Below are 214,591 nucleotides of genomic sequence, written 5' to 3'. Positions count from 1 at the left end.
CCGCTCTTGGCCGAATCGTGCCGGCGAGAAAAAAGGCGGATTGCCGGCTCCCGGTGGCTCAATTGGTCTGAGTTACATAGCCAGAGGTCCAGTTGTCCTCATCGAGCCGGTATTCGCTGATGTGGAAACCTTCGCCTGCGCCAACACCGATGTAGGTTGAGTCGACGGCGTTGGGATGATCTCGAAATCCCGGAGCACTCGCCATCCGCTTAATGGCTGCATGGGCGCTTTGGAGCGACCGATAGGCTCCGATCAGTTTTACGTCCTCATCTTCCTGCGGCAAAAGCAGGTGGACGTGCTGAACGATAAAGACGGTATTCATTGGGCTCAGGGCGTGTATGTCTGGCTCTGGCCGACTGTAGTCGGTCGAGATACTGTCGCGAAAGGCCCGATGCCGTCCTTCGGCATCAAGAGAACCTGAACTTCGTCAAGGTTACTGAGCGGCCTACAGCGGACATCCTGTTTGAGCGTTCTCTCGAACTTCCTCTGTTCGTGTGGTGGCTACGCTGTGTCGATCAGTGCACCGATGTCTGAGAGCTGACGGTCTCGTTCCTCTTTCGAGGCGTACCGGTATGAGAAGTGAAACGGCGCGAAGATTGTCTTGTGACTGGAATCACTAAGCACTGGTAGTGAGCCGAGGTGCTTGATAGGTTTGGACGGAAGCCAGCGAAATCGCTTTGAACGCTGCAGCATCGACAGCACAGTCTTGGGGATGAATATGTACCTCGCAGATCCATCTTCAACCCATTCCTCAAGCAAAGAGAGATGGGCCGACTTCAGCTGTGCTGCCGCAGGACATCCTGCGCCGAATGTCGGCAAGTGCAGAAGCTCGACAAACGACACTTGGTCCGCGTGCTCGTAGCCGAACCCGATACGGGCAAATCGTTCATGGTAGGGACGACCGCTTCCACGGTAGTAGGGAAGCAGAAATGGGTGATGGTGCTGCCTGTTCGCCTTCCAGAACCTCACGCCGTCCTTCAGATATGCGCAGATATCAGGAAAAGCTTCCGAGCTTTCGACCTCGTGATCGAAGTTCGCATCAATGCCGAAGAAGAGGAAGCGTGCCGAAGCCGGCGCCGCGCCTTGATACGGCTTCGCCTCGAAGTATTCCCGCAGGACCGCTGAAGGGTGGATGCCGTAAGTCATGGTACTGACCTCAGAAATCGGTGAGTTCTCGCGAACGCTGCCAGCGCGGATCGATCTCTAGATCGTACCGGCTGTTTTGCGCTGAAGATGCCTAAGGTAGAAAACCGAACGCTGAATATTCATAGTGAATGTCCGGTCGTGGCCGACTGGAGCCAGCAGCATGCTACCTTCCGGACCGATACGGCTCGTTGGAATCACAGATGGACGTACATCAGCTTCGCCGCCCGCACCGACCCGGTTGGTTGCCCGTTGTCGACGCCGCGCGTTGCACGGGCTGCGGCTGGTGTGTCGCTGCGTGCGACCTTCACCTTCTCAGTCTCGAAGTCGAGCAATGGAAGAAGTTGTCGACGCTTCAAGACGCGGATCGGTGCACGGGCTGCAGCGATTGCGCAGTGACTTGCCCTTTTCATGCGATCACCATGCGAAAGGGCTGAAACGCCCCCGGCGTCCGGCTCGCCGCCCGGGCAATCCGTAGACCCGGGCGCGTGAGCCGGATGGTCGCGGGTGTCACGCCCCGTTCGACCATCCCGAAGAAGTCTCTTCCCGAGGCCTCTCACCTCGGCTCAGCTTTGGGGCTTTGCGAATTCCTCTGCGCTCATCATCTCCAGGCCAACGAACGGCGCGTTGCCTTCGACCCATGCGTCGTGACCCGGCGGAATGGTGTACGACATGCCTTCCTCGATGACGGTCTGCGAGCCGTCATTCATTTGCACGGTGACCCGGCCGGAGACCGCGTACCCGACGTGAGCCACCTGGCAACTGTCCGTGCCCACGACCGGCTTGATGCACTTCGACCAGCGCCACCCGGGCTCGAACTTGAAGCGTCCGAGCGTGTAGCCCTCGAGGCGGACCACTTCGACCCGGGTCTTCTCGGGCTCCCGAACCTCATCCGGTTCGTCATGGGATTTCGTCTGAAGCTTGTTGACGTTCATCGGACTTGCCATCGCGACTCTCCTTGCGACACGAGTGAGCAAACAGTCCGCGGCAGTCTCGTGCCGAACCGCACGTGAACGATGGAATGGTAGTCCTGGGCCACGCGTGCAGTGATCTATTTCTTGCACGAAAGCGCCGCTCTTTCGAAGAGCGTCATGTGGCAGTTTGCGTAAGCCGGGTTACAGAAAATCTTCGTCCACCACCAGCGACAACACGGACCAGCGCAGTCGTTGGGCCCAGTTCGATTCGGGCTCCCGGTGAAGCACCCAGCGACGTCCGTCGCGCAGGAAGCTCCATTGCAGGCCACCTCTCAGAGGTACCTCGCTCACGGTGAAGCTCGCGGGCATGCGCACGCGCTGGATCAGGTCGGCCAGCTCGCTGGCCAGCGCGGGGCTGTCGACGATCAGGCCCAGTTCGGTGTTGCAGTGCGCCGAGCGCCGGTCCATGTTCATCGACCCCACGTAGAACCAGCGCCGGTCGACCACTGCCAGCTTGGCGTGCAGGCGACCGAGCGAGCCGCGGCTGCTTTCGGTGTCGCTCCAGGCGGGATGCGCTTCGCTGGCCGGCATCAGCTCATACAGCATGGCGCCCATCTGCAAGAGGGCGCTGCGGTAGCGCGCGTAGCCATAGTGCACCAGCGGCTCATCGGTGGTGGCGAGCGAATTGGTCATCACCGACACGCGCGCGCCCTCGCGGCTCGCATGGCGCAGCGCCTCGATCATGCGGGGCATGGGCACGAAGTAGGGCGAGACGACGAGCACCTCCGAGCGCGCGGTCCGGAAGAGGTCGAGGTTCGCGGCCATGACCGCGCCCTCGCGGCCTTGCGGCGCTGCGGCTTCTTCGACGTTGCCGCCGGCATCATCAGCGAAGCGGCCTGGCACCGCCGCGTCCGCAACCACGCGCACCTGCGCAGGCACCAGCGCGACGCGCCCCTGTGCCAGCTGCGTGCCGACCGGGCCGCGTCCCAGTGCATCGGGTTCGTCGGCAGGCGGCATGAAGCGGTCGAGGTCGCGCACCAGCGCGGCGAAGCGTTCGCGCGCAGGGGCTGGTGCCGGGGCGCTGTCGGCCGCGATGGCCTCGAAGGGGTACGACAGCGGTCCGTTCCAGAAAGCATCGAAGCTCGCCGACAGCGCGCGCACCGCCGGCCCGGCCACCAGCGCGTCCATGTCGATGAAGTTCGCCGGCTTGCCGCGCCCGAAGTACTCCTCGGCGATGTTGCGTCCGCCGGTGATGGCGAAGCTGTTGTCGGCAATGAAGAGCTTGTTGTGCATGCGCCGGTTCACGCGGCCGATCTCGTGCAGCGACAGCAGCACGCGCGTGCGCAGGCCACCGCTGCGCACCGGCAGCGGGTTGAAGACGCGCACTTCCACGTTGGCGTGCGCGGCCAGCCCGGCCAGCATCTCGTCGTCTCCGCCCGTGTACAGGTCGTCGACCAGCAGGCGCACGCGCACGCCGCGCTGCGCCGCGTCGCGCAGCTCGCGCAGGAACTGCCGCCCCGCGCTGTCAGGGGCCACCACGTAGTACTGCACGTCGACGGTGTGCCGTGCGGCCTGCGCGAGTGCGATGCGTGCGTCGAAGGCCTGGTCGCCGCCCGGCAGCAGGCGCACGCCGGATGCATCGGACATCGCGCTGTCCGCAGCCGGCAGCGACGCGGCGGCGATGCGCGCCAGGGGGCTGTCCCCGAGGTCGGTGCGCGCGTGCGACGCGACACGGGGTACCTCGCCGGGCAATGCGGCGCAGCCCGCGAGCAGCGAGACGGCGAGCATGGCCGCGGCGCACAGCCAGCGGGCGAGCGCCGCATGCTGCAGCGCCAGGATGCACAAGCGGCACGCAAGGGGCTCCCATGCGGCACGCAGCGCGGCAAGAGATTGAGGGGTGTTCATGGCGGACCTCGGTGCATCGGATGGGAAGTGGCGATCGATGCAGCCAGTTTTCCGCGGGGCGCGCGCCGCAACCATTGCGCGCAGCGCCTAGTCCCCGGCGTGGCCATCCGACTAGGCCTTTGGTGTAGGTGCGCACGCTCGCTTCTTGGGGGGCTTTGCGCTAATCTGCATTCAGGACGGGGAGGGTCACCGTAGACGAGAGGCCTGTATGAAGGTTCTGCTGGTCGATGACCACGAGATCGTCTGGAACGGCACGCGCCTCCTGCTGGAGCGCATGGCCGCCGAGATCGAACCCGGCCGTCCCTTCCATTTCGACGCCGTGCGCGACGCCGAGCAGGCCTGCCAGCGCGACCCCGTCGGCATCGACCTGCTGCTGCTCGACTACCACCTGCCCCAGCTGTCCGGGCTGGCGGCGCTCAAGGCCGTGAAGGCGCATTTCGAGGCCACGCCCGTGTGCATGCAGTCGGCGGAAAGCTCGCCGCAGCGCGTGCGCGAGGTCATCGAGGCCGGCGCGGCCGGCTTCATTCCCAAGTCGTACCGGCTCGAGGACATGGAGGCGGCCCTGCGCGTGGTGCTGCGCCACAAGATCTACCTGCCGGCCGAGTTCGTGCTGGCCGACGACGTGACCCGCGCGCGCGACCCCGACGAGCTGCCGCGCGAGGACCTCGCCGGCTTCCTGCGCGTCGAGCTGTCGCCGCGCCAGCGCGAGGTGCTGGCGCTGGCGATGCGGGGCATGCCGGTCAAGCTGATCGCGCGCCAGCTGCTGATTGCCGAGGGCACGGTGAAGGTGCACCTGTCGATGGTCTACCGGGCGCTGGGCGCGCGCAACCGCACCGATGCCATGTGCCGCGTCTTCGACGCGCAGGCGGCATGGGCGCTCGAGGCTGCGTGAGCATGCCGGCCGCGCTGGACGAACTGGACGAGCGGCGCCTGCAGGTGGTCGCCGAGCAGGCCGTGGGGTTGCGCTGGCAGATCCTGCTCACCGCCGTCGTCGTCGCGGCCATCGTCTGGCGCGACGTGCCGACGCCCTGGGTGCTCGGCTGGTTTGCGGCGGTGATCGCCAGCCGCGAGTGGCGCGCCGCCGCACTCGCGCGCATGGCCGCCGACCGCGCCCGTCCGATCGCCGCGCGGCTGCGCGCCACCGTGCACTGGAACGTGCTGATCGGTGCCTGCAACGGCTCCGCGGCGCTGTTCATGGCCCGGCTCGACCCGACGCTGGACGCGGTCCTCACGATGATCCTGGTGTCCTGGGGCGCGGGCGCCGTGTCCACCAGCGCGACCGTGATGCCCGCCTTCCTGGCCTACGCAGGGCTGCTCTTCGTGCCCACGGCCGCCATGTGGCTGGTGGCCGGCGGCTGGCTCGGCGGGGGCGTGGCCGCGCTGGTGCTGATGTTCTTCGGCGTGCAGACGCGCTTTGCCCGGCGCAACCTGCAGACCTTCGAGGAGTCGTTCGGCATCCGCGCCGAGAACCAGGCGCTGGCCACCTCGCTGGAGTTCGAGCGCGCGCAGCTGGCCATCGCGCGCGACCAGGCGGTGCGCGCCAACAACGACAAGAGCCGCTTCCTGGCCGGCGCCAGCCACGACCTGCGCCAACCCTTGCAGGCGATGGCGCTCAACGTAGGGGCGCTGCGCCACGTGGCGATGGCGCCCGATGCGCGCGCGATCGTCGAGGTGGTCGACAGCAGCCTGGAGCAGCTGCGCGCCATGCTCGACGCGCTGCTCGACGTCTCGAAACTCGACGCCGGCGTGGTGGTGGCCCAGCCGCAGCGCGTGCAGATCGACCGGCTGCTGACCGCCGTGATGGCCAGCTTCGGCGCCGCGGCGGCGGCGCGCCGGGTCGGTCTGCACACCGACTGTCCGCCCGGCCTGGCGGTGCGCACCGACCCCGACCTGCTGCGCCGCATGCTGGCCAACCTCGTGGACAACGCGATCAAGTTCTCGCCCGCGGGCGGGCAGGTCGAGGTGCGGGTCCGCACGCAGGACGCATCGGACGCATCGGATGCCGGGGTCGAGCTGACCGTGCAGGACAGCGGCCCCGGCATCGCACCCGAGAACCACCGGCTCGTGTTCGAGGACCTGGTGCAACTCCAGGCGTCGAGCTCCGGCACCGCGCCTGCCGCGGGACATGGCCTGGGCCTGGGCATCGTGCGGCGGATGGCCGAGCTGCTGGGCGTGCCGGTCGAGCTCGAGTCCCGCCTCGGCGCGGGTGCGTGCTTTCGCCTGCGGCTGCCGCGCGCCGCGCCCGTCGGCGCCGACGGCTGCGAGGGCGACGGCACCGGTGCACCGTGGAGCCTGGCAGGGCGCTGCGTGCTGGTGCTGGAGGACGACCCGATGGTGCGCGGCGCCTACCTCAACGCGCTGGGCGCGATGGGCTGCCGCGTGCTGTCCGCCGCCACGCTCGACGAGGCGCTGGCGCAGGTCGACGAGCCCGATGCGGTGGTGCTCGACTGCCGGCTCGGCGGCGGCGTCTCGGGCTTCGATGCCGCCGAGCGCCTGCGGGCGCGGCGCAGTGCACAGCCGGCACGCCCCGCGCTACCCATCGTCATGGTCACGGCCGACACCGACCCCGCGGTGGTCGAGGCGGCGCGGCGGCAGGCGCTGCCGCTGCTGCGCAAACCTGTCGACGACCAGACGCTCGGCCGCGCGCTGGCCGCAGCCATCGAGCATTCCTGAATCCGCGATCCATTCCGCGAGGAGCCGAACATGAACGACGGTGGCCGCGACGACGAGGATGACCCCGGCGACCGCCTGCTCTCGCAGGGCGCCGAGGTGCTGGTGCGCGAGATCGCCGCGGCGCCGCCCGACGCGCTGCACTGCGATGTGCTGGTCATCGGCAGCGGCTACGGCGGCGCGGTGGCGGCGGCACGCTTGGCGGGCGCGCTGTCGCTGGACGCGACGCCCGGCATCGCACCGGGCGCCGTGCCGATCAAGGTCTACGTGCTGGAGCGCGGCAGCGAATACCTGCCGGGCGAGTTTCCGGCCACCTTCGCCGAACTGCCGGGGCACGTGCGCTTCAGCATGCAGGACGGCCGGCCCGCGCGCGGCAACGCCTCGGGGCTGTTCGACCTGCGCCTGGGCGGCGAGGTGAACGCGCTGCTCGGCAACGGGCTGGGCGGCGGGTCGCTCATCAATGCGGCGGTGATGGAGCGCGCCACGTCCGATGCCTTCGAGGGCGGTGCCTGGCCCGGGGGCCTCGATCTTGCCGCGCTGGCGCAAGGCTACGGCAAGGCCGAGGCCATGCTGGGCCTGGAGCAGATTCCCGAGAGCGTGTCGAAGCTCGACTCCCTGCTGAAGGCCGGCGCGCGGCTGCATGCGGCGGGCGGCAAGGCCCATGTCGCCATCGCCTTCGACGACGGCACGCGCACGCCGGCCCAGGTGGCGATGCACCGCTGCCTGCGCTGCGGCGACTGCGTGAGCGGCTGCAACCACCGCGCCAAGAAATCGCTGGACACCAACTACCTGGCGCTGGCCCACGCACGGGGCGCGCGCCTGTTCACCGGCGGCACCGCGCACCGCATCGCGGCCCTGCCGGGAGGGGGCGGCTATGCCGTCGAGTTCTTCTTCACGGACCGGCGCAAGGCACGCACCGACAACGCCCGGCCCTACGTGGTGCGCGCGCGGCGGGTGGTGGTGGCTGCCGGCACGCTGGGCTCCACCGAGCTGCTGCTGCGCTCCAGGGGCCCGGGCCTGCCCATATCGCAGGCCGTGGGCCGCGGCTTCTCGGCCAACGGCGACATGATCGCGGTGGCGGCGGCGCAGAACGACGAAGCGCTGTCCAGCGCGCCCGAAGGCGAGGCGCCGGCGCAGCGCGGCATCGGGCCGACCATCACCGGGTTGCTGCGCACCTGCGCGACTCAGGGCGAGCGCCCGCTGGTGATCGAGGAGTTCGCCATTCCCGCGCCGCTGCGCCGCCTGCTGGCCGAGGTGGTGACCACGACCGACGCGCTGCAGGCGCTCGCGCACATGGACCTCGACCTGCACGCGCCAGACGAAGGGCGCGATCCCCTGGCCGTGGACGACGACATGCTGCGCCGCACGCCGGTCTACGGAATGATGGGCGACGACGGGGCGGCCGGCCAGATCCGCTTCGTCGGTCATGGCGGCGAGGGCGCCGTGCTGGCCGACGCGCAGGTGCGCGTGACGTGGCCGAAGGTGGCCGCGCTGCCCGTGTTCGAGGCGCAGATGCGCGCCCTGCATGCGGCCCACGATGGCGTGGGCGGACTCGGCGGGCGCGTGCTGGCCAACCCGCTGTGGAAACCGATACCGCCGTTCGGCAGCCTCGCCGACCTGGTCGGCCAGCTGGAGGGCGTGGGCTCGGTGCTGACCGTGCACCCGCTGGGCGGTTGCCGCATGGCCGACGGGTGCGAGCGCGGCGTGGTCGACAGCTGGGGCCGCGTCTACGACGGCGCTGCGGGTGCTTCTGCTGTGCCGTCGCTGCTGCCGGGCCTGGCGGTGCTTGATGGCTCGATCGTGCCGGTGTCGCTCGGCATCAACCCCTCGCTCACCATCGCCGCGCTGGCCGAGCGCGCGGTGCCCGTGCTGGCCGAGGACTGGGGCTTGGCGCTGGCCGGTTCGCCGCAGCCGCCGCCGTCGCAGCGCCCGTTGCGCCGCGACCTGACCCGTCCCCATGCGCCCGCGCCCACGCGCGTCTCGCTGCGCGAGCGCATGACGGGCCGCGTGCACATCGACGGCCAGGCCTTCGCGCTGAGCGCCGAAGTCGAATTCGAGCCGTTCGACGTGCCGTCCCTGCGCGCGGCGCCGCGCGTGCTGTCCCAGCCGGTGGTGGTCCTGCGCTTCGGCAAGGGCGACGACGCGCCCGTCGCGCATTGCACCGGCACCGCATCGATGCTGGTGCGCGAGAAGAGCGACAGCATCGAACGCATCCTGCGCAGCCACGGACTGGCCCGCAAGAAATTGCTGGCGCTGGTGCAAAGCCTGTTGGACGCGCGCGCCGCATCGGCCGGCGGCGCGATCGATGAGGACGATGCCGTCTTCGAAGGCCCCGCGATGGCCGACCTGCTGGCGCTGTGCTCGCACCTGGGGCAGGTGCGCCTCATCGAGTACGACTGGACGGTGGCGCGGGTCGCGCACGGCGCGCCGCTGAAGGAGGGCGACCGGCTGCGGCTCACCAAGCGCATCGCGTTCGTCGAAGGCGGCAACCCGTGGCGGCAGCTGAGCGAGGGCGAGCTGCAGCAGCTCGGCCCCGATGCGCCGAAGTCGCTGGGCCGGCTGGTGCTGGACCCTTCCTACTTCGTCGAGACGCTGCAACCCCTGCTGCGCGTCGAGCACCAGCAGGACATGCCCAACCAGCTGGCGGACCTGGCCGAACTGGCGCTGTGGGTGCTGCGCATCGTGCTGCAGGTTCACCTGTTGCACTTCGTGCCGCCGCCCGACTCGCCGCAGCACGACTGGGAGCGCCTGCCGGGCGAGGTGTACGGCGTGCGGCCCGAGCCGGTCGAGCTCGTCACCGCGGCGGGCCCGGGCAGCGCGCCGCCGCGGCTGTTGTCGCGTTACCACCCGCCGGTGCGCCGCGCGGGCACGCGGCCCGTGATGTTGATCCACGGCTACGGCGCGAGCGGTTCCACCTTCGCGCACAAGAGCATTCCCGGCAACCTGGTGTACAGCCTGCTCGCGGCCGGGCGCGAGGTCTGGGTGCTCGACCTGCGCACCAGCATCGGCTTTCCGAACCGGCCTTGGCGCTATTGGTCGTTCGACGAGGTGGCCGAGACCGACATTCCGGACGCCCTGCGCACCGTGCAGGCGGCGCATGCAACGCCCGACGAAGCGGCGCCCATCCAGGTCGACGTGGTGGCGCATTGCATCGGTGCCGCCATGTTCAGCGTGGCGGTGCTGCGCCTGCCGGGGCTGCATGCCTCCATCGGCGCGGTGGTGCTGTCGCAGGTGGGACCGCTGCTGCGCGCCACGGCCTTCAACCGCTTCCGGGGCTATGTGGCGGGCTACCTGCAGCAGTTCATCGGCATCGACGAGTTCGACACGCGACCCACGCTCACGCGCATGAAGCGCCTGCTCGTCGACGGCCTGCTGGCGACCTTTCCCTACCCCGATGACGACGGGGAGGCGCAGCGCTTGCGCGAGGCGCCGGGCTTCGCGGCCGTGCGGCACCGGGCCGACGCCATCTTCGGCCAGACCATGCGGCTGCACAACATCGGCAAGGACACGCTCGATGCGCTCGATTCGATCTACGGCTTCGTGAAGGTGCGCGGCCTCGCCCAGGTCGGCAACTACGCCCGCGAAGAAGTGCTGACCGATGCCGGCGGGCAGGGCCATGCAGTGGGCTTCGAGCAGGTCGGCCAGCGCTTCGGCTTTCCGGTGTTCATGCTGCACGGGCAGCGCAACGCGGTGTTCGACTGGCGCGGCTCGTACGACAGCTTCTGGCTGCTCAAGCGCGTGTTCGGCAAGGACGAAGGCCTGCCGCGGGAGCCTCCGCAGCTGCCGGAACCGTCGGACGCTTCGAAGCCTTCCGGGGGCGAACTGTTCCTCGGCGAAGGTACCCCGCACCAGCTGCTGGTGCTCGGTGACTACGGCCACCAGGACACGCTGATCGGCGAGAAGGCCTGCATCGACGTGTTCCCGCACATCGTGCGCTTCCTCGAAGCCTTCGACCACAAGCCCGGCCGCGGCCATCCGGTGCCGCCCGACTGGCGGGCCAGCCTGCCGTGGACCGGCCCGTGGCTCGGCCTTGCGAGCCGGTCGGCGGACAACGCGGGCCGGCTGCATTGCCGGCTGGCGCTGCGCCCGCCGCCCGCGCATGTGTCGGCGCGCGCCGTGGTCTTCGTGCCCGCGTGGCGCCGCGACGGGCGCTGGTGCTTCGACTTCGCATGGATGGTGGGCCTGGAGACCACGCGCGAAAAGCTCCTGCAGGAGGCGGTGGAGATCGACCTGTTCGACGACCGGCTCGCCGACTACCAGGGCTTCGCGGTGCTGACAGCGCACGACGACCTGCCCATGGCGCGCGGCCCCCTCGAGGTGCTGGGCCGGAGGCTGTCGGCCGGGCTGTTCGCGCAGCCGCAGGACGAACCCATCGAGCCCATCCGCGACCAGGTGATGAAGACACTGGACGCAGCCACCGACGCGCAGCGCGAGCGCGCCGTGGTGCGCCTCGACCCCGCATGGATGGGCGCCGTGCAGCGCGAGGGCGAGCCCGCACAGGCCTCGCTGTGCTTCGTGCTCGCCAGTTGCCAGTACGTGCCGGGCCTGGTCGACCGGGTGCCCGCGCAGGCGTCGTACCGGCGGCTCGCGCAGCGGCTCGAGGTGCTCGCGCCGCCGCACAAGCCGCAGCTGCTGGTGCTGGCCGGTGACCAGGTGTATGTCGACCAGACCGCCGGGCTCTTCGTTCCGGCCGGCGGCGACGACGTCGGCCAGGCCTATGCGCTCACCTTCAGGCTGGAGGCGCTGCGCCAGGTGATGGCCTCGCTGCCGACCTGTCCGCTGCTCGACGACCACGAGGTGATGGACGACTGGGAGCCGGGCCCCGACCCCTATGGAACGCCGGCCGTGCGCGCCGCGCTCGACGGCTACGTCGCGCAGCAGCACAAGCTGGTGCGGGGCATCGGCCCGCACCGCGACCCGCGTCCCTTCGACTACCGCATGGCGCCGGCTGGCTTTCCGTTCTACATGCTCGACACGCGCAGCACGCGGCAGCGGCGGGCGCTGCGCACGGACGCGCAAGCCGCGCCGCTGGACCAGGCGGCGATCCGCGCCGAGGCCGGCATGGGCGACCTGAAGAAGTGGCTCGAGGCCGCGCCCGCCGGGCTGCCCAAGTTCATCGTGTCGCCGGTGGCGCTGTTCCCGATGCCGCGCGCGGCGGTCTTCGGCGACCCGGCGCAACGCCTGGGGATGGACGACTGGAGCGGCTACCCGGCCTCGCAGCGCGCGCTGCTCGAACTGCTGCGCGACACCACCGCGCGCCACGTGGTGGTGCTGTCGGGCGACCGCCACATGTCGAGCGTGTCGAGCCTCTGGTTGCAGGCGGCGGGCGGACCGGTGGAGGTGATCTCGGTCGTGTCCTCGGGCCTGTATGCACCCTGGACCTTCGTCAATGCGCGGCCCGACGCGTTCTGGCTCGACGGCCAGGTCGAGCTCGGCGCCGTGCGGGGTGCCTTCGGCGCCACCATGGTCACGGCGGCCGTGGGCACCGGCAACGGCTTCGCCGTGCTGCAGGTGGAGCGCGGTGCCACCGGGCATTGGCGGATCGGCGTCACCCTCGACCTGGACGACGGGCTCACGCAGTGCCTTCGCGAGCTCGATCCGGCCGGCGGTGGCTGGACGGTGCAGGGGCCGGCGCGCTTCGCACGCAAGCAGCGCCTGTGATCCGCGGCAGCAGGCAGAAGAAACGGGCCCGCGAAATCGACAGGCCGTTTACAGGCACCGTACGCACGACACAGTGCCATACAAGCCATTGCACAGCTGCCTTCACAGTGCTCTTCCGCCGTCGCCGGCGCCGTTGCCACGGAGTTTGCGTAGGCCACCCACAACGCCCTTCGGCCACCTTGCCGAGGGGCCATCGGAGCACAAGCCGTGTCGTCGCAGAAAAAGAACGCCGCCTTCCTCGTCTCGACCTCGGGCCACCGCCTCCCGGCGTGGCCGTGGCGTGCAGGAAGAAGCAGGCCTCGTTCGCGTACGCCGGCTGGATCTGGCGCGCAGAAAAGTAGCGCTTTTTAGTTAATGCCATGTAACGCCATCGGGCGTTACCGACAGGCCAACCAGGCGCTTGGACGCACGCGCTCGGCTGAACGCATGCCGATTGCGCGACGTCAGAGGGGCATGTCATGTTCACCCGTTACGCCATCCGCGCGCTGCTGTGCATCGCCGTCGTGCCGGCCATCTCCGAGGAGCCCGCACCCATTCATGGCCGCGTGTTCCTGAGCAAAGCCGAGGTCGAGAGCACCTTGATCGGCAAACCCATCGTCTCGAGCAATCTGTCGACCGGCATGGTCTCGCGCTGGCAGTTCTATACGGATGGCCGCGTCGACTTTGTCAACCAGAGCGGACCGGGCAAGGCGTCGGGCAAATGGGTTCTCAACGCCGACGGCTCGATGTGCGTGACGATGATTTCTCGAACCGGGTGCCGCTACTGGTTCAGGAACGAAAAAGACGGTGCCATTGCGAATGCCAGGACCAGGGAGCCGAATGCGCCGACCGTGGCCGAGATACGGTTCGAGTGATGGTGGGGGACAGCGCCCTCAACGCCCTCAACGCCCTCAACGCGCCGGTGATGAAAGCGCACGCATCCAGCGTTCGCGCTCTTCGTCTTCCAGCGCCAGCAGGCTCTCGGGCGAACCGCCGCCGCCGACCACGCGAAGGTCTTGCAAATGCTTCTGCACTTCGGGCTTGGCAAGCACCTGGGCCACGGCTTCCTGCACTATGCGATTGGACGCGGCCTCCGAATTCGCGGGCGCCCAGAGGCTGAAGTGGTCGTAGGTCGTGTAGCCGGCCAAGGGCGCGCTCGAGCCCAGCGTCGGCCACGGCACACCTTCGAAGCTTTGCGGGTGCGCCGGGTCGGCGGTGGTGCCCAGCACACGCAACTGGCCGCGCCGCACGGCGACCGCCACGCCGTTCACGGGCGCGAACAGCAGGTCCACCGCGTGCTCCTTGGTAATGACGTCCGAGTCGGGATACATGCCCTTGAAGACCACGCGCTGCACGTCGACGCCGCTCGCTGTGCGGAACTGGCCGAAGGCGAGGTGGCCCGTCCAGCCGTCGTCGCCCGTGCCGATGCGCAGGCTGCCCGGGTGGGCCCGTGCGTAGGCCAGCAGGTCGTCCGTGCTGCGGATGCCCAGCGCGTCGGCCTTCGTGCTGTCGATGGCCAGCACCAGAGGCTCCGATGCCAGCAGCGTGACGGGGCGAAGGGAATGCATCAGCGCATCGATCGGCGCGGCCTGGTGCACGCCCTCAATGCCTCCGCGCGGCAGCCGCAACGCCGCGAGCAGGACCTTCTCGTTGCCGCCCTCCGTCATCAGCCGGCGATAGTCGGCCTCGGTGGCTGTCGGCACGTGATCGACCTGCACGCTGCGTCCCAGCAGGGTGGGCAAGTGGCTGGCCAGCATCTCGGCATAGTGGCCGCTGCGGCCACCGGGCGGAACCAGCACGGTGAGGTGCAGCGCGGGCTGCGGCACGGCGGCAAGCCATTGCCCTGCATCGTTCATCAGGCCATAGCGTAATTCCCACGCGCCGCCCGTGGACGCGTTGCGCACCAGGGCTTCGGCCACCCAATGGCGGCCCACGCGGTGGAACTGCCGGATGATCGGCCGTTCGTCCTGCCACCCGGGCGGCCGCCAGTCCTGCGGGAACGCACCCGAGACGACGGCGTAGCCATGACGGAACCGGCGCGCCGATTCGAACTGCGGCGCGATCGCCCATTGGCCCCGCGCGTTCCGGTAGCCCCATCGGCCGGTGGCCGCGTCCTTGACCGGCCGCAGCGCGGCGCCGGCATTGCTGCTGCCATGCAGTCGTTGCCAGTGACACACCTGCGGCGTGCCGGCGTTGCGCTGCAGATCCAGCCCGGTGGCGGTGCACAGCTGGATGCGCCGCTGGGCTGTGGCGTCGGGCCGCTCGCCGAAGATGAACGGGATCACCATGCGTCCGCGCGCGTCGATCAGGCCCGAGCCGGTGGAGCCGGGCGTCACCATCTGCCGCTTGTAGTCCATCCACCGTGCAGTGGTGATGTCTCGCGGCGGGGCGGGGGGGCGCCACTGTCCCCGTGCATCGCGCAAGCCGGGCTGTGCGAACACCGTGTCCACCTGCAGCTCGGAAGGCACGGGCCTGGATCCGTCGGGCATCAGGTAAGAGAGGGCGGCGGGGGAGTCGAGGGAGATCGTGTCCTTGCCATCGCAACTCACGGGCGGAACGGCCCACTGGCCTTGCGCATCGATGCGCCCGTTGGCCGTGGTGGTGCGCAGCCCGCCGCCGGGCTTTCGCTCCACCAGCCACACCCGGTGCAGCGGCTGCAGTGCGGGATTGACGGAGATGTATTCCTGCCGCACGACCTGCCAGCGTCCGTCGCAGAAGCTGCGCGCCGTCGGTGAAAGGAAAAGCACGCGCCCGTCGAGGGCGTCGAACAACGCGGGGGCGCGCTCGCTGTGCTTGCCCGGATTCAGGCTCAGCCAACGCGCCCGTTCGATCAGGTTGGGGGCGATGCCGATGGTGAAGGTGAAGATGTCTTCCCACGGTGGCGCCTGTGCATCCACTGGCTGCAGTTGCCAGGTCGGCTGCATCGGCAACGCGCGTTCCGGGTTGGCGTACAGCGCCTGGTAGGTCGGTGGCGCTGCGCGGGCCGGACCGAGGGCGATGCCGAGCCACAGCAGGGCGGCAAAGGGACGCAGCCGCTTCATCGGGCGAGCGAGAAACAAGGGTTCAGCCTCGGGTCGTGGCCGCAGATGGATGCCATTCCATCGCAGGCATCGCGGTTCGCCGAGGCGCTCGCGGTTGAACGCGCGGCGGCTGTTTGCCTGCTTGAACGATTTGTGGGCCCACGCTCAAACTTCGTATGCATAGATGCAAGTGAGCTCAGCCCCTTTCAGCGCGGATTGAAAGGGCTCAGGCGCATTCTTGAGGATGGCGCCAAAGCTGGCGTTGAGTTTGCCGGCACCCATGCTGCCTTTGTACTTGATGCTCTTGGGCTTGGCTTGAAGCTGGAGTTTGTTCGAACCGGACAGCGCAGCTTCCAACCTGAAGACGCCATGGCGGAAATCGGTGGACTCGGAGGTTTCCGCCTGGGGTGAAACCAGGCGCATGGTTTGCCCGCCGTAGGAGAGCTTCAGATCGACCTCCACGATGGAGGCGGGAACATCACCCACCAAGGTGAGTGCCTGCCCCGCGTGACTGCCCGTGCAATTCAGTCGCGCCGTATTGGCACCTGCGAGGGCCTGACCCGAGAGGGCGGACAGCAACACGAGGGTGCAGAGAGGAAAGATTTTTCTCATAGGTTTTCCAAGGCACTGACGCGATGTGTCCCGCACGATCTGCGAGACAGGCTGGGCAGCGCGAACATGCCGGTCACGGGCTCCTCCACAAAAACGTTTCTGATCATAGGCGGAGCCATTCGCCGCGGATGCTCCGCGGTGGTACGCCATGGCGCGAGTCACCTTCTCATCGCTTTCCTTGCCCCCACTGGTCCGCCCAGGCTGACAACGGCTTCAGCGCCTTCGAAAGCCGCCGCCCTTCGTCCGTCAGTCGATAGCCACCCTCGGCATGTTCGACCAGGTCGACTTCCCTCAGTTCGGTGAGCCGCGTGTTGAGCAACCGGGTGTTCGTCTCGCACGCGTCCTGCAGGGCCCTGAAGGTCAGCGAGCCCTCCCGAAGTTCCCAGAGCACGCGCAGCGCCGTGCGCCGGCCCAGCAGGTCCAGCGCGACCATGAGGGGGCGGCCGGTGGTGGAACCGCGAACTGGGTGGCCGATGCGAGGTGTCGTCATGCTTTACTTTATACAGCAACGGACCTACGATGGCGTGGCCCTTGAATCAGGAGTCTGCATGCCCGCACGCATCGAGCCAGCAACGCCACCATTTGGTGAAGACATTTCCAGGTCACTCGACAGGGTGATGAAGGGACGGCCCCCCTTGCGGCTGTTCACGACCTTGGCACGCGACCCGCGTCTGTTCCAGAAGTTCTTTGCCGGCGGGTTGCTGGACAAAGGCCACCTGAGCATCCGACAGCGCGAGATCGTGATTCACCGCACGACGGCATTGTGCAAATCCGAATACGAATGGGGCGTCCACGTCGCGGTCTTCTCGAAGCTCGCCGGCCTGACGCCAGAGCAGGTTCAAGCGACCGTCACGGCTTCGGCGAACGACGCCTGCTGGTCGGCCGAGGACCAGGTGCTTCTGCGCCTGTGCGACGCCTTGCACGCGCACGCCGACATCGACGATGGCCTGTGGGACGCGTTGCGAACGTACTTCAGCGAAGAAGCCATCATCGAACTGCTGATGCTGGCGGGCTTCTATCGCACCGTCAGCTACCTCACGAACGGGCTGCGCCTGCCCCTGGAAGCGTCGGGCGCGCGATTCCCCGCTTGAGGCGATCAACCAGCGTGCAACCCCAGGAGAAATCTCGATGATCAAGGTCAGTGTCATGTACCCCTACGCCGCAGGCGCGCGCTTCGATCACGCGTACTACCGTGAGAGGCACATGCCCATGATGAAACGACTGCTCGGCGCTGCGTGCCTGTACTACATGGTGGACAAGGGCATCTCGGGGCGTGGTGTGGGCACCGACCCTGCGTACATCGCCAAGTGCGATTTCGTCTGCACTTCCGTCGACGCTTACCGCGCAGCCTCTGCCCAGCACCAGGAGGAGATCCGGGGCGACATCGCCAACTACACGGACATTCAACCCGTGGTGCAGATCAGCGAGGTGGTCGTGGAGCGTTCGGAGGCCTGAGTTCCCTCCGAGCACGGGGCGTCGGCATGGAGGACAAGCCAATGAGTACGGACAGCCGCATCATCGTTTCGCTCGACTTCCCAGCCGCCGCATTGGCGGCGGACCTCGTGAAGCAGCTGGGCGCAGCGACCACGCACTACAAGGTCGGCCTGCAGCTGCTGACGGCGGCAGGACCTTCGGTCGTCCGCGAGCTCGTAGATGCAGGGAAGCGTGTCTTTCTCGACCTCAAGCTGCTGGAAATTCCCAGCTCGGTGGCGGGCGCAGTCACCGCAGCCGGACACCTGGGGGCGTCGATGGTGACGGTGCACGCCTCAGGCGGTTCCGCCGTGCTTCGCTCGGCCGTCCAGGCCGCGAGCCCGTTCCCTCAACTGAAGGTGCTTGCGCTCACGGTCATCACCAGCATGCGTGACCAGGACTTGGAAGAGGTGGGCGTCGCCTCGACGGTTCCAGAGCAGGTCGCACGGCTGGGCCGCCTGGCCGCTGCGGCCGGTTGCCATGGCGTTGTTTCGTCGCCGTTGGAGGTGAGGCTGCTTCGCGAGATCCTGCCGCCCGATGCCCTGATCGTGACGCCAGGCACGCAGCTCCCAGGCGATGAAAAGAATGACCACGCGCGGGCTGCGACCCCCTCGCAGGCCATCGGGGCTGGCGCGACGCACGTGGTCATCGGCCGCCCGATATCGCGTGCCCCAGATCCTGCGGCCGTGTTCGCGGCCGTGCGCGCAGAACTGGCTACCGCCATCCAATAACACTGAAGCGGTCGGTCGGGTCGGGACTGGCACTTCGCCGCAGCGCCTGAACGGCCAGCACCACAGCCACGCTCATCGTGCGCAGGACACCGGGTGCTTCCCGCAGCGAAATCAAGGAGGAGGCCGAAGGCCGGGGGACATTCGCGGAGGGAAGTACCCGGTGGCCTGCGCACGCGCCCTGAAGAATGTCAGCGCAGCGCTTCGACCAGATCGAGCACCATGCGATCCGGCCCGAAGGTTTCGACACCGTGCGCCAGCAAGGCATCGACAGCCTGCGCAATGCCATGGCTCGAAGACGACTGCTCCGCCATGTCGTTGTAGTACCCCAGGTCCTTCTTCGCATTCGCCATCGAGAACTTCAGCGAATCGGTGCTGCCCGTCAGCAGCTTGGGCTTGAGGCGCTCCAGCGCCACGCCGTTGCCGCCGCCCTTGGCGAGCACGTCCACGAACACCTCGGGCTTCACGCCGGCGCGTTGCGCGCAGGCCGCGGCCTCGCACAGCAGCGCCACGGTGCCCAGCGACACGAAGTTGTGCAGCAGCTTCATCGCATGGCCCGCGCCCACATCGCCGACGTGCGTGACGTTCTCGGCAAAGCAGCGCAGCAGCGGCAGGCACGAGGCCAGCACTTCGGCGTCGCCGCCCACCAACAGGTTCAGGCGGCCTTCGGCGGCCTCCTTGGCGGTGCGGGTCATCGGCGTGTCGAGGAAGCGGCCGCCCTTGGCGAGCACGGCCTGCGCGACCTTGGCGGTGGAGGCGGGCACGGCGGTGGAGCAGTCGATCACCACGGTGCCGGGGCGCAGCGTGCTCAGCGCACCGTTGTCGCCGAGCATCACGGCCTCGACCTGCGGCGTGCCGGTCACGCACAGGATCAGTACATCGACCTGCGCGGCCAGCGTGGCCACGTCTTTGACCGACGTGGCGCCGGCCTTCAGCAGGTCGTCGATCGGCTGGTTGCCCGCATGCTCCAGCACGGTGAGCTGGTGGCCGTGCTTGACGATGTTGCTGGCGATGCCGTGGCCCATGAGGCCGACGCCGACGAGGCCGACTTTGCGCGAGGTTTGTGGTTGCTGTTCAGTGGTGGTCATGAATTCATCCGTGCTTGATGGCGATGGTCTTGAGTGTCGTGAAGCCGAGCAGGGCCTCGAAGCCCTTCTCGCGGCCGAAGCCACTCGACTTCACGCCGCCGAAGGGCAGTTCTACACCACCCGCCGCCCCGTAATTGTTCACGAACACCTGGCCGCAATGCAGCTTGTGCGCCATGCGCAGCTGGCGCGCGCCGTCGCGCGTCCACACGCCGGCCACCAGGCCGAAGTCCGTGCCGTTGGCCAGGCGCACCGCCTCGGCCTCGTCGGCAAAGGGCATCACGGCCAGCACCGGGCCGAAGACTTCGCGCTGGGCCAGGTCGCTGTCGTGCGGCACGTCGCGGAACAGCACGGCCTCCTGGTAGTAGCCGGTGGACGGTGCCTGCGGCGACACCGTGCCGCGCGCCGCCACCTTCATGCCGCTCGCCTCGGCGGTCGCGACCATGTCGCGCACCTGGCGGAACTGCTTCTCGTTGATGAGCGGGCCCATGTCCAGGTCTTCGGCGGGCGTGCCCGCGCGCACGGCCGTGAAGCGCTTGGCGAGGCGCTGCACGACTTCTTCATAGATCGACTGCTCCACCAGCACGCGGCTGCCCGCCGAGCAGGTCTGGCCGGCGTTCTGGATGATGGCGTTGAGCAGCACGGGCTCGGCCGCGTCGAGGTCGGCGTCGGCGAACACGATCTGCGGCGATTTGCCGCCCAGCTCCAGCGTCACGGGGCAGTGGCGCTCGGCCGCGGCCAGGCCCACGCTGCGGCCGGTCATGGTCGAGCCGGTGAACGAGATGTGGTCGATGCCCCGGTGCGCGCACAGCGCGGCGCCGGCTTCCTTGCCGTAGCCCGTGACCACGTTGAGCGCACCGGCCGGAAAGCCGACCTCGGTCGCGATCTCGGCCAGGCGCAGCAGCGACAGGCTCGCGTCTTCCGCCGGCTTCACCACGCAGGCGTTGCCAGCAGCGAGCGAGGCGCCCACGCTGCGGCCCGCGATCTGCATCGGGTAGTTCCAGGGAATGATGTGGCCCGTCACGCCGTGCGGAATGCGCACCGTGAGCACGGTGTAGCCGCGCTCGTAGGGCAGGGTGTCGCCGTGCAGCTTGTCGCAGGCGCCGGCGTAGTACTCGAAGTAGCGCGCCAGCGCGGTCGCGTCGTTGCGCGCCACGCGCAGCGCCTTGCCGGTGTCGCGCGCCTCGAGCTGAGCCAGCTCTTCGTGGTGCTGCATCACGGCGGCGCCGAGCTTGGCGAGCAACCGGCCGCGCTCCAGCGCAGTGGTGGCGCCCCAGGGGCCGTCGAAATGCTCGCCCATGGCCTGGCGCGCGGCGCGCACGGCGACGTCGATGTCGGCGGCGGTGCCGCGTGCGATGGCGCCGAATTTCTGGCCGTCGCTCGGGTCGATCACGTCGATGGTGGCGTTGCCTTCGGACGCCACGCGGCGGCCGTCGATGTAGTGGGTGGCGTTCATGGGAAGGTGTGTCTCCGTGTGGCGGGTCAGACGGCCTCAGGCCAGGGCTTCTGGGCGTCGCGAATCTGCTCGAAGGCGCGGCTGAACTGCAGCACGCCCAGGTCGTCGAAGCGGCGGCCGGCCACCTGCAGGCCGATGGGCAGGCCTTCGGCCGAGTAGCCGCAGTTGACCGACGCAGCCGGCTGCTCCGACATGTTGTAGGGCACCGTGAAGCCGATGTGCTCCAGCGGCCGCATCGGGTCGTTGGTGGGCGAGGCATGGTCCGCGGGCGCGGGCATGTTCGGCGACACCGGCGAGATCACGAAGTCGTAGGCCTTGGTGGCGGCGACCGTGGCCGCGCGCGTGGCGACGAACTGGCTGTAGCCGTCGAAGACGTGCGCACCCGAGAAGCCGGCGGCGCTCTCGGCCCATTCGCGGATGTACGGCAGGATCTTCGCGCGCTGCTCGGCGCTCATGGCCTGCATGTCCAGGCACGAGCGCATGCGCCAGAAGTGGTCCATGCCCTGCAGCATCTGCGGCGTCATGAAGGCGGGGATTTCCTCGACGTGAGCGCCAGCGGCCTCGATGCGCTTGGCGGCATCGCGGATGGCCTGTGCGATCTGCGGATCGAGCGGCAGGCCGCAGCCGGCGTCCATGTGCAGCGCCACGCGCTTGCCCTTGAGGAACGACGGATCGACCTCGAAGGCGTTCCAGTCGATCACGGGCGGCGGCAGTTCCGAATAGTCGCGGTCGTCGGGCTGCGCGACCGAAGCCATCATCAGCGCCGCGTCGGCCACGGTGCGCGTCATCGGGCCGGCGCAGCGGCCCATGTAGGGCGAGCTCAGCGGAATGCGGCCGAAGCTGGGCTTGAGCGTGAAGATGCCGCACCAGCTGGCCGGCAGGCGCAGCGAGCCGCCGATGTCGGTGCCCACGTGCAGCGGGCCGTAGCCAGCCGCAGCAGCCGCACCGGCGCCCGCGCTGGAACCGCCCGGCGTGCGCGAGGTGTCCCACGGATTGCGCGAGAGGTCGTGAAAGCTCGACAGGCCCGACGACAGCATGCCCAGGTCGGGCATCGTGGTCTTGGCCACCATCACCGTGCCGTCGGCCTTCAGGCGCGCGGCGGGGGGCGAGTCGTAGGTCACCGGCACGAGCTCGTAGGCGGCGGTGCCCAGCGGCATCGGGTCGCCCTCGGTCGCGAGGTTTTCCTTGACGGTCACGGGCACGCCGTCGAGCGCGCCGCGCGGCGTGCCGGCGAGCCAGCGTTGCTCGGAGGCGCGCGCCTGTTCGAGCGCGGCTTCGGGGCGGAACAGCCAGGTGGCGCGCAGCTGCGGCTCGCAGGCCGCGATGCGTTCGTTGACCGCGCGGGTCACCTCGACCGGCGAGAGTTCCTTGGCGGCATAGGCGGCGTGCAGTTCCTGCACACCCAGGGCGTAAAGAGGCTTCGTCATCGCCGCATCAACCCCACGAAATGGCAGCCAGGTCGTTCGCGACGATCGGCATGTTCGGCCACAGGCCCTTCACTTCCTTGCGCGCGACCGTGGGGAACACGGCCTGGAACAGGAAGCCGTTGACGGCGTCGTTGGCGAGCATCTTCTGCGCCTCGCCGAGCAGCGCGTTGCGCTTCTTCTCGTCGGGCTCGCTCTGCACCGAGGCGTACAGGTCGCGGAACTTCTTCGAGTCGTAGCCCCAGTAGTAGTCGGGCTCGGTGTACTTCACGAGGTCGAAGGGCTCCACGTGCGCGACGATGCTCAGGTCGAAGTCATGCCCGCCGCCGAAGGTGCCGCTGAGCCACTGGGCCCATTCGACGTTCTGGATCTTCACGTTGATGCCGATGGCCGCGAGCTGGGCCGCGATCACCTCGCCGCCCTGGCGCGCGTACGAAGGCGGCGGCAGCGTCATGCGCAGCTCCAGCGGCGTCTTCACGCCCGCGTCGGCCAGCAGCTTCTTCGCCTTGGCGATGTCGAAGGGGTTGATGCCGGTGGTGTCGACATAGCCCGGCGCGCCGATCGGGTAGTGGCTGCCGATGGCCTTGCCGAAACCGTCGGCCGCGCCCTGGATCACCACGTTGCGGTCCACCGCGGCCAGGATGGCGCGGCGCACGCGCACGTCGTCCAGCGGCTTGCGCTTGTTGTTGATGGCCAGGATCACCTTGCTGCGCGTGCCCACTTCCAGCACGCGGAAGCGCGGGTTGGCGCGGAACTGGCCCACGCTGCGCGTGCCGGCGCGCGGGAAGATGTCGATGTCGCCGGCCATCAGCGCCGCGGTCTGCGCGGCCGAGTCGGACATGAACTTGAAGACGAACTTGTTGACCTTGGCCAGCGCCGGGTTGCGGTACGTCGGCGACTTCACCAGCGAACAGGCCGAGCCGCGCTGCCAGCTGTCGAGCTTGTAGGGGCCGGTGCCCACGGGCTTGGTGGCGTTGGTGTCGGCGCTCTTGGGCTCGACGATGCAGGCGGTGGCCTGGCCGAGCATGAACAGCAGGTCGGGGTTGGGCTGTGCGGTGGTGATGACCACCGTGTCGGCGTCGGGCGTCTTCAGGCTGATCTCGCTGAAGAAGCGCTTGTCCTTGTTGGTGCTCTTCTCGCCGGCCGCGCGCTCGAAGCTGAACTTGACGGCAGCGGCGTCGAAGGCCTCGCCGTTCTCGAACTTCACGCCCTTGCGCAGCTTGAAGGTGTGGGTCTTGAGGTCGGGCGACACGGTCCAGCTCTCGGCCAGCAGCGGCGTCACGCTGCCGTCGGCGTTGATCTTGGTCAGCGTCTCGAAGATGTTGTAGTGCGCGATTTCGGCAATGGCCGAGGCGGCGGCGGTGGTCGGGTCCAGGCCCGGCGGTTCCAGCGGCATGCCGATGGTCAGCATGTTCTTGCCGGTCTGGGCCTGCGCGAACAGCGGGAAGGCGCCGGGGATCGCGGCGGCGATGGCGGTGCCCATGAGGGTGCGTCGCTTCAACATTCGGGGGTTCTCCTGGAAGAAAAAAGGGGCTGCCGGTTCGACCCGTTCGGGCCTACCGCGATGGCGTGTGCAGCACGGCCGATAGCAAGGTGCGTGTGTATGGGTGTTGCGCGTGGGCAAAAAGTTCGGCGGGCTGGCCGCGTTCCACGATCTGGCCCTTGAACACCACGCACACCTCGTCGCACAGGTGGTTCACCACGGCGAGGTCGTGGCTGATGAGTAGGTAGCTGATGCCGAACTGCTGCTGCAGGTCCTGCATGAGGTTGAGCACCTGGGCCTGCACGGACACGTCGAGTGCGCTCACGGGCTCGTCGGCCACGATGAGCTTGGGGCGCGTGATGAGCGCGCGTGCGATGGCGATGCGCTGGCGCTGTCCGCCTGAGAACTCGTGCGGGTACTTGTCGAGGTCGGTGGTGCGCAGGCCGACGGCGGCGAGCGCTTCGGCGGCGCGCTCGCGCTGCTCGGCGCGGCGCGTTTCGGCCAGCGCTTCGAGCGGCTCGGCGACGATGCGCGCGACGGTCTGGCGCGGGTCGAGCGAGCCGTACGGGTCCTGAAAGACCATCTGGAAGTCGCGCCGCGCGGTGCGCAGCTCGGCCTTCGAGAGCGCGTGCAGGTTGCGGCCTTCGAGCGCGACGCTGCCCGAGGTGGGTGTGTCCAGCGCCATCACGAGGCGCGCGATGGTGGACTTGCCCGAGCCCGATTCGCCGACGATGCCCACGCTCTTGCCTGCCTGCACCTCGAAGCTCACGCCGTTGAGCGCCTTCACGGTGGGCGGCGGGCCGAAGAGTTTTTCGCGCGGCAATGCGTAGTGCCGCACGAGGTCGGTCACCTGCAGCAGCGGGGTTGAAGAAGCGGGCGTCGAAGTCATCGAGGGGCTCATGCGGCGGCCAGCGTGGCGTGCGCGGCGACGGCGTCGAGGTGCAGGCAGCTCACCGCGTGGCCGTTGGGTTGGCGCGCCACCGGCGGTTTCGTGGTGTGGCAGGCGTCGGTCGTGAAGTCGCAGCGGCCCGCGAAGCCGCAGCCACGCGGAATGTCGACCAGCTCGGGCACGCTGCCGCGGATGGTGGGCAGCCGGCCCGCGCGCACGGTGCCGAGCGCGGGGCGCGCCGCGAACAGGCCGCGCGTGTAGGGGTGGGCACGGTCGGCAAAGACCGTCTCGGTCGGGCCGCTTTCCACGGCGCTGCCACCGTACATCACGAGCATGCGCTGCACGCTGCTGGCGATCACGCCGAGATCGTGCGAGATGAGGATCAGCGCCATGCCCATTTCGGCGACCAGGCCCTGGATCAGGTCGAGCACCTGCTTCTGGATCGTCACGTCGAGCGCGGTGGTGGGCTCGTCGGCAATCAGCAGGTCGGGCCCGCAGGCCAGCGCCATCGCGATGCCGATGCGCTGGCGCTGTCCGCCCGAGAACTGGTGCGGGTAGGCATCGAGGCGCGAAGCGGCATCGGGAATGCCAACGCGGTCGAGCAGGTCGAGGGCTTCCCTGCGCGCCTGCGCCTTGGTGAGGCCGCGGTGCAGCATCAGCGGTTCGCCGACCTGGCGCGCGATGGTGTGCACGGGGTTCAGGGCCGTCATCGGCTCCTGGAAGATCATGCCGATGCGGTTGCCGCGCAGCTGGCACATCTGCTTTTCGGGCAGGCCGACGAGTTCCTGGCCGTCGAGCTTGATGCTGCCCGTGACCTTGGCGGTGGAGGGCAGCAGGCCCATGAGCGACATGACGGTGATCGACTTGCCGCAGCCCGATTCGCCGACGATGCCCAGCGTTTCGCCGCGCTCCAGCGAGAAGGAAATGCCGCGCACGGCTTCGGCCGGCCCGCGCTGGGTCTGCAGGCCGATGTGGAGGTCGTTGACTTCGAGGAGGGGCATGGCGGTCTACCTTGCGCGGGCCAGGCGCGGATCGAGCAGGTCGCGCAGACCGTCGCCCAGCAGGTTCAGGCCGAGCACCGCGAAGGCGATGGCCATGCCGGGGAAGACGGCCAGCAGCGGCTGCTGGAACATGAGGGTCTGGGCTTCGCTGAGCATGCGGCCCCACGACGGTTGAGGCGGCTGCGTGCCGAGGCCGAGGTACGACAGCGCTGCTTCGGCCAGGATCGCGATGGCGAAGCGGATGGTGATCTGCACGATCAGCACGGCCGAGATGTTCGGCAGCACGTGCTGCATGGTGATCGCGAACGATCCCTTGCCGCAGGCGCGTGCCGCGGCGACGTACTCGCGCGACCAGATCGCGTTGGCCGAGGCGCGCGTGATGCGCGCGAAGGTCGGGATGTTGTAGATGCCGATCGCGATGATCGCGTTGACGATGCCGGCGCCGAACACGGCCGTCATCATGATGGCCGACAGGATCGCGGGGAAGGCGAGCGTGAAGTCCGACAGGCGCATCACCGCCTCTTCGACCCAGCCGCGTCTTGCGGCAGCCAGCAGGCCCAGCGCTGTGCCGACCACGAGGCCGATGCCCACGGCGATCACGCCCACGAGGATGGAGGCGCGCGCGCCCACCAGCAGCAGCGAGGCCACGTCGCGCCCGAAGGCATCGGTGCCGAGCCAGTGCGTGGCCGAAGGACCCTGCATCTTGTTCGCCATGTCCATCGCGTAGGGCGACCAGGGCGTCCAGACGAAGGAGATCAGTGCCGCCAGCAACAGCAGCAGCGCGAACACGCCGCCGATGACGAAGCTGCGGTGCTTGACCGCGCGGCGCCAGAAGCCGGGCGCGAGGGGCGCGGCGGATGCGGGCACGGAAGGGGAGAGGATGGCGCTCATATGTCGCTCGCCTTGATGCGCGGGTCGATGACGGCATAGAGCACGTCGACCACGAAGTTCACGATGACGACCATCGCCGCGAGCAGCATCACGCAGTTGCGCACCACGATCAGGTCGCGGTTGCTGATGGCTTGGAAGATCAGCCGGCCCAGCCCGGGCAGGTAGAACACGTTCTCCACCACGATGGTGCCGGCCAGCAGCTCGGAGAACTGCATGCCCATGACGGTGATGACGGGGATCATCGCGTTGCGCAGCACGTGGGTCCACAGCACCATGCGCTGGGACACGCCCTTGGCGCGTGCGGTGCGAACGAAATCTTCGCGCATCACCTCGAGCACGGCCGAGCGCGTGATGCGCGCGAGGATCGCGGCCTGCACCACTGCGAGCGACAGCGCGGGCAGAAGCAGGGACTTGAGCCCCGCGAAGATGCCTTCACCCCAACCCTCGAAGCCGCCGGCGGAGAACCACTGCAGCTGCACCGAGAACACGAGGATCAGCAGGATCGCGAACCAGAAGTTGGGAATGGCGATGCCGACCTGGGCCATGCCCATGAGGCCGACGTCGCCGAGCTTGTTGTGGCGCGCGGCGGCGGTCACGCCTACGAGCAATGCGATGACGACGGTCAGGGCCATGGCCATCACGGCCAGTGGCACGGTGAGGGCCAGGCGCTCGAGGATCAGGTCGATGACGGGCGAGCTGTAGGCATAGCTGTCACCGAGGTTGCCGGTGAGCAGGCCGCCGATCCAGTGCCAGTAGCGGGTCCACGCGGGCTGGTCGAGGCCGAGCTTGGTGGCCAGGGCGGCGACGGCGTCGGGCGAGGCGTCGGGGCCCATGAGCATCTGCGCGGCGTTGCCGGGGAGAATTTCGAGCACCAGGAACACGATGACGGACGCGCCGATCAGCGTGCCGATGAGCGTCAAGGTGCGCTTGAGCAGGAACAGGCCCATGGTTCAGTGGCTCCGTTTTTTGTCGCTGTTCGGGGCGTGTGCCCAGGCCACCGGGTACTTCCCTCCGCGAATGTCCCCCGGCCTGCGGCCTCCTCCTTGATTTCGCTGCGGGAAGCACCCAGTGCCCTGAGCACGAGGGCACGCTGCGGGTGTGCGCAGCGCGTTTCGCTTCCTGCGAAAAAGAGGGTCGGGAGGTGTCATGCCGAAGCGATGCACTCGGCAATCGCGCGGCCCACGTCCACCGTGTTGGCGGTGCCGCCCATGTCGCGCGTGCGCGGGCCTTCGCTGAGCACGGTCTCGATCGCCGAGAGCACGGCCGCCGAGGCCTGTGCGTACACGGGGTCGTTGTCGCCCAGGTGGTCGAGCATGAGCGCGGCCGACCAGATCTGGCCGATGGGGTTGGCGATGCCCTTGCCCGCGATGTCGGGCGCCGAGCCGTGCACGGGCTCGAAGAGCGACGGGAACTTGCGTTCGGGGTTCAGGTTGGCCGAGGGCGCGATGCCGATGGTGCCGGTGCAGGCCGGGCCCAGGTCGGAGAGGATGTCGCCGAACAGGTTGGAGGCCACGACCACGTCGAACCAGTCGGGGTGCTGCACGAAGTGCGCGCACAGGATGTCGATGTGGTACTTGCTCGTGGCCACGTCGGGGTAGCGCGTGGCGATCTCGGCCAGGCGCTCGTCCCAGTAGGGCATGGTGATCGAGATGCCGTTCGACTTGGTGGCGGCCACCAGGTTCTTGCGCTTGCGGCGGTTGGCTAGCTGGAACGCGTAGTCGATGATGCGGTCGACACCCACGCGGGTGAACACGGCTTCCTGGATCGCCATCTCGCGCGGCGTGCCTTCGAACAGGCGCCCGCCCACCGAGGTGTATTCGCCTTCGGTGTTCTCGCGCACCACGAGGAAGTCGATGTCGCCGGGCTTGCGGTGCGCCAGCGGGCCGGGCACGCCGGGCATCAGGCGCACGGGGCGCAGGTTGACGTACTGGTCGAAGTCGCGGCGGATCTTGATGAGCAGGCCCCACACGGCGATGTGGTCGGGCACCTTGGCGGGATCGCCCACGGCGCCGAAGTAGATGGCGTCGTGACCCTGGATCTTGTCGGCCCAGTCGGCCGGCATCATCAGGCCGGTGCGCACGTAGTGGTCGGAACCCCAGTCGAAATGGTCGTACGCGAAATCGATGCCGAAGCGCCGACTGACCGCGTCGAGCACGCGAAGGCCCTCGGGCATGACTTCGACGCCGATGCCGTCTCCGGGAATGACGGCAATCCTGTGCTTTTGCTTCTGCTGCATTGACTCAACCTGTTCCTGAACCGTTTCGATAAGAGCGCCGACGCTTGTGACACCGGGCCGTCAAAAAATTCTAGGAGCGGGTGGGGCGCGCGCGATGGGGGTTGGCACCCACCGGGCATTGACAAAAAGCGAAGGCCAAAACGCCAGAACACGGCGGAAGATAAGCAATTGATGGTCATCGAACTGACTTGAGCTTCGAAAAATTAGAAGGCACCGGGGGCGGAAAACCCGCACCCGGGCACCCGCCGAAAGGGCCTGCGTACCATCGTGCCCATGCGAACACTTCCACTCCCCACCGGCGGCGAGATGCCGGTTCTCGGTCTCGGCACCTGGCGCATGGGCGAAGACGCCACCCGCCGCGCGGCCGAGGTGGCCGCGGTGCGCGAGGCCATCGGCCTGGGCTACCGCCTGATCGACACGGCCGAGATGTACGGCGAGGGCGGTGCCGAGACCGTGGTCGGCCAGGCCGTGGCCGAGGCGCTGCGCGCGGGCGATGTGCGGCGCGAAGACCTCTTCATCGTCAGCAAGGTCTACCCGCACAACGCGAGCCGCCGTGGCACGGGCCAGGCTTGCGAGCGCAGCCTGGCGCGGCTGGGGCTGGAGCGCATCGACCTGTACCTGCTGCACTGGCGCGGCAACCACCCGCTGGCGCACACGGTCGAGGCGATGCACGAACTGGTCGCGGCCGGTCGCATCGCCCACTGGGGCGTCAGCAACTTCGACACCGACGACATGCAGGAGCTGGCGCAGGTCATCGGCAACGGTCCGGCCTGCGCGGCCAACCAGGTGTACCTGTCGCTCGGCGAGCGCGGCCCCGAGTTCGACCTGCTGCCCTGGCAGCGCGAACGCGGCATGCCGCTGATGGCCTACAGCCCGATCGACCAGGGCGCGCTGGCGGGCGACGAGGCATTGGGCCGGCTGGCGGCCGAGCTCGGCGTGAGCGCCGCGCAACTGGCGCTGGCCGCGGTCATCGCGCGCCCGGGTGTGGCGGCGATTCCGAAGGCGGTGCGCAGCGCGCACCTGAAAGAAAACAGGGCCGCCGCCGAGCTGCAGCTCGATGCGACGACCCTGGCGGCGCTGGACCGGATCTATCCGGTGCCCCAGCGCAAGACGCCGTTGGCGATGATCTAGTTCATCAGTGCGCGTCGGCGTGCTTGGCCGCCGCGATCACCGCCTCTTCGTCGTGCTTCGCACCGTTGAGGAACAGGTTCAGCAGCACGGCCGTGATCGACGCCAGCAGGATGCCCGACTCGATCAGCGAGTGGATCGAGTGCGGCATCCACTGCTTGAAGTTGGGGGCGATGAGCGGAATCATGCCGACGCCGATCGACACGGCGACGATCATGGCGTTGTGGCGGTTGGTCTTGAAGTCCACGCCCGACAGGATGCGGATGCCGGTGGCGGCCACCATGCCGAACATCACGAGGCCCGCGCCGCCGAGCACCACGGTGGGCAGCGACTCGACCAGCGCGGCCATCTTCGGCAGCAGGCCCAGCACGATCAGGATCACGCCGCCGGCCACGCACACATAACGGCTCTTGATGCCGGTGACGGCCACCAGGCCCACGTTCTGCGAGAAGCTGGTGTACGGGAAGGTGTTGAAGATGCCGCCGATGAGCGTGCCCAGGCCGTCGGTGCGCAGGCCCTTGGCCAGGTCTTGCTGGCTGATCTTGCGGTCGGTCATTTCGCCCAGCGCGAGGAACATGCCGGTCGATTCGATCATCACGACGATCATGATGAGCGTCATCGTGAGGATCAGGATCGGGTCGAACAGCGGCATGCCGAAGTGGAAGGGCAGCACGACGTCGACCCAGGCGGCCTTGCCAACTTTCTCGTAGGTCATGAGGCCGGTGAGCGAGGCCACCACCGCGCCGATCACGATGCCCAGCAGCACCGAGATGTTGGCGATGAAGCCCTTGGCGTACTTCACGATCAGGAGGATCGACACCAGCACCAGTGCGGCCACGCCGAAGCCCGACAGGTCGGCGTACTTGGGGTTGGGCACGGTGGGCATGATCGCGAAGCCCTTGGGCACCGCGGGGATCGAGCTGCCCGGCGAGGTGACCTCGGCCAGCCACTTGGCGTACACCGGGTCGACCAGCGCGGGCGCCGTCGGGCCCACGGGGTTGCCGAAGATCCAGTTGATGCCCACGCGCATCAGGCTGATGCCGATGACCGCGATGATCGTGCCCGTCACCACCGGCGGGAAGAACCGCAGCATGCGGCTCACCAGCGGCGCGATCAGTATCGATATCACCCCCGCGCCGATGATGGCGCCGAACAGCAGCTGCGCCCCGTTCTGCCCGGGGTTGGCGTTGGCGATGGCGACCATGGGCGCCACCGAGGCGAAGGTCACGCCCATCATCACGGGCAGCTTGATGCCGAACCACTGCGTGGCACCCAGCGCCTGGATCAGCGTGGCGATGCCGCAGCAGAACAGGTCGGCCGAGATCAGCAGCGCGACCTCGTCGGGCGAGAGCTTGAGCGCACGGCCCACGATGAGCGGCACCGCGACGGCGCCCGCATACATCACGAGCACGTGCTGCAGGCCGAGGGCCGCGAGCTTGCCCGAAGGCAGGCGCTGGTCCACGGGATGGACATTGCTGGAAAGGGAATCTGCCGTCATCGTTGTCTCCTGGCGCGGCGAGGGGAACGGAGCAGTGATGCGCGTCGCAGAGCCGTCGCGCACACCAGTTGTGTACGCGAAACTGTATACAATTTATGCGGCAATCCGGATTCAGGTAAACCCGAATCCGGCGAAGAAGCGCTGTGGGAGGCGCGCGCCGACGCCTCCGGCGTTTCGGCCGGCTCTCAGGTATCGGGAGTGGGGTGCGTCAGCGACGCGTGGGCTCAGCGGTTCAGGCCAGCAGTGCCTTGACCAGGTCGAGCTGGCGGTCGGGCTTCTCGGTGCCCAGCTCAAGACTCGCCTCGATGCGTTCGAGGTGCTCGATCATGCAGGTCACGGCCGCTTCCACGTCGCCCTTGCGGCACAGGCGCAGGAAGTCGGAATGCTCGTCGGACGAGCAGTGCGGGTCGTTCGACGAGTGGTAGAGCATCGCGATCAGCGAGCTGCGCGCCACCAGCTCGCGCACCATCTCGGCCAGCGTGTGGTTGCCGGTGGCTTCGGCCAGCGCCACGTGAAAGTCGCCCAGCAGTTTCTCGCGCACCGTGCCCATGGTGGTGCTCTGGCGCAGCGCGGTGCGTTCGAACTTGATGTGCTGCTCGAGCGTCTGGTAGTCGCGTGGCCGGGCGTTGGCGATGAACAGGCGCACCACCTCGCGCTCCAGAATGCGGCGCACCGCGAACACCTCGCGCGCCTCGTCGACCGTGGGTTGGCAGACGAAGGCGCCCTTGTCGGGAATCATCTCGATGAGCTTGTCCTTCGACAGCATCAAGAGCGCCGCACGCACCTTGGTGCGGCTCACCGAGTAGACGCGGCCCAACGCCTCTTCGCGCAGCCAGGTGCCGGGCGGCAGGCGCTTCTCGACGATCGCGGTGGCGATGTCGTTGGCGATGCTCTCGATGGAACTGTTCTTGTCGGCCGGCGCCGCGCCGTTCTCGGCCGGTGCGGCAACGGGGGCGGCGGAAGGGACGGAGGTTTTGGAACTGGCGCGGGGCATCCGTCGATTGTGGCTCAGCGCGTGAGGGTGAAGGCCTCGAGCGCGCCGATCATGGGCTTGGGCAGGGGCCTTGCCAGCTCGCCGCGCTTGCTGGTGCGCAGCTTCAGCGCCACCAGCGATTCGATGAGCTTGGTGCCCGCGGCCACGCCGTCGATCACCGGCACGCCGAGCACCTGCTCGATGTGCGCGCACAGGTCGGTCATGCCGGCGCAGCCGAGCACGATGCAGTCGGCGCCGTCTTCTTCGAGCGCGCGCCGGCATTCGTCGACGATGCGCTCGCGGGCGTTGGAGCCCGGCTCTTCCAGTTCGAGCACCGGCAGCTCGCAGGCGCGCACGTTGGCGCAGAAGCGCTCCATGCCGTAGATCTCGGCCAGGTGCCAGGCCTGGCCCATGGTGCGCCCCAGCGTGGTCACCACGCTGAAGCGGCTGCCGATCATGCTGGCCAGGTGCATCGCCGCTTCGGCGATGCCGACCACCGGGCCGCGCGCCAGCTCGCGCGCCGCCTTCAGGCCCGGGTCGCCGAAGCAGGCGATCACGTAGCCGTCGATGCCGTCGCGCTCGCCCGCGGCGATCTCCTGCAGCAACCCCGGCACGGCCAGCGCTTCGTCGTAGTGGCTCTCGATGGAGACCGGCCCCATGGCCGGGCTCACGGCCACGATCTCGGTGCCGGCGTGCGCCACCGAGCGGGCGCAGGCACCGATCTTCTCGGTCATGCTCCAGGTGGTGTTGGGGTTGATGATCTTGATGCGCACGGCGCGGTCCCTTCTTCGGTCAGTTTTTCAAGTCTTGTTGTTGCGGTTCAAGAGCACGTAGAGCACGAAGCCCAGGCCCATGCCGATGAACCACGCATAGTTGGCGGCGCCGCGCAGCGTCGGCACCATCACGCACAGGATGGGCACGAGGGCCGAGGGCACCAGCGCCTGGATCGCCTTCGGGTTGTAGCCGCCGCTGTACCAGTACTTGCCCTGTTTGCTCATGGTGTAGAGCGCGTCGACGTCGATCTGCTGCTTGCGCACGATGTAGTAATCGGCAATCAGGATGCCGAACAGCGGGCCGATGAACGAGCCCAGCACGTCCAGCGTGTAGTGGATGACCTCGGGGCTGTTGTAAAGGTTCCAGGGCGTGAGAAACACCGAGCCCACCGCGGCGATCATGCCGCCCGTGCGCCAGCTGATGTGCTGCGGCGCCACGTTCGAGAAGTCGAAGGCTGGCGACACGAAGTTGGCCACGATGTTGATGCCGATGGTGGCGATCATGAAGGTCAGCGCGCCCAGCACCACGGCCGTGGTGCTGTCGATCTTGCCCACGGTGTGCACCGGGTCGGTGATCAGTTCACCAAAAACGGGCAACGTGGCCGCCGTGGTGATCACGGTGAGCAGCGAGAAGAAAACGAAGTTGATGGGCAGACCCCAGAAGTTGCCCTTCTTCACCGCGTCGAAGCTCTTGCCGTAGCGCGAGAAGTCGCCGAAGTTGAGCATCGGGCCGCTGAAGTAGCTCACCACCAGCGCGATGGCCGAGAGCATCACCGGCAGCGCGTCCCAGCCCTGGAACTTGATGCCGCCCAGGTTCAGGTCGATGTTGCTCCAGCCGGCCTTCCACACCAGCCAGCCGCACAGCACGGCCATCACCACGTACACCGCCGGGCCGGCCCAGTCGATGAACTTGCGGATGGCTTCCATGCCGTGCCAGAACACGAAGGCCTGCAGCACCCACATGACCATGAACGCCACCCAGCCCAGGGCCGAGAGGCCGACGAAGCCGTACTGCGCCACGTCGGCATACGGCGCCAGGCCCGGCGCCATGTGCAGCGCCAGCACCATGAAGGCCGCCGAGGCCAGGTAGGTCTGCACGCCGTACCAGGCCACCGCGATCAGCCCGCGGATGATGGCCGGGATGTTGGCGCCCAGCACGCCGAACGAGGCGCGGCACACCACGGGGTAGGGCACGCCCGTCACCTGGCTGGGCTTGGCCACCAGGTTGCAGAAGACCTGCACGATCACGATGCCCACCAGCAGCGCCACCAGCACCTGCCAGCTCGACAGGCCCAGCGCGAACAGGCTGCCGGCCGTGATGTAGCCGCCCACGCTGTGCACGTCGGACATCCAGAACGCAAAGATGTTGTATTGCCCCCAGGTCTGCTTCTTGAGCGGGGCGAGGTCCTCGTTGGTCAGGCGCGGGTCGTAGCCCGGCTTGATGAGGGCATTCGATTCCGCGTGCGGCGCGATGCCGGCTTCGCTGGCCCCGGCGGGGGCATGGCTGGCGACTGTGCTCATGGTCTTTCCTCGTACTTGGTTGGGATGAGGGACTTTTTGACGCAAATTTCGCGCCGTCTTTATGGGTGCGTTATTTGTATACAAAAATTGAACCCAATCAAGACCATGCGGGGAATCATATATCCGTAGATTCCCTGATGCGAGGCGGGCCGGGGCAAAGAAAAAGCGCCATGCCCAGCGAGGGACATGGCGCCTTGGAGGCCGGGGGGATGGGGGCGCGGCCTACTGCGCCGCCACCTTCACGAACACCGGATTCGAGTAGAACCACAGGTCGTTGTAGTTGCGCGCATTGATCGCATTGAAGCGCGTGACCGGGTCGTCGCCGGCCGGCGTGGGCGTGCGTGCATCGAACAGCGGCTCGCCGCCCGCGGTTTCGTTCGGCACGTCGGTGCCCAGGTTGGTGCCGCGCAGGCGGAAGTACTGGTTGTTGCCGGCCTTCACGGTGTAGCTCACCGCGAAGTAGCCTTCGGTGTCGAGCGTCCAGTCGGCGCGGGTGAAGCGCTTGACCACGCGGGTCGTCGGGTTGGTGTCGCGTGCGTAGCCGGGCGTGCCCGGGAGTTCGCGGCCGGTCACGTCGCCTGCGATGAGGTCGATGTGGTCGACCACCGGCTTCACGTTGGCGTACACGCCGCTGCCGAGCTGGTACTCGAAGTTGTTGCGCTCGGGGCTCTTGAAGCGAATGGTGATCTTCAGGTCTTCGCCGGGTTTGGCGCTCACTTCAGTGCCCATCTCGCCCGCGCCCTTGGCGCTTTGCACCTTGAAGTCGAGCGCGTCGATCAGGCCGCCGTTGACCGCGAAGAGCTTGCCCGAGCGCATCGCGGTGAGCAGCGACTTCGGATCCTTGATGTCGCCCCAGAGGTGGTTCCTGGCGTACTCGCCGGGCGCGTAGCCGCTGCTGTACAGGCCCTTGGAGGTGGTGAAGTGATAGTCGGAATCGGCCACGTTCCAGATGCGGCGGCCCTCGGACAGCAGGGCGTCCCAGGTGCCGCCGAGCTTGGCGACAAGGTAGTCGACGCCGCCGTAGGTGCGCGAGGGCAGGTTGGCCGGCGTGTAGTCGCTGGCGTAGCCGCCGCGGTCGGGCTCCATCTGGTTGCCGACCATGCCCTCGAGCAGGAACGCGATGTCGGGCGCGGTGTCGTTCATCTCGCGCAGCTGGGCGGCCGTGTACTTGCCGGTGTTGCGCGAGGGGTGGTTGATCTGCAGGTAGCTGGAATCGGGGTAGTTCTTCTTGAGCCAGGCGATGGCCTTGATCACGTCGTCGTGCGTGGTGAAGGCGCGGGCGTCCTTGGCGTTCCAGGCGGCCACGTCGGCGGCGGGGAACAGCGCGGGGTCGCGGTTGGTGAACAGGTATTCGAACTGGCTCACGGCCTTGAGCGCCGCGTCGGACATGGGGCTGTCGGTCAGGATGCCGACGTTGCCGTGGTCGTGCGTGGCCATGTCCCACTCGAAGGACGCGAAGATCGTCTTGTCGGTGTACTTGCCGCCGGCCTGCAGCGCCTTGATGCGCGGCACCTGGTAGAGGGCCATGCCTCGCGAGAACGGAATCGCTGGGTCCAGCTTGCGGCCGTCGTTGTCATAGGAAGACATGCGCAGGTGGTCCGAGAGCGCGACCCAGTCGAGGCCGAAGGTGTCGAAGGCCTTGGCGAGCACCTGGTCGAGCGTGGAAATCTGCTGCGTGTCCTCCGACTGGATGGTGTGGACATGCAGGTCGCCCACGGTCCAGCGGCCGGTCGGCGCGGCCGGTGGTGGTGTGGCGGGCGAGGGCGCCGGTGCGGGGGCCGGCGGCGCGATGGGCAGGCCGGCGAACGGCGCACCGCCGCCGGAGCCGCCGCCGCAGGCGGTCAGCAGGGCCGCGCCGAGCGCGAGGGACGAGAAAAGCGTGGTGCGAAAGCGGGGTGCGGGAGACAGGGTTTTCATGGCGACACAAGCGGCGACGGCCAGCGCATGGCTGGCCGTCGCATCGGGATTTCAACGAGGCGGACGGCGTGAAAGCGCATCCGCCGGAGAACCCCGGAGTCTGAAATCCTGTCGTGACGCTTCGATGAAACTGCGATGAAAGTTCATGCCCGAAGGCATGCGCTTTCAGCCGCAGTTCAGGGCGCTCAGGCCAGCAGGTCGCTCAGCGTGCGCGCCACCACCTTGGTCGCGCGGCGCAGGTCTTCGAGCACCACGCGCTCGTCGCTGCGCTTGGCGTGCGACTCGAGCACGGTGCGCGGGCCGGCGCCGTAGATCACGCCGGGAATGCCGGCCTCGACGTACAGGCGCACGTCGGTGTACAGCGGCGTGCCCATGGCCTTGATGGGTTCGCCGAACAGCTCGCCGCCGTGCTTCTGGATCGCGTCGACCAGCGGCTTGTTGCCGGCCAGCGGCTTCATCGAGTTGGCGAGCAGCATGCGCTTGATCTCGACCGTGATGCCCGCGCTCTCGGCGGCGGCATCGGCGATCACCTGGCGGATGTTGGCCTCGACCTCGACGGGGTTCTCTTCGGGGATCATGCGGCGGTCGAGCTTGAACACGACCTTGCCGGGCACGACGTTGGTGTTGGTGCCGCCCTCGATGCGGCCCACGTTCAGGTAGGGGTGCGTGATGCCCTCGACCTTCGACGTGACCTTCTGGTAGAGCGTGTTCTGCGCGTACAGCGCGTTCAGGATCTTGGTGGCGCCCTGCAGCGCGTCGATGCCGGTGGTGGGCACGGCGGCGTGCGCCATCTTGCCGTGCACGGTCACTTCCATCTGCAGGCAGCCGTTGTGCGCGGTGACCACTTCGTAGCTGAAGCCGGCCGCGATCATGAGGTCGGGCTTGGTCAGGCCCTTCTCGAGCAGCCAGCCCGGGCCGAGGATGCCGCCGAACTCTTCGTCGTAGGTGAAGTGCAGCTCGATGCTGCCCTGGGTGGGCTTGGCCACGGCTTCGAGCGCGCGCAGCGCGAAGGTGAAGCTGGCAAAGTCGCTCTTGCTGACGGCGGCGGCGCGGCCGTACAGGCTGCCATCGACGATCTCGCCGCCGTAGGGGTCGTGCGTCCAGCCTTCGCCGGGCGGGACCACGTCGCCGTGGGCGTTGAGCGCCACGGTGCGTCCGCCGTTGCCGTACTTGCGGCGCACGATCAGGTTGGTGATCGACTCGAGGCCGTAGTCTTTCACCTCTTGCGCGGGCACGGCGTGCTTCTCGGCGTCGAGGCCGAAGTCCTTCAGCAGCTCGGCGGTGCGCTCGGCGTGCGGCGCGTTGTTGCCGGGCGGCGTGTCGGTGGGCACCTGCACCAGTTGCTGCAGGAATTGCACTTCCTCGTCGAAGTGGGCGTCGATCCAGGCGTCGAGTTTGGCGTAGTCGGTCATGGTGGTTGTTCTTGTGGGGTCGGTCAGTGGGCTTGTTCGGTGGCGAGGTTGTCCAGCAGGAGCTGGAAGGCCTGCACGGCGAGCTGGATGTCGTCGTTGGTGCTCGACTCGAGCGGGTTGTGGCTGATGCCCGAGTTGATGCCACGCACGAAGAGCATGGCCTGCGGCATCACCTCGTGCAGCTTCATCGCGTCGTGGCCGGCGCCACTGGGCATGCGGAAAAGCGGAATGCCCAGCGCGTCGACGGCCTGTTCCCAGCGCTGCTGCCAGGCGGGTTCGCTCGGCGCGGCGGCGGCGCGCATGGTTTCCTCGAGTTCGTAGCGCACGCCGCGGCGTTCGCAGATGTCCTTCAGTGCGGCGACCACGTCGTTGGCCAGCGCGTCGCGCTGTGCGTTGTTGGGCGCGCGCAGGTCGAGGCTGAACTTGCAGCGGCCGGGCACGACGTTGATCGAACCGCTGGGCACTTCGAGCATGCCCACGGTGCCGACCGAGTCGCCGTCTTTCGCGGCGCGCTGCTCGGTGTAGAGAATGAGCTCGCCCACGGCGGCGGCGGCGTCGCGGCGGCGGTCCATGGGCGTGGTGCCGGCGTGGCTGGCCATGCCGATGACTTCGCCCACATAGCGCACGCTGCCGTTGATGGAGGTGACGATGCCCAGCGGCAGGTCGAGCTCGGTGAGCACGGGGCCCTGTTCGATGTGCACCTCGACAAAGCCGAGGTAGCGCGCCGGGTCGCGCTGGATCTTCGGAATGTCTTCTTCCTTCAGGCCCGCGTGCTGCATGGCCTCGCGCATGGTGATGCCGTCGGCATCCTTCTGGTCGAGCCAGCGCGGGTCGAAGTGGCCGATGAGCGCGCCCGAGCCGAGGAAGGTGGCCTTGTAGCGCTGGCCCTCTTCTTCGGCGAAGCCGACGACTTCGAAGGCGAAGGGCAGGCGGCGGTTCTGGCGCTTGAGTTCGCGCACGCAGGCCATGGGCACGAAGATGCCCAGGCGGCCGTCGTACTTGCCGCCGTTGCGCACGGTGTCGTAGTGCGAGCCGGTGAGCAGGGTCTTGGCGTCGGGCGTGGCGCCTTCGTAGCGGCCGACCACGTTGCCCACGGCATCGATGTGCACGGAGTCGAAGCCGCAGTCGCGCATCCAGCCCGAGATGTTCGCGGCGCAGGCGCGGTGCGCGTCGGTCAGGTAGGTGACGGTGAGCTGGCCCTTCTCGGCATAGCCGGGGTCGGTGTGCACCGACAGCTGCTCCTGCCAGTCCCACACGTCGTTGCCGAGCGTGATGTCGGCGCCGAACTTGTCGTTCAGGCGGATCTCGGCGATGCGGTGGATGTTGCGCAGCGCCTCGCCGAGCTCGAAGCTCGGGTGGTTGTGCAGCCGGCGCGCGAAGGTTTCGATGATCTCGCGCTTGGCCAGGCCCGTGCCGCGCGGGCCGCGCACGGCCAGGATGAACGGGAAGCCGAACTTCGCGTTGTAGTCGGCGTTGAGCTTCTGGATCTGCGCGAACTCTTCGGGCGTGCAGTCGGTCAGGCCGGCCTTGTTCTGCTCGTTGGTCGACTCGGCGGTGAGCGTCTTGCTGACCATGGCCTTGCCGGCGAGCTCGGGGTGGGCGCGGATCAGGCCGATCTGCTCGTCGGCCGACGACGCGGCCAACGCCTGCACCAGCGCGTGCTTCAGATGCGCGAGCGAGCGGAAGGGGCGCTGCACCAGCGCGCGCTGCGCGATCCAGGGCGAGTGTTCGTACACGCCGTCGAGCATGGCAACGGCAGCGGCTGGCCCTGCGGCGTTGAGTTGGGCAAGGGTGAGGAGAGGGGTGCTCATGATGCGGCTCCGGCTTCGAAAGGATGTGCCTGCTTCCAGTGGCGTGCGATGTCGACGCGGCGGCAGACCCAGACCTTGTCGTGCGTGGCGATGTGGTCGAGAAAGCGCTGCAGCGCCGTGATGCGGCCGGGGCGGCCGAGCAGGCGACAGTGCATGCCTATGCTCATCATCTTGGGGCTGTCGTCGCCGTTCGGGTCGCCTTCGGCGTACAGCGCGTCGAAGGTGTCCTTCATGTACTGGAAGAACGGGTCGGCGTGCGAGTAGCCCTGCGGCAGCGCAAAGCGCATGTCGTTGCAGTCGAGCGTGTAGGGCACGATGAGCTGGGGCACGACCGAGCCGTCGGTCTTTTGCACCTTCATCCAGAAGGGCAGGTCGTCGCCGTAGTAGTCGCTGTCGTACTCGAAGCCGCCGTAGTCGGCCACGAGGCGGCGCGTGCGCGGGCTGTCGCGGCCGGTGTACCAGCCGAGCGCGCGCTCGCCGGTGAGCTTTTCGATGGCTTCCATGCCCAGGCGCATGTGCTCGCGCTCGGTGGCTTCATCGAGGTTCTGGTAATGGATCCAGCGCCAGCCGTGGCAGGCGATCTCGTGGCCGAGTTCCTTGAAGGCGGCCGTGAGCTCGGGGTAGCGCTGCAGTGCCATGCCCACGCCGAAGACGGTGAGCGGCAGGCCGCGCTTTTCGAACTCGCGCAGGATGCGCCACACGCCGGCGCGCGAGCCGTACTCGTAGATGCCTTCCATGCTGATGTGCCGGTCGGGGAAGCTCGCCGGGTTGAACATCTCGGAAAGGAACTGCTCGGAGCCCGCGTCGCCGTGCAGCGTGGCGTTCTCGCCGCCTTCTTCGTAGTTGAGGACGAACTGCACCGCCACGCGCGCGCCGCCGGGCCAGCGGGCGTGGGGCGGGTTGCGGCCGTAGCCGATCAGGTCGCGCGGGTAGGGCAGGGTGGTGTCGTAGACGGTCATGGGCGTTCGTTCAGGACAGTGCAAGCGAGATGTCGTTGGTGGGAACCTTGCGGTCGAAGGTGAGGTTGGCCTCGACGTGTTCCAGGTGCTCGGTCATGAGGCGCACGGCGAGTTCCTCGTCGCGCGCGGCCAGCGCCTTCACGATGTCGGCGTGCTCGTCGTTGGAATGCTCGGCCGCGCTGGTGCTCTGGTACATGAGCGTGATGAGGGCGCAGCGCGAGATCAGCTCGCCCAGAATTTGCGCCAGCACCTGGTTGCCCATGAGCTCGGCCATGCGCACGTGGAAGTCGCCCAGCAGTTCGGTGCGGCCCGACACGTCTTCGCCGCCGACGGCCGATTTCTCGAGCGCCACATGCTCCTTGAGCGCCTTGATCTTGGCGGGCGTGACGCTGCGCACGAAGGCGCGGGTCATCTCGGCCTCGAGCATGCGGCGCACGGCGAACACCTGCTTGGCCTCGTCGACGGCGGGCGCGGCCACGAAGGCGCCGCGCGCCGGCTCGAGCCGGATCAGCTTGTTCTGCGAGAGCTGGAACAGCGCCTGGCGCACCAAGGTGCGCGACACGCCGAAGTGATCGGCCAGCTTCTGCTCGGCGAGCTTGGTGCCGGGCTGAAGGCGGTGCTCGACGATGGCCTTCGTGAGGGCATCGACGATCGAACGGGTGGTGGAGGACTCCATGTTTTTCATGATAGACCCAAAGCCGGTAACTGTATACACTTTTGTCCACCGGAATTTCCCGCACCCCGATCTCACCGATCCGACACCCTTTGAAGGAGCGCCCCATGGGCTTGAGCACTCACGTACTGGACACGATGCACGGCGGCCCCGCGGCCGGCATGGAGGTGGCGCTGTACACCACCGACGGCGACGCCGCGACGCTGGTGAAGCGCTTCACGCTGAATTCGGACGGCCGCAGCGACGGTCCGCTCTACGACAACAACTCGATCAAGGTCGGCACCTACCGGCTGGTGTTCGACGTGGCGGGTTATTTCAAGGCCCGCGGCGTGACGCTGCCGGAGCCGAACTTCCTGAACAAGGTGGCGCTGGACTTCGGCGTGGCGCACACCGACCAGCACTACCACGTGCCCTTGCTCGTGAGCCCGTGGAGCTACTCCACCTATCGGGGCTCCTGAGGTCAGTCCCCTTGTTGCTGTCCCTCTGTCAGGGTGTCGAGCTGGAAACGCCCGCTCTTGTCCCACAGCCAGGTGTCGGTCCACGTGACTGCGCCCAGGCGCTGGGCGGGCGGGAAGGGCGCGGCCTGCAGCACGGCGCGCTCGATCTCGGCGATCACCTCGGGCGCGTGCTTGGGCGCGCGCAGCCAGTGCATCGAGACCACCTTGCCGCCGGCGTCCAGGTTCACCTGCAGCGTGCCGACCGCGTACAGCAGCGGCGGCATCTGGCCCTTGTAGATGCGCGAGGGGTTGGCGTTGTAGATGTGGCGTGCGGCGTCGCGGCGGTACTCGCGCGCGGTGGCCGCACTGGAGGCGCGCGGCGCGGGGCCGCTGCCCTGTGCGCTGCCGGCGCCGCTCAGCTGGCCGGGCACCGAGCCCGTCGAGCCGCAGCCGGCGAGCCACAAGGCGGAAAGAACAGTGGCGGCCCAGGCGAGGCGGCGCGGCGTAAGCTGGCGGTTCGTCATCATCGCCGGGGTTATACCGTGAGTTGTTGCTGCCTCGGCAACCGAAGGTTTCGGTCATGAACGGTGCGGTCGATCAATTGCTGGCGCGTCTTCGCCATGAAGACGCCGTGCTGGTGCGCGTCGAATCGACGCAGGGCTCGGCCCCGCGCGAGGCCGGCACGTGGATGGCCGTGTGGGCCGACGGGCTCACGGCCACCATCGGCGGCGGCCAGCTCGAGTTCCAGGCCACGCAGGAAGCGCGCGAGATCCTGGCCGGCACGCGCAGCCTCGAGGGCGTGCAGCGCTACCCGCTGGGCCCGAGCCTGGGCCAGTGCTGCGGCGGCGTGATGTTCCTGACCTACCGGCGCATCGGTGCGGCCGACGCGCCCGCGCTGCAAAAAGAACTGGTCGCGCAACTCGAACCCGTCGCGCTGTTCGGCGGCGGCCACGTGGGCGCCGCATTGGCGCGCCTGCTGGCCGTGCTGCCGTTCTCGGTGCGCTGGATCGACAGCCGCGACGGCGTGTTCCCCGACGCACTGCCCGCGCAGATCGACACCGAGCACTCGGAGCCTGTGCAGGACGCGGTGGCCGCGCTCGCGCCCGGCAGCCGCGTGCTGATCATGAGCTTCAGCCACGCCGAAGACCTGGACATCGTCATCGCCTGCCTGAAGCGCCTGCGCACGCGCAACGACCTGCCCTACATCGGCCTCATCGGCAGCAAGACCAAATGGGCCACCTTCCGCCACCGGCTGGAGGCGCGCGGCTTCACGGCCGACGAGCTGGCGCGCGTCACCTGTCCGATCGGCGTGCCCGGCATCACGGGCAAGGAACCCGAGGTGATCGCGGTGGCCGTGGCGGCACAGTTGTTGCAATCGCTGGGCTGAACAGGGTTTTCCCTTGGCGGCGACGCCGCAAATAGCATCCCGCCTCGTGCGAAAACTGTATACACTTTCGGTCCACAACAAGCCGCAGCGGAGCGAGGTCCATTTCAACGGACCTGCGTTCGCGGCACTTTCTCTGCTTACAGCGCCCGCGGTGGTGAGCAGGCTGAAACCCCTCCTTGGCGCCCCCACGCGCCAACAGGGTTGAGAGAGCGCTATATGGAAAGCTACTACCTCGACTGGGCCAACCTGCTGCTGCGCTGGGTCCACGTCATCACCGCCATCGCCTGGATCGGCGCCTCCTTCTACTTCGTGATGCTGGACAACAGCCTCGAGAAGCCGCAGGACCAGGAGTCGCTCGACAAGGGCGTGGGCGGCGAGCAATGGGCCGTGCACGGCGGCGGCTTCTACAACAGCCAGAAGTACGCGCTGGCGCCCAAGAAGCTGCCCGATCACCTGCACTGGTCGTACTGGGAGAGCTATTCGACCTGGCTCACGGGCTTTGCGCTCTTCACGATGTCGTACCTGTGGAACGCGAGCACGTACCTCATCGACAAGAGCAAGATGGACTGGCAGCCCGGCGCCGCCATTGCCGTGGCGCTGGCCTTCTTCGTCGTGTTCTGGATGGTCTACGACGGCATCTGCCAGATCTTCGGGCGCCGCAAGAACGGCGACACCATCGTCGGCGTGCTGATCGCGATCTTCATCGTCTTCGCGACCTGGCTGGCCTGCCAGTGGTTCGCGGGCCGTGCGGCCTTCCTGCTGGTGGGCGCCATGATGGCCACCACCATGAGCGGCAACGTGTTCTTCTGGATCATCCCGGGTCAGCGCAAGAACGTGAAGGCGCTGCGCGAAGGCCGGCCGGTCGACCCGGTGCACGGCCAGCGCGGCAAGCAGCGCAGCGTGCACAACACCTACTTCACGCTGCCGGTGCTGTTCGCGATGCTGAGCAACCACTACAGCTTCACCTACACGCACAAGTACAACTGGATCGTGCTGCTGCTGATCATGCTCGGCGGCGCGGCCATCCGGCAGTTCTTCGTGGTGCGCCACCGCTTCAAGCTGGGCAACGCGGGCAACCCGCTGCCCTACGCCATGGTCGGCATCGCGGTGCTGGGCCTCACGATCGTGTGGATGAAGCCCGAGCCGGCCGCGCCCGTCGCCGCCGCCGCCCAGGCCGCGCCCGCCGTGGCCTACCAGGACGTGCAGAAGGTGCTGGAGCAGCGCTGCTTCATGTGCCACGGCGCGGCCGTGCAGATGAAGAACGTGCGCGTCGACACGCCCGACCAGGTGACGGCGCATGCGCAGGCGATCTACCAGCAGGTCGTGGTGACCAAGATCATGCCGATGAACAACGCGACGAACATCACCGACGAAGAGCGGGCGTTGATCAGCCGCTGGTTCCAGGCCGGCGCCAAGACGAACTAGCAGACCGTGGCCTGCGAGGGCGGGCCGCCGGTCGTCGCACAATCGCCGAATGGAGACAACACGCAAGCCATGACCGCATCGACCTCGCCCTCAGCAACAGCTCCCGACCCGCGCGAAGCCCCGCGCGCTTTTCTCGAACACCTGTACCGCGTGGCGGTGGACCGCGCACTGCCGCTGTCCACGCTGGGCGCCCATCTGCCGAAACCGCCCAAGGGCCGCACCGTGGTGCTGGGCGCCGGCAAGGCCGGCGGTTCGATGGTGCAGGCGCTCGAGGCGCTGTGGCCGGCCGACGCCCCGCTGTCGGGCCTGGTCGTCACGCGCTATGACCACATTCCGCCGCGCCCCGCAGGCGTGCCGCAGCGCATCGAGATCGTCGAGGCCGCGCACCCCGTGCCCGACGCGGCCGGCCAGCAGGCGGCCGAGCGCATCCTGGCGCTCACGCAGGGCCTCACGGCCGACGATCTCGTGCTGTGCCTCATCTCCGGCGGCGGCTCGTCGCTGCTGGTGCTGCCGGCCGAGGGCCTCACGCTGGCCGACAAGCAGCGCATCAACAAGCAGCTGCTCGACAGCGGCGCCCACATCGGCGAGATGAACTGCGTGCGCAAGCACCTGTCGCGCATCAAAGGCGGCCGGCTCGCGGCGGCCTGTGCGCCGGCGCGCGTGGTCACGCTCACCATCAGCGACGTGCCGGGCGACGACCCGGCCGTGATCGCCAGCGGCCCCACCGTGCCCGACGCCACCACCTGCGCCGACGCGCTGGCCATCCTCGACCGCTACGGCATCGAGGTGCCGGCGCCCGTGCGCGCGCAACTCGAAAGCGGCGCGCTCGAAACCCCCAAGCCCGACGACGCCGTGTTCGCCGGCCACAGCACCCACCTCATCGCCACGCCGCAGCAGTCGCTCGAAGCCGCCGCCGCGGCCGCACGCGCCGCCGGCATCGGCGTGCATGTGCTGAGCGACGAAATGGAAGGCGAATCGCGCGAAGTGGGCAAGGTGCATGCGGCGCTCGCCCGCGCCGTGGCCCTGCGCGGCGAGCCCTTCGCCCGGCCCTGCGTCATCCTGTCGGGCGGCGAAACCACCGTCACCATCCGTCCGCGCCAACCCGGCCAGGCCAAGGGCCGCGGCGGGCGGGCCGGCGAGTTCTGCCTGGGCCTGGCCGGCGCGCTCATGGGCCAGCCGCAGGTCTGGGCGCTGGCGGCCGACACCGACGGCATCGACGGCGTGGAAGACAACGCCGGCGCCTTCGTCACGCCCGACACCCTGGCGCGCGCCACGGCGCAGGGCAGGAAGCTGTCCGACCACCTCGACCGCAACGACGCCTACGGCTATTTCGACGCCATCGGCGACCTGTTCGTGACCGGTCCGACGAACACCAACGTCAACGACTTCCGCGCGATCCTCGTGCTGTAGGCGCGCCCCGGCCCCTGGCGGGGGCCGCCGGCAAGCTTTGTGAACTCAGGTTAATCTACGGCCCCGGCGGCGCTTGGCCGCCGTTGTCGCATGCGCACCCCCACGGGGTGCCGCGCCGCGCGCCCGATTTCCCGTTTCGTTTTCACCATCCAGTCCTCGAAGGAAAGAGTTCGCCATGACCGCCACCTACACCGACACCCGCCTGCTGATCGACGGCCAATGGGTCGACGCCGCCGACGGCAAGACGCTCGACGTGCTGAACCCCGCCACCGGCAAGGCCATCGGCAAGGTGGCGCACGCCAGCATCGTCGACCTCGACCGCGCCCTGGCCGCCGCCCAGCGCGGCTTCGAAGCCTGGCGCGACACGCCCGCCAACGAGCGCGCCGCCGTGATGCGCCGCGCCGCCGGCCTGATCCGCGAACGCGCCCTGGACATCGCCAAGCTGCTGACGCAGGAACAAGGCAAGCCGCTGGGCGAGGCCAAGGTCGAAATGATGGCCGCCGCCGACATCATCGAGTGGTTCGCCGACGAAGGCCGCCGCGTGTACGGCCGCATCGTGCCCTCGCGCAACCTGGCCGCGCAGCAGCTGGTCATCAAGGAGCCGGTCGGCCCGGTCGCGGCCTTCACGCCGTGGAACTTCCCCGTCAACCAGATCGTGCGCAAGCTCGGCGCCGCGCTGGCCACCGGCTGCTCCTTCCTGGTGAAGGCGCCCGAAGAAACCCCGGCCTCGCCGGCCGCGCTGCTGAAGGCTTTTGTCGACGCCGGCATTCCGGGCGGCGTGGTGGGCCTGGTGTTCGGCAACCCGGGCGAGATCTCGAGCTACCTCATCGCGCATCCGATCATCCGCAAGGTCACCTTCACCGGCTCGACCCCGGTCGGCAAGCAACTGGCCGCGCTGGCCGGTTCGCACATGAAGCGCGTCACGATGGAACTGGGCGGCCACGCCCCGGTGATCGTGGCCGAAGACGCCGACGTGGCGCTGGCCGTCAAGGCCGCCGGTGCCGCCAAGTTCCGCAACGCCGGCCAGGTCTGCATCTCGCCGACTCGCTTCCTGGTGCACAACAGCCTGCGTCATGAGTTCGCGAGCCTGCTGGTCAAGCACGCCGAAGGCCTGAAGATGGGCGACGGCCTGGCCGAAGGCACCAACCTCGGCCCGCTGGCCAACGCCCGCCGCCTCACGGCCATGGCCCATGTGCTGGAAGACGCGCGCAAGAAGGGCGCCACGGTCGCGACCGGCGGCGAACGCGTCGGCGACACCGGCAACTTCTTCGCACCCACCGTCATCACCGACGTGCCGCTGGACGCCGACGTGTTCAACAACGAACCCTTCGGCCCCATCGCCGCGATCCGCGGTTTCGACACGCTCGAAGAGGCCATCACCGAAGCCAACCGCCTGCCGTTCGGCCTGGCCGGCTACGCCTTCACCAAGTCGATCAAGAGCGCGCACCTGCTGAGCCAGAAGCTCGAGCTGGGCATGCTGTGGATCAACCAGCCCGCCACGCCCTCGCCGGAAATGCCGTTCGGCGGCGTGAAGGATTCGGGCTACGGTTCGGAAGGTGGCCCGGAGGCAATCGAGGCCTACCTGAACACCAAGGCCGTTTCGATCCTCGGCGTCTAACTAGTCTTCGGCGGAGGCGTTCCAGAACGCCTGCTGAACGCCTTCCAGCGTCTCCAGCTCCGCGATCACCTGGTCGAGCTCTTCGGGCTCGACCGCGGTGGCGTACAGCGTTGCGGCGATCTCCGTGTCGGCCTGCCCGAAGGCGTGCTGGTCGATGTCGCGCACCGGGTAGTTCGCGGCTTCCAGCTGCACCAGCAGCTGGTCCATCACCTCGGGCCGCGCCGCGCGCGAACAGATCACGCGCACCGTGTAGGTCGCCTCGCTCGATTCCTCGTGCACCGGGCGGCGGTTGATGCGGTTCACCACCGGCCGCAGCAGCGTGTTGCTCGCCAGCACGAAGAGCGCGGCGATCAACGCCTCGCCCAGCAGGTCGGCGCCCGCACAGGCGCCCACCGCGGCCGACCCCCACAGCGTGGCCGCCGTGTTCAGGCCCGTGATGTTGGCGCCTTCCTTCATGATCGCGCCGGCACCGAGAAAGCCGATGCCCGAGACCACGTAGGCGACCACGCGCACCGCGCCGTCGGGGCCGCCCAGGCGGGCCGCCATGTCGACGAAAACGGCCGCGCCCACGGCCACCAGCGTGTTGGTGCGCAGCCCCGCGGTGCGCTGGCGCACCTGGCGTTCGAAGCCGATCAGCGAGCCGAGCAGGAAGGCCGCGCCCACGCTGACCAGGGTGTCCAGCAGCGAGGGCAGGTTGATGTGGCGAATGGCTTCCATGAGTGATCCTCCTGATCCTCTGTGTGCGAAGCAGGGTAGCGGCCTTGTGTGACAGCCGCGACCCTGCGTTCGCCGGGTGGTTCTTGTCTTACTGCCAGCCGTACTTGCGCGCGTACCAGCCCTTCACGGCCTGCGTCAGCGTCGCGTAGCCGACGAGCATCAGCACCAGCCACGGGAAGTACGCGAGCGGCAGCGCCTGCAGCTTGAAGTAGTGCGCCAGCGGCCCCATCGGCAGCCAGATGCCCACGGCCGCAATCGCCGCGCCCATGGCCAGCAGCGGCCAGGCCGCGCGGCTTTGCAGGAACGGAATCTTGCGCGTGCGGATCAGGTGCACGATGAGCGTCTGCGACAGCAGGCCTTCAATGAACCAGCCCGACTGGAACAGCGTCTGGTGCTCCACCGAATTGGCCGCGAACACGAACCACATCACGGTGTAGGTCAGGATGTCGAACACCGAGCTCAGCGGCCCGAAGAACACCATGAAGCGGCCCAGGTCGGCCGGGTTCCAGCGCTGCGGTGTCTTCAGGAATTCCTCGTCCACGTTGTCGAACGGGATCGCGATCTGCGACACGTCGTACAGCAGGTTCTGCACCAGCAGGTGCAGCGGCAGCATCGGCAAGAAGGGCAGGAAGGCGCTGGCCACCAGCACCGAGAACACGTTGCCGAAGTTCGAGCTGGCCGTGATCTTGATGTACTTGAGCATGTTGGCGAAGGTGCGGCGGCCTTCGACCACGCCTTGCTCCAGCACCATCAGGCTCTTCTCGAGCAGGATGATGTCGGCCGATTCCTTGGCCACGTCCACTGCGCCGTCCACCGAGATGCCGATGTCGGCGGCGCGCAGCGCGGGCGCGTCGTTGATGCCGTCGCCCATGAAGCCGACCACGTGGCCGTTGGCATGCAGCGCCTGCACGATGCGTTCCTTGTGCGCGGGCGTGAGCTTGGCGAACACCTGGCGCATCTCCACCACCTGCCGCAGCTCGGCCTCGTTCATGCGCTCGACCTCATGGCCCAGCACCATGCGCCCGGCGTCGATGCCGACGTCACCGCAGACCTTGCGCGTGACCAATTCGTTGTCGCCGGTCAGCACCTTCACTGCCACGCCGTGCGCGGCCAGCGCCTGCAGCGCGGGCGCGGTCGATTCCTTCGGCGGATCGAGGAAGGCCACGTAGCCCAGCAGCGTGAGCCCCGCCTCGTCGGCCACGCCGTAGGCCGGCTTGCGTGCACCGGCGTGCAGCGTGCGGCTGGCCACGGCCACCACGCGCAGCCCCTGGGCATTGAGCTCCGAGGCCACGCGGTGGATGCGCGCCATCACGTCGGCGTCGAGCGCGAGCACCTCGGCGCCGCGTTCGACCGAGGTGCACACCGACAGGATCTCTTCGAGCGCGCCCTTGCAGATCAGCAGGTGCTCGTCCTCGCCGTGCGCCACCACCACCGACATGCGGCGGCGCGAGAAGTCGAAGGGCACTTCGTCGACCTTGCGCCAGCCGGTCTGCAGCTGCGTGTCGAGCTGCACTTCGGCGTGGCTGAGCACGGCCTTGTCGAGCAGGTTCTTCAGCCCGGTCTGGTGAAAGCTGTTGAGGTAGGCCTGCTGCAGCACGTGGTCGGAGTCTTCGCCCCAGGCGTTGGTGTGGCGTTCGAGCACGATGCGGTCCTGCGTCAGCGTGCCGGTCTTGTCGGTGCACAGCACGTCCATCGCGCCGAAGTTGTGGATGGCTTCGAGGCGCTTCACGATCACCTTGCGGCGCGACATCACGACGGCGCCCTTGGCCAGCGTGGCGGTCACGATCATCGGCAGCATCTCGGGCGTGAGCCCGACCGCGATCGACAGCGCGAACAGCGCCGCCTCCCACCAGTCGCCCTTGGTCACGCCGTTGATCACCAGCACCAGCGGCGCCATCACCAGCATGAAGCGGATCAGCAGCCAGCTCACGCGGTTGATGCCGGCCTGGAAGGCGGTGGTGCCGCGGTCGGTCGCGCTCACGCGCTGGGCCAGCGCGCCGAAGAAGGTGCGCTCGCCCGTGTGCACGATCACCGCGGTGGCGGTGCCGCTGATCACGTTGGTGCCCATGAACAGCAGGTTGTCGCGCTCCAGCACGCCGGCCTGGTGGTCGGCGGCTGTGGCGGCGAACTTCTCCACCGGCATCGATTCGCCGGTGAGCGCCGACTGGCTGATGAACAGGTCTTTCGCCGAGAGCAGGCGCGCGTCGGCCGGGATCATGTCGCCGGCCGACAGCGCGATCACGTCGCCCGGAACGAGGTCGCGCATCGGCACTTCGATGCGTTGCGTGCCGGCGTGCGCGAGGTCGAAACCGTCGTCACCCGCGCGGCCGGCCTTCTCGCCGGGCGCGGGGCGCAGCACCGTCGAGGTGTTGCTCACCATCGCCTTGAGCCGGTCGGCCGCCTTGTTGGAGCGCGACTCCTGCAGGAAGCGCAGCACGGTCGACAGCAGCACCATGCTGCCGATCACCACCGTGGCCTTCGTGTCCTCGGTGACGTACGAGACCAGCGCGAGCACCGTCAGCAGCAGGTTGAAGGGGTTGCGGTAGCACTGCCACAGGTGGTTCCACCACGGCAGCGGCTGCTCGTGGCGCACCTCGTTGCTGCCCAGCCGCTTGCGCAGCGCGAGCGCGTGCGCCTCGGTCAGGCCTTGCGACGAGCTGTTCAGGCGCACCAGCACCTCGCCCGCGTCGGTGTGCGAGGCGGCGGCCAGCGCCTTGGCGATCTCGGGTGGCATCGCGGCCGAGCCGAGGCTGCTGGGCTTGGCGCTCAGCAGCGTCTGCCAGCGCTCGAAGTGGTGCCGCATGTGGCGGCTGCGCAGGAAGCTTTCGAAAAAGGACTTCAGGACGTTCTTCATTGTTCTTCTCCTGTGTGGGGGCGCTCAGCGAGCGAACGCCCAGGTGAGGCCCAGCGTCCAGCCGCGCGGGCCGTCGTGGCGCAGGTCGCGGGCGTGGCTGAGATCGACGTTGACGGCCGGCGTGGCCGTCCAGCGCAGGCCGGCGCGCCAGGCGTTGCGCCCGCCTTCGCGGAAGCGCTCGGCCACGAGCGACAGCGCGGGCAGGGCGGCCCATTCGAGCGCGGCGCCCGAGTGGCTGGTGCTCGGCCGCGCACGATGGAAGTCGCGCCCCAGGTTCAGGTGGGCGCGCCATTGGTCGTCGAACTGCCAGGTGACGGGGATCACCACGCTGCTGTCGGCAAGGCGCAACGAGGCGCGGTCGCCTGTGCTGCGTTGCCACGTGGCCGAGGCGAGCACGCCGGTGCTCAGCGTGTCGGTGAGCGCGAAGGCCCACTTGATCTGCGGGCCGGCGCGCAGGGTGCGGCCGTCGGCGCTGCGCTCGCGTTCGAGGTTCAGGCCCAGCTCGATGGGGCCGACACGGCAGGCCGGACCGAGGTGCACGAGGCGCTGGCCAGCCCAGGTCTCGATCTGGCACTGGCCCGGATCGAGGATGGCGGCGTCGTCCACCGAGTGGTGGCCGCCCGCGGCGTGGGTCTGCGTGGCGGCCAGGCCGCAGAGGGTGGCCAGCCAGGCGCGGCTTGGCGCGGGGCGGCGGGAGGCAAAGGGGCGGGCGCTGGAACGGGCGGCCGTGGCCGTCCGCACGACACGCCGCAGGCGTTCGCGGGTCATGGGTGTTTCTCCTTCGGGTGCGGCGCGCCGCGAAGGAAGGAAACGCCCGTGACGACTTGCTTAATTACTCAGCAGCAGTCAGCCGGCGGGGCTCCTCCGCAGCGCGGCAGGCTGCGAGGTGAATGGGGGATCGATCGGGCAAGGAAGGCGGCGCACAGCGGCGCAAGCAAGGGTCCGGGTCCATGAGGGCCTCCTGTTCTGTGGGGTGGCAGGGGCGGGCTTCAGCGGCGCGTGGTGCCGTGGCCGGGTGGGTCGAGCAGCAGGAAGAAGCTGCGGATGCGGCGCGTGGTCCACAGCGCGGCGGCGCGGTCCAGGGCCTGCTCGTCGTCGACGTGCGGGGCCGGGCTCACGCGCGTTGGCGCACCGGCGTGCGCCGACGGACGACCGTGCGACGGTCGCACCTGCGGATGCAACGGACGAATCTGAAACTGGCGCATGACAAGGCTCCTTCACGCTGAAGGGCCTCGCGCACGGACGCACGCAAGCTGACTGACAAAGTCAGCGACGAAGAACAACGGGAATCGGTAGGGAGAGCCGCTTGCCCGTGGGGCAAGGGGTTCGCGCTGCGGACACGGCGGCCGCCAGCGCGGGAGCTGCCTGCGCTAGAGGGCCGGGGGTGTCACGCCTGCCGAGGCACGCGTCTTGTCACTGATCCAACTGGCACTGTCCACGCACGGGGCTCCGAAATGATGATCTCCGGATTGTTGCACCGCATCATTGGCAGCGTCAACCCTTGGCATGAAGCAACAGGCTGCGTCGGGGCTGCGTGGCGTGGAGCCGGGCCTCGTTCGCGCTGCGTTCGATAGGGGCCGGAAACCAGCGGAAGATGTTCGAGTCGCTGCGCCAGCCGTTGCTGAAGCGCACGAACAGGAAGCCCGACATGGCATTGCCCAGGTCGTCCACCGGAATGCCCGCGGCGCGCAGGGCCTCGACCTCTTGCGCGGCACTCATGTCGAAGGGAAGTTTCAGCGTGATGCTCGCGCTGTGAAGACTGGGTCGGGGCATCGTGACCTCCTTTGCACTGACCATGGGACGTAGTGAAGCGCAAGGAGTTGTGTCAGGCGATACCGAAGATATGGGAGCTGTCCATTGGACAGAGGGGGTGCGATTCGCCCTCGCTCCCTCGTGGCATCCCCCGACCGGGGGATGCCAGGGGTAGGGTGGCCTATGCCGAATGCCTGCCCTCTGTGCCTATAGTCGACGCGCATGAACCCAAGCACCCCCGCCATCCTGTTCATCTGCACAGGCAACATCTGCCGTTCGCCGACCGCGCACGCACTGCTGCTCCACAAGGCGCAGCGCGCGGGCTTCGCGGTGGAGGTCGACAGCGCCGCCATCTCCGACGAGGAGCGCGGCAATCCGCCCGATCCACGCTCGGTGGCCGAGGCGCTGCGGCGTGGCATCGCGATGCCCACACACCGCGCACGCCAGGTGCATGCGGCCGACTTCGAACGCTTCGACTGGCTCATCGGCATGACGCAGCAACACTGCGCCGCATTGCGCCGGCGCGCGCCCGCCGAGGCGGCGCGCAAGGTGCGCCTGCTCTCGGAGTTCGCCGATGCCATCGGCGGCGACGTGCCCGACCCGTGGTACGGCGGCCACCAGGCCTTCATCGAGGCCTTCGACCTGATCGACCTCGGCGTGGAAGGCCTGCTCGCGCAGCTGCGTCGCGACGCGGCCTGAACGGGCAGGCCTTGTTCAGCCCGTGCAGAGCGCCCGGATCGTCGGCGGAATCGGCACCGCGCGGATGCCGCCGCCTTCGCGCTTGGCGGCAAAGATCCGCACCTCTTCGCATTCGAGGATCAGGTCGTCGCCGCGCGTCACGCGGTAGGTCTGCACGAAGCTCTTGTCGCGCCATTCGGTGATGCGCACCGCGATCTGCAGCGTGTCGCCGTAGCTGGCCGCCTTGACGAAGCGCGTGTGCGTGTCGACCAGCGGCGTGCCGATCACGCCGAGGGTGCGGGCGGTGTCTTCCCAGCGCGGCACGCCGCACTCGGCGAAGAAGTGGCGCGAGGCCGCGTCGATCCAGCGGAAGAAGTTGGGAAACCAGACGATGCCGGCGGGGTCGCAGTCGCCGAACTCGACGCGTGCGGTGTAGACGACTTCCTTGCCGGAAGCGTCGGTGGGAGAGGGAGTGCTGCTCATCCGTCGATTGTCCCGGCTGCTCAGTCCGCCTTGATGCCGCGCTCGCGGATCAGCGCGCCGAAGCGTTGCGAGTCTGCCGCCGCGCGGCGCTGGAAGTCGGCCGGCGTGCCCGGCGCCGGCTCGCCGCCGATGGCCGCGATGCGCTCCTTCACCGCCGGCAGCGCGAGTGCGCGGTTGACCTGCGTGTTGAGCTGAGCCACCACCTCGGGCGGCGTGCCGGCCGGTGCGTAGAAGCCGAAGACCGTGTCGGCGTCGAAGCCGCGCAGGCCGGCCTCGTCGAGCGTGGGCACGTCGGGGAACTGCGACGAGCGGTGCGGGCTGCCCACGGCCAGCAGCTTGAGCTTGCCGGCGCGCACCTGGTTCAGGGCAATGCCGGGGTCGAAGGCGTAGTCGATCTGGCCGGCCAGCAGGTCCTGCAAGGCGGGCGCCGCGCCGCGGTACGGCACGTGCAGCGCGAACAGGCCGGCCTGGCTCTTGAACATCTCGCCGGCCAGGTGCGGCGAGCTGCCGTTGCCCGGCGAGCCGTACGAGAGCTTGCCGGGGTTGGCCTTGAGGTAGGCCATGAACGACTTCACGTCGGTCGGCGGCAGCGAAGGCCGTGTGACCAAAAACACCAGCACGCGCGCGGCCGCGGCCACGGGCACCAGGTCCTTCGCGGGGTCGAAGCTCATGCGCGCATACAGGTGCGGGTTCACCGACACCATGCCGCCCGAGCTCATGAGCAGCGTGTAGCCGTCGGCCGCCGCACGCGCCACGGCCTCGCCGCCGACGTTGCCGTTGGCACCGCCGCGGTTCTCGATCACCACGGGCTGCTTCAGCGCCTCCTGCAGCGGCTGCGAGACGGCGCGCGCGAGCTGGTCGGCTGCGCCGCCGGCCGGGAAGTTGACGATCACCTTGATGGGCTTGGAGGGCCACGTGTCGGCGTGCACGGCAGGCGCGCACAAGGCGGTGCTGGCCAGGGCGAGCGCCAGCAGCAGGCGGCGCGAGGAAGCGGGGGTGGATGGGTTCATGGTTCTTTGTCTCCTCAGGTCGTGGTCGTTGTCTTGGGCCGCTTCATCCAGCGGATGGGTTGCGCCTGCACCGGGCGCGGCGCGGCGCCGTGGCGCGTGAGCGCGGCGTCCAGCGCCTTGCCGCCTTCGTCGGCGAGCGCGGCCTCGCGGGCCGCGGCGATGGCCTCGGCGCGCGCCGCGGGCTGCAGCGTGGCGCGGCCCGCGAGCTCGTCGATCACGTGCAGCAGGTTGTGCTTGCCGCGTTCGTTGGTGCTGCCGTAGCCCTTGATGAGCCGGCCGCACAGCGCCAGCTCGCGGCCCAGCGCCCAGTGCGCGCGCGTGCCGGTCTCGACGGCGGCCAGCCAGCGCTCGATCAGCGCCTGCTCTTCGGCAAAGCGGCTGCCGCGCCGGCGCAGCCAGGTGAGCGAGGCCAGCAGCCGCAGCGAGGCCATGCCGAGCACCGAATGGCTGCCCACCTGCAGCGGCAGCGCCCACGGCGCGAGTCCGCGCGACTGGCGGGCGCGGTCCCAGGCGGTCACGCGGCGCGCGAGCGACGGCGGCAGCAGCGCCGCGAACTCGGGCGCGCCGGGCTTGAAGTGGTCGAAGACCTTCACGAGGTCGTCGTCGCCCGCGCGCACTTCCTGGCGCACGCGCTGCGCGCGGCTGGCGCGGCCCTTCAGCGCGGCCACGCGCACGATGTCGTCGAAGGCCATCCACAGCGCCAGCCAGCGCGCCGTTTCGCGCGTGACCGCGAAGCCCTGCGCGCCCGACGGATCGGCGGCGCGCTCGGCCTCGAGCACCCGCGCGAGGCGATCGGCGTACAGCGCGGCGTAGGCGTTGTCCTGGTAGTCGCGCACCCGCGCATGGCCCAGCGTCAGCATGTCGTGCACGGCCGGCGGAAAGCGGCGCGCCACGTCGTCGGGCAGGGCCTGCGGCGGCGGGGGCGCGTCGCGCGTGTCGTCGCCGGCCAGCACGCCCTGCACGAAGGCGGCCTGGGCGCGCGGCGCGCGCACGGCCTCGAAGGCGGCGGCAAAGCCGCGCAGGCTGGCGGCGGCCATCTTGCCGAGCTTGTCGGGCGCGGCCTCGTCGCCGCCGCGCACCGCACGTTCGTAGGCCTCGCGCGGGAATGGGAACAGGCCGCTGCCCGCGATCGCGCCCAGCATCACGGCGCTGACCACCGTGCCGGCCTCGCGCGCCATGGCGCCCATGTCGAGCACGTGGTGCTCGCGGCTGAAGGCCTTGACCACGTCCAGCAGGCGCTGCGCGTCGGCGCGGCCGTCGCCGGGCACCATGCGCTCGGCCGTGGTGAGCACGCGCGCCGACGAACTGATGACCAGCGTGCGCAGCGGCGCGCTCATGCCGTTGCCGATCTGGCGCGTGGTCTCCAGCAGCTCCGACGAGACGATCGCGTCGAGCGCGCCCGGCACCGGGCCCAGGCTGAACACCGGGCGCCGGCCGCCCAGCTGCGCCATCGGCACCGGGAACACTTCGAGGTAGTAGGTGGTGGCGCCGGTGCGCTGCGCCACGCCGGGGATCGACGTGCTCTGCGCCGCGTAGCCCGCGTGCCGTGCGGCATCGACCAGCCATTCGGTGAGCACGCCGCCGCCTTCGCCGCCGAGGGCGCAGACGAGGAGGGTGGTGGGACGGTTCTGTTCCATGTCTCGGTTCTCTTTCATGCCGGCCGCAGGGCGCCGACGATCGCGCTGCGCAGGCCGTGCAGCAGGCGTTCGTGCCACTTCGGGTTCTGCACCACCTCGGCGCGGTAGAAGCTCGGGCACAGCGTGGCCGCGTGCGCGTTGGCGCCGCACAGGCCGCAGCCCACGCAGCCGTCGATGACGACGGCCACCGGGTCGACCTTCAGCGGATCGGGGTTGTCCTTGAGCGTGAGGGTGGGGCAGCCCGACAGGCGGATGCAGGCGTGGTCGCCGTTGCACACGTCCTCGTCGACGCCGTACTTCACGCGCACCACACGTTTGCCCTTTTTGAGCAGGCCGGCGATCCACGGCTTGATGCGGCGCTGCCGCTCGAGCTGGCACTCGCCCTCGGCGATCACCACCTTCAGGCCGTTGAAGTCGCTCGTGAGCGCCTCGGTGAGCGTCTTGCGCATGCGCTCCACGTCGTAGGTGGTGACGGTGCGCATCCACTGCACGCCCAGGCCCGTGAGCGTGGCCTCGATGGTCTGGTTCTTGTCGACCAAGCTCTGCTGCTTGTCGACGGCGCGTTCCTTGATCTCGTCGTCGGGCGTGGAGATGATGTCCTGCGTGCCGGTGGCCGAGGTGTAGCCGTTCTTGAAGATCAGCAGCACCGCGTCGTCGTCGTTGAACAGCGCGCTCTGCACGCCCGTGAGCAGGCCGTTGTGCCAGAAACCGCCGTCGCCCATGATCGACAGCGTGCGCCGGTTCATCATCGGCGCCACGCCCGCGCGGCTGGCCAGGCTCATGCCGTAGCCGAGGATCGAGTGGCCCATCGAGAACGGCTCGAAGGTGCCGAAGGCATGGCAGCCGATGTCGGCCGCGATGTGCACCGGCCCGGTTTCCTGCTGCGCGAGCTTGAGGGCCGAGAACACCGGCCGCTCGGGGCAGCCCACGCAAAAACTCGGCGGGCGGTTGGGCAGCGGCGCGTCGAGCCGGCGCGCCACCGCCTCGCGGCGTTCGCGGTTGCCGGCCAGCCAGGCCTGCGCCGAGGCGGCGGCCTCGCTCGCGCCGAGGTAGCGCTCGGCAAAGGCCGCGAGGCCGCCCGACAGCACCTCCACGCCGTACTCGCCGGCCTGCGGCAGCAGGTCCTTGCCGTGCAGCGGCGTCTGGATGTCGCGTCGGCGCAGCAGCGTGGCGATGTCCTGCTCGATGTACTCGGGCTGGCCTTCTTCCACCACCAGCACCGCGCGCTTGCCGATGCAGAAGTCGGCCACCTGCTCGGGCACCAGCGGGTAGGTCACGTTGAGCACCAGGATCGGGATGTCGGTGTCGCCGAAGGCATCGGCCAGGCCCTGCTGCTGCAGGCTGCGGATCAGCGCGTTGTACAGCCCGCCCTGCACCACGATGCCCAGGTCGGGGTGGCGCCGGCCGGGCATCAGCTCGTTGAGGCCGTTCGCCACGATGTGGCGGCGCGCGGCCGGCATGCGCTCGTCGCCCTTGAGCTTCTCGTGGCGGAAGGTGACGGGCGGGTGCGCCAGGCGCATGTAGTCGAAGCCCGCGGGCTCGTCCATCAGCGCGCGCGTGGACACGGCGGGCGCGATGTTGTCCTTGCAGTCGAAGCTGCCGCGCACGTGGCAGGTGCGGATGCGCAGCTCCATCAGGCAGGGCATGTTCGACGCCTCCGACAGCTGGAAGCCCTGCTCGACCATGCGCACCATCACGCCCAGGTCGGGCCGCGGATCGAGCAGGCACATGCTCGACTTGAGCGCGTAGGCGTGCGTGCGCTCCTGGATCACGCTGGCGCCTTCGCCGTAGTCCTCGCCCACCACGATCAGCACGCCGCCGGTCACGCCGGGCGACGACAGGTTGGACAGCGCATCGGCCGCCACGTTGGTGCCGACGATCGACTTCCAGGTCACGGCGCCGCGCAGCGGGTAGTGGATGGACGCGCCGAGCATCGCCGCGGCCGAGGCCTCGTTGGAGCAGGCCTCGACGTGCACGCCCAGCTCGTCCATGTAGGCCTTGCCCTGCACCATCACGTCCAGCAGGTGCGACACCGGCGCGCCCTGGTAGCCGCCGACGTAGGCCACGCCCGACTGCAGCAGGCCCTTGGTGATCGCGAGGATGCCCTCGCCGTGGAAGGTGTCGCCCGCGCCCAGGCGCAGCATTTCCACTTCCTTGCTGAATGAAACTTCCATCGTGTCTCGTGCTTCTTGTCGTGGGGAGAACGCGGGAGTGTGGGCGGGCCTGCGTCATACTTCAATGCAATGAGCCAGCTATCGAATATGAATGGGGTGCATATTGATTCGGTCGACCTCAACCTGCTCCGGTTGTTCGACGCCGTCTACCGCACCCGCAACGTGAGCCGCGCCGCCGAGGCCCTGGGCCTCACGCAGCCGGCGGCCAGCCACGGCCTCACGCGGCTGCGCCTGCTGCTGGGCGACGCGCTGTTCACGCGCAGCCTCGGCGGCGTGGCGCCCACGCCGCGCGCCGAGCGGCTGGCGGTGCCCGTGCAGTCGGCACTGGCCATGCTGCAGCAGGCGCTGAGCGAGCCCGAGCGCTTCGACCCGGCCGCGTCGCGCAAGCTCTTTCGCATCCACATGAGCGACATCGGCGAGGGCCGCTTTCTGCCCGCTCTGATGGCGCGGCTGCGCGAGCTGGCACCGGGCGTGCGCGTGGAGACCATGCCGCTCGCCCCGGGCGAGATCGCCACCGCGCTGGACAGCGGCAGGGTCGACTTCGCCTTCGGCTTCCTGCCGCACGTGGAGGACACCCAGCGCACGCAGCTGCTGAAAGACCGCTACATCGTGCTGCTGCGCCACGACCACCCCTTCGTGAAGCGCCGGCGCAGCGGCCAGGCGCTGCTGGCCGCGCTGCACGAGCTCGACTACGTGGCCGTGCGCACCCACGCCGACACGCTGCGCATCCTGCAGCTGCTGAACCTCGAAGACCGCCTGCGCCTGACGACCGAGCACTTCATGGTGCTGCCGGCCATCGTGCGCGCCACCGACCTCGCGGTCGTGATGCCGCGCAACATCGCGCGCGGCTTCGCGGCCGAGGGCGGCTACGCCATCGTCGAGCCGCCGTTTCCGCTGCGCGACTTCACCGTGTCGCTGCACTGGAGCAAGCGCTTCGAGGCCGACCCGGGCAACCGCTGGTTGCGGCAGGTGATCGTGGCCCTGTTCTCGGAGCGCGGCTGACCGCGACCGCCGAACACCCGCAGCGTGCCCCGTGACCAGGGCACTGGGTGCTTCCCGCAGCGAAATCAAGGAGGAGGGCGAAGCCCGGGGGACATTCGCGGAGGGAAGTACCCGGTGGCCTGGGCACGCACCCCGGACACACGCGTTATTCTCAAACGTTCCCGCCTCGCGCCTAAGTCCCCCGATCCCCGTCCGAATGTCCGTCCCGCATCCCCTTTCCCCCGTCTCCCTTCACCGTCCCGCAAGCTTCGGCGTGCGCTGACGAAACCCCCGGTGCAAGCGATTCTTTCCGGGGCCGTCCCGGTCCTGATCTTCATGGCCTGCGTGGGCCTGGCCACCTACGCGCAGAACCTCACGGGCTTTGCGTTCAGCCTCATCCTGCTGGGCCTCGTGTCGGTGTTCGACATCGCCAGCGTGAACGACGCGGCCAATGCCGCGACCGTGCTGAGCCTGCTCAACGCCTGGACCTACTTCCGCGCGCGCCCCGGCCCCGTGCCCTGGCAGCTGATGAAGCCCGCGCTCAACGGCAGCACCGTCGGCGTGATCGTCGGGCTCATGCTGCTCGTGTGGCTCAGCGGCAGTGCCGTGTCGTGGCTGCGGGGCCTGCTGGGCGTGTCGATCCTGGTCTGCGCCGTGCTGCTGTTGCTGCAGGGCAAGCCGCTGCCGGCCGTGTCGGGCCGCACCAGCTTCGCCCTCATCGGCGGGCTCTCGGGCGTGCTGGGCGGGCTGTTTTCCGCCTCCGGCCCGCCCATCGTCTTCCACATGTACCGCCAGCCGCTGGACCGCGAACTCGTGCGCCGCGCGCTGCTGCTGATGTTCGCCTTCAACTCGCTCGTGCGGCTCGTCATCGTGGTGCCCACCGGCCACTTCTCGTGGCACTCGGCGCTGCTCGCCGGTTGCGCCATGCCCGTGGTCTACGCCGCGACGCGGCTGCACCATCGCCTGCCGAACAAGCTGCAGCCGCGCACCTTGCAATGGCTGGTCGCCGGGCTGCTTTTCGTGGCCGGCGTGACGCTGCTGGCCACCGCCTGGACCGCCATCGCACACGGCTGAAAAACGGCTGAAAACCCTCGGTTTCCGGCGTGGCCCGGGAATTGCAACGTCAATCCAAGGGTTTCCCCGGACGTGGCATACCGACCCTCACATACGCGTTATGGGCGTGCCCGTATGCAAGACCCCACGCAAGCCGCTAACGTCCATGACTGGCCCATGACGGGCCGCCCACGAGCCAGAAAAAGCATGAGCACCGAGAGCAGCAGTACACCGATTCAACCGATCCGCTTCTTCCATCGCGGAAAGATCGTCGACGTCAGCGGGGTCCATCCGACCCGCTCGGTGCTCGACTGGCTGCGCGAAGACGCGCGCTGCACCGGCACCAAGGAAGGCTGCAACGAAGGCGACTGCGGCGCCTGCACCGTCGTCATCGGCGAGCTGGCCACCGACGCCCACGCGCCCGGCGCGGTCGACGGCCTGCAGCTGCAGACCGTCAACGCCTGCATCCAGTTTTTGCCCACGCTGCACGGCAAGGCGCTGTTCACGGTCGAAGACCTCAAGGGCCAGTGCGCGTCGCAGTGCAAGCCCAAGACGGAAGCCCCGGCCAAGCACGCCGTCCACCCGCTGCACCCCGTGCAGCAGGCCATGGTCGACTGCCACGGCTCGCAGTGCGGTTTCTGCACGCCGGGCTTCGTGATGTCGCTGTGGGCCACCTACGAACACCACCAGGCCGAGGGCACGCAGCCCACGCGCCAGCAGCTGGCCGACGACCTGTCGGGCAACCTCTGCCGCTGCACCGGCTACCGCCCCATCCTCGACGCCGGCCAGCGCATGTTCGACCTGCCGGCCGTGCGCCTGGACACCGCCCCCGTGGTGGCCGCGCTCACCGCGCTGAAGAACGACGGGCTGGACTACGCGGCCCCGCTCGGCGCCCGCATCGACCACTTCCACGCCCCCAAGACCCTGGCCCAGCTCGCCGCGCTGCGCGTGCAGAAGCCGCGCGCCCAGCTGCTGGCCGGCTCGACCGACGTCGGCCTGTGGGTCAACAAGCAGTTCCGCGACCTCGGCGACATCATCTATGTCGGCGACGTGGCCGAGATGAAGACCGTGGAAGAGCGCGCCGACGAGCTCTACATCGGCGCCGGCGCCTCGCTCGAAGCCGCCTTCGGCGCGCTGGTCGAGCGCGTGCCCAGCCTGGCCGACGTGTGGCTGCGCTTTGCCTCGCCGCCGATCCGCCACGCCGGCACCATGGGCGGCAACGTCGCCAACGGCTCGCCCATCGGCGATTCGCCGCCGGTGCTGATGTCGCTGGACGCCGAGATCGAGCTGCGCCGCGGCGACGTCGTGCGCCGCATGCCGCTGCCCGACTTCTACCTCGACTACATGAAGAACGAGCTGCAGCCCGGCGAGTTCGTGCAGGGCCTGGCCGTGCCGCTGGCTGCCATGCGCCGCCAGGTGCGCGCCTACAAGATCAGCAAGCGCTTCGACTGCGACATCTCCGCGCTGTGCGCGGGCTTCGCCATCGAACTGGAAGCCGGCAGCGACACGGTGAAGGCCGTGCGCCTGGCCTTCGGCGGCATGGCCGCCACCGTCAAGCGCGCCGCCAACGCCGAAGCCGCGCTCGTGGGCAAGCCCTGGACGCAGGCCAGCGTGGCCACCGCCAAGCTGGCGCTGGCACAGGACTTCAAGCCGCTTTCCGACATGCGGGCCTCGGCCGACTACCGCCTGCAGGTGGCGCAGAACCTGATCCAGCGCCTGTGGCTCGAAACCCGCACGCAGGACGCGCTGTCCATCGAAGAAACCAGCGTCTGGAGCGTGATGCCCCATGTCGTTGCCAAGGTTGCGGCGGAAGGACTCTGACCATGAACAAACCCATCGACGCCCGCCTGCTGCAGCCCGCGGAGGCCTTTGCCGACTACCTGAAGAACACCGCCGCCCGCATCGACGTGGGCGCCGAAGCGTTGGCGCACGGCCGCGGCATGCGCGTGGGCATCAGCCGCCCGCACGAGTCGGCGCACCTGCACGTGGCCGGCGAGGCCACCTACATCGACGACATTCCCGAACTCGCCGGCACGCTGCACTGCGCGCTGGGCCTGTCGCCGGTCGCCAACGGCCGCGTGACGGCGCTGTCGCTCGACGCCATCCGCGCCATGCCCGGCGTGGTCACGGTGCTCACCGCCGACGACATTCCCGGCACCAACGACTGCGGCTCGATCATTCACGACGACCCGATCCTGCTGCCCGTGAACGACGGCGGCGAGATCCGCTACCTCGGCCAGCCCGTGTTCGCCGTGATCGCCGAAACCCGCGATGCCGCGCGCCGCGCCGCCGCCAAGGCCAAGGACGCGCTGACCATCGAGGCGCAGCCGCCCGTCATCACACCGCAGGACGCGCATGCGCGCGGCCAGTACGTGGTGCCGCCGATGCACATCGTGCGCAGCGGCGGGGCCGCCAACGGCGGCGACGAGGCCGCCGTGCGCGCCGCCATCGCGAAGGCGCCGCACCGCCACACCGCCACGCTCGACGTGGGCGGGCAGGAACAGTTCTACCTCGAAGGCCAGATCAGCTACGCCATCCCGAAGGAGGGCGGCACGCTGCACATCCACTGCTCGACGCAGCACCCGAGCGAGATGCAGCACCTGGTGGCGCACGCGCTGCACCTGTCCTCGAACGAGGTGCATGTGGAATGCCGGCGCATGGGCGGCGGCTTCGGCGGCAAGGAATCGCAGTCGGCGCTGTTCGCCTGCGTGGCGGCCATCGCGGCGCGCCAGCTGCAGCGCCCCGTGAAGCTGCGCCTGGACCGCGACGACGACTTCATGGTCACCGGTCGTCGCCACTGCTTCTGGTACGAGTACGAGGTGGGTTACGACGACGAGGGCCGTATCCTCGGCGCCGAGATCACGATGGTCTCGCGCGCCGGCCATTCGGCCGACCTGTCGGGCCCGGTGATGACGCGCGCGCTGTGCCACTTCGACAACGCCTACTGGCTGCCCAACGTGAGCATGCACGGCTTCTCGGGCAAGACCAACACGCAGAGCAACACGGCGTTCCGCGGCTTCGGCGGCCCGCAGGGCGCCATCGCCATCGAGAACATCATGGACTCGGTGGCGCGCGAACTGAAGCGCGACCCACTCGATGTGCGGCGCGTCAACTTCTACGGCAAGGGCGAGAACAACGTCACGCCGTACCGCCAGACCGTGACCGACAACATCGTCCACGAACTCGTGGCCGAGCTCGAAGAAACCAGCGACTACCGCCTGCGCCGCGAAGAGATCGCCGCCTTCAACGCCAAGAGCCCGGTGCTCAAGCGCGGCCTGGCGCTGGCGCCACTGAAGTTCGGCATCTCGTTCAACGTGAAGCACTTCAACCAGGCCGGCGCGCTCGTGCACGTGTACACCGACGGCTCGATCCTCGTGAACCACGGCGGCACCGAAATGGGCCAGGGCCTGAACACCAAGGTGGCGCAGGTGGTGGCGCACGAGCTGGGCGTGAGCTTCGAGCGCGTGCGCGTCACCGCGACTGACACGACGAAAGTGGCCAACACCTCGGCCACGGCGGCCTCGACCGGCGCCGACCTGAACGGCAAGGCCGCGCAGGACGCCGCCCGCCAGATCCGCGAACGCCTGGCCGCCTGCGCCGCCGAGCGCCACGGCGGCAACGCCGCCGACGTGCGCTTTGCCAACGACCAGGTCGAGGTGAACGGCCGCACGCTGGCCTTCAGCACCGTGGTGGGCGAGGCGTACCTCGACCGCAAGCAGCTGTGGTCCGACGGCTTCTACGCCACGCCCGGCCTGAGCTGGGACAAGGACAAGATGCAGGGCCGCCCGTTCTACTACTACGCCTACGGCGCGGCGGTGAGCGAAGTGGTGGTCGACACGCTCACCGGCGAATGGAAGCTGCTGCGTGCCGACATCCTGCACGACGCGGGCAAGTCGCTGAACCCGGCCGTGGACATCGGCCAGGTCGAGGGCGCCTTCATCCAGGGCATGGGCTGGCTCACGACCGAAGAACTGGTGTGGCACCCGGCGAGCGGCAAGCTCACCACGCACGCGCCGAGCACCTACAAGATCCCGACGGCCAACGACTGCCCGCCGGTGTTCAACGTGCGCCTGTTCGAGGGCCAGAACTTCGAAGACTCCATTCACCGCAGCAAGGCCGTGGGCGAACCGCCGCTGCTGCTGCCGTTCTCGGTGTTCTTCGCGATCCGCGATGCCGTGTCGGCCGCGGGCGGGCACCGGGTCGATCCGCCGCTGAAGGCGCCGGCCACGAGCGAATCCATCCTCCGCGCCCTGACCGCGGTGCAGGCAGCCTCTGGCGAATGAGCACCGGCCGTGCTCGCACGGTCCGAGCGTCCTTCCGTTCTCCAAATGCTGCGCTGTATAACTGTTCGCACAGACAAGAAAGGTGTGAACAGCCATGAGAGACCAGGCGCTTTTCGACAAGATCGACCTTCATCTGATTCGGGTGCTTCATACCGTGCTGACCGACCGCAGCGTCTCGCGCGCCGCCATCCGCCTGGGCATGTACCAGCCGGCCGTCTCGGCCGCGCTGAAGCGCCTGCGCGAGCTGTCGGGCGACCCGCTGCTGGTGCGCTCGGGCTCGGGCATGGTGCCCACCGACGCGGGGCTGCGCATGATCGAGCCCGCGGCCAGCATCCTGCGGGCGGCCGAGATGCTGTTCTCGGATGCGCGGGGTTTCGAGCCGCAGTCGGCGGCCACGACCTTCCGCATCGCGGCCAGCGACTACATGGACCCGCTGTTCCTGCCGATGCTGGTGGCGCAGGTCAAGCGCGAGGCGCCGCTGTGCCAGATCGAGATCCATGCGCTCTCGCCCGACTCGGACTACCACGGGCACCTGGCGCTCGGGCAGGTCGACCTGGTGATCGGCAACTGGCTCAAGCCGCCGGAAGACCTGCACATGGCGCGCCTGTTCGGCGACGAGGTGGTGTCGCTGGTCAACCAGGACCATCCGGCGGTGCGGCGCGGGTGGGACCTGGAAACCTGGCTGGCGGCCGAGCACATCGCGCCCACGCCCATGCACCCGGGCGGGCGCGGCATCATCGACCAGATGCTCGACGAGCTGGGCCGGCAGCGCAACATCACGGCGCGCTGCGCGCACTTCAGCCTTATCCCGGACATGGTGGCCTCGAGCCTGCTGGTGCTGACCACCGGGCGCCAGTACTGCGAGCGCTTCGCCGCACGGCTGCCCGTGAAGATCCTCGAGTGCCCGGCTGCCTTGCCGCGCCTCATGTACTACCAGCTCTGGCACGAACGCACGCATTCGTCGAGCTCCGCGCGCTGGCTGCGCGAATGCATCAAGGGCGTGGCGGCGTCGCTGCGGCCCGGCTTCGACGCCGCGCCCGCCGCCACTGCCCGAGCCCTGCCGGCTGAGCCGCTTTCCGATCCTCCCTGAGCCCTCCGTCGCGCCGGCGTCGCGACCGAGGCAACGATGAACGAACCGCCACATACAACAGCTGGAGACAAGCGAAATGAACAGGTATGAAGAGGTGCCCAAGGCCACCACTCCCCGGGCCGCCGGGGCCACCGAGGCGGCGCCGTTGCGTGCGGCCACCGCACCGGCCAACGCCGGTCTGCTGGAACGCTTTTTCAAGCTGACCGAGCACAACACCACCGTGCGCACCGAAGTCATCGCAGGGCTGACGACCTTCCTGACGATGGCCTACATCATCTTCGTGAACCCGTCGATCCTCGGGGACGCGGGCATGCCCAAGGGCGCGGTCTTCGTCGCCACCTGCCTGATCGCGGCCATCGGCACGCTGATCATGGGCCTGTACGCCAACTACCCGATCGCCATGGCGCCGGGCATGGGCCTGAACGCCTACTTCGCCTACGTGGTCGTGCTCGGCATGGGCTACACGTGGCAGACCGCGCTGGGCGCGGTGTTCATCTCGGGCTGTCTGTTCCTGATCGTGACGGTCACCGGGTTGCGGGAGCTGTTCATCGCGGGCATACCGCAGTCCTTGCGAACGGCGATCACCGTGGGCATCGGCATGTTCCTGGCGCTCATCGCGCTCAAGAGCGCGGGCGTGGTCGCGGCTTCGCCGGCCACCTTCGTCACGCTGGGCGACCTGCACTCGGCTCCCGTGATCCTGGCGACCATCGGCTTCCTCATGATCGTGGCGCTCGACCGGCTCAAGGTGCGCGGCGCCATCCTGATCGGCATCCTCACGGTGACGGTGCTGTCGTTCTTCTTCGGCGGCAACAAGTTCCACGGCGTGTTCGACGCACCGCCGTCCATCGCGCCCACCTTCATGCAGCTGGACATCCTGAGCGCGCTCAAGGGCGGCATCCTGAACGTGGTGCTGGTGTTCTTCCTGGTCGAGATGTTCGATGCCACCGGCACGCTGATGGGCGTGGCCAAGCGCGCCGGCCTGCTGGTGCCGGGCAAGATGGAGCGCATGAACAAGGCGCTGCTCGCCGACAGCGGCGCGATCTTCGCGGGCTCGCTGCTGGGCACGTCGAGCACCACGGCGTATGTGGAAAGCGCGGCCGGCGTGCAAGCCGGTGGCCGCACCGGCCTCACGGCCGTGGTGGTGGCGGTGCTGTTCCTGGCCTGCCTGATGATCTCGCCGCTGGCGGGCTCGGTGCCGGCCTACGCCACCGCACCGGCGCTGCTCTTCGTGGGCTGCCTGATGCTGCGCGACCTGGTCGAGCTCGACTGGGAAGACACCACCGAGGTGATCCCCGCCGCCGTCACGGCGCTGGCCATGCCCTTCACCTACTCGATCGCCAACGGCCTGGCCTTCGGCTTCATCACCTACGCCGTGCTCAAGCTGTGCACCGGCCGGGCACGGGAAGTGCATGCGATGGTGTGGGTGATCGCGGCGATCTTCCTGTTCAAGTTCGCCTACATCGGCGGACACTGAAGGACGCGCCGTCGGGCGCCGATGGTCGCGGGGACGCTATTAAACTTATAGCTGTCCCCGCTTGTTGATGTTGAACGAGACAAACCCACGAAACCCGGCATGACAACCCCCAGACTCCAGCTGGCGCACATCACCAAGCGGTATCCCGCGGTGGTGGCCAACAGCGACATCTCCCTGGCCGTGCAGCCCGGCGAAATCCATGCCGTGCTCGGAGAGAACGGCGCGGGCAAATCGACCCTGATGAAGATCATCTACGGCTCGGTCAAGCCCGACGAAGGCACCGTCACCTTCGACGGCCAGGCGGTGTACCTGCGCAACCCGCAGCAGGCGCGCGCGCTGGGCATCAGCATGGTGTTCCAGCACTTCAGCCTGTTCGACACGCTCACCGTGGCCGAGAACGTCTGGCTGGGCCTGGACAAGTCGCTCGCGCTGGCCGAGGTGGCCCGCAGCATCACGGCCAAGGCGAGCGAGTACGGGCTGGACATCGACCCCTCGCGCCCCGTGCACACGCTGTCGGTGGGCGAGATGCAGCGGGTGGAGATCATCCGCGCGCTGCTCACCAACCCCAAGCTGCTGATCCTGGACGAGCCGACCTCGGTGCTCACGCCGCAGGCCGTGATCCGCCTGTTCGGCGTGCTGAACAAGCTGGCCTCGGAAGGCTGCAGCATCCTGTACATCAGCCACAAGCTGCACGAGATCCAGGAGCTGTGCACGGCCTGCACCGTGCTGCGCGGCGGCAAGGTCACGGGTGTGTGCAACCCGCGCAACGAGAGCACCGAATCGCTCTCGCGCCTCATGATCGGCAGCGAGCCGCCGCCGCTGCAGCACCGTCCGCTGCATGCCGGCGCGGTGGCGCTGCGCGTGCAGGGCCTGAAGCTGGCGCGCGAAGACCAGTTCGGCGTCGACCTGGACGGCATCTCCTTCGACGTGCGCGCCGGCGAGGTCGTCGGCATCGCCGGCGTCTCGGGCAACGGCCAGAAGGAACTGCTGTACACGCTCTCGGGCGAGGACGTGCGCGCCGAGCCCGCCATGGTGCGCGTGTTCGACCAGCCGGCCGGCCGGTTGCGCCCGCGCGCGCGGCGTGCGCTGGGCCTGCATTTCGTGCCCGAGGAGCGGCTGGGGCGCGGTGCCGTGCCTACGCTGGGCCTGGCGCACAACCTGCTGCTCACGCGCAGCAATGCGGTGGGCAAGGGCGGCTGGATCCGCACCGCCGAACTCGACAAGCAGGCGCGTTCCATCATCGATCGCTTCAAGGTGAAGGCCGGCGGCCCGGGCGCGGCGGCGCGTTCGCTGTCGGGCGGCAACCTGCAGAAATTCATCGTCGGTCGCGAGATCGACGCCAACCCGAAGCTCTTCATCGTCTCGCAGCCGACCTGGGGCGTGGACGTGGGTGCGGCGGCGCTCATCCATGCCGAGATCCTGGCGCTGCGCGATGTCGGCTGCGCCGTGCTCGTGATCAGCGAGGAGCTGGACGAGCTGTTCAACATCTGCGACCGGCTGCACGTGATCGCCAAGGGGCGGCTGTCGCCCTCGATCGACCGCGCGGCGGCCACGCTGCCGCAGATCGGCGAGTGGATGAGCGGCCTGTGGCCGCAGGCACAGCCCCACCAGAACAACAAGAAGGAGGGCGCGCATGCTCAAGCTTGAACCCCGCCCGGAGCTGTCGCGCTTCTGGAGCTACGGCTCGCCGATCCTGGCGCTGCTGATCACCGTGCTCATCGGCGTGGCGCTGTTCGCCGCGCTCGGCAAGGACCCGGTCAAGGGCCTGCAGGTGTTCTTCTACGAGCCGATCAAGAGCGGCTACGCCATCGGCGAGCTGATGGTCAAGGCCACGCCGCTGCTTATCATTGCGCTCGGCCTGGCGGTGTGCTTTCGCTCCAACGTCTGGAACATCGGCGCCGAAGGGCAGTTCGTGTGCGGCGCCATCGCGGCGGGCGGCGTGGCGCTCCTGGCCGACAAGAGCACCGGCAGCTGGATCGTCGTGGCCATTCTGCTGGCGGGCATTCTGGGCGGCATGGTGTGGGCGGGCATCGTCGCGTTCCTGCGCGACAAGTTCAACGCCAACGAAATCCTCGTGAGCCTGATGCTGGTCTACGTGGCTACGCTGATGCTGAGCTACCTGGTCTTCGGCCCCTGGAAAGATCCGCAGGGCTACAACTTTCCGCAGACCAAGACCTTCGAGGCGGTGACGCAGATCCCGCGGCTCATGAAGGGCTCGCGCGTGTCGATCGGGCTGATCATTGCGCTGGTCGGCGCGGGCGCGCTGTGGGTGTTCCTGTTCCGCACGCGCGCGGGCTTCGCGCAGCAGGTCGGCGGGCTGGCGCCCGCGGCGGCGCGCTATGCCGGGTTCTCGGCACGCCGCGCCGTGTGGATCGCGCTGCTCACCTCGGGCGGCGCGGCCGGCCTGGCGGGCGCGCTCGAAGTGGCGGGTCCCATCGGCCAGCTCACGCCGTACGTGCCCGCGGGCTACGGCTTCGCGGCCATCATCGTGGCCTTCGTCGGGCGGCTGCACCCGGTGGGCATGATTTTCTCGGCGATCCTGATGAGCATGTTCTACATCGGCGGCGAACTCGCGCAGTCGCGCCTGGGCCTGCCCAAGTCGCTCACCGGCGTGTTCCAGGGCCTGCTGCTGTTCACGCTGCTGGCCTGCGACACGCTCATCGCCTACCGCATCCGCCGCAAGGCCGGCGCCAAGGCCGCGACGCTGACCACGAGTTCGCTGCAGGTCAGCACGCCGATCACCGCGCCGACCGCGCCCGTTGCGCCGACCGCGCGTGCCACCGAAGGAGGGCTCTGAACCATGGAAAGCTACGCACTCCTGCTGGGCTCGACCCTGAGCGCGGGCACCGTGCTCGCCATCGCGGCGCTGGGCCTGTTGATCAACGAGAAGGCCGGCGTCGTCAACCTCGGTGCCGAGGGCATGATGCTGTGCGCCGCCATCGCGGGCTTCGCGACGGTGGTCATCACGCACAACCCCTGGCTCGGCTTCCTGGCCGGCATGGCGGCCGGTGCCTTGCTCGCGGCCTTCTTCGGCGTGCTCGTGATCTGGCTCAACACCAACCAGTACGCGACGGGGCTCGCGCTGAGCCTGTTCGGCGTCGGCTTCTCGGCCTTCGCGGGCATCAGCTTCGTGCAGGCCAAGCTGCCCGAGAGCACGCCCTTCGCCATTCCCGTGCTGGCCGACATCCCGCTGGCCGGCCCGGCGCTGTTCCGGCACCACCCGATGGTGTACGTGGCCGTGCTGCTGACCATCGGGCTCATCTGGTTCCTGTACCGCACCCGCGCCGGCCTCGTGCTGCGCTCGGTGGGCGAGTCGCCCGAGTCGGCGCATGCGCTGGGCTACCCGGTGCGGCGCATCCGCTTCCTGGCGGTGATCGCGGGCGGCGCGCTGTGCGGGCTGGCGGGGGCGTACCTGTCGACCGTGTACACGCCGCTGTGGGTCGAGGGCATGGTCGCCGGCCGCGGCTGGATCGCGCTGGCGCTGACCACCTTCGCCACCTGGCGCCCGATCCGCGTGCTGCTCGGCGCCTACCTGTTCGGCGGCGTCTCGATGCTGGGTTTCCACCTGCAAAGCAGCGGCGTCGACGTGCCCTCGCAGTTCCTCAGCATGGCCCAGTACATCGCGCCGATCGTGGTGCTGGCGCTGATCTCGCGCAACCCCGCCTTCATCCGCATCAACATGCCGGCATCGATGGGGAAACCGTTCTACCCCGGCTCATAATCGCGTTCTCGTTTTTTTGCCAACCCGTCCTTTTCTTCCGAGGATTTCGACAATGAATGATCTGAACAAGCGTTCCCTTCTCAAGCTCGCCGCCCTCACCGCGGTGGCTTCGGCGGCCCTCATCGGCTGCGGCAAGAAGGAAGAGGCGGCCGCCCCCGCAGCATCGCCGGCGCCGGCCCCCGCGGCCGCCCCGGCCCCCGCACCGGCGGCCCCGCTGAACATCGCATTCGCCTATGTCGGTCCCGTGGGCGACGGCGGCTGGTCCTTCGCGCACGACAACGCCCGCAAGGCGCTCGAGAAGGAATTCGGCGACAAGATCAAGACCACCTTCGTCGAAAGCGTGCCCGAGTCGGCCGACGCCGAACGCGTGTTCCGCGACTTCGTGGGCCAGGGCAACAAGCTGATCTTCGGCACCACCTTCGGCTACATGGAACCCATGCTCAAGGTCGCCAACGACAGCAAGGACGTGAAGTTCGAGCATGCCACCGGCTACAAGACCGCCGAGAACATGCGCACCTACGACAGCCGCACCTACGAAGGCGCGTACATGGCCGGCGTGATCGCCGGTTCGATGACCAAGAGCAACACGCTGGGCGTGGTCGGCTCGGTGCCGATTCCTGAAGTGCTGCGCAACATCAACAGCTTCACGCTGGGTGCGCAGTCGGTCAACCCGAAGATCACGACCAAGGTCGTGTGGGTGAACGAGTGGTTCAGCCCGCCCAAGGAAACCGAAGCCGCCACCGCCCTCATCAACGGCGGCGCCGACGTGCTGTTCCAGAACACCGACTCGCCGGCCGTGCTGAAGACAGCACAAGAGAAGGGCAAGCGCGCCTTCGGCTGGGACTCCGACATGACCGCCTACGGCCCGAAGGCCCACCTGGGCTCGGCCATCATCAACTGGGCGCCGTACTACATCAAGACCACGCAGGACGCGCTGGACGGCAAGTGGGCCACCGGCCAGACCTGGTGGGGCGTGAAGGAAGGCGCGATCGACATCGTCTCGATCGCCGAAGACGTGCCCGCCGAAGCCAAGGCCAAGGTCGAGGAAATCAAGAAGGGCCTGAAGGACGGCAGCTTCTCGATCTGGAAGGGCCCGATCGTCGGTCAGGACGGCAAGGAGCTGATCGCCAAGGACGCGGTCGCCGACGACAAGTTCCTGTCGGGCGTGAACTTCTACGTCAAGGGCGTGGAAGGCAAGGTGCCGGGCGGCGACAAGAAGTAATCGATCGATCGATCGCTTCGGCGATTGCCACGAGAAGGGTCGTCTGCGGACGGCCCTTTTTTCATTCAGGAAAGGGATTCACACCATGAAGCTGCAGAGGGTCATGGCGGCAGGCGCGGCACTGCTGGCCGTGTCGATGTCGTTCGCCGCACCGCCGACGTTCTCGACAGAGGAGCAGCGCCTGCGCAAGGCTGTGGACGATGCCGAAATGTGCTTTTACTTCGCCGGCGAATTCAACGGCGACGGTTCGGCGCACGACAAGGAAGTGGCGCGCCAACAGCGCCAGCATTGCGGCAAGGAAGGCCAGCAGCTGGTGCTGCGGGCCTACCGCAAGAACCCGCAGGACACACGCCTCTACCCGGCGGTGCTGCGGCTGGACGGGTTGATGCCGGGGCTCACATTGCCCGCGGCCGAGAAGGCACGGCTGTGTGCCGTGGCCAAGACGGAACTGGCCTGCCCCTGAGTCGGCTTACTGCGCAGCCGCCTGCAGCTGCGCCGCCATCTTCTGGTGGATCAGGTTCACCGCCTTCAATGGCCGCAGCATCACCTTGAACTCGGTGATCCGGCCTTCGGCGTTCCACTTCATCATGTCCACGCCGTTGATGGCGATGCCGTCCAGTTCGAGTTCGAACTCGAGCACGGCATCGGTCGGGCCCTGGAGTTCGCGCACGTAGCGAAAGCTCTCGTTGAAGAAGACCTGGAAGGCCGCGGCGAGGTACTGCTTGGTGATGGCCTTGCCGACCTGCGGTCGGTGCACCACGGGCGAGAGGAAGACGGCGTCGTCGGCCAGCAGGGCGTCGAGCCCCGCCACGTCGCGTGTCTTGACGAGCCGGTGCCAGGTGGAAAGGGTGTCGATCGCCATGGGTCTCCTCGCGCGGTGGATGGATGGAAGAACGGAAAACCCAGTCTAGCGAAGCGCCTGCGGGCCCGTCGTCGCGGGCGCGACGGGGCCGGCAGGCGGCCGGGCTACGCGCCTTGCCAGCGCTTGAGCACCAGCGTGGCGTTGGTGCCGCCGAAGCCGAAGCTGTTGCTCATCACGGTGTCGACGGTGGCGTTCTCGCGCGTGGCGGTGAGGATGGGCATGTCGGCCACTTCGGGGTCGAGCGCCTCGATGTTGGCCGAGCCGGCCATGAAGCTGCCTTCCATCATCAGCAGGCAGTAGATCGCCTCGTGCACGCCGGCGGCGCCCAGCGAGTGGCCCGACAGGCTTTTGGTGGAGCTGATGGCCGGCGCCTTGTCGCCGAAGACTTCGCGCACGCCCTTCATTTCCATGACGTCGCCGACGGGCGTCGAGGTGCCGTGGGTGTTCAGGTAGTCGATGGGCGTGTCGACGGTCGACAGCGCCATCTGCATGCAGCGCACCGCGCCTTCGCCGCTGGGCGCGACCATGTCGTAGCCGTCGGAGGTGGCGCCGTAGCCGACGATCTCGGCGTAGATTTTTGCGCCGCGCGCCAGTGCGTGGTCGAGCGACTCGACCACGACCATGCCGCCGCCGCCGGCGATGACGAAGCCGTCGCGCTCGGCGTCATAGGCACGCGAGGCCTTCTCGGGCGTGTCGTTGTACTTGGTGGACAGCGCGCCCATGGCGTCGAACAGGAACGACTGGGTCCAGTGCTCTTCCTCGCCGCCGCCGGCGAACACGATGTCCTGCTTGCCCATCTGGATCTGCTCCATGGCGTTGCCGATGCAGTGCGCGCTGGTGGCGCAGGCCGAGGCGATGGAGTAGTTCAGGCCCTTGATCTTGAAGGGCGTGGCCAGGCAGGCCGACACGGTGCTGCTCATGGTGCGCGTCACGCGGTAGGGACCGACGCGCTTGACGCCCTTTTCACGCAGCAGGTCGAGCGCTTCCATCTGGTTCAGCGTGGAGGCGCCGCCCGAGCCGGCGATGAGGCCGGTGCGCGGGTTGGACACCTGCTCCTCGGTCAGGCCGGCATCGGCAATGGCGTCCTTCATGGCCAGGTAGGCGTAGGCCGCCGCGTGGCCGACGAAGCGGTAGAGCTTGCGGTCGATGAGGTCTTCGAGGGGAAGGTCGATGGAGCCGGCCACCTGGCTGCGCAGGCCCATTTCGGCGTAGGCCGGCTGGAACCGGATGCCGGGGCGGCTGGCGCGCAGGTTGGCGGAGACGGTCTCCTTGTCGTTGCCCAGGCACGAAACAATGCCCAGACCGGTGATGACGACGCGTCGCATGGCGAAACCCTCAGAAGTTGTCGGTGGAAGTGAACACGCCGACCCGCAGGCCCTCGGCGGTGTAGATCTGGCGGCCGTCGACGCTCACCGAGCCGTCGGCGATGGCCAGGTTCAGCTTGCCCTTGAGCACGCGCTTGATCTGGATGTTGTAGGTGACGAGCTTGGCGGTCGGCAGGACCTGGCCCGTGAACTTCACTTCGCCCGAGCCCAGGGCCCGGCCGCGGCCCGGCAGGCCCTGCCAGCCGAGGAAAAAGCCCACCAGCTGCCACATGGCGTCCAGGCCCAGGCAGCCCGGCATGACCGGGTCGCCTTCGAAGTGGCAGGCGAAAAACCACAGGTCCGGCGTGATGTCGAGTTCGGCCGTGAGTTCGCCCTTGCCGTAGGTACCGCCCTCGGCGCTGATGTGGGTGATGCGGTCCACCATCAGCATGTTCGGGGCGGGCAGCTGTGCGTTGCCGGGGCCGAACAGTTCGCCGCGGCTGCAGCGCAGCAGGTCTTCGCGGGTGAAGGCGTTTTGTAGGGTCATGCGAGTCGATCAAGGACGGCGCCAGGGGCACGAATGCACGCTGCGCGCGGATTGGAGGGAACACGCCCGATGCCGGGCCTGCCGGGGTCCAAGCCTAGCGCATCCGCCATGGCCCGATTTGACCCAGATCAGTTTGGGGGAAATGGGGCTGGCAGCGTATACGTTTTCGGGGATGCCGCGCAGGGTGTCTGCCCTTATGCTGTGCGCGATCACAACGTCGATTTCCCACGCCCCATGACCGATTCCAGCCGCCCCCTCTTCGACCCCAGCTTCGCGCAGCGCATCCCCGCCGAACGCCTGCCCGAGCTGCTGCGTGCCATGCCCAAGGCCGAACTGCACATGCACATCGAAGGCTCGCTCGAGCCCGAGCTGATCTTCGCGCTCGCGCAGCGAAACGGTGTCTCGATTCCGTATGCCAGCGTGGAAGAGCTGCGCAAGGCCTACGCCTTCACCAACCTGCAGACCTTTCTCGACATCTACTACGCCGGCGCCAGCGTGCTGCTGAAAGAGCAGGACTTCTACGACATGGCCTGGGCCTACCTGGAGCGCGCCGCCGCCGACCACGTGGTGCACACCGAGATGTTCTTCGACCCGCAGACGCACACGGCGCGCGGCGTGGCCATGGAGACGGTGGTCAACGGCCTGCACCGCGCCTGCGTCGATGCGCTGCCCAAGCTGGGCGTGAGCGCCTCGCTCATCCTGTGCTTCCTGCGCCACCTGAGCGAGGAAGAGGCCTTCGAGACGCTGGAGCAGGCGCTGCCGTACCGCGACAAGTTCATCGGCGTGGGGCTCGACTCGAGCGAGGTCGGCCACCCGCCCGAGAAGTTCGCGCGCGTGTTCGCGCGCTGCCGCGAACTGGGCTTCCACCTCGTCGCGCACGCGGGCGAAGAGGGCCCGCCGGCCTACGTGTGGAGCGCGCTCGACGTGCTGAAGGTCGAGCGCGTCGACCACGGCGTGCAAAGCGCGAAAGACCCGGCGCTGATGAAGCGGCTGGCGCAAGACCGCATTCCGCTCACCGTGTGCCCGCTGTCGAACCTCAAGCTGTGCGTGTTCCCCGACCTGTCGCAGCACAACCTGGGCGCGCTGCTCGACGCGGGGCTGGTCGCCACCGTCAATTCGGACGACCCGGCCTACTTCGGCGGCTACATGAACCAGAACTTCACGCAGACCTTCGCCGCCACTGGCCTGGGCGTGCAGCAGGCCTGGCAGCTCGCGGCCAACAGCTTCGAGGGCAGCTTCATCGATGCGGCGGCCAAGCGCGCCTACGTCGACCGGCTCAACGCCGTCTTCGCGACCTTCTGAGCCAGCTCGGCCGCGCAGGCGCCGGGACCGGCGTCGCGGCGCGGCACGAGCAGCGGCATCGCCACCAGCGCACAGGCACTGGCCGCCAGCCACACGACCGGCCAGCCCTGCAGCGCCAGCAGGTGCGGAATCGAGAACGGCGTGACGAAGCACACGAGGAACACGCTGGTGTTCGCCATGCCCAGCGCGGTGCCGGCGCGCGCCGCGCCGGCCAGCGTGGCCAGCTCGGTGTACGCCACGCCGTGCCAGGCCGACACGCACACGCCGCTCACGGCCAGCAGCGCGATCAGCGCCAAGCGTAAAGACATGGACGGCGGCTCGGTGCCTGCCGCCATCACCAGCGCGGCCAGGCCCGCGAACAGCAGCACGCTGAGCGCGCTGCAGGCGCGCAGGTAGGCCGGGCGGTTGCGGCGGCGGTCGGTCCAGCGGCCGCTCCACACGCGCATCGCCATCGCGCCGACCTGCACGAAGACCATGGCGGCGGTGATCGTACCCAGGCCCACGTGGCCGAAGTCGTGCAGGAACACCGTGCCGAAGGACAGCACCGCGAACTGCGGCGCGCACAGGATGCCGATGCCGGCCACGATGCGCCACACGCGCACGTCGCGCAGCGGGCCGGTCTTCGGTGCGGCGGCCTCGGTGGTCTTCGGGTGCGGCACGATGGGCGGCTCGTGCACCCAGGCCCAGCTCATCGCCGCGCTCAGCGCGCACAGCAGCGCCAGCAGGCCGTACAGCGCGGCAAAGCCGAAGTGCAGCGCCACGAAGGGCAGCACCAGCGCGCCGATGCCGCCGCCCATCGGCACGGCGGTCTGGCGGATGCTCATGGCCAGGCCGCGCTCGCCGGCGTCGAACCAGGTCATCACCGCGCGCCCGCTGGCACCGTTCACGCTGCCGCCGAGCAGGCCGACCAGCAGCAGCCCCGCGCCCAGCACGCCGAGGCCCGGCACATGGCCGGCGCCCGGCGCGGCCCACAGCGCCATCGCCACCAGCGCGATCGCCGTGCTGCCCAGCCCGGCCAGCAGCACGGGGCGGTCGCCCCAGCGGTCGGTCAGCAGGCCCCAGGGCAGCTCGCTCACGGCGATGCCCAGGCCCATGAGGCCGAGCACCAGGCCGAGCGCGGCGTTGTCGAGCTGGTAGCCGGTGCGCATGAGCACGGCGGTCATGGGAATGCCGCTGAAGGCGACCGAGAAGGCCGCGTTGGCGGCCACGCCGGCGGCGAGCACCTTCCAGCGGTGGCGGGGCGACAGCGGGGTGGAGGAGGGCGAATGGGTCATGTTGCAGCGCAGTGTCCGCCGCTGCAAAGGTTTTGAAAATCAGAAAATAATGAGCAGATCGTCCTGAAATTCAGGATGATCGAAAAGCCTCATGCAAGGACCCGCGATGACCCAGGTGATGTTCGATCTCGACGTGCTGCGCACCTTTTCCACCGGCATGGCCCTCGGCAGCTACGCGCGCGCGGCCGACAAGCTGGGCCGCTCGACCTCGGCCGTGAGCGCGCAGCTCAAGAAGCTGGAGTCGCAGGCCGGCACCGTGCTGTTCCGCAAGGAGGGCCGCGGCCTGGCGCTCACCGATGCGGGCGAGACGCTGCTGGCCTACGCGCACCGCATGCTCGAGCTCAACGACGAGGCCAGCGCCGCCCTGCGCGGCGCGGACCTGCAGGGCTGGGTGCGGCTGGGCCTACAGGAAGACTTCGGCGAAACGCTACTGCCGGCCGTGCTCGGCCGCTTCGCGCGCGCCCATCCCAAGGTGCGCATCGAGGCCTGCGTGGCGCGCAGCGGCGAGCTGCGCGAGCGGCTCGAGCTGGGCCAGCTCGACCTGGCGCTGGCCTGGGATGCGGGCGACCAGCCGCTGTCGCCGCATGCCGAGCGCGTGGCGCGGATGCCGCTGCTGTGGATCGGCCCCACGGCGCCCGAGCGCGTCGATGCGCCCTGGTGGACCGAGCGCGAGCACCGCGCGGGCGTTCGCGCCGTGAAGAGCAAGGAGCCGCTGCCGCTCATCATGCTGGACGCTCCGTGCCCGCTGCGCGAGATCGTCATCACCGCGCTCGACCGCGCCGGCCTGCCGTGGCGCCGCGCCTTCGGCAGCGCCAGCCTGGCGGCGCTGTGGGCCGCGACCTCGGCCGGGCTGGGCCTGACCGTGCGCACGCCGTTCGGCTTGCCTGCGCATGTGCGCGCGCTCGACCGCGCGGTGCTCTCGCTGCCGGCGCTGCCGCAGATCTCGCTCGTGCTGTACCGCGCGCAGGCCCGCGCCGAGGCCCCGGCGAGCCGGCTGGCCACGCTGCTGCTGGAGGCCGTGCGCCAGCATCTGCAGCTCGAGACCGTGCAACCCCGCTGAGCGCAGGCCCTTGCGCGGGCCGCCGCCGCGATGCGTGAGAATCCGCCGCTGGAGACAAGTACAAGAGACAAGACCCAAGCGAGACGGCATGACCACCACGCGGCACAACTCCCTGCACCTGTGGGACGACAGGTTCCTCTACATCACACCGGCGATCCAGTCGGGGCTCACGGCGCGTTCGTCGGCCACGCTGCTGGCGTCGGTGAGCGGCCATCCCTTCACGCTGGAGGCAGTCGACGGCACGCGCGTGCGCTGCACCGCCGCGCTGGTGGGGCCGCACGTGTCGCGCCGGCTCGACGTCGACGGCTGCGGGCTGCTGTCGCTCAACCTCGACCCGGCCTCCAGCGCCTACCGAATGCTCGCGCGGCACATGGGCGGCCACGGCATCCAGCCGATCGACGCGCGCCGCTTCGGCCGCGCGCGCGACGACTTCGAACCGGCACAGCACGGCGCGCTGTCCGACCGGCGCCTGCAGGTGCTGAGCTCCAGGCTGGTCACCGCGATCACCGAGTGCCCCGAGATCGAGGCCGCCATCGACCCGCGCATCGAGCGCGTGCTGCAGGCCATCCGCACGCATGCGGGGCAGATCCCGCTGCGCGAGCTGTCGGCGCTGGCCTTTCTCTCGCCCGACCGGCTCACGCACCTGTTCGCGCAGCAGGTGGGCGTGTCGATCAAGCGCTATGCGCTGTGGACCAAGGTGCGCCGCACGGTGCAGCAGTTCACCGCGCGCCGCCCGCTGACCGACGTGGCGCTGGCCAGCGGCTTCACCGACGCGGCGCACATGAGCCGCACCTTCCAGCGCTACTTCGGCCTGTCGCCGTCCTTCCTGTCGAACCAGGTGCGCGTGACGGCCGACGAGCAGGCCTCGCACGCGTGGGGGCGTGGCCTCGCGCACTGAGGCGCCTTCGAAGGTCTCCAGGCGCGGCGCAGGACAGCGGCTGCGTTCAAGCCGCAGCCGGCCTGCCTGCCTAAGCTGGCGGTGCTCCATCAAGAGAGCATCAACCGGAGACATCCATGAGACAGACATCCTCGCGCGGCGCCATGCCGCTGTCCCTGCTCGCGTTGGTCACAGCGACCACGCTCACCGCCTGCGGTGGCGGTGGTGGAGGCGGCAACGGGTTCCCGTTCTTTCCCATCGGCGGCAACCCGCCCACCAACCCGCCGGCCGAAGGCAGCTACAAGGCCGAGATCCGCCGCACCGCCCTGGGCGTGCCGCACATCAAGGCCGACAACTGGCCCGGCGTGGGCTACGGCTACGGTTTTGCGCAGGCGGAAGACGACCTGTGCACGATGGCCGACTCCTTCCTCACCTACCGCGGCGAGCGTTCGCAGTACCTCGGCGGCGATGCGCAGCTCGTGGCCAGCAGCACCATCGCGCGGCCGAAGAACATCGACTCCGACTTCTTCCACAAGCAGGTGATCTCGGCCGACGTGCTCGCGAAGATGATCGCGGCCCAGCCCGACAACCTGAAGCAGCTGGTCGAGGGCTTCGCCGCTGGCTACAACCGCTACGTGCGCGACGTGAAGGCCGGCGGCACGGCGCACCAGGCCTGCCGCAACGAAGCCTGGGTGAAGCCCATCACGGCCGAGGACATCTACCGCCGCATGTACGCGGCCAACCTCGCGGGCGGCTACAGCAACTTCCTGGCGAACATCGCCAATGCGATCGCACCCGCACCGGCGGCGCCCACCAAGATGGCTGCGCGCGGCGGCGCGAAGAAGGCCTCGCTGCAGGTGGCGGCGCTCGTCAACGTGCCCGAGCTGCAGGTCGGCGGCAAGGAGGGCGTGGGCAGCAACATGATCGGCTTCGGCACCGCCGCCACCGGTGACAGCAGCCCGCTGCTCTTCGGCAACCCGCACTGGTACTGGCGCGGGCCGGACCGCTTCTACCAGGCGCAACTCACGATTCCGGGCCAGCTCAACATCAGCGGCACCTCGTTCCTCGGCATTCCGGTGATCCTCATCGGCTTCAACGACAACATCGCGTGGAGCCACACGGTGTCGACCGCGCGCCGCTTCGGCTTCTACGAACTGAAGCTCGCGGCGGGCGACCCGACCAGCTACATGCGCGACGGCAAGCCCGTGAAGATGCAGGCGCTCAACATCACCGTCAACGTGAAGCAGACCGACGGCAGCGTGGCGCCGGTGACGCGCACGCTCTACAAGTCGGAGTACGGGCCGATGGTCAACCTCACGACCTTCGGTGCGCCGTTCGCCTGGAGCCAGACCACGGCCTTCGCGATCCGCGACATCAACGGCGAGAACTACCGCACCTTCAAGAACTGGCTGCGCTGGAACCAGGCCAAGTCGCTCGATGAGTTCATTGCCATCCAGCGCGAGGAAGCGGCCATTCCGTGGGTCAACACCGTGGCCGTGGGCCGCGGCGCGGCCAAGGCCTGGTATGCGGACATCGGCGCGATTCCCAACGTGTCGCCCGCCCAGGTGGCCAGCTGCACGACGCCGCTGGGCGCGGCGGCCGGCGCCTCGCTGCCGCGCGTGCCCTTCTTCGACGGCTCGAAGAGCGAATGCGACTGGCAGACCGATGCCGACTCGGCGCAGAAGGGCGCCATCGGCGCGGCTCGCTTGCCGAGCCTGCTGCGCGACGACTACGTCGAGAACTCGAACGACAGCTACTGGCTCGCGAACCCGAAGGCGCCGATGACCGGCTACCCGGCCATCATGGGGCCCGCGGGCACGGAGGCCGTGAGCTTCCGCACGCGCCTGGGCAACCTGATGGCGCAGGCGCGCATCGACGGCACCGACAGCTACGCCGGCAAGGCGGCCACGCCCGAGACCGTCAAGCAGATGGTGCTCAACAGCCGCGTGCTGACGGCTGAACTGTTCAAGGACCAGGCGCTGGCCATGGTGTGCGCGACGCCGACGATCAACGTGGCGACCGATCCGCAAGGCGGCGCCGCCATCGGGCGCGACGTGGACACCGGCCCGGCCTGCGCGGTGCTCAAGGCCTGGAACAACACGGGCACGATCGGCGCGCGCGGCGCGCACATCTGGGACGAGTTCTGGAACCGCGCGTCGCTGCAATCCGCGGCCACGCTCTACAACGTGCCGTTCAGCGCGAGCGATCCGATCCACACGCCGCGTGACCTGAAGGCAGGCGCCGCGAGTGCCCTGCAGCAGGCCTTCGGCGCGGCCGTCGCGCGCGTGGAGGCCAGCGGCTTCGCACTCGATGCACAGCGCGGCGACTACCTGTTCGCCACGCGCGGCGGCCAGAAGATCCCGCTGTACGGCGGCTGCCACGGCCCGGGCTACTTCACCATCGCGTGCTCCGAGAACCGTCTGGACAAGGGCGGCTACACCATGGACGGCAACCCGAACGGCAACAGCTACATGCAGATCGTGCGTTTCCCCGAGGGCGGCGTTGAGGCGCACACCTTCCTGACGTTCTCGCTGTCGGATGACCCGGCCTCGGCGCACAACGCCGACTACACCCGGGCCTACAGCGCGGGGCAGTGGCTGAAGGTGCCGTTCTCCGAAGCGGAGATCAAGGGCGACGCGGCCTACCGCAGCGCCGTCGTCAGCGAGTAGATCAGCGAGTAGCGGGCGCCGTGGTGGACGCGGCCGCGCGCTGCGCGAGCCAGTTCCACCCGGCGCCTGCGGCCATGAGCACGCAGGTGCCGAGGAACACCGCGCGCATGCCGATGTGCCCGCCCACGAAGCCGCCCAGCAGCGGGCCCGCCACCTGGCCCGCGTACTGCGCCGAGGTCGAGTAGCCCAGCATGTTGCCGGCCACGCGCTCGGGCACGTTGTGGCGGATCACGCTCGCGATGCAGGGCAGCAGCCCGCCGAGCGACAGCCCCATCAGGAAGCGCAGCGCCACCAGCTGCCAGCCTGCCGTGACGAAGGCCTGCGGCACCAGCAGCAGCGCCGACACCGCGAGGCACCCGACGATCACGTTCCAGTGCCCCACGCGGTCGGCCAGCTTGCCCAGCCGCGAGGCCGAGAGGATGCTGCCGAGCGCGGCGGCCGACATCACGAGGCCGGCCATCATCGTCACGCGCTGCGGGTCGTCGAGCAGCGTGGCGACGTAGACCGTGATGATCGGCTCGATCGACATGTTGGCCAGCATCAGCAGCATGCCGGTGAAGAGCATCGCGACCAGCGGGCGCTTGTCGGGCACGGCGGCCCAGCCGGTGTCGTCGGAGGCGCCGCGTTGCTTCGATGCGGAAGGCGCCTTCTTCTCTTCACGGATGAGAAAGGCCGTCGCGAGAAAGGCGATGAAGATCATCGCGCCCGCCGCGAAGAAGGTGTTGCGGATGCCGACCAGCGGCGGCAGCACCCCACCCACCAGCGGCCCCACGAGGTTGCCCGCCATGATGGCCGACGACATCGTGCCCAGCGCCCAGCCGGTGCGGTCCTTGGGCGTCTGCGTGGCGACCAGCACCATCGAGCCCGAGGCGTACCCGCCGAGCAGCCCCGCCAGCAGCCGCAGGCCCACGAGCTGCCACACGTTGGCCGCCAGACCGATCAGTGCCATCGCCACGGCCATGCCGAGGCTCGCGCGGATCAGCATCGGCTTGCGCCCGTAGCGGTCGGCCAGCCGGCCCCACAGCGGCGCGACCAGCGCGGCGCTCAGGAAAGTGGCGCCATAGGCCGCGCCGGACCACTGCACGATGGCCGCGTGGTCCTTCACACCAAGCTGCTCGACGTACAGCGGCAGGAAGGGCAGCAGCAGCGTCATCGCGATGATGGTCGTGAAGGAGCCGAACATGCAGACGGCGAGGTTGCGCTGCCAGTGTGCGTGGGCGCCCGGTTCGGCTGCAGGGGCGCCTGTTGTCGTTGTCGTCGGGTTGGTCATGGTGGGGAACGCCCATTGTGGGACGACCCGCGCGGGCTGGCGCTTGCCGATTGGTGGGGGCACCCATCGCGGCGCGGGAAGGGCGCAGGCCGTATCCCTTCCGCTGGCACGGTGGGACGGGTTGGTCTAGCCTTGCGTCTGCTACCTTGAACAACCCTCTTTTCAGGACATGGCCATGAAACGCATCGGCATGCTCGTCTTCCCCGGTTTCCAGATCCTCGACCTCGCTGCCATTGCCGCGTTCGAGCTCGCGAACCTCCATGCCGGCAAGCAGGTCTACCAGGTCGAGCTGCTGTCGGAAGAGGGCGGTCCCGTGACCAGCTCGTCGGGCGTGGTCACCGACAGCAAGCGCTTCGGCACGGGGAAGTTCGACACGCTGGTGATGAGCGGCGCGCTCTTCATCGCGCCCACGTCCGAGAAGATGTGCCGCTTCCTGCGCGCGGGGCTGCGCAACGCGCGCCGCGTGACCAGCATCTGCACCGGCGCCTTCGGGCTGGCGGATGCGGGCCTGCTCGACGGACGCCGGGCGACCACGCACTGGTCCTTTGCGGGCGAACTGCAGAAGCGCCATCCCGCCGTCAAGGTGCAGCCCGACCGCATCTTCATCAACGACGTGCCGGTGTGGACCTCGGCCGGCATGACGGCGGGCATCGACCTCGTGCTGGCCCTGGTGGAGGAAGACCTCGGCGTGGAGGCGGCACGGTTCGCGGCGAGGAAGCTGGTCGTGTACCACCGCCGCGCGGGCGGGCAGTCGCAGCATTCCGCGCTGCTCGAACTGGCGCCCAAGTCCGACCGCATCCAGAAGGCGCTGGTGCATGCGCGCGCCAACCTGCGCGAGACGCTGTCGGTGGACGAACTGGCCGAGGTCGCGCACCTCAGCCCGCGCCAGTTCAGCCGCGCCTTCAAGGCCGAGACCGGGCAGTCGCCGGCGCATGCGGTCGAGAACCTGCGCGTGGAGGCGGCACGCGCGCTGATCGACGAAGGCAGCCTCGCGCTCGGCGTGGTCGCGCGTGAAACAGGCTTCGGCGACCCCGAGCGCATGCGCCGCGCCTTCCTGCGCACGCTGGGGCATCCGCCCCAGAGCGTGCGCCGCGTGGCCCGGCGGGAGGCCGCGGCGGCTTGAGCAGTGCATGTCCTGAAAGGTGGTTTATATGACATTTACGCCATCGCCTTGCAGGAAGAAACTTCTCCCCACGGCCACGCATCCGTGGCGACGAAGGAAACTCCATGACTGCAACCCAAGCAAATCCGAACAAGGGCACGGCCCTCATCACCGGCGCGTCGTCGGGCATCGGCGCCGTGTATGCGGACCGTCTCGCGCGGCGCGGCTTCGACCTGATCCTGGTGGCGCGCAACCGCGAACGCCTCGCCGCGCTGGCCGCGAAGCTCTCGGACGAGACCGGGCGCAAGGTCGAGGTTCTCCCGGCCGACCTGTCCGACCGGAAGGACATGGCGTCCGTGGAAGCCGTGCTGCGCACCCGCGGCGACATCACCCTGCTGGTGAACAACGCCGGCTTCGGCGCCGCCGCGCCGCTGCTCGGCTCGGACATCGACAAGATGGAGGACATGATCGAGCTCAACGTGAGCGCGCTCACGCGGCTCACCTATGCGGCCGTGCCCGGTTTCGTCGAACGCGGCGGCGGCACGCTGGTGAACATCGCCTCCATCGTGGCGATCTCGCCCGAGACGCTCAACGGCGTGTACGGCGGCACCAAGGCCTTCGTGCTGGCGCTGAGCCAGTCGCTGCAGCACGAACTGAAGGACAAGGGCGTGCGCGTGCAGGCGGTGCTGCCCGGTGCGACAGCCACCGAGTTCTGGGGCGTTGCGGGCGTGCCGATGGCGCACCTGCCCAAGGAGATCGTGATGACGGCGCAGGACATGGTCGACGCGGCCCTTGCGGGGCTCGACCAGGGCGAGCAGGTCACGATTCCGGCGTTGCCCGACCTCGCAGAGTGGGATGCGTTCGATGCGGCGCGGCGTGCGATGTCGGGCCGGTTGTCGAGCACGGTTCCCGCCGCGCGCTACCTGGCGAACGGGGCGGCGCGGGCATGACACCTGTGCCTGCGTGGCTGTGGGCGGCGAGCAGGGCTCGCTGAGCCCCGACGCTTAAAATCTCCACCCCGCAGCAGGGCGTCCCGGCCTGCTGCGGGGGTTTTGCTTTTCCGGGGCCATGTAGAGGACCACCATGTACAAAAACCTCGCGGGCCGCGCCGTTCTGGCGCTGGCAGCCGCTTGCTTTTTATCTCCCGCCCTGTCCCAGACCGCGCCGCCGAAGCCGCCCCCCGCCAAGGACGCGCTGAAGGTCGGCTTTGTCTATGTCACGCCGGTCACCGATGCCGGCTGGGTGCGCCAGCATGAAGAAGGCCGCAAGGCCGTCGAGGCCGCGCTGGGCCCCCGCGTGAACACCGTCTTCGTCGAGAACGTGCCCGAGGGCGCCGACGCCGAGCGCGTGATCCGCGACCTTGCGCAGCAGGGCAGCCAGCTGATCTTCACGCCCAGCTTCGGCTACATGGAGCCGACGCTGAAGGTCGCGAAGGACTTCCCCGGCGTGAAGTTCGAGTCGATCACCGGCTACAAGACCGCGCCCAACGTCGCCACCGCCAACGCCCGCTACTACGAAGGCCGCTACCTCGCGGGCATCGCGGCCGGGCGCATGACGAAGACGAACGTGGCCGGCTACGTCGCGGGCTTTCCGATTCCCGAGGTGCTGCAGGGCATCAACGCCTTCACGCTCGGCATGCGCTCGGTGAACCCGAAGGCCAAGGTGATCGTGGTGTGGCTCAACGAGTGGTTCGATCCGCCGAAGGAGCGCGACGCGGCGATGGCGCTGTTCAACCAGAACGCCGACGTGCTCGCCTTCCACACCGGCTCCACCGCCGTGATGGCCGCCGCGCAGGAGCGCGGCAAGATGGCCGTGGCCTACCACTCCGACATGCGCAAGATCGCGCCCGACGCGCAGATCGTCGCGGTCACGCACCAGTGGGGCGGTTACTACACGCAACGCGCGAAGGCCGTGCTCGACGGCACCTGGAAGAGCGGCAACCTCTGGGGCGGCGTGAAGGAAGGAATGATCCGCGTCGGCGACTTCGGCACGAAGGTGCCCAAGGCCGTGCAGCAGGAGGTGCTGGCGCGGCAGAAGGACATCGCAGCGGGCAAGCTGCAGCCGTTCCGCGCGGTGGCGGCCGATGTGCGCGACAACGAAGGCCGCGTCGCGATCGCCAAGGGCGCGCAGCTGAGCGTCGAACAGATCCTGCAGATGAACTGGCTGGCCGAGGGCGTGCAGGGGCGGGTGACGCGCTGAGCGTGGCCTTTTGCCCCGCCTGAAGAGAGCGTTGCGCATATAGCACTCATACGCGCAGGGCAATTCCCGCCGTCCGGGGCTGGATTACCCTCCGCATCCACGATGAAAAAAGCCTACCGCGCCTCCCTCCTGCGATTCGACGCCGCCGGCCTGCCTGTCTTCGACGAGGACGGCCTGCTGGTCGTCGCCCCCGACAGCACCGGCCGCCAGCGCGTGCTCGACGCCGGCAGCCATGCCGACGTGTCGCAGCGCCATGCCGGCGCCCACACCACCCACCTGCCGGGCCGCATCCTGGCGCCGGGCTTCGTGGACATGCACGTGCATTACCCGCAGACCGACATCATCGGCGCGCCCGCCGCCGGCCTGCTGCCCTGGCTCGAGAACTACACCTTCCCGGCCGAAAGCAAGTTCGCCGACCCCGCGCACTCGCGCGTGGTGGCCGACGTGTTCTTCGACGAGCTGCTGCGCAACGGCGTGACCACGTCGCTGACCTTCGCGACCTCGCACGTCGCCTCGGTCGACGCCTTCTTCGAGAGCGCGCAGCGCCGCCAGCTGCGCATGATCACCGGCAAGGTGCTGCAGGACCGCAACTCGCCCGACGGCGTGCGCGACGACACCGAGCAGAGCCTGGTCGACACCGAGGCGCTGATCCGCAAGTGGCACAACGTCGATCGCCTGGGCTACGCCATCACGCCGCGCTTCGCGCCCACCAGCACCGACGCGCAGATGCGCGGCGCCGGCGAGCTGGCCGCGAAGTACGGCGACACCTGGATCCAGTCGCACGTGGCCGAGAACCGCGACGAGGTGAAGTGGGCGCGCGAGCTGTACCCCAAGTCGCGCTCCTACCTGGACGTGTACGCCGACTTCGGCCTGCTGCGCGAGCGCGCCGTGTACGCCCACTGCATCTACCTGGATGACACCGACCGTGCGCTCATGCACGAGACGAAGACGGCCGCCGCCGTGAGCCCCACGAGCAACCTGTTCCTGGGCAGCGGCTTCTTCGACTTCGGCGCGGCCGACCGCCTCGAACAACCCTACGGCCTGGCCAGCGACGTGGGCGGCGGCACCAGCTTCAGCCCCTTCCACACCATGCTGGCCGCGTACTACGTGGGCCGCGAGGGCCAGACCAAGACCGGCCTGAGCATCGCGCCCTCGCGGCTGTGGTGGCACCACACCGGCGGCGCCGCGCGTTCGCTGGGGCTCGACGGCGTGGTCGGCAACCTGCAGCCGGGCTGCGAAGCCGACTTCCTGGTGCTCAACCCGTCAGCCACGCCGCTGCTGGCGCGCAAGACCTCGCTGGCCAACAACCTCGAAGAGCTGCTGTTCGCGATGATCGTGCTGGGCGACGACCGGCTGGTCGAGCGCACGGTGATTTCGCAGGCGGGCTGAGCGGCGCCTGCGGGGGAGGGTGCGCAGGCGCCCATGCCACAATTCGGCCCCGATTTCCCCCGCAGCAGCATCAGCGAGCGCATATGAGCATCAAGAGCGACAAATGGATCCGGCGCATGGCCGAGAACGAAGGAATGATCGATCCCTTCGAACCGGGCCAGGTGCGCGAGAACGACGGCCACAAGATCATCAGCTACGGCACCTCGAGCTACGGCTACGACATCCGGTGCGCGCCCGAGTTCAAGGTCTTCACCAACATCCACAGCACGGTGGTCGACCCGAAGAACTTCGACGAGAAGAGCTTCGTCGACATGCACGGCGACTACTGCATCATCCCGCCCAACAGCTTCGCGCTGGCGCGCACCGTGGAGTACTTCCGCATCCCGCGCAACGTGCTGACCATCTGCCTGGGCAAGAGCACCTACGCGCGCTGCGGCATCATCGTCAACGTGACCCCGTTCGAGCCCGAGTGGGAAGGCTACGTGACGCTGGAGTTCAGCAACACCACGCCGCTGCCCGCCAAGATCTACGCGGGCGAAGGCTGCGCGCAGGTGCTGTTCTTCGAGAGCGACGAGGTCTGCGAGACCAGCTACAAGGACCGCGGCGGCAAGTACCAGGGCCAGCGCGGCGTCACGCTGCCCAAGACCTGACAGCCTGATACAGGCATCCTGACCGCCGGTTACGTTCCGGGCGGCCGGGCCAAGTACCATCCTGCGACGTTCCGGCAAATACGCCGTTCAGCAAGCCGGCAAGGAGACTGCGATGAGATGGGAAGGCAACGAACAATCCGACAACGTCGAAGACCGCCGTGATGGTGGGGGCGGCGGCGGTGGTGGTGGCGGCCTGTTTGGCGGGCGCAGCATCGGCATCGGCACCATCGCGGTCGCGCTCATCGCGGGCTGGGTCTTCGGCATCAATCCGCTCACCGTGCTGAGCCTGCTCAGCGGCGGCGGCGACCCGGTCCAGGTGCAGCAACAGCAGCAAGGCCCCGCGCCCAAGCCACCCACCGGCGACCGCGAGGCGGCCTTCGTCTCCACCGTGCTGAAGAACACCGAGGTGGTCTGGACCGATCTCTTCCGCAAGAGCGGCGGCAGCTACCAGGCGCCCCGGCTCGTGCTGTTCCGCGGTGCCACGCCCACGGCCTGCGGCACCGGGCAATCGGCCATGGGGCCGTTCTACTGCCCGGGCGACAAGAAGGTCTACATCGACCTGGCGTTCTACGACACCCTCAAGAACCAGCTCGGCGCGCCCGGCGAGTTCGCGCAGGCGTACGTCATCGCGCACGAGGTCGGCCACCACGTGCAGGACGAACTCGGCATCACCGCCAAGGTCGACGGCATGCGCGGGCGCCTGAGCCAGTCGCAGAACAACGCCATCAGCGTGCGCGTCGAGCTGCAGGCCGACTGCTTCGCGGGCGTGTGGGCGCACCACTCGCAGGAGTCGAAGAAGTGGCTCGACCCGGGCGACATCGAGGCCGCCATGAACGCCGCGCAGAAGATCGGCGACGACGCCCTGCAGCGTTCCGCGGGCCGCGCCGTGGTGCCCGACAGCTTCACCCACGGCTCCAGTGCACAGCGCCAACGCTGGTTCGGCACGGGCTACCAGACGGGTGAAATGAAGTCCTGCGACACCTTCAACGCGCGCAATCTGTAAAGATTGTCTCCCGAGATCCCCGGATTCATTGGGGTCTTTGCTATTGAATAAATAGCAATTCGGCCTGCGCGGATGTTGTCGTTTCGTTGTCACTGCCGTTTTTTGCGGCAGTGCGACAATAGAAGGCTCAATGACAATGTCCTTCTCCAATCTTTCGCTGGCAGAACCGCTGGCCCGCGCCGTGGCCGAAATGGGCTACGAGACCATGACGCCCATCCAGGCACAGGCCATTCCGGTCGTGCTTTCAGGCCAGGACGTGATGGGCGCCGCGCAGACCGGCACCGGCAAGACGGCGGCGTTCTCGCTGCCCTTGCTGCAGCGCATGCTCAAGCACGAAAACGCCTCCACCTCGCCCGCGCGGCATCCGGTGCGTGCGCTGGTGCTGCTGCCCACGCGCGAGCTGGCCGACCAGGTCGCGCAACAGGTCAAGCTGTACGCCAAGTACACCAACCTGCGCAGCACGGTCGTGTTCGGCGGCATCGACATGAAGCCCCAGACGCTGGAGCTGAAGAAGGGCGTCGAAGTGCTCGTGGCCACGCCGGGCCGGCTGCTCGATCACATCGAGGCCAAGAACGCGGTGCTCAACCAGGTCGAATACGTCGTGCTCGACGAGGCCGACCGCATGCTCGACATCGGCTTCCTGCCCGACCTGCAGCGCATCCTGAGCTACCTGCCCAAGCAGCGCACCACGCTGCTGTTCTCGGCCACCTTCTCGCCCGAAATCAAGCGGCTGGCCAGCAGCTACCTGCAGAACCCGGTCACCATCGAAGTGGCGCGGCCGAACGAAACGGCCTCCACCGTCGAACAGCATTTCTACAGCGTCTCCGACGACGACAAGCGCCGTGCGCTCAAGCAGATCGTCAAGCAGCGCGGCATTACGCAGGCCTTCGTGTTCGTCAACAGCAAGCTCGGCTGCGCGCGCCTCGCACGCTCGCTGGAGCGCGACGGTCTGCGTACCACCGCACTGCACGGCGACAAGAGCCAGGACGAACGCCTGAAGGCGCTCGCCTCGTTCAAGGCCGGCGAAGTCGACCTCTTGGTGTGCACCGACGTCGCGGCCCGCGGCCTGGACATCAAGGACGTGCCCGCCGTCTTCAACTTCGACATCCCGTTCAACGCCGAAGACTACGTGCACCGCATCGGCCGCACGGGCCGTGCCGGCGCCTCGGGCCTGGCCGTGAGCTTCGCCAGCGGCGGCAACGATGCGCGCCTGGTGGCCGACATCGAGAAGCTGATCAAGAAGAAGATCGAGCTTGAACCCGTCGAGTTCGAAGAAGACCGCCCGCGTGGCCGCATCAACGACGGACGCCGCCACTGGCGTGAAGAAGGCGAAGCCGGCGACGCACGCGACGTGCTCGACCAGCCGCGCGAACGCCGCGAAGCCGACACCCGCCGCAGCATGAGCGGTGGTGGCCGCCCGCACCGTGCGCCGTCCGCGCCGCGCGATCCGTTCTTCGACAAGCCCTACGAATCCGGCGAACGCGAAGCCGCCCCGGCCTGGGAAGCGTCGGCCAAGGCCGCACCCGCACGCGGCATCTCGAGCAACATCAAGAGCAAGCGCAAGGTCGCGGCACTGTTCAAGGCGGCCGAGCCGGGTTGAACCGGGGCTGCGCGACAGCGAAAGTAAAAAAGTCGGGCATGCCCGGCTTTTTTACGTCTGCGCTGCGCGCGATCAGGCCACGCGAAAGTGATGCGTGCCGTCGCGCCCCAGTTGCTCCACCAGTCCGAACTCCCAGTCCAGGTAGCCCTGCATGGCCTCGGCGGGCGCGTCGGTGCCTTCGTAGGGCCGGCGGTAGCGGTCGGTGCGGGCGGTGGCCAGCCGGGTCTCGCCGGTCTCGGCCGGCAGCCCGGCGGCGAACCAGGCGGTGTTGCCGCCCGTGAGCACCTGCACCTTCACGTCGCGCTGGCCGCGCGCGTCGAGCAGGGTGCGCAGGTCCGCTGCGGCGTAGCGCGCGAGCAGGCTGCTGCCGCAGGTCAATACGTAGCGCGGCGCGGACGGGATCGCGTTGTTGTCGATCGCCTGCGCCAGCTGCGCGCGGATCGCGTACCAGGCGCCGGGAATGTGGCGCTTCACGTAGTTGGCGCTCGTGGTCACGTCGATCACGGCGGTGGCGGGCTGCTGCTTCAGCAACTCGGCCAAGGCTTGGGGCGCGATCTCGGCGACCGTGGCCGCGACGGGCGGGTAGGCCGACGTCGGCGTGCCGGTCTCGCTGAGCGCGCTGGCTGGTGGCACCGCGTCGGGCACGTACACCTCCCAGCCCATCTGCGCGAGCCATGAGGCGCTCATCGATGCGCGCACGCCGTCGTCGTCGGCCAGCACGATACGTGCGCCGCGCACCGGCACCTGGTGGTCGGTTTCCTGCACGAGCTGCCCGCCGGGCGCGCTCGCGAAGCCGGGCAGGTGGCCGGCGGTGTATTCCTCGGGCGTGCGCACGTCGAAGCGGTACACGGTGCGGCCCGGGGCCTCGAGCGTGCCGAGTGCGTCGAGGGCGATGCGGTGCACGCCCGCGGCGTCGGCCACGCGGCGCGCATCGGTTTGCGCCTGCGCGCGGTTCGCCTCAGACACTGCAGCCGGCGCCTGCCGGCCCGCGCCGTGGTCGAGCACCTGGCCCGCGAGCTTCCAGCCGATGGTGCCGTTGCGCAGCGCCGCCACCGGGTTCGGGATGCCTGCGTTCACGAGCGACTGCGTGCCGATGATGCTGCGCGTGCGGCCCGCGCAGTTCACGATCACGCGCGTGGCCGGGTCGGGTGCGAGCTCGCGCACGCGCAGCACCAGCTCCGCGCCGGGCACGCTGGTGGCCGAGGGGATGCTCATGGTCTGGTATTCGTCGAAGCGGCGCGCGTCGAGCACGACGACGTCGGCGCGGCTGTCGATGAGCGCCTTCACCTCAGGCGCCGACAGCGAGGGCGTGTGCCGCTCGTGCTCGACCAGCTCGCCGAAGGACTTGCTCGGCACGTTCACGTCGCGGAACAGCTCGCCGCCCGCCGCGCGCCAGCCTTCGAGCCCGCCGTCGAGCAGGTGCACGTTGGTGTAGCCCAGCGCGGCGAAGGTGCGTGCGGCCAGCGGCGCGAGATCGACACCGTCGTGCGCGCCGTACAGCACGATGAAGGTGTCGCGCCGCGGAATGCGTCGCCACGCTTCGATCTCGATGCGCGACAGCGGCAGGTTGGCGGCCCACAGCGGGTGCTCCTGCGCGAACGGGTCTTCCTCGCGCAGGTCGAGCAGCGCGGTCTCCTCGCGCGCGATCAGCCGTTCGCGCAGCGCGGCGAAGGGCAGCAGGGGAAAGGAGGCGGTCGTGGTCGTCGTCATGCGGCAGTGTTTCGGAGTTCGGCGGAGCGGTCCCACAGGTTGGGCAGCAGCGTGTTGGAGTAGCCGGAGACGAAGGGCTTGCGCCCGCCTTCGGCCGGATAGGTGTGGCGGCGCACGGCGCCGATGTTGGCGCCGTACACGTGGATGCTGATCGACACGCGGTCGGCGTGCGCGTTGTGCACGCGGTGCAGGTCGCCCACGGTGGGCGACACGGCCTCGACATGGCCCGCGTCGAGCCGCACCGGCTCGCCCTGGGGCCGCGCGGTGCCGTCGGCGTCGAGCGCGTAGGGCTGGCTGTACTCGGCGCCGCGCAGCATGCCGATGAGGCCCCACACCGTGTGGTCGTGGATCGGCGTGGCCTGGCCTGGTCCCCAGACGAAGCTCACGACCGAGAAGCGCTCGGTGCTGTCGGCGTGCAGCAAAAACTGCTGGTAGTAGGTCGGGTCGGCCACGGCGAAGGCGTCGGGCAGCCAGTCGTCGCGCCCCACCAGCGTGCGCAGCAGCGCGCCGCCTTCGGACAGGATGCGCGGCTCGTCGGGCCGGCTGTCGAGCAGCCGGCCGAAGGCGCCGACGAAATCGCGCAGCGGAGCAATCATGCGGGGCGTTTCCAGAGTTGGGTGTCGGTGATCGCGCGCACATCCACGCGTGTGGGAAGGATACCGTCACGCGCCGAGCGGTCGGCCACAGTTTGTAGCGCGGCGATGTCGGCCTCGCTCACGGGCCGCCCCGCCACCGAGGCGCGCGCCGTGATGAGGCGCGCCGAGGCAATCGGCAGCCGCGTGAGCTGGCTGTAGGCCTGCGCATAGGCCTCGGGGTTGGCCAGCGCCCAGTCGCCCGCGCGGGCGAGCCGCTCGAGGAACTGCACGATGGCCGCGCGCTTGGCCGCATCGGCCAGCGAATGCTCGCTCGCGGTGATGAAGCCCAGCGCCGTGTTGATGCCGCGCCCGTCGCGCAGGATGCGCCCGCCCTGCTGCAGCGCGATGGCGTAGTAAGGGTCGAAGATGGCCCAGGCGTCGATCTGCTTCGACGCGAACGCGGCGGCCGCGTCGGTGGGCAGCACGAACTTCACCGTGACCTCGTCGCGCCGCACGCCGGCCTCTTCGAGCGCGCCGTAGAGCTGGTACTGCGAGATGCTGCCGCGCGCCGACGAGACGACCACTGTCTGGCCGCGCAGGTCGGCCACGCGGCGCAGCGGCGAGTCGGGCTGCACCACGATGCCCAGCGACTCGGCCTTGCCCACGCGCGTGGCGACGATCTTCAGCGGCGTCTTGCCGACGGCCGCCGCGAGCACCGGCAGGTCGCCGGCCATCGCGGTGTCGACGGCGGCGCTGCGCTGCGCCTCGAACAGCGGCGCGGCGCCCTGGAAGTTGGCCCAGCGGTAGGCAAAGGGCGCGTCGTCGAGGGCCTTGGAGGCCTCGAACAGCGAGCGCAGGCCGCCGGCCTGGTCGCCGAGCACCAGCGTGGCCTGGGGTTGCGCCATCGCGCGCAGCGGGCCGGCCGTGGCCAGCGACAGCGCGGCGCTTTGCGCGAGCCAGGCGCGGCGAGAAATTGGCAGCGCGCTCATGCTGCAGCTCCCGATGCCTGCAGCGCCCGCTGGCCCGCCGCGACCAGGATCGCGTCGTTCTGCGGCGTGTGGATGCGGCTGCACAGCACGTCGCGGTAATGGCGTTCGAGCGGGTTCTGGCGCGTGAGGCCGTGATTGCCGCTCAGCTGCAGCGCCAGCTCGATCACGCGGATGGCGTGCGTGGTCACGGTGTGCTTGAGCAGGCCGCTGTCGGTCGCGTGCGGGGTGTGGCCGCTGTCGACCGCGGAAGCCGCGTCGTCGAGCAGCACGCGGTTGGTGCGCAGCAGCGCCTCGATCTCGCCCACCTGCTCCTGCACGCGCGGCAGGCTGGCCAGCGGCGCACCCAGGCTGCCGGGCGCGCGCCGGTTCAGGAAGTCGACCAGCCAGTCGCGCGCGGCGTGCGCCACGGCGTCGTAGAGGCTGCCCAGCAGCACGACCATCCAGGCCTGCTGCGCCGCATGGGCGTCGATGTCGGTCTGGCTGCCGGCGCCGGGCGCCCAGTCGGCGGGCGCGCGCAGGTCGACGGCGTGGTCGGCGGCAATGGCGACGTCCTCGAACACCACCTCGTGGCTGCCCGAGGCGCGCAGGCCCAGGTGGTCCCAGCTCGCGATCACGCGGATGCCGGGTGCGTCGCGCGGCACCAGGAACACGCCGGTGCGCGGCGCGGGCTCGTCGGTGCGCGCCCAGACCGCGAGCCACGACAGGCCCTCGATGCCGGTCGTGTAGAGCTTGTGGCCGTCGATGCGCCAGCCCTCGGGCGTGCGCCGCGCCACGGTGCCGGGCAGGCCGCCGCGCGCCGGCGAGCCCAGCGCGGGCTCCACGCGCAGCGCGTTGATGAGCGCGCCGTGCGCCACCGCGTCGCGTGCCACGCGCTCGCGCACGTGCGCGGGCCAGCGGCTCTCGCGGCGCGCGAGCGCCTGGTGCTGCAGGTAGGTCATGGTGAGGATCAGTGCGGTGGCGGGCTCGCCACGCGCCACCGCCGCGATCACGCGGCGCGCCGTGGCCAGCGTGGCACCGCCGCCGCCGTATGCGGCGGGCGCGACGAGGCCGATCAGGCTGTGCGCCTGCAGCGCCTCGAAGTTCTGGCGCGGAAAGGCGCCGCTGCGGTCGTGGTCTTCCGCCGTGGACGCGAACTGGTCCGACAGGCGGGCCAGCACGGCGGGATCGACGGAGGGCGGGGTGTCTGTGTCGGGAACGGCCGGCGCGCGGCGCAAGGGGAGTGCACTCATGGTGTCCGCACGGTAAAGGCCCGCTGCCAGCGCGCGAAGGATGCATCGCGCATATCCAAATTCGTTTTTCTGCGTTCGTTTTCGGGGCCCACCTCGGTACGGTCTCGCTTCTCCTCGTGAGTGAGTGAAGAAGAAAGAACACAAGGCATGACACCCGATTTCCCGCTGGACCGACGCCGCCTGCTGCAGGCCGCCGCCGCATGGGGTGTGGCGGCTTCGGGCGTGGCGCAGGCCGCCGCACCGTCGCGCGACCTGTCGGGCGTGACGCTGCGCGTGGGCACCTACAAGGGCCTGTGGCGCCCGCTGCTCACGGCCTCGGGCCAGGCCGACACGCCCTACAAGATCGACTGGCGCGAACTCAACAACGGCGTGCTGCACATCGAGGCCATCAACGGCGACGCGCTCGACCTGGGCTCGGGCAGCGAGATTCCGCCGGTGTTCGCGGCGCGGCAGAAGTCGAGCGTGCGGCTCGTGGCCGTGACGCACGAAGACCTCAACAACCAGGCCACGCTGGCGCGCAAGGACTCGGCCATCCGCAGCATCGCCGACCTCAAGGGCAAGCGCGTGGGCTACGTGCGTGCCACCACCTCGCACTACTACCTGGCCAAGCAGCTGGCCGAAGCGGGCCTGTCGTTCGCCGACATCCAGCCCGTGAGCCTCACGCCGGCCGACGGCCTCTCGGCCTTTGCGCGCGGCGACCTCGATGCCTGGGCCATCTACGGCTACAACGGCCAGCTCGCGCGCACCCAGTACGGCGCGCGCACGCTCAAGACCGGCGTGGGCTACCTGTCGGGCAACTTCCCCATCTACGCCAACCCGCGCGCGCTCGACGACACGCTGCGCCGCGCGGCGCTGGGCGACCTGCTGCAGCGCCTGCAGCGCGCGTTCGCCTGGATCAACGGCAACTTCCTGGCCTACGCCCGCGCGCAGTCGGCCGAGACGCGCGTGCCCGTGGGCGACCTGGTCGAGCTGTTCAACGGCCGCAGCGGCGACTACAGCCTGGGCCCGGTCACCGACGCCGTGGTGCGCAGCCACCAGGACGTGGCCGACACCTTCCAGAAGATCGGCGTGCTCGACGGCCCCGCCGACGTGAAGCCGCTGTGGGACCGCCGCTTCGAAAACCTGCTGCGGCTTCCTGCCGCCTGACCTCTTCATTCCATCCGCATCCACGAGGACACCATGAGCCAGAACGACGTTGAATTCATCGGCATGATCCAGGGCCAGAAGGTCTCGGAGATCCACGCCGCCAAGGGCCCGGCCATCGACCGCGACTACGTGCGCGCCTTCGCGCAGGCGCACGAGAACGCCGGCTTCGACCGCGTGCTGGTGCCGCACCATTCCACCAGCCCCGATGCCACGCTCACCGTGGCCTACGCGGCCTCGGTGACCGAGCGCATCCACTTCATGCTCGCGCACCGCCCGGGCTTCGTGGCGCCCACGCTCGCGGCGCGCCAGTTCGCTTCGCTCGACCAGTTCAGCGGCGGCCGGCTCGGCGTGCACTACATCTCGGGCGGCTCCGACGAAGAGCAGAAGCGCGACGGCGACTGGCTCGACCACGACCAGCGCTACGCCCGCACCGACGAGTACCTCGAGGTGCTGCACAAGGTGTGGACGGCCGAGAAGCCCTTCGACCACGAAGGCGCGCACTACCGCTTCCAGAACGCGTTCTCCGAAGTGAAGCCGGTGCAGACGCGCCACGGCAAGCCGCACGTGCCCGTGTACTTCGGCGGCGCGTCGGAGGCGGCGATCCCGGTCGCGGGCAAGTACGCCGACGTGTACGCGCTGTGGGGCGAGTCGCTCGACCAGGCGCGCGAACTCACGTCGCGCGTGCGCGCCGAAGCCGCGAAGCACGGGCGCAGCGTGCGCTTCTCGGTGTCGTTCCGCCCGATCCTGGCGGAGACTGAAGACGCGGCATGGGCGCGCGCCGAGAACATCCTGGCGGAGACGAAGCGCCTGCGCGTGGTGCAGGGCTACAACCGCGGCGGCCCGCAGCAAAGCGAAGGCGCCAAGCGCCTGCTGGCCGCGGCCGAGAAGGGCTCGCGCCTGGACAAGCGCCTGTGGACCGCGGTCGCGCAGGAGATCGGCGGGCGCTCCAACAGCACCGCGCTGGTCGGCACGCCCGAGCAGGTCGCCGATGCGCTGCTCGACTACTACGACCTCGGCGTGACCACCTTCCTGATCCGCGGCTTCGATCCGCTCGAAGACGCGACGGACTACGGCCGCGCACTGATTCCGCGCACGCGCGAACTCGTCGCGCAGCGCCTGCAGTCGCAGCGCAAGGCGGCCTGAGCCATGAGCGCCGTTCTTTCGATCGACCGCCACGCGGCCCAGCCGCTGAAGCTGCACGCGAACCCGCAGCAGAAGCACTGGTTCGACCCCATCCCGCCGCGCCCCACCGTGCAGGCCGAGCGCCGCCACCGGCAGGAGCGCCTGGCGGGCGCCTTCCGCCTGTTCGCGCGCTTCGGCTTCGCGCAGGGCCTGGCCGGCCACATCACGGCGCGCGACCCCGAGCTGACCGACCACTTCTGGGTCAACCCGCTGGGCGTGCACTTCTCGCGCATCAAGGTGTCCGACCTGCTGCTCGTCAACGCGAAGGGTGAAACCGTCGTCGGCGACCGGCCGCTCAACAAGGCCGCCTTCGCGATCCACGCCGCGATCCACGAGCACAACCCGAACATCGTGGCCGCCGCCCACACGCACTCGACCTACGGCAAGGCCTGGTCCACGCTGGGCCGCAAGCTCGACACGCTCACGCAGGACGCCTGCGTGTTCCACGACGACGTGGCGCTGTTCGACGACTTCACCGGCATGGTGGTCGACACCAGCGAGGGCGATCGCATCGCCCGCGCGCTGGGCGACAGGAAGGGCGCCATCCTCAAGAACCACGGCATCCTGACGGCCGGCCCCACCGTGGAGGCCGCCGCGTGGTGGTACATCGCGCTGGACAACGCCTGCCACACGCAGCTGCTGGCCGAGGCGGCGGGCACGCCGCAGCCGATCGACGAGGCCACCGCGCGCCACACGCACGGCCAGATCGGCGGGCCCGAAGGCGCGATCCATTCCTTCGACAGCCTGTACGAAGGCCTGGTCGAGGCCGAACCCGAACTCCTGCTTTGACGATGAACCCCCGGAGCCTTTCCCCGATGAACGCATCCCTTTCCCGCCGCAGCGTGCTGCGCACCGGCGCCGCCGCCGCCGTGGTCGCCTCGGGCGGCCTCATTGCCTCGCAGGCCTTCTCGCAGCAGGCGCGCAAGCTCACCTTTGCCTGGAACGCCGCCGCGTTCTGCCTCTCGCCCGTGGTGGTGGCGCAGGAGCGCGGCTACTTCGAGCGCAACGGCCTGCAGGTGGACCTCGTCAACTACACGGGCTCGACCGACCAGCTGCTCGAATCGCTCGCCACGGCCAAGGCCGACGCGGCCGTGGGCATGATCCACCGCTGGCTCAAGCCGCTCGAATCGGGCTTCGACGTGAAGATCGTCGGCAGCTCGCACGGCGGCTGCGTGCGCCTGGTGGGCGCCAAGGACGCGGGCGCCACCAGCCTGGCCAGCCTCAAGGGCAAGATCATCGGCGTGTCGGACATCGCGAGCCCGGGCAAGAACTTCTTCTCGATCCTGCTGGCCAAGAACGGCATCGACGCCGACCGCGACGTGACCTGGCGCCAGTACCCGGCCGACCTGCTCGACATCGCGGTGAAGAAGGGCGAGATCCACGCCATCGCCGACGGCGACCCGAACGTGTACCTCATCGAGAAGCGCAACCAGGGCACCTTCGTCGAGCTCGCGAGCAACCTCTCGGGCGAGTACAAGGACAAGGTCTGCTGCATCGTCGGCGCGCGCGGCGAGCTGGTGCGCAAGGACAAGGCGACCGTTGCCTCGCTGGTGCGCGCCATTGCGCAAGCCTCCGACTACGTGGCCGAGAACCCGAACGAGTCGGCCAAGCTCTTCGCCAAGTACTCGCCCAAGGTGCCGGTCGAAGACCTGCGCGCGCTGCTGGGCACGCTCACGCACAACCACCACCCGCTGGGCCGCAAGCTGCGCGACGAGGTGGAGTTCTACGCGCGCGACTTCCGCGGCGTCGGCGTGCTCAAGAAGACCACCGACCCGGTGCGCTTCGCGGAGCACGTGTCTTTCGATCCGCTGGCATGAGCGCCGTCATCGACCGGGTGCTCGAGGCACCGCCACCGGCACCGGGCAGTTGGCGCCGCCCTGGCATCGAGAAGGCCGCGCCGGCCGCCGTGTTCGCGCGCCCCGCCGAAGGCTTCTGGCGCACCGGCGCGCTCGCGAGCGCGGGCTGGATCGCGCTGGGCCTGCTCACCGTCTATTGGCCCAACAAGGCCGTGGGCTTCAGCGACTGGGCCTACACCGACGAGTTCGGCATTGCGGCCATCGCCATCGGCGCGGTGCTGCTGCTCGTGGCGCTGCTCGGCGCGCGCGCGGGCCGCGTGGCACGCACGTTGCGCCCGGCCGGGCCGTGGCTGGTCGCGCTGCCGGTGCTGTTCGCCCTCTGGGAGATCGCCACCGCCAAGCTCGCGCTGCTGCCCACGCCGTTCTTCGCGCCGCCGCAGAGCCTCATCGAGACCTACATCGACGACTGGCGCCGCCTCGGCGAAAGCCTGGCGCATTCGGCGCGGCTGCTCGCCCACGGTTTCGTGCTGGGCGCGCTGGCCGGCTTTCTCACGGGCGTGACCATCGGCTGGTCGCGCATCGCGGGCTACTGGGTGCATCCGGTGCTGCGCTTCGTGGGGCCGGTGCCTGCTTCGGCGCTGCTGCCGCTGGCGTTCTTCTTCTTTCCGTCGAGCTACGCGGCGGCCGTGTTCCTCATCGCGCTGGCCACGGGCTTTCCGGTGGCGGTGCTCACGTGGTCGGGCGTGGCGGGCGTCAACCGCAACTACTACGACGTGGCGCGCACCATGGGCGCGAGCGAACGCTTCCTGGTGCTGCGCGTGGCGATTCCCGCCGCGCTGCCGCAGGTGTTCGTGGGCCTGTTCATGGGGCTGGGCGCCGCCTTCTCGGTGCTGGTGACGGCCGAGATGATGGGCGTGAAGGCCGGGCTGGGCTTCTACCTGTCGTGGGCGCAGGGCTGGGCCTCGTACTCGAACATGTACGCGGCATTGATCGTCATGGCGCTGCTGTGCTCGGGCCTGATCACGCTGCTGTTCAAGGTGCGCGACCGCGTGCTGTCGTGGCAGAAGGGGACCGTGAAATGGTAGCCACCGCTGAAGCCAAGGTGCGCCAGGCTGGCGCGCAGATCGACATCCACGGCGTGAGCCACTGGTTCGACGTGCCGGCGGGTCCGCTGCAGGTGCTCGACGACATCGACCTCACGGTGAAGCCCGGCGAGTTCGTCGCGCTGCTCGGGCCGAGCGGCTGCGGCAAGTCGACGCTGCTGCGCCTCGTGGCCGGGCTGGAGCCCGCCACGGCCGGGCGCATCACGCAGGACGGCGCACCCATCACGAGGCCCGACCCGTCGCGCATCGTCGTCTTCCAGGACCCGACGCTCTACCCCTGGCGCAGCGTGTGGGACAACGTGGCGCTCGGCCTGCAGGCGCGCGGCGTGCTCAAGGCGCAGCGCGGGCGCGTCGACGAGGCGCTGAAGCTCGTCGGCCTCACCGACTTCGCCAAGGCCTTTCCGCACCAGCTCTCGGGCGGCATGGCGCAGCGCGTGGCGCTGGCGCGTGCGCTCGTCAACGACCCGCAGCTGCTGGTGCTCGACGAGCCGCTGGGCAAGCTCGACTCGCTCACGCGCATCGCGATGCAGAGCGAGCTGGTCAACCTGTGGCAGCGCGCGGGCTTCTCGGCGCTGCTGGTGACGCACGACGTGGAAGAAGCGCTGTTCCTCGCCAACCGCGTGATCGTGTTGAGCGACCGGCCGGCGCGCATCGCGGCGGAGCTCGTGGTCGACCTGCCGTACCCGCGCCATCGCGGGCACGCGCGTCTGGCTGAACTGCGCCACGAAGCGCTGCGCCACTTGGGGCTCGACGCCACCTGGTAGATGTAGCTCGCCCCCAGGCTGCGCGCACTTCGTGTCGCTTCGCCAACCCCCTACCGGGGGCGGGCCGGCCGCTTCGGGCGGCCGTGCGCGGCGGCCCCCTTGAACAGATATGAACGCTCTGCCGGAAGCCGACTGGCTCAATTTTCTGATCGACCTGCTCCAGGGCGCCCAGGTGCAACTGCTGCGCGTGCTCGATGCGCTTGGCCTCGTGCGCCATGTGCACGGCCAGCCGGCGTGGCCGTGGGCGCACCGGTTGTCGGGCGAGAACCTGCTGATCGACCTGGGGCAGGCGCGCAGCCTCGCGTGGACGCTGGCGTGCGTCGGCGTTGCCTTGCTGCTGCTGTTGATCGCGTTGCTCTGGCGGCGCCCGCGCTGGTACCTGCTCGCGCTGGTGCCGATGCTGCTGATCGCCGTGCCCTGGCCCCATGCGAACGTGGTGCTGGTGCCTGCGACGCCGGCGAGCTTCCACGCGTCACCGACCGGCTTCACGGCCACGTCGATCGCGCAAGGCCGCGTGCTCTACGCGCAGCACTGCGTGAGCTGCCACGGTGCGGACGGCAAGGGCGAAGGGCCGCTGGCCGCCTCGCTGGCCGTGTGGCCGCCGAACCTCACGGGCCCGCTGCTGTGGCGCCGCGCCGATGGCGACCTGCTCTGGCGTGTGCTTCATGGCACCGCCGCCATGCCCGGCTTCGGCGGCACGCTCGACGCGGCCGATGCCTGGGCGCTCATCGACTACATGAAGGCGCAGGGCGCGGGTCAGAGCCTGCGTGCGCTGGGCCACTGGCCGCAGCCCGTCGGCCTGCCCGACATGGCGGTGCGCTGCGGCGCGCAAGCGCCCCGGTCGCTCGCGCAGTGGCGCGGGCAGCGCGTGCGCGTCGTGGCGGGCGCCGTCGCGCCGAGCGAAGACCCGCGCCTGGTGACGGTGCAGCTGCTGCCCTCTGCGTCGAACGCAGGGAATGTCACCGCCGATTGCGTGGCCGATTCACCGGCCGCGTGGGAGGCGCTGGCGCTCATCGCGGGCACCGACCGGCTCGCAGGCATGCAGCTCATCGCCGACCGCGACGGCTGGCTGCGCGTGCGCGGCCTGCCGGGGCAGGCCGGCTGGTCCGACGACGACCTGCTGTGCCGCAGCGACAGCCCGCCAGCGGCCTCGGCGAAAGGCGCCGTGCTGCCACCCGATGGCCTGAGCGCGCTCATCGCCCGCATGGACGCCGAGCCGGTGCGCTTCGTCAAGGGCGGCTTCATCCACTGATTTCTTTTTTCACTGCTTCCACGGAGAACGAACCCATGACCTCGCACCTCGACCGATCGCGCCGCCAGCTGCTTGCCGGCGGCCTTGCCGCTGCCACGACCGCCACCTTGCCCGCCTTCGTGCGAGCACAAGGTCGTCCGGTACTCAAGGCCGGCGACCAGAAGGGCGGGCTGCGCGCGCTGCTCGAAGCGGCGGGCGGGCTCGAAGGCCTGGGCTACGACATCCAGTGGTCGGAGTTCCCGGCCGCCGCGCCGCTGGCCGAGGCGCTCAACGCGGGCGCGGTCGATTCGGGCCCGATCGGCGATGCGCCGCTGATCTTCGCGCTCGCGGCCGGCACGCGCGTCAAGGCCATCGGCGCGAACCGCTCGGACGCGTACGGCACGGCGGTGCTGGTGCGGCCCGATTCGCCGCTGAAGACTGCTGCCGAGCTCAAGGGCAAGAGCGTCGCCACCAACCGCGGCTCCATCGGCCACTACGTCACGCTCAAGGCGATCACGGCGGCGGGCCTCAAGCCCGAGGACGTGAACCTGCGCTTCCTCGCGCCAGCCGATGCCAAGCTCGCACTCACGCAAGGTTCGGTCGATGCCTGGGCCACCTGGGAGCCCTACACCGCGCTGGCCGAAATCAGCCGCCATGCGCGCGTGCTGGTCAGCGGGCGCGGCCTGCTGCCGGGGCTGAGCTACCTCGCCGCGACCGATGCCGCCATTGCCGCCAAGCGGCCGGTGCTGCAGGACTTTCTGCAGCGCGTGGTGAAGGCGCAGCGCTGGTCGTACCGCAACGTCGATGCGTTCTCGGCCACGCTCGCACGCATCATCGGCATTCCGCCCGAGGCGGCGAAGCTGCAGTTCGAGCGCCGCCAGCAGCAGTGGGTCGCCATCGACGCGCAGGTCATCGCCGACCAGCAGGGCACGGCCGATTTCTACCGCCAGGTGGGGCTCATCAAGCAGCCGCTCGACGTGAAGGGCACGTTCGACACGGGCTTCGGCACGGCGGCCTAGAACCGCCGTTCGAGCGCCTGCACGCGGAAGTCCTGCGGCGCGATGCCGTAGGCGCGGCGAAAGGCGCGGCTGAAGTCCGAGGCGCTGCGAAAGCCCGCGCCGTAGGCGATGTCGGTCACCATCACATGCGGGTAGCGCGCCAGGTCGCTCGCCGCCTGGCGCAGCCGCAGGCTGCGGATGTAGCTGCCCAGCCCGCCTTCGTGCTGGAACATGCGGTACAGCGTGGGGCGCGGCAGCTGCAGCGCGGCCAGCACGCTCTCGGGCGTGAGGTCGGCGCGGTGCAGGTGCGTCTGCACGTGGCGGCGCACCCGGTCGAACATGGCGGCGCGTGCCGCCGCGCGCGCGTTGCCGTCGAAGCCGGCCTGCTTGCCGAAGGCCGACACCACCAGCTGCGCGCCCGTGCGCACCGCGCTCTGGGCCGCCGCCGGCGTCATGCCGCCGATGTGGCGCGCCAGCGAGATCGCGTGCCCGGCCGCCAGCCGCGCCAGCGGCGTGGTGCAGGCCAGCGTGCGCCCGTGCAGGGCCTCGGGGTCGGGGAAGCTCTCCTGCACCAGCGCGCCGGGCACGAAGAAGGTGTGGACGCGGCAGTCGTGGCGCCGCATGCGCACCGGCTGGTTCATGTCCAGCGCGAGGATGGTGGGCGTGCCGGTGGGGGCGGGCGGCGGTTCGCCCTTGCGGCGTGCACCCGGTGTGGCGCGCACCCGCAGGTCGTCGACGCCGCCTTCCTCGAACACATGGAACACGAAGTCGCGCACGCTGTCGGTCGACACCCGGGCCAGCGAGCGCTCCAGCACCAGCGTGTCGGAGCGGCATTCGGTGAAGACCAGGCCGCCCACGTCGTAGCGGTCGATCGCGGCGTGGAAGGGGCGCTCGAGCGCGTCGCGCGAGGGCAGGGCGTCCATCACATGGCCGACGCGTGCGCGCCAGGCCAGGAACTGCCGGTCGGGCGGCTCTGCGTGCACGTCGAAATGGCTGTGCGCCACGCCCGGGGGAGAGAGGGGGCGTTCGGAGGCCGCGGCGGCGCTGGATGTCATGGGCGAGGTCGGAACAGCGCCAGGGCGTGTGGCGGGCTTTTCCGCCAAATAGTACTAACTAAGCGTTAAAAAATCACAGATTTCGCGGAATTCTCCCAAGAACTGAGACGGATGGTCAAGGCTGTTTACAAAGCGCCCTCAGGCTCGCAGCAGGCGTCCTGCATGGCAATTTCATTGCACAGGGACACCGGGTTTACTTTTCTCCCAGCGTTGATCGACCGAGCGAGCATTGACATGTCCAAAGGAAGCGCCGAGCTGCGTGCCATTTCGGAACTGGACGACGCACCGCCCTTGAGCCCCGCCGTGGCCGCGAATGCCGCAGCGCGGCTCTTTGCCCAGGCCAACCAGCTGGAGCTGGCCAACCTGATGGCGGCGGTCGAGCGCGGCGACGTGTGGGCGGCTGCGCGCACGGCGCGGCAGATCCTGTGCGACATCGAGGAAGCCGCGCTGGAGGCGCACGGGCTCGACAGGGCGCACGAAGAAACCGGCGACGAGGGCCTGCTCTCGCCGCGCGAACTGAAGGTGCTGGAACTCGTGGCCCAGGGCTGGAGCAACCGGCGCGTGGCCGAGGCGCTGCACCGCTCCGACAGCACGGTCGCCAGCCAGATCAAGAGCATCTACCGCAAGCTGTCGGTCCATTCGCGCACGCAGGCCGTGCACGAGGCCACGCGGCGCGGGCTGCTGCGCTCCTCGGGCGCGACGCAGCGCCGGGTGATCAGCTTCCCGGGGCCCGGGCCCGCGCGCGGCTGAGCTCAGGCGGCCTTGCGCGTGCGTGCCCTGGGCGTGCCACCGGCCGGCGGCAACTGCTCGCGCAGGTAGGCCAGGAAGGTGCGCACCACCTCCGGCAGCGTGCGGTCGGCCAGCGTCTGCAGCTCGACCGAGCGCCCGCGCATGCCGGGCTTGCGGATCTCGGCCGCCACCAGCTCGCCGCGCTGCACGCGGTCGCGCACCGTGATCTCGCCCGTGATGGCCAGTCCGCCGCCCTGCAGCACGAAGTTGGCGAGCGCCTCGAAACGGTTGCTCACCAGCACGGGCTCGAACACGAGGCCGCGGTTGCTGCAGCCCACGTCGAACAGCTGGCGCACCGTGTTCTCGGGGCTGCCCAGCGCGATGGGGAAGGGATGCATCTGCGCCAGCGTCACGCTGCGCGACTTCGCCAGCGCATGGTCGGGCCGCATGATCGCGAACACCGACGCCGGCTGGCGGTGCTCGACCCGGATGCCGCGCACCGCCGCGCGGCTGTAGGTCAGGCCGATGTCCGCTTCGCCGAGCAGCACGGCGTCGCTCACCTGCGTCGGGCCGGTGGCATCGAGCCGGAAGCGCACGCCCGGGTACTGTTCGCGGAACGCCGCGATGGTGCGCGGCAGGAACTCGTTGGCAAAGCCCGAGGAACAGGCGATGCGCACGCGTCCGCTCAGCGGCCCCTGCAGCGCCTGGATGTCCGACAGCACGCGCTCGGCCTCCAGCGCGCCGCGCAGGGCGTGTGCCGCCAGCAGTTCGCCCGCGGCGCTGGGCACCATGCCGCGCGGGCGGCGCTCGAACAGCGGCGCGCCCACCAGGGTTTCGAGCGTGGCCACCTGGCGGCTGATGGCCGAGATGCTGACGTTCAGCCGCGCGGCCGCCTCGGTGAGCGAGCCGGTGCGGGCCACTTCGAGGAAGTAGCGCAGCGAGGTTTCCTGCAGGCGGCGGCTGGGCATGGGGGAGTGTGAGGTTTGCAAGGAATGCAAAGGTAGCTCAAGAAAATAGCAATTGTTGAAAAGGTGCCCGCTTTTTATGCTGCGCAGACACCCCGTTCCCCGTCCTGCTCCCTTCTGCGCTGCCATCCATGCCCACTCGTTCCCCCTGCTTTTCCCGCCGCCTGATCGCGCTGGTGCCCACGGCCTTCCTGCTGCTCGGCCACGGCCTCGCGCAGTCCGCCGAACTCTCGCCGGCCCAGGCCGAGCGCCATGCGCAGGGCACCTACCGCGAGTACTTCGAGTTGCTGGCCCTGCCCAACGACGCCACCGTGCCGGAAGACATCCGCAAGAACGTCGACTGGCTGGAGCAGGCCTTCCGCAAGCGCGGCTTCACGACGAAGCAGCTGCCCAACAGCGGCAAGCCGATGCTCTTCGCCGAGTTCCCGGGCAGCGACCCCGCGCGCAAGACGGTGCTCTTCTACATGCACCTCGACGGCCAGCCGGTGATCCCCGCGCAGTGGGCGCAAAAGAGCCCGTGGACGCCCGTGCTCAAGCGCAAGACAGAGAAGGGCGAGTGGGAAGAGATCGATGCGGCCCCGCTCTTCAGCGGCCCGCTGGACCCCGAGTGGCGCGTGTTCGGCCGGGCGTCGGCCGACGACAAGGGTCCGATCATGATGCTGCTGGCGGCCATCGACGCGCTGAAGGCCGGCGGCGGCCAGCCGGCGGTCAACGTGAAGGTGATTCTCGACAGCGAGGAAGAAAAAGGCTCGCCGTCCATCAGCCAGGTCATGCAGGCGCACCGCGAGCTGCTGCGCAGCGACGCCATCGTGATCCACGACGGCCCCATGCACGCGACCAACCGGCCCACGCTGGTGTTCGGCAACCGCGGCGCGGCCGATGCGCGGCTCACCGTGTACGGCGCCAAGGTGCCGCTGCACAGCGGGCACTACGGCAACTACGCGCCCAACCCGGCGCAGCGCCTGGCCAGCCTGCTGGCCACGATGAAGGACGACACGGGTCGCGTGACCGTGCCCGGCTACTACGACCGCGTGAAGATCGGCGAGGCCGAGCGCAAGATCATGGCCGCCGTGCCCGACGACGAGGCCGCGCTCAAGCGCCGCCTGGGCATCGCCCGCACCGACCGGGTCGGCGCCAACTACCAGGAGGCGATGCAGTACCCCTCGCTGAACGTGCGCGGCATGGCCTCGGCGGCCGTGGGCGACAAGGTGGCGAACATCGTGCCTGACAAGGCCGAGGCCGAGATGGACCTGCGCACCACGCCCGACTCCGACGCGCCCTACCTGGGCAAGCTGATCGAGGCGCACATCGTCAAGCAGGGCTACCACCTCGTGAAGGGCGCGCCGACCGACGAGGAGCGCGCCCGCTACGACAAGCTCGCCAGCTTCAGCTACCGCAGCGAGGGCGCCGACGCGGCGGGCTCGCCGATCAACTCACCGATCGGCCAGTGGGCCTACAAGGCGCTGACCGACACCTTCGGCACCACGCCCGAGCCGGTGCGCATCCGCATGATGGGCGGCACCGTGCCGACGGCGGAAATCGTGCGCGTGCTGCAGGTGCCGTTTGCGATCATTCCGCTGGTGAACGCCGACAACAACCAGCACGCGGCGAACGAGAACCTGCGCATGGGCAACTACGTGACCGGCGTGCAGACGGTCTACGCGCTGATGACGCACGGGTTCTGAGCCCGGGCGCCCATCAGGCCCCCTTGCCGGGCTTCTGCGCCTGCTCGCATTCCACCTGGACCAGTTCGCGCTGGTCCAGCGTGGCGCCGAAGCGCACTGCGCTGAGGCAGCCGCCCCACACGCAGCCGGTGTCGGTCGAGAGCAGGTCGGGCCGCGAGAGCCAGCCCAGCGTCGACCAGTGGCCGAAGGCGACGGTGGCCGCGGCCGTCTTGCGGCCCAGCACGTCGAACCACGGCAGGTAGCCCTCGGGGCCGGGAATGGCGCCGTCCTTGCTCTCGAACTCCATCACGCCCTCTGGCGTGCAGTAGCGCAGGCGCGTGAGCGCATTGACGATCACGCGCAGCCGCGCGTGGCCCGTGAGCGCGTCGTCCCAGTGGTCGGGTGTGTTGCCGTACATCTCGTGCAGGAAGTCGCCCAGCGCGGGTCCGCGCAGCACCGACTCGACCTCCGACGCCAGCGCCAGCGTGTCGCCCACCGTCCACTGCGGCAGCACACCGGCATGCACCATCAGCAGGTCGCCGCCGCCGATCTGCATGTGCAGCGCCATGTGCTGCTGGCGCAGCCAGTCGAGCATCGCCTCGCTGTCGGGTGCGGCCAGCAGACCGGCCACCGTGTCCTTGCGGCCGCCCTTGCGCACGCCGTGCGCCACGCCCAGCAGGTGCAGGTCGTGGTTGCCCAGAAGGCTGCGTGCCGAGGCGCCGTAGCCCTGCAGGCGGCGCAGCACCGCGGCCGAATCGGGGCCCCGGTTGACCAGGTCGCCGAGCACCACGAGCGTGTCGCGGCTGGGAGAGAAATCGATCTTGTCGAGCAGCCGGCCCAGGGGGACATCGCAGCCCTGGACGTCGCCGATACAGTAAAGTGACATTCCCTCATTCTCTCCCCCCGTTCATGGATGTCTTCCTGCTGGCCTTGCTGACCACCCTCAATGCGGTGTTCGCAATGTCCGAAATGGCCCTTTCCACCAGCCGCCGCGCACGCCTCGCGGCCTTGGCCGAAACGGGGGACACCGGGGCGGAGGCTGCGCTGAAGCTGATGGAATCGCCCACGCAATTCCTCTCGACCGTGCAGATCGGCATCACCTCCATCGGCATGCTCAGCGGCATCGTGGGCGAGGCCGCCTTCGCGGCGCCGCTCGCGGTGTGGATGGAAGGCCTGGGCATGGGCGCCGGCACCTCCAGCATCGTGTCGACCGCGGTGGTGGTGACCTGCATCACCTTCTTCACCATCATCTTCGGCGAGCTGGTGCCCAAGCGCATCGGCCAGCTGTACCCCGAGCCGGTGGCACGCTTCGTGTCGCGCCCCATGCGCGGGCTGGCCAAGGGCGCCAAGCCCTTCGTGTGGCTGCTGGCCGGCGCCACCGCCACCACGCTGAAGCTGCTGCGCATCGACGCCAACGCCGCGCGCTCGGTGACGGAAGAAGAAATCTCGGCCAGCCTCGAAGAAGGCGTGGACGCCGGCGTGATCGAGCAGCACGAGCACCAAATGGTGCGCAACGTGTTCCACCTGGACGACCGCCGCCTGTCGTCGCTCATGATCCCGCGCGCCGACATCGAATGGCTCGACGCCTCCAACACCGTGGCGCAGGCGCTGCAGAAGGTGGCGGACGCCGCGGCGCTCAACCTCGTGCACTCGTGGTACCCCGTGTGCCGCAACTCGCTGGACGACGTGGTCGGCGTGATCAGCGTGGCGCACCTGCTGCGCCTGGGTTCCGGCCACAAGGGCGTGCTCGGCCAGGAAGCCACGCCCGCCGTGTTCGTGCCCGAGACGCTCACCGGCATGGAGCTGCTCGAGCAGTTCCGCACGCGCGCCGGCCGGCTCGTGTTCGTGGTCGACGAGTACGGTGTGGTGCAGGGCCTCATGACCCCGCGCGACCTGCTCGAGGCCATCACCGGCGAGCTGCAGCCCGGCATGCAGGCCGACGCGTGGGCCCACCAGCGCGCCGACGGCATGTGGGAGCTCGACGGCCTCATGCCCGTGTCGGAGCTGCGCGCGCGCCTGGGCATCCGCGAGCTGCCCGATGAAGAGCGCGGCCGCTACAACACCGTGGCCGGCCTGCTCATGTCCGTGTCGGGCCACCTGCCCGCCGTGGGCGAGCACATCGATTGCGCCGGATGGTGCTTCGAGGTCGTGGCGCTCGAAGGGCGCCGCATCGACCGCGTGCTGGCGTCGCCGGACCCGGCCGCGCCGCAAGAAGACTGAAGAGGAGGGCGCGGCCATGCTGTCGCTGCTTGCACTGAGTTGCCCCCAATGCTCGGCCCCGCTGCCGCGCGCGGCGCGCTGGCGCACCGTCAACTGCGGCTACTGCGGCGCGACCATCACGCGCGGCACCGAGACCGTCGAGCGCGAGAGCTTTCGCGCCGCCTGGCGCCGCGCCAACGCGGCACAGCTGTCGGACACCGGCCGGCTGCTGCAATGGCGCGGCGCGCACTACCGCGTGCTTGCGCCACTGGGCCACGGCGAGCACAGCGAGGTGCTGCTGGCCGAACGGCTCGGCGCCGTGCCCGAGCGTGTGACGATCAAGCTCGCGCGCGACGCGGCCGGCAACGCCGTGCTGGCGCGCGAGGCCGCCGTGCTGCAGGCGCTGCAAGCCCTGTCGGTGCCCGGCGCGGCCTACTTCACGCGGCGGCTGCCGCAGCCGCTGGGCCTGGGCGTGGCGCAAGGCCTGGGCGACGGCGAACGGCAGGCGCTGGTGCTGCGCCACCCGACCGGTTTCTGGGGCAGCCTGCAGGAGGTGCAGCAGGCCAATCCGCAAGGCATCGATGCGCGCCATGCTGTCTGGCTCTGGCGGCGCATGCTCGAGGTGCTGGCCTTCGTGCACGGCGTCGGCTGGACGCACCGCGCGCTCGCGCCCGCGCATGCGCTCGTGCATCCGCGCGACCACGGCGTGCTGCTCATCGGCTGGTCGCAGGCCAGGCAGGACGTGTCGGGCGGCGCCATCGGGCGCGACCTGATGGCGTCGGCGCGCAGCGTGCGCGCGCTGCTGTCCGACAGCGCCACCTCCGCGCCGCTGGCCGCCTTGCTGCGCGAGTGCAGCGACGACGCCGTGGCCTGCGAGCGCCTGGGCGCGCAGGGCATCGAGCAGGCGCTCTCGGTGGCCTCGCGCGAGGCCTTCGGGCCGCCGCGCTTCGTTCACTTCGACCCCGCGCCAGCCGGCTAGCCGCCAGCCTTTCACTTTTTCCCCACGAAGGAGCACGTCCATGGGTTACGGAAACTATTCGCACGCCGCCCACGCGGCCATCGTGGCCGACCGCGCCGCCAAGTCCGGCAGCGAGGTTTTCACGCAGACCGCCACGCACGCGCTCATGAACCCGCAGGGGCTCAAGGTGCGCGAGTCGCGCGACAACGCCGACCACCCGAACTCGCTGGGCATCGCCTTCGCGCTCGACGTCACCGGCTCGATGGGCGACATCCCGCAGACCCTGGCGCGGCGCGAGCTGCCGACCTTCATGAAGCTCCTGACGGACTGCGGCGTGGCCGACCCCCAGCTGCTGTTCATGGCCATCGGCGACGCCACCTCCGACCAGGCGCCGCTGCAGGTGGGCCAGTTCGAATCGACCGCCAACCTCATGGACCAGTGGCTCACCTGGAGCTACCTCGAAGGCGGCGGCGGGGGCAGCGGCGAAGAAAGCTACGAGCTGGCCTTCTACGTCATGGCGCAGCACACCGACATGGACTGCTGGGTCAAGCGCAAGAAGCGCGGCTACCTGTTCGTCACGGGCGACGAGCTGCCGTACCCGGCCGTGTCGCGCCACCAGGTCGAAGGGCTCATCGGCGAGAAGCTCGACGAGGACATTCCCATCGAGGAAGTCATCGCCGCCGCGGCCGAGACCACGCACCTGTTCTTTTTGATCCCCGACGCGCAACGCCGCCGCCGCTGCGAGCCGCGCTGGCGCGAGCTGCTGGGCGACCACGTGATCTGCATGGACTCGCCCGACGACGCCTGCGCCGTGGCCGCCGGCATCGTCGCGCTCACCGAGAAGGCCGTGCCCAGCCTCGACGCGTTGGCCGGCGTGATGGCCGCCACCGGCATGGCCAAGGAGCGCGTGGGCGGCGTGCTGCATGCGCTGGACGGCTACGCCGCGCTGCTCGATCCGACCGCACCGCGCCGTGCCACGCCCGCCGCAGGCAATGGGGCGCGCAGCTCGTGGTGGAAGCGACTCTTCGGCTGACGGCCTGCCGTTGACTTCGACGCGCTACGTCTCGCTGCTCGGCCTCGGTTTCGGCGACTGCGGCAAGGGCCGCTTCACCGACTTCCTGTGCGGCGCCTGGGGCGCGCACACCGTGGTGCGCTTCAACGGCGGCGCGCAGGCCGGCCACAACGTGGTGCTGGCCGACGGCCGCCACCACACCTTCTCGCAGTTCGGCGCCGGCAGCTTCCACGCCGGCGTGGCGACCGTGCTCGCCAGCCCGGTGGTGGTGCACCCGACGGCGTTGCGTGTCGAGGCCGAGGTGTTGCAGCGCGCGGGCGTGTCTGACGCTTTTGCGCGCCTGTTCATCGATGCGCGCTGCCGCGTGACCACGCCGTTCCACCAGGCTGCTGGCCGCCTGCGCGAATGGGCACGCGGCACCGCTGCGCACGGCAGCTGCGGCGTCGGCATGGGCGAGACCGTGCGGCAGGCGCTGGCCGCGCCTGAAATGACGCTGCACTACGGCGACCTGGTTCACCCCGCGCGCACGCTCGACAAACTCGAAGCCCTGCGCCTCGCGCTGCACCGCGAGTTCGCGAACGAGCAGCCTTCGTCGGCCGGTGCCGAGCAAGAGCTGGCCGTGCTCGCCGATGCCTCGCTCGCACAACGCTGGCTCGACGCCGTGCAGCCCAGCCTGCGCCAGTCGCCGCCCGCGAGCGCCGACACCATCGGCGAACGGCTCGCGCTTCAAGGCACCGTGCTGTTCGAAGGCGCGCAGGGCGTGCTGCTCGACGAAGGGCGCGGCTTTCATCCGCACACGACCTGGAGCACCGTCTCCACCGCCGCCGTCGAGGCGGTGCTGCGCGACGCGGGCATTGCCGCACCCGTGCAGCACCTGGGCGTGCTGCGCAGCCATCTCACGCGGCACGGCGCCGGCCCGCTGCCCACGCACGACCGCGCGCTCGATGCGCGGCTGGCCGAGCCGCACAACGCCGACGACGGCTGGCAGGGCGCGTTCCGTCGCGGCCACCCCGACGCGGTGCTGCTGCGCTACGCGCTCGCCGCCGCCGGGCCACTCGACGGGCTGCTCGCCAGCCACCTCGATGCGCTCACGCACGCGAACCTGCGTTGGTGCACCAGCTACCGCGATGCCGACGGGCACACGCTGTCATCGCTGCCGCTCGGCGATGCGACCGACCTGGACCACCAACACGCACTCACCCGCCTGCTGGAGGGCGCCCAACCTTTGTATGACCCGCAACCCGTCGCCCACGCACCCGAGTGGGTGCGGCGCGTGGAAGCCCTCAGCGGCCTGCCCGTGCGCTTCGGCGCGTTCGGTCCAGTGCGCGAGGCCGTCCGCGCGCGCGACCTGCTGCGCTGACCTGATGAGAAAGCCCGCGTGACCCCCAACCTCTTCCTGATCGCCGGTGCCGTGCTGAGCGCCATTGCCGCGCTCTTGCACATCTGCGTCATCTTCGGCGGCCCGTCCTGGTACCGCTTCTTCGGCGCAGGCGAGCGCATGGCCGCGAGCGCCGAGGCCGGCCACCTGTACCCCGTGGCCGTCACGCTGGTCATCGCCGGCATGCTGGGCGTGTGGGCCGCCTACGCGCTGGCGGGCGCCGGCGTGTTGCAGCCGCTGCCCTTGCAGGCGCTGGTGCTGCCCGCCATCACCGCCGTGTACCTGCTGCGCGGCCTTGTCGCCGTCGCGATGTGGCTGTTCGACCGGCGCCGCCTCAGTGCTTTCTGGGTGTGGAGCTCGCTCGTGTGCTTCGTGTACGGCGTGGTGCACCTCGTCGGGCTCGTGCGGGTCTGGGACACGCTCTGACGACCTGGCCGCCGCGGCACTCAAGCAGAATCAGAACCGAAAAGCTTCTCTCCGTTTTCCTTCCCCCACGACACACACCATGACCACTCCCGAAGACATCTACACCGAACCCCCCGCCGATCCCGACACGCTCGCCAACCTGGGCCCGCTGCGGCCGCTGGCCGGCATCTGGGAGGGCATGAAGGGCGTCGACGTCAAGCCGAAGAAAGACGGCCCGAAGACGCAGGTGTACGTCGAACACTACGAGCTGGAGCCCATCGACGCGCAGACCAACGGTCCGCAGCTGCTGTACGGCCTGCGCTACCACACCTACATCCACAAGCCCGGCCTCACCAAGATGTACCACGACCAGGTCGGCTACTGGCTGTGGGAGCCGGCCACCAGCACTGTGTTTCTCACGCTGGCCATTCCGCGCGGACAGGTGGCCATGGCCAGCGGCCACGTGAAGCCCGGCGACACCGAGTTCACGCTCAGCGCCGAGCACGGCAGCCTGGTGAACGGCATCGTGTCGAACCCGTTCCTCGAACGCGCCTTCACCACGCTGGCGTGGAACATCACGGTGAAGATCAACGCCGACGGCACCTGGTCGTACGACCAGGACACCGTGATGCAGATCCTGGGCCAGGCCGAGCCCTTCCACCACACCGACCGCAACACGCTCACGCGCGTCGGCGAGCCCGGGCTCAATCCGCTGGCGAAGATGGCCTGAGGCCCTTCAAGCGGCGGGCGGCTTCGGCGTGCGCAGGCGCCGCAGCCGCACGGTGAGCTCCTTCACCAGCTGAAGCTCCCCGCGCCGCTGCGCCACCTCCAGCGCCTGCGCGAACGAGGCTTCGGCCTTCGCGGCGTCGCCGAGCGCCAGCGCGAGCAGGCCCTGCAGCCGCCATGCGGCGGTGAACTCGGGGTCGAAGGCCAGCGCCTTTTCGACATGCATCAGCGCCGTGGGCGCGTCGTCGCGCCGGTGGTGCGCCAGCGCTAGGCTCATGCGCAGCAGGGCGCCGTCGCGGCCGGCGGCCAGCAGGCGTTCGAGCGCCTCGGGGGAGGGGCCGGGTGGGGTGGTGGCGGTGTTCATGGCATTCGTTCGACCTTCCTTGAGGGACTTTGAGCGCCGGCCGGCGGTGGTGTCAATATCAAAGAATAATCTTTGATATTTAAAAACGCAGGCGCCCCGATGAATCTCCCTACCTCCGTCTGGCTGTTCCAGTCTCTCCACGCGCTGGGCATGGCGCTGTGGCTGTCGATTGCCGTGCGCAACAACTGGCGCGGCTTCGCGGGCTCGGTGTTTGCGGTCGGGGGCACGATGTCGATGGCGCCGTTGCGCGTCGATCCGGCCATCGACACGCCCTTGCTGACGCGCGCCATCCGCTCGGTGGCGCTGCACCGCGCGGCGTTGTGCGTGGTGCTGGCATTGCAGTTGGCGGCGGCGCTGGCGTTCTGGGCCGGCAGCGCGATGCTGGTGCTCGGCGGCGACCTGGCGGCCGCCCGGCCGTGGCTCAACCTGGGGCTGGCCGGCTTTGCCGCCTTCCTGTTCGCCATGCACCTGGGAGGCCTGTGGTTCGGCTACTGGATACGGCAGGAGGGCCTGCAGCTCACGCACCTCGTGCTGCTCCTGTGGGTGCTGGCGGCGTTCTTCCTGTTCAACCTGTCATGGCACTGATGCCGCCTTCGTCCTACGCGCGCGGTGAGGCCGCGCCCACAGCCCGCGCGACGCGCTGCATCCACCATCGGTCCCCATGAACAGAGTGATTCTTGCGTTCCTGGGTGGGGTTGCCTGCGTTGCCGCCGTGGTGGCCATCGCGGAGCCCGTCAAAGTGCCCGTCGACAGCGACGACAAGGGCACGGCCTACATCGCGCCCAATGTGAACTCCACCGAAACCTCCGCCCGAACGAACGGCGCCACGGTCGGCGTGCAGCGCCCCGACGGCAGCGCTTTGGAAGCCGGCACCGACACGTCTGGCAAGCGGCCCACCTATTCGGTGGGTGCCAAGACCGGCGGCGACGTCTCCTTCTCGGGCGGCGCGCATTCGGACGGCAAGGCCAACACCGGCGTGAAGGCCGGCATCACCATCAAGTACTGATCGGTCAGACCATCGTCGCGTAGACGATGAAGCCCTCGTGCTTCGCGACCTTGTCGTAGAGCATCCGCCCCGCCGCATTGGTCGTGTGCGTCTGCCAGTACACGCGGTGTGCACCCGCGCGTCGCACCTGTTCGTACACGCCCTCGATCAACTGCCGGCCCACGCCCTGGCCGCGTTCGGACGATTGCGTGAACAGATCCTGCAGGTAGCAGTTGGGCTCGATGCGCGTCGTGCTGCGGTGGAACAGGTAGTGCACCAGCCCCACCAGCAGCCCCTCGCGCTCGGCCACCAGCGCATGCACCGGTTCGTACGGATCGAAGAAGCGCTGCCACGTGACCTGCGTGATCGCCTCGGGCAGGGCCGTGGGGCCCTCGCGGCCGTAGAAGGCGTTGTAGCCGTCCCAGAGCGGCTTCCAGGCGGCGAAGTCGTCGGGCGTGGGCGGGCGGATCAGGAGCGCGGGCGTGGTCATGAGGTCAGGGGGCCTTTCCATTGGGCACGGATGTGTTGCGCGCCGCGATGGCAGCGGCGGTGGTCGCGGCGTTGACAGGGCAGGCCGGCAACGCCACCGGCACTGCCGCGGGCATCGGTTCGGGCACCGGTCCCATCGATTTTTCGAGAAAGTCGAGCATCGCGCGCATCGCCGCGCTGTTGTGGCGGCGCTGCGAGTACGCGGCATACAGCCAGTGCTCGTGCGGCATGTGGTCGCGCAGCACCGGCACCAGCGCGCCGCGCTCCAGGTGCGACTGCGCCAGCGGCTCGGGCACGTAGGCCACGCCCACGCCGCGCAGCGCCAGCTCGATCAGCGCCACCGCGTCGTTGGCCTCCATGCGGCTGTGCACCGCCACGTCGTGCGGCTGGCCGTCGGTTTCAAAGGGCAGGTGCGTGGTGGGCATCGGCGAATAGCTCAGCACGTCGTGCCGGGCCATATCCTCGGGCACCTGCGGAATGCCGCGCTGCGCCCAGTAGGCGGGCGACGCGCACACCACCATGTCGAAGCGCACCAGCCGGCGCACGATCAGGTTCATGTCGTCGATGCGCCCGCCCGTCAGGTGGATGTCGATGCCTTCCTCGATCAGGTCGATGTCGTGGTTGGTGAAATTCAGGCTCACGTACACGTCGGGGTAGAGCTTGATGAACTCCGCGATCACGTCCGAAAGCCAGCCCGCGATGAGCCCGTGCGGCGCGCTCATGCGCAGGCGCCCGCGCGGGTGCGAGCCGTGCGCCTGCAGGTCGTTGAGCGTGTTCTCGGCCATCGTCACCAGCTCGGTGCTGCGTTCCAGCAGCACCTCGCCCGCGTCGGTGAGGCTCAGGGAGCGGGTCGAGCGGTTGAGCAGGCGCACGCCGCTGCGCGCTTCGAGCTCGGCCACATAGCGGCTGACCGTCGCCTTGGACATGCCCAGCGACAGGGCCGCGCGGGAGAAGCTGCGCCGGAACGCGACTTCGCGGAACGTTTTGATGAGATCGAGACCATCCATAGATCGGCGCATTGTTCCAGCATCGGGGGAGGGGGCACGGGTCGTAGGGGCATCCCGGTTTTGCGCTGCGAAGGGGGTGGGGGTGCGTGGCTATACTGCGGCCCGTTGCGCCTGAGGAGGCGCGGCCGGGCTTGGTCTCCCGAAACACCTCTGCGCCCACCTCTCGGAGGCCATGCATGGCGCTCGCTCCCTCGTTACCCGAATCCTCGGCGACTCTCTGCGCCGAATCGCTCGCCCTTCAGGCCTGCGACGACCTCGACAGCTTTCACACGGTGCGCCGCGCGTATGCGTGCATCGAGAAGCTCATCGTGCCGCAACACGTGAACGACACCGATGACGTGTACCCGACGCGCACCGAACTCGGCGCGCTCGTGCGGCTGGTCAATGAAGAGCTGCAGCGGCGCATCGAAACCGCCGAGGCCACGCTGCAGTCGCTGCGTGCTGCCGTCGGTGATGCCCAGCGGAGCTGACGGCTCAGGCGGGGCGCTCGCCGTTCTCCGCCGGTGGTTGCTGTTGTCGCTGTTGCAGCGTCGTCGAGATGCCGTAGAGCGCCAGCATGCCGAGCACGTGCCCGATGGCAACGCCCGGCTCCCCCGATTCGATCCGCGCGATCGTCTGGACGTGAACGCCCAGGCGCGCGGCAGCAGCGGCCTGGCCCTCGCCAGCGGTGGTGCGCGCCAGCTTGGCGGCAGCCCCGAACGCCTTGATCGCTTCGATCGCGTCGTCCCCAATGTCGGAAGAGATTCGTTTTCCTTTGGCCATGGGGTGATTGTGTCCGCTCCTGGCGAAGGTCGGTAGAGAGGCTTCCGCGCAGAGGGCGCACTGCGCGGCGCGCTTCGGCACAAAGGCTGTTGGCGACGTTCTCTCGATGAGCTGCGCGATTGTTCCTACTCTGTGTTTTACAGTCAGACATGCGACATCTTCTTGTGCCACTTGTTTTTGCGCTTTGTGCTGCGTGCTCCGTCCCAAAACAACCGTCGACGGCTTCCGCGTCTGCGAACGTTGCGGCCGACTTGCGAGAGGGAGCAGCTGCGTTCGCCTCGAAGCAATTGCTCTTGGGCAAATGGCGTCACATTGATCTGGTGAAGATCGTGAACGGGACGCGGCTTGTACCGCAGCCCAGCAACGGAGAAAGTTTTGCGGAGTTCGGACCAACTACATGGTCTTCAACCGGCCCAAACTTTCGATCTGCCGGGACCTACAGGTGGATTGACGATCAAACCATCGAAACGACCATCATTGAGTCGAATCTGGCAATTCAGCTTGGAATGGTTTCCAGGAAGCGCGTGGAATTTGATCAAGGGAAATTGCAGTTGATTGTTGAGCAGACAGCCGCTGAGCTAGCGAAGATCATGCCGCCGTCGGCTGGTACCAGTCAGCAGACCGACATCATTGTGATTACACGTTTCGCGCGAGCCGGTTCATAGCGACGGAACTTGGCTGGTCGAGGTGCAGTGCAGCTCGAACAGGTAGTACGTTCAGGGCCGCAATGTGGAGCCGCTTATGGCCCGATCGTTGTGAGCGCGTCCGACAGAAAGTCGACCAGAACCGGACGTGCAATCGCAGCCTCCAATCTCAAGTCTCTGCCGTATCCCCAGCCATGCACCTAGTCAGCCTGTCAGTACTTGCCCCCGAGGATGTTCACGCGATCTGGCGCCTGGCCGCATCGCCCGCTGTGGATGTTCAAGGCACCGCCGCCTGGTCGTTCGAAGGAAATGGCATTCGCACGCGCACGACGTTCCTCAAGGCGTTCCGCGAACTGAACCTGTCCGTCATCGAACTGCCGAATCTCCTGAAAACCGGCGAACGCGTGTGCGATCTCGCAGGCTATCTCGACCCGTTCTATGACATCTACGTCATCCGGGAATCGAACCATGAGCGCCTCGCGGAGTTCGCTGCTTCGTCCCGCAGGCCGGTCGTCAACGCGATGTCGAATGCCGGCCATCCGTGCGAAGTTCTTACGGACGCCTACTTCATCGAAACGACCATAGGTCCGATCCAGAAGGTGCGCATCTGCCTTTGGGGTCCGCCGACAAACGTGTTTCGTTCATGGCACGAGTTGGCCGGTGTGATGGGCCTTTCGCTGATGCATGTATGCCACGAGAGCTTCCACGAGATGGCCCCCAACGTAGCCTTTTCATCGGCTTCCCCAGAAGCAACAGACGTGGTCATCACCGATGGCTGGCCTCGAGGCACGGAGCAGTTGAGCCGTCCGCTGTCCGTTGAAGATCTGGCTCGGATGGGCAACCCCGTGCTGTTGCCGACGCCACCGTCCACTGTCGGTGGTGAACTTTCGGTGGACCCTCGTCGCTATCCGCACTTCGCCGGCTACGAGCAGAAGAAGCTCCTCTTGCCGGTGCAAAGAGCGGTGCTTCAATATCTGCTTGCAACCTGAATTGACCGGGGCCAGTCAGTCGAGTGCTGGACGGAATAGAGTCGAGAAAAGCTTGAACAGCCTATGAGCGAGGATTTCATCTCCATCAGCCGATCACTGGTCGAGGACGCATGGAAAAAACCCGAAAAATGGGAAGCGAACCTTGCCTCTGCGCAAGCGATGCTCTCGAAGGTTCTTGTTGAATCTCCCGACAATGTCCTTGCCCTGACGTGCCTGGGCGCCGTGCTTTCCGATCAAGGCAAGCACGAGGAGGCCGCATCCGCTCTGAAGCGCGCGGTCGAACTCGGCTCCACCGATCGGAACACTTTCTTCAACCTCGGCGTCGCAACGATGAACTTCGGCACGCGCGCGAAAGCGATGTCTGCATTCCGTGGGGCCGAAGAGCTCCAGGCTTCGCCACTGTCGTGGACGGCGTACTTTGATGCGCAGGCCCATTGAGCAGTGCATTGGAGCGGCCCGAAGTGGACGGTCGTGAACGCCACGGTACTGTCATGCCATGAATTCGACCGAAAACAACCGCGCGTTGACCGACTCTGAGCGCGTGCTCGCCCGGTGGATGCTGGAGAACGGCCTTCCCGAGGCTCGGGCATTTCTGGCGCAGCTGGAGGAGGCGGAAGTGACCCCGTGGCGGTGTCCCTGTGGCTGCGCAAGCATCAATCTGCAGATCAAGGGCCATCCCCCTGCGCCCCCGGGCGTGCACATCCTCGGAGACTTTCTCTGCGGTCCTGCGGACGCACCGGCAGGCGCCTTCATTTTCGAGAGCGGAGGTCTGCTCGGTGGGATCGAGGTCTATTCGTTGGCCACCGATGCGCCTTCGGAGCTGCCTCACCCTCCGCTGCGCCCGTTTGGCTAGGGAGATGAGGCCATTACCATTCGCAACGTACTTGCGCACACCGCGACTGCTCCGCTCAAAGCAACAGAACCGCACCCTCCAACCCCAAGCAAGGAGACCCGCATGAGAACGCTGAAAATCATGGAGCACATCTCGCTGGACGGCGTGATCCAGACCTCAGGCGAAGATGGTTTCCCCTATGTGGACTGGACCGCGCCTTACCGCAGCCCCGCCGGCCGGGATGAGGTGCTCGCCGCGCATGGCGGGCGTTTCGACCTGCTGCTCGGGCGTCGCACCTACGACATGTGGTCGGACTATTGGCCCAAGGCACCGAGCGGTGCGATGGCAGACGGCCTGAATGCAGCGACCAAGCATGTCGTGACCCACCGCCCCGAAAGCCTTTCGTGGGGCCCGTTCGAAAGCGTAGGGCCGGACATCGTCGAGGGCGTTCGCCGCATCAAGTCGCAGGCGGGCCCGAACCTGATCCTCTGGGGCAGTTCCACGCTGACATCGACGCTGCTCGCGCATGGCCTGGTGGATGACGTCGTGCTGCTCGTCTATCCGGTGCTGTTGGGCGCAGGAAAGCGCTTCTTCGCACAGGGCACTCCACCACGCGCCTTCGAGCTCGTCACCACGAAAGCAATGCCATCGGGCATCCTCCTCAGCGCCTACAGGGTCGTCGGCCCTTTGAAGGTCGGGTAGTCGAACCGCGAGCATCGCGAGCGAAATCACAAGGAACATCTTGATCCACCGCATCCGCACGGCCCTCGTGGCCTGCACCTTGGGCGCCGCGGCATTGGCCGTTTCCGCGCAGGTCAACATCGGCTTCATCGGCACGCTCTCTGGACCCGGACCCGGGGCCGCGCTCGGGCAGGAACAGTACGACGGCTTCATGCTGGCGGTCGAGCAACGCCAAGGCATGCTCGGCGGTGTTCCCGTGGCGGTCCTCAAGGAAGACGACCAGCAAAACCCCGAGCGCGGGGCGCAGCTGGTGCAGAGCCTGATCGAGAAGGACAAGGTGAGCTTCATCACCGGCGTGACCTTCTCCGACGTGATGATGGCCATGGCCAAGCCGATGGCCCGAGCGGGAATGTTGTTCGTCGGCTCGAATGCCGGCCCCGCACCGATCGCCGGCAAGCAGTGCAACACCAGGTTCGTCTTCGCCTCGTACCAGGACGAGTACCAGGCCGGGATCGTGGGACGCTACGCCGTCGACAAGGGCTACTGGAAGACGCTGTTCATCGCGCCCGACAACGCAGCGGGCAAAGACCAGCTGCGCGGCTTCAAGCGCTACTACTCGGGCGAGGTGGTGAGCGAAATCAACGTCAAGCCCGACCAGACCGACTACGCGGCAGCGCTGGCGCAGATCCAGCGCGTGGCGCCCGATGCGGTGGTGGCGTTCCTGCCGGGCGACATGGGCGTGAACTTCATCCAGCAGATGAACCGCTCGGGCCTGCTGAACAAGGTGCCCTTGCTGACGGTGGGCACGGTCGACGGCACGACGCTGCCGCTGCTCAAGGATGCAGCGCTTGGTGTGGTGGCCGGCGCGGTCTGGGGCCCCGACCTGCCGAGCCCGACGAGCAGGGCTTTCGTTGCTGCCTTCGAAAAGAGGCACGGGCGCATCCCCTCGCAGTACGCGGCGCAAGGTTTCGATGCGGCGCTCCTGATCGACAGTGCGCTGAAGGAGACGAAGGGCTCCGTCGCCGATCGCGGTGCCTTGCGCAACGCGCTCAACGAGGCCGACTTCTCGTCGGTGCGCAGTGGCTTCAAGTTTCTGCGCAACGGTTTCCCGGTGCAGGACGGGCACGTCTTCGTGGTCGCGAAGGACGCGCAGGGCCGCGTGTCGCTCAAGCGGGTCGCCACGCCGCTGGAGGCGAACCCGGATGGGTACTGGAACGAGTGTCGGTAGGCAGGGGCCGGCGGCATCTGGCCAAGACCCCGACGTTCGCAGCGCCTATGCTCGGCGTTCAAGAACAAACCCCGTCCCTCCCGGCCACTGCCGCGAGACCACAGCCTGACCATGCACCCGACCGGAACCCTGCGCGGCATCGCCGCGATGCTGTTGGCCTGCGCCTTCTTCGCCTGCATGGACGCGCTGCTCAAGACCTTGGCCGGCCACTACCCGCCGGTGCAGGTGATGGCGCTGCGCGGTCTCACGGCGCTGCCGCTGGTGTGCCTGTACATCGCCTGGCGGCGCGAGGCGGCCGGGGTTTTCAACCGCCGGCTGCGCTGGCGCCTGCACCTGCTGCGCACGGCGCTGAACATGACGATGCTGGTGCTCTTCGTCCACGGCCTGAAGACCCTGGGCCTGGCCGAGGCCTACACGCTCACGTTCATCGCGCCGTTGCTGATGGTGCTCATCGCCGTGCCGATGCTGGGCGAATCGGTGCAGCCGCGGCACTGGATCGCCATCGGGCTGGGCTTCGTCGGCGTGGTGGTCGCGCTGCGGCCCGAGCAGGGGGCCTTCCTCTCGACGGGTGCGCTGGCGATCCTGGTGGCCGCCGTCTGCTATGCGCTGTCGAACATGCTGGGCCGGCTCATCAGCCGCACCGAGCCGAGCGCCGCGCTGGTCTTCTGGACCACGGCGGGCATGGCCGTCGGCGGCAGCCTGTTCGCGGCGCCGCAATGGGTGCCGCTGCAGGCCGGGCACGCGTGGGCGCTGGCAGGCCTGGCCCTCAGCGGCTTCCTGGGCCAGCTGGCCATCGCCGAGGCCTTCCGCCACGGCCAGGCCGCGGCCATCGCGCCCTTCGAATACAGCGCGCTCGCGTGGGCGCTCGTGATGGACTGGGTGTTCTGGCAGGCCGCGCCCGATGCGTGGACGCTGGGCGGCGGGGCGCTGATCGTTGCGAGCGGACTGTGGCTGGCGCGCAGCGAGGCGCCGAGGTCGGTACAGAAAAAGCGGAAGGCTGCCTGAGCCGCTAGAGTCGGCCAGAAGCAGCCACGCGCACAAGACTTTCAATGCCTCGAACCACTTCCGAAATCGCTCACGACATCGCCAACTTCGAACCTCCGGAGGACGGCAGCTGGCGCCACCTGGACTCGCTTCTGGATGAACTCTGGCGGGCAGGCAGTCCGGAGCAAGCCATGCCCGAAATGCTGAGCGTCTTCGAGCGCTACCCCGAGGAAGACGGCTACGGGGTCATGTGGACCATCGTTCACGGATTGGAGAGCTTGCCCAACTACCAGCCAGAGCTTCTTCGCTCCCTCGCGCGGCAGCCCAGCGAACTCGGCATCACGATGATCGGGCGCATCCTGAACGCCGGCACGACGGAGATCGGCGGCGTTTCATTGCTGCAGACGCTGCACGATCTGGCGAACACGGCGGCTTCTTCCTACATCAGGGAAGAGGCGCTCCGTGTGGCGTCTCGACCGCGCTGAACGTCCGCCGCGAGGATTTCTTCCGAAGCGCTCATTCGCATCGTGCGCCGCGATGCTCCCAGGCTGCGCGGCTTAGCGATCCAAGCCCATGACCACAGACTCTCTTCCAATCACCCGGCCCGCCATCCTCTGCGTCGCATGCGCCGCCGCGGCGGGGTTCTTCTGGTGGGCGTTCCATGAGCGGTACTACAGGCACAGGGACTGCATCGAAGCATCCGCATCCAGCTGCATCACGCCCGACGGCGCCAATCTGATCGGCGGGAGCGCCGTCTGGTCCGTGGTCGCTGGCCTCTTCACGTGCCTCTCCATCTACTACTTGGGTGTCGTGCTTCGCCGTCGTCGGGCGAATGGCCGCTGATGGCCGGCTGAAGCGAGAGTTCAGGCCCCGCCGTCTTGTCGAGCCAATACGGGCGCCTCATGCCGCGAGGCCGGCTCCGGCTGGCCATCGAGCGTGGCCCGCGCCCTGGCAAAGCAATCCACGTCGGCCGGCAAGGCCACGCCGCTTTGGGCGGAGCGGGTCCAGATGTGGCTCGTGAGTTCGACCGCATTGGGGTCGTCATAGCAACCGCGCGAGATGGCGCGCACATCGGGCCAGCGCTCGAAGGTCAGGCCCATCGTCGTGCCGCACGAGGGGCAGAAATGAACGAAGACCTGCTTGTGGCTGCCGTCCGATCGGTGCGCGTACTGCCGCAGTTCGCCGTCGTTGAACTGCACGGCGTCCATCGGAAAAAGCGACTCGGCATAGAAAGACGTGCCGGTCATGCGCTGGCAGAACGTGCAATGGCACGCGAACGTGCGCAGCGGCGGCTGGGTCGTGCTGAATCGGACCTTGCCGCAGAGGCAACCCCCTTCAAGTACAGCTGGCATACGGCACCCGGAAAAAAGAGGGGATTCTGCCCCTCGATCGACGGCGTTCGATGCAGCTGCGCGAACCGCGCGCTCAGGCCAGCCCCAGCTCCTTGGCCTCGGCTTCGTAGCGGGGGTACGACGCCTTCATCGTCGCGCCGTTGAGGATCATCTCGGCCACGAGGGTGCGCGAGGGCATCTCGTAGACCTGGGTGCGCACCCACACGGACTCGGTGCGCGCGCTCTCGCTCAGCGCGACGATCTCGCGCTCCAGTTCGTAGTCCTGGTCGACGAAGAGCGGGCCCTTGATGAGGCGAATCTCCTGCCCGGCGAACAGGCCCACGGCCGGCTTGCGGCCATTCAGTTGCGCCTCGGCGCTGGTGGCGCCGAGCAGCACGCTGATCATCTCGGTCGGGATGATGGCCCGGCCCCACGGCGAGCGCTTGCCGCCTTCGGCCGTGTACCAGTCGCAGGGCTCGGTGATGACCTTGAGCTTGTCGGCGAGCGTGAAGGGGTAGTGGTCGCCCATGTGCTGGTCGAAGCCCATGCGGATCTTCTCGACGACCGCGCCGCGCTGGCCCACGCGCAGGTCGCGGTTGATGACCAGGCCCTGGGGCGGGCGCAGCTTCGCGATGCGCTGGGGCAGCTCGTGCGGGTGTTGGCCGGCATCGCCCACCGACGCAGTGCCGGTCAGCACCGGCGTGCCGTCGGCCTTCTCGGCGCGCAGGCGCACGAAGGTGGCGCCAGGCGCGGGTAGGTCGACAAAGGCGCGCACCGACTCGCCCTCGACCACCATGTTCTGATAGTGGGCACTGATGCAGCCGGTCTCGAACCAGGCCTGTCCGAACACATGGAACAGCAAGGGGTCGAACTGGCTGAAGTGCGTCGGCCCTTCGATCGGCCCGGCGCGCAGGCCCAGCGTTTCCGCCGTCGCGTCGTCGTGGATCGACTTGTGGTCGTCGTAGGTCTGGTCGGCCAGCATCTGGCGCGGCTGGCGCAGCGGGCCGCACAGGCCCAGGGCGGTGGTGGTGAAAGGCGAGGTCATGGGGGAGGGCTCCGTGTAGCCGGCGGCGGGCGCCAGTCGAGTTCGCGATGATGGCAAAGTCTCCGCGCCGCGCCTGTCGCCTAGGGAACGCCTGATGCAGCCGGCCACACGGTCACTGGCGGTCGGCGCACGGCAGATGCATCGGTCGTCCTTGCATGACGGTCCGGGTGGTCGCCTGCCTCATTGCGCCTCGACGCCCAGGTCGCGCATCCGCCGGGTGATGACGTTGAACTCCTCCTTGTACGACGCCGCGAACTGCTCGGGCGTGCTGTTCATCACCTCGAAGCCACGGCCCACGAACAGCTGGCTGACGTCGGGCGAGCCGACGATGGCGCGCACTTCGCGGGCCAGCTTGTCGACGATGGGCTGCGGCGTCTTCGCCGGTGCCAGCAGCCCGATCCAGACGTTGGTGTCGTAGAGCGGATCCTTGAAGCCCAGCTCGTTCATGGTCGGGACCTGCGGGAGCGTGGTGGAGCGCTGGCGCCCCAGCACGGCCAGTGGCACGACCTTGCCTGTTGGCACATGCTGCATCGCGCTGGGCACCGACGACAGGCCGAGGTCGATGGTGCCCGACAGCAGGTCGGTCACCACGGGCCCTTCGCCGCGTTGCGGCACATGCACCATGCCTGCATTCAGGCCGCGGTTGAGGCTCTCGCCGGCCAGATGGCCCAGCCCGCCCACGCCCCAGGACCCGTAGCTCAGCTTCGCGCCGCCCTTGGCCACCTTGGCCTTCAGGTCTTCGATGCTCTTGATGCCGGTGCCGGGGTGCGTGGAAATCAGCGCCGGGCTGCGCACCACCTGCGTGACGCCGACGAAGTCCTTCTGCGGGTCGTAGGCCAGGGTCTTGAACAGCGCCGTGTTGTTGATCTGCGAATCGGTGATGGTCATCAGCAGCGTGTAGCCGTCGGGCTTGGAGCGGCCGACTTCGCCGGCGCCGATGGCACCCGCCGCACCCGCCTTGTTGTCGACCACCACCGGCTGCCCCATCGATTTCGACAGGCGATCGCCCAGGGTGCGTGCCACGAAGTCGGTCGCGCCGCCGGCGGCGTAGGGCACGACGAGGCGGATCGGCCGCGAGGGGTAGCTCTCCTGCGCGGCGATGGGCAGCGCCAGCGTGATCGCTGCGCATGCGGCAGTCATTTGCTTGAACATGGTTGTCTCCAGTGGTGGGGTTGGGTTGTCTGCTTGTTGTTGGGGGCGTCAGAGATCGAGGACGAGCACGGCGCTGCGCGCGCGAGACACGCAGGGCAGGATGCAGGCGTGGCTGTCGCGCTCTTCGTCGCTGAGCACGAAGTCGCGGTGATCCGCCTCGCCCTCGAGCAGCGGCACCTCGCAGCTGCGGCACATGCCTTCGCGGCACGAGAAGGGAATGCTGACGTGGGCGCCTTCCAGTGCGTCGAGCAGGCTCTGCCGCGGTGCGACCTCGATCCTCTGGCCACTGCGATGCAGCACCACGGTGAAGGTGCCGGCCGGCGCTGCGGGCGTGGCGGGTTCCGGCGGTGCGAAGCGTTCGAAATGGGTGGCCGCCTTGTCGATGCCGACAACGCCTGCGGCCGCACCGACCGCGTTCATCAACCCTTCGGGGCCGCAGCAGTAGACGTGGGCGCCCGGGGCCGCACCGGCCAGCCAGCCCGCCAGGTCGGGTGGCGCGCCCGCCGCTTCCTGGTCCACGTGCAGCTGCACGCGGTCATGGTGGCGCGCCAGCGTCCACGCATAGGCGGCACGGGCCCGCGTGCGCACGCAGTACAACAGCTTCCAGGGCCTGGCGTTGGCCTCGCACCAGAGGATCATGCTCAGGATGGGCGTGATGCCGATGCCCCCGGCCACGAACAGATGCTCGGTGGCGGCCGGGTCGATGCCGAACAGGGCGCGCGGCGCGCCCACCTCGAGCACATCGCCCACGGCAAGGCGCTGGTGAACGAAGGCCGAGCCGCCGCGCGAAGCTGGCGCCAGGCCCACACCGAGCACGTAGCGGTGGCGCTCCAGCGGCGAGTTGGCCAGCGAGTACTGGCGGCGGATGTCGCCGGGCAGCAGCAGGTCCACATGGGCGCCCGAGGTGAAGGGCGGCAGCGCGGTGCCGTCCTGCGCACGCAATTCCAAGCCGAGCACATCCTGCGCCTCTTGCGTGAGGCGGGTGACGAGGAGCTTCATGGCTCAGGCCTTGACGGGTTCGGGCGCTGCTGTGGCGGCAGGGCGGGCCGCGGCTTCCTCGAGCGCTTCTTCTTCCAGCCGGCGCGAGACCATCCAGCGGAACTGGTTCAGCGCGGCGTCGATGCCGAAGGCCATCATCTTGAAGTCGGGCGCCAGCGCCAGGCTCCTTTGCTGCGCGGTGATGATGTCGCGGTCTTCGTCGAAGGCATCCACCACGGCCTGGTGGATCGAGTGCGTGACTTCGGGTTGGTCGATGGCGAAGTTGTGGGGATGCGCGAAGAAGTAGTGGGTGGAGTTTTCCGTCTCGGGCGTGATGGCCTGGCAACCGCGAAACTCGATCGCAGCTTCGCGGTTGCCTTCGGCGGCGCCCTGGCCGGTGGGCGCCATGCCGGAGTCCATCAGCAGGATGGCCGGGATGGTGAAGTTGTAGATGTTCCATCGATCGACCCTGCTGCCCCAGTCCTTGACCGCCTGGGCGAAAGGCGGCGGCTCGGTGTCGAGGGCCCACCGGGTGATGCGCACGCCGTTGTCGAGGCGTTCGACCTTGGGCTGGGCGGCGGCGTAGTCCGCACTGCCTCCCAGCGTGGTCGGGTGCACGAAGGGCAGGTGGGAGAAGTCCAGCAGGTTGTCGCAGATCAGCAGGTAGTTGACGTCGTAGTGGATGTAGCCGTCCAGGCTGCGCCAGTGCGGGTCGTCCAGCCAGGGCGTGTCGGGGATCAGCGTCGGGTCGGCCTTGTCGGGGGCGCCCATCCAGATCCAGATCCAGCGGTGGCGTTGCACCACCGGGAAGGTGCGCACCCTGGCCTGGATGGGAATGCGCTTCTGGGCCGGCGCCTCGATGCACTGGCCCGAGGCGTCGAACTTCAGGCCGTGGTACATGCAGCGCACGCAGTCGCCTTCTCGCCGTCCCACCGACAGGGGCGCGCCCCGGTGGCAGCAGCGGTCTTCCATGGCGACGATCTCGCCGTCGTCCTTGCGGTACATGAGAACGGGCACGCCGATGATGGTGCGGGCGAACAGGCCCTGCGGCGTGAGCTCGTTGTCCCAGGCAGCCACGTACCAGGTGTTTTTGATGAACATGGGGCGTCTCCTTTGTTGTTCGCCGCGTCCGAGTCACGGCATGGGGAGAGCGTAGGACGAGGGTTCTCATGTATCAATGTCATTTCAGTCATTCCTAGAATGTGCGGCATGCATGCGGAAAACCTCGACCTGAATTTGCTGGCGGTCTTCGACGCGATGTTTCGCGAGGCCAGTGTCACGAAGGCCGCGCAGGGCCTCGGGCTGACGCAGAGCGCGATGAGCCATGCGCTCAACCGGCTGCGTGCTTTCTTCGACGACCCCTTGTTCGTCAAGGTCGGCAGCCGCATGGAGCCGACGCGCAAGGCCGAGGGCATGCGTGCTGCGGTGGTGGAGGTGATGACCACCGTGCGCCAGCAGATCCTGGCGGGCGCCCGGTTCGAGCCCACGCTGGCGCGACGCACCTTCACCCTGTGCATGACCGACATGGGCGAACTGGTGTTCCTGCCGCCGCTGCTCGAGCGCTTCAAGAAGGAGGCGCCCGGATGCTCGCTGCGCACGCTGCAGGTGCCGCTCGAGCAGGTCGAAGGGCTGCTTGCGTCAGGCGAGGCCGACCTGGCGGTGGGGTCCATCCGTGCGGCGCCCGAGGGGCTGTTTCATCAGCGCCTGTTCCTGCACTCCTTCGTGACCATCGCCAGCGCGCGGAACAAGGACATCGGTGCCACCCTCACGCGCGAGCGCTTCGAGGCGATGCGGCACATCGTGGTCTCGCTCACCGGCCACTCGGCGGAGAGCTATGACAAGGTGCTGGAAGACCAGGGCATCCGCCGCACCGTGGCCGTGATGACGCCCCACTTCCTGATGGTTCCGCTCCTGATGGACCGGCACGCCGATCTGCTCGCGACGGTGCCGCGCGAACTGGCGGAGGTCTTCGCCCGCATGGGCACGGTGCGCATGTTCGAGCCGCCGGTGCCCGTGCCCCAGTTTCAACTCAACCAGCACTGGCATCCGCGCTTTCACCACGACCCGGCCGTGGTCTGGCTGCGCGACGTGATGAAACATACCTTCGAGCACTACCCGCGCATCACCACGCAGGCTAGTCCTCCGGCTAGGAAAAGTGCGCGAGCCAAGTCGCGTTGACGCGCCGGCCGGCATCGACTTTTCCTCTGCTGCGAACCTCAGCCCCCACCCGTTTCTTCGTGCACGCTTGTTCGAGCGGCCGCGCACTGTTACAAAGGGCGTCTCCATGCGCTCGCCCACCATTCTTTTCGTTTCGCTGCTCTGGCTTGTCGTGGCCGCTCCGGCCGCGCAGGCGGAGGTGGTGCGCTGCACCGACGCCGACGGCCGCATCGTCTACACCGACGGCGCCTGCCCGCCGGGCACGCGGCAGTCGCGGCAGCTGCGCATCGACGAGCCGCCGCCTGCGCCGCCGCGTGCCTCCAGCGAGGAAGCCGAGCCGCGCCGGCCGGACTACGCGGCACCGTCCGCCCCACCGCCGCAGCCCGCGCCCTCGGGGCCGGCCATCATTCCGCGCTACCCGGTGGGCGAGGCGCCCGCGGCCGACCCGGGGCCGACCTACATCTGGGGCGGCGATCCGTACTACGGCCCACCGCGACCGGGGTATCACCCCCGGCCGCCGCGTCCGCCGCGCGATCCGGGGCCGCCGCCCGGCCAGCGGCCGTGCAATCTCGCGGGCATCAAGCGCAGCAACTGCTGAGCGCGTTCGTCCTCTTTCCTCTGCTTCCTGCTTCTTCATGACCGTTGCCGCGCCCGAGCGCCTTCCCCCGTGGGTCGTCCATTGCGACGGCAGCGCCATGCCGAACCCCGGGCGCATGGGCGTCGGCGTCGTCATCACGCAGCCCGACGGCACCCGCCACACCTTCTCGCAGGCCACGCACACCACGGGCTGCAACAACGAGGCCGAGCTGCGGGCGCTCACGCTCGCGCTGCGCGAACTGCAGGCGCGCGGCGCCACGAGCGTGCAGGCCTTCAGCGACAACAGCACGCTGGTCGAACAGCTGAGCGACGCTGCCGACGTGCGGCCGATCGTGCGGATGGCGCCGCTGTTCGACGAGGCGCGCGCGCTGTTGCAGGGCTTCGACGAGGCGCGCGTGCAATGGATTCCGCGCCACCGCAACGGCGAGGCCGACGCGCTCGCGCGGGCCGCGCTGGGCTTCGGGCCGAAGCCGCCGCCCAAGGCCTGGAAGAAGCGGCGCTAGCAGCGCCCGCGAAGGGGCATGCGGCAGGTTCTATCATTCGGGTCGATTCAGACACCCGTTTCCCCATGACCGAAGAAGCCACCTCCAAGCCCACGCTGCCCGACCATCTCTCGACCGATCCGCGCAGCCCGCACCACATTCCCGCCGTGTTCGAGCACCCGATCGGCATCCGCTTCAACGGCAAGGACCGCCTGGACGTCGAGGAATACTGCATCAGCGAAGGCTGGATCAAGGTGCCCGCCGGCCGCACGCTGGACCGCAAGGGCTATCCGCTGCTGATCAAGCTCAAGGGCGCTGTCGAGGTGTACTACCGCGACTGACGGCCCGGGGGGGCACACGCCCCCACCGTTCCTGTTTTTTCTTTCAGCGCCACTGCAGCAGCAGCGACCACGGCTGCCGGCTCATGTGGCGATCGATGCAGGCGCTGCCGCTCGCCGCGCAGCCTTCAGGCAGGTAGCTCGGGTCCAGCAGCCGCGTGCCGGGCGCAAAGGCCAGGCGCCGCAAGGTGACCGACTGCAGCACGTTGCCACCCACGGCATCGAAGCCCGCACCGTCCACGCCCACCACCACATCGCAGTGCATCGGAAGCGGTGCGCCGCCCGTCGGGCGCCCAGTGAGCCACTCGCCGATCTTGCCGAAGCCGTCGAGAGCGGCACCGCGCGCGCCGCGTGCATGGCAGACCAGGTCGCCCGGGCGTGGCGGCGTGCGCATCAGGTCGCAGGCGCGCAAGGCTTGCGGGGTCGCGCGGCCCGCCGCTTCATCGATGCCGGCCTGCCACGCGGCGCCGGCGTAGTCGACGTGGGCCTCGGAAAGGACGAACTCGTCGGCGCCGAGCCCGGCCTCGCGCGCGACCCAGCTGATGAACGCGGCGGACCACGGCGTGTCGATCACCGCGACGCGCTGCAGGGCCACTTCGAGGGCGCGCTGGTCTGACGCGTCCAGCCCCTGGCCGGGGCCGACACCCAGGCCTTGCAGGCGCGCCGCGCTCGCCTGGTTCAGCGCGTCGGTCAACCGCGTGCGGTCGGCCGCGTGCGGGGCGCCGAAGCGCACGAGAGACGGCAGCCGGTCACTCGACGAATCGACCGCGCGCCAGTAGCGCAGCACGCGTTGCCATGGGGGCAGCGCGTCGATCGGATGGCGCGTGTCTTCTGCTTCCGAATAGCCAGACTCGGTGAGTCGGCCTTCGGCGTCCATCGTCTGGCTGCCGAAGGCAACGTGCTCTTGTCGGGCCAGCGTGGCCATCGCGAGGGCACGGGGTGGCGGCGGAATGTAGGAGGCCGTGGCAAGGCAGCCGGACGCTGCCGACGCGAAGGTGGGCGCCGCCGCGAACACCAGGGCCGCGCACAGCGTGCGCGCGGCGTGGCGCAGCGGTTGTGTGAGCGCGGAGGAGGGCGCGATGACGGGCGGTGGCGACATGTGAGGCGAGCATAGCGGGGCACTGCCCGTGGCAAGCAGAATGCGGGGTGCTCCCTGAAGCGCCGGACCGTCCGGTGCAGGCGCCCCACCGTGAAGCTCAAGACCATCCTGCTGCGAATCCTCGGCGTCATCGCCGGCCTCGTCGTCGTGGGCTATGCCGCGTTCCAGTGGAGCCCGTGGCCTTCGGTGCTGATGATTCGTTACGCCTTCGGCAAGGGCTCGGACGCTGCATCGCAGTCGCTGCAGAAGCACGTGCCGCCCGGTATCGCGGCGGTGCTCGACCAGCACTACGACGAGGCCGATCCGGATGCCTACCTCGACGTGTTCCGCCCGGCCTCGGCGGGCGCCCAGCCCTTGCCCACCATCGTGTGGGTGCACGGCGGCGCCTGGGTCTCGGGCCACCGGCGCGACGTGGCGAACTACGCGCGCGTGCTGGCGGGGCAGGGCTTCACTGTCGTGGCCGTCGGTTATTCGATCGCGCCCGACCAAGGCTATCCGGTGCCGGTGCGGCAGGTGAACACGGCGCTGGGTTATCTCGTGCGCGAGGCGGTGCGGCTGGGCGTGGACCCCGCGCGGCTCGTGCTGGCCGGCGACTCGGCGGGCGCGCACATCGCCGCGCAGGTTGCGAACGCGGTGGCCGTGCCCAGCTATGCGAAGGCCGTCGGCCTCACGCCCGTCATCGCGCGTGAGCAACTGCGCGGCATGCTGTTGCACTGCGGCGCCTACGACGCGGCGCAGGCCAAGCTCGACGGTGCCTTCGGCGGCTTCCTGCGGACTGTGTTCTGGTCGTACAGCGGCAGCAAGGATTTCCAGAGCGCACCGGCCTTCGAGACTGCATCGGTGCGCCGCTATGTGACCGAGGCTTTTCCTCCGTCGTTCATCACCGCGGGCAACGGCGATCCGCTCGAAGGGCAGTCGCGGTCGATGGCCGAAACATTGGCGGCCAAGGGCGTGCAGGTCGACAGCCTGTTCTTCCCCGCCGATCAAACGCCGGCGTTGCCGCACGAGTACCAGTTCAACCTCGACGATGCGCCGGGGCGGCTGGCGCTGGAGCGCTCGCTGCAGTTCTTGCGGCGCGTCACGGCGCCGTAGCTAGGTCAGCCCTGGGGCTTGCTCGGCAGGTCGCCTTCGCGCAGCTTGCGGCCGACCCACATCAGGCCGGTTTCATAGTCGGCGCTGCCGACCTGGACACCGCCGACGGTGCGCAATGCACCAGTGCCGTCATCGGTGGCCGGGCCTTCGCCCGTGAGGTCGCCGGGGACAAGCAGGCGGCCGTCTTTCAGGAAGTCGGCGATGCGCAACTGGCGCATGCCGCGGCCCCAATGCCAGTGCTGCTTGAGGTCGAAGGATTTCGGCGATGGCGCGGGTTTGGATTTCTTCACGGGATGTCGGGGAGGGGCTTGCGAAGGGTCGCGTCGGCGCGATCAAACGTACAAGTGAACGCACCATGAAAAAAGCCTGCTACCTTGTGGGTAGCAGGCTTTCCAGCGTTGCCGCGATGTTGGTTGGTGGGCCCTGAGTGACTCGAACACTCGACCTACGGATTAAGAGGCCGACACGTCAATCAGGCTCCAGGGCCCGTCGTTGCTTGCTACAGCGCCGCCATTGTCTCAAATTCGGTGTTGTCCCGCCGCGGCAGCCCCCTCGGAGCATTTCGGGAAAAGTACTGGATATGAGAGCCTGTTCTATACCATCGCCACGCGGTTGGGAGAGGCCGTTTCCGACCATCTGGCCTTGATGTATTTCTCGGTGGTGGACTTGTCCGCGTGGCCGCAGAGGAGCTGGATCTGTTCGATGGGCACGCCGTCGCGCCACATGTCGGTTGCTCCCTTGCCCTTCAGGTCGCGGAACCCGAAGTTCTCGATGGGAGGCAAGCCCTTCTTCTCGCGCTTCAGGTTCACCCGCGCGAGCTGGTTGAACAGCATCGAGTGGATGCCCTGGTAGGTGTAGGCCTTGCCCTTCTGGGTGTGGACGATGGGCTGGTGCAGGATCGGAACCTCGCCGATGGCTTGGTCCACCAACCTGGCCAGGTCCGGCGTCATCTCGATCTTCAGCAGCACGCCGGTCTTGTGCTGGCGGTGCTTGATCACTCGCTTGCCGTTCTCGTCGCGCGTCACGTTCGCGGGCGTCCATTTCAGGATGTCGCTCTCGGGGCGCTGGAGCGTCCGGTAGGTCAGGTCCATCAGCAGCTTCACCGCGCGCCCTGAGAGCGAATGCACGATCCGGTATTCCTCGTGCGTGACGTAGCGCTCCCGCTTGCGTTCGGGGTTGCTCTGGGTGCCCGAGGCCTGCATGCAGGGGTTCACCTGCAGGCCGGTCTGGTGGGTTCGCAGCAGCCAGCTGAGCATGCTGGAGAGGCAGGCCTTCTCGCGGTTGGCGCGCACCGGCCGCCCGGCGCGCGCGTGCAGCTCAAGGTAGGCCTGAACGCTGTTGGGCGTGATGGCCTCGGGCAGCATCAGCCCGAAGTAGATCTTCAGGTGGACCGCGTTCTGTCGGTAGTCCGACAGCGTGCGCGCCGACAGCGTGCCGGCCTTCACCCGGGCTTCGCAGTCCACGAGGAATAGGTCCAGCCAGTAGCCGGTCGTGCCGAACACGCCCTCAGGGTCGTTGTAGAGCGCGGCGCGCGTCTTCGCGGCCTTCACGTCGGTGCCCACGCGCTCCCAGCGGCCATCCTTATGGCGGTAGTAGAAGGCGCCGTTCTTGAAGCTCAGCCGGGTGCCAGCCAAGCCCATCGGGTCACCGTCCTTGCGTTTTCGTCCCATTTTTCTTTCTTTGTTCCAGGTGGGCCATCATCCCGAGGACGTTGGGCGAGTTCTGCGCCGTCAACGGCGCCGCGCCGAAGCGCTCGGCTCCCAGCACGCGCTCGAACTCGCTGCGGGCCACCAGGGGGCGGCCGTTGGGCTTTTCGTGCACCTGCAGCTTCAGCACCTTGGAAAGGTACTTGCGCTGGGCGCCGGGCTGCTTCAGGGGCTCGCAGATGGCGTCGATCTCGACCTGCGAGAGGAAGGGCATGCTGCTCATCTGTTCGTTCCCTTCACCGTGTAGCCCATGAGCGTCTGCATCGGATTGGGCTGCTGCCCTTGCGGGCAGATGGCGAGATTGGCTTCCAGGCCGTCGAGGCTGACCGTGGCGCCGTCGAAGTTCAGCCCGGGCTGGAGCCCGAGGAACTGGAAGGGGCGGCCGCACCCAGTGCAGACGACGCTCAGCTCCAGCATGAAGCGCCCGCTGTCTTCCAGGCGAGCCACGCGGCACGTGGCGTTGAAATCGTGGTGCGCGCAGGCCGCGCTGTCGGTGCTCATAGGGTCTCCAGGGTGGATGTGAGGTGCTCGGCGTTGCGCAGGTGAGCGCGGCACACCGACATGGAGGAGAAGTAGGGCCACTTCTCGTCGGGCCGCACGGCAGGCTTGTCGCAGTGGGCGCAGATCTCGATCAGGCGGTCCTCGCGGCGTGCGTCGGCCAGCAGCATCGGCTGCAGCTCGGTCATGTCGGCATCGGCGGCCAAGCACTCATCGTCGAGCAGCGCGCGGAAGGCCGAGCGCACGCGCGGCGCGCCGTAATACGCGCCGGCCGCCAGGCTGTCGATGCCGCGCTGCAGGGCGGCTAGCGCGTGCTTGTCGTTGGGCCGCTCGTAGGAACCGACGAATGCGGCGACGCGCGGCGCGCGGTCCTCGGTCCAGTGCTCGCAGAAGTCCCACAGGCGCACGACGTCGCCGCGGTTCAGCTTGACGCTGTGCAGCTTGCGGGAACGAGGCAAGGCCGAGGCCCAGGCTTGCACGGTGCTGAAGCCGTCGTTGAGCGCAACCAGGTAGACCCAGCCGGTGCAGTCGCGGTGGCTGTCGACGTTGGGTGCCCAGCCGTACAGCTCGCAGGACCGCGTGTTCTCGGTGCCCACCACCTGGGTGCTCGGGTCTTCCTTCTTCGTGAGCAGCATCGCGTTGGCCAGGGCCTCGCGCACGAAGCGGTGCTCGAGCACGGTCGCGGGGATGTCGATGTGGCCGACGATGGCCAGGGATGCCGGCGTCATTTCGGACCGATCTCCCGCAGGGCTTCATCCCGGGCTTGGTTGAGCTCGGCCATCTCGGCAGAGCTGCCGCCCTTGTCCGGGTGCGCTGAACTGGCGCGCGCGCGATAGCGCTCCTTCACCAGCTCGGCGTGGATCACATAGTCGCCCGGGAAGCCCAGCACCTCGCGCCAATGGCGTTTGCTGCTGGGCGCCGGCAGCGCCACGAAGCCCTGAAAGGTCGCGCGCACCAGCGCCAGCGTGCCGTGGCGCAGCTCGACGCGGCGCGCCTCGAGGATGTGGTGGATGGCCTGCAGGTTCGACTCGACGGAGAGGTAGCGGTCGACGGGAATGCAGACCTGCAGGCCGTCCCAGGTGAACCACACGGCCACGCCCGCGTCGGCAGGCTTCTGCACACCCAGCGTCACGTTGCTGCTGATGACGAGGCCGTCGATCTTCTTGCCGCTGTCGGCGGCGAAGAGGCGCAGGCTGTCCTGCACGTTCTTGAGGGCGGCCGGCAGCGCGGTCTTGAAGGCGCCGCGCTCCGGGTACTGCTTGCGCGGGAACTGGCTCGGCCAGGTCAATGGGTATGCTGTTGCTGTCATTCAATGCTCAGAAGGAACGTCAGATGGAAGAGGAAGACAACCCGCTCGCCAAAGCGCAATTTGCGTGGGCGCAATACCAAACGGCGCTCGACGCGCTCGTCGCGTATTTGTGCAGTCGTACTGGGTGCAGTGAAGGGCAGGCGCGCGAAGCGATTGATGCGCATGGAATCGATGGGGGCGTGGAGAAGCTGATCGCGCACATTGAGAGCGAGAAAGAGCCGAGCGATCGCCCCAGCTGACTGAGCATGTTGGTCCTTCGATCCGCATGTTCAGTCGCTCCATTTCAGGCAGCCAGCGCTCGAGCAGCGGCCAGTCGTGCGGCCGTCGATCGCGCTGGCGGAGTAGGTGAGGTTCCCGCCGCAGCGCGTGCAGCGGATCGTTCCGCGCTTCGTCTCGGCAGGACGATAAGTAGGAGGCTGGCAGTGCTGGCGTCGCACCTCGGCCATTGCGCGCGCCACCGCGCTGGAGAAGGCGCCGAAGCCCGGCGTGGTCATACTGGAGACCTTTTCTCAAGGAGTCCGAAATGCCGAAGACGCTGGTAGACGAGGCGACCTACATCGCCGAGTGCAACAAGGCGCTGCGGCGCCAAGAAGATTTCAAGGAAGGCATGCAGGTCATCAGCGTGCCTGTTGGCGCAATTGGCATTGACATTTCCGGTCTTGATTTCGTGGCTGATGAGCTCAACACCGATGTGTTTGTCAGGGCATGCAAAGAGGTCGAAGAGAACTTCGAGCTTCGTTTGGCGGCCCATAGATTTAGGCGTTAGGGTCATGGCCGGTTCCTCCGGAACTCGACCACCCATACCCATGGGTTGGCCGCCCAGCTGCCGGCGCCGTTGATCTGCTCCCACAGCCGCTGAAACGATGCGCGGTAGGACCATTCGTAGTCGTCGCTTGGAGGCGGCTCATCGACGCCTTCTTCGTACCCCGGCGCGCCCTCTGTCCGCGCGTCGGCCTCGCTGATGTCCTGCAGGCGCTCGACACGCACGCCGGTGATCTCGAGGTCGATGCGGCTGGCAGCGCGCGGCATGTGGATGGCCGGCGTCCATTTCTTCTTCATGCCGAGCTTGTCTCCCAGGCGGTCGCCGTGCGTGTAGGTGGCACGGTAGTCCGTCTCGATCCAGCCGCCCGACTGGCCGATGATCTTGGCATGCGTCTCTCGCACATAGAGCCGGTCGCCTGGCTGACCATAGGGGCAGGCGATGGGGTGCGAGTGCTCGGTGACTTCCCACACGCCAGTCCCGCAGCTGGGCTCGCTGTCGTAGCAGACCGCGAAGCTGCTGGCAGCAGTGGCCTCGATCCACATCTTGTCGGTCAGACCCTTCACTACGCGCCGTGTCTGTGTCTTGCTGCCGTCGAGCAGCGCGCGCACCATGGGCGCCGAGAACAGGATCGGCCGCTCCTTGAAAACCGGCACCAACGGGCACGGCTTCATGCTGACCACTTCAGGCGGCGCCATTGCGGGCCTCCCGAACGTCGAAGACCATGTCGTAGGAGCCCATCGTCGGCGGCATGCGCGACTCGAGGTCGATGGTGACCACCAGGCCGCGCGCCCGGGCCGCGTCGACGAGTTGCTGGGCGGCCATCTGCAAGGCCTGGATCTCTTTGGCGCGCACGCGCTCTGGGGAGGTGTCGAGGAGATGCATCATTCGTCTCCCGAGTGCTGCAGCGCCTTCTGCACGTCGGCAGAAAGGGTTTCGTCCTTGACGCTGGCGAACAAGCGGCCGTAGTTCCAGTTCGTGTCGCGGAACACGCGGCCGTCTTCGAAGTCGTCGAGGCATGACAGCACGTCGTTCGCAATGTCTTTGTCCTCGGTGGTCTCGATCTGGAAGCGGTCGAGCGCGTTCTTCACGCGGTACGGGCCCTCGCTCCAGTCTCCGCGCGTGCGCTGCATGGCCACGGCCAGGTCGAGGCGCTGGTCCTTCTCGCATAGCGCGTCCAGCACGTCCGACCAGCTGGATTCCAGCGGCAGCTCGTAGCGCAGCAGCACAGCTGCCAGCTCCATGTCGGCCTTGCGCTTCTCGACCAGCGCCGCGGCTTCGCGCTCGCGCTTGGCGTCGGCCTGCTTGGCCTCTTCTTCGGCCCGCGCGGCGTAGGCGTCGTAGTCCTTCTTCAGGCGTTCGTAGGTGCTGGTGGCCGACTCGAAACCGTCGGTTGTCGGGCAGTGCCGGCGCAGGTCGCCCAGGTAGCCGGCATCGTGCCGGATGGTCTTCGGGTACCGGGCCCGCGACTTCGTGTCGCGCTCGCTGTACGAGGTGGGCATGCCGACCTCGGCCATGAGTACTTCGATGCGTGCGCGCACCGCCTTGTTCGTCTCGATCGCGGGCAGGTTCTTCTCGTGCGTGGCGACGTCACGGGCGCGGGCAGCATTCAGTTCGCGCATGGCATGCCCGGCAACCGCGCGCGGGTTGTCCCGCGCGTAGCTGTTCACGTAGCTTGCATAGCTCGATGGGCTGGCCATGCACTTGCCGATGGCGCCGCAGACTTCAACCGGCTGGATGGTGATGGGGTTCAAAATGCGACTCCCAAACTGTGGAGGTGGAAATGCGAGACCAGAAGGCAGATCGCGCTAAGTGGAAAGAACTTGACGACACGTACACGCGCTTGCGTGCACTCCTGCGAGAGCGGCAGCACGAGGCCACGGCCGCGTTCATGGCTGCCGCAAAGGGGCGAGGACCGGGCCCGACCGACGATGACTTGATCGGCATCGCCATGCTTGAGCGTGATCTCGACAACGCCAAGGCGGCTGGTGACGCGTTTTTGAAGGAAGTTTTTGGCTGACATCACGCGTCCTCCGCGCTGAACAGCAGGCCTTGCTCTGGGCTGGACACGGGCACAGATGGCTGCGGAGACGGGCAATCGAAGGTCTCGGCGGCACGTCGCTCCGCGCTCCTGAGTTCGAGGACGCGCGCCACGCCCGGTAGCGTCACTAGGCCGCGGCCGCGATGCCAGTGGTAGACCTCCCACAACCACTTCGGCCCGGGCAGTGAAGGATCGGCCGCTGGGCTGCTGCGCAGCAACTGGTCGTAGATGGGGTTGCTGACTACCCAGCCGGCACGGGATTCGATGAGAAACGCACGCAGGCCGAGGCGCAGCCACAGCGGATCAAAGTCGCCCGGCTTGGCCCTGTAGCGCTCACCGCGAAACACGGCGCCGCACCAGTCGCGCTGGGCCGCGCGCTCCCGCCGATCCAACGCAGGGCGAACGTAGACGGGGCGCAGTTCCTGCTGTGCATTGCGGCGGCGGGTCATCGTGCGGCCTCCAAGTCGAGCATGTGCTGCACTGGGCGGCTCTCGATGGCATCGGTCCACCGTACGGCCTCGCGCCAGTCGTTGGCATTGCGGCCCTGCTTGCGAGCTGCGAAGCTCCAGGCCATCGAATCGGCGGAATGCAGCATCGAGCGCACGAACGGGTGCGCCAGCGCTGTGGTCTTCAGACCGAATCCGTGTAGCAGCAGATCCGGCCGTGCGCCCTTGATCGCCATGAGCACCGCGGCCACCTGGTCGGGCGAGCCGTTGCGCTTGCATACCGAGCCGACACCGACCCAGGCTCCGTGCGCCAGCCGGGCGCCGTAGGCCTCGACGTGGCGAACATAGTCGGCCGGGTCGAAGCCCTGCAGCACCGGCAGGATGTACACCCCGCCGGTGTCCTCGGCGCGCAGCGCGTCGTAGCGCTCGATCGTGAGCCGCTGGTGCTCAGCCACCGACAGGCCGGTGATCTTCACGATGAACGGCTCGCACATGAAGTCCTGCGCTGCGGCAGCCAGCAGCCGGCCCGAGCCGTTCGCGGCCCAGCGCCGAATCTCGGCGGCATAGCTCGAGACGTCATGCCGGTAGCCGCCGTGGCGCGAAATCTCGGTGAACGCCCCGCTGTCCATGATCCAGTCACCGACATGCATCGCCGACTTGCGCGTGCGCAGACGATTCACACTGACGAAGGCGCCGTCAAAGTGGCGCGCGTCGCTGGGCTGGTGCAGGCCTGTGAAGAACCGCATCAGTTTGTCCCCCGAATCGTGTAGCCAATCAGCTGCTGCATTGGGTTCGGGCGCTGACCCTCAGGGCAGATCGGAAGATTCGCTTCCAGTCCGTCGAGGCTCACGGTGGGCCCGTCGAAATTGAAGCCCGGCTGCAGGCCGAGAAACTGGAAAGGGCGCCCGCAGTCGGTGCACTTCACGACCACCTCGAGTACGAAGCGGCCCGTGTCTTCCAGCCGCGCCACGCGGCAAGTGGCATCGAAGTTGTGGTGAGCGCAGGAAGTCGTGCTCATCCTGCGACCCGTCCTTTCGCATCACGCGGGCGCCGGCGGTTCTCGCACCGGCGGCACCGGACGCCGAAGGTCTTGCCGCCGCACTCGGTGCACGCGTTGCCCACGTCCTTGAAACCCTGGCCCGTCGGGGCTTTGGGCCTGGCCGCGGTGAAGATGGCAACGCGCGTTTCCCATCCTCGATCGAGGCGCGCTCCGATGGTTTCCGCACGCACGCCGCTGCGTTCTGCCCAAGCGACGAGCGTCAGCGTCTCGCCGTCGCACTCGATCTCGCGATTCGATCGTCGATTCCGGCAGTTGTCCTTCCGAAGCGCCCAGCGGCAGTTCCCTGGCTCGTAGTCGCCGTCGTTGTTCGGGTAGCGGTCGAGTTCGTGCGCCGGGCTGGGCTTGGGGCCCATGTCGGCCAGGAATGCCTCGGGGGAGTCCAGCCAGCGCGCGCACACCTTGATGCCGCGGCCGCCGTAATCCTTGAAGGCCGGGTTGGTCGGCTCGGTGCAGCGCAGCCGCATGGTCTGCCAGGCGCGGTACTCGGGCGTATATGACAAGCCGTGCGCCCGCGTCGCTCGCTTCCGCGGCTTCAATGCCGGGCTGAGCGCGCACTGCTGGGTGTTCATGCAGCGGCTTCCGAAGTGGATTCGACGACCTCGCGCACCGCCTCGACGGTGATGCCGAGGGCCTGGGCCGCCGCGCGTGCGGCAGCCTCGCGGTCAGCGTTGAGGGCGAGGGCACGCGCGAACGCGGCCGTCACCTTCTCGATGGGGATGACGGTGAAGTCCATGCGTCAGGCGTCCTGGCTGGCGGCCACGCTGCCGGGTTCTTCTTCGTCGGCGTCCGCATCGGCGTCCGTGTCAGCGGTGGTGCCGTCGCCGTGCGCTTCGGCGAAGAGGTCGCCAGCGTTCTTGCCGTCGCCTTCCTGGACTACGGGGGTGTCGGGCTTGCCCGCGCGGTAGCCCTTCTTCGCCGGCATCAGATCGGCGGGAGCCAGCAGCATCACAGAGATCTCGCCATCGGATGCCAGGCCCGACAGCTCGCCGTAGAGGTCGTTGTCCTGCAGCTCGTCGCCGTTGTACTGGATGGTCCCCATGATGGTGACGCTGCCGCCTTCGCTGAGCTCGTAGTGCAGGTTGGCCAGCACCACGTCGGTGAAGTCGACGTGGGCCTCTTCGGTGCCCCAGTCCCAGATGAAGCGGTAGCCGCGCCATTTCTCGCCCTTGGCGTAGTGGTAGGCGGCCGGCAGCCGGGGGTGGCGCAGGTTCGGCAGCGGGATCACGGTGCCGGGCAACACTTCCTGGCCGGCCTTGAGCGCGTGATTGCAGTAGTGGTGCTCGCGCAGGCCCGGCTCGATGAGGTCGAGCAGGGTGTTCTCGCCCGTCATCGAGAAGGCGATGTCGATGGCTCGCACGCGGTCTTCGCCGTGCAGTTCGCGCCGCGGGTTGGCGTTCGTGACGGTGATTTGGGTCGGTTTTTCGATCTGGAACGGCATGTAGTTGCTCCGATGAGGATGAAGAAAGAGGGCGGCTGCTTGCGCAGCGCTGACGGGGAAAGTGGAGGAGGGAGGAGGAGGGAGTCCCGCCAGCAGCGCCCGAAAAGGGGTGGTTAAAAGGGGATCTCGTCGTCGGGCTCATCGGGCTCTGCGAGCGCGATGGTCTCGACCGGCGCCTGGGCGGTGCGGCGCACCTCCACGGCGTGCAGCACGTAGAACGACTGACCCGGCGCGTGCGCGGCAAGGCGCTCGGCTTCGTCGCCGGCGCTCTCGGCGCTCAGGTGCTGGCGCGTCGGCGGGCGTTGGCCCTCCGGGCTCCAGACCAGCCAGAACTGCTGCTCGCTCACGTCAGGCCTCGACCGGCGCCGGGAACTTGTTGAATGGCAGCGACTTGACGTGCGCGCCGAAAAACTTGCCCTTCGATTCGGCCGCCATGAAGTCGGCGTGCAGCTTGGCCTCGACGTTCGGGTAGTGGTAAATCGAGCCGATGCCGCGCGTGAAGGTCACGGCGAGGGTCTTGCGGGCAGCGTCGTAGCCGACGGCGGCGACCTGGTTGGACTCCACGGGCGTCATCGCGATGGGCTCGTACTTGGCTTCGGAGAAGGGCTGGGGTGCGGCGTAGGTCTTGGGCATGGTGGTGCTCCTCTGGTGGTGGTTGATCAGGCGGCCTGCTTGGCCTGGATGCCCTGCACGTGGGCCACGATGGCGGCCAACATGTGGGGGAAGTCGCTCTCGTGGTAGCGCGGCGCGGCGCGCTCGCGGCCGGCGGGCTCGAAGCCCAGGCCGCGCAGGCCCGCCTCGGTCACGGTGAAGTGCTGCAGCCGTTCGTTGATGGCGCCGATGCTCAGCGTGGGCAGCGCGCCGGCGGTGGGCTGCACGCGCCGAGGGATCGGAATGACTGCGGGCGACGCCGCGGCGGGGGCGCTACTTGGGCTCGTCGACAGCGGCGTGACAGCGGCGGAGGCTGTAATTGGTGTTGATGCGGGCGGCGTCGCAGCGGCGGCAGCCTGTTCGCTTGCGATGCGCGTGAGTTCCTCTTGGCGGATGAGCTCGCGTTGGTCTGCCTCTTTCTTCGCTTCGGCGGCGCGGTGCTCGGCCACGCGGAGCTTGACCAGCGTGGTCAGGTCATCCGGCGCCTTCTGGACGATCTGCGCCGTGTCGGGGAACAGCTGCGGCACCTCGGCGGCGAGTTCGCGCAGCGTGCCCAGGTTGATCTGGATGCGATCAGCGATTTCGTTCGTCGAGATCTTGGCGTTGGCCAGCGTGGTGTCGATCGCTTCCTTCAGACTCTCCACCGTGCGCTTGCCCTTGATCGCAGCAGCGAAGTCGGCATTGAAGTTTGTTGGCATGTAGGGCTTGCCAAGCCGCTTGTTGAGCGCCGCGACGTGTTCATCGAGCGCAGCACGCCCGCGCAAGACCTCGTCGGTGCGGATCTGCACCTTTCGGGCTTCGACTTCTTTCTCCTTCGCGAGCCGAGTGGTGCGAGCGAGGTTGCGATAGTCCGCAATGAGGCGGCGCATCTCTTCGACGTTCGACATGCTTGCCAAAGCGCTGCTCTCGCCCGCTTCGAGTGCTTCCTCGGCCTTCTTCAGCGCCTTACAGGCTGCATCGGTATCGGCGAATTCCTGGTCGGTGGATGCCCTCGACGGGATCTTGGCGATGAAGGCGCGCAAGGCGACGCCGAAGTCTGGGAGGTTCGAAACTACGGTCAGCGTGCCGTCCATGCGCACAGAGACGGCAGGCAATGAGTCGACTGGCGCGGCCATTACGACGGGTGCGACCTCCGTCGGAACGTAGTCGGAGAGGTCTTTCTCGAACTGGGCCCAGCCGGCGCTCAGGCGCTGGAACCAGACCGGATCCGGCAGGACCCAGACGAACACCATCTTCTCTGGCGTTCCATCGGACACCACGAAGATCAGCTTCTCGGCGCCAGTCACCTTCAGGACCTGTTGGCACTGCGGCATGTGTTCATCCGGCACCTGACCAGCAGCGACGATTGCGGCGAGCGCTTCGTTCCACTGCTTGTGCTCCATCGCGATGCGGTCGTCCATCGACAAGCCGTCGCAGGAAGCCGACTCCTTGCCGTCGGAGCACGTGACCGGGTAGAGCTCTTCGCCGACCAGCTTCTCGATGTGCGGCCGCGCCAGCGCCTCCACCTCGTGCCCGTGGTCCAGCACGTTGACCTGCAGCCAGTCGCTGAAGGTCTTCGCGATGCCGGTCTTCTTCATACGCAGCAGCTCGTTGCGCGTGGTCTTCTTCGACAAGCCCAGCATCGCAGCGGCCTCGCTGGCGCCGAAATGGTCGAGGCGGAATTGGTCCCAAGGCGCGGTCCCTTGCACCAGGTCGTGTGTTTGCTTCATGGTGGTGGTCTTTCAGGCGTTGAGTTCGGCGCGGCGCTTGTCGTAGAGCGCGTTGAGTTCGGTGCGGTGGGCGGCATCGGCCACGGCCTTGATGAGGTCGGCGGCGACGTTGAGAGCGTCTTCGTCGGCCGCCTTGTTCAGCTGGTCGGCGATCTGTGCGTAGGTCGGGCCCGCGGCGCGGGGCGACTCGTGGATGGCGCGCTTCTGCTCGTCGGTGAGCGGGTGCTTGGTCTGCGCCATCGCGACGATCTGGTCCGGCGACTTGCGGCCGGCCTTGATGACCTCGCGCCACTTGGGCAGGTTCTCGCGGAACTGGGCGTCGGGGTAGGTCGCGGGCGGAGGCGGCGGCGCGCCCGTGCGGCCATCGGGGTTGCCGTCGTCGCGCCCGTCCGGGCCCGCCCCCTTGCCGTCATCGTCGGCGTCATCTTTCGTGGCCAGCCCTGTTGCGGCCAGAAGCGTGTACCGCTGCAGGTAGGTGATGGTCGACGCGACCTGCTGGATGCTGTTCTTCTTGCCGCTGTTGTCTGGCGTGCCGTCGAGCGAAACCGACTCGCTGTGGCCGAGTCGGTGTGTGATCGTGCAGATGACCACGATGCGGCCACCGCCCTGCTGCAGGTCCCAGCGGTGCGATAGCCCGTGGCGCGCCATGGCTGGCACCACCACGTCGGTGATGTGCGACAGCTCGGCGTGCTTGTAGCCGACGAACCCGCCGTCCTTTGTGTCGTAGCCGACCTTCTTGCGCTTGAAGATCTCGAGCGGCTCGGCCTTGAAGTCGGCCATGGCCTGCACGAATGCTTTGCGGGCCTCGTTCGCCTCCCAGCGCTCCTGCAGCTTCATCGCGCTCTCGACCAGCTCGAGCGATGCGCCGCGACCGAGCGCGGTCAGCATCATCCCGAAGGGCGAGGCCTCGGTGGGCATGCCCGTGGCGAGGCCATGGCTCGGCTGCGTGGCGGGCACCGGCGCCGTGGCCGGCCGGCTGATGGTTTCGAGTTCGAGCACCTCGTGCTCTGCGGTGGTGGTTGCGTTCACGGATAGCCTTTCAGCGGAAGAGGGTGAAGAAGGAGGGGCAGAAGAAGGCGATGGCTGCGGCCAGCGCGGCGCACACGGCGGCGAAGGCGAGCCACACCTCGATCAGCTGCAGCAGCTCGTCGATGGCGCTGTAGGGTTGCGCGACAGGCTCGGGCGTGTCGTGCGGGAAGTAGTGCGGTCGGGCGCGGCTCATAGCGGGCTCCAGTTGTTGAAGACGAGGGCCGCGGCGATGCCGATCACGGCGACGACGTAGAGCGCCACGTCGGCCGCGCGGTGCACGCGCGCCGGGTCGGGCATGGGCTCGATCCGAGCGACTGCGCTGCGCTGGTTGCCCTGCAGCTGTTCGAGCGTGCGAGCGGTGGCGCGGCCGGTGTCGCGCGTTGCGTCGACGGTGCCGACGAACTGCCGCGGCGCGGTCAGAGGCGTGTGGATCAGGCTGTTCATGCGGTCCTCGCTTGCACGGCTGCGATGACGGCGGCGCACTGCGCCACGTCGAACCATGCGATGTGGCATTGCTCGACATCAGCGATGCCCAGCGCGCCGGCGAGCCACGCATAGGCCTCGCTGCGTGTCATGGCACCGTCCTGCCAGAGCGGGTTGAAGGCATCCTTCGCCGCGCTGCGCGCGCGCCGCATCTCGGGCGTGGCCAGCGTGCCGAGCGGAATGCCGGTGAACGGGTGCAGGCCCACGTAGGAGTCGCAGCCGGTGCACATCAGCGCCCACGGCCATTCGCCGTATTCGCGGCCGTAGATGCAGGCGTTCGAGTCGATGAAGACCGGGGCGCCGCAGTGCGGGCACTTCTCCGGCACCGGCAGCGGGTTGCGTACACGGGCCACGGCGCGGCGCGAAGGCGCCCACGGCGTCACAGGTTCGGTGCGCGGTGGCAGAGCGGCGCGCAGTTGATCGCGCATGGAACGGCTCACGATGCAGCCCTCGCCTTGCCCAGCTGTGCAATCTCGCTGTTGCGCCCGGCAACCTCGGCATCAGTCGGCATGTCGTTCATGGCTGCCGACAACGCACTCGCCGCTTCGAAGCACCCGTTCTGCGTGAGGAAGTAGCGCAGCACGCTTTCAAGGCCGCCGAGGAAGCCGGCCATCGCGGCGGCGTCGCCGCCACCAGTGCGCACGGCGATGGCGTACCCGCTGACCTTGGCGGTGCGGATGCGTTCGACCAGCTTGGCCGCGTCGCGCTTGCTGAGCGTGCTCACAAGGCACCTCGGTTCTGCTGCTCGAGCGTGAAGTGGTCGGGCAGGGCGTAGTGCGCCTGCGTCGTCTTGATCACGGCACCAGCGCGGTCGATGACCAGCGCCTGCTCTTCCGTGGGCTCGAACACCTCGGGGTGGTGCTTGACCTCGACGCGCTCGCGGCGTGCATTGCGCCGGCTGGAGAGGTTGGATTGCGAGAACTTGCTCATGCCAGTTCCAGATCGCGCTGGGCGAAGAACTTGTTGAACATGGCGCGGGCCGCGACGCCGTCGCTGTACACCACCTCGATCGCTGCCGCGCCTTGCGGCAGGTCGTGGGCGTTGTCGAAGAGGAAGCTCTTGTGCGCTTCCAGGAAGAAGAGCGCGCCCATCACGCCACCTCGAGCAGCTGAGCGATGACAGCAGCGTGTGCGGCGGTGGTCGAAGCCTTCGCGATCGCGGCGGCGGCCTGCTGCTGGGCAATGCGCTTGCCCTCGGCGATCAGCTCACACGCTTCGTGCGCCTCGATCTTGTTCAGCCCGTTGTGCGGCACGAATTCGTAGAACGTGCCCTTGATCGCGTTGGCCAGCACGTAGGCGTCGGGCTTGAAGTCTCCCGGCGTCGGAATCTTCGCGATCACCGTCAGCGTCAGGAAGCCCACCTTGACGGTGGCGCCAGCGCTCCAGTCCTGCTTTGCGCTGGCCATCACGCGGCCTCCGGAGTCTTGGCGACGTAGCAGCCGTTGATCACTTCCATGTGGTCACGCAGGCCGAGGTCATCCATCACGGCGATCAGTTCACCGAGGGTTTTCTTCGTGGCCGAGCGCATCACGCCTGCGAGCGTGGCGGCCGCGTAATGCGGTGCAGCCTTGGCGGTGTTCACCGCCTTCTGCACCTCGCGCTGTTCTGCGTTGTTCATGCCCATCTCCTTGTCGATGGGATTTATTGTCACGTTCGTGATTCAACGTGTCAACACAAACGTGACAAAGCCGTGATTATTTTTGTCACGACGCCAGGCCAGGCGCAAAAAAGCCCGCACGTGGCGGGCTTGGTGGCGAGGCCCCCGGTAGGGGTTCGCCAGGGGAAAGGCGGTGTCTACGCTACGAGTTCAGAACGCTCGCGCGGCGGGCCAAAGGAGCGATATGGAAGGCGAAAAGACTGTCAATGCAGGGGAGTGGTCGGGTCCATTGGTGGCGGAGGGGCGCCCAAGCTGTTTTGCAGCAATTCGACGAATCGTTGAGCGATCGGAACAGCAAGAAGTTGCCAAGGACCCGTCACCTGCGTCCCCTCCATCGTCTCGTGAGTGAGTCGAAGTGCGATGAAGCGGATCGGCGGCTCGCCTGCATCAAGGTGCTGAACCTCCGTTCTGACGATCTCGCCGTTGATTTCGAGGCCTTTGAAATTGAAGGTCATGAGGGCTACTTGGTAGTGGTCAGTTGCAGTTGAAGGTGTTGCCTGCGCCGCGCGCGCAGAACGATCCGTCGGTGCCGTGGAGGTTGCCGCCGGCACCGTAGTTGTAGCGAACCCCGTTCTGAGCGCCCCAGCACCCAGCGGTGTCGCAGTTCACAAGCTGACCAGGCCCTCGGCGAGCGGGTGGGGCAGGTTGGTAGTACTGCTGTTGCTGAGCTGGCGCGGACGTGGGACCGCATGCCGCCTGCATTTCCTGCCATGCCCTGTCGACCATGCCCCGGTCGGGCCTCAAGGAGTTTCGCGACACCTCATAGTTGCGCGTGGCGCGCTGGCAATCCTGGGCACTGGCGACAACGCATGCCGCAAGGAGGATTACTGCGGCCGCGCTGCGCTTGAGCATGCTCATGAAAGCAAGCTTTCCGTCCCGGTTTCTTTGAGGATCTTGTGCAGCCGATCCCTGAACATGACCTCGTGGACAGCATCAATCGCCGCACGATCGCCGGGCTTTAGCCCCTCGACCTGGCCGACAGTTTCCTGCAGCTCATGGACCCTCGCGCTTAGCTTGGCGGTGAGGGATTCCAGCTTCTTGATCTCGTTACTCTGCGCGTACATGAAGGCGAAGCCGCCCACAAGCGCTGCGACCACCAGAGTCCACAACATAGAAATCCCCTCCGAAGTTGACTTAGTCCGGGCGCCACTGACTGGGCGAGACCACGGCTCCAATGGCCTGGATGCCATCAAGATCTGACATCTCGAATGTCAGTCGTTGCCCACCGTTGACGGACATGACTTCGATGGAGGTGGCGCGCCTGAAGAGCAGTTCCTTCACCATCTTTCGGCCGTCGCGCAGCTTCAGCAGCACGTACTCTCCTTCGTGGGGCGTGCCATTCGGCTTCACGAGCACATACCAGCCATCGCGGATGGCTGGGAACATGCTCTGGCCCCGCACTTTCAAGCCGTACGCGTTGGGATCATCGACCGCAATCTCGATGTGACCATCTCCGGCGCCAGGAATAGAGCTGAGCTCTTCATAGAACCCGTCATCTCCCATTCGAGCAGTACCGACGATGGGAACCCGCCTAAGGCGAGACATCGTCCCAGCAGGCTCGGTGCCGGAATCGTCCTTGTCTGGTCGGGGGGCGTCAGGTGCAGGGGGCCAGCTCGTGGATTCCTCCTGCTGACCTTTTCCGGTTTCCAGCCAAGCAGAGGACGCTCCTAGGGCCTTTGCAATCGCGTTCAGTTCACGGGGTTTGTCGCGCAGCCCTGATTCCAGATTGCCAATGGTGCTCGTGGCAACCCCGGCGGCCCTTGCGAGCTCGCCCTGCGTCATGCCACGGCTGGTGCGGGCCTTCTTTATTCGTTCGCCAATCGTATTCACGCATGTGATTGGACATGTTGCTTGCGTCACGTTGGTGTTGTCACGATAATCACGAACGTGACAACTAGGAAAACCAATGGCCATCGCCTCTGAACTCGTTTCGCCGCTCGAAGAAGCCATCACCGCAGCCGGCGGCGTTGGCGCGCTAGCTGCCCGCATCGGTGTTGCGCCGAGCGCACCAAGCATGTGGAAACAGCGCGGGCGCGTGCCCGCCGAGCACTGTCCGGCAATCGAACGTGAGACCGGTGTTCGTTGCGAACGTCTCCGCCCTGATGTCGCATGGGACGTTCTCCGCATGCAGTCGGGAAACGACGCCGCCGATCCTGAAAAGCAGGGGGCCTGACATGCGCAGTCTGATTCCCCCTTCCCACATCGTCGAGGCCTCGAACAAGGTGCTCGCCGCTGTCGTTGGCCTGTCGCTGCACGACGCTGAGTGGGCGTTGGATGTCGCCGGGGCCACGCTGCACCGGCAGCAGGACGCAACGATGCAAAGCGTTGTGTTCGAGCTGGTCATGGTCAAACCCATGGCTCTGCCGGAGACCGACGTATGACGATGCGCAGCACCCAGAAGAAGGGCCCGCGCACGCGCGCCGTGAAGCTGATGCACGCGGCGCGGCCGGGAAGCACCACCACGCGGGCGAAATTGGCGCTGGCCGCAGCGCAGATGCTGGCATCGCAGGCGTCTGCGGGCTTAGCCGCATTCACCACGACGCAGGTGATCAATGCCATGTGGGACAACTCGCAACGCCGTGAGCCGCCCGAACCGGAGCCCACCACCCAGATCGTCCCGAAGCCGCCGCTGTGTCCGGCAGGCGGCGCGATGCGCACCACTTCCGTGACGGTGCTGCCAGACGGCGGCACCCGCATCGACGTCGGGGACCAGTTGCTTCGCTTGAACGCGAAAGAAGCCGACGCCCTCAGCTGGTGCTTCTCCTCGTCGTGCGGTCGTCGAGGTCGCGAATGACCGCGCCGGCCATCCCCTTCGTCGTCCAGGCCCTGCTCGTGCTCGCCGCATTCGCCATCGCCGCTGGCGTGGTGCTGGCCTTCATCGAGCCCTTCGACGAGGAGGCGCTCAACGAGCAGCCGCTCAAGCAGGTCGACGGCGAGGTCGCCGATGTGCAGCCAGTCGCCGTCGTCGCTTCGGAAATTCGTGTTTCGCATGGCTCTCAGTTTTGAGCCGGCAAGCCTCTCAACACCACTCAACTGATTCGAGGACCGTTGTGAACCAACTCGGTTTCCCCTCTGCCGTGACCATTCAGGAGATCACGCGCGAGAAGACCCTCGGCGGGGCCATCGGCCTGTGCGCCAAGGCCGCTGGCTACGAGCCCAAGGAAGTGATGGATGCCGTGCGCGTCGACGGCAAGCCGATGGACAAGGCCCAGTGGTCGCGCTGGGAGTCGGGGCAGGAGGGCGTGATCTGGCCGAAGTTGCGCACGGTCATGGACTTCTGCGGCAACGACGCTCCGCTGCTGTGGATGAACCTGGATCGCGGCTACGACCTGTCCAGTATCCGCCGCCGTGAAACCGAACTCGAGCGCCAGCTGCGCGTGGCGCAGGAACAGGTCGCACAGCTGCAGCACGACAAGCGCGTGCTGGTCGAGGCGTTGCGCGGGGCCGCCGCATGAGCACCGACACCAAGCTGATGCAGACCCTGGCAGCGATCGGCCAGAGCACCACGTACGACGACATCGTCTCGGCAACCGGCATCGACGTGAAGTTGCTCATGTCCAACGTGGCGAACCTTAAGCGCCGCGGCTACATCGAGCGCGTGAACGACGGTGAAGCACCCCGCGTGATCGCGTACTTCCGGCGCACGACGGTCGGCGACGAGCAGGTCGGCAACGTGCCGGCGCCCGAGGTCGAGCCCTACGTGGCTCAGACCACGGTGCAGCGCGCCATTCAGCGCCGCCCGCTGCTGGCCACTGTGTGGGGAATGCCATGACGCCAGTTCAATTGAAGATCGCCCGCCGTCGCGAGCACTTGATCCTCGCTGAAGGCATTGCCATAGAGATTGCGATGGACTTGGGTGCGCGCGATGAGGCAGACAGGCACCGCCGCGAGATGGAAGCCTTGATCGCTGCGCGCCATGCTGCCATCCAGCAAGCGGAGGAGGAGGGCGAGAACTACTTCGCTGTCGCTGGCACCGTGGCCGGCATTCAGGCGGAAGCGCGGAGGGCGGTGCGCGCGTGACCGACTCAGCTGAAAAGACAAAGCGGCCGGCGTCCCAGTACTACTGGGGCGACTGGTTCAAGGACGTGGCCCTGCAGACGTGTTCGCTGCCGGCGCGCGGCCTCTGGCACGAAATGAATTGCTTGATGCACCAAGGCGAGCCGTACGGGCACCTGACGATGCCCAACGGGAAGCCCATGGAACCCCAGCAACTGGGCAACCTTTGCAAGATCGGGGCTGCCCTGTGCCGCAAGCTGATCGCCGAACTGGAAGAGAACGGCGTGCTTTCGCGAGCCGACAGCGGCGCCATCTTCAGCCGGCGCATGGTGCGCGATGAGGACCTGCGCAACCGGCGCGCAGCCGGCGGAAAAGAGGGTGCTGAGCACGGCATCAAGGGTGCCGAGGCGGGTTCTAAGGGGGGGAGGCCAAAGCAGCCGAAGGGGGGTAATGAAACCCCCCTCCATGTTTCACAGAAACCCCCCCCTTCATCTTCTTCTTCATCTTCACCTTCGGGGTTATTTCCGGAAGCTGACGCTTCCTCGTCGACAGCGAGGCTGCCGACCTGCAAGCCCGACCAGATCGTGGCGATTTACCACGAGGTCCTGCCCGAGCTGCCGGGCGTCCGGGTCATGGACAAGGCTCGCGAGAAGGCCATCCGCGACCGTTGGCAGTGGGTTCTGACCTCGACGAAGCCTGACAGCACACGGCGCGCCACCACCGAGGAAGAGGCGCTGGAGTGGTTTCGCAGCTACTTCCGACGCGCCCGCGAGAACGACTTTCTCATGGGGCGCACCCCGCGCACCGGTGAGCACGCGAACTGGAAACCCGACATCGAGTACTTGATGAAGTCCGGCGGACTGAAGCAGGTGCTGGAGAAAACCACCGTTGAGGAAAACGCATGAACGATCGAGTCGATGAAACTCTCCTGGCACCCGTGGTGCTGTGGAGCGCAGAGAGCGAGGCGTCGTTGCTGGGCGCGCTGCTGCTGGACAACGGGCTGTGGGACCGCGTGGGCGACCTGTTGGCCGACAGCGATTTCTTCCGGCAAGAGCACCGGCTGATCTATGGCGCCATCGGCGCGCTGGTCAACGCTGGCAGTCACGCCGACGTGTTCACGGTCCACGACCAGATGAAGCGGATCCGGAAGGACGATCTGGTCGGCCTGCAGACGCTCAACGCGCTGGCCCAGTACGTGCCCAGCGCCTCCAGCGTGCGCCAGTACGCGCTGATCGTGCGCGAGTTCGCCCTGCGTCGGAAGCTGATGGCGGCCAGCAGCGAGATCCACGAGCTGGCATGCCAGCGCGGCGTCGGCTTCGAGGAGACGCTCGAGCAGGCGAGCGCGTTGGTCACCAGCCTCTTCGATGAGGGGAAGACGGACGAGTGGCAGGGCATGGAAGCCGGCGTCGTTCAGCTGCTGGACCGGATCACTGCACAAGCCGAGGGCACGGCCGTCGATGACTTCACGCCCACCGGGCTGAATGACATCGACGCGCGCCTCGACGGGGGCCCGCGCGACGGCGAACTGATCGTGATCGGCGCCAGGCCGGGCATGGGCAAGTCCGCGCTGGCGCTTTCGATGGGCATGCACATGGCGATGGAAAGCGGGAAGGGCGTCGGCATGTTCTCGATGGAGATGCCGAAGGCGCAGGTCGTGGCCCGCGCCATGTCGCTGCAGTCGCGCATCCACCTCAGCCGCATCAAGCGAGGCGAGCGGCTGAAAGACTACGACTGGCCCGCCCTGACCGCGGCGACCGACCGGCTGCGGCAGGTGAACTTCCAGGTCAACGACCGCAGCGGCCTGAACATCAACCAGGTGCGCGCCAGCGCGCGCAGCCTGCGCCGGCGCCACGGCAAGTTGGCCTGCCTGATCGTGGACTACCTCGGCCTCATGGCGGGCACCGACCCGAAGATGCCGCGGGTCTACCAGATCGAGGAAATCACGAAGGGCCTCAAGTCCCTGGCCAAGGAGCTGGGCTGCCCGATCTTCCTGCTGTGCCAGCTGAACCGGAAGGTCGAGGAGCGCGTCGACCAGATGCCGGTGCTGTCCGATCTGCGCGACTCTGGTTCCGTCGAGCAGGACGCCGACATCGTGATGTTCGTGCACCGCCCGATCAAGGCCAACCCGAAGCTGGCCGACGAGTGGAAGTACTACGCCAAGGTCTCGGTGGCGAAGCTGCGCGACGGCGAGCCCGGCCTCATCGATCTGATGTACGTCGGCGAGAACACGCGCTTCGCCAACTGGCCCGCCGAGACGCCGATTCCCACCAGCCAGGTGAGCGTCGCCCGCGGCAGCTCGAAAGGCGGTGACCTGTGACGAAGCCAATCCAGAAATGGGCCGCCTTCGTATGGCCGACCGAAGAAGAGTGGCGCGCTGTCGCGGGTTTCACGGGGTACGAGGTTTCCAACTGGGGTCGCATCCGCTCTTTGCGCTGGACCAACGCGCGCCTGTTGACACCGCAGGTGGACAAGGACGGCTACCTGTACGTTCGCCTCAGGGTCGGCAAGGGCTACTCGAAGTTGCTGGTGTCGCGCGGAGTCTGCGCCGCCTTCAACGGGGCCGCGCCCGCAGACAAGCCGATCTGCTGCCGCGGGGACAACAACCCCGGCAACAACCTCCCCGGCAATCTTCGGTGGGATACGCAGGCCGGGAACGTGGCCGACAAGCTGCTGCACGGCACGCACCAGAGCGGCAGTCGTCACCCGCGTGCCCAGATCGACGAGGGCGTCGCCACCGCTGTAAAGGGTCTTTTGCGATCCGGCTGCAGCGGCCTTGCGGCAGCGCGGCAGCTCGGAATCTCGCAGCACATCGTCAACGACATCAGCCGCGGCAGAACGTGGGGGCACGCATGACCATTTTCATTGGCGTAGATCCAGGGTTGAGCGGCGCAATCAGCTTCGTGACCGAGCGCAGCTGTGTCGTCGAAGACCTCCCCACTATGCCGCTCCCAGGCGACGGCCTGATCACCAAGAAGATCGACGGCCGCGCGCTGGTCGCGCTGATTCGCAAGAACGTGCCCATCGGAGAGAAGGCAGAGGCGTACCTCGAGCAGGTGAACACGATGGGTGGCAAGAACAACGCGGTGCAGACGCAGGGTTCGCTGATGCGCACGCTGGGCGCCGTCGAGACGGTGCTGGAGTGCCTTGGCTACAAGCCCACGATGCTCGGCCCGCAGAAGTGGAAGCGCTTCTACGGCCTCGACGCTGACAAGAAGAAGGCGCTGGCCACTGCGCGCGGGCTCTACCCGGATGCGCCGCTGTCTCTCGTGAAACACCACAACCGCGCCGAGGCGGTGCTGATCGCCCACTGGGGCCTGAGGAACAAGGCATGACGTGCGCCCGCTGCCGTCGCACCTTGCTGCGCGCGCCCGTCTATGTGGGCGGGATGCCGATGGGCCCGAAGTGCGCCACAGCAGTGGCTGGCGCGCGTCCGCGGCGATCCGGGCTCTTCAACTTGCAGCGCCCGCGCGCCGATGTGCGGCAGGGCGACCTTTTCAGCGAGGCGACACCATGATGGAACAACGCATGCTGAGCAGCCCGCGCAGCGCGCACGAGGCCGCCCTTGAGCTCTACGGCATCGCCAAGGAAGCGACGAAGACCGGCGCGCGGCTCTTGATGCAGCTGGTCAGCACGAACCAGTACTACCGGCACCAGCTCCGCAAGGCTTTCCACGGCCCGGTGCTGCGCGACATTGCGCATCAGGTCTGGATCGTGGACGAGAAGAACGGCGTGCGGTATCGCTACGTGCCGCTGGCTTGGAAGCACTACTTCGCCGAGCTGTTCATCGAGCCGACCTTCGAGGAATACAAGGTGCGCGGCACCGGCGAGATCAAGGTGCGCCAGCGGCGGCGCAGCACCGAGGCGCTGACGGATGACGAATTCGCCGAGTTCCTGCTGAAGGTTCAGGCGCATGCCGTCACCGAGTGGGGCGTGGCCTTCACAGAGCAGGACGAACAGCCATGAAGTGGACCGAGCACACCATCGCTCGCGCGATCGCGCTGCAGACCCTGGCGCGGAAGTGCGTAGTGCTGGTCGACAACTGCAACTGGACTGGCCATGAGTGCGACGTCCTCGGCGTGACCACCGACCTGCGCATCATCGACGTCGAGGTCAAGATCAGCCGCGCCGACTTGAAAGCAGATGCCAAGAAGGACAAGTGGTGGCATCGCACATTCATGGGCTATGGACCGCGCGTCGAGGAATTCAAGGACGGACGCCTAGTCGCAGTTCGGCAGCCCAGCCTCTACGACAACCAGCCTCTCGTGTGGCCGCGCAAGGTGTGGAAGCACTACTACGCGTTGCCCAAGGAGATCTGGAAGCCCGAATTGCTCGACTCCTTGCCGAGCACAGCCAGCGGAGTACTGCTGCTCGACGACGCTGGCTACCCGCGCGGCCTGAGCCAGATCATGCGCGTTGATTGCGTGCGCCGCGCCGCGCCGAACCGGGATGCCATTCGGCTGAAACCCGAGCAGGTGATCGACATCGCGCGCCTGGCCAACCTGCGGATGTGGGAGGCCTACCACCGCGCCGACGCGCGCGTGGAGGTGCTGGCGTGAAGAAGCACAACCCGATGTGCCCGGTGCACGGTGTCTTCAAGGGCGGCGTCCTCGATGGCCAGCGGTATGCGTTCCAGCGCGTCGAGATCACTCCAGCCATGGACGCGCTGCTGCACGTGCGGGTGTCCGATGGCATTTGGCCGTTCCCGTGCGATCGAGCGATTCCACTGGATGTGTTTCGCGGCGTGCTCTGGTGCCCGATCAAGGGTGATCGCGCGCGCCGGTTCGACATCGACGGAGCGATCGAGGCGGCGACCGTGGCGCACGTGGAGTTCGCAATGGGGGCGCAGCCATGAAGCGCTCGCCCATGGCCCGAGGCAAGGGTTTCAAGCGCAAGGTGTGGCCCGGCCGGGCACCAGCTGAAATTGAGGCTGGATGCGGGCTCCAGCCCGATGAAGCCCCGTCCGAGCACCAGCTCAGGCCCGCCGAGCGCCGAGGCACCTACGCCACAACCGAAGTTCGAAATCGGACATCGATCCCGAAACAGCCGCGCGCCGAAAACCGGCACCTGCTCGACATGGCGCGCGGCAAGCCCTGCCTGATCCGCAGCCCGATCTGCGTGGGCGGCACCGAAACCACGGTGGCCTGCCACGGCGGCGGCGTCGCCAGTGGAAAGGGCCTTGGCTACAAGGTGGGCGACTGGCGCACCGCCTGGGGCTGCTACGGCTGCAACCACTACACGGACGCCTACGGCGGCGCCACGCGCGCGCAGAAGACCGCCGCCTTTGACATGGGCTTCCTCCGGCAGGTGCTGGAGTGGCGGGCCATCGTCGCCGATTCCACCCAGCGCCCGAAAGACCGCCTCGCGGCGCAGTGGGCACTGGACCACATCAACGCCACGCCCGTGGCCCTGGACTCGCCCCTATGACATCGGACCTCACCACCAAACAGGCCGAGGTGCTGGCCTTCATGCGTGAGTTCTTCGCGCTCAACGACCAGCTGCCGCCGGCCAGTGCCTTGCGCACGCGCTTCGGCTGGGCCAGCGACAACGCGGCCGCCAGCTACCTGCAGACCCTGGCCAAGAAGGGCCACATCGAACACAACGCGGTGGGGAAGTACCGCTTCGCACGGAGGAATGCATGCGCAAGCAATGCCGCCGCAAGCACTACGCCTTGACCAACCCGATCGCGCTGGCGATCGACGGCGCGCGCGTCACGGATGACGGGCGCCTCGACAAGCTGCGGCTGCTCGAGCTGTCCGCCATCCAGGCCTTCGCCACCGGCGCGGCCACGGTCGAGGACTGGCGCACCGTGGCCGACCTGACCAACCTCGCGCAGACCATGTGCGACATGGGCGTCGGGCCCGAGGTGATGCCGGCCGCGCTGCAGGTCGAGAGCGTGCTGAGCGAGGCGCACCAGCGCCACGCCGCCACTGGCCGCATGGGCACCACCGGCCCGGGCCTGCACGCCATGCGCGAGCTGCAGGAGTGGCACCACCTGCAGCGCACGAGCGTCGCGCGCTCGGTCTACGAGGCCGCGATCGTCCGCACTGCCAACCGAATCCGCGGCGCTCACCCCAGCGTCAAGGTGTGCATCGGCGCCGTCGCACCACACACAGGAGCCCGATGAGCCAGAAGCCACCACAACCCATCCGCCGCGGCGTTGGTGAGCTGGTCTACCAGACCATCCTCGACCTGCACAACGCAGGGCGCATTGCCACGCGCACCGTGGTCAAGGAAGTCACCGGGCAGAGCTACAGCGTGGTGGACGACCACGTGAAGCGGATGCTCGAAGACGGGCGCCTGCGCCGCGTGCTGCCGGGCGTGTTCGAGCCCGTCGAGGAGCTGCCGCCGGCGCAGGCCATCTCGCTGACTGTGCTGCCCAGCGGCATGGCCAAGCTCGAGGTCGGCGACATGTGCCTCGACTTGAACCCTGCCGACTGCCGCCGCATCGGCAGCCTGTTCCGCGGTAGCGCCGAGGAGCTGGCCGGCCTGCAGAACGCCCGCGAGCTCACCGACAGCGTGGCCGAGCTGCGGCGCTACCAGGTCGCGGCCACCGCGCGCGAGAAAGACCGCGACGACGCCATCCGCGTGCTGCAGGGCATCCCCGAGCAGGCCGAGATCGATTTCACATAACCGGCCACGAGGCCATCACCCGGGCTCCGGCCCACCACCAGGAGAAGACCATGCAATCCATCCATTCGAACCACGCCAAGGCCGCCAGCGCAGAGACCCGGCTCAATCACGAGATCCCGACCCAGTTGTCGCGCTTGCAGGAAGGCCTCGGGGAACTCAGTCGCCGCAGTGATGCGTTGCTCGGACGCCTTGAGAGCGTTCGCCGCACCCCGGTGCCGGATGTTGTCGGTAGCGAAAGGAGCGCCAACGGCACCTCGCCGGCGCCGGCCTACGGCATCCCCCAGACGCCGCTGGGCAGCGTCCTCGACCAGCTGGCCCGCGAGGTCGAGCAGCAGATCCGCACGGTGAACCACGCGATCGACACCCTCGAAATTGCCTGAGGCCCGCGACCGATGATGCCCAGGAAGAAACTGACTGCCAGCGGATTTGCCGTCGGCGTGCTGCTGCGAGCGGTGGAAGACGCTGCGCTGGTGCCGGTCCGCGCCGAGGCCGAGGAGAAGCTGACGGCCTGGCTCACCGCAGCCAAGGCGCGGTACCAGGAGCGCTGCGGCGACAGCATCCCGAACGAAGCGGCCGAGGAATGCGCCCAGGCGTGCTACTCGCTGAACTGCATGACCGGCACACCGGGGAACTACCGGCCGAAGCCGTACGCCGAGTGGCCGGACCCGGCGGCAGCCGCCGACGAGGACATGGCGCGGTGGGCGCAGCCCGGGGAGGCTGCATGAAGCGCGCCGAACGCTTGGCCGCGATGTTGTGGCCCCACCGGATCATGGCGATCATGGTCAAGTCGTCACCGAGCCTGCCGAAGCCCCGGGTCGAGCTGCGTAGCGTCGTCATGACGGCGGACGATGACGAGACCCCGACAGATCGCCTCACACAGCTGCTGCAGCTGGAAGACCGCATGCGCATCCTTGCCCACTGGGACGAGAAGAACTGGCAGGGCGCTCCGCACTACTGGCGCGACTACGAGCTGCATCACATCAGCTCGACGCCAACGCCCGAACAAGCGGACCAGGCCGTACCCGCGGCAGCCGATGCGGCCTTGGCCAAGCCGGCATCGCACACCTTCGTCGCACGCTTGCTTGCCAAGATCGGAGTTCACGCATGAGCCGCCGGTTTGGACGCAACCAACGCCGCAAGGCGCGCGAGCAGCTGGCCGGCCTGGAGAACGAGGTGGCACAGCTGAATGACCTCGTGCGCCTGCAGCGTATCGACCGCGACCGCCACGAGGCAGAGGCGCGCCGCCTGCGCAACGTGGCCGCTGTGTACGAGCGACAGATGGCCGCGTGTCGCAAGGTGCTGGGCGACAGCATCGCACTGCCGCCAGTCGAGCAGCTGGTGGACAGCCGCGACTTTCGCCTGATGTCGGAGGCGGGTTGGCAGGTGCAGCGCATCCATCGGCTGCGGGATGACGACTTCAGCTTCACTCCTTCGGCAGACCCGATGGAAGACCTGATGACCACGTTCGAGACGCTGACGGCCGACGTGATAGAGGCCGGACTGGAGCACCTCGACCGCAAGGGGCTGCACACAGTGCCTCACGCCTACATCACCACGAAGCAGGGCGCGATCATGTACCGCTGCAACCTGGAAAGCCTGGCGCAGATCTCCACTCCCGAGGCGACGGCGCGCGTCGCGCACGTGCTGGCGCGCGAGTTCATCGACACCCTGCAGAGGCGCAAACGATGACGATCATTGCCTGGGACGGCAAGACGTTGGCGGCCGACAGGGCCGCGACGAACTGTGGCTACCGTCGCACGCTGACCAAGATCTTCCGCGTGCCGGGCGGACTGGTCGGGTTCGCAGGCGACGGCTCACGCGCGATGGCGTTGCTCGAATGGTTCCGGAGCGGCCGCGACCCTGCCACCTATCCGGCGTTCCAACGAGGGGACGATGCCGTGGGCTGCATGTTCGTCGGCGAGCGGGGCGAGAACCTCGGCTACCTCTACACCCCGTATCCTGAGGTGCACATGGACCGGTTCGACGCCATCGGCTCAGGGCGCGACTATGCGCTGGCCGCGATGTACCTGGGCCACGATGCGCGCCGCGCGGTGGAAGTCGCCTGTGCCCTGGACAACGGTTGCGGGAACGGCATCGACGAGCTGACGCTTGAGGAGCCGACGCCATGATGACCATTGGCATCGACCTGGCCTCGGGCCCCGATCGCGGCGGCATGGCCGTCCGCACTCCAGACGGTTGGCAATTCATCGAATACAGCCACGGCGAACTGGTCGCGGCTGTCCGCCTGCCCGGGCATCAGGCCGCGGTAGAGGCTGCGCTGCAGGAGCGGGTACGGGCTCACGCCGATCGGCAGGGGCCGTGCGTCACGGTGGAGGAGGCAACTGACCCTGCGGCGGGCATGCGCGCCTACCTTCTCGCCGCGCGCCGTTGGCAGGTGCTCGGATTCGATGAATGCAGCAGCTTCGTTACGGGCCCACTTCCCAGCGAGCGGTTGGCGAAGCGCATGGGCCTCGGGCAGGTCGGGCACCCGGTCTGTGGTGCCCTGGGAACGCACATTCGCGCCGACCGCGGCGGCTGGTCGTTGGAGGCCTCACCCCAGTAGGGATTGGTCGCCCAACAGGGCGGCCAGAAGATGCGGCCCTGCTCACACACCAAGGCCCCATCCCATGACCGTCCGCGCCAAATTCAAAGTTGCTTCGATCACCCGCATGCCTGGCTGGAACGGCCACGCGGAGGTGCAGACCATCAAGCTGCACGCCGTCACCAGCGGCAGCGACGAGAACGCCAAGTTCTTCGCCGCCACGCCGGGCGGCAATGTCGAATTCTCGTGCGTGGTGCCCGCCGTGGCCGCCCAGTTCGACATCGGCAAAGAGTTCTACGTCGATTTCACCCCTGCACCCTGAACACCGGCAGGGTCTGCCGCGTGCGCACCGCGCGGTGGCTAAGCGGGCAGTGCCCGACCTGGCCGGTGGCCACCGTCTTCCCCGTCATGGCAAGGGGCACCCGCCGGTAGCCGCGGCAACCAACCCAGAGGAATCCCCATGCAGTTCACCGGCTCTCGTCTCGCCGCCTTCGCGCTCGCCGCGCTGGCCTTCGCATCCAGTTCCGTGGACGCGGTCGTCGATCGCGTGGCCACCTGTTGCCGCGCCGCCTACCGCTTCGCCTGCGACTTCGTGGCGAGCGTGCCGGCGAAGTTCGCCGAGCCCGTGCTGCAGCTGGTCGCCCGCCCGGTCGAGCTGGTACAGGCCTGTGCCTACGCGGTGGGCCTGGCCAAGCGACAGCGCCCGCGCGTCACGCCCGGCTGGCGCATGTGCCCGTCGACCTGATCGAACTTGCGAAATTTCGCAATTCGGCAATTTCACGCCCACGTGGCGCAAGCCGCTGTCGCAAGAGCAGCCGCCGGGGGCAACCGGCACCGTCAGTAGATCGATGACAAGCGCAGCGCTGCTCCTCCACGCCTAGGTCGGACTGATGGCCCGAACAGGCAGCGCCAGCGGACCCTCCATTTCGCGCGCCAGCGCGCGGCCCAGGGTGTAGTGGGTCGGAAGTATCGGCCGTGAACCTGCGGTCTGGCGAAAGGGGAATGGCAGGGATATTGATCCCACAGGGCGCGGCCAGCGGCGCCCACCCACCTCGCATCGCTGAGGACCATCATCGAAGCGGCGGCGTGGAAGGACACGCGCTGATGCCACGTAGTAGACGACACCGTCCGGACCTGCGAGGGAGCCGGGTTGCGTTGGGCGCTCACGAATCGTGACCTTCACTGAGCCGGTATCGAGCCCGGCCCGCTTCGATGATGGTGACCGCATGACTGGAGCCGGCTGGCTTGCACCCAGCCCGGAAGACGTGACGACAGCATGGCCCCGCCCAGCTTGAGAGATCGCGCGCAATCACGAGCAGCGAAGGTAGCCCGGACCACCATCTACATGCATGACGCGCAGGGACTGAAACGCTGGTTTGACTCGATAGCTTCACAAGCGGCCCGCGCGAGCGGGTGACACCATGCCCCGAAGGTTTGATCTGCGCGGAAATCGGGTCCTTCAATGCCACCTTCGGGTGGCGTTGTCGCTTCTGGTGCGTCACCCCAGTAGAGGTTGGCCGTAGAGAGGTGCGCAGCGACCATCGCCGCCATGACAGCAGCACGGGCCAAGGCCCACCCGATCCCGAAGAAGAAGCCACAGGCCAAGAAGGCCGCGCCGACCAAGCGCGTGGACGGGTTGCTGCCCAAGCAAGCGAAGTTCGTTGCGGAATACCTGGTGGACGGAAACGCCACACAAGCCGCTATCCGTGCGGGCTACAGCCCAAAGACGGCCCATGTGATCGGGTTGGAAAACCTAAGAAAACCTGCAATCGCAAGTCTTTTGCAGGAGAAGCAAACCGTGGTCGCCGCGCGCCAAGATGAGCGGCTGGCGGCGATGGAGCTGACGAGGGAGCGCGTGCAGCGGGAGATCGCCCGCGTCGCCTACTTCGACCCTCGCAAGATGTTCCGCGCCGATGGCACGCCTCTCGAGGTCACCGAACTGGATGACGACACAGCTGCCGCGATCGTCGGCCTCGACATCCTCGAAGAGTGGGAGGGCGTGGGCGAGAACCGCGTGCTGCGCGGCTACGTCAAGAAATACAAGATCGCCAACAAGAACGTGGCGCTCGACCAGGCGTCGAAGATCCTCGGGCTCTACGAGAAGGACCACGAGCAGTCGAAGCCGACGGCGCACGTCGTCGTGGTGCCGGCGAAGGACGCCTCGTGAAGATGCCCCCGGTCATCGACAGCGAGATCCTGTGGAAGCCTGCGCCCAAGCAGGCGCTGCTGCTGTCGGCTATCGACCTGGAGGTGCTGTACGGCGGCGCGGCCGGCGCGGGCAAGTCCGACTGCCTGCTGATCGATGCGCTCGGCTTGCAGCAGAAGGCCATCGAGAACCGGAACTACCAGGCCATCCTGTTCCGGCGCACCTTCCCCGACCTGCGAGACCTGATCGACCGCTCGCAGGACCTCTACCCGGCCTTCGGCGGCAAGTACGACAAGGGCGCCCACATCTGGACGTTCCCGAGCGGTGCGCGCATCGAGTTCGGGCACATGCAGTACGACAGCGACCGCTTCAAATACCGCGGCCGCGCCTTCCAGTACATCGGCTGGGACGAGCTGACGCTGTTCCCGACCGACATCCCCTACCGGTACATGCTGTCGCGCCTGCGGTCGAAGGACCCAGCGATCGCCTGCTACGTGCGGGCGACGACGAACCCCGATGGCCCGGGCTTCCGCTGGGTGAAGGAGTACTGGCGCATCCAGACCGAGGGCGTGTCGACGCGCTTCAAGGTGTCGGTGACCGACCCGGAGACTGGCGAGGTGCACGAGCACGGCCGCCGCTTCATCTCGGCGCGCCTGAGCGACAACCCCCATCTGGCCGACAGCGGCTACCGGCAGACCCTGCTGCTGCTCTCGGCCGAGGAACAGCGCGCGCTGCTCATGGGTCGCTGGGAGACGCCCAACATCAAGGGCGCCTACTACGCCGAACAGATGGAGGCCGCGCGCCTCGAGGGGCGCGTGCGCAAGATCCCGAAGCTGCCGCACGTGCCCGTGAACACGTTCTGGGACCTGGGCTGGAACGACACCACGGCCGTGTGGTTCCACCAGCGCGTGGGCATGGAGCACCGCTTCATCGACTACATCGAAGCCAGCGGCAAGGACCTGCAGTTCTTCGCCGCCGAGATCCAGGGCAAGGGCTACACCTTCGACCGCCACTACCTGCCGCACGACGCCGAGAACAAGACGCTGGCCAGTGGGGGCAAGAGCGTGCGGATGATCCTGCAGAAGCTGCTGCCGGCCCACAAGTTCGAGGTGGTGCCGCGCACCGACAGCCTCGTCTCGGCCATCAACCAGACGCGCGCCGTCATCCCGTCCTGCTACTTCGACGAGGACCGCTGCGCCAACGGCATCGCCGGCCTGGAGGCCTACCGCCGCGAGTGGGACGAGAAGCTCGGCGACTACAAGCAGGAGCCGCTTCACGACTGGGCCTCGAACCCCGCCGACGCCTTCCGCCAGTTCGCGCAGGGCTACCGAGAAATCTACAAGGGCGGCAAGAAGCCAGGCAGCTGGCGTGACCGGCTGAAGACGCACGCCACCCGCAACCGCTCGGCGCAAGCCGCATAAACCATGGCCTCTGCTGTCTACCCCTCGAAGAACACCCCCGCGCCAAAGGGCGACGCCCTGGCGCGCGAGAACTGGTATCGCTACCTCTACGGCCGCGACCAAGGCCACCTCGACTACATGGCGCAGGCGCAGAAGTGCGAGGGCATGTACCTGGGCGGCGGCGAGCAGTGGAGCGAAGACGACAAGGCGATCCTGAAGGAGGAGGGCCGCCCGTTCTACGAGTTCAACGAGATCATGCCGAGCATCAACAGTGCCATCGGCTACCAGATCCACAACCGGCTCGACATCGCGTTCAAGCCGCGCGGCGAGAAGGGCGACCTGCAGACCGCCGGCATCCTCTCGAAGGTCACCATGCAGATCGCCGACCAGGCCAAGCTGCACTGGAAGGAGACCCAGGTCTTCGGCGATGGCGTGATCCAGCAGCGCGGGTACTTCAACCTGCGCATGGACTTCGACCAGAACATCAAGGGCGAGATCGACATCGAGACCCTGGACCCACTGGACGTCGTGCCGGACCCGGACGCGAAGTCCTACGACCCCGACAGCTGGGGCGACGTCATCATCACGCGCTGGCTCACCCTCGACGAGATCGAGCAGCTCTACGGCGCTGACGCGCGCACGAAGGCCGAGGACTCGGGCGATGACGGCGGCGACTGGGGCGAGATGGACGACGAGACGCGGCGCAACCGCTTCGGCGACCGCCTGCGCACCAGCAGCGGCACCTTCGACGCCTACAACACGCTCGAGGGCAAGCTCCTGCGCCGGTACCGCATCGTCGATCGGCAGAAGTGGGTGTTCGAGAAGACGAAGTGCGTGGTCTTCCCCGACACCGGTGACGTTAAGGCCGTGGACGACATGACGCCCGACCAGGTGGCGGCCGCGACCGAGAAGGGCGCTGTGCAGGCCACGCGCATGCGCCGGCGCATCAAGTGGACCGTCAGCACCTACTGCGCGCTGCTGTTCGACCAGTACAGCCCGCACCAGCACTTCACGGTGGTGCCGTACTTCGCCTACTTCCGCCGCGGCAAGACGCGCGGCATGGTCGACAACGCCATCGGCCCGCAGGAGGCCCTGAACAAGGGCGTGAGCCAGTTCGTGGCCATCGTCAACACGGCGGCCAACAGCGGGTGGATCACCGAAGAGGACTCCATCACCAACCTGGAAGAGGGTGAGCTGGAGAAGGTGGGCGGACAGACCGGCCTGCACATCGAGTACGCCAAGGGCTCCACGGCTCCGAAGAAGATCGAGCCGAACCAGGTGCCTTCGGGCATCGACCGCCTGATCGATCGCTCGACCCAGGCGCTGAAAGACGTCACGGTGCCCGATGCCATGCGCGGCAACGACGGGCCCGAGATCGCTGGCGTGGCCATCCAGTCGAAGCAGTACGCCAGCCAGCAGCAGCTCGCCGTGCCGCTGGACAACCTGAGCTACACCCGCGCGCTGCTGGCCGTTCGCATCTACAAGATGATCCAGCGCTACTACGACAGCCACCGGATCTTCCGCATCACCGAGACCGACCAGTTCGGCAACAAGGTCGAGCAGACGCTTGAGATCAACAAGCCGATGCCCGACGGCTCCTACTTCAACGACATCACGGTCGGCGAGTACGACGTGGTGGTCAGCGAGCAGCCGATGCAGGTGACCTTCAACAACAGCCAGTTCACGCAGGCCATGGAGATGAAGAAGGCCGGCATCGCGATCCCCGACCAGATCCCGGTGCGCTACTCGAACCTGCAGGACAAGCAGGAAATCATCGAAGGCATGACGAACGCCAAGGCGCCGGCCGACCCGCTGGCCGAGGCCAAGGCGGCGCTCACGATCGCGCAGGCGAGCGTCGCCAAGGCCCAGGCCTCGAAGGTGGACGCCGAGACCGTCGAGTCGAAGGGGCGCACGATGTACGCCGCCCTGCAGACCGCGCAGGTCATCGCGCAAACGCCTGCGACTGCGGTGCTGGCCGACACGCTGCTGGGCTCGCAGGGCTTCCAGGACATGGATGGCGGCGCGCTGGTGCCGGAGCCCGCCCAGGTGCTGCCCGCCGCGCCCGAGGGCCTCATCCCGAACAACACCAACCCGCTCACGCCGGCCAGCCCAGAGCTGGGCGTGAACGCCGGCATCGAGACACCTGCGAACGATGGCGTGCGTCCAAACCCGATGGCGCGCATGCCTGAGGGGATGTCGGCATGACGCAAGGCATCACTTTGCCCCGTGTGCCGTCGCGCGATGTCACGTTCTATGCGGTGCAGGAGGCGGGCACCTACGCGGCCCGGGTCACCGCTGTCTACATCACCCGCGGGCCGACCTTCGAGGCTACCGCGCGACGTGAGCTGCGCCAGGTGACGCGCGACGAGTCCCGTCGCTTGCAGCACGACCTCTCGGTCGAAGCACTCCGCGCGATCTACGCCCAGGTCGAGGCCCACCGCGCCGTGACCGAGCCCATCCCCAACGACTGATCCACAACCACCACCAAGGAGCCACCCCATGTCCGTTGCCCGTGAAATGCCCCTGTACCAGTGCCACAAGCGCGTCTACGCGCTGAAGATCGCAGAGGTCCTGCACAACCCAAACCCGGATGCCACCGGCCAGAGTGGGGCGTCGTCGCACGGCGCGCGCATCGTGCCGGCGGAGGAGGGCTACGGTGCGTTCAAGGTCGATGCGGCCTATGTGTGTAAGCACAACCCGCAGCCCGGCGGCTACTACGTGGTCTACGAGGACGGCTACGCATCTTTCAGCCCCGCATGGGCGTTCGAGGGCGGCTACGCGCCGGTGCCGTCGCAGATCGAGGAGCAACCGAAGGCCGACTTCGCAACGGTCTCGGGCGCACTCAGCGAGCGCTGGAAAGAAGACGCAGATCGTGCAGGTCGCACTGCGCCTTTTCTTCGTCGGTTCATTGGCGGTGGCGCCGAGCAGCCCGGCGTCTTGACGTTCGGCGAGGCACTGCGACACCTGAAGGATGGCAGCCGGGTGGCCCGCCTCGGTTGGAACGGCCGGGGCCAGTTTGTCTACTTCGTCCCGCCCGCGTCCTACCCCGTCCAGACGGGCGCCGCCACTGCGCACTTCGGTGAAGGCGCGATGGTTCCCTACGACGCGTATCTCGCCCTGAAGACCGTGGGCGGGTCGGTCAGCACCTGGGCGCCCAGCGTGAGCGACTGCCTGGCCGAAGACTGGGTCGTTGTGCCCGCCTGATCAGACCGGAGGACACCTTCATGAAAGCACTCATTCATTGCGAGATGGAGCCGATCGGCATCTCGACCGCAGGCAGCGAGACAGCCCGCATGACGTGGCGCGTGCTTGGGCTGGCCGTGTTCTCGTACATCCGCGAATTCCGCTGACTTTTCAACCACCGCAAAAGGACCACATGGCATCCCTGAACGCATCCAAAGGCCCGGACGAATGGCAGGCCGAAGACGACCTTCGCGCACTCGCGCGCGCCGAGGAGATCAAGAACGACCCGAAGCGATACAAGGCCGCCCTGGCCAAGGCCAAGGAAAAGATCGCCGCCCTGCAGGACGTGCAGGCCGCCGCACCCAAGAAGAACGGCTGATACAGCCGTCGGCCCCCACCAGATCCGCAACCACCAGGAGAACGCATGGCTACCGAAGAGCTTGTGAACGTGACCGACGTCCCCGTGACCGTCGACCCAAAGACCGCCGAGGACCGCGGCGACAACTTCATCCCGAACGACGATCCGCCGCTGCTCGACAACGACGGCAACAGCATCGACCAGCCGGATCTCGACGCCAGCACGCTGCAGGCCCTCGTCGATGGTGCCGAGCATGGCGCCACCGGTGCGCCGGCGGCTTCGCCCGCGCCGGCACCGGCAGCAGCAGCCGATGAAGCCGAAGAAGTGGCGCGCCAGAACGGCGGCCAGATCCCGAAGGGCCGCTTCAACGAAGTGAACACGGCGCGCAAGGCCGCCGAGGCCCGTGCGACCGAACTGCAGGCCGAGAACGAGCGCCTGCGCGCGGCCGCTGCGCCCACTGGTGCGCCGGCACCAGCACCAGCTGCAGCGCCTGCGCCGGCCGCGCCCACCTTCGACATCCAGGCACAGGAGCGTGCCTACACCGAGGCGCTGCTCGACGGCGACACCGACAAGGCGCTGAAGATCCGCGGCGAGATCAACGACCACATCCTGACCACCGCCGAGCAGCGCGCCAGCACGCGCATCCGCGGCGAGCTCACTGCCGAGCAGCAGGCCACCGCGCTGCAGGATGCGTCCGACGCGGCCATCGTGGCCTATCCCTACCTCAACACCACCGAGGGCGCCACAGCGCTGCGCATCGTCGTGGCCACGCGCGACGCCTACATCGCAGACGGCATGAAGCCGCACCTCGCGTTGAACAAGGCCGTGGCCGAAGTGGCGCCGAAGTTCGCGCCGGCAGCAGCCCCCGGGGTCGCTACCCCCAGTAGGGAATTGCCGGCGGCGCCACCTGCGGCGGACACTCGCTCCGCCGAGGCAGTAAAGCGTGGTGCACAGGACTCCAACCTGCAGCCCCCCGCGATCCTGAACGGCATCGGCAACCGGGCCACCCAGGGCCGCATCGACGTCACCACCATGACCGAGGCGCAGTTCGAGGCTCTCCCGGACGCCGAGAAAAAGAAGCTGCGCGGCGACTGAGCCGCGTAGTGGAAGGCCCGGGGGAAGTCACCACCCCCCGGGCGTCACCTGGTGACCTCGTCCGCACGGCTGGACGGTAAAGCAGCCTGGCGCCTTGTCCGCCCCCAACGACATGTTCCCGCATTGGCAGCGCAACGCCTGAACCGACGTTTCAACCCCAAGCAAAAGGAGCATGCCAATGGCTGCAACCAATTTCGCGGCACTCACGCCGCAGCAGAAGATCGTCTGGTCTCGCGACGTGTGGCAAGCCGCACGCGACCAGATGTTCGTCAAGCGCTTCATGGGCACGGGCGAAAACTCCGTGATCCAGCGCATCACCGAGCTGACCAAGACCGAGAAGGGCGAACAGGTGCTCATGCATCTGGTGGCCGACCTGGTCGAAGACGGCGGCGTCGGCGACAACGAGCGCGAAGGCAACGAAGAAGAGATGAAGTCGTACAGCCAGGTGCTGAACATCGACCTCATCAACCACGGCGTTCGCAACAAGGGCAAGCTGGCCGACCAGAAGACGGTCATCAACTTCCGCGAGACCGGCAAGAGCCGCCTGAGCTACTGGCTGGCCAACCGCGTCGACCAGCTGGTGCTGCTGACCATGTCGGGCATCTCGTATGCCTTCATGAACAACGGCGCGCCGCGGGTCGGCTCTGCGTTCCCGACGCTGGCGTTCGCCGCCGACGTGTCGGCACCTTCGGCGAAGCGCGCGCTGATGTGGGACGGCACCTCGCTGGCCACGTCGAACACGGCCTCGATCACCAACGCCTACACGGTCAGCTACCGCATGATCGTGGACCTCATCGCCTACGCGAAGGAGAACTACGTCAAGCCGCTCATGTCCGAGGGCAAGGAGTACTACGTGCTCTTCGTGCAACCGGGCACGCTGGCGCAGCTGAAGAAGGACCCCGACTACCAGCGCGCGGTGGTGGGCGTGGCCACGAAGTCGGGCCTGGACAGCCCGTGGTTCACCGGCGCGACGATCACCGTCGACGGCGCCGTGATCCACGAGCACCGCCTGGTCTACAACACCAAGGGCGCGGCTTCCGGCGCGAAGTGGGGCGCGGCCGGTGCAGTCAACGGCACCCGCACGCTGCTGTGCGGCTCCCAGGCGCTCGGCATGGCCGACATCGGCGTCCCCGAGTGGGACGAGAAGACCTTCCAGTACGCCAGCCAGCAGGGTATCAACGTCGACAAGATGTTCGGCCTGCTCAAGCCGAAGTTCTTCTCGATCTACAACAAGTCCGTCGAGGACTTCGGGATCGTCACCGTCGACCACTACCTGCAGTAAGCAGGCGAGGGCGGGGCTTCGGCTCCGCCCTCACACCCACCACCTTCTTCGCTCCCCCTGTCACTGAAAGGACAGATCATGGCTCTGCAACGCAAATCGGATCGCCAGCCTCGGCTCGTGGCGATCCTCGACATCGGCTTCGCCGATCCCGCCGCCTATGGCACCGCCGAGAACGCGGTGAACCTGCCCGGCAATGCCATCGTCGTGGGCGGCGCGCTCACGGTGCTGACGGCCTGGAACTCGGCCACCACCGCCACGCTGTCGCTGGGCGACGCGAGCGTGGCCACGCGCTACGCCAACGCGGTTGACCTGAAGACGGCCGCGCGCACGGCGCTCACCGTCACTGGCTACAAGCACACGGTCGGCGAGTGGCTCAAGGCCCTCATCGCCCAGACCGGCGCGGCTGCCACGGCCGGCGCCGCCCGCCTCGAGGTCGAGTACGTCGTGCAGGGCCGCGGCCTCTCCAATCAAGGCTGACCACCCTTTCTCCTGGTGAAGTGGACTGGGCCCGCAAGGGCTCTTCAACCCCCGGCGGCTTGATCCCCGCCGGGTTTTTTGCACAAAAGGAAATCTGCCATGAAGCTCTACGCTCCCACCGACGAGGCCGTCTCCATCGGCCTCACCAGCGGCCACATGCTCGTCATCGTGCGCGACGGCACCGAGGTCCCGCCGATGTTTCGCCGCGAAGCCATCTCGCGCGGCTGCCTCACGTCCCCCGACGAGATCGTCGACGCCGAGCACGAACCCGAGTTCGATCGCGCGAAGGTGATCGCCGACGCCATTCGCGCGATGCTCGACGGCGACAACGAGGGTGACTTCAAGACCGACGGCACGCCGAACCTCAACGCCCTGCAGAAGCGCGTGGGCTTCCAGGTCCAGCGCGAAGAGGCCGACAAGATCTTCGCGGCCGTCAGCGCAGAAAACCTGGACGCCTGATGAACGTCGAGCAGTTCATCGCCGCGTTCCGCATCGTCCTGAATGACAAGGCCAACAGCGTTGGCGGTGGCCAGCAGGACGTGCTTTGGTGCGACGAGGAGATCGTCAGCTACCTGAACGAGGCGGTGAACGAGGTCGCCGAGCGTGCGCTGCTGATCGAGGATCACACCACGCCGGCGGCATGCTCGATCGCCCTGCAGGCGGGTGTCGGCGAGTACTCGTTGCACCCGTCGGTGATCAAGGTCAAGCGCCTGACCTGGAACGGACGCCCCCTGCACGAGACCAGCACGGAGGAGCTCGACTGCGAGCACGTGGCGTGGGAAACACTCGCAGGGCGGCCGTGCCAGTTCATCCACACGGGCGCCGATACGCTGCGGCTGTATCGCATCCCGCGGGCCGAAGACATCGCGGCCGCGCCGACCCTCGCGCTGACCGTCTACCGCACGCCGCTGGTGCCCTACACCGTGGATGACCTGGGCGTAGTGCCCGAGGTCAAGACGCTCTATCACGACCGGCTGATGCAGTGGATGTACCGCTGTGCCTACCTGAAGCAGGACACCGACACCTTCGACCCCAACGCCGCGGCCAAGCACGAAGCGTCGTTCATTGCCAGCTTCGGCCAGCGCCCCGACGCCAACGTCCAGCGCAAGCGCCGCGACAAGCGCCCGCCTGTCGTTCGCATGCGGTTCTGAGCATGCGGCGGCCCGGCTGGGTCGCTGCGTGGTGGTGACCACCCATTAGGGTTCGACGCTCTTGCGCACGCCGGGAACACTCCCCGGCATGCCTTCCCGCCCCATCCCCGTCGGCCCCTTCCTGGGCCTGAACAACCGGCTGTCAGACACCGATCTGAGCGCCGGCACGCGGGAGCGGCCGAATGCTCGCTACCTTGGCGGTGCCGATAACGTCGACCTGACGGCGCGCGGCATGCCCCGGCGCCGCGAGGGCTTCGGCCTGCAGCTGCCCGGCAACTGGCATTCGCTGTGGGGCGATGCGCACGGCGCCTACGCTGTCGTCGACGATGCTCTGTGCGCACTGGCCCCGAGCAATGGCGGCATCGCGTCGACGGTGCTGCGCGCCGGCCTGCCCAAGCTGCCCCTGAGCTACGCGCGTGCCGGCAACGGCATCGTGTCGTGGAGCAACGGCCTCGAGCTGCGCTGCATCGTCGACGGCGTGGACTACCCCATGTCGGCCGCGCCGGCCCTGGCGCCCGAAGTGCTGGCCAGCGCCGGCGGCGCGCTTCCCGAGGGGCTGTATATCGTCGCCTTCACATGGACCGGGCCGCAGGGCGAGAGCGCCCCGACGCACGCGGTGCAGGTCGACGTGCCCGCCAACGGCCGCATCGACATTGCCGACGCCGCTGGCGCCACCGTGTGGGTGTCGGGCCCGAACGGCCATCACGTCACCAGCTACGGCGTGGTCACGTCGGTGGCCGTGCTTTCGACAGGTGGCCGCGTCTCGCGCACCCTCAACACCGCGCCGATGCCGGCCGGCCACATCGTGCGCATGCACAACGGCAGCCTGCTCGTGGCGCACGAGAACGTGCTGTTCGTGTCGGTGCCCTACGCCATCGGCATCTACCAGCCGGCCCGCGGCTACGTGCCGTTCCCCTCGAAGGTCACGGTGCTGGAGCCAGTCGAGGGCGGCGTCTACGTGTGCACCGAGCAGAAAACCTACTGGATCACCGACTTCTTCGGCGAGGCGGCCCTCGTGCCGCGCTTCCCCTTCGGCGCCGTGCTCGGCACCGGTGTCTTCTCGCCCGAAGAGATCAAGGCGTACTGGCAGACGCCGCAGGGCCTGGCCGCCGGCGACGCCATCGGCAACGTCGAGCTGCTGCAGGCCAACGACCTGCGCCTGCCGCCCGCCGCTTTCGGTGCAACCCTGTACCGCATGCGCGACGGCCGCTCCAGCGTCGTCACCACCCGCAGCGGTGTTCAACCCAACCGTGCCGCAGCCCTCGCGTGGGCCGACGCCGATGTCATCCGAAAGGAAACCAGCAATGACCTCTGAAATCAAGAGCGGCGCGACCTACACCGTCGAGGTGGTAGCACCCGACGGCACCGTGTCGCAGTGCTCGGTCGAGCACAACCTCGTGCCCACCGAAGGCCTGAACCACATGGCCGCCGCCATCTTCAAGGGCGGCACGCAGGTGAACCCGTGGTTCATTGCGCCCTTCGAGGGCGACTACACGCCCACGCCTGGCGACACCGCCGCGACCATCGCCGCGGCCGCGCAGGAGAGCACTGCCTACGACGCCGCTGCGCGCCTCGAGTTCGTCGAGGGTGCTGTGGCCTCCGGCGCGGTCGACAACTCGGCGAACAAGGCTGAGTTCGTCTTCAACGCCGCCAAGACCATTCGGGGCGTGTTCCTCGTGTCGGCATCGCCCAAGGCGGCCACCACCGGCACGCTGATCTCGGTGGTGCGCTTCGCCTCCCCCAAGACCGTCGACGCAGGCAGCACTTTGCGCGTGGTCGCGGGCTTCGCTTTCGCTTCCGTTTAAGGAGATACCCATGAAACTCTCGACTGGCCTGCGCAACGGACTGCTGTCCGGCGGCTCTCTCAAGGCGCTGCTGGATGGCGGCGAAATCCGCGTCTACGACACGGCCACCGTGCCGGCGTCTGCTGACGATGCGATCGGCGGCGCCACGCTGCTGGTGGTCATCAAGAACAGCGGTGCGGGCATCACCTTCGCCGCGGCTGCCGGCGGCGTGATGCAGAAGGCGTCCGGTGAGGTCTGGTCGGGCGTCAACGCCGCAACCGGCAACGCGCGCTTCTATCGGCACGTGCTGTCGGCCGACGACGGCACGGCATCGACGGCGGCGGTGCGCATCCAGGGCACGGTGGGCCTGGCCGGCGCCGACATGAACCTGTCGTCGGTGGCGCTGGTCAGCGGCGCCACGCAGAGCCTGAATTTCTACTCGGTCGCGATGCCGGCGGGCTGAGTCGCCACCACGGAGCACAGGTAGCCGATGGCCACGATCACCGCCACCTACGACGTTCGCGACGACTTCAACGGAACGGAGCTTGACGATCCGCCGCCGGTGTCGTCGTGGACGGGGCTGGCGGTCGCGCCATTCTGGAACGCGAACTTCCCGGACTACACCTTGTCGGGAGGTCGGTTCATCAGCGACGTCCTGACTGCGAACGTAACTCTCAGCGTCAACCCGTCGGAGGTAGGTTTCGATTCGCGGGTGGTGAAGTCCATGACGGTCGAGATCCAGTGTGGCCGCCCGGCGTCGAACTCGAACGTGATGCGCATTGAGGCGTGGAACGACGATTTTTCCGTCGTTCTCTCGCCGGAAATGCACTTCTGGAACGACGACAGCGTGCAGTTCGGCTTTTATGAAAATCTTGAGACCGTTGCCCTTCCGTCGGCCAGCTCGCACATCTTCAAGATCGTCGTCATCGACAGGCTCACCGTCGAGTTCTACTGCGACGGCGTGCTGCTCGGGACGCGCACAGCGCCTGCAATCAACTGGCGCGAGAACATCCTCCTGAGCATTCGAAACGGCTCATGGGTTGAGTACATCCACGTCTTCGGCGAGGACATTGCGACCTCGACGCCGCCCGAGCCGCAGGCGGCGCCCTTCTGGACTGGCTTCGTGAATTGCTACGAGGTTGGCGGGGCCGGCGGTCCCGGGCCTGATCCGGGTGGCGATCCGGGGGAGTCACATCTGAACCCGATCGACATCACCGCGCCGTTCGAATCCACGCTTGGAGCCATCGACGGTGGAACGCCGATCTGGTACCGAATGACCCTTGGTGCTGGCAACTGGAAGTTCTCGACGGTCACGTCGCCGGACCCTCAGGACTACGACACCTATCTCGCGCTTTATGACGCTGCAGGCGTGGTTGTCGGAGAGAACGAAGACGTGACGGAAGACGACTTTCGATCGGAGATCGTGGCGGCGCTGTCGGCTGGCACGTACTACCTCGCGATCACGAGCTACGGCGGGAATGCCAACGACGATTTCGAGTTGAGCCCCGGTGAAACGGATGTGCCAGCAGGCACGGTCCTTGTGGTCGATGCAGCATGACCGACGAGTTTCCCAAGAACCGGGGAGGCTGGAGCGGCCCAGGCCGCACGGCCGCCTATTCGCTCGCCGGCGAGGGTGACAACAGCCTGAGCTGGAGCCGCAAGCGGCGTTTCGGCGCCGAGGCGCGCAACAAGGGCGGGCACCTCACCGTCAAGGTCGACGCCAACGCCGTGGACGGGTTCTACTCGCTCGGCATTGAAGAGGGGGCGACGGTGGTGCGGGGCTCCACGAATGCCCGCGGCTCGTTCTTCCTGCGCGGCCCGGCGCCGGCGTCTGAGCTGGGCATTCCGCAGCTGCTCGCGCGCGGTGACGGCACGGCCTGGACGCTCTCTGCGTTCACCTACGTGGGCGACGTGAGCAGCGCGTTCGGGCTGAACCGGCTCTATCGCATGGACACCTACATCACGCGCGACGGCAGGACGCCGACCGTGCGCCCGCCGCTGGCCTCTGTCGGTGCGTCGGATGGCGCTGGCACGCGCACGGCGTCGGTGTTCTCGACCATCGGCGCGCGCCGCGACGGCCGCCACGAGCACGCGATGGCGTTCTCTGCGCTGGATGAGGACGGCGATCACGTCATCGGCGTGGCCTTCGACGACAGAGAAACCCAGCGGGTGGTGATCGGTGCGAAGGTGGCGGGCCAGATCATCTTCCCGCTCGCCTTCAACCGCCTGGGCCCGAGCACCTTCCTCGGCCTCGGCGGCGCGTTCTTCTGGCGCGGCGCTGTCGTGCCAGGCTACGACCGCACCGCGCACCCGGGCCTGTTCTTCTTCGCGTCGACCGACGGGGGCCACACCTGGGCCACGTTCCCCGCGCCAGCCATGACGGCGCACGAACAGGCGCAGTACCTGGCCAACACCGGGCCGCTGGGTGCCTGGGAGCTGTGCAACCGGACGGCGATGAACACCGGCGCGACCATCGTGCCGCTGTCGCGCACCACCGCGCTGGTGTACGCCGTGCTGTCGTCGCCGGACGAGGCGCCGCCCGGCCCGTGGACGCCAGGCACCCGATACCCGAATGCGCGCGTGCGCGTGGGCGCGGCCGACCTCGAGGCTGGCACCGTCTCGCTGCTCGGCACGCTCTTCGATCCGCCGTTCGCCGCACTGGGCACCGACTACCTCGCGCAGGCGTTTCCGCGCTGGGAGCGGGGCGCCCACATCGCGCCCGGCGGCGGTGCGCTGGTGTTCTTCAACGACGCCGACTACAGCGCCAACTGGACCGCGCAGCCGACGATCTACCAGACCAACGGCGGCCCGCTCGAGCTCGTGGGCAGCATGCCCTTCCAGGCGGGCAGGGCGGGCGTGCCGCTGGCTGTCTCGCCGACCCAGCTTTTCATGCCCGTCTACGACGAAGAGACGCACGTGCTCTTCGAGTCGAAGAACCGCGGGCTCACATGGTCGAAGCGCGCGACCATCTCCACGAAGGCCACCGAGGCGCTGCCGGGGCCCGCCGGCGCCAACACGGGCCCGCGCTCTTTCGGCGCCGTCGTGTACCTGCGCGATGACGGCCGCGCCAAGAATGCGACGCCCGGCGCCCCCTGGCTGTCCGACGACAGGATCACACCCCCATGACCAACGCACTCAAGCGGGAAGGCTACGGCTACACGATCCCGGCGACGCCCTACGTCCCCTACCGGCCGGCGTACACCTACCTCGACCCCATCTTCGGCTACACCCAGCCCAACGGCTGGAGCATGGACGTGGGCTCGCCCAGCGCCAGTTCCAACGGCGGGAAAGGTTCCGGCTCCGGCATCCTGCTGCCCGACGGCACTTGGCTGCCCGCAGGCTATTCGGTCGTGGTGAAGGGGGTCAAGCCGCCCAACACACCGGGCGTCGGGGTCACCATCCCGGTCGGAGGCACGCAGCCCACGTACGGCATCGTCGGCTACAGCATCGTCACGGTGCCGGAGCAGCCGGAACAACCCGGCGCGCCAGGTGGACGCATCTCGGTGCCGCCGGCTGGCTGGACCGCCTTGGCCCGGTCGATGAAGGGCATCGCCGCGGGCGTGGCGCGCTTCACCGTCCCTGTGGGCGTCAGCGGGGTGGTGATCGGCCTGGCCGAGTACTCCGTACCCAACGGCGGCTACGGCCACATCCGGCACGGCCTGCGGTTCGGTGGCGATCGCGTCTACAACGCGCGCACCGGCGTCGATCTGGGCGAGTTCCTCGACGATGACGAATTCGAGATCACCTACGACGGTTCGGAGGTGGTGTTCCTGCAGAACGGCGACGAGATCGACGCCGAGCCGTCCACCTACCGCGCCGAGCCGCTGTACCTCACGGCCACGATGTACGACGTGGGCGACATGGTGGACAACCCCGGCTTGGTCGAGGAAGGCCACGGGCGCAGCGAAAGCACACTGCCGCTGCTGGCCGCCTTTGCCTTCGAGAGCGACTATGCGCAGGCCGTCACGGTCCTGCCGGCGCTGACGGTCGACGCCAGCTCGGGCACCGACTACGCGCACGCGACGCTTCCCGCGCTGGTGGGCCTATCGGGTAGCGCCAGCGTGTACGGCGCCGTCATCGGCTCGCTGCCCGCGATCACGGGCATGAGCTACGGCGGCATGGCGCCCGGGGCCGGCGCCAATGCATGCGACATCTCGCTGCCCGTGCTGATGGGCTCGGCGGTGGGGCTGACCGGCGGCACTGGCTCTGCCGAGGTCAACCTGCCGGCGCTGGCCGGCCTGGTGGCCGAGGGCGCCTACGGCGAGGCCAAGGCCACGCTGCCGCTGATGACGGTGTTTGCCTTCACGGAAGGCAACGACGAGGCCTACGCGCTGGAGACGTTGGCCACCAGCACCGCGGCGGCCGCCAACGCCACGCTGCTGGTCACGGTGCTGGAGCACGTCACGCTGGGGTGCACGGCCGTGCCCTCGACCCTGCTGGATGCAGTGATTCGGGAGGTCATTAGCGCTGCGCCGTCGGTCGCGGTCGAGCAGCTGCTCGAGGTGGTGGCGCGCACCTTCATTCAGGCGGGCTCGACCGGCGTGCTGGAAGGCGCCACGGGGCGCACGGATCAGGACACCTGGGTCTGGCATGCCGATGCCAAGGGCAGCACGGTGTACCGCAGCTATCCGTTCAACAGCTTCGCGGTGATCGACGGCAAGCACTACGGCGCCAGCGCTGACGGCCTGTTCCTGCTGGAGGGCGACGACGACGCCGGCGCGCCGATCCACGCGAGCTTTGACCTCGGCGAGATGGATTTCGGCTCGGCCGCGATGAAGACCATCACCGAGTGCTACGTGGGCATGTCGGCGAAGGGAAACCTGTTCCTCAAGGTCATCGCCGAGGGCCGCGAGTTCATCTACAAGACGCGCAGCTTCTCCGAGCACATGCAGCAGCAGCGCATCACTCCGGGCAAGGGCCTGAAGACCAACTACGTCACGGTGCAGTTCTTCAACGAGGACGGCGCCGACTTTGAAATCGACACGGTCAGCTTTCTCGTGGCCGACCTTCAACGGAGGATCTAGCAATGCCGATCGTCACAGTTCCCGATCCGATCACCGGCGGTGCCGGCGCCGCGGTCACGACCACGCAGGTCATCAACGCGATGTGGGACAACTCCCAGACGCGCACCAACGAATCGAACGCACGCATCGCCGCCGGGCTCGGCGACATTGGCCCGGCACCGATCATCGGCGTGCCGGTGCTGGACAAGAGCTACGTGCCGCCGCTCGCGCCGCAGCTGCAGGACCCGAACATCGCGAACGGTGAGGCGATGTACAACACACAGCTGCAGAAGCTGGTGAACCTGATCGGGCAGGGGATCGCCGACTTCTTCCAGAACTACTTCCCGCTCGGACCTTACGACCAGGCTGTGGAGTGGCTTCGCAAGGCCATCGTGGATGGCGGGACCGGTATCAACGCCGGCGTCGAGCAGCAGCTCTGGCAGCGCGGCAAGGCCCGCGTGCTGGAAGAGAGCATGGAGGCCGAGGACAACCTGACGGCGGGATGGGCCGCACGCGGCTACCCACTGCCGCCCGGCGCGCTGGTCCACGGGCTGCAGCGCATCCAGTTGGACCGCAGCCGCAAGTTGGCCGAGATCAGCCGCGACATTGCCATCAAGAGCTTCGACACCGAGCTCGAGAACGTGCGCTTCGCGGTGGCGCAGACGCTGGACCTGCGCTCGAAGGCAATGAGCGCGATGGCCGACTACATCCGCACGCTGATGATGGGACCGCAGACGGCAATGCAGCTGGCCACCGGCTTGGCCGGGTTGGAGCTGGATGTGAACCGCTCGATGGTGGCGCTGTACTCGGCCGAGGTGCAGGCGCTGCAGCCGCGCGTGCAGCTCGCGATCGAGGATGCCCGGCTGCAGGCTGGCACGAACGAGGCAAACCAGCGCTCCATCGTGGCCACGGCCCAGTCGAAGGCGGACCTGGCCAAGGCTGCGGCCACGATGCTGGCCTCGCAGGCCAGCGCGGGCATCAACGCTGTCAACGCCTCGGCATCCATCAGCGGCAGTGACAGCACATCGGGGTGATCGCACCCCAGTAGGGTTCGACGCTGTTAGGGGTGGGCGGCAGCATCCCACCCCATGGCTGCATACAAGCTCAACCTCCGGATTGACCAGGGCGCCACGTTCACCCAGCTGGTGACGTGGAAGACCGGCAAAAAGCCGGCCGTGCCCGTCGATCTGACCGGCTGCACGGCGCGCATGCAGGTGCGCGAGAAGTTGGATGCGCTGGCCGTTTTGGTCGAACTCACCACCGAGAACGGCGGCATCCTGCTAGGCGGCGTCAATGGCGTTGTGACGCTGCGCATCGAGGCTGACGCCACGGCCGCCTACACCTGGCGCGCTGGCGTCTACGACCTCGAAATCATCTTCGCCGACGGCACCGTGCGGCGCCTGATGTCCGGCTCTGTAAGCGTGTCCTTCGAGGTGACGCGATGAGCTGCGAATCGCTTGAGGTCGATGGCTGCGAGACACTGGTGCTGGAGGTGGAGGCGCCCGTCCTGCTGGAAGTGGCAGAGCAGGGCCCACCTGGGCCTCCCGGCGCTCCTGGTGAGCCAGGTCCACCCGGCACCACCGACTACAACGACCTCACCAACAAGCCGACGCTCGGCACGGCCGCTGCGCAGAACGTCGAGGTCTTCGCCACCGCGGCGCAGGGCGCCAAGGCCGACTCGGCGGTGCAGGCGCCCGCGCTCAGCACTACCAACAGCAATGTCGACAGCCTATCCACGTCCACCTCGTCAGGTCTGAGCACCGCCGCCAGCGGCATCGCCAGCCTATCGACGGGCCTAAGCACCGCGCTGTCTTCCGGCCTGAGCACCACGAACAGCGGTGTAGTGAGCCTGTCGACTTCCTCGTCGTCGGGTCTCAGCACGGCCACGAGTTCGATTGTCAGTCTCTCGACCTCCACGTCGAGCGGCTTGAGCACCGCCAGCAGCCGAATCGCCAGCCTGTCGTCGTCGGCCTCGACTGGGCTCAGCACCGCGACGAGCGGCATTGTGAGCTTGTCCACGTCGCTCAGCAGCACCAGCAGCAGTGTGGGCAGCTTGTCCACCTCGGCGTCGTCGGGGTTGAGCACAGCGACCAGTGGTATCAACAGCCTGTCGACCTCGACATCCACCGCACTCAGTACGGCGGCCTCGAACGTCTCCGCGCTGGATTCGCAGAACGTCAAGCTGACGGGCGCCCAGAGCATCACGGGCCTCAAGACTGTCTCCGTCCCACTTGCCGGCTCCTCTGGTACTGCAGTGGCTTGGTCCGTGGCCCCCACGGTCACCCAGACGGGCACGGCGGGCTACACCGCGCTCGACGTGAGCGTCACGCAGACCACGGTGGGCTCCGGTGTGCCTCTGCTCCAACGCTGGGCCGTGAACTCTGTGGTGTACGGCTCGATGCGCAGTAACGGACACCTCTCCACGCGAGGACTCGTCACTGCCGGCAGTGTCGATGGCCTGACCACGGGAACGTCGTACCTCAGTGCGCTCGGTTCGTTCGCTGTGGCGCCGACCACGCTCACGGTGGACACCACATTGGGCATCACCCACGGTTCCATTCTCTTGAATCCGACGACCACGCCGGTCGTCATCACGCTGCCTGCCGTCTCTACGTGCCCCGGGCGTGTGTACCCCATCAAACGGCTCGATGGTGTCCTCGGGGCGCACACTATCGTGCCGAATGGTGCCGAGCTGATCGACGCCTCGAACCGGCCTTACCAGCTGACGCGCCAGTACAGTGGAGTTGTTCTGCGGTCTACCGGCACCCGGTGGGTCACCGAGGCGGTGTTTGAGCCGCTGGCAATTTCGCAGCAGGCTCCCGTCGTCAACATCATGAGCGACAGCGGGCGCGGCACGGTCAAGGCCAACCCGCTGTCACGCGCCGTGGGGGCCTTCAATGCTGCACGTATCGAGGCCTTCCTGGCCGCGAACAACGGGGCCGGCGCCTGGGCCGAAGTCGGGAAGTTCATCCACGACAACACGACCAACGGCGGTGGCATGGGCGTGCTCACGGCGACTACGAGCGATCTGCTTGCGGCCATGGGTCGCACGTCTACCTCCGCCCGCTACGGCGTCGAGTTCTACATCGTCGAACGTACGGCGGGCACCGGCACGTCCCTCCCGTCCACGACGTACCTTAACAACTACTTGGCTACCACCAATGGAGGCGCGGCGATGTTCGGTGCAGGCAACACCTGCACCTTCGTTGGCTGGCTCCGGTGTATCGACCTGAACCAGTTGGTCATCCGGGGCGGCAGCGTGTGGCTGAACGGCACGCGCGCTACTGGCGGTGAGGCGGTCATCACACCTGCTATGGGCTGGGTTCACGTCCGTGTGGTGGCACCGTCGGCCATCGGCTACGACAACGCCTTTCCGTACGTCTACACCGAAGTGGGCCAGAAGTGGCAGCTCGCTCTGCCGGGCTTCTTCCTCGGCTACGTAGACCCGGGCATTCACCTCGCCCCGCTCGCCACCATCAACGAACTCATGCCATGACCGAACCCACCGTCATCACCACCGAGGACGAGTACGTCCGCTGCAAGGACCAGGTGCACCGCCAGACCATCGAGCGCGATGCACTGAACGTGACCATCGCCGACATCAGCAACGCCTGCGCGGTGTGGGAGTCCGAGCACCCGGCGCCCGCCAATCCCGAAGCCCAGGCCTAACGCCGGAGAAACCATGCCCGACAACAGCACGCTCACCGCACCTACGCATCCCGAGGTCGCCGCGATCCACGCACGGCTCGACGAAGGCGATGCGCGCATGGAGCGCATCGAGAAGAGCCTGGCGGCCAACACGGCGGCAACGGCGCGCGTGGAAGGCAACACCGCTGAGCTGGTCGACCTCTTCGCGAGCGGCAAGGGCGCCTTCAAGGTGCTCGAAGGGCTGGGCAAGCTGGCCAAGCCGCTGGCCGCCATCGTCGGCCTGTTCGTTGCCATCGCGACGGCGTGGACCATCTACCGCGGCGGGGCGCCGAAATGAGCACGAAGCTGCGCCTCGCCGCCGGCGCGCTCACGCTCAGCGCGGCTGCGTTCGTCGGCATCCTGACGCGCGAGGACTACGTGGGCACCGCCATGATCCCGACGAAGGGCGACGTGCCCACCGTCGGCTTCGGCAGCACGGTGAAGGAAGACGGTTCGCCGGTGCGCATGGGCGACACCACGACGCCGGTGCGAGCGGCCCAGCGCTCGCTGTCGCACATCCAGAAGGACGAGAGCGCGCTCAAGCGCTGCATCGGTGAGGACGTGCCCCTGCACCAGGCCGAGTACGACGCATACGTCGACCTGGCCTACAACATCGGCACGCGCAACTTCTGCACGAACCCGAAGACCGGCGGGCCCAGCGTCATCGTGCGCAAGCTGCAGGCGCGCGACTACGCCGGCGCATGCGATGCCATCCTGCTGTATCGCTACGCCGCGGGCTTCGACTGCTCCACGCCTGGCAACCGGCGCTGCGCGGGTGTGTGGACAGACCGGCAGCGCGTGCACAAGCAGTGCATGGCGGCGCAGTGACCATGCCCGATCTTCGCAATGCCGCGCTGTGGGTGATGGGAGTCCTGGTGTTCGTGCTGGGCCTGTCGACATGGAGCTACCGCACGCAGGCCAAGGCCACGGCGTTCGCCCTGGCCACGCAGAGCACCGCCATCGTGCAGCAGAACCTGGCAGCGGCTGCACTGCTGAAGACACGCACCGCCGAGCGCGATGCGGCGCAGAAGAAGCTCAATGAACGCGCCGCGGCGCAGGAGATAACCGATGGAAAAGCGACCCAGCAGATTGCTGCAGATGATCGGCAGCTGCGTGCTGCTCCTGTTCGTGTCCGGGTGCTCGACTGCGCCCGTGATGCCGGGGGCGGTAGTGGAGGCGCCCCAGGTGGTGCAGCCGCCACCTCCGAAGCTGGTGCAGGACACGCCGGCACGACCAGTGGGGTACTTTCGGAAGCTGGTGCTCGACGCCTTGCAGACGCCCTGACTGAGGTGGAGACGATCAATGCGGCATATCGATCCTGTCGACTCAGTCTGTTAAACGTTAACCACTAGTTCTGGTCGTGCTACGCCGTGCAGAATGTGAACCAGGAGCGGAATTTCACAATGAATCCTGCAATACTGGTTCGAGGCGCCACAGGGGTCATCATCGATTCAGTCCATGCAAGCGGTTTCGAGGACGCATTCGCGTTTTTAGATACTGGCGATGTCGCGTTGCGAGATTCCCAGTTCACAGGGACTGTGCGCGTCGAGCGGGCGAGAAATTTTGAAGCCTCTGGCAATGTGCAGCTCGACGCTTCAAGGGGGCGTCCTGACCTTCTATTGCCCGAAACAAGTTTCGAGAACTGTCGGCCAGTATGGCGACGGACCGAACTAAGCCCTCATGAGTATCACCAACTTTACGGGTCATAGTCGCATGGCAATGTTCGATATAAAAGACAGTGACAAAGTCAGACTGAACGACAACAAGTCCGCCGACCCAACGCTTCTCAAAGCCGAAAATGTCAAGAGTCTGCACGCCGCTGGGAATGAAGCTGGTGTCAAGAGCGTCGCTGAGACTCAGACGGAGCATTCCAAATTCCGCGCATTCTGCGGAAATCTTTTGACGCAAGTAATTGCTGGCGTTCTGTTGATTGTGATTGGAGCGTTGTTGGTTTATTTCTGGCCAACGTTCTTCTCCAAGTAATCATTCAATCAAGCGATCTCGCCTGCCCACCCAGTAGGGTTCGACCCGCGCGGTGCGCGCGCGAAGAATGCGGCCTCAGCACTCTGAGAGGCATGCATGACCAACACCACGCAGGGCGGCGCAGCTGCCACGCTGGCACGCACCAAGCGCATCGAGATCCAGCACTTCGCCGACGGCGGCACGGTGCGACGCACCACCGTCCGCGACTTCGGCAAGCCCGGTAGCGCGGCCGCGCAGCTGGCCCAGGTGCCGGCGTCGCATGCCGGTGCGAAGAACATCGAGCACGGCGGCCCGGTGAATGGGCCGGGCGGGCCCACGAGTGACTCTGTGCCGCTGTGGGGCTCCGCCGGCGAGTTCATGCTCCCGGCCGACACGACCGCGGCAGTCGGCAAAGACCAGCTGCAGGCGCTGGTGGATGCCACGCACACGCCGACGAAGAGCGCGGGCGAGAAGATGGGGCGCCTGGCGCGCGCCGACGGCGGGCTGGTCGATCCTGGCGCCGTGACGCGGGTGGGCAACTCGTACACGGGCGGCAATGTCGCCGGCAGCATCACCGTCAACGGCCAGGCGCCGGGCGGCACCGTGAGCACCACCGACTCCATCCGCACGCCGCCAGCACCTCCCGCTGCGTCTGTCCTTGGCGCGCCGTCTTCGGTGATGCCGGTGTTTCCGAAGCCTGCGGTACCGGCGGCTGTGCCCGCAGCGCCCGCCCAGATCTCGATGGCTGCGCCGGCGGCGGCTTCCCTCGACTACGCGAACCGCAATGCGGCTTTCAACGCCGCCGCGCAAGAGCGCACGGCGGCACTGTCTCGCCCCGCGACCACGCTGCGAACAGCGACGCCGTCTGCTACGGCTCCGGCCGCTTCGCCGCTCCCTGCATCGGCTGCTGACGCCTTGGCTCGACGCCCCGTGCAGGGCGTCGTGGGATATGCCGATGGCGGCGAGGTCGAAGATCCGCGCAAGCGCGATGCGCAGCAAGTCATGGCCACGGTCGTCGATGCCGCTGGGGGCGCGATGCCTGCACCCGCGCAGGTGCTCGCTGCGGCCCCTGCATCGCCAGCGCCCTACGTGGCCGAGATCCCGCGCGGCCGCTACGAGTCGGCGGCTCCGTTCCCCGCACCGGCACCGGCAGCTCAGGCTGCAGCCCCTGTCGCAGCACCGGCCGCTGCCCTTGCTGCGCCTCCTGCCGCAACGGCCGCGGCGCCTGTCGTCGAACCGGCCGCCGTGCCCGCACAGTCGGCGCAAGCTCGGCTGGCCACAGTACCGGCGCCTGCTGCAGCAGCGTCGGCGCGCGCGAATCCGCTGGGCGGCCTGGCCGACACCAATGCGCAGCTGGCCAGCCTGCAGGCCTCGAACGCCGCAGTGCCACAGGGCGGCGCAACCATCATCGACAACGCAGCGTCCGAGGCCGACCGCCGGGCGCAATTCAACGAACAGGCGAACCTGCGCAACGCCCTGAACGGCTCGGTGATGACGCGCCGCGGCGCAGTGCAGAACGAGGCCGCGGTGCAAGCGGCTCTGCTGCCGATCGACGCACGAGCCCGCATGGCGCAGGTAACCGCGAAGGAAGCGGGCGACACCCAGCGCGCGACGATCCAGGAGCGTGGCGCCAATGCGCGCGCCCAGCAGGCGCTCGGCGTCGATCAGCAGCGACTTGCTCTCGACACCAGGAAGGTCGCGCTTGACGCAAACCGCGACGATCGCGCGGCCGCCGCGGCCGAGCCGGCACTGGCGCTGGCCCAGCGCAAGGCCAGCCTGCAGGCGGTGGTGGCTGACGCCAACAGCACGCCGGCGCAACGCCAGGCTGCCGCGCAGCAGATCGCCGGCATGGAAGGCAAGGAGCTGCTGGGGCATGCGGCACCTGCGGGCTACGAGCGCACCGCCGACGGCAACCTGCGCTTCATCAAAGGCGGGCCAGCAGATCCGGACACCCCGAAGGGCAAGAACAACCTGACGGACACGCAAGGCAAGGCGCTGCAGTTCGGCAGCCGCATGCAGGAGGCCAATGCCATCTTCGATGACCTCGCATCGAAGGGGAAGCTGTTCTCAACCGTTGGCGCGAACAACGCCGTCACCGGTGCCGTCGTGAATCAGTTCAACTCGGCCGAGGCTCAGCAGCTCGACCAGGCGAAGCGCAACTTCCTGAACGCCGTGCTGCGCCGCGAGTCGGGCGCAGTCATCAGCGATGCCGAGTTCGAGAACGGTGCCAAGCAGTACTTCCCCGCCGTGGGCGATTCGGAGGAGGTCATCAAGCAGAAGCGGGAGAACCGCCTGCTGTCGACGCGCGGCATCCTGGCCGAGGTGCCCGATTCCGAGCGTCGCGTAGCCGATGTCCGCGGCACGGCGCCGCCGCCCGCGAAGATCAATTCGGCCGCCGACGTTGCGGCGCTGCCGTCCGGCGCGACCTTCATTGGCCCCGATGGCAAGACCCGGAGGAAGCTGTAATGGCTGAGTGGTACGAAGCCTATCCCGAGGTCGGCGCCGAGCCCGCCGCGCGCGCGCCGGCGGCGCCCGCAGTAGCGGCTCCGATCTCGGCACCTGCGCCCGTGGCGCAGACTGCGAGCGCACCACCGCCGGCAGCGAGCGCGACTGCCCCGGCCGCCGCGAACTGGTGGGAGCAGTATCCCGAGGTCACGCCAGCCGAACCCGTCGCGGCGCCAGCACCAGCTGCTGCCGCTGCGGCCACCGAACCCGCAAAGCCCGAGCGATCGGTCATCGGTGAGCTCGGCCACCAGGTGGGGCTGACCGCGCGCGCTGCGGTGCAGGGCGCTGCTGCGCTGCCGGGCATGGTCTCCGATGCCGCCACGGGCTTGGTCAATGCCGGCCTGGACGCCTACACCGAGACGCGCGCGCCGACCGTGTCGGAACTCGTGACGGGCCAGAAGGAAAAGGGCTTCCGCTTTCAGAAGGTCTCCAGCGCACTCGGCAACATCATGGACCAGGCGGGCGTGGCCCAGCCGGAGAACGCCACGGAGCGCGTCGTGCAGGACGCTGCCACGGGCGTGGCCACGGCGGTCACCGGCGTGGGAGCTGGGCAGGCACTCACGAAGGCAGCAGGCCCGATCTCGAAGGCTGTGGGGACCATGCTGTCCGCCGCGCCCGGCATGCAGGCGGTGAGTGGTGCGACCGGCGCGGGCGCTGCGGGGCTGACGCGCGAAGGCGGCGGCGGCGCAGTGGCGCAGGGCGTTGCAGGCCTCGCCGGTGCGCTGGCGCCGACCGTGGCTCCGTTCGCCGCCCAGGCCGGCATGCGAGGCGCTCTGCGCGGTGGTGAAGCCGGGCGCCAGCGCGTGGCCGACAACATCGCGACCTTCGAGGAGGCTGCAGGCACCACGCCGACCCTTGGCCAGGCCACCCAGTCGCGCACTCTCCAGGCGGCGGAGACCGGATTGTCGAACGTCGTGGGCGGCTCGAGCGTCATGGTGCGGCGCGGCGAGCAGCAGGCCGATGCCTTGGCCAAGAGCGTCGAGGACCTGACAGCGCGGCTTGCGCCCACCGCCACCGGTGCAGATGCCGGCGAGGCAATTTCGCGCGGCGTGAAGGTCTTCCGCGACAACGTGCGCACGACACAGGAGCGGCTCTACAACTCGCTCGACCGTCACATCGCTCCCGATGCACCGATCACGGTGAGCAACACGCGCGCCGCACTGCAGGACCTGAATGAAGGCATCGACGGTGCGGAGAATCTCTCGAAGTGGTTCCGGAATGCGAAGCTCAGCGACCTCGAGAAGTCGCTGGTTGCAGACCTCGAGGCCGCAGCGGCAAAGCAGGCACCGGCCGGCTCGCGAAGCAGCGTGATGAATGCGCCGCCCCTCAATCTGGATACTGCCGCGCTGCCCTACGAGAGCATCAAGAAAATGCGCACGCTGGTCGGGCGCGAGATGAGCGACGCGAACTTCACCTCGGAGATCAACCGCGACAAGTGGTCGAAGCTCTACGCCGCGCTGAGCGAAGACCTCGGCACCACGGCGCGCGCCGCCGGGCCGCAGGCAGAGCAGGCGTGGGCCCGCGCCAACACCTTCACGCGCCTGGCCAGCGAGCGCATGGAGCAGATCTCCTCGATCGTGAACCGCGATGCGCCAGAGAAGATCTTCAAGGCGGCCACCAGTGGTCTGGCCGACGGCGGCACGCAGATCAACCGCCTGATGAAGTCGATGCCCGTTGAGAACCGGCGGGAGGTGGCCGCTGCTGTGCTGCAGCGCCTCGGCCGCGCGAAGCCGGGCCAGCAGAACGAGCTGGGCGATGCGTTCTCGAGCGAGACCTTCCTCACCAACCTTGCGAACCTGTCGCCGGCCGCGCGCAAGGCGCTGTTCAACACCTCGGGCTTCCCCGGGCTGGAGAACAGGGTGACGCTGATGGGGCGCATGGCTGCCAACCGGCGCGAGGGCAGCAAGGTGTTCGCGAATCCTTCGGGCACCGCGCGGCAGGGCGCCATGATCGGGTGGGCCGCAGGCCTCGGGACGGCGCTTGCCACCGGCAATTCAGGTGCGATCACTGCGGTGCTCGCTGCCCCAGTCGTGGGCAACCTTGGCGCACGACTCGCGACGAGCAGCCGTATCGTGAAAGCGATTGGAAGACGCACCGAGCTGTCAGGTGCTACTGCACCGGCTGTCGCAGCGGAGGCGAGTCGGGTGCCGACCGGGGACGAACGTCCGGGCCTACGGCGAATGAGGGAAGGAAGGGCGGCCCGCCTCAGCGAAGCCAGGACGCCACAAGGGCGATGATCCCCAGCACGAACACAGCGATGGCGACGAGCAGCAAGCCGGCGTGGCCGAGCATTGACCGGTCGTCCTTGGCACGTTGATGGCGGTCGTACTCCGCCAGCAGTGCGGGGACGTTCTCGCCAGTGAAGTTCTTGGGGTCCTTGGCCATGCCCGGAATGTAGCAGCACGCCGGAGCCCCCGGTAGGGGTGGCCCAGGTGCCCGGCACCGGGAAGACTGGGGCCCACGATGACCACCACCTCGAACCTCGACACCGGCGCTCACGAGGCGGCCACCTCGCCGCACAGCCCGCGCCCGGAGCCGACGGCCGCGCAGATCGCCGCCGGCAACTTCCAGAAGGGACACGTGCGCATTGCCGGGCTGGACGTCACTGTCGAGTTCCCTGAGGGCTCCGTGCGCAAGGGCGTGGCCAAGGACGGGACGTCCTGGATGCGCCAGATGCACGCGCACTACGGCTACATCAAGCGCACGACAGGCGCTGACGACGAGCACGTCGACGTCTACATCGGCCCGAGCCACAAGTCGCTGCGCGCCTTCGTTGTCGACCAGGTGGACGCCCGCAGCAAGTTCGATGAGCACAAGATCATGCTGGGCTACACCAGCCGCGAGGAAGCCCGCAGCTCCTACGCCAAACACTTTCCGCCGAGCTTCAAGGTCGGAAAGATCACCGAGATGTCGGTGTCGAAGCTGCGTACCTGGCTGGAAGGCGGCGACCTGAAAAAGCCGCTCAATCGACTCGTTCGCGCGTAGCTTTCGCCTCGGCGCGCTGTTCCTTGCGCCACGCCCACGGCGGCACCGGATCTGCATCGCGCCACAGGCCCACGCGCTTGGCCCGCGCCTCGGTCTCGGCGAACTCGTACTGACCCCGCGCCTGCGGCGTCTGCTCTCGCGCGTAGTCGCGATACCACCAGGCCATGCCGAGCGTGATCATGGCCAGCCCGGCATCGACCGTCATGGGGCCGTTCGGCGCTGACGCCGGTGCGACGTGCACGCGGCACACGCTGCGGCCGTAGCGATCGGTCTTGGGGCAGTCGAGCTCAACGTCCTTCATGTAGACCAGATCGGACAGCGCCTGCTTTGAGCGCTGGCCGAAGGGCTGCTTCTTCTCCGGTGCGTCGATGCCGTTGAATCGCACCTTCACCTGCTCGTAGGCGCCTGGCTCGCCGCAGCGCGCGGTGATGGTGTCGCCGTCGCTGACGCCCACCACGAGGCACTCGCGCGACTCGGCCGCGGCGGCGCATGCAGGCGCGAGCAGGGCGGCGAGCAGGAGAGGGCGCAGGCTTCTTCGAATCATTGGGGCATCAGCTTAGAGGAAGGTCGGCAACTTCAGGTCCGAATCGTGCGGCCACGATGGCGCGGCCGACGGCCAATCGCGGGTTCGGTCCTTCCTGCCACGGCCCGCGGCCTTCCGGCAGGCGACCACCCGGCCGGCCCACCACGATGGAGCACCACTGATAGCTCTTGCCGGGCATGGGCGCGATGTGGATTGCCTCGCGCTCGAGCAGTTGATCGAAGCCTGGCCAGGAGGTGGTGTACGCCGTGCCGGGCTCTTCGACCAGCGCTTTGGCAATCCAGGCGTGCAGGGCGGCGCCCGCCAGCTCCGAGGTCTTCATTCCTCAGTTGAGATGAGCGACACCTCGGTGCCATCGGCGGCGATCATGACGCCCGGCGTGCTGTCGGAAACTTCTACGCGCACGCCCATGTGCTCGAACCCGTCGATGTTGGGGCCGCCGATGCCGTTCTTGCGCGTCTCCACGTACACCGTGTGCTGCTCGGGCGTGAGGATGAATTTTTGCGGGTAGGCGTTGCCGTTCGCGCGCCAGTGGGCGATCAGCTTTTCTGTCATCGGAAGGTAGAGGCTCTTCATGGTCTCAGCCTCGCTCGCGCAGGATCTCGACCGGGCCGATGCCGCTGTAGACCACGTCGCTGGTCTTCAGGGAGGTCACGGTCCAGCGCTCGTCGGCTGCGCCCGGCGTGACCTTGTAGTCGCCGATCGAGTGCGGGAGAGGGTGGTCCTGGGTGACGTCGCGGCCCAGCCAGGTCGGCATGCGCAGGATCGTGGTGGATGCGGGGAAAAAGTCGGTCTGGCTCATGGTCGGGATTGTCGCTGGCGGCCTGTAGGGGGCGGCGATACCACCCCTGGGTTGTATTTCGCAATTACTGCCTGTGGGTGGTATCTGCCACGACCCCGTGCGGGTCATGGTTCGCCTCAGAAGCGGCCTGCAGCAACCTCAAGGACTGTTCCGAGGGAAGCGAGTGGACCTCGCAAAACCAGACCTGGTAGCACCATCGGTCCGCGACATGCTCAGTGCCCGCGAAACTGATGGTGTCGTTGAAGCAGGCGACGAGTTCAGGGCGCCACAAGATTCCCAGCGGCGGCTGTTGATCGCCCGGGCGGGCATGCCAGAGGCCAAGTTGCAAGCGACCTTCTATGCTCTGCAGCTGCAGCATGCCGCTCGCCCATTCCTGGTCGACAAACTCGCGCTTGCTCAGTCTCGTCCCGCCACGGTAGCGACGACGCATCTTCACTCGCATGCTGGCTCACTCGCTCGCACCTCAGAACGGCACCGGCCCATAGTTCGCGCGGATCTGGTCGCCGGCACTGCCGTCGCGAGCATCTCGGAAGCGGTCTCCCACCGCCGCACACAGTTCCGCCACGCCGTGGGCAAACGCCGTCAAGTCAGGCGAGAGCGTCTGGGTTTGATGCACCAGGCCGATCTCGGCCGCCAGCTTCTGGAACTTGCGTTCGGCGCTGGTTAGCGAGTCCGCCGCGCCCGTGCAAGAGTTGAAGTGCTGGCGTGCCACTTCTTCGGGCGGCCGGTGCCCGACCACATGGTGGAGCGCATGGCCTTCGAAGTCGGCGATCTCGTGATCCACGCGGCCACCTGCGAGGCGCGCCCACTCTTGGACGTAGCGAGAAACCCAGTCGTTCTTGGCCTCACGACGGTTCAGCTCGAGCAGCGACAGTTCGGGCTCTTTCGGCGCCGCCGGCATGGCGGAAGACGGGTCGAAACCGGGGATGGTGATGGTTTCCATGGGGCTCTCCAATTACTGTATGAAAATACAGTATCGGACTCGGGAATCCGCCCGTCAACAGATAGCCGAGCGCAAAATTCGACCATGTGCAGCCACTACCAAGCGGAGAAGCGACGCCGTCAGATCGAGAAGCGATTCGGGATCACGTTGCCCCCGAACTGGGAGCCGCCGCGCGGCAGCATCCACCTGGATATCCATCCCACCTACATGGCGCCGATCATCCGCCGTCCGCTGGAGCGCAGCTCGGGTGATGACGTGGTGCCCGACTTCGAGGTGGTCGGCGGGCATTTCGGCATGCTGGCGCGGTTCGCCAAGGACCTGGCCTACAGCACCACCTACCGGACCTACAACGCGCGCACCGAAACCGTTGCCGAGCTGCACACCTTCAAAGAGTCCTGGGAGCGCGCGCGGCACTGCATCGTGCCGTGCGAGGCGATCTACGAGCCGGACTGGCGCACGGGCGAGCACGTCCCGACACGGTTCACGGCGGCCAACGACGACACGCTCGGTGTCGCCGGCATCTGGGCCCCGTGGCGCAACCCGGTCACGCGGCAGGAAGAGCTGACCTTCGCAATGCTGACGGTGAACGCGGATGACCACCCGATGTTCAGCCTGATGCACAAGCCGGATCGGACGCGGCCGCCGGACCAGCAGGACAAGCGCATGGTCGTGATCCTGCCCTCGGGGCTGTACGCGGCATGGCTCGATGCGCCCGCCGAGCGCTCGATGGATTTTGTGAGGCAGTACCCCGCCGAGAAGCTGCGCATGGTCGGCGAGCCGATCCCGAAGGCGCAAATGCGCCTCTTCTGATCTACCGCCGCGGCCGGCGGCAGCAGGTGCACCGCATCGCCCGCGGCGCGGCCGTGCGCGGCAGATGCGCGCGTGCCTTGCGCGTGCCCTCGGTGAATTCCGGACGCTCAAAAATCAGCAGCGCCTGGGCCAGGCGGGCGATGTACCTTGGATCGTCGTTGTCGGCGAGCGGGTAGATGACGTCGCAAATCATGGTGAGCAGGTCGCAGTCGATCGCGCCCTCGCATTGCTCGTGGAGCTCGTCCCTGAACTCGTGCCGCCATGCCTCTTCATCGCTCAGGGTTTGGCCGGCGATCACGATGGGAATGAGGGGCTTCCACATGGCCGCATCGTATGGCGTGCGTGCCGCGTTGCGAAGCACTGGATATGAGACGTGTCGCATACATCGTCTCATTTGGACCCAGAATGAAAAACGCCCGCTATCGTTTGGATAGCGGGCGGTTCAGCATTACTGCGCTTGTTGGTGGTGGGCCCTGAGTGACTCGAACACTCGACCTACGGATTAAGAGTCCGCTGCTCTACCAACTGAGCTAAGAGCCCTTGCTTTGAAAACCGTTAGTGTTTTCTGGCAAGACCACGAGTATATACCAATCTTTTTGGGACTTCAAAAATTTTCTGCACATTTGTACGAGAGCGTTAGGATGCGCGACCGTCGGGGCCCCGCCCCACCCCTATCCGAGGAGTTTTCGATGAGCGATGCAAGCAACACGCCCCATGTCCTGATCACCGGCGCCGCGGGCGCGCTGGGCCGGGCCGTGGCCCAGCACTTTCTTGACCAGGGCGCGCGGCTCGCGCTGGTCGATCACCACGCCGGTCGCCTGGCCGAAGTCTTCCCGGGCCTGGACAACTCGCAGCACCTGCTGCTTGCCGGCGACGTGACCTCGGCGCCCGACATGGCTGTGCTCACCGGCCAGGTGCTGCAGGCCTTCGGCCGCGTCGATGCGCTGGTGCACATTGCCGGCGGCTTCGAGATGGGCGAGGCGACGCACGCGCTCTCGCGCGCGAGCTGGGACCGGATGATGAACCTCAACGCCTGGTCGTTCGTCGCCGTGACGCAGGCCGTGCTGCCCTCGATGATCGAGCGCCGCGCGGGTCGCATCGTCGCGGTGACGGCCAAGGTGGCGGCGCGCGGCCTGCCGGCGATGGCGGCGTACATCGCGTCGAAGAGCGCGCTGCAGCGGCTGGTGGAATCGATGGCGGCCGAGGCCGCGCCGCACGGCGTGAACATCAACAGCGTGGCGCCCAGCGTGCTCGACACGCCGGCCAACCGCCAGGCGATGCCCGACGCAAACCCGGCCGAGTGGGTGTCGACCTCGGTCGCGGCGCAGACCATCGGCTTCCTGGCATCGCCAGGCGCCGCGGCGCTGCACGGCCAGCACCTGACGCTCGACGCCTGACATTTCCCGGCCGCAGTGCACAGCTGCAAATGAAAAAGGCCTTGGCGATTGCCAAGGCCTTTTTGCTGGGTCGGTTGGTGGAGAGGAGGAGGATCGAACTCCCGACCTCCGCATTGCGAACGCGGCGCTCTCCCAGCTGAGCTACCCCCCCAACACAGCCCACATTTTATCCAGCCGCGCATTTCCATGCACGCGGCCGTGCCAAGATGCGCCCCGGAAAAACAAGGAGCAAGCACCGCATGGAAGCGCACGACCCCGCCTGGCTGGAAGGCATGTACAACAACCTGGCGCGGGTGAAGGAACACCCCGCGTACTTCGCGCGCTGGGGGCGCGATTCCGCCGTGGCGCGCGACACGCTGCCGTGCCGCATCGACGTGCCCTACGGCACCGGCCCGAACGAAACGCTCGACGTCTTTCCGGCGCCTGTGCCCGATGCGCCGGTGCTGGTCTTCATCCACGGCGGCTACTGGCGCGCCATGGACAAGAAGGACCACTCGTTCATCAGCCCCGCCTTCCACGACCGCGGCATCTGCGTGGTGCAGCCCAACTACGCGCTGTGCCCGGGCCCGGTCGACCAGCCGGTGACGGTGCCGGGCATCCTGCTGCAGATGGTGCGGGCGCTCGAATGGACGTGGCGTCACGTGGCAACGTATGGCGGCGATCCGTCGCGCATCACCGTCGCCGGGCATTCCGCGGGCGGCCACATGGCGGCCGCGTTGCTGGCCTGCGACTGGAAGGCGGTCGCGCCCGACCTGCCCGCGCAGCTCGTGCGCAATGCCTTGTCGGTGTCGGGGCTGTTCGACCTGCGGCCGCTGCAGCGCACGCCGTTCCTCGAGCACACGCTGAAGCTCACCGATGCCGACGCGCGGCGCGCAAGCCCTGCGCTGTGGCCCGCGCCGGCGCGCGGCCAGCTCTATGCGGCGGTGGGGGGCAACGAGAGCGCGGAGTTCATCCGCCACAACGCGATGATCCGCGAGGCCTGGGGCCGCCACACCGTGCCGGTGTGCGAGGTGCTGCCGGGGCTGGACCACTTCGGCGTGGTCGATGCGCTGGCCGATCCGGCGCACGCGCTGCACCGCTACGCGGTGCAACTGCTCGAGGCCTGAAAGAAAAGAGACGGGCGGGGAGGCCGCCCGTCGCGCTCACATCAGCAGGTGTTCGCCGGCGTTGTCGCCGCCCAGCGTGACGTAGTTGACCTTGCGGATGTCCATCAGCGTGCGGCCGCCCGCGTAGCTGATCGAGCTCTGCACGTCCTGCTCCATCTCGACCAGCGTGTCGGCCAGCTTGCCCTTGATGGGCTCGAGGATGCGCTTGCCTTCGACGTGCTTGTACTCGCCCTTGTTGAAGTCGCTGGCCGAGCCGTAGTACTCCTTGAAGAGCGTGCCGTCGACGTCGACCGTCTTGCCCGGCGACTCTTCGTGGCCCGCGAACAGCGAGCCGATCATGACCATCGACGCGCCGAAGCGGATGCTCTTGGCGATGTCGCCGTGGTCGCGGATGCCGCCGTCGGCAATGATCGGCTTGGTCGCCACGCGCGCGCACCACTTGAGCGCCGACAGCTGCCAGCCGCCCGTGCCGAAGCCGGTCTTGAGCTTGGTGATGCAGACCTTGCCCGGGCCGATGCCGACCTTGGTCGCGTCGGCGCCCCAGTTTTCCAGGTCGATCACGGCTTCGGGCGTGCCGACGTTGCCGGCGATCACGAACGACTTCGGCAGCTTGGCCTTGAGGTAGCCGATCATGTTCTTCACGCTGTCGGCATGGCCGTGCGCGATGTCGATGGTGATGTATTCGGGCACGAGGCCCTGGGCCACCATCTGGTCGACGGTGTCGTAGTCGGGCTTCTTCACGCCCAGCGAGATCGAGGCGAACACGCCCTTGCCCTGCATGTCCTTCACGAACTGGACGTTGTCCAGGTCGAAGCGGTGCATCACGTAGAAATAGCCGTTCTGCGCGAGCCACAGGCAGATCGACTCGTCGACCACCGTTTTCATGTTGGCAGGCACCACCGGCAGGCGGAAGGTGCGTTCGCCCAGCGTGACGCTGGCGTCGCATTCCGAGCGGCTTTCCACGCGGCATTTGCGCGGCAGCAGAAGGATGTTGTCGTAATCGAAGATTTGCATGACCAGGCTCCAGAAAGGAATCGTTGAGTGGAACGAATGAGCGCTTGGTCCGGCCGGTTCTCGTGGTCGCGTCATGAAAATGACGGCCAAAAAAAACCGGACGCAAGAAACTTGGGCCCGGTGATTGATTTTACGGCCATGGCGATGATGCGCAAGTTGCCGGAGCGTATTGACCCTATGGGTTGCTGCGTATACCCGACGACCGCAGTGCGCCTCTTCCTCAGAACCGGTAGCCGATGCCCACGCCGAACAGCCACGGGTCGACCTTCACGGTCGACAGCTGCACGCCATTCATGTTCACTGCGCTGCGGATGCGCAGCTTCTTCACGTCGAGGTTGAGGTAGGTGTTCTTCGCCACCTCGATGTCGACGCCGGCGCCCAGCGCGAGGCCGAAGCTCTCGTTCTGCAGCTGCAGGCGCCCGACCGTCGGCACCTGCAGGTTGACGCTGCTCAGTCGCGTGTAGTTCAGGCCCGCGCCGATGTAGGGCCGGATCTTCGCGGTGGGCATGAAGTGGTACTGCAGCATCAGCGAAGGCGGCAGGTGCTTGAAGCTGCCGATGTCCACGGGCCCGCCCAGCGCGCTCTGCTGCACGGTGACCGTCTGTTTCTGCGGCACCGTCAGCACCAGTTCGGCGGCGATGTTCGGCGTGAAGAAGTAGGTGACGTCGAGCTCGGGAATGGTCTTGCTGTTGACCGTGATGGCATCGGCCGGAATCGACAGGTCGGCCACCGGGGCCGAGTGGTTCGCCGGCTTCAGGTACACGGCGCGGGCGCGCACCAGCCAGTTGCCTTGGGCTTCCTGTGCCGCGGCCGGCAGGGTCGCCATGGCGCCGAGCAGGGCGGCGAGGCAGGCGGGGGCGAGTTTCTTGGGCATGGGTTCTCCAATGACGGCCGGCGCGCAGGGCCGGCAACTGGAAGGCAGTCTCCTGCCGAGCAAAGCCGCCTCGCTTGATCTGCCGCAAGCGCGGCGGGCCGGCGCACGCGAGTGGGCACCGCCTTGATCCAGGTCATGCCCGCAGGGGCAAGCGCGCCCGGCGGGGCCCGGGGCGGGGCAGCTTTCTACAATGGCACCCATGCTCCCTCACGACCTGTTTTCCGGCGCGTCCGCAGCCGATACGGGCGGCCCTGCCTCGCCGTTGCTGAACAACCTCAACGCCGAGCAGCTTGCTGCCGTCACGCTGCCCGCGGGCAATGCCCTCATCCTTGCCGGTGCCGGCTCCGGCAAGACGCGGGTGCTCACCACCCGCATCGCCTGGCTGCTGCAGACGGGGCAGGTGTCCGCCGGCGGCATCCTGGCCGTCACCTTCACCAACAAGGCCGCCAAGGAAATGATGACGCGGCTGACCGCGATGCTGCCGGTGAACGTGCGCGGCATGTGGATCGGCACCTTCCACGGCCTGTGCAACCGCCTGCTGCGCGCACACTGGAAGCTGGCCAACCTGCCCTCGACCTTCCAGATCCTCGATACACAAGACCAGCTCTCGGCCATCAAGCGCCTGATGAAGCAGTTCAACGTCGACGACGAGCGTTTTCCGGCCAAGCAGACCCAATGGTTCATCGCCGGCGCCAAGGAAGACGGCCTGCGCCCCGGCGACATCGAGGCCCGCAGCGACGACGACCGCAAGAAGGTCGAGCTCTACCAGCTGTACGAAGAGCAGTGCCAGCGCGAAGGCGTGGTCGACTTCGGCGAGCTGATGCTGCGCAGCTACGAGCTGCTGCGCGACAACGAGCCCGTGCGCGAGCACTATCAGCGGCGCTTCCGCCACATCCTGGTCGACGAGTTCCAGGACACCAACCGCCTGCAGTACGCATGGCTGAAGATGCTCGCGGGCCACACGGCGATCGGCGGCCACTTCACGCCGGGCGAGCACAACAGCGTGATCGCCGTGGGCGACGACGACCAGAGCATCTACGCCTTCCGCGGCGCGCGCGTGGGCAACATGACCGACTTCGTGCGCGAGTTCGACGTGCGCCGCCAGATCGTCCTGGAGCAGAACTACCGCAGCTACAGCAACATCCTCGATTCGGCCAACGAGCTCATCAGCCACAACAAGAAGCGCCTGGGCAAGAACCTGCGCACGACCCAAGGCCCAGGCGAGCCCGTGCGCGTGTACGAATCGCCCACCGACCTCGCCGAAGCGCAGTGGATGGTCGAGGAAATGCGCCAGCTGGCGCGCGACGGCTTCGACCGCAAGGAAATGGCCGTGCTCTACCGCAGCAATGCGCAGAGCCGGGTGATTGAAACGGCGCTGTTCAACGCCTCGGTGCCGTACCGCGTGTACGGCGGCCTGCGCTTCTTCGAGCGCGCCGAAATCAAGCATGCGCTGGCCTACCTGCGCCTGCTCGAGAACAAGGACGACGACACCAGCTTCCTGCGCGTCGTCAACTTCCCGCCGCGCGGCATCGGTGCACGCACGCTCGAAAGCCTGCAGGACGCGGCGCGCGCCGCCGGGCGTTCGCTGCACGACGCGGTGAGCGCGGTCGGCGGCAAGGCTGGCTCGAACCTCACGGCCTTCGTCGCCAAGATCGACGTGCTGCGCGAGCAGACGCAAGGCGTGAGCCTGCGCGAGATCATCGAGCTGGTGCTCGACCACAGCGGCCTCATGGAACACTACAAGGCCGACCGCGAAGGCGCCGACCGCCTCGAGAACTTGGACGAACTCGTGAACGCGGCCGAAAGCTTCGTCACGCAGGAAGGCTTCGGCCGCGACGCCGTGGCGCTGCCGGTCGACGAGCTGCGCCAGTCGCCCGCCAGCCAGGGGCTCGACCCCAGCCGGCCGGTGCTCGACGAGCCGCTGGCGCCCGATGCCGAAACCGGCGAAACGCTGAGCCCGCTCGCGGCCTTTTTGACGCACGCGGCCCTCGAGTCGGGCGACAACCAGGCGCAGGCCGGGCAGGACGCGGTGCAGCTCATGACCGTGCATGCCGCCAAGGGCCTGGAGTTCGACTGCGTGTTCATCACCGGCATGGAAGAGGGCCTGTTCCCGCACGAGAACTCGATGAGCGATTTCGAGAGCCTCGAGGAAGAACGCCGCCTGATGTATGTGGCGATCACGCGCGCCCGCAAGCGCCTGTACCTGAGCCATTCGCAGACGCGCATGCTGCACGGCCAGACCCGCTACAACGTCAAGAGCCGCTTCTTCGACGAGCTGCCGGAAGGCGCACTCAAGTGGCTCACGCCGAAGAACCAGGGCTTTGCGCCTTCGGCCTTCGGTTATGGCGGCGGCTACGGCAGCACGCGCGGCGGTGCCGGTGGCTACGGTGGTGGGGGAGGCGGCGGCAACCGTTACGGCGGAGGCGGTGGCAGCGCGAGCAAGGACACCTTCGCCAGCCCGCCCGTGCCGCCGCAGAAGACCGCGCCGTCGCACGGCCTGCGCTCAGGCATGCAGGTGTTTCACAACAAGTTCGGCGAGGGCACGGTGACCGCGCTGGAAGGCACCGGCGACGATGCGCGGGCACAGGTGAAGTTCGCGCGCCACGGCGTGAAGTGGCTGGCGCTGTCGGTGGCGAAGCTCACGCCGGTCTGAGTCCGGCGGTCCCGCTTGCCCGAAAGGGCAGCGGGCGATGCCGACTTCAGTTCGCGTCGAAGCTGTCCCGGAACGTGAACCAGGTCGAGGCCAGCGACATGGCCGCCAGCACCAGCGCGGTGCCGATCATCAGGATGTTGCCGATCGCCAGGGCTGCGCCGTCGGAGCCCATGGCGCCGACGCCGATCAGCACGGTGGCGAGCAGGCCGATGGCGATGCCCGCGAGCATGAACACGCCGAACCACGCCAGGCCGAACAGCGCGTAGGCGCCGAAGTTGCGGAACAGCGCGACGATGCTGAAGAAGACGCTCTTCACCGGCTCCACGCGGTGCCAGTGCACCAGCGCCGGCGCATGCCACATGGCCAGCGACAGCGGCAGGTTCAGGCACATCAACAGCGTGCGCGCCGTGAGGAACTCGCTGCTCTTCATGACCTCGGGCGTCACCACCTCGTCGAACAGGTAGGCGCGCATGAGCTGGCCGCCGTCGACCAGTGCCGTCAGCGTGACGGCCAGCACGAAGTACACGGCCGAGATCACGCCCAGCACCACCAGCGAGCGCCATTCGGTGCGCATGGCGTCGAACACCGCGATGAACATGGCCGAGCCCGTGGGGCGGCCCAGATCGCCCGCGTTGCCCAGGCCATCGGCGTTGTCGGTTGCGGCCACCGAGGTCGCGACCATCAGGCCGAGCGTCATGAAGGGCAGCAGGATCGGGGCGAGCACGCTGCCGAGCAGCGGCAGCATCGACACCGTCGAGATCATCGCCATCAGCAGGAAGAACAGCGAGATGAAGGCCAGCGGCTGGCGCCAGAAGGTCTTGAGTCCGAGGCGGACCCAGTCGAAGCCGGTGCGCGCCGGCACGAGGTGGAGTTTCATGTGGGGGGTCAGAAGGTGTGAATGAATCCGGCGTGGCCGAGCAGGCCGCCCAGACGCGCCCAATCAAGGCGCAAAGCGCAGCCATAGCTTGGGCTATGGCGAGCATTTGCAACGCAGAGTGGGTGTGTCTGGGCGGGATGAGCGGGCATGGCGGGTTCGGTCACACCTTCTTTAGGCTGCCAGCGCCGGCTCGAGGACGTGGGCGATGGCGTGCGGGTGGGTGGCGCGCTCGCGCAGCACGCGCTCGAAGTGCGTCGGGTCGTGGGGCTTGAGCATGCTGGCCTCGCGCGGCAGGTGGAAGTCCCACAGGCGCGAAATCCAGAAGCGCAACGCGGCGGCGCGCAGCATCGCGGGCAGCAGGGCGCGCTCGGAGGCGTTCAGCGCGCGCACGCCTTCGTAGGCGGCGAGCAGGGCGTCGGCGCGGGCGGCGTCATGCCGGCCGCTGGCCAGGTCGATGGCCCAGTCGTTCAAGCACACGGCCAGGTCGAACAGCCAGGTGTCGGTGCCGGCGAAGTAGAAATCGAACACGCCGGTGAGGCGTGGCGGCGCATCGGGCCCGCCGTCGGTCGCGAACATCACGTTGTCGCGGAACATGTCGGCATGCACCGGGCCGCGCGGCAGCGCTGCATAGGCCGACGATTCGGCGACATGGTTCTGGTAGGCCAGCTCGGCGCGCAGCAGCGCGGACTGCGCCTCGTCCATGTGGGGCAGCACCACTGGGGCGGTCTCGTTCCACCAGGGCAGGCCGCGCAGGTTGGGCTGGATGCGCGGGTAGTCGCGCCCGGCCAGGTGCATGCGGGCCAGCATGGCGCCCAGTTCGGCGCAGTGGGCGGCCGTGGGGGCCAGCTCGCTGCGGCCCGACAGCTTCTGCACCAGCGCCGCGGGCTTGCCGGCCACGCGGTGCAGCAGCTCGCAGGGCGCCTGTGCGGGGATCGACAGCGCATGGCCGGTCGGCGGCGCCACGGCCGGGTCGGCCACGGGCGCGGGCACCGGCAGGCCGGCACCGGCCAGGTGCTTCATGAGGCAAAGGTAGTACGGCAGCTGCTCGGCGCTCAGGCGCTCGAACAGCGTCAGCACGAATTCGCCCGACTCGGTGGTGGCGAAGTAGTTGGTGTTCTCGATGCCGCCCTCGATGCCGCGTAGCTCGCGCAGGGCGCCCATGCCAAGGCGCTGGACGAGCGCGTCTGCCTCGCCGAACTGGACTTCGGTAAAAACTGCCATGGCGATGCTCAGCGCCGGACGGCGGCTGCGGGAGAAAAGAGGGAGGGCGGGAAGGAGAACGACAGCGTCACGGTCAGAACTTCAGCACGTTCCAGACACGCGGGCCGTTGCCGCCGCTGTTCGCGTCGCCGGTCGTGCCGGGGCGGGCGCTGCCGCCGTCGTTGGGCAGCACTTCGTAACCGGGCATGTTCGACTTGGGCTTGACGTTGATGCTCTGCGTGCGGCCGCCATAGCGCACCTCGTCGACCGAGGCGCCGCTGTCTTCCGTGTGGATGTGCTCGACCTTCTGGTTGCGCCGGCCGTCGGCCTGCTCCTGATTTTGTAGCGGTTCCGCCGGGGCCGGCTTGGCAGCGGGCGCGGCCGGCGCCTGCGCGAGGGCGGCAACGGGGGTGGCGAAAGCCAGCGCCAGCAGGATGCGGCGGGCGACCAGGAGTGGGGAGCTAGGCATGCACGGATTGTAGGCGTGCACCCGCTGGCGGCGTGTCGGCCGCCAGCCGACCCTGGTGTCGTTCGGGGCGCCGGTCCGGGCACGGCAAAATGCCCCGATGACCGACAAGAAAACGCTGCTGCTCGTCGATGGCTCGAGCTACCTGTACCGGGCCTTCCACGCGATGCCCGATCTGCGCGCCGTGCCCGGCGACCCGAAGAGCCCGGCCACCGGGGCGATCCGGGGCATGATCAACATGATGACCGCGCTGCGCCGCGAGGTGCGCGCCGACTACGCGGCCTGCATCTTCGACGCCCCCGGCAAGACCTTCCGCGACGACTGGTACCCCGAGTACAAGGCCAACCGCTCGCCGATGCCCGACGACCTGCGCAGCCAGATCGACCCCATCCACGAAGTGGTCAGGCTGCTGGGCTGGCCGGTGATCACCGTGCCCGAGGTCGAGGCCGACGACGTGATCGGCACGCTTGCCAAGGTGGCGGCCGCGCAGGGCGTCGAAGTGATCGTGTCCAGCGGCGACAAGGACCTGAGCCAGCTGGTCGACGAGCACATCACCATCATCGACACGATGAACGGCAAGAAGCGCGACATCGCGGGCGTGACGGCCGAGTTCGGCGTGCCGCCCAGCCTCATGGTCGACTACCAGACGCTCATCGGCGACACGGTCGACAACGTGCCCGGCGTGCCCAAGGTCGGCCCCAAGACAGCGGCCAAATGGCTGCTCGAATACGGCTCGCTCGATGCGCTGGTCGAACGCGCCGCCGAAGTGAAGGGCGCCGCCGGCGAAAACCTGCGCCAGGCGCTCGACAAGCTGCCGCTGAGCAAACGCCTCGTCACCATCCGCACCGACTGCGACCTGAACGGCTTTGTCGAAGGCCTGCCCTCGCTCGAAGGCCTGCCTGTCGGTGCGCCGCAGACGGCCGAGCTGAAGCCCTTCTACGAGAAGTTCGGTTTCAAGAGCCTGGTCAAGTCGCTCGAAGCGCAGGAAGTACCGCCCGAGCTGATCGAAGAGAACGCCAAGAAGAAGGCCGCGTCCAAGGCCGATCGCGACCAGGGCGGCCTGTTCGATGAGCCTTCCGAGCTGGACGCGCAAGAGGCCGCCGCGCCCGCGAGCAACCTCAAGTACGACACCATCATGGAGTGGGCGCAGTTCGACGCCTGGCTCGCCAAGCTCGAGGCCGCCGAACTCACGGCCATCGACACCGAGACCACCTCGCTGGACGAAATGGTCGCGCAGATCGTGGGCATCAGCTTCAGCGTCACGCCGGGCGAGGCCGCCTACATTCCGCTCACGCACAACTACCCCGACGCGCCCGTGCAGCTGCCCATCGACGAGGTGCTCGCCAGGCTCAAGCCCTGGCTCGAGAACGCCGACAAGAAGAAGCTCGGCCAGCACATCAAGTACGACCGCCACGTGTTCGCCAACCACGGCATCGAGGTGCAGGGCTACGCGCACGACACCATGCTGCAAAGCTACGTGCTCGAAGTGAACAAGCCGCACGGCCTGTCGTCCCTGGCCGAGCGCCACCTGGGACGCAGCGGCATCTCTTACGAGGACCTGTGCGGCAAGGGCGCGCACCAGATCTCCTTCAGCCAGGTCGACATCGCCAAGGCCGCCGAGTACTCGTGCGAAGACAGCGACCAGACGCTCGACGTGCACCGCACGCTCTGGCCCCTGCTGCAGAAGGAAGAAAAGCTGGCCTACATCTACCAGCTCGAAATGGATTCGAGCGAGGCGCTGTACCGCATCGAGCGCAACGGCGTGCTGATCGACGCGCCCACGCTGGCCGCGCAGAGCCACGACCTGGGCACGCGCATCATGGCGCTGGAGCAGGAGGCCTACGACATCGCGGGCCAGCCCTTCAACCTCGGTTCGCCCAAGCAGATCGGCGAGATCTTCTTCACCAAGCTGGGCCTGCCCGTGGTCAAGAAGACGCCGAGCGGCGCGCCCAGCACCGACGAAGAAGTGCTGGAGAAGCTGGCCGAAGACTATCCGCTGCCCGCCAAGATCCTCGAGCACCGCGGCCTTTCCAAGCTCAAGGGCACCTACACCGACAAGCTCGGCCAGCTGGCCAACCCGCGCACCGGCCGCGTGCACACGCACTACGCGCAGGCCGTGGCCGTCACGGGCCGCCTGAGCAGCAACGACCCCAACCTGCAGAACATCCCGATCCGAACGCCCGAAGGCCGCCGCGTGCGCGAGGCCTTCGTGGCACCGGCGGGCAGCGTGATCGCCAGTGCCGACTACTCGCAGATCGAGCTGCGCATCATGGCCCACATCAGCGGCGACGAGTCGCTGCTGCGCGCCTTCACCGACGGCGTCGACGTGCACCGTGCCACGGCCGCCGAGGTGTTCGGCACCACGCCCGACCAGGTGTCCAGCGAGCAGCGCCGCTATGCCAAGGTCATCAACTTCGGCCTCATCTACGGCATGAGCAGCTTCGGCCTGGCGAAGAACCTGGGCATCGAGACCAAGGCCGCGGCCTCGTACATCGATCGCTACTTTGCGCGCTACCCGGGCGTGAAGACCTACATGGACCAGATCGTGGAGTTCGCGCGCGAGCACACCTATGTCGAGACCGTGTTCGGCCGGCGCCTCTACCTGAGCGAGATCAACGGCGGCAACGGCCCCCGCAAGAAGGCGGCTGAGCGCCAGGCCATCAACGCGCCGATGCAGGGCACGGCCGCCGACCTCATCAAGCTCAGCATGGTCAAGGTACAGAACGTGCTTGACGAAGAAAAGCGCGCCACCAGGATGATCATGCAGGTGCACGACGAACTGGTGTTCGAAGTGCCCGAGGCCGAGGTCGAATGGGTGCGCACCGAAATCCCGCGCCTGATGGCCGGCGTGGCGGCGCTCAAGGTGCCGCTGCTCGCCGAGATCGGCGTCGGTCCCAACTGGGACAAGGCCCACTGATCCCCGCTGATCCACGTTCGCACGACCCAACGAGACATCCCGAAGAAAGAAGAAGCACCTCCATGAAACTCCAGCCCCGCACCTTCCTGCTCGCCGCCGTCTGCGCGGCCTTCCTCGGCACCGCTTCCGCTGCCCCTGATGCCCGCATCGCCGCGCTGGCCGCCAAGGAAAAGCCCGCCCTGCTCGAGACGCTGAAGGAGCTGGTCTCCATCGAGTCGGGCAGCCGCGACATCGAAGGCCTCGAGAAAATCTCCGACCTCATCGCCGCCAAGTTCAAGGCGCTGGGCGGCGAGGTCGAGCTCATCGACCCGAGCGCCGACGCCTACCGCATGGAAGACACGCCCGAGAAAATCGGCCGCGTGGTGCGCGCCACCTTCAAGGGCACGGGCACCAAGAAGATCATGCTCATCGCGCACATGGACACGGTCTACACCGTGGGCATGCTCAACAAGCAGCCGTTCCGCGTCGACGGCGACAAGGCCTACGGCCTGGGCATTGCCGACGACAAGCAGGGCGTGGCCGTCATCACGCACCTGGTGTCGATGCTGCAGGCGCTGAAGTTCAAGGACTACGGCACGCTCACCGTGCTGATCAACGGCGACGAAGAAATCAGCTCGCCCGGTTCGCGCGCCTTGCTCACCAAGCTGGGCGGCGAGCACGATGCCGTGCTGTCGTTCGAGGGCGCCTCCATCAAGGACGACAAGCTCTCGCTGGCCACCGCGGGCATCGCCTCGGTCACGCTGAACGTGGCGGGCAAGGCCTCGCACGCGGGCTCGGCGCCCGAGCTGGGCGTGAACGCGCTGTACGAGCTGTCGCATCAAATCTTGCAGATGCGCGACCTGTCCGACCCGGCCACGGGTCTGAAGATGAACTGGACCATCTCCAAGTCGGGCACCAACCGCAACGTGATTCCGGCCAGCGCCACCGCGGGCGCCGACGTGCGCGTGCTCAAGGTGGCCGACTACGACCGCATCGAGCAGCAGGTGAACGAGCGTGTGAAGAAGCAGCTGGTGCCCGACGCCAAGGTCGAGCTGAAGTTCGAACGCCGCCGTCCGCCGCTCGAGGCCACCGACGCGTCGCGCGCGCTGGCCAAGCACGCGCAGGCCATCTACAAGGACGAGCTGGGCCGCCCGCTGGGCGCCGACGATAAGGCCGCCGGTGGCGGCACCGACGCGGCGTTCGCTTCGCTCAAGACCAAGGCGCCGGTCATCGAGCGCTTCGGCCTACAGGGCTTCGGCGCGCACACGGCCGACGCGGAGTACGTGCTGATCGACTCCATCGAGCCGCGTCTCTATCTGGGCGTGCGCATGGTGATGGACATCGCGACGGGCAAGACCACCGTCCGCTGACCGCCTCCGACGACTGTCGGCCATGCGGCTGCGCCACATCGAGGTCTTCAACGCGATCATGCTCGCGGGCAGCGTGAGCGCGGCCGCGCGGCTCATCAACATCACGCAGCCGGCCGTGAGCCGCACGCTGCAGCATGCCGAGCTGCAGCTGGGTTTTCCGCTGTTCCAGCGCGCCAAGGGGCGGCTCACGCCGACCACCGAGGCGCTCACGCTGTACCCGCACATCGAGCGGCTGTTCGCGCAGCTCGACGAGGTGCAGCGGCTGGCGGCGAACCTGCGCGCGGGCAACGACACGGGCGAGCTGCGCATCCTCAGCGTGCTCGCGCTGAGCTACGAAATCCTGCCGCGCGCGCTCAAGGCCTTTCGCGAGATGCATCCGGGTTATGCGATCACGGTCGAGTCGCTGCACTCGCCGCAGATCATGTCGGCGCTGCTCTTGCAGGAGGCCGACGTGGGTTTTGCCTTCAGCCCCGCGGTGCATCCCTCGCTCACGCAGGAGACCCTGGCCGACAGCCGCATGGTGTGCGTGGCGCCCAAGGGCATGCTGCCGCGCGCGCTGGTGCGCAACGGCTCGGTGGCGCTGCACGACCTCATCGACCGCCCGGTGATCGGCCTCGATGGCCGCGACCCCGTCGGCACCAGCCTGAGCCAGGCCTGCCGGCAGGCGGGCGTGGGCTTCCAGCAGGCCGTGGTCACGGTGCAGACCTACCACGCGGCGCTGGCCATGGCGCACCACGGGCTGGGCGTGGCGCTGGTCGACGGCTGCACGGCGCGCTCGGCCGACCGCGCCAAGGTCGACGTGCTCACGCTGGAGCCGCACATTCCGGTGCCGGTGCGCGCGCTGCGCTTCGCGGGCCGGCCCGATTCGGTGGCCGTGCGCGGCATCACGCGCTGCATGCGCGAAGCGATCGAGCAGACCGCCTGAGAAAGATGCGGGGCATTCGCCTCGCGCCATAATCCGCGCCCATGCACGCCCTTCGAACCTTCTGCGCAATGCACCGCCTGGTGCTGGCGTGGTTCATGGCGTCGCTGCTGATCGCGGGCGCGTCGCCGCTCGTGAACCCGCAGGCGATGGAACTCGTGTGTTCCGCCGCGGGCACCGTCAAGCTCATCGTGCAGGGCGACGACGGCGCGACCGAAGTCGGCATGGCAGCCATGGACTGCCCGCTGTGCATGGTCTCCGGGCCGCCGCCCGCCACCGTGCAGGTGACGCTGCCCACGCCGCTGCCGCTGGGCCGTGCGCTGCAATCGATTCCCGCTGCCCGCCTCGCGGCAGCCACGGCCTCGCCGCTGCCGGCGCGCGGGCCGCCCACGCATCTCTCCTGAGCTTCGTCGTTCCTGCACCTGACGCCGCCTGAACGGGCCGCGCGGTGCGTTCCCGGTCGTTGTGCGGCCGGCGCTGCGCTTCATCTGTTTTCGCCAGCGCCGTCGCAAGAGAGATGCCATGCCCACCCTTTCCCGTGCCCCTGCCCTGGGGCTGCTTGCCCTGTTCGGCGCCGTCCATGCGCCTGCCCATGCCCAGACCGCCGTGTCGTCGCTGCCCCTGATCGAAGTGGCCGACGACGCCCCGCGCCCCAACGGCCGGCTCGACCTCGACACGCCCGCCGACACCGCGAGCCGCCTGGGCCTCACGCCGCGCGAGACGCCCGCTTCCGTCACGGTGGTGAACCGCGCGGTGCTCGATGCGCGCGGCGCGCAGAACACGCAGGAGGCGCTGCGCGCCGTGCCCGGCGTGACCGCGCACGACGCACCCGGCAACGTCGGCGTGAGCTACCGGGGCTTTGGCAGTGGCTCGATCGCGCAGCTGTTCAACGGCATCAACCTGCAGTATTCGATCGCGGCGCGCCCGGTCGACAGCTGGATCTACGACCGCGTCGAGGCCATCGGCGGCCCGTCGAGCTTCCTGTTCGGCTCGGGTGCGCTGGGCGGCTCGATCAACTACATCACCAAGGCGCCCGAGCGCAGCGACTTCGCCGAGGCGCAGCTGCGCCTGGGCACGCAGAACCTGAAAGAGGCCTCGTTCGGATTGAACCGCCGCATCGCCGGCGACGGCGGCGCGGGCAGCCACTACGCGCGCATCGACGTGAACCACCGCGACGCCCACGGCTGGACCGACGGCACCAAGAGCCAATCGACGCAGCTCGCGGCCTCGCTGCTGTCGGACTTCGGCGGCGGCCTGAAGCACACGCTGGCCTATGAATACCAGGACGAAGACGTCACGCGGCCCTACTGGGGCACGCCGGTGCTGAACCCGGCGGGCGGCGAGATGCGCATCGACCGCGCCGCGCGCTTCAAGAACTACAACAGCGCCGACGGCCTCTACGCGCAGCGCGTGCAGTGGCTGCGCTCGGTCACCGAATGGCAGGCCAGCGACGCGCTGCAGTTCAAGAACACCTTCTATGCCTACGACGCGCTGCGCGACTACCGCAACGTCGAGAACTACCGCTACAACGCGCGCAACACGGCCGTCATCCGCTCGGGCGCCTTGCTGCAGCGGCACGACCAGGACGTGTGGGGCAATCGCGTCGAGGGTCTCTACAAGGGGCAGCTCGGCGGGCTGAAGAGCGACTGGTCCTTCGGGCTGGACTTCAGCGTGAACCGGCAGACGCGCTTTCCCAACAGCCTGCCCGGCACCGTGAGCACGGTGAACCCGTACGTCTTCGCCACCGAGCGCTTTTTCGACGTGCCGGGCATGACGCCGGGCTTCCGGCCCGACCGCGACAACAAGGTGCGGACCACCGCGCTGTACCTGGAGAACCGCATCGCGCTGCAGCCGTCGCTGCACCTCGTGACGGCGATGCGTCATGAGCGCATCGACCTCGACCTGGTCAACCGCCGCACCGTGGACGCGGCGAACCCGGCCACCTTCCATCGCGGCTACCGGCCCACCACCGGCCGCATCGGCCTGGTGTGGGACATCGCGCCCGGCGCCAACCTGTACGCGCAGTACGCCACGGCGGCCGATCCACCCTCGGGCGTGCTCTCGACCGCCTCGTTCGCCGACGTGCGCAACAACAGCGAGCTCACCACCGGCCGGCAGGTCGAGGTCGGCACCAAGCTCGACTTCTGGCAGGGCAAGGGCACGGCCACGCTCGCGGCCTACAGCATCCGCCGCACCAACATCGCGACGCAGGACCCGGCCAACAGCGCGCTCACGGTGCTGGTCGGCGAGCAATCGTCCAAGGGCGTGGAGCTGGCGCTCGGGCTGCAGCCCACGCCGCAGTGGTCGCTGCAGGGCAACCTCACGTACGTCGATGCGCGCTACGAACAGTTCCGCCAGGGCGGCGTGTCGCTCGCGGGCCGCACGCCGACCAACACGCCGGCGGTGGTCGCGAACCTCTGGGTGTCGTATGCCATCACGCCGCGCCTGCAGGCCACGGCGGGCGTGCGGCATGTGGGCAAGGTGTATGCCGATGCGGCCAACACGATGCACTGGCCCGGCTACACGCTGCTCGACCTCGGGCTGAGCTGGCAGGTGAACCGCAACGTCACGCTGGTGGGCCGCGTGCGCAACGCGACCGACCGCGTGTACGCCGCGAACGTCGGCGCCGGCTTCGCCTATCTCGGTGCGCCGCGCACGGCCGACGTGTCGGTGCGCGTGAGCTTCTGAACCCAGGGAGCGCCGCCATGCATGCCAAACGCTGGTTGTTCCTGGTCCACCGCTGGCTCGGCGTGGTCGTCTGCGCCTTCTTCGCGATGTGGTTCGTCTCGGGCGTGGTGATGATGTACGTGGGCTACCCCAAGCTCACCGAGGCCGAGCGTCTGCAGCACCTGCCGCCGCTTGATGCGTCGACGCCCTTGCTGGGACCGCGACAGGCGCTCGATGCGGCGGGTATCACAGGGCCGTTGCAGGACCTGCGGCTGGCCGTGGCCAGCGGCGGGCAGGCGGTGTACCTCGCGGTGCCGGCGAGCGCGGCCGAACCCGGCGCGCGCCGATCACCGCCGGGGCGCGGCGTGGTCGTCGTCGATGCGCAGACCGGCGCCGTGCTGCGCCAGGTCGACCGCGCCCGCGCACTCGTGAGCGCGCAGGCCTATGGGGGCGAGGGCGTGGTGCTCAGGTACCGGGGCACCATCGACGAAGACGCCTTCACCCATTCGCGCGGGCTCGACGCGCACCGCCCGCTGCATGTGGTCGACCTGGCCGATGCGCAGGCCACGCGGCTGTACATCTCGGGCCGCACCGGCGAGGTGGTGCGCGATGCGCCGCGTGCCGAGCGGCTGTGGAACTACGCCGGCGCGTGGATCCACTGGCTGTATCCGCTGCGCGGCACGGGCCTGGACCGCTACTGGGCCGACATCGTCAACTGGCTGTCGATCGTCGGCATCGCCGTCACGCTCACGGGCACGGTGGTGGGCGTGATGCGCTGGCGCTTCCGGCGCACCTACAAGAGCGGCTCGCATTCGCCGTACCAGGGCTTCATGATGCGCTGGCATCACATCAGCGGGCTGCTGTTCGCGCTCGTCACGCTGACGTGGATCTTCAGCGGGCTGATGTCGATGAACCCCTGGCGTGTGTTCGACAGCGGGGCGCCGGCATTGCGCATGGCGGCGATGCAGGGTGGGCCGCTCGTTGTAGGCATGGGCGATGCGACGCCCGCCGCATTGCTGGCTTCAACGCGTGGCGACATCCGCGAACTGCGCTGGGTGCGCGCGGCGGGGCGGACGCTGGTGCTCGCCAGCACCGTCGGCGGCCGGCCGCTGGTGCGCGACGCGGCCAGCGCGCAGCCGCAACAGATCGACCCGGAGGCGCTGCGCAGCGCCGTCGCGCAGCTGCTGCCCGACCCGGTCGCGCGAATCGACGTGCTCACCGCCTACGACAGCCACTACTACACGCGCGAAGCGCACACCATGACCGGCGGCAGCGAGAAGCCGCTGCCCGTCTGGCGCGTGGTGTTCGCCGACGCGCATGCCACCTGGGTCCACGTCGACCCGCAGACCGGCGCCGTGCTCGGTCGCAGCGACAGCACGCGCCGGTGGAGCCGCTGGCTGTTCGCGATGCTGCACAGCTGGGACTGGCTGCCGCTGCTCGAACACCGTCCGCTGTGGGACGTGCTGCTGGTCGCGCTCAGCGTGGGCGGTGCGCTGCTGAGCCTGACCGGCGTGGTGATCGGCTGGCGGCGCCTCGGCCGCAAGCTCAGAAGCGCGGCGGGGCCGCGTCCAGCGCCTGCGCGATCCGCTGCGCCGAGCCGAAGGCCAGCGTGAAACCCAGCGCGCCGTGGCCGGTGTTGAACAGCATGTTCGACGGCGCATGCGGCAGCCGCCCGATGATCGGCAGGCCCTTCGGCGTGGCCGGGCGCATGCCGGTCCAGGGGTGCAGTTCGGCCAGCCGGCTCGCGCGCGGGAACACGGCGCGCGTGGCGTCGGCCAGCGTCTCGATGCGCGTGGCCGGAATGCTCGCGTCGTGCCCCACGAGCTCGGCCATGCCCGCCACGCGCAGGCGCGAGCCGATGCGCGCGAAGACGACCTTGCGCGCGCTGTCGGTCACGTTCACGCGCGGCGCCGCGCCGGGGGCGGGGTCGACGTCGACCGTGATGCTGTAGCCCTTGAGCGGGTACACGGGCAGGTAGGCGCCGAGCGCGCGACCCAGCTTGTGCGAGGCCGAGCCCAGCGCCATCACGAAGGCATCGGCTTCGATGTCGCCTTCACTGGTCTGCACGGCGGCGACACGGCCCTCGCTGCGCGCAAAGCCGTGCACGTCGGCACCGAGCATGAAGCGCACGCCGCGTGCGCTCAGTGCGCGCATCAGCTCGGCGCACACCTTGAGGCAGTCGGCCGCGCACTCGCTCGGCGTGTGGACCGCACCCGCCATCTGGCCGCGGTAGTCCGCGAGCGCGGGCTCGATGGCCACGCACTCGTCGGGCGTGACGATGCGCT

Annotated in this window: 241 protein-coding genes and 3 tRNA genes (1 of these 244 cut by a window edge); 137 read left to right on the top strand and 107 right to left on the bottom strand. The window is 68.2% G+C overall.

The genetic code is table 11. The features are described 5' to 3' along the window. Nucleotides 1-58: 58 nt before the first annotated feature. Complete coding sequence (locus tag AC57B8_RS33730) at nt 59-322, bottom strand: DUF7336 domain-containing protein (RefSeq protein ID WP_496482037.1); 264 nt, start codon at nt 320-322, stop codon at nt 59-61. Between the two features lie 179 nt (nt 323-501). Further along, on the bottom strand, nt 502-1,146 hold the full coding sequence (locus AC57B8_RS33725; RefSeq protein WP_492694378.1) for a hypothetical protein: 645 nt from the start codon (nt 1,144-1,146) through the stop codon (nt 502-504). A 128-nt stretch (nt 1,147-1,274) separates the two neighbouring features. On the opposite strand from AC57B8_RS33725, the gene AC57B8_RS33720 reads away from it, so the two are divergent. Next, complete coding sequence (locus AC57B8_RS33720; protein WP_496482036.1) at nt 1,275-1,580, top strand: ATP-binding protein; 306 nt, start codon at nt 1,275-1,277, stop codon at nt 1,578-1,580. A gap of 129 nt (nt 1,581-1,709) precedes the next feature. Here the strand turns inward: AC57B8_RS33720 and AC57B8_RS33715 are convergent, their stop codons facing one another. Then, on the bottom strand, nt 1,710-2,090 hold the full coding sequence (locus AC57B8_RS33715) for a cupin domain-containing protein (RefSeq protein WP_492741937.1): 381 nt from the start codon (nt 2,088-2,090) through the stop codon (nt 1,710-1,712). A 168-nt stretch (nt 2,091-2,258) separates the two neighbouring features. Beyond that, nucleotides 2,259-3,962 carry a phospholipase D-like domain-containing protein gene (locus AC57B8_RS33710; protein WP_496482035.1) on the bottom strand — a complete coding sequence of 568 codons (1,704 nt, stop codon included), beginning with the start codon at nt 3,960-3,962 and terminating at the stop codon, nt 2,259-2,261. 208 nt (nt 3,963-4,170) lie between these two features. On the opposite strand from AC57B8_RS33710, the gene AC57B8_RS33705 reads away from it, so the two are divergent. From AC57B8_RS33705 to AC57B8_RS33690, 4 genes are all read left to right on the top strand, one after another. Further along, nucleotides 4,171-4,854 (top strand): response regulator, encoded by a 684-nt coding sequence (locus tag AC57B8_RS33705; RefSeq protein ID WP_159277998.1) that lies wholly within the window; start codon nt 4,171-4,173, stop codon nt 4,852-4,854. A gap of 2 nt (nt 4,855-4,856) precedes the next feature. Continuing rightward, on the top strand, nt 4,857-6,635 hold the full coding sequence (locus AC57B8_RS33700; protein WP_496482259.1) for a hybrid sensor histidine kinase/response regulator: 1,779 nt from the start codon (nt 4,857-4,859) through the stop codon (nt 6,633-6,635). A 30-nt stretch (nt 6,636-6,665) separates the two neighbouring features. Then, complete coding sequence (locus AC57B8_RS33695) at nt 6,666-12,293, top strand: alkaline phosphatase D family protein (RefSeq protein WP_496482034.1); 5,628 nt, start codon at nt 6,666-6,668, stop codon at nt 12,291-12,293. Nucleotides 12,294-12,751: 458 nt separating this feature from the next. Next, nucleotides 12,752-13,147 (top strand): hypothetical protein, encoded by a 396-nt coding sequence (locus tag AC57B8_RS33690; RefSeq protein ID WP_062479336.1) that lies wholly within the window; start codon nt 12,752-12,754, stop codon nt 13,145-13,147. Nucleotides 13,148-13,183: 36 nt separating this feature from the next. On the opposite strand, the gene AC57B8_RS33685 is transcribed toward AC57B8_RS33690, so the two are convergent. The 3 genes from AC57B8_RS33685 to AC57B8_RS33675 all read right to left on the bottom strand — a co-directional run bounded on the left by AC57B8_RS33685 (nt 13,184) and on the right by AC57B8_RS33675 (nt 16,337). Further along, complete coding sequence (locus AC57B8_RS33685) at nt 13,184-15,313, bottom strand: tripartite tricarboxylate transporter substrate-binding protein (RefSeq protein ID WP_496482033.1); 2,130 nt, start codon at nt 15,311-15,313, stop codon at nt 13,184-13,186. A 144-nt stretch (nt 15,314-15,457) separates the two neighbouring features. Next, nucleotides 15,458-15,904, bottom strand: coding sequence for a hypothetical protein (locus AC57B8_RS33680; protein ID WP_487850056.1), 447 nt, complete (start codon nt 15,902-15,904; stop codon nt 15,458-15,460). 166 nt (nt 15,905-16,070) lie between these two features. After that, entirely contained in the window at nt 16,071-16,337 is a 267-nt protein-coding gene (locus AC57B8_RS33675) for a winged helix-turn-helix transcriptional regulator (protein WP_221937696.1), read from the bottom strand. A gap of 115 nt (nt 16,338-16,452) precedes the next feature. Here AC57B8_RS33675 and AC57B8_RS33670 point away from each other — a divergent pair, with 115 nt between their 5' ends. From AC57B8_RS33670 to pyrF, 3 genes are read left to right on the top strand one after another with little or no spacing between them, the layout of a single operon-like run. Further along, nucleotides 16,453-16,995 carry a carboxymuconolactone decarboxylase family protein gene (locus AC57B8_RS33670; protein WP_496482032.1) on the top strand — a complete coding sequence of 181 codons (543 nt, stop codon included), beginning with the start codon at nt 16,453-16,455 and terminating at the stop codon, nt 16,993-16,995. Nucleotides 16,996-17,032: 37 nt separating this feature from the next. Then, a complete protein-coding gene (locus AC57B8_RS33665) occupies nt 17,033-17,359 on the top strand; it encodes an EthD family reductase (protein ID WP_369644314.1) in 327 nt (108 codons plus the stop codon). 41 nt (nt 17,360-17,400) lie between these two features. Next, on the top strand, nt 17,401-18,105 hold the full coding sequence (pyrF, locus tag AC57B8_RS33660) for an orotidine-5'-phosphate decarboxylase (RefSeq protein WP_496482031.1): 705 nt from the start codon (nt 17,401-17,403) through the stop codon (nt 18,103-18,105). A gap of 188 nt (nt 18,106-18,293) precedes the next feature. Here pyrF and AC57B8_RS33655 read toward each other — a convergent pair whose 3' ends face one another. The 9 genes from AC57B8_RS33655 to AC57B8_RS33615 form a co-directional block, all read right to left on the bottom strand. Beyond that, on the bottom strand, nt 18,294-19,190 hold the full coding sequence (locus AC57B8_RS33655) for an NAD(P)-dependent oxidoreductase (RefSeq protein WP_496482030.1): 897 nt from the start codon (nt 19,188-19,190) through the stop codon (nt 18,294-18,296). A gap of 4 nt (nt 19,191-19,194) precedes the next feature. Next, nucleotides 19,195-20,643: an aldehyde dehydrogenase family protein gene (locus AC57B8_RS33650; RefSeq protein ID WP_496482029.1), complete on the bottom strand. Its 1,449-nt coding sequence runs from the start codon at nt 20,641-20,643 to the stop codon at nt 19,195-19,197. Between the two features lie 26 nt (nt 20,644-20,669). After that, nucleotides 20,670-22,070 (bottom strand): amidase, encoded by a 1,401-nt coding sequence (locus AC57B8_RS33645; RefSeq protein WP_496482028.1) that lies wholly within the window; start codon nt 22,068-22,070, stop codon nt 20,670-20,672. A 7-nt stretch (nt 22,071-22,077) separates the two neighbouring features. Continuing rightward, entirely contained in the window at nt 22,078-23,571 is a 1,494-nt protein-coding gene (locus AC57B8_RS33640; protein ID WP_062479362.1) for an ABC transporter substrate-binding protein, read from the bottom strand. 52 nt (nt 23,572-23,623) lie between these two features. Continuing rightward, complete coding sequence (locus AC57B8_RS33635; RefSeq protein ID WP_496482027.1) at nt 23,624-24,439, bottom strand: ATP-binding cassette domain-containing protein; 816 nt, start codon at nt 24,437-24,439, stop codon at nt 23,624-23,626. 8 nt (nt 24,440-24,447) lie between these two features. Then, nucleotides 24,448-25,440 carry an ABC transporter ATP-binding protein gene (locus tag AC57B8_RS33630; RefSeq protein WP_496482026.1) on the bottom strand — a complete coding sequence of 331 codons (993 nt, stop codon included), beginning with the start codon at nt 25,438-25,440 and terminating at the stop codon, nt 24,448-24,450. Between the two features lie 6 nt (nt 25,441-25,446). Further along, nucleotides 25,447-26,331: an ABC transporter permease gene (locus tag AC57B8_RS33625; RefSeq protein ID WP_159274476.1), complete on the bottom strand. Its 885-nt coding sequence runs from the start codon at nt 26,329-26,331 to the stop codon at nt 25,447-25,449. Then, the gene (locus tag AC57B8_RS33620) at nt 26,328-27,278 is read right to left on the bottom strand and encodes an ABC transporter permease (protein WP_070061679.1); all 951 of its coding nucleotides are present in this window, start codon (nt 27,276-27,278) and stop codon (nt 26,328-26,330) included. The genes AC57B8_RS33625 and AC57B8_RS33620 overlap by 4 nt, the downstream gene beginning before the upstream one ends. A gap of 197 nt (nt 27,279-27,475) precedes the next feature. After that, the gene (locus AC57B8_RS33615) at nt 27,476-28,567 is read right to left on the bottom strand and encodes a tartrate dehydrogenase (protein WP_070061680.1); all 1,092 of its coding nucleotides are present in this window, start codon (nt 28,565-28,567) and stop codon (nt 27,476-27,478) included. A 273-nt stretch (nt 28,568-28,840) separates the two neighbouring features. Here AC57B8_RS33615 and AC57B8_RS33610 point away from each other — a divergent pair, with 273 nt between their 5' ends. After that, nucleotides 28,841-29,698, top strand: a complete 858-nt coding sequence (locus AC57B8_RS33610; protein ID WP_496482025.1) for an aldo/keto reductase — start codon at nt 28,841-28,843, stop codon at nt 29,696-29,698. A 4-nt stretch (nt 29,699-29,702) separates the two neighbouring features. Here AC57B8_RS33610 and AC57B8_RS33605 read toward each other — a convergent pair whose 3' ends face one another. From AC57B8_RS33605 to AC57B8_RS33565, 9 genes are all read right to left on the bottom strand, one after another. Then, entirely contained in the window at nt 29,703-31,193 is a 1,491-nt protein-coding gene (locus tag AC57B8_RS33605) for a nucleobase:cation symporter-2 family protein (RefSeq protein ID WP_095946737.1), read from the bottom strand. 232 nt (nt 31,194-31,425) lie between these two features. After that, on the bottom strand, nt 31,426-32,187 hold the full coding sequence (locus AC57B8_RS33600) for a GntR family transcriptional regulator (protein ID WP_095744177.1): 762 nt from the start codon (nt 32,185-32,187) through the stop codon (nt 31,426-31,428). 14 nt (nt 32,188-32,201) lie between these two features. Then, nucleotides 32,202-32,939: an aspartate/glutamate racemase family protein gene (locus tag AC57B8_RS33595; protein ID WP_496482024.1), complete on the bottom strand. Its 738-nt coding sequence runs from the start codon at nt 32,937-32,939 to the stop codon at nt 32,202-32,204. 27 nt (nt 32,940-32,966) lie between these two features. Beyond that, the gene (locus AC57B8_RS33590; protein ID WP_095946738.1) at nt 32,967-34,460 is read right to left on the bottom strand and encodes an NCS1 family nucleobase:cation symporter-1; all 1,494 of its coding nucleotides are present in this window, start codon (nt 34,458-34,460) and stop codon (nt 32,967-32,969) included. Nucleotides 34,461-34,682: 222 nt separating this feature from the next. Next, entirely contained in the window at nt 34,683-36,377 is a 1,695-nt protein-coding gene (locus AC57B8_RS33585; RefSeq protein WP_496482023.1) for a CehA/McbA family metallohydrolase domain-containing protein, read from the bottom strand. 185 nt (nt 36,378-36,562) lie between these two features. Next, entirely contained in the window at nt 36,563-37,789 is a 1,227-nt protein-coding gene (locus AC57B8_RS33580) for a M20 family metallopeptidase (protein WP_095744180.1), read from the bottom strand. A 23-nt stretch (nt 37,790-37,812) separates the two neighbouring features. Beyond that, nucleotides 37,813-39,600, bottom strand: coding sequence for a 2-oxo-4-hydroxy-4-carboxy-5-ureidoimidazoline decarboxylase (uraD, locus tag AC57B8_RS33575; RefSeq protein ID WP_496482022.1), 1,788 nt, complete (start codon nt 39,598-39,600; stop codon nt 37,813-37,815). Beyond that, nucleotides 39,597-40,559 (bottom strand): allantoinase PuuE, encoded by a 963-nt coding sequence (puuE, locus tag AC57B8_RS33570; protein WP_062480836.1) that lies wholly within the window; start codon nt 40,557-40,559, stop codon nt 39,597-39,599. Before puuE ends, uraD begins: the two co-directional genes overlap by 4 nt. 10 nt (nt 40,560-40,569) lie before the next feature. Next, the gene (locus AC57B8_RS33565; RefSeq protein WP_056574067.1) at nt 40,570-41,244 is read right to left on the bottom strand and encodes a GntR family transcriptional regulator; all 675 of its coding nucleotides are present in this window, start codon (nt 41,242-41,244) and stop codon (nt 40,570-40,572) included. Between the two features lie 95 nt (nt 41,245-41,339). Here AC57B8_RS33565 and uraH point away from each other — a divergent pair, with 95 nt between their 5' ends. Then, nucleotides 41,340-41,690, top strand: a complete 351-nt coding sequence (gene uraH / locus AC57B8_RS33560) for a hydroxyisourate hydrolase (RefSeq protein WP_070061690.1) — start codon at nt 41,340-41,342, stop codon at nt 41,688-41,690. A 2-nt stretch (nt 41,691-41,692) separates the two neighbouring features. Here the strand turns inward: uraH and AC57B8_RS33555 are convergent, their stop codons facing one another. After that, nucleotides 41,693-42,196, bottom strand: a complete 504-nt coding sequence (locus AC57B8_RS33555) for a hypothetical protein (RefSeq protein ID WP_496482021.1) — start codon at nt 42,194-42,196, stop codon at nt 41,693-41,695. A 53-nt stretch (nt 42,197-42,249) separates the two neighbouring features. Here AC57B8_RS33555 and xdhC point away from each other — a divergent pair, with 53 nt between their 5' ends. From xdhC to AC57B8_RS33535, 4 genes are all read left to right on the top strand, one after another. After that, nucleotides 42,250-43,056 carry a xanthine dehydrogenase accessory protein XdhC gene (gene xdhC / locus AC57B8_RS33550; protein ID WP_496482020.1) on the top strand — a complete coding sequence of 269 codons (807 nt, stop codon included), beginning with the start codon at nt 42,250-42,252 and terminating at the stop codon, nt 43,054-43,056. Between the two features lie 216 nt (nt 43,057-43,272). Beyond that, nucleotides 43,273-44,481, top strand: coding sequence for a urate hydroxylase PuuD (locus AC57B8_RS33545; protein ID WP_496482019.1), 1,209 nt, complete (start codon nt 43,273-43,275; stop codon nt 44,479-44,481). Between the two features lie 69 nt (nt 44,482-44,550). After that, nucleotides 44,551-45,891, top strand: a complete 1,341-nt coding sequence (locus AC57B8_RS33540; protein ID WP_496482018.1) for a glycerate kinase type-2 family protein — start codon at nt 44,551-44,553, stop codon at nt 45,889-45,891. Between the two features lie 175 nt (nt 45,892-46,066). Further along, nucleotides 46,067-47,509: an NAD-dependent succinate-semialdehyde dehydrogenase gene (locus AC57B8_RS33535; protein WP_496482017.1), complete on the top strand. Its 1,443-nt coding sequence runs from the start codon at nt 46,067-46,069 to the stop codon at nt 47,507-47,509. On the opposite strand, the gene AC57B8_RS33530 is transcribed toward AC57B8_RS33535, so the two are convergent. The 5 genes from AC57B8_RS33530 to AC57B8_RS33510 all read right to left on the bottom strand — a co-directional run bounded on the left by AC57B8_RS33530 (nt 47,510) and on the right by AC57B8_RS33510 (nt 52,853). Beyond that, nucleotides 47,510-48,226 (bottom strand): MgtC/SapB family protein, encoded by a 717-nt coding sequence (locus tag AC57B8_RS33530; protein WP_062480849.1) that lies wholly within the window; start codon nt 48,224-48,226, stop codon nt 47,510-47,512. It lies immediately after the preceding gene. 88 nt (nt 48,227-48,314) lie between these two features. After that, on the bottom strand, nt 48,315-51,080 hold the full coding sequence (mgtA, locus tag AC57B8_RS33525; RefSeq protein ID WP_496482016.1) for a magnesium-translocating P-type ATPase: 2,766 nt from the start codon (nt 51,078-51,080) through the stop codon (nt 48,315-48,317). Between the two features lie 24 nt (nt 51,081-51,104). Further along, nucleotides 51,105-51,848 (bottom strand): PA4824 family protein, encoded by a 744-nt coding sequence (locus tag AC57B8_RS33520; protein ID WP_496482015.1) that lies wholly within the window; start codon nt 51,846-51,848, stop codon nt 51,105-51,107. Between the two features lie 221 nt (nt 51,849-52,069). Further along, on the bottom strand, nt 52,070-52,285 hold the full coding sequence (locus AC57B8_RS33515) for a hypothetical protein (RefSeq protein ID WP_489061941.1): 216 nt from the start codon (nt 52,283-52,285) through the stop codon (nt 52,070-52,072). A 289-nt stretch (nt 52,286-52,574) separates the two neighbouring features. Then, entirely contained in the window at nt 52,575-52,853 is a 279-nt protein-coding gene (locus tag AC57B8_RS33510) for a hypothetical protein (RefSeq protein ID WP_240531349.1), read from the bottom strand. A 201-nt stretch (nt 52,854-53,054) separates the two neighbouring features. Between AC57B8_RS33510 and AC57B8_RS33505 the strand changes: the two genes are divergently transcribed. Then, nucleotides 53,055-53,531, top strand: coding sequence for a low molecular weight protein-tyrosine-phosphatase (locus AC57B8_RS33505; protein WP_496482014.1), 477 nt, complete (start codon nt 53,055-53,057; stop codon nt 53,529-53,531). A gap of 15 nt (nt 53,532-53,546) precedes the next feature. Here AC57B8_RS33505 and AC57B8_RS33500 read toward each other — a convergent pair whose 3' ends face one another. Genes AC57B8_RS33500 through AC57B8_RS33485 form a run of 4 tightly spaced genes read right to left on the bottom strand, consistent with a single transcriptional unit; the run spans nt 53,547 to nt 58,814 of the window. Next, on the bottom strand, nt 53,547-53,993 hold the full coding sequence (locus AC57B8_RS33500; RefSeq protein ID WP_139702701.1) for an acyl-CoA thioesterase: 447 nt from the start codon (nt 53,991-53,993) through the stop codon (nt 53,547-53,549). A 20-nt stretch (nt 53,994-54,013) separates the two neighbouring features. Further along, on the bottom strand, nt 54,014-55,003 hold the full coding sequence (locus AC57B8_RS33495; RefSeq protein ID WP_369631867.1) for a Bug family tripartite tricarboxylate transporter substrate binding protein: 990 nt from the start codon (nt 55,001-55,003) through the stop codon (nt 54,014-54,016). A gap of 14 nt (nt 55,004-55,017) precedes the next feature. After that, a complete protein-coding gene (locus AC57B8_RS33490; RefSeq protein WP_496482013.1) occupies nt 55,018-56,640 on the bottom strand; it encodes an indolepyruvate oxidoreductase subunit beta family protein in 1,623 nt (540 codons plus the stop codon). 14 nt (nt 56,641-56,654) lie between these two features. Continuing rightward, nucleotides 56,655-58,814, bottom strand: coding sequence for a thiamine pyrophosphate-dependent enzyme (locus AC57B8_RS33485; protein ID WP_496482012.1), 2,160 nt, complete (start codon nt 58,812-58,814; stop codon nt 56,655-56,657). An 87-nt stretch (nt 58,815-58,901) separates the two neighbouring features. Between AC57B8_RS33485 and AC57B8_RS33480 the strand changes: the two genes are divergently transcribed. The 11 genes from AC57B8_RS33480 (at nt 58,902) to AC57B8_RS33430 (ending at nt 73,101) form a co-directional block, all read left to right on the top strand. Next, nucleotides 58,902-59,816, top strand: a complete 915-nt coding sequence (locus AC57B8_RS33480) for a LysR substrate-binding domain-containing protein (RefSeq protein WP_492729055.1) — start codon at nt 58,902-58,904, stop codon at nt 59,814-59,816. Nucleotides 59,817-60,089: 273 nt separating this feature from the next. Then, a complete protein-coding gene (locus AC57B8_RS33475; RefSeq protein ID WP_496482011.1) occupies nt 60,090-60,869 on the top strand; it encodes a TSUP family transporter in 780 nt (259 codons plus the stop codon). A 186-nt stretch (nt 60,870-61,055) separates the two neighbouring features. Then, entirely contained in the window at nt 61,056-62,669 is a 1,614-nt protein-coding gene (gene xdhA / locus AC57B8_RS33470; protein ID WP_496482010.1) for a xanthine dehydrogenase small subunit, read from the top strand. A 2-nt stretch (nt 62,670-62,671) separates the two neighbouring features. Further along, nucleotides 62,672-65,131, top strand: a complete 2,460-nt coding sequence (gene xdhB, locus AC57B8_RS33465; RefSeq protein ID WP_496482009.1) for a xanthine dehydrogenase molybdopterin binding subunit — start codon at nt 62,672-62,674, stop codon at nt 65,129-65,131. Nucleotides 65,132-65,225: 94 nt separating this feature from the next. Next, complete coding sequence (locus AC57B8_RS33460; RefSeq protein ID WP_159274497.1) at nt 65,226-66,221, top strand: LysR family transcriptional regulator; 996 nt, start codon at nt 65,226-65,228, stop codon at nt 66,219-66,221. A 76-nt stretch (nt 66,222-66,297) separates the two neighbouring features. Beyond that, the gene (locus AC57B8_RS33455; protein WP_062477503.1) at nt 66,298-67,695 is read left to right on the top strand and encodes an NCS2 family permease; all 1,398 of its coding nucleotides are present in this window, start codon (nt 66,298-66,300) and stop codon (nt 67,693-67,695) included. Nucleotides 67,696-67,794: 99 nt separating this feature from the next. Beyond that, nucleotides 67,795-69,342: an ABC transporter ATP-binding protein gene (locus AC57B8_RS33450; RefSeq protein WP_496482008.1), complete on the top strand. Its 1,548-nt coding sequence runs from the start codon at nt 67,795-67,797 to the stop codon at nt 69,340-69,342. Then, nucleotides 69,329-70,492, top strand: a complete 1,164-nt coding sequence (locus AC57B8_RS33445; RefSeq protein ID WP_062477508.1) for an ABC transporter permease — start codon at nt 69,329-69,331, stop codon at nt 70,490-70,492. The genes AC57B8_RS33450 and AC57B8_RS33445 overlap by 14 nt, the downstream gene beginning before the upstream one ends. 3 nt (nt 70,493-70,495) lie before the next feature. Continuing rightward, entirely contained in the window at nt 70,496-71,416 is a 921-nt protein-coding gene (locus AC57B8_RS33440) for an ABC transporter permease (RefSeq protein WP_070061710.1), read from the top strand. Nucleotides 71,417-71,468: 52 nt separating this feature from the next. Continuing rightward, nucleotides 71,469-72,638 (top strand): BMP family ABC transporter substrate-binding protein, encoded by a 1,170-nt coding sequence (locus AC57B8_RS33435; RefSeq protein ID WP_062477516.1) that lies wholly within the window; start codon nt 71,469-71,471, stop codon nt 72,636-72,638. 85 nt (nt 72,639-72,723) lie between these two features. Continuing rightward, nucleotides 72,724-73,101: a hypothetical protein gene (locus AC57B8_RS33430; protein ID WP_496482007.1), complete on the top strand. Its 378-nt coding sequence runs from the start codon at nt 72,724-72,726 to the stop codon at nt 73,099-73,101. Between the two features lie 6 nt (nt 73,102-73,107). Here AC57B8_RS33430 and AC57B8_RS33425 read toward each other — a convergent pair whose 3' ends face one another. From AC57B8_RS33425 to fabA, 3 genes are all read right to left on the bottom strand, one after another. Continuing rightward, on the bottom strand, nt 73,108-73,500 hold the full coding sequence (locus tag AC57B8_RS33425) for a nuclear transport factor 2 family protein (protein WP_307694530.1): 393 nt from the start codon (nt 73,498-73,500) through the stop codon (nt 73,108-73,110). A gap of 104 nt (nt 73,501-73,604) precedes the next feature. Continuing rightward, nucleotides 73,605-74,825, bottom strand: coding sequence for a beta-ketoacyl-ACP synthase I (gene fabB / locus AC57B8_RS33420; RefSeq protein ID WP_159277965.1), 1,221 nt, complete (start codon nt 74,823-74,825; stop codon nt 73,605-73,607). Nucleotides 74,826-74,835: 10 nt separating this feature from the next. Further along, nucleotides 74,836-75,351 (bottom strand): 3-hydroxyacyl-[acyl-carrier-protein] dehydratase FabA, encoded by a 516-nt coding sequence (gene fabA, locus AC57B8_RS33415; RefSeq protein WP_095744206.1) that lies wholly within the window; start codon nt 75,349-75,351, stop codon nt 74,836-74,838. A 234-nt stretch (nt 75,352-75,585) separates the two neighbouring features. Here fabA and AC57B8_RS33410 point away from each other — a divergent pair, with 234 nt between their 5' ends. After that, the gene (locus AC57B8_RS33410) at nt 75,586-76,653 is read left to right on the top strand and encodes an adenosine deaminase (protein WP_307694528.1); all 1,068 of its coding nucleotides are present in this window, start codon (nt 75,586-75,588) and stop codon (nt 76,651-76,653) included. On the opposite strand, the gene AC57B8_RS33405 is transcribed toward AC57B8_RS33410, so the two are convergent. Beyond that, the gene (locus AC57B8_RS33405) at nt 76,614-77,927 is read right to left on the bottom strand and encodes an MFS transporter (RefSeq protein WP_496482006.1); all 1,314 of its coding nucleotides are present in this window, start codon (nt 77,925-77,927) and stop codon (nt 76,614-76,616) included. The genes AC57B8_RS33410 and AC57B8_RS33405 overlap by 40 nt on opposite strands. Nucleotides 77,928-78,033: 106 nt before the next feature. Between AC57B8_RS33405 and AC57B8_RS33400 the strand changes: the two genes are divergently transcribed. From AC57B8_RS33400 to AC57B8_RS33390, 3 genes are all read left to right on the top strand, one after another. Continuing rightward, nucleotides 78,034-78,987 (top strand): LysR substrate-binding domain-containing protein, encoded by a 954-nt coding sequence (locus tag AC57B8_RS33400; protein WP_307637305.1) that lies wholly within the window; start codon nt 78,034-78,036, stop codon nt 78,985-78,987. 88 nt (nt 78,988-79,075) lie between these two features. Then, on the top strand, nt 79,076-79,885 hold the full coding sequence (locus AC57B8_RS33395; RefSeq protein WP_495266109.1) for a helix-turn-helix domain-containing protein: 810 nt from the start codon (nt 79,076-79,078) through the stop codon (nt 79,883-79,885). Nucleotides 79,886-80,001: 116 nt separating this feature from the next. Then, nucleotides 80,002-82,533, top strand: a complete 2,532-nt coding sequence (locus AC57B8_RS33390; protein WP_495305494.1) for a penicillin acylase family protein — start codon at nt 80,002-80,004, stop codon at nt 82,531-82,533. A 1-nt stretch (nt 82,534) separates the two neighbouring features. Here the strand turns inward: AC57B8_RS33390 and AC57B8_RS33385 are convergent, their stop codons facing one another. Beyond that, nucleotides 82,535-83,803 carry an MFS transporter gene (locus tag AC57B8_RS33385; RefSeq protein ID WP_495305493.1) on the bottom strand — a complete coding sequence of 423 codons (1,269 nt, stop codon included), beginning with the start codon at nt 83,801-83,803 and terminating at the stop codon, nt 82,535-82,537. 175 nt (nt 83,804-83,978) lie between these two features. Between AC57B8_RS33385 and AC57B8_RS33380 the strand changes: the two genes are divergently transcribed. The 7 genes from AC57B8_RS33380 (at nt 83,979) to AC57B8_RS33350 (ending at nt 91,746) form a co-directional block, all read left to right on the top strand. Next, nucleotides 83,979-84,926, top strand: coding sequence for a GlxA family transcriptional regulator (locus tag AC57B8_RS33380; RefSeq protein WP_496482005.1), 948 nt, complete (start codon nt 83,979-83,981; stop codon nt 84,924-84,926). A gap of 104 nt (nt 84,927-85,030) precedes the next feature. Next, nucleotides 85,031-85,855 carry an SDR family NAD(P)-dependent oxidoreductase gene (locus AC57B8_RS33375; protein WP_496482004.1) on the top strand — a complete coding sequence of 275 codons (825 nt, stop codon included), beginning with the start codon at nt 85,031-85,033 and terminating at the stop codon, nt 85,853-85,855. Nucleotides 85,856-85,988: 133 nt separating this feature from the next. After that, nucleotides 85,989-87,104, top strand: a complete 1,116-nt coding sequence (locus tag AC57B8_RS33370; RefSeq protein ID WP_496482003.1) for a BMP family ABC transporter substrate-binding protein — start codon at nt 85,989-85,991, stop codon at nt 87,102-87,104. 102 nt (nt 87,105-87,206) lie between these two features. Further along, a complete protein-coding gene (gene guaD, locus AC57B8_RS33365) occupies nt 87,207-88,493 on the top strand; it encodes a guanine deaminase (protein ID WP_095744216.1) in 1,287 nt (428 codons plus the stop codon). Between the two features lie 83 nt (nt 88,494-88,576). Further along, a complete protein-coding gene (dcd, locus tag AC57B8_RS33360; RefSeq protein WP_062477547.1) occupies nt 88,577-89,143 on the top strand; it encodes a dCTP deaminase in 567 nt (188 codons plus the stop codon). A gap of 112 nt (nt 89,144-89,255) precedes the next feature. Beyond that, nucleotides 89,256-90,146, top strand: a complete 891-nt coding sequence (gene ypfJ / locus AC57B8_RS33355) for a KPN_02809 family neutral zinc metallopeptidase (protein ID WP_496482002.1) — start codon at nt 89,256-89,258, stop codon at nt 90,144-90,146. A gap of 130 nt (nt 90,147-90,276) precedes the next feature. Next, nucleotides 90,277-91,746: a DEAD/DEAH box helicase gene (locus tag AC57B8_RS33350; RefSeq protein WP_062477554.1), complete on the top strand. Its 1,470-nt coding sequence runs from the start codon at nt 90,277-90,279 to the stop codon at nt 91,744-91,746. A gap of 72 nt (nt 91,747-91,818) precedes the next feature. On the opposite strand, the gene AC57B8_RS33345 is transcribed toward AC57B8_RS33350, so the two are convergent. Genes AC57B8_RS33345 through AC57B8_RS33330 form a run of 4 tightly spaced genes read right to left on the bottom strand, consistent with a single transcriptional unit; the run spans nt 91,819 to nt 96,249 of the window. After that, a complete protein-coding gene (locus AC57B8_RS33345) occupies nt 91,819-93,456 on the bottom strand; it encodes a rhodanese-related sulfurtransferase (RefSeq protein ID WP_496482001.1) in 1,638 nt (545 codons plus the stop codon). After that, nucleotides 93,453-94,052 carry a cysteine dioxygenase family protein gene (locus AC57B8_RS33340; RefSeq protein WP_496482000.1) on the bottom strand — a complete coding sequence of 200 codons (600 nt, stop codon included), beginning with the start codon at nt 94,050-94,052 and terminating at the stop codon, nt 93,453-93,455. The genes AC57B8_RS33345 and AC57B8_RS33340 overlap by 4 nt, the downstream gene beginning before the upstream one ends. Continuing rightward, a complete protein-coding gene (locus AC57B8_RS33335) occupies nt 94,049-95,020 on the bottom strand; it encodes an ABC transporter substrate-binding protein (RefSeq protein WP_354347571.1) in 972 nt (323 codons plus the stop codon). Before AC57B8_RS33335 ends, AC57B8_RS33340 begins: the two co-directional genes overlap by 4 nt. Continuing rightward, nucleotides 95,017-96,249 (bottom strand): acyl-CoA dehydrogenase family protein, encoded by a 1,233-nt coding sequence (locus tag AC57B8_RS33330; RefSeq protein WP_496481999.1) that lies wholly within the window; start codon nt 96,247-96,249, stop codon nt 95,017-95,019. The genes AC57B8_RS33335 and AC57B8_RS33330 overlap by 4 nt, the downstream gene beginning before the upstream one ends. A 147-nt stretch (nt 96,250-96,396) precedes the next feature. On the opposite strand from AC57B8_RS33330, the gene AC57B8_RS33325 reads away from it, so the two are divergent. The 8 genes from AC57B8_RS33325 (at nt 96,397) to AC57B8_RS33290 (ending at nt 104,490) form a co-directional block, all read left to right on the top strand. Then, a complete protein-coding gene (locus tag AC57B8_RS33325; RefSeq protein ID WP_062482537.1) occupies nt 96,397-97,395 on the top strand; it encodes an ABC transporter substrate-binding protein in 999 nt (332 codons plus the stop codon). 33 nt (nt 97,396-97,428) lie between these two features. Continuing rightward, on the top strand, nt 97,429-98,538 hold the full coding sequence (locus tag AC57B8_RS33320) for an LLM class flavin-dependent oxidoreductase (protein ID WP_496481998.1): 1,110 nt from the start codon (nt 97,429-97,431) through the stop codon (nt 98,536-98,538). 3 nt (nt 98,539-98,541) lie between these two features. Continuing rightward, the gene (locus tag AC57B8_RS33315) at nt 98,542-99,366 is read left to right on the top strand and encodes a class II aldolase/adducin family protein (RefSeq protein WP_159277950.1); all 825 of its coding nucleotides are present in this window, start codon (nt 98,542-98,544) and stop codon (nt 99,364-99,366) included. A 26-nt stretch (nt 99,367-99,392) separates the two neighbouring features. After that, a complete protein-coding gene (locus AC57B8_RS33310; protein ID WP_070061730.1) occupies nt 99,393-100,394 on the top strand; it encodes an ABC transporter substrate-binding protein in 1,002 nt (333 codons plus the stop codon). Then, a complete protein-coding gene (locus AC57B8_RS33305; protein ID WP_496481997.1) occupies nt 100,391-101,458 on the top strand; it encodes an ABC transporter permease in 1,068 nt (355 codons plus the stop codon). Before AC57B8_RS33310 ends, AC57B8_RS33305 begins: the two co-directional genes overlap by 4 nt. Next, nucleotides 101,452-102,240, top strand: a complete 789-nt coding sequence (locus AC57B8_RS33300) for an ABC transporter ATP-binding protein (protein WP_496481996.1) — start codon at nt 101,452-101,454, stop codon at nt 102,238-102,240. The genes AC57B8_RS33305 and AC57B8_RS33300 overlap by 7 nt, the downstream gene beginning before the upstream one ends. Nucleotides 102,241-102,349: 109 nt before the next feature. Further along, nucleotides 102,350-103,492, top strand: a complete 1,143-nt coding sequence (locus AC57B8_RS33295; protein WP_496481995.1) for a c-type cytochrome — start codon at nt 102,350-102,352, stop codon at nt 103,490-103,492. Between the two features lie 35 nt (nt 103,493-103,527). Beyond that, the gene (locus tag AC57B8_RS33290; RefSeq protein ID WP_496481994.1) at nt 103,528-104,490 is read left to right on the top strand and encodes an ABC transporter substrate-binding protein; all 963 of its coding nucleotides are present in this window, start codon (nt 103,528-103,530) and stop codon (nt 104,488-104,490) included. Here AC57B8_RS33290 and AC57B8_RS33285 read toward each other — a convergent pair. Further along, nucleotides 104,487-105,524, bottom strand: coding sequence for an AraC family transcriptional regulator (locus AC57B8_RS33285; protein ID WP_496481993.1), 1,038 nt, complete (start codon nt 105,522-105,524; stop codon nt 104,487-104,489). The two genes, AC57B8_RS33290 and AC57B8_RS33285, sit on opposite strands and share 4 nt — an antisense overlap. Nucleotides 105,525-105,758: 234 nt before the next feature. On the opposite strand from AC57B8_RS33285, the gene AC57B8_RS33280 reads away from it, so the two are divergent. Continuing rightward, nucleotides 105,759-106,274 (top strand): response regulator transcription factor, encoded by a 516-nt coding sequence (locus tag AC57B8_RS33280; RefSeq protein WP_496481992.1) that lies wholly within the window; start codon nt 105,759-105,761, stop codon nt 106,272-106,274. 2 nt (nt 106,275-106,276) lie between these two features. Here AC57B8_RS33280 and AC57B8_RS33275 read toward each other — a convergent pair whose 3' ends face one another. After that, nucleotides 106,277-107,221 carry a LysR family transcriptional regulator gene (locus AC57B8_RS33275; protein WP_496481991.1) on the bottom strand — a complete coding sequence of 315 codons (945 nt, stop codon included), beginning with the start codon at nt 107,219-107,221 and terminating at the stop codon, nt 106,277-106,279. Nucleotides 107,222-107,349: 128 nt separating this feature from the next. On the opposite strand from AC57B8_RS33275, the gene AC57B8_RS33270 reads away from it, so the two are divergent. Next, complete coding sequence (locus tag AC57B8_RS33270) at nt 107,350-108,903, top strand: M20/M25/M40 family metallo-hydrolase (protein WP_496481990.1); 1,554 nt, start codon at nt 107,350-107,352, stop codon at nt 108,901-108,903. 13 nt (nt 108,904-108,916) lie between these two features. Here AC57B8_RS33270 and AC57B8_RS33265 read toward each other — a convergent pair whose 3' ends face one another. Further along, nucleotides 108,917-109,768 (bottom strand): symmetrical bis(5'-nucleosyl)-tetraphosphatase, encoded by an 852-nt coding sequence (locus AC57B8_RS33265; RefSeq protein WP_496481989.1) that lies wholly within the window; start codon nt 109,766-109,768, stop codon nt 108,917-108,919. A gap of 23 nt (nt 109,769-109,791) precedes the next feature. On the opposite strand from AC57B8_RS33265, the gene AC57B8_RS33260 reads away from it, so the two are divergent. The 6 genes from AC57B8_RS33260 (at nt 109,792) to AC57B8_RS33235 (ending at nt 115,564) form a co-directional block, all read left to right on the top strand. Continuing rightward, nucleotides 109,792-111,102, top strand: coding sequence for a hemolysin family protein (locus AC57B8_RS33260; RefSeq protein WP_095744233.1), 1,311 nt, complete (start codon nt 109,792-109,794; stop codon nt 111,100-111,102). Between the two features lie 16 nt (nt 111,103-111,118). Next, nucleotides 111,119-112,060, top strand: coding sequence for a protein kinase family protein (locus AC57B8_RS33255; protein ID WP_496481988.1), 942 nt, complete (start codon nt 111,119-111,121; stop codon nt 112,058-112,060). 40 nt (nt 112,061-112,100) lie between these two features. Continuing rightward, complete coding sequence (locus AC57B8_RS33250) at nt 112,101-113,072, top strand: VWA domain-containing protein (RefSeq protein WP_159274529.1); 972 nt, start codon at nt 112,101-112,103, stop codon at nt 113,070-113,072. 10 nt (nt 113,073-113,082) lie between these two features. Further along, nucleotides 113,083-114,411 carry an adenylosuccinate synthetase gene (locus AC57B8_RS33245; RefSeq protein ID WP_496481987.1) on the top strand — a complete coding sequence of 443 codons (1,329 nt, stop codon included), beginning with the start codon at nt 113,083-113,085 and terminating at the stop codon, nt 114,409-114,411. Between the two features lie 18 nt (nt 114,412-114,429). Next, entirely contained in the window at nt 114,430-114,855 is a 426-nt protein-coding gene (locus AC57B8_RS33240; RefSeq protein WP_496481986.1) for a hypothetical protein, read from the top strand. 79 nt (nt 114,856-114,934) lie between these two features. Further along, nucleotides 114,935-115,564, top strand: a complete 630-nt coding sequence (locus AC57B8_RS33235; protein ID WP_496481985.1) for an FABP family protein — start codon at nt 114,935-114,937, stop codon at nt 115,562-115,564. 6 nt (nt 115,565-115,570) lie between these two features. On the opposite strand, the gene AC57B8_RS33230 is transcribed toward AC57B8_RS33235, so the two are convergent. Then, entirely contained in the window at nt 115,571-115,924 is a 354-nt protein-coding gene (locus AC57B8_RS33230; RefSeq protein ID WP_139701942.1) for a hypothetical protein, read from the bottom strand. 99 nt (nt 115,925-116,023) lie between these two features. Between AC57B8_RS33230 and AC57B8_RS33225 the strand changes: the two genes are divergently transcribed. Both AC57B8_RS33225 and AC57B8_RS33220 read left to right on the top strand, forming a co-directional pair. Beyond that, entirely contained in the window at nt 116,024-116,509 is a 486-nt protein-coding gene (locus AC57B8_RS33225) for a DUF2165 family protein (RefSeq protein ID WP_496481984.1), read from the top strand. A gap of 76 nt (nt 116,510-116,585) precedes the next feature. Further along, a complete protein-coding gene (locus AC57B8_RS33220) occupies nt 116,586-116,930 on the top strand; it encodes a hypothetical protein (protein ID WP_496481983.1) in 345 nt (114 codons plus the stop codon). Nucleotides 116,931-116,934: 4 nt separating this feature from the next. Here AC57B8_RS33220 and AC57B8_RS33215 read toward each other — a convergent pair whose 3' ends face one another. Together AC57B8_RS33215 and AC57B8_RS33210 are read right to left on the bottom strand one after the other, a co-directional pair. Then, on the bottom strand, nt 116,935-117,399 hold the full coding sequence (locus AC57B8_RS33215) for a GNAT family N-acetyltransferase (RefSeq protein WP_496481982.1): 465 nt from the start codon (nt 117,397-117,399) through the stop codon (nt 116,935-116,937). 4 nt (nt 117,400-117,403) lie between these two features. Beyond that, a complete protein-coding gene (locus AC57B8_RS33210) occupies nt 117,404-118,405 on the bottom strand; it encodes a LysR family transcriptional regulator (protein WP_307584703.1) in 1,002 nt (333 codons plus the stop codon). A gap of 176 nt (nt 118,406-118,581) precedes the next feature. On the opposite strand from AC57B8_RS33210, the gene AC57B8_RS33205 reads away from it, so the two are divergent. Then, nucleotides 118,582-118,875, top strand: a complete 294-nt coding sequence (locus AC57B8_RS33205; RefSeq protein ID WP_070061750.1) for a hypothetical protein — start codon at nt 118,582-118,584, stop codon at nt 118,873-118,875. 4 nt (nt 118,876-118,879) lie between these two features. Here the strand turns inward: AC57B8_RS33205 and AC57B8_RS33200 are convergent, their stop codons facing one another. After that, a complete protein-coding gene (locus tag AC57B8_RS33200; RefSeq protein WP_492729136.1) occupies nt 118,880-119,167 on the bottom strand; it encodes a helix-turn-helix domain-containing protein in 288 nt (95 codons plus the stop codon). Between the two features lie 293 nt (nt 119,168-119,460). Between AC57B8_RS33200 and AC57B8_RS33195 the strand changes: the two genes are divergently transcribed. The 8 genes from AC57B8_RS33195 to AC57B8_RS33160 all read left to right on the top strand — a co-directional run bounded on the left by AC57B8_RS33195 (nt 119,461) and on the right by AC57B8_RS33160 (nt 125,010). Further along, on the top strand, nt 119,461-119,832 hold the full coding sequence (locus AC57B8_RS33195) for a hypothetical protein (protein WP_493194176.1): 372 nt from the start codon (nt 119,461-119,463) through the stop codon (nt 119,830-119,832). Between the two features lie 173 nt (nt 119,833-120,005). After that, nucleotides 120,006-120,800, top strand: a complete 795-nt coding sequence (locus AC57B8_RS33190; protein ID WP_496481981.1) for an ornithine carbamoyltransferase — start codon at nt 120,006-120,008, stop codon at nt 120,798-120,800. A gap of 63 nt (nt 120,801-120,863) precedes the next feature. Further along, a complete protein-coding gene (locus AC57B8_RS33185) occupies nt 120,864-121,238 on the top strand; it encodes a tetratricopeptide repeat protein (protein WP_496481980.1) in 375 nt (124 codons plus the stop codon). Nucleotides 121,239-121,296: 58 nt separating this feature from the next. Next, complete coding sequence (locus AC57B8_RS33180) at nt 121,297-121,653, top strand: hypothetical protein (protein ID WP_496481979.1); 357 nt, start codon at nt 121,297-121,299, stop codon at nt 121,651-121,653. 102 nt (nt 121,654-121,755) lie between these two features. Beyond that, nucleotides 121,756-122,334: a dihydrofolate reductase family protein gene (locus AC57B8_RS33175; protein WP_496481978.1), complete on the top strand. Its 579-nt coding sequence runs from the start codon at nt 121,756-121,758 to the stop codon at nt 122,332-122,334. 40 nt (nt 122,335-122,374) lie between these two features. Next, entirely contained in the window at nt 122,375-123,541 is a 1,167-nt protein-coding gene (locus AC57B8_RS33170) for an ABC transporter substrate-binding protein (RefSeq protein ID WP_496481977.1), read from the top strand. A 111-nt stretch (nt 123,542-123,652) separates the two neighbouring features. Beyond that, nucleotides 123,653-124,546, top strand: a complete 894-nt coding sequence (locus AC57B8_RS33165) for an EamA family transporter (protein ID WP_495265354.1) — start codon at nt 123,653-123,655, stop codon at nt 124,544-124,546. A gap of 44 nt (nt 124,547-124,590) precedes the next feature. Then, nucleotides 124,591-125,010 carry a hypothetical protein gene (locus tag AC57B8_RS33160; protein WP_307694490.1) on the top strand — a complete coding sequence of 140 codons (420 nt, stop codon included), beginning with the start codon at nt 124,591-124,593 and terminating at the stop codon, nt 125,008-125,010. A gap of 378 nt (nt 125,011-125,388) precedes the next feature. Here AC57B8_RS33160 and AC57B8_RS33155 read toward each other — a convergent pair whose 3' ends face one another. The 5 genes from AC57B8_RS33155 to AC57B8_RS33135 all read right to left on the bottom strand — a co-directional run bounded on the left by AC57B8_RS33155 (nt 125,389) and on the right by AC57B8_RS33135 (nt 130,132). Beyond that, the gene (locus AC57B8_RS33155; protein ID WP_447742163.1) at nt 125,389-125,877 is read right to left on the bottom strand and encodes a GFA family protein; all 489 of its coding nucleotides are present in this window, start codon (nt 125,875-125,877) and stop codon (nt 125,389-125,391) included. A 73-nt stretch (nt 125,878-125,950) separates the two neighbouring features. Next, nucleotides 125,951-126,901, bottom strand: a complete 951-nt coding sequence (locus tag AC57B8_RS33150) for a hypothetical protein (protein ID WP_496481976.1) — start codon at nt 126,899-126,901, stop codon at nt 125,951-125,953. A gap of 180 nt (nt 126,902-127,081) precedes the next feature. Next, nucleotides 127,082-128,053, bottom strand: coding sequence for a Bug family tripartite tricarboxylate transporter substrate binding protein (locus AC57B8_RS33145; RefSeq protein WP_496481975.1), 972 nt, complete (start codon nt 128,051-128,053; stop codon nt 127,082-127,084). Between the two features lie 48 nt (nt 128,054-128,101). Continuing rightward, entirely contained in the window at nt 128,102-129,052 is a 951-nt protein-coding gene (locus AC57B8_RS33140) for a PDR/VanB family oxidoreductase (RefSeq protein ID WP_496481974.1), read from the bottom strand. A 3-nt stretch (nt 129,053-129,055) separates the two neighbouring features. Next, the gene (locus tag AC57B8_RS33135; protein ID WP_496481973.1) at nt 129,056-130,132 is read right to left on the bottom strand and encodes an aromatic ring-hydroxylating dioxygenase subunit alpha; all 1,077 of its coding nucleotides are present in this window, start codon (nt 130,130-130,132) and stop codon (nt 129,056-129,058) included. Nucleotides 130,133-130,240: 108 nt separating this feature from the next. Between AC57B8_RS33135 and AC57B8_RS33130 the strand changes: the two genes are divergently transcribed. From AC57B8_RS33130 to AC57B8_RS33115, 4 genes are all read left to right on the top strand, one after another. Further along, complete coding sequence (locus AC57B8_RS33130; protein WP_496481972.1) at nt 130,241-131,209, top strand: LysR family transcriptional regulator; 969 nt, start codon at nt 130,241-130,243, stop codon at nt 131,207-131,209. Between the two features lie 106 nt (nt 131,210-131,315). Beyond that, a complete protein-coding gene (locus AC57B8_RS33125) occupies nt 131,316-131,786 on the top strand; it encodes a DUF4124 domain-containing protein (RefSeq protein ID WP_496481971.1) in 471 nt (156 codons plus the stop codon). A 37-nt stretch (nt 131,787-131,823) separates the two neighbouring features. Next, nucleotides 131,824-132,288, top strand: a complete 465-nt coding sequence (locus AC57B8_RS33120) for a ribonuclease HI family protein (protein ID WP_496481970.1) — start codon at nt 131,824-131,826, stop codon at nt 132,286-132,288. 65 nt (nt 132,289-132,353) lie between these two features. Continuing rightward, nucleotides 132,354-132,608 carry a DUF3297 family protein gene (locus AC57B8_RS33115; RefSeq protein ID WP_062468964.1) on the top strand — a complete coding sequence of 85 codons (255 nt, stop codon included), beginning with the start codon at nt 132,354-132,356 and terminating at the stop codon, nt 132,606-132,608. Nucleotides 132,609-132,651: 43 nt separating this feature from the next. On the opposite strand, the gene AC57B8_RS33110 is transcribed toward AC57B8_RS33115, so the two are convergent. After that, nucleotides 132,652-133,704 carry a DUF2272 domain-containing protein gene (locus AC57B8_RS33110; RefSeq protein WP_496481969.1) on the bottom strand — a complete coding sequence of 351 codons (1,053 nt, stop codon included), beginning with the start codon at nt 133,702-133,704 and terminating at the stop codon, nt 132,652-132,654. Nucleotides 133,705-133,794: 90 nt separating this feature from the next. Between AC57B8_RS33110 and AC57B8_RS33105 the strand changes: the two genes are divergently transcribed. Further along, nucleotides 133,795-134,796 (top strand): alpha/beta hydrolase, encoded by a 1,002-nt coding sequence (locus AC57B8_RS33105; RefSeq protein ID WP_496481968.1) that lies wholly within the window; start codon nt 133,795-133,797, stop codon nt 134,794-134,796. A gap of 5 nt (nt 134,797-134,801) precedes the next feature. Here the strand turns inward: AC57B8_RS33105 and AC57B8_RS33100 are convergent, their stop codons facing one another. The 7 genes from AC57B8_RS33100 to AC57B8_RS33070 form a co-directional block, all read right to left on the bottom strand. Continuing rightward, complete coding sequence (locus tag AC57B8_RS33100; protein WP_062468955.1) at nt 134,802-135,086, bottom strand: hypothetical protein; 285 nt, start codon at nt 135,084-135,086, stop codon at nt 134,802-134,804. 124 nt (nt 135,087-135,210) lie between these two features. Continuing rightward, nucleotides 135,211-135,284 (bottom strand) — tRNA-OTHER (locus tag AC57B8_RS33095). A gap of 105 nt (nt 135,285-135,389) precedes the next feature. After that, a complete protein-coding gene (locus AC57B8_RS33090) occupies nt 135,390-136,466 on the bottom strand; it encodes a tyrosine-type recombinase/integrase (protein WP_496481967.1) in 1,077 nt (358 codons plus the stop codon). Beyond that, complete coding sequence (locus AC57B8_RS33085; RefSeq protein ID WP_496481966.1) at nt 136,441-136,725, bottom strand: hypothetical protein; 285 nt, start codon at nt 136,723-136,725, stop codon at nt 136,441-136,443. Before AC57B8_RS33085 ends, AC57B8_RS33090 begins: the two co-directional genes overlap by 26 nt. Further along, nucleotides 136,722-137,003 carry a hypothetical protein gene (locus AC57B8_RS33080; protein WP_496481965.1) on the bottom strand — a complete coding sequence of 94 codons (282 nt, stop codon included), beginning with the start codon at nt 137,001-137,003 and terminating at the stop codon, nt 136,722-136,724. The genes AC57B8_RS33085 and AC57B8_RS33080 overlap by 4 nt, the downstream gene beginning before the upstream one ends. Further along, a complete protein-coding gene (locus AC57B8_RS33075) occupies nt 137,000-137,728 on the bottom strand; it encodes a hypothetical protein (protein WP_496481964.1) in 729 nt (242 codons plus the stop codon). The genes AC57B8_RS33080 and AC57B8_RS33075 overlap by 4 nt, the downstream gene beginning before the upstream one ends. Next, on the bottom strand, nt 137,725-138,309 hold the full coding sequence (locus AC57B8_RS33070) for a hypothetical protein (protein WP_496481963.1): 585 nt from the start codon (nt 138,307-138,309) through the stop codon (nt 137,725-137,727). The genes AC57B8_RS33075 and AC57B8_RS33070 overlap by 4 nt, the downstream gene beginning before the upstream one ends. 23 nt (nt 138,310-138,332) lie before the next feature. On the opposite strand from AC57B8_RS33070, the gene AC57B8_RS33065 reads away from it, so the two are divergent. Continuing rightward, nucleotides 138,333-138,548 (top strand): hypothetical protein, encoded by a 216-nt coding sequence (locus AC57B8_RS33065; RefSeq protein ID WP_496481962.1) that lies wholly within the window; start codon nt 138,333-138,335, stop codon nt 138,546-138,548. 30 nt (nt 138,549-138,578) lie between these two features. On the opposite strand, the gene AC57B8_RS33060 is transcribed toward AC57B8_RS33065, so the two are convergent. After that, nucleotides 138,579-138,803 (bottom strand): hypothetical protein, encoded by a 225-nt coding sequence (locus tag AC57B8_RS33060; protein WP_496481961.1) that lies wholly within the window; start codon nt 138,801-138,803, stop codon nt 138,579-138,581. Between the two features lie 29 nt (nt 138,804-138,832). On the opposite strand from AC57B8_RS33060, the gene AC57B8_RS33055 reads away from it, so the two are divergent. Then, nucleotides 138,833-139,075 (top strand): hypothetical protein, encoded by a 243-nt coding sequence (locus AC57B8_RS33055; RefSeq protein WP_496481960.1) that lies wholly within the window; start codon nt 138,833-138,835, stop codon nt 139,073-139,075. Between the two features lie 2 nt (nt 139,076-139,077). Here the strand turns inward: AC57B8_RS33055 and AC57B8_RS33050 are convergent, their stop codons facing one another. From AC57B8_RS33050 to AC57B8_RS33040, 3 genes are read right to left on the bottom strand one after another with little or no spacing between them, the layout of a single operon-like run. Continuing rightward, nucleotides 139,078-139,767 carry a hypothetical protein gene (locus AC57B8_RS33050; RefSeq protein WP_496481959.1) on the bottom strand — a complete coding sequence of 230 codons (690 nt, stop codon included), beginning with the start codon at nt 139,765-139,767 and terminating at the stop codon, nt 139,078-139,080. Beyond that, entirely contained in the window at nt 139,754-139,954 is a 201-nt protein-coding gene (locus AC57B8_RS33045; RefSeq protein ID WP_496481958.1) for a hypothetical protein, read from the bottom strand. Before AC57B8_RS33045 ends, AC57B8_RS33050 begins: the two co-directional genes overlap by 14 nt. Next, nucleotides 139,954-140,823 carry a hypothetical protein gene (locus AC57B8_RS33040; protein WP_496481957.1) on the bottom strand — a complete coding sequence of 290 codons (870 nt, stop codon included), beginning with the start codon at nt 140,821-140,823 and terminating at the stop codon, nt 139,954-139,956. The genes AC57B8_RS33045 and AC57B8_RS33040 overlap by 1 nt, the downstream gene beginning before the upstream one ends. 29 nt (nt 140,824-140,852) lie before the next feature. Here AC57B8_RS33040 and AC57B8_RS33035 point away from each other — a divergent pair, with 29 nt between their 5' ends. Then, on the top strand, nt 140,853-141,089 hold the full coding sequence (locus tag AC57B8_RS33035) for a hypothetical protein (RefSeq protein ID WP_496481956.1): 237 nt from the start codon (nt 140,853-140,855) through the stop codon (nt 141,087-141,089). Between the two features lie 2 nt (nt 141,090-141,091). Here AC57B8_RS33035 and AC57B8_RS33030 read toward each other — a convergent pair whose 3' ends face one another. The 22 genes from AC57B8_RS33030 to AC57B8_RS32925 form a co-directional block, all read right to left on the bottom strand. Further along, nucleotides 141,092-141,559, bottom strand: coding sequence for a Rel homology DNA-binding domain-containing protein (locus AC57B8_RS33030; RefSeq protein WP_496481955.1), 468 nt, complete (start codon nt 141,557-141,559; stop codon nt 141,092-141,094). Further along, the gene (locus AC57B8_RS33025) at nt 141,556-142,302 is read right to left on the bottom strand and encodes a deazapurine DNA modification protein DpdA family protein (protein WP_496481954.1); all 747 of its coding nucleotides are present in this window, start codon (nt 142,300-142,302) and stop codon (nt 141,556-141,558) included. Before AC57B8_RS33025 ends, AC57B8_RS33030 begins: the two co-directional genes overlap by 4 nt. Then, nucleotides 142,302-142,574, bottom strand: coding sequence for a hypothetical protein (locus tag AC57B8_RS33020; RefSeq protein ID WP_496481953.1), 273 nt, complete (start codon nt 142,572-142,574; stop codon nt 142,302-142,304). The genes AC57B8_RS33025 and AC57B8_RS33020 overlap by 1 nt, the downstream gene beginning before the upstream one ends. After that, nucleotides 142,571-143,185: a hypothetical protein gene (locus tag AC57B8_RS33015; RefSeq protein WP_496481952.1), complete on the bottom strand. Its 615-nt coding sequence runs from the start codon at nt 143,183-143,185 to the stop codon at nt 142,571-142,573. Before AC57B8_RS33015 ends, AC57B8_RS33020 begins: the two co-directional genes overlap by 4 nt. Beyond that, a complete protein-coding gene (locus AC57B8_RS33010) occupies nt 143,182-143,349 on the bottom strand; it encodes a hypothetical protein (RefSeq protein WP_496481951.1) in 168 nt (55 codons plus the stop codon). The genes AC57B8_RS33015 and AC57B8_RS33010 overlap by 4 nt, the downstream gene beginning before the upstream one ends. Before the next feature lie 3 nt (nt 143,350-143,352). Then, on the bottom strand, nt 143,353-144,054 hold the full coding sequence (locus AC57B8_RS33005) for a hypothetical protein (protein ID WP_496481950.1): 702 nt from the start codon (nt 144,052-144,054) through the stop codon (nt 143,353-143,355). Nucleotides 144,055-144,167: 113 nt separating this feature from the next. Then, on the bottom strand, nt 144,168-144,401 hold the full coding sequence (locus tag AC57B8_RS33000) for a hypothetical protein (protein ID WP_496481949.1): 234 nt from the start codon (nt 144,399-144,401) through the stop codon (nt 144,168-144,170). Nucleotide 144,402: 1 nt separating this feature from the next. After that, the gene (locus AC57B8_RS32995; RefSeq protein WP_496481948.1) at nt 144,403-144,687 is read right to left on the bottom strand and encodes a KTSC domain-containing protein; all 285 of its coding nucleotides are present in this window, start codon (nt 144,685-144,687) and stop codon (nt 144,403-144,405) included. A 26-nt stretch (nt 144,688-144,713) separates the two neighbouring features. Then, a complete protein-coding gene (locus tag AC57B8_RS32990; protein ID WP_496481947.1) occupies nt 144,714-146,414 on the bottom strand; it encodes a YqaJ viral recombinase family protein in 1,701 nt (566 codons plus the stop codon). A gap of 12 nt (nt 146,415-146,426) precedes the next feature. Beyond that, nucleotides 146,427-147,443, bottom strand: a complete 1,017-nt coding sequence (locus AC57B8_RS32985) for an ERF family protein (protein ID WP_496481946.1) — start codon at nt 147,441-147,443, stop codon at nt 146,427-146,429. Nucleotides 147,444-147,453: 10 nt separating this feature from the next. Further along, complete coding sequence (locus tag AC57B8_RS32980; RefSeq protein WP_496481945.1) at nt 147,454-147,636, bottom strand: hypothetical protein; 183 nt, start codon at nt 147,634-147,636, stop codon at nt 147,454-147,456. Further along, nucleotides 147,633-147,887, bottom strand: a complete 255-nt coding sequence (locus tag AC57B8_RS32975; RefSeq protein WP_496481944.1) for a hypothetical protein — start codon at nt 147,885-147,887, stop codon at nt 147,633-147,635. Before AC57B8_RS32975 ends, AC57B8_RS32980 begins: the two co-directional genes overlap by 4 nt. Then, nucleotides 147,884-148,366 carry a zinc-finger-containing protein gene (locus AC57B8_RS32970; protein WP_496481943.1) on the bottom strand — a complete coding sequence of 161 codons (483 nt, stop codon included), beginning with the start codon at nt 148,364-148,366 and terminating at the stop codon, nt 147,884-147,886. The genes AC57B8_RS32975 and AC57B8_RS32970 overlap by 4 nt, the downstream gene beginning before the upstream one ends. Further along, nucleotides 148,363-148,650, bottom strand: a complete 288-nt coding sequence (locus tag AC57B8_RS32965; protein WP_496481942.1) for a hypothetical protein — start codon at nt 148,648-148,650, stop codon at nt 148,363-148,365. The genes AC57B8_RS32970 and AC57B8_RS32965 overlap by 4 nt, the downstream gene beginning before the upstream one ends. Next, the gene (locus AC57B8_RS32960; protein WP_496481941.1) at nt 148,647-148,856 is read right to left on the bottom strand and encodes a hypothetical protein; all 210 of its coding nucleotides are present in this window, start codon (nt 148,854-148,856) and stop codon (nt 148,647-148,649) included. The genes AC57B8_RS32965 and AC57B8_RS32960 overlap by 4 nt, the downstream gene beginning before the upstream one ends. After that, complete coding sequence (locus AC57B8_RS32955) at nt 148,853-149,017, bottom strand: hypothetical protein (protein WP_496481940.1); 165 nt, start codon at nt 149,015-149,017, stop codon at nt 148,853-148,855. The genes AC57B8_RS32960 and AC57B8_RS32955 overlap by 4 nt, the downstream gene beginning before the upstream one ends. Further along, nucleotides 149,017-149,331: a hypothetical protein gene (locus AC57B8_RS32950; protein WP_496481939.1), complete on the bottom strand. Its 315-nt coding sequence runs from the start codon at nt 149,329-149,331 to the stop codon at nt 149,017-149,019. Before AC57B8_RS32950 ends, AC57B8_RS32955 begins: the two co-directional genes overlap by 1 nt. Next, nucleotides 149,331-149,543 (bottom strand): hypothetical protein, encoded by a 213-nt coding sequence (locus tag AC57B8_RS32945; RefSeq protein ID WP_496481938.1) that lies wholly within the window; start codon nt 149,541-149,543, stop codon nt 149,331-149,333. The genes AC57B8_RS32950 and AC57B8_RS32945 overlap by 1 nt, the downstream gene beginning before the upstream one ends. A gap of 242 nt (nt 149,544-149,785) precedes the next feature. Further along, complete coding sequence (locus tag AC57B8_RS32940) at nt 149,786-150,037, bottom strand: hypothetical protein (protein WP_496481937.1); 252 nt, start codon at nt 150,035-150,037, stop codon at nt 149,786-149,788. A 19-nt stretch (nt 150,038-150,056) separates the two neighbouring features. Continuing rightward, nucleotides 150,057-150,440, bottom strand: coding sequence for a hypothetical protein (locus AC57B8_RS32935; protein WP_496481936.1), 384 nt, complete (start codon nt 150,438-150,440; stop codon nt 150,057-150,059). After that, nucleotides 150,437-150,694: a hypothetical protein gene (locus AC57B8_RS32930; RefSeq protein ID WP_496481935.1), complete on the bottom strand. Its 258-nt coding sequence runs from the start codon at nt 150,692-150,694 to the stop codon at nt 150,437-150,439. Before AC57B8_RS32930 ends, AC57B8_RS32935 begins: the two co-directional genes overlap by 4 nt. A gap of 22 nt (nt 150,695-150,716) precedes the next feature. Further along, a complete protein-coding gene (locus AC57B8_RS32925) occupies nt 150,717-151,496 on the bottom strand; it encodes an XRE family transcriptional regulator (protein WP_496481934.1) in 780 nt (259 codons plus the stop codon). On the opposite strand from AC57B8_RS32925, the gene AC57B8_RS32920 reads away from it, so the two are divergent. The 46 genes from AC57B8_RS32920 (at nt 151,489) to AC57B8_RS32695 (ending at nt 182,074) form a co-directional block, all read left to right on the top strand. Then, entirely contained in the window at nt 151,489-151,755 is a 267-nt protein-coding gene (locus AC57B8_RS32920; protein ID WP_496481933.1) for a transcriptional regulator, read from the top strand. The two genes, AC57B8_RS32925 and AC57B8_RS32920, sit on opposite strands and share 8 nt — an antisense overlap. Before the next feature lies 1 nt (nt 151,756). Continuing rightward, nucleotides 151,757-151,963 (top strand): hypothetical protein, encoded by a 207-nt coding sequence (locus AC57B8_RS32915; RefSeq protein WP_496481932.1) that lies wholly within the window; start codon nt 151,757-151,759, stop codon nt 151,961-151,963. Next, entirely contained in the window at nt 151,960-152,376 is a 417-nt protein-coding gene (locus AC57B8_RS32910; RefSeq protein WP_496481931.1) for a hypothetical protein, read from the top strand. Before AC57B8_RS32915 ends, AC57B8_RS32910 begins: the two co-directional genes overlap by 4 nt. Continuing rightward, nucleotides 152,373-152,588: a hypothetical protein gene (locus tag AC57B8_RS32905; protein ID WP_496481930.1), complete on the top strand. Its 216-nt coding sequence runs from the start codon at nt 152,373-152,375 to the stop codon at nt 152,586-152,588. Before AC57B8_RS32910 ends, AC57B8_RS32905 begins: the two co-directional genes overlap by 4 nt. Nucleotides 152,589-152,632: 44 nt before the next feature. Next, nucleotides 152,633-153,037, top strand: coding sequence for a hypothetical protein (locus AC57B8_RS32900; protein ID WP_496481929.1), 405 nt, complete (start codon nt 152,633-152,635; stop codon nt 153,035-153,037). After that, a complete protein-coding gene (locus AC57B8_RS32895) occupies nt 153,034-153,354 on the top strand; it encodes a hypothetical protein (RefSeq protein ID WP_496481928.1) in 321 nt (106 codons plus the stop codon). The genes AC57B8_RS32900 and AC57B8_RS32895 overlap by 4 nt, the downstream gene beginning before the upstream one ends. Continuing rightward, complete coding sequence (locus AC57B8_RS32890) at nt 153,351-153,602, top strand: hypothetical protein (RefSeq protein WP_496481927.1); 252 nt, start codon at nt 153,351-153,353, stop codon at nt 153,600-153,602. The genes AC57B8_RS32895 and AC57B8_RS32890 overlap by 4 nt, the downstream gene beginning before the upstream one ends. Further along, nucleotides 153,599-154,483, top strand: coding sequence for a hypothetical protein (locus AC57B8_RS32885; RefSeq protein ID WP_496481926.1), 885 nt, complete (start codon nt 153,599-153,601; stop codon nt 154,481-154,483). Before AC57B8_RS32890 ends, AC57B8_RS32885 begins: the two co-directional genes overlap by 4 nt. Beyond that, nucleotides 154,480-155,895, top strand: coding sequence for a replicative DNA helicase (locus AC57B8_RS32880; RefSeq protein ID WP_496481925.1), 1,416 nt, complete (start codon nt 154,480-154,482; stop codon nt 155,893-155,895). The genes AC57B8_RS32885 and AC57B8_RS32880 overlap by 4 nt, the downstream gene beginning before the upstream one ends. Beyond that, a complete protein-coding gene (locus AC57B8_RS32875) occupies nt 155,892-156,431 on the top strand; it encodes an NUMOD4 domain-containing protein (protein ID WP_496481924.1) in 540 nt (179 codons plus the stop codon). The genes AC57B8_RS32880 and AC57B8_RS32875 overlap by 4 nt, the downstream gene beginning before the upstream one ends. 86 nt (nt 156,432-156,517) lie before the next feature. Next, the gene (locus AC57B8_RS32870) at nt 156,518-156,910 is read left to right on the top strand and encodes a hypothetical protein (RefSeq protein WP_496481923.1); all 393 of its coding nucleotides are present in this window, start codon (nt 156,518-156,520) and stop codon (nt 156,908-156,910) included. Nucleotides 156,911-157,088: 178 nt separating this feature from the next. Then, nucleotides 157,089-157,541 (top strand): hypothetical protein, encoded by a 453-nt coding sequence (locus AC57B8_RS32865; protein ID WP_496481922.1) that lies wholly within the window; start codon nt 157,089-157,091, stop codon nt 157,539-157,541. Beyond that, nucleotides 157,538-158,134 (top strand): hypothetical protein, encoded by a 597-nt coding sequence (locus AC57B8_RS32860; protein WP_496481921.1) that lies wholly within the window; start codon nt 157,538-157,540, stop codon nt 158,132-158,134. The genes AC57B8_RS32865 and AC57B8_RS32860 overlap by 4 nt, the downstream gene beginning before the upstream one ends. Further along, nucleotides 158,131-158,430, top strand: coding sequence for a hypothetical protein (locus AC57B8_RS32855; protein WP_496481920.1), 300 nt, complete (start codon nt 158,131-158,133; stop codon nt 158,428-158,430). The genes AC57B8_RS32860 and AC57B8_RS32855 overlap by 4 nt, the downstream gene beginning before the upstream one ends. Continuing rightward, the gene (locus tag AC57B8_RS32850; protein ID WP_496481919.1) at nt 158,427-159,002 is read left to right on the top strand and encodes a nuclease domain-containing protein; all 576 of its coding nucleotides are present in this window, start codon (nt 158,427-158,429) and stop codon (nt 159,000-159,002) included. The genes AC57B8_RS32855 and AC57B8_RS32850 overlap by 4 nt, the downstream gene beginning before the upstream one ends. Beyond that, entirely contained in the window at nt 158,999-159,250 is a 252-nt protein-coding gene (locus AC57B8_RS32845) for a LexA family protein (protein ID WP_496481918.1), read from the top strand. Before AC57B8_RS32850 ends, AC57B8_RS32845 begins: the two co-directional genes overlap by 4 nt. Continuing rightward, nucleotides 159,214-159,702, top strand: coding sequence for a hypothetical protein (locus tag AC57B8_RS32840; protein WP_496481917.1), 489 nt, complete (start codon nt 159,214-159,216; stop codon nt 159,700-159,702). The genes AC57B8_RS32845 and AC57B8_RS32840 overlap by 37 nt, the downstream gene beginning before the upstream one ends. After that, on the top strand, nt 159,699-160,208 hold the full coding sequence (locus AC57B8_RS32835; RefSeq protein ID WP_496481916.1) for a hypothetical protein: 510 nt from the start codon (nt 159,699-159,701) through the stop codon (nt 160,206-160,208). The genes AC57B8_RS32840 and AC57B8_RS32835 overlap by 4 nt, the downstream gene beginning before the upstream one ends. Before the next feature lie 50 nt (nt 160,209-160,258). Further along, nucleotides 160,259-160,588, top strand: coding sequence for a hypothetical protein (locus AC57B8_RS32830; protein ID WP_496481915.1), 330 nt, complete (start codon nt 160,259-160,261; stop codon nt 160,586-160,588). Nucleotides 160,589-160,600: 12 nt separating this feature from the next. Next, a complete protein-coding gene (locus tag AC57B8_RS32825) occupies nt 160,601-160,933 on the top strand; it encodes a hypothetical protein (RefSeq protein WP_496481914.1) in 333 nt (110 codons plus the stop codon). Continuing rightward, nucleotides 160,930-161,316: a hypothetical protein gene (locus AC57B8_RS32820; RefSeq protein WP_496481913.1), complete on the top strand. Its 387-nt coding sequence runs from the start codon at nt 160,930-160,932 to the stop codon at nt 161,314-161,316. The genes AC57B8_RS32825 and AC57B8_RS32820 overlap by 4 nt, the downstream gene beginning before the upstream one ends. Next, nucleotides 161,313-161,897, top strand: a complete 585-nt coding sequence (locus tag AC57B8_RS32815; protein WP_496481912.1) for a hypothetical protein — start codon at nt 161,313-161,315, stop codon at nt 161,895-161,897. The genes AC57B8_RS32820 and AC57B8_RS32815 overlap by 4 nt, the downstream gene beginning before the upstream one ends. Then, a complete protein-coding gene (locus AC57B8_RS32810) occupies nt 161,894-162,337 on the top strand; it encodes a hypothetical protein (protein WP_496481911.1) in 444 nt (147 codons plus the stop codon). The genes AC57B8_RS32815 and AC57B8_RS32810 overlap by 4 nt, the downstream gene beginning before the upstream one ends. Continuing rightward, complete coding sequence (locus tag AC57B8_RS32805) at nt 162,334-162,771, top strand: hypothetical protein (RefSeq protein ID WP_496481910.1); 438 nt, start codon at nt 162,334-162,336, stop codon at nt 162,769-162,771. Before AC57B8_RS32810 ends, AC57B8_RS32805 begins: the two co-directional genes overlap by 4 nt. Before the next feature lie 64 nt (nt 162,772-162,835). Further along, entirely contained in the window at nt 162,836-163,072 is a 237-nt protein-coding gene (locus AC57B8_RS32800; RefSeq protein ID WP_496481909.1) for a hypothetical protein, read from the top strand. A gap of 138 nt (nt 163,073-163,210) precedes the next feature. Continuing rightward, entirely contained in the window at nt 163,211-163,495 is a 285-nt protein-coding gene (locus AC57B8_RS32795; protein WP_496481908.1) for a hypothetical protein, read from the top strand. Nucleotides 163,496-164,299: 804 nt separating this feature from the next. Then, nucleotides 164,300-164,917 (top strand): terminase small subunit, encoded by a 618-nt coding sequence (locus tag AC57B8_RS32790; RefSeq protein ID WP_496481907.1) that lies wholly within the window; start codon nt 164,300-164,302, stop codon nt 164,915-164,917. 2 nt (nt 164,918-164,919) lie between these two features. Continuing rightward, on the top strand, nt 164,920-166,317 hold the full coding sequence (locus tag AC57B8_RS32785; protein WP_496482258.1) for a terminase large subunit domain-containing protein: 1,398 nt from the start codon (nt 164,920-164,922) through the stop codon (nt 166,315-166,317). Between the two features lie 3 nt (nt 166,318-166,320). Further along, nucleotides 166,321-168,501: a portal protein gene (locus AC57B8_RS32780; RefSeq protein ID WP_496481906.1), complete on the top strand. Its 2,181-nt coding sequence runs from the start codon at nt 166,321-166,323 to the stop codon at nt 168,499-168,501. After that, nucleotides 168,498-168,767 (top strand): hypothetical protein, encoded by a 270-nt coding sequence (locus AC57B8_RS32775; RefSeq protein WP_496481905.1) that lies wholly within the window; start codon nt 168,498-168,500, stop codon nt 168,765-168,767. Before AC57B8_RS32780 ends, AC57B8_RS32775 begins: the two co-directional genes overlap by 4 nt. A 28-nt stretch (nt 168,768-168,795) precedes the next feature. Then, nucleotides 168,796-169,500 carry a DUF2829 domain-containing protein gene (locus AC57B8_RS32770; RefSeq protein WP_496481904.1) on the top strand — a complete coding sequence of 235 codons (705 nt, stop codon included), beginning with the start codon at nt 168,796-168,798 and terminating at the stop codon, nt 169,498-169,500. A 20-nt stretch (nt 169,501-169,520) separates the two neighbouring features. Next, on the top strand, nt 169,521-169,646 hold the full coding sequence (locus AC57B8_RS32765) for a hypothetical protein (RefSeq protein ID WP_496481903.1): 126 nt from the start codon (nt 169,521-169,523) through the stop codon (nt 169,644-169,646). Nucleotides 169,647-169,672: 26 nt separating this feature from the next. Continuing rightward, entirely contained in the window at nt 169,673-169,858 is a 186-nt protein-coding gene (locus AC57B8_RS32760; RefSeq protein WP_496481902.1) for a hypothetical protein, read from the top strand. 45 nt (nt 169,859-169,903) lie between these two features. Continuing rightward, nucleotides 169,904-170,932: a hypothetical protein gene (locus AC57B8_RS32755; protein WP_496481901.1), complete on the top strand. Its 1,029-nt coding sequence runs from the start codon at nt 169,904-169,906 to the stop codon at nt 170,930-170,932. Nucleotides 170,933-171,110: 178 nt separating this feature from the next. Further along, on the top strand, nt 171,111-172,214 hold the full coding sequence (locus tag AC57B8_RS32750) for a N4-gp56 family major capsid protein (RefSeq protein WP_496481900.1): 1,104 nt from the start codon (nt 171,111-171,113) through the stop codon (nt 172,212-172,214). A gap of 78 nt (nt 172,215-172,292) precedes the next feature. Continuing rightward, the gene (locus AC57B8_RS32745; RefSeq protein ID WP_496481899.1) at nt 172,293-172,691 is read left to right on the top strand and encodes a hypothetical protein; all 399 of its coding nucleotides are present in this window, start codon (nt 172,293-172,295) and stop codon (nt 172,689-172,691) included. A 99-nt stretch (nt 172,692-172,790) separates the two neighbouring features. Continuing rightward, the gene (locus tag AC57B8_RS32740) at nt 172,791-173,150 is read left to right on the top strand and encodes a hypothetical protein (RefSeq protein ID WP_496481898.1); all 360 of its coding nucleotides are present in this window, start codon (nt 172,791-172,793) and stop codon (nt 173,148-173,150) included. Further along, nucleotides 173,150-173,842, top strand: coding sequence for a phage adaptor protein (locus tag AC57B8_RS32735; RefSeq protein ID WP_496481897.1), 693 nt, complete (start codon nt 173,150-173,152; stop codon nt 173,840-173,842). Before AC57B8_RS32740 ends, AC57B8_RS32735 begins: the two co-directional genes overlap by 1 nt. Nucleotides 173,843-173,930: 88 nt before the next feature. After that, the gene (locus AC57B8_RS32730; protein WP_496481896.1) at nt 173,931-175,157 is read left to right on the top strand and encodes a hypothetical protein; all 1,227 of its coding nucleotides are present in this window, start codon (nt 173,931-173,933) and stop codon (nt 175,155-175,157) included. Continuing rightward, nucleotides 175,147-175,647: a hypothetical protein gene (locus AC57B8_RS32725; protein ID WP_492729438.1), complete on the top strand. Its 501-nt coding sequence runs from the start codon at nt 175,147-175,149 to the stop codon at nt 175,645-175,647. Before AC57B8_RS32730 ends, AC57B8_RS32725 begins: the two co-directional genes overlap by 11 nt. A gap of 10 nt (nt 175,648-175,657) precedes the next feature. Then, nucleotides 175,658-176,089 (top strand): hypothetical protein, encoded by a 432-nt coding sequence (locus tag AC57B8_RS32720; protein ID WP_496481895.1) that lies wholly within the window; start codon nt 175,658-175,660, stop codon nt 176,087-176,089. A gap of 27 nt (nt 176,090-176,116) precedes the next feature. Continuing rightward, nucleotides 176,117-177,184 carry a DVUA0089 family protein gene (locus tag AC57B8_RS32715; RefSeq protein ID WP_496481894.1) on the top strand — a complete coding sequence of 356 codons (1,068 nt, stop codon included), beginning with the start codon at nt 176,117-176,119 and terminating at the stop codon, nt 177,182-177,184. Further along, a complete protein-coding gene (locus AC57B8_RS32710; RefSeq protein ID WP_496481893.1) occupies nt 177,181-178,752 on the top strand; it encodes a hypothetical protein in 1,572 nt (523 codons plus the stop codon). Before AC57B8_RS32715 ends, AC57B8_RS32710 begins: the two co-directional genes overlap by 4 nt. Next, the gene (locus AC57B8_RS32705; RefSeq protein WP_496481892.1) at nt 178,749-180,650 is read left to right on the top strand and encodes a hypothetical protein; all 1,902 of its coding nucleotides are present in this window, start codon (nt 178,749-178,751) and stop codon (nt 180,648-180,650) included. Before AC57B8_RS32710 ends, AC57B8_RS32705 begins: the two co-directional genes overlap by 4 nt. Nucleotides 180,651-180,652: 2 nt before the next feature. Continuing rightward, on the top strand, nt 180,653-181,663 hold the full coding sequence (locus AC57B8_RS32700) for a hypothetical protein (RefSeq protein WP_496481891.1): 1,011 nt from the start codon (nt 180,653-180,655) through the stop codon (nt 181,661-181,663). A gap of 54 nt (nt 181,664-181,717) precedes the next feature. Then, nucleotides 181,718-182,074 carry a hypothetical protein gene (locus AC57B8_RS32695; protein WP_496481890.1) on the top strand — a complete coding sequence of 119 codons (357 nt, stop codon included), beginning with the start codon at nt 181,718-181,720 and terminating at the stop codon, nt 182,072-182,074. A 139-nt stretch (nt 182,075-182,213) separates the two neighbouring features. Here the strand turns inward: AC57B8_RS32695 and AC57B8_RS32690 are convergent, their stop codons facing one another. Further along, complete coding sequence (locus AC57B8_RS32690; RefSeq protein WP_496481889.1) at nt 182,214-182,831, bottom strand: hypothetical protein; 618 nt, start codon at nt 182,829-182,831, stop codon at nt 182,214-182,216. A gap of 64 nt (nt 182,832-182,895) precedes the next feature. Between AC57B8_RS32690 and AC57B8_RS32685 the strand changes: the two genes are divergently transcribed. From AC57B8_RS32685 to AC57B8_RS32650, 8 genes are all read left to right on the top strand, one after another. Further along, complete coding sequence (locus AC57B8_RS32685) at nt 182,896-184,125, top strand: hypothetical protein (RefSeq protein WP_496481888.1); 1,230 nt, start codon at nt 182,896-182,898, stop codon at nt 184,123-184,125. Continuing rightward, the gene (locus AC57B8_RS32680; RefSeq protein ID WP_496481887.1) at nt 184,122-184,298 is read left to right on the top strand and encodes a hypothetical protein; all 177 of its coding nucleotides are present in this window, start codon (nt 184,122-184,124) and stop codon (nt 184,296-184,298) included. Before AC57B8_RS32685 ends, AC57B8_RS32680 begins: the two co-directional genes overlap by 4 nt. 13 nt (nt 184,299-184,311) lie before the next feature. Next, on the top strand, nt 184,312-184,614 hold the full coding sequence (locus AC57B8_RS32675) for a hypothetical protein (protein ID WP_496481886.1): 303 nt from the start codon (nt 184,312-184,314) through the stop codon (nt 184,612-184,614). Continuing rightward, complete coding sequence (locus AC57B8_RS32670) at nt 184,611-185,144, top strand: lysozyme (RefSeq protein WP_496481885.1); 534 nt, start codon at nt 184,611-184,613, stop codon at nt 185,142-185,144. Before AC57B8_RS32675 ends, AC57B8_RS32670 begins: the two co-directional genes overlap by 4 nt. Before the next feature lie 2 nt (nt 185,145-185,146). Then, a complete protein-coding gene (locus tag AC57B8_RS32665) occupies nt 185,147-185,668 on the top strand; it encodes a hypothetical protein (RefSeq protein ID WP_496481884.1) in 522 nt (173 codons plus the stop codon). A 328-nt stretch (nt 185,669-185,996) separates the two neighbouring features. Further along, complete coding sequence (locus AC57B8_RS32660) at nt 185,997-186,299, top strand: hypothetical protein (RefSeq protein ID WP_496481883.1); 303 nt, start codon at nt 185,997-185,999, stop codon at nt 186,297-186,299. Nucleotides 186,300-186,395: 96 nt separating this feature from the next. Further along, nucleotides 186,396-188,744 carry a hypothetical protein gene (locus tag AC57B8_RS32655; RefSeq protein WP_496481882.1) on the top strand — a complete coding sequence of 783 codons (2,349 nt, stop codon included), beginning with the start codon at nt 186,396-186,398 and terminating at the stop codon, nt 188,742-188,744. Continuing rightward, nucleotides 188,744-191,020, top strand: coding sequence for a hypothetical protein (locus AC57B8_RS32650; protein ID WP_496481881.1), 2,277 nt, complete (start codon nt 188,744-188,746; stop codon nt 191,018-191,020). The genes AC57B8_RS32655 and AC57B8_RS32650 overlap by 1 nt, the downstream gene beginning before the upstream one ends. Here AC57B8_RS32650 and AC57B8_RS32645 read toward each other — a convergent pair. After that, nucleotides 190,989-191,168 (bottom strand): hypothetical protein, encoded by a 180-nt coding sequence (locus AC57B8_RS32645; RefSeq protein WP_496481880.1) that lies wholly within the window; start codon nt 191,166-191,168, stop codon nt 190,989-190,991. The genes AC57B8_RS32650 and AC57B8_RS32645 overlap by 32 nt on opposite strands. Nucleotides 191,169-191,246: 78 nt before the next feature. Here AC57B8_RS32645 and AC57B8_RS32640 point away from each other — a divergent pair, with 78 nt between their 5' ends. Continuing rightward, complete coding sequence (locus tag AC57B8_RS32640; RefSeq protein ID WP_496481879.1) at nt 191,247-191,768, top strand: hypothetical protein; 522 nt, start codon at nt 191,247-191,249, stop codon at nt 191,766-191,768. Here the strand turns inward: AC57B8_RS32640 and AC57B8_RS32635 are convergent. The 6 genes from AC57B8_RS32635 to AC57B8_RS32610 all read right to left on the bottom strand — a co-directional run bounded on the left by AC57B8_RS32635 (nt 191,746) and on the right by AC57B8_RS32610 (nt 194,054). Further along, nucleotides 191,746-192,312: a thermonuclease family protein gene (locus tag AC57B8_RS32635; protein WP_496481878.1), complete on the bottom strand. Its 567-nt coding sequence runs from the start codon at nt 192,310-192,312 to the stop codon at nt 191,746-191,748. The two genes, AC57B8_RS32640 and AC57B8_RS32635, sit on opposite strands and share 23 nt — an antisense overlap. Before the next feature lie 7 nt (nt 192,313-192,319). Beyond that, entirely contained in the window at nt 192,320-192,631 is a 312-nt protein-coding gene (locus AC57B8_RS32630; protein ID WP_496481877.1) for a hypothetical protein, read from the bottom strand. Then, nucleotides 192,628-192,885, bottom strand: coding sequence for a hypothetical protein (locus AC57B8_RS32625; RefSeq protein WP_496481876.1), 258 nt, complete (start codon nt 192,883-192,885; stop codon nt 192,628-192,630). Before AC57B8_RS32625 ends, AC57B8_RS32630 begins: the two co-directional genes overlap by 4 nt. Before the next feature lie 4 nt (nt 192,886-192,889). Next, the gene (locus tag AC57B8_RS32620; protein WP_496481875.1) at nt 192,890-193,111 is read right to left on the bottom strand and encodes a hypothetical protein; all 222 of its coding nucleotides are present in this window, start codon (nt 193,109-193,111) and stop codon (nt 192,890-192,892) included. Nucleotides 193,112-193,175: 64 nt separating this feature from the next. Then, the gene (locus tag AC57B8_RS32615) at nt 193,176-193,541 is read right to left on the bottom strand and encodes a hypothetical protein (protein ID WP_496481874.1); all 366 of its coding nucleotides are present in this window, start codon (nt 193,539-193,541) and stop codon (nt 193,176-193,178) included. Between the two features lie 33 nt (nt 193,542-193,574). Then, a complete protein-coding gene (locus AC57B8_RS32610; protein WP_496481873.1) occupies nt 193,575-194,054 on the bottom strand; it encodes a hypothetical protein in 480 nt (159 codons plus the stop codon). Between the two features lie 84 nt (nt 194,055-194,138). Between AC57B8_RS32610 and AC57B8_RS32605 the strand changes: the two genes are divergently transcribed. Continuing rightward, nucleotides 194,139-194,864, top strand: coding sequence for an SOS response-associated peptidase (locus AC57B8_RS32605; RefSeq protein ID WP_496481872.1), 726 nt, complete (start codon nt 194,139-194,141; stop codon nt 194,862-194,864). 1 nt (nt 194,865) lies between these two features. Here the strand turns inward: AC57B8_RS32605 and AC57B8_RS32600 are convergent, their stop codons facing one another. Together AC57B8_RS32600 and AC57B8_RS32595 are read right to left on the bottom strand one after the other, a co-directional pair. Then, a complete protein-coding gene (locus AC57B8_RS32600; RefSeq protein ID WP_496481871.1) occupies nt 194,866-195,186 on the bottom strand; it encodes a hypothetical protein in 321 nt (106 codons plus the stop codon). A 142-nt stretch (nt 195,187-195,328) separates the two neighbouring features. Beyond that, a tRNA-Lys gene (locus AC57B8_RS32595) sits at nt 195,329-195,404 on the bottom strand. 149 nt (nt 195,405-195,553) lie between these two features. Here AC57B8_RS32595 and AC57B8_RS32590 point away from each other — a divergent pair. Further along, entirely contained in the window at nt 195,554-196,261 is a 708-nt protein-coding gene (locus AC57B8_RS32590) for an SDR family NAD(P)-dependent oxidoreductase (protein ID WP_496481870.1), read from the top strand. Nucleotides 196,262-196,336: 75 nt separating this feature from the next. Here the strand turns inward: AC57B8_RS32590 and AC57B8_RS32585 are convergent. Continuing rightward, nucleotides 196,337-196,412: transfer RNA gene (locus tag AC57B8_RS32585), tRNA-Ala, on the bottom strand. A gap of 88 nt (nt 196,413-196,500) precedes the next feature. On the opposite strand from AC57B8_RS32585, the gene AC57B8_RS32580 reads away from it, so the two are divergent. Then, entirely contained in the window at nt 196,501-197,367 is an 867-nt protein-coding gene (locus AC57B8_RS32580) for an alpha/beta hydrolase (RefSeq protein ID WP_496481869.1), read from the top strand. Between the two features lie 36 nt (nt 197,368-197,403). Here the strand turns inward: AC57B8_RS32580 and AC57B8_RS32575 are convergent, their stop codons facing one another. Further along, nucleotides 197,404-198,381 (bottom strand): GMP reductase, encoded by a 978-nt coding sequence (locus AC57B8_RS32575; RefSeq protein ID WP_062468948.1) that lies wholly within the window; start codon nt 198,379-198,381, stop codon nt 197,404-197,406. Nucleotides 198,382-198,601: 220 nt separating this feature from the next. Further along, entirely contained in the window at nt 198,602-199,255 is a 654-nt protein-coding gene (locus AC57B8_RS32570; protein WP_496481868.1) for an OmpW/AlkL family protein, read from the bottom strand. Between the two features lie 199 nt (nt 199,256-199,454). Between AC57B8_RS32570 and AC57B8_RS32565 the strand changes: the two genes are divergently transcribed. Further along, nucleotides 199,455-201,908 carry a UvrD-helicase domain-containing protein gene (locus tag AC57B8_RS32565; protein ID WP_496481867.1) on the top strand — a complete coding sequence of 818 codons (2,454 nt, stop codon included), beginning with the start codon at nt 199,455-199,457 and terminating at the stop codon, nt 201,906-201,908. 46 nt (nt 201,909-201,954) lie between these two features. On the opposite strand, the gene AC57B8_RS32560 is transcribed toward AC57B8_RS32565, so the two are convergent. From AC57B8_RS32560 to AC57B8_RS32550, 3 genes are all read right to left on the bottom strand, one after another. Next, nucleotides 201,955-202,785, bottom strand: coding sequence for a BPSS1780 family membrane protein (locus AC57B8_RS32560; protein ID WP_095744262.1), 831 nt, complete (start codon nt 202,783-202,785; stop codon nt 201,955-201,957). Nucleotides 202,786-202,956: 171 nt separating this feature from the next. After that, nucleotides 202,957-204,006: a homoserine kinase gene (locus tag AC57B8_RS32555; RefSeq protein WP_496481866.1), complete on the bottom strand. Its 1,050-nt coding sequence runs from the start codon at nt 204,004-204,006 to the stop codon at nt 202,957-202,959. Nucleotides 204,007-204,079: 73 nt separating this feature from the next. After that, nucleotides 204,080-204,454: a hypothetical protein gene (locus AC57B8_RS32550; RefSeq protein WP_062468938.1), complete on the bottom strand. Its 375-nt coding sequence runs from the start codon at nt 204,452-204,454 to the stop codon at nt 204,080-204,082. A gap of 97 nt (nt 204,455-204,551) precedes the next feature. On the opposite strand from AC57B8_RS32550, the gene polA reads away from it, so the two are divergent. From polA to AC57B8_RS32520, 6 genes are all read left to right on the top strand, one after another. Then, the gene (gene polA / locus AC57B8_RS32545) at nt 204,552-207,368 is read left to right on the top strand and encodes a DNA polymerase I (RefSeq protein WP_496481865.1); all 2,817 of its coding nucleotides are present in this window, start codon (nt 204,552-204,554) and stop codon (nt 207,366-207,368) included. Nucleotides 207,369-207,430: 62 nt separating this feature from the next. Then, entirely contained in the window at nt 207,431-208,717 is a 1,287-nt protein-coding gene (locus AC57B8_RS32540; RefSeq protein WP_492694549.1) for a glutamate carboxypeptidase, read from the top strand. 22 nt (nt 208,718-208,739) lie between these two features. Beyond that, nucleotides 208,740-209,642, top strand: a complete 903-nt coding sequence (locus AC57B8_RS32535) for a LysR family transcriptional regulator (protein ID WP_062468929.1) — start codon at nt 208,740-208,742, stop codon at nt 209,640-209,642. Between the two features lie 41 nt (nt 209,643-209,683). Then, a complete protein-coding gene (locus tag AC57B8_RS32530) occupies nt 209,684-210,043 on the top strand; it encodes a hypothetical protein (protein WP_489062364.1) in 360 nt (119 codons plus the stop codon). Nucleotides 210,044-210,161: 118 nt separating this feature from the next. After that, nucleotides 210,162-212,327 carry a TonB-dependent receptor gene (locus tag AC57B8_RS32525; RefSeq protein WP_496481864.1) on the top strand — a complete coding sequence of 722 codons (2,166 nt, stop codon included), beginning with the start codon at nt 210,162-210,164 and terminating at the stop codon, nt 212,325-212,327. Between the two features lie 17 nt (nt 212,328-212,344). Then, nucleotides 212,345-213,919: a PepSY domain-containing protein gene (locus AC57B8_RS32520; RefSeq protein ID WP_496481863.1), complete on the top strand. Its 1,575-nt coding sequence runs from the start codon at nt 212,345-212,347 to the stop codon at nt 213,917-213,919. Here AC57B8_RS32520 and AC57B8_RS32515 read toward each other — a convergent pair. Continuing rightward, nucleotides 213,852-214,591, bottom strand: the 3' portion of a protein-coding gene (locus tag AC57B8_RS32515) for a D-amino acid dehydrogenase (protein ID WP_496481862.1). The gene runs 487 nt beyond the window's last position; the window shows 740 of its 1,227 coding nt (coding positions 488-1,227); the start codon falls outside the window, past its right edge; the stop codon is at nt 213,852-213,854. The genes AC57B8_RS32520 and AC57B8_RS32515 overlap by 68 nt on opposite strands.

It is taken from the genome of Variovorax sp. BGA-UO-ETr-C22, from assembly GCF_059567965.1.
Note: the sequence above shows the minus strand (reverse complement) of the source record. Positions and strands in the feature narration are given on the sequence as shown.

Bases quoted from the DNA above. Each gene is read 5' to 3' on its own strand.
- AC57B8_RS32645 (WP_496481880.1), bottom strand. From the start codon at position 191,168: ATGGCCAAGGACCCCAAGAACTTCACTGGCGAGAACGTCCCCGCACTG.
- AC57B8_RS32660 (WP_496481883.1), top strand. From the start codon at position 185,997: ATGAGTATCACCAACTTTACGGGTCATAGTCGCATGGCAATGTTCGAT.
- AC57B8_RS32730 (WP_496481896.1), top strand. From the start codon at position 173,931: ATGCCTTCCCGCCCCATCCCCGTCGGCCCCTTCCTGGGCCTGAACAAC.
- AC57B8_RS33580 (WP_095744180.1), bottom strand. From the start codon at position 37,789: ATGACCGACTACGCCAAACTCGACGCCTGGATCGACGCCCACTTCGAC.
- AC57B8_RS32975 (WP_496481944.1), bottom strand. From the start codon at position 147,887: ATGAACAGCCTGATCCACACGCCTCTGACCGCGCCGCGGCAGTTCGTC.
- AC57B8_RS32530 (WP_489062364.1), top strand. From the start codon at position 209,684: ATGCACGCCCTTCGAACCTTCTGCGCAATGCACCGCCTGGTGCTGGCG.
- AC57B8_RS33180 (WP_496481979.1), top strand. From the start codon at position 121,297: ATGAATTCGACCGAAAACAACCGCGCGTTGACCGACTCTGAGCGCGTG.
- AC57B8_RS32750 (WP_496481900.1), top strand. From the start codon at position 171,111: ATGGCTGCAACCAATTTCGCGGCACTCACGCCGCAGCAGAAGATCGTC.
- AC57B8_RS32640 (WP_496481879.1), top strand. From the start codon at position 191,247: ATGACCACCACCTCGAACCTCGACACCGGCGCTCACGAGGCGGCCACC.
- AC57B8_RS33585 (WP_496482023.1), bottom strand. From the start codon at position 36,377: ATGAAAACCCTGTCTCCCGCACCCCGCTTTCGCACCACGCTTTTCTCG.
- AC57B8_RS32680 (WP_496481887.1), top strand. From the start codon at position 184,122: ATGACCGAACCCACCGTCATCACCACCGAGGACGAGTACGTCCGCTGC.
- AC57B8_RS33325 (WP_062482537.1), top strand. From the start codon at position 96,397: ATGACACCCGATTTCCCGCTGGACCGACGCCGCCTGCTGCAGGCCGCC.
- AC57B8_RS33030 (WP_496481955.1), bottom strand. From the start codon at position 141,559: ATGACCCGCCGCCGCAATGCACAGCAGGAACTGCGCCCCGTCTACGTT.
- AC57B8_RS33370 (WP_496482003.1), top strand. From the start codon at position 85,989: ATGTACAAAAACCTCGCGGGCCGCGCCGTTCTGGCGCTGGCAGCCGCT.
- AC57B8_RS33270 (WP_496481990.1), top strand. From the start codon at position 107,350: ATGCCCACTCGTTCCCCCTGCTTTTCCCGCCGCCTGATCGCGCTGGTG.
- AC57B8_RS32980 (WP_496481945.1), bottom strand. From the start codon at position 147,636: ATGAGCCGCGCCCGACCGCACTACTTCCCGCACGACACGCCCGAGCCT.
- AC57B8_RS33010 (WP_496481951.1), bottom strand. From the start codon at position 143,349: ATGGACTTCACCGTCATCCCCATCGAGAAGGTGACGGCCGCGTTCGCG.
- AC57B8_RS33315 (WP_159277950.1), top strand. From the start codon at position 98,542: ATGAGCGCCGTTCTTTCGATCGACCGCCACGCGGCCCAGCCGCTGAAG.
- AC57B8_RS33275 (WP_496481991.1), bottom strand. From the start codon at position 107,221: ATGCCCAGCCGCCGCCTGCAGGAAACCTCGCTGCGCTACTTCCTCGAA.
- xdhB (WP_496482009.1), top strand. From the start codon at position 62,672: ATGAACAAACCCATCGACGCCCGCCTGCTGCAGCCCGCGGAGGCCTTT.
- AC57B8_RS33050 (WP_496481959.1), bottom strand. From the start codon at position 139,767: ATGGCGCCGCCTGAAGTGGTCAGCATGAAGCCGTGCCCGTTGGTGCCG.
- AC57B8_RS33505 (WP_496482014.1), top strand. From the start codon at position 53,055: ATGAACCCAAGCACCCCCGCCATCCTGTTCATCTGCACAGGCAACATC.
- AC57B8_RS33210 (WP_307584703.1), bottom strand. From the start codon at position 118,405: ATGGATGGTCTCGATCTCATCAAAACGTTCCGCGAAGTCGCGTTCCGG.
- AC57B8_RS33655 (WP_496482030.1), bottom strand. From the start codon at position 19,190: ATGACCACCACTGAACAGCAACCACAAACCTCGCGCAAAGTCGGCCTC.
- AC57B8_RS33075 (WP_496481964.1), bottom strand. From the start codon at position 137,728: ATGACGCCGGCATCCCTGGCCATCGTCGGCCACATCGACATCCCCGCG.
- AC57B8_RS32910 (WP_496481931.1), top strand. From the start codon at position 151,960: ATGACGATGCGCAGCACCCAGAAGAAGGGCCCGCGCACGCGCGCCGTG.
- puuE (WP_062480836.1), bottom strand. From the start codon at position 40,559: ATGACCGTCTACGACACCACCCTGCCCTACCCGCGCGACCTGATCGGC.
- AC57B8_RS32560 (WP_095744262.1), bottom strand. From the start codon at position 202,785: ATGAAACTCCACCTCGTGCCGGCGCGCACCGGCTTCGACTGGGTCCGC.
- AC57B8_RS32550 (WP_062468938.1), bottom strand. From the start codon at position 204,454: ATGCCTAGCTCCCCACTCCTGGTCGCCCGCCGCATCCTGCTGGCGCTG.
- AC57B8_RS32600 (WP_496481871.1), bottom strand. From the start codon at position 195,186: ATGTGGAAGCCCCTCATTCCCATCGTGATCGCCGGCCAAACCCTGAGC.
- AC57B8_RS33335 (WP_354347571.1), bottom strand. From the start codon at position 95,020: ATGAGCGCGCTGCCAATTTCTCGCCGCGCCTGGCTCGCGCAAAGCGCC.
- mgtA (WP_496482016.1), bottom strand. From the start codon at position 51,080: ATGAAGAACGTCCTGAAGTCCTTTTTCGAAAGCTTCCTGCGCAGCCGC.
- AC57B8_RS33715 (WP_492741937.1), bottom strand. From the start codon at position 2,090: ATGGCAAGTCCGATGAACGTCAACAAGCTTCAGACGAAATCCCATGAC.
- AC57B8_RS33380 (WP_496482005.1), top strand. From the start codon at position 83,979: ATGAAACGCATCGGCATGCTCGTCTTCCCCGGTTTCCAGATCCTCGAC.
- AC57B8_RS33265 (WP_496481989.1), bottom strand. From the start codon at position 109,768: ATGTCACTTTACTGTATCGGCGACGTCCAGGGCTGCGATGTCCCCCTG.
- AC57B8_RS33555 (WP_496482021.1), bottom strand. From the start codon at position 42,196: ATGATGACGAACCGCCAGCTTACGCCGCGCCGCCTCGCCTGGGCCGCC.
- AC57B8_RS32670 (WP_496481885.1), top strand. From the start codon at position 184,611: ATGAGCACGAAGCTGCGCCTCGCCGCCGGCGCGCTCACGCTCAGCGCG.
- AC57B8_RS33685 (WP_496482033.1), bottom strand. From the start codon at position 15,313: ATGAAGCGGCTGCGTCCCTTTGCCGCCCTGCTGTGGCTCGGCATCGCC.
- AC57B8_RS32625 (WP_496481876.1), bottom strand. From the start codon at position 192,885: ATGAAGAGCCTCTACCTTCCGATGACAGAAAAGCTGATCGCCCACTGG.
- AC57B8_RS32520 (WP_496481863.1), top strand. From the start codon at position 212,345: ATGCATGCCAAACGCTGGTTGTTCCTGGTCCACCGCTGGCTCGGCGTG.
- AC57B8_RS33185 (WP_496481980.1), top strand. From the start codon at position 120,864: ATGAGCGAGGATTTCATCTCCATCAGCCGATCACTGGTCGAGGACGCA.
- AC57B8_RS33115 (WP_062468964.1), top strand. From the start codon at position 132,354: ATGACCGAAGAAGCCACCTCCAAGCCCACGCTGCCCGACCATCTCTCG.
- AC57B8_RS33280 (WP_496481992.1), top strand. From the start codon at position 105,759: ATGTCCAAAGGAAGCGCCGAGCTGCGTGCCATTTCGGAACTGGACGAC.
- AC57B8_RS33305 (WP_496481997.1), top strand. From the start codon at position 100,391: ATGAGCGCCGTCATCGACCGGGTGCTCGAGGCACCGCCACCGGCACCG.
- AC57B8_RS32690 (WP_496481889.1), bottom strand. From the start codon at position 182,831: ATGCTCTGGGCGCCCGTCAGCTTGACGTTCTGCGAATCCAGCGCGGAG.
- AC57B8_RS33615 (WP_070061680.1), bottom strand. From the start codon at position 28,567: ATGCAGCAGAAGCAAAAGCACAGGATTGCCGTCATTCCCGGAGACGGC.
- AC57B8_RS33540 (WP_496482018.1), top strand. From the start codon at position 44,551: ATGACCGCATCGACCTCGCCCTCAGCAACAGCTCCCGACCCGCGCGAA.
- AC57B8_RS32635 (WP_496481878.1), bottom strand. From the start codon at position 192,312: ATGATTCGAAGAAGCCTGCGCCCTCTCCTGCTCGCCGCCCTGCTCGCG.
- AC57B8_RS33410 (WP_307694528.1), top strand. From the start codon at position 75,586: ATGACCGATTCCAGCCGCCCCCTCTTCGACCCCAGCTTCGCGCAGCGC.
- AC57B8_RS33350 (WP_062477554.1), top strand. From the start codon at position 90,277: ATGACAATGTCCTTCTCCAATCTTTCGCTGGCAGAACCGCTGGCCCGC.
- AC57B8_RS32845 (WP_496481918.1), top strand. From the start codon at position 158,999: ATGACATCGGACCTCACCACCAAACAGGCCGAGGTGCTGGCCTTCATG.
- AC57B8_RS32715 (WP_496481894.1), top strand. From the start codon at position 176,117: ATGGCCACGATCACCGCCACCTACGACGTTCGCGACGACTTCAACGGA.
- AC57B8_RS33345 (WP_496482001.1), bottom strand. From the start codon at position 93,456: ATGACGACGACCACGACCGCCTCCTTTCCCCTGCTGCCCTTCGCCGCG.
- AC57B8_RS32705 (WP_496481892.1), top strand. From the start codon at position 178,749: ATGACCAACGCACTCAAGCGGGAAGGCTACGGCTACACGATCCCGGCG.
- AC57B8_RS33220 (WP_496481983.1), top strand. From the start codon at position 116,586: ATGAACAGAGTGATTCTTGCGTTCCTGGGTGGGGTTGCCTGCGTTGCC.
- AC57B8_RS33440 (WP_070061710.1), top strand. From the start codon at position 70,496: ATGGAAAGCTACGCACTCCTGCTGGGCTCGACCCTGAGCGCGGGCACC.
- AC57B8_RS33485 (WP_496482012.1), bottom strand. From the start codon at position 58,814: ATGGAAGTTTCATTCAGCAAGGAAGTGGAAATGCTGCGCCTGGGCGCG.
- AC57B8_RS32955 (WP_496481940.1), bottom strand. From the start codon at position 149,017: ATGGGCGCGCTCTTCTTCCTGGAAGCGCACAAGAGCTTCCTCTTCGAC.
- AC57B8_RS33635 (WP_496482027.1), bottom strand. From the start codon at position 24,439: ATGACTTCGACGCCCGCTTCTTCAACCCCGCTGCTGCAGGTGACCGAC.
- AC57B8_RS33630 (WP_496482026.1), bottom strand. From the start codon at position 25,440: ATGCCCCTCCTCGAAGTCAACGACCTCCACATCGGCCTGCAGACCCAG.
- uraD (WP_496482022.1), bottom strand. From the start codon at position 39,600: ATGAGCACCCCTCTCCTCACCCTTGCCCAACTCAACGCCGCAGGGCCA.
- AC57B8_RS32615 (WP_496481874.1), bottom strand. From the start codon at position 193,541: ATGCGTCGTCGCTACCGTGGCGGGACGAGACTGAGCAAGCGCGAGTTT.
- AC57B8_RS33530 (WP_062480849.1), bottom strand. From the start codon at position 48,226: ATGGAAGCCATTCGCCACATCAACCTGCCCTCGCTGCTGGACACCCTG.
- AC57B8_RS32990 (WP_496481947.1), bottom strand. From the start codon at position 146,414: ATGAAGCAAACACACGACCTGGTGCAAGGGACCGCGCCTTGGGACCAA.
- AC57B8_RS33295 (WP_496481995.1), top strand. From the start codon at position 102,350: ATGAACGCTCTGCCGGAAGCCGACTGGCTCAATTTTCTGATCGACCTG.
- AC57B8_RS32720 (WP_496481895.1), top strand. From the start codon at position 175,658: ATGAAACTCTCGACTGGCCTGCGCAACGGACTGCTGTCCGGCGGCTCT.
- AC57B8_RS33150 (WP_496481976.1), bottom strand. From the start codon at position 126,901: ATGACCTCGCCTTTCACCACCACCGCCCTGGGCCTGTGCGGCCCGCTG.
- AC57B8_RS32840 (WP_496481917.1), top strand. From the start codon at position 159,214: ATGCGCAAGCAATGCCGCCGCAAGCACTACGCCTTGACCAACCCGATC.
- AC57B8_RS33490 (WP_496482013.1), bottom strand. From the start codon at position 56,640: ATGGAACAGAACCGTCCCACCACCCTCCTCGTCTGCGCCCTCGGCGGC.
- AC57B8_RS32765 (WP_496481903.1), top strand. From the start codon at position 169,521: ATGAAAGCACTCATTCATTGCGAGATGGAGCCGATCGGCATCTCGACC.
- AC57B8_RS33165 (WP_495265354.1), top strand. From the start codon at position 123,653: ATGCACCCGACCGGAACCCTGCGCGGCATCGCCGCGATGCTGTTGGCC.
- AC57B8_RS33225 (WP_496481984.1), top strand. From the start codon at position 116,024: ATGAATCTCCCTACCTCCGTCTGGCTGTTCCAGTCTCTCCACGCGCTG.
- AC57B8_RS33120 (WP_496481970.1), top strand. From the start codon at position 131,824: ATGACCGTTGCCGCGCCCGAGCGCCTTCCCCCGTGGGTCGTCCATTGC.
- AC57B8_RS32850 (WP_496481919.1), top strand. From the start codon at position 158,427: ATGAAGCGCTCGCCCATGGCCCGAGGCAAGGGTTTCAAGCGCAAGGTG.
- AC57B8_RS32775 (WP_496481905.1), top strand. From the start codon at position 168,498: ATGACGCAAGGCATCACTTTGCCCCGTGTGCCGTCGCGCGATGTCACG.
- AC57B8_RS32770 (WP_496481904.1), top strand. From the start codon at position 168,796: ATGTCCGTTGCCCGTGAAATGCCCCTGTACCAGTGCCACAAGCGCGTC.
- AC57B8_RS32960 (WP_496481941.1), bottom strand. From the start codon at position 148,856: ATGAGCAAGTTCTCGCAATCCAACCTCTCCAGCCGGCGCAATGCACGC.
- xdhC (WP_496482020.1), top strand. From the start codon at position 42,250: ATGAACGGTGCGGTCGATCAATTGCTGGCGCGTCTTCGCCATGAAGAC.
- AC57B8_RS32540 (WP_492694549.1), top strand. From the start codon at position 207,431: ATGAAACTCCAGCCCCGCACCTTCCTGCTCGCCGCCGTCTGCGCGGCC.
- AC57B8_RS33035 (WP_496481956.1), top strand. From the start codon at position 140,853: ATGCGAGACCAGAAGGCAGATCGCGCTAAGTGGAAAGAACTTGACGAC.
- AC57B8_RS33230 (WP_139701942.1), bottom strand. From the start codon at position 115,924: ATGAACACCGCCACCACCCCACCCGGCCCCTCCCCCGAGGCGCTCGAA.
- AC57B8_RS33065 (WP_496481962.1), top strand. From the start codon at position 138,333: ATGGAAGAGGAAGACAACCCGCTCGCCAAAGCGCAATTTGCGTGGGCG.
- AC57B8_RS33510 (WP_240531349.1), bottom strand. From the start codon at position 52,853: ATGCCCCGACCCAGTCTTCACAGCGCGAGCATCACGCTGAAACTTCCC.
- xdhA (WP_496482010.1), top strand. From the start codon at position 61,056: ATGAGCACCGAGAGCAGCAGTACACCGATTCAACCGATCCGCTTCTTC.
- AC57B8_RS32905 (WP_496481930.1), top strand. From the start codon at position 152,373: ATGACCGCGCCGGCCATCCCCTTCGTCGTCCAGGCCCTGCTCGTGCTC.
- AC57B8_RS33190 (WP_496481981.1), top strand. From the start codon at position 120,006: ATGCACCTAGTCAGCCTGTCAGTACTTGCCCCCGAGGATGTTCACGCG.
- AC57B8_RS32880 (WP_496481925.1), top strand. From the start codon at position 154,480: ATGAACGATCGAGTCGATGAAACTCTCCTGGCACCCGTGGTGCTGTGG.
- AC57B8_RS33235 (WP_496481985.1), top strand. From the start codon at position 114,935: ATGACCACTCCCGAAGACATCTACACCGAACCCCCCGCCGATCCCGAC.
- AC57B8_RS32930 (WP_496481935.1), bottom strand. From the start codon at position 150,694: ATGTTGTGGACTCTGGTGGTCGCAGCGCTTGTGGGCGGCTTCGCCTTC.
- AC57B8_RS32995 (WP_496481948.1), bottom strand. From the start codon at position 144,687: ATGCCCAAGACCTACGCCGCACCCCAGCCCTTCTCCGAAGCCAAGTAC.
- AC57B8_RS33390 (WP_495305494.1), top strand. From the start codon at position 80,002: ATGAGACAGACATCCTCGCGCGGCGCCATGCCGCTGTCCCTGCTCGCG.
- AC57B8_RS32785 (WP_496482258.1), top strand. From the start codon at position 164,920: ATGCCCCCGGTCATCGACAGCGAGATCCTGTGGAAGCCTGCGCCCAAG.
- AC57B8_RS33290 (WP_496481994.1), top strand. From the start codon at position 103,528: ATGACCTCGCACCTCGACCGATCGCGCCGCCAGCTGCTTGCCGGCGGC.
- AC57B8_RS32830 (WP_496481915.1), top strand. From the start codon at position 160,259: ATGCAATCCATCCATTCGAACCACGCCAAGGCCGCCAGCGCAGAGACC.
- dcd (WP_062477547.1), top strand. From the start codon at position 88,577: ATGAGCATCAAGAGCGACAAATGGATCCGGCGCATGGCCGAGAACGAA.
- AC57B8_RS32865 (WP_496481922.1), top strand. From the start codon at position 157,089: ATGATGGAACAACGCATGCTGAGCAGCCCGCGCAGCGCGCACGAGGCC.
- AC57B8_RS33090 (WP_496481967.1), bottom strand. From the start codon at position 136,466: ATGGGACGAAAACGCAAGGACGGTGACCCGATGGGCTTGGCTGGCACC.
- AC57B8_RS32835 (WP_496481916.1), top strand. From the start codon at position 159,699: ATGAGCCAGAAGCCACCACAACCCATCCGCCGCGGCGTTGGTGAGCTG.
- AC57B8_RS33710 (WP_496482035.1), bottom strand. From the start codon at position 3,962: ATGAACACCCCTCAATCTCTTGCCGCGCTGCGTGCCGCATGGGAGCCC.
- AC57B8_RS33400 (WP_307637305.1), top strand. From the start codon at position 78,034: ATGACCCAGGTGATGTTCGATCTCGACGTGCTGCGCACCTTTTCCACC.
- AC57B8_RS33055 (WP_496481960.1), top strand. From the start codon at position 138,833: ATGCCGAAGACGCTGGTAGACGAGGCGACCTACATCGCCGAGTGCAAC.
- AC57B8_RS33015 (WP_496481952.1), bottom strand. From the start codon at position 143,185: ATGAACACCCAGCAGTGCGCGCTCAGCCCGGCATTGAAGCCGCGGAAG.
- AC57B8_RS33330 (WP_496481999.1), bottom strand. From the start codon at position 96,249: ATGAGTGCACTCCCCTTGCGCCGCGCGCCGGCCGTTCCCGACACAGAC.
- AC57B8_RS33460 (WP_159274497.1), top strand. From the start codon at position 65,226: ATGAGAGACCAGGCGCTTTTCGACAAGATCGACCTTCATCTGATTCGG.
- AC57B8_RS32890 (WP_496481927.1), top strand. From the start codon at position 153,351: ATGACGCCAGTTCAATTGAAGATCGCCCGCCGTCGCGAGCACTTGATC.
- AC57B8_RS32620 (WP_496481875.1), bottom strand. From the start codon at position 193,111: ATGAGCCAGACCGACTTTTTCCCCGCATCCACCACGATCCTGCGCATG.
- AC57B8_RS33605 (WP_095946737.1), bottom strand. From the start codon at position 31,193: ATGACGGCAGATTCCCTTTCCAGCAATGTCCATCCCGTGGACCAGCGC.
- AC57B8_RS32525 (WP_496481864.1), top strand. From the start codon at position 210,162: ATGCCCACCCTTTCCCGTGCCCCTGCCCTGGGGCTGCTTGCCCTGTTC.
- AC57B8_RS33160 (WP_307694490.1), top strand. From the start codon at position 124,591: ATGCCTCGAACCACTTCCGAAATCGCTCACGACATCGCCAACTTCGAA.
- AC57B8_RS32950 (WP_496481939.1), bottom strand. From the start codon at position 149,331: ATGGCCAGCGCAAAGCAGGACTGGAGCGCTGGCGCCACCGTCAAGGTG.
- AC57B8_RS33665 (WP_369644314.1), top strand. From the start codon at position 17,033: ATGATCAAGGTCAGTGTCATGTACCCCTACGCCGCAGGCGCGCGCTTC.
- AC57B8_RS32575 (WP_062468948.1), bottom strand. From the start codon at position 198,381: ATGCAAATCTTCGATTACGACAACATCCTTCTGCTGCCGCGCAAATGC.
- AC57B8_RS33650 (WP_496482029.1), bottom strand. From the start codon at position 20,643: ATGAACGCCACCCACTACATCGACGGCCGCCGCGTGGCGTCCGAAGGC.
- AC57B8_RS33320 (WP_496481998.1), top strand. From the start codon at position 97,429: ATGAGCCAGAACGACGTTGAATTCATCGGCATGATCCAGGGCCAGAAG.
- AC57B8_RS32665 (WP_496481884.1), top strand. From the start codon at position 185,147: ATGCCCGATCTTCGCAATGCCGCGCTGTGGGTGATGGGAGTCCTGGTG.
- AC57B8_RS32565 (WP_496481867.1), top strand. From the start codon at position 199,455: ATGCTCCCTCACGACCTGTTTTCCGGCGCGTCCGCAGCCGATACGGGC.
- AC57B8_RS33080 (WP_496481965.1), bottom strand. From the start codon at position 137,003: ATGAGCACCGACAGCGCGGCCTGCGCGCACCACGATTTCAACGCCACG.
- AC57B8_RS32745 (WP_496481899.1), top strand. From the start codon at position 172,293: ATGGCTCTGCAACGCAAATCGGATCGCCAGCCTCGGCTCGTGGCGATC.
- AC57B8_RS32630 (WP_496481877.1), bottom strand. From the start codon at position 192,631: ATGAAGACCTCGGAGCTGGCGGGCGCCGCCCTGCACGCCTGGATTGCC.
- AC57B8_RS33515 (WP_489061941.1), bottom strand. From the start codon at position 52,285: ATGCGCCAGTTTCAGATTCGTCCGTTGCATCCGCAGGTGCGACCGTCG.
- AC57B8_RS32555 (WP_496481866.1), bottom strand. From the start codon at position 204,006: ATGGCAGTTTTTACCGAAGTCCAGTTCGGCGAGGCAGACGCGCTCGTC.
- AC57B8_RS32935 (WP_496481936.1), bottom strand. From the start codon at position 150,440: ATGAGCATGCTCAAGCGCAGCGCGGCCGCAGTAATCCTCCTTGCGGCA.
- AC57B8_RS32780 (WP_496481906.1), top strand. From the start codon at position 166,321: ATGGCCTCTGCTGTCTACCCCTCGAAGAACACCCCCGCGCCAAAGGGC.
- AC57B8_RS33445 (WP_062477508.1), top strand. From the start codon at position 69,329: ATGCTCAAGCTTGAACCCCGCCCGGAGCTGTCGCGCTTCTGGAGCTAC.
- AC57B8_RS33130 (WP_496481972.1), top strand. From the start codon at position 130,241: ATGCATGCGGAAAACCTCGACCTGAATTTGCTGGCGGTCTTCGACGCG.
- AC57B8_RS32535 (WP_062468929.1), top strand. From the start codon at position 208,740: ATGCGGCTGCGCCACATCGAGGTCTTCAACGCGATCATGCTCGCGGGC.
- AC57B8_RS33135 (WP_496481973.1), bottom strand. From the start codon at position 130,132: ATGTTCATCAAAAACACCTGGTACGTGGCTGCCTGGGACAACGAGCTC.
- AC57B8_RS33085 (WP_496481966.1), bottom strand. From the start codon at position 136,725: ATGAGCAGCATGCCCTTCCTCTCGCAGGTCGAGATCGACGCCATCTGC.
- AC57B8_RS32605 (WP_496481872.1), top strand. From the start codon at position 194,139: ATGTGCAGCCACTACCAAGCGGAGAAGCGACGCCGTCAGATCGAGAAG.
- AC57B8_RS33695 (WP_496482034.1), top strand. From the start codon at position 6,666: ATGAACGACGGTGGCCGCGACGACGAGGATGACCCCGGCGACCGCCTG.
- AC57B8_RS33260 (WP_095744233.1), top strand. From the start codon at position 109,792: ATGGATGTCTTCCTGCTGGCCTTGCTGACCACCCTCAATGCGGTGTTC.
- AC57B8_RS32925 (WP_496481934.1), bottom strand. From the start codon at position 151,496: ATGGCCATTGGTTTTCCTAGTTGTCACGTTCGTGATTATCGTGACAAC.
- AC57B8_RS33450 (WP_496482008.1), top strand. From the start codon at position 67,795: ATGACAACCCCCAGACTCCAGCTGGCGCACATCACCAAGCGGTATCCC.
- AC57B8_RS33385 (WP_495305493.1), bottom strand. From the start codon at position 83,803: ATGACCAACCCGACGACAACGACAACAGGCGCCCCTGCAGCCGAACCG.
- AC57B8_RS33255 (WP_496481988.1), top strand. From the start codon at position 111,119: ATGCTGTCGCTGCTTGCACTGAGTTGCCCCCAATGCTCGGCCCCGCTG.
- AC57B8_RS33500 (WP_139702701.1), bottom strand. From the start codon at position 53,993: ATGAGCAGCACTCCCTCTCCCACCGACGCTTCCGGCAAGGAAGTCGTC.
- AC57B8_RS33145 (WP_496481975.1), bottom strand. From the start codon at position 128,053: ATGTTCAAGCAAATGACTGCCGCATGCGCAGCGATCACGCTGGCGCTG.
- AC57B8_RS33005 (WP_496481950.1), bottom strand. From the start codon at position 144,054: ATGCCGTTCCAGATCGAAAAACCGACCCAAATCACCGTCACGAACGCC.
- AC57B8_RS33110 (WP_496481969.1), bottom strand. From the start codon at position 133,704: ATGTCGCCACCGCCCGTCATCGCGCCCTCCTCCGCGCTCACACAACCG.
- AC57B8_RS32710 (WP_496481893.1), top strand. From the start codon at position 177,181: ATGACCGACGAGTTTCCCAAGAACCGGGGAGGCTGGAGCGGCCCAGGC.
- AC57B8_RS33025 (WP_496481954.1), bottom strand. From the start codon at position 142,302: ATGCGGTTCTTCACAGGCCTGCACCAGCCCAGCGACGCGCGCCACTTT.
- AC57B8_RS33435 (WP_062477516.1), top strand. From the start codon at position 71,469: ATGAATGATCTGAACAAGCGTTCCCTTCTCAAGCTCGCCGCCCTCACC.
- AC57B8_RS33175 (WP_496481978.1), top strand. From the start codon at position 121,756: ATGAGAACGCTGAAAATCATGGAGCACATCTCGCTGGACGGCGTGATC.
- AC57B8_RS33590 (WP_095946738.1), bottom strand. From the start codon at position 34,460: ATGAGCACAGTCGCCAGCCATGCCCCCGCCGGGGCCAGCGAAGCCGGC.
- AC57B8_RS33545 (WP_496482019.1), top strand. From the start codon at position 43,273: ATGGAAAGCTACTACCTCGACTGGGCCAACCTGCTGCTGCGCTGGGTC.
- fabB (WP_159277965.1), bottom strand. From the start codon at position 74,825: ATGCGACGCGTCGTCATCACCGGTCTGGGCATTGTTTCGTGCCTGGGC.
- polA (WP_496481865.1), top strand. From the start codon at position 204,552: ATGACCGACAAGAAAACGCTGCTGCTCGTCGATGGCTCGAGCTACCTG.
- fabA (WP_095744206.1), bottom strand. From the start codon at position 75,351: ATGACCCTACAAAACGCCTTCACCCGCGAAGACCTGCTGCGCTGCAGC.
- AC57B8_RS33730 (WP_496482037.1), bottom strand. From the start codon at position 322: ATGAATACCGTCTTTATCGTTCAGCACGTCCACCTGCTTTTGCCGCAG.
- AC57B8_RS33600 (WP_095744177.1), bottom strand. From the start codon at position 32,187: ATGCCCCGCGCCAGTTCCAAAACCTCCGTCCCTTCCGCCGCCCCCGTT.
- AC57B8_RS33340 (WP_496482000.1), bottom strand. From the start codon at position 94,052: ATGATTGCTCCGCTGCGCGATTTCGTCGGCGCCTTCGGCCGGCTGCTC.
- pyrF (WP_496482031.1), top strand. From the start codon at position 17,401: ATGAGTACGGACAGCCGCATCATCGTTTCGCTCGACTTCCCAGCCGCC.
- AC57B8_RS32590 (WP_496481870.1), top strand. From the start codon at position 195,554: ATGAGCGATGCAAGCAACACGCCCCATGTCCTGATCACCGGCGCCGCG.
- AC57B8_RS33535 (WP_496482017.1), top strand. From the start codon at position 46,067: ATGACCGCCACCTACACCGACACCCGCCTGCTGATCGACGGCCAATGG.
- AC57B8_RS33720 (WP_496482036.1), top strand. From the start codon at position 1,275: ATGTCCGGTCGTGGCCGACTGGAGCCAGCAGCATGCTACCTTCCGGAC.
- AC57B8_RS33725 (WP_492694378.1), bottom strand. From the start codon at position 1,146: ATGACTTACGGCATCCACCCTTCAGCGGTCCTGCGGGAATACTTCGAG.
- AC57B8_RS33020 (WP_496481953.1), bottom strand. From the start codon at position 142,574: ATGAGCACGACTTCCTGCGCTCACCACAACTTCGATGCCACTTGCCGC.
- AC57B8_RS33310 (WP_070061730.1), top strand. From the start codon at position 99,393: ATGAACGCATCCCTTTCCCGCCGCAGCGTGCTGCGCACCGGCGCCGCC.
- AC57B8_RS33610 (WP_496482025.1), top strand. From the start codon at position 28,841: ATGCGAACACTTCCACTCCCCACCGGCGGCGAGATGCCGGTTCTCGGT.
- AC57B8_RS33645 (WP_496482028.1), bottom strand. From the start codon at position 22,070: ATGACGAAGCCTCTTTACGCCCTGGGTGTGCAGGAACTGCACGCCGCC.
- AC57B8_RS33705 (WP_159277998.1), top strand. From the start codon at position 4,171: ATGAAGGTTCTGCTGGTCGATGACCACGAGATCGTCTGGAACGGCACG.
- AC57B8_RS32610 (WP_496481873.1), bottom strand. From the start codon at position 194,054: ATGGAAACCATCACCATCCCCGGTTTCGACCCGTCTTCCGCCATGCCG.
- guaD (WP_095744216.1), top strand. From the start codon at position 87,207: ATGAAAAAAGCCTACCGCGCCTCCCTCCTGCGATTCGACGCCGCCGGC.
- uraH (WP_070061690.1), top strand. From the start codon at position 41,340: ATGGGCTTGAGCACTCACGTACTGGACACGATGCACGGCGGCCCCGCG.
- AC57B8_RS32570 (WP_496481868.1), bottom strand. From the start codon at position 199,255: ATGCCCAAGAAACTCGCCCCCGCCTGCCTCGCCGCCCTGCTCGGCGCC.
- AC57B8_RS32915 (WP_496481932.1), top strand. From the start codon at position 151,757: ATGCGCAGTCTGATTCCCCCTTCCCACATCGTCGAGGCCTCGAACAAG.
- AC57B8_RS32675 (WP_496481886.1), top strand. From the start codon at position 184,312: ATGCCCGACAACAGCACGCTCACCGCACCTACGCATCCCGAGGTCGCC.
- AC57B8_RS32870 (WP_496481923.1), top strand. From the start codon at position 156,518: ATGCCGCTCCCAGGCGACGGCCTGATCACCAAGAAGATCGACGGCCGC.
- AC57B8_RS33670 (WP_496482032.1), top strand. From the start codon at position 16,453: ATGCCCGCACGCATCGAGCCAGCAACGCCACCATTTGGTGAAGACATT.
- AC57B8_RS32825 (WP_496481914.1), top strand. From the start codon at position 160,601: ATGATGCCCAGGAAGAAACTGACTGCCAGCGGATTTGCCGTCGGCGTG.
- AC57B8_RS32940 (WP_496481937.1), bottom strand. From the start codon at position 150,037: ATGACCTTCAATTTCAAAGGCCTCGAAATCAACGGCGAGATCGTCAGA.
- AC57B8_RS33285 (WP_496481993.1), bottom strand. From the start codon at position 105,524: ATGACATCCAGCGCCGCCGCGGCCTCCGAACGCCCCCTCTCTCCCCCG.
- AC57B8_RS32860 (WP_496481921.1), top strand. From the start codon at position 157,538: ATGAAGTGGACCGAGCACACCATCGCTCGCGCGATCGCGCTGCAGACC.
- AC57B8_RS32895 (WP_496481928.1), top strand. From the start codon at position 153,034: ATGAGCACCGACACCAAGCTGATGCAGACCCTGGCAGCGATCGGCCAG.
- AC57B8_RS32800 (WP_496481909.1), top strand. From the start codon at position 162,836: ATGACCGTCCGCGCCAAATTCAAAGTTGCTTCGATCACCCGCATGCCT.
- AC57B8_RS32725 (WP_492729438.1), top strand. From the start codon at position 175,147: ATGACCTCTGAAATCAAGAGCGGCGCGACCTACACCGTCGAGGTGGTA.
- AC57B8_RS33405 (WP_496482006.1), bottom strand. From the start codon at position 77,927: ATGACCCATTCGCCCTCCTCCACCCCGCTGTCGCCCCGCCACCGCTGG.
- AC57B8_RS33425 (WP_307694530.1), bottom strand. From the start codon at position 73,500: ATGGCGATCGACACCCTTTCCACCTGGCACCGGCTCGTCAAGACACGC.
- AC57B8_RS33640 (WP_062479362.1), bottom strand. From the start codon at position 23,571: ATGTTGAAGCGACGCACCCTCATGGGCACCGCCATCGCCGCCGCGATC.
- AC57B8_RS33300 (WP_496481996.1), top strand. From the start codon at position 101,452: ATGGTAGCCACCGCTGAAGCCAAGGTGCGCCAGGCTGGCGCGCAGATC.
- ypfJ (WP_496482002.1), top strand. From the start codon at position 89,256: ATGAGATGGGAAGGCAACGAACAATCCGACAACGTCGAAGACCGCCGT.
- AC57B8_RS33680 (WP_487850056.1), bottom strand. From the start codon at position 15,904: ATGAGAAAAATCTTTCCTCTCTGCACCCTCGTGTTGCTGTCCGCCCTC.
- AC57B8_RS32810 (WP_496481911.1), top strand. From the start codon at position 161,894: ATGACGATCATTGCCTGGGACGGCAAGACGTTGGCGGCCGACAGGGCC.
- AC57B8_RS33205 (WP_070061750.1), top strand. From the start codon at position 118,582: ATGGCGCTCGCTCCCTCGTTACCCGAATCCTCGGCGACTCTCTGCGCC.
- AC57B8_RS33375 (WP_496482004.1), top strand. From the start codon at position 85,031: ATGACTGCAACCCAAGCAAATCCGAACAAGGGCACGGCCCTCATCACC.
- AC57B8_RS32650 (WP_496481881.1), top strand. From the start codon at position 188,744: ATGGCTGAGTGGTACGAAGCCTATCCCGAGGTCGGCGCCGAGCCCGCC.
- AC57B8_RS32755 (WP_496481901.1), top strand. From the start codon at position 169,904: ATGGCTACCGAAGAGCTTGTGAACGTGACCGACGTCCCCGTGACCGTC.
- AC57B8_RS32760 (WP_496481902.1), top strand. From the start codon at position 169,673: ATGGCATCCCTGAACGCATCCAAAGGCCCGGACGAATGGCAGGCCGAA.
- AC57B8_RS32790 (WP_496481907.1), top strand. From the start codon at position 164,300: ATGACAGCAGCACGGGCCAAGGCCCACCCGATCCCGAAGAAGAAGCCA.
- AC57B8_RS33625 (WP_159274476.1), bottom strand. From the start codon at position 26,331: ATGAGCGCCATCCTCTCCCCTTCCGTGCCCGCATCCGCCGCGCCCCTC.
- AC57B8_RS33700 (WP_496482259.1), top strand. From the start codon at position 4,857: ATGCCGGCCGCGCTGGACGAACTGGACGAGCGGCGCCTGCAGGTGGTC.
- AC57B8_RS33250 (WP_159274529.1), top strand. From the start codon at position 112,101: ATGGGTTACGGAAACTATTCGCACGCCGCCCACGCGGCCATCGTGGCC.
- AC57B8_RS32740 (WP_496481898.1), top strand. From the start codon at position 172,791: ATGAAGCTCTACGCTCCCACCGACGAGGCCGTCTCCATCGGCCTCACC.
- AC57B8_RS33675 (WP_221937696.1), bottom strand. From the start codon at position 16,337: ATGGTCGCGCTGGACCTGCTGGGCCGGCGCACGGCGCTGCGCGTGCTC.
- AC57B8_RS32655 (WP_496481882.1), top strand. From the start codon at position 186,396: ATGACCAACACCACGCAGGGCGGCGCAGCTGCCACGCTGGCACGCACC.
- AC57B8_RS33520 (WP_496482015.1), bottom strand. From the start codon at position 51,848: ATGACCCGCGAACGCCTGCGGCGTGTCGTGCGGACGGCCACGGCCGCC.
- AC57B8_RS32920 (WP_496481933.1), top strand. From the start codon at position 151,489: ATGGCCATCGCCTCTGAACTCGTTTCGCCGCTCGAAGAAGCCATCACC.
- AC57B8_RS33200 (WP_492729136.1), bottom strand. From the start codon at position 119,167: ATGGCCAAAGGAAAACGAATCTCTTCCGACATTGGGGACGACGCGATC.
- AC57B8_RS33215 (WP_496481982.1), bottom strand. From the start codon at position 117,399: ATGACCACGCCCGCGCTCCTGATCCGCCCGCCCACGCCCGACGACTTC.
- AC57B8_RS33395 (WP_495266109.1), top strand. From the start codon at position 79,076: ATGACCACCACGCGGCACAACTCCCTGCACCTGTGGGACGACAGGTTC.
- AC57B8_RS32700 (WP_496481891.1), top strand. From the start codon at position 180,653: ATGCCGATCGTCACAGTTCCCGATCCGATCACCGGCGGTGCCGGCGCC.
- AC57B8_RS33125 (WP_496481971.1), top strand. From the start codon at position 131,316: ATGCGCTCGCCCACCATTCTTTTCGTTTCGCTGCTCTGGCTTGTCGTG.
- AC57B8_RS32945 (WP_496481938.1), bottom strand. From the start codon at position 149,543: ATGAACAACGCAGAACAGCGCGAGGTGCAGAAGGCGGTGAACACCGCC.
- AC57B8_RS33060 (WP_496481961.1), bottom strand. From the start codon at position 138,803: ATGACCACGCCGGGCTTCGGCGCCTTCTCCAGCGCGGTGGCGCGCGCA.
- AC57B8_RS33140 (WP_496481974.1), bottom strand. From the start codon at position 129,052: ATGAAGCTCCTCGTCACCCGCCTCACGCAAGAGGCGCAGGATGTGCTC.
- AC57B8_RS33155 (WP_447742163.1), bottom strand. From the start codon at position 125,877: ATGCCAGCTGTACTTGAAGGGGGTTGCCTCTGCGGCAAGGTCCGATTC.
- AC57B8_RS33455 (WP_062477503.1), top strand. From the start codon at position 66,298: ATGAACAGGTATGAAGAGGTGCCCAAGGCCACCACTCCCCGGGCCGCC.
- AC57B8_RS32820 (WP_496481913.1), top strand. From the start codon at position 160,930: ATGAAGCGCGCCGAACGCTTGGCCGCGATGTTGTGGCCCCACCGGATC.
- AC57B8_RS33565 (WP_056574067.1), bottom strand. From the start codon at position 41,244: ATGAAAAACATGGAGTCCTCCACCACCCGTTCGATCGTCGATGCCCTC.
- AC57B8_RS32805 (WP_496481910.1), top strand. From the start codon at position 162,334: ATGATGACCATTGGCATCGACCTGGCCTCGGGCCCCGATCGCGGCGGC.
- AC57B8_RS33620 (WP_070061679.1), bottom strand. From the start codon at position 27,278: ATGGGCCTGTTCCTGCTCAAGCGCACCTTGACGCTCATCGGCACGCTG.
- AC57B8_RS33480 (WP_492729055.1), top strand. From the start codon at position 58,902: ATGAATGGGGTGCATATTGATTCGGTCGACCTCAACCTGCTCCGGTTG.
- AC57B8_RS33690 (WP_062479336.1), top strand. From the start codon at position 12,752: ATGTTCACCCGTTACGCCATCCGCGCGCTGCTGTGCATCGCCGTCGTG.
- AC57B8_RS32815 (WP_496481912.1), top strand. From the start codon at position 161,313: ATGAGCCGCCGGTTTGGACGCAACCAACGCCGCAAGGCGCGCGAGCAG.
- AC57B8_RS33070 (WP_496481963.1), bottom strand. From the start codon at position 138,309: ATGACAGCAACAGCATACCCATTGACCTGGCCGAGCCAGTTCCCGCGC.
- AC57B8_RS33045 (WP_496481958.1), bottom strand. From the start codon at position 139,954: ATGCATCTCCTCGACACCTCCCCAGAGCGCGTGCGCGCCAAAGAGATC.
- AC57B8_RS33430 (WP_496482007.1), top strand. From the start codon at position 72,724: ATGAAGCTGCAGAGGGTCATGGCGGCAGGCGCGGCACTGCTGGCCGTG.
- AC57B8_RS32695 (WP_496481890.1), top strand. From the start codon at position 181,718: ATGGCTGCATACAAGCTCAACCTCCGGATTGACCAGGGCGCCACGTTC.
- AC57B8_RS32735 (WP_496481897.1), top strand. From the start codon at position 173,150: ATGAACGTCGAGCAGTTCATCGCCGCGTTCCGCATCGTCCTGAATGAC.
- AC57B8_RS33495 (WP_369631867.1), bottom strand. From the start codon at position 55,003: ATGAACCCATCCACCCCCGCTTCCTCGCGCCGCCTGCTGCTGGCGCTC.
- AC57B8_RS32580 (WP_496481869.1), top strand. From the start codon at position 196,501: ATGGAAGCGCACGACCCCGCCTGGCTGGAAGGCATGTACAACAACCTG.
- AC57B8_RS32795 (WP_496481908.1), top strand. From the start codon at position 163,211: ATGCAGTTCACCGGCTCTCGTCTCGCCGCCTTCGCGCTCGCCGCGCTG.